Below are 224790 nucleotides of genomic sequence, written 5' to 3' on the forward strand. Positions count from 1 at the left end.
ATCAGGCCCGACTCCCCGCCGATGGCGATCGTCGCCGGAAGAGCCACGACGCTGACGAGCAGTGAGACGAGCATCGACATAACGCCGGCGAGGATCGCCATTCCGAGCAACGATGGGGTCTGGCCCTTGGTGAGGGCGAAGGAGGCAAAAGGCGCGATGCGTTGTTCGGCCACCGTGATCGGCACCGCCAGGCTCAGACGCACCGTCAGCCAGAGCAGCGCCCCGACCGAAGCGCATCCGAACAAGATCAAGACCAAGATGGCGACGCCCGCATTGACCGCTTTCGCCAGCTCGACCAGCACGCCGGTCAGGCCGAACAGCAGCATGCTGGCCCCCAAGGTCACGATGAACAGGACGACGCTCACGGCCAGGACCCGAAGCTCGTCGCCGCCGAGCCGGAGATAGCCGAACGCACTTTCCGACGGCCTCAGCACTGCGCGGGCGACAGCGGCGCTGGTCACCGAGCCGAGCACCAGCAGCAGGGGTGCCAACAACCATATGATGCCCGCCGAGCTCTCGCCTAACTGTTCGATCTCGGTGGCGGACGACGCCCCTTCCGTCATGTTGGCGATCATGGCCGCCATCATCGATGTCAGCGGCCCGCCGAAAAGTCCGAACACGACACCGTACATCAACGCATAGGCCAGGCCCCAGAACAGGACGGCGAGCGGATGACGGCGGACGACGCGGAAGCCCTCGAAGGCCGCTTCGGTCGCTGAAAAAGTCATCGAATCCCTCCCTGAATCCTGCTCACGAGGGTTGTAGCGCATCCACGCGCGGCGCGTCTTGAACGATCGCAGGCGCGGCCGGGACCGCCTGGTGCGCAGCGACCCCGTCCAGCAGCTGTCGCGCCGCCACGACAGACGGTGCGGCGTAGAGCGCCATGACCCAGCCGAAGCCGATCGAGAACGGGACGGCCGTCAGCACTAGCGGGATCAGCATCGGCTGCAGGTCGGCGACGGTGTCGACGTCTGATGGCCAGACGACACCCTGACCGAAGAAGCCGCCCGCCAGGATGCCCCCGACCGCCGCATTCATCAGGATGGCGCTGATCATGTAGATTACCCAGACCATCACCAGATATATCAACACATTGAGGCCGTTGATCGCGGCGCTGAGCCGTGACAACTCCTCTGCAGACGGCGAGGTCGCTCCGAAGTACTGCCCCAGCGCCTCCCAGCCGTCCGGCTCGCCGAGCGGGAGGGCCTCCAGGAGGGGCGTCATCAGGATGTAGCTGACGGCCGACACGCCATCATCAGCAGCCCCCAGACGAACAGGTACAGCGGCCTACGGCGCAGCATGGCGAACGGCGCGCTGAGGGCGTCGCTGAAAGAGAAGCTCGGCTTCATCGCTTGGGCTCCTCGGGCGACCAGTATTCGAGTTGGCGATAGGCGGCGCCCAGGAAACCGAGCGTCAGGGGCAGTTGCAGACCGACCAGTCCGAGCACGCAGACGACCTGCCCCGCCTTTCCGACCAGCAGACCCGTCCCCATCAGGACCAGCAGCACGATCTTGGGCAGGGCGGTCACGATCAGCCCGGCCAGGATCTGCCAGAAGCTGCCGTAGGCGATGCCCATGGAGTTCAGCGACACCATCTGGCGACGGCCCAATGTCGCGGGCGCGAACAGCGACAGCCGCACGATCAGCAACAGGGGGACGGCGACGGCGCCCAAGCCCAGAGCCGCCAGCACACCCAGCTTCCAAGGCTCGCCGACGGCGGCCCAGTCACGCACCTGGATGGCCTGAACATTCAGCTCCGCCATGCCGAAGACGGCCAGCACCACCAGAGCCAGGATGCAGACGATCATGGCCAGGAACAGCAGACACAGAAGGGCAGCGCCGATGAGCCGCGCCTCGGGCAATCCAGCCTGCAGCCCCAAGGGCCCGAGCCCCAGCCGGCGCGCTCCGCCGAGATCATCGCTGATCGCCAAACGCGACAGGGCGCCCACGGCGAGCACGGTCATAACGATGGCCGCCAGCCCCCACAGCCAGACCATCCAGCCTGTCGGCGCCCAGACCGCCGGAACCAGCCAGGCGGCGGCGCACAGGGCCAGGGCTCCCGCAGCCCTCCGCCACAGCAACGGCAGGACCGCCAGCGTGCGACCCAAGGCGATCCGGAGCTTCAGGCGCCGGCCTCCCACATCCTTGTGGCTCATCGGGCCCCCTCGCCGAGCGTTCGCACCATCATAGCGGGCGATAGCACAACGGGACCAGACATCTGCTGACGAACGGCGCCTGCGTGTCTAAGAAGCCGCCCATGACCGACCTCTCCCCTATTCATGTCATCGGCGGCGGCCTCGCCGGTTCCGAAGCCGCCTGGCAGATCGCTTCCGCCGGCGTCCCCGTCGTCCTGCACGAAATGCGCGGCGTTCCTGGCGTCAAGACCGACGCCCACCACACGGATGGTCTGGCCGAGCTGGTTTGTTCCAACTCCTTCCGCTCCGACGATTGGGAATACAACGCCGTCGGCCTGCTGCATCAGGAGATGCGTGAACTGGGCTCGGTCATCATGGCCTGCGCCGGCGACCACATGGTTCCGGCCGGCGGGGCCCTGGCCGTCGACCGTGACGGCTTCTCCCAGGCCGTGACGGCGAAACTGGAAGCCCACCCCCTGGTCACCATCCAGCGGGAGGAGATCGCCGGCCTGCCGCCTGAGGAGTGGGACAATGTCATCGTCGCCACCGGCCCCCTCACCTCCCCCGCCCTGGCCGAGGCCATCCTGTCGCTGACGGGCGAGGAATCCCTGAGTTTCTTCGACGCCATCGCCCCCATCGTCCACGCCGACTCGATCGACTTCGACATCGCCTGGCGTCAGTCGCGCTACGACAAGGAAGGCCCCGGCGGTGACGCAGCCGCCTACGTCAACTGTCCGATGAACAAGGAAGAGTACGACACCTTCATCGACGCCTTGATCGACGGGCCCAAGGCTGAGTTCAAGGAGTGGGAGAACGTCCCCTATTTCGACGGCTGCCTGCCCATCGAGGTGATGGCCGAGCGCGGTCGCGAGACCCTGCGCCACGGCCCGATGAAGCCTGTCGGCCTGACCAACCCGCGCGACCCGCTGGTCAAGGCCCACGCCATCGTCCAGCTGCGTCAGGACAATGCGCTGGGCACCCTGTTCAACATCGTCGGCTTCCAGACCAAGCTGAAGCACGGGGCCCAGGCCGAGACCTTCCGCATGATCCCGGGCCTGCAGAACGCCCAGTTCGCCCGCCTCGGCGGCCTTCACCGCAACACCTATCTGAACAGCCCGCAGCTGCTGGACCGACAGTTGCGCATGAAGTCGATGCCGCGCCTGCGTTTCGCCGGTCAGGTCACGGGTGTCGAGGGCTATGTCGAAAGCGCGGCCACAGGCCTGCTGGCCGGGCGTCTCGCCGCCGCCGAGCGGCTCGGAAAGCCATTGGACGCGCCCGCCGCCCACACCGCCATCGGCGCCCTGGTCGAGCACATCACCGGGGGCCATCTGGCCGGCGCGAAATTCCAGCCGATGAACATCAACTACGGCCTGCTGCCCCCGCTCGACGCGCCCAAGGTCGACGAGGAGGGCAGGAAGATCCCGCTGAAGGAACGCGGCCGGGCCAAGAAGCGGCTCATGAGCATCCGGGCGCTCGAGGCGCTGAAGGCCTGGCGCGACGCCGCCTGAGCATGTCCCCATTCAAACCCGTCAAGGTCACGATCCGGCGTCGGATCAACGAGCTCTTCAACGACTACGAACGCGGGGAGCGGCCGGCGCTGCGTCGCGCCGACGCCCTGTTCCCGACCGACGCCGTCGCCTGGCGGGTCAATGGCGACATCGTCACCATGATGATCGGCGGGGTGTCGGGCCTGCTTTTGCAGATGCTGCATCCAGCGGTGCTGGCGGGCGTCTGGGACCACTCCGACTTCCGCGCTGACATGCACGGTCGCCTGCGCCGGACGGCGAAGTTCATCGCCGTGACCACTTTCGACCATGCCTCGGCGGGACAGGCCGCCATCGATCGGGTCAAGAGCATCCATCGAAAGCTCGGAGGAACCCTGCCCGACGGCACGCCCTACAAGGTCGACGATCCGAGCCTGCTGGCGTGGGTCCACGTCACCGAGATCAAGAGCTTCCTCGACGCATGGGTCCGCTATCAGGATCGCGACATGTCTGCGGCGGATCAGGATGCCTATTTCGACGAGATGGCCCGCATCGGTCTGGCTCTCGGCGCCGACCCCGTGCCCCGAAACCGCGCGGAGGCCGAAGCCCTGATCCAGTCTATGCGGCCGCAGTTGAAGGCCGACGCCCGCACGCGCGAGGTCGCCGCCCTGGTGATGGGCCAGCGCATCGGCGGCGCGGCCGAGGGGGTCGCCGCCAGTCTCGTCATGGCTTGCGGCGCGGACCTTTTGCCGGACTGGGCGCGCCAGATGCACGGCCTTCCGGCCGCCCTGCCCGCCCAGAGGTTCGGCGCCCGGTCCCTGGCGCGCACCCTGGACTGGGTCTATCAGGGCTCGCCCAACCGCAAGGTCTGGCCCGACGACACCACCGTCTGGCCGGAGTGAGGTCGCTAGGCAGCGACCCAACTCCAGGTGAACAAGGCCGCCTGCGCCGCCGTCGCGACCACCAGCCCGCCCACTAGCCACAACTCGAACCGATCGGCCCTGGCGCGCGTGCACAAGGTCGACGGACGCGTGGGAAACGCGTGAACGGTCACAGTCGGGCTCCGCACAATCTCAGATGACATTTGGAACGTATAACAACTTTAACGGGATTTATAGTCTGGCGTCACCCGCTCTGCGTGGCGGCAGGGTCAGCAGATTTACTGAAGCGGAGCCGTTCTCAGCGCCTGGAGGCTGGCCGAGCCAGTACAGAAGCAGACCGTGCGCAGCTGGCGGATGACGGTCTGGAAGTGAGCGACCACCGCCTCGGTCGACACCGTCGCGGCCTGAAGCACCCCGGCCGCCTGCCCGACGATATCGGCGCCCAGCCGGATGGCCCTGGCCGCATCGACCCCGTCGCGTACGCCGCCAGAGCCGATCAGGACGATATCCGGGCAGACCGCGCGAACCTGCGCGATCGCCGTCGCCGTCGGATTGCCCCAGTCGGCGAAGGCCAGGGCGTGGGTCTTGTCGGCGGGATCGGTGGCGCGCTCGCCCTCGATCAGTCCCCAGTTCGCGCCGCCCGCGCCCGCGACGTCCAGCGCCGCCACGCCCATCTCAGCCAACCGCCGCGCGGTCGCGCCCGACAGTCCCGCCCCCGTCTCCTTGACCACCACCGGCGCGTCGAGCCGACGCACCAGCGCCTCCAGCGCCGCGCCGACGCCCCACCAGTCGCGATCACCCTCCGGCTGGCAGGCCTCCTGCAGAGGGTTCAGGTGCACGATCAGGGCGTCGGCGCCGATCATCTCGATGGCTCGGCGCGCCTCGTCGACGCCAAACCCGCGCGTCAGCTGCGCCGCGCCGATATTGGCCAGGATCGGCGTGTCCGGCGCCCGGCGACGCAGCGACTGATCCAGACCGGCGCCGACCCCCTCCAGCGCCGCACGTTGCGACCCCACGGCCAGGGCGATGCCCAGGGTCTGCGCCGCCTCGGCGAGGTGGGCGTTGATCGCCTCGGCCCGCGCCGGCCCGCCGGTCATCGAACTGATCAGCAGGGGCGCCTTGAGCCGCCGTCCCAGAAAATCGGCGCCGAGGTCGATCTTGGCATGATCCAGATCCGGCAAAGCCTCGTGCACGAAGCGGATGGCGTCGAAACCCGCATCCCGCGCATGGCGCCCGCCGCCCGCCAGGACGACGTCCAGATGCTGGTCCTTGCGGTCACGGATCGCGTCGTCGGTCATGTCGGATTGCTTAGCCGCACCCGGCCGAGGTTGGAACAGCGCGCGCCGAGGCGTAGTGTCCGTCCATGCTCCCCGTGTGGTTCGTCCTCCTGACCTTGGCCGTCTTCTTCCTGATGGAAGGCGTCGCCTGGTGGACTCATCGCTACATCATGCACGGCCCTCTCGGCTGGGGGTGGCATCGCGACCACCACGAGCCCCACGACAAGACCTTCGAGACAAACGACCTCTATGGCGTCGTCGGCGCGATCGTCGGCACGGGCCTGTTCGTCCTGGCCTGGCTGACCGGGCTGTGGTGGGTGCGGGCCATCGCTCTGGGCGTCACCCTGTATGGCCTGGTCTATGCGTTCATCCACGACGGACTGGTGCATCAGCGGTGGCCCTTCCACTGGATGCCGCAGAACGGCTACGCCCGCCGTCTGGTCCAGGCCCACAAACTGCATCACGCGGTGCAGACGCGCGAGGGCGCGGTCTCTTTCGGTTTTGTCTTCGCCCCGAACCCCCATCGGCTGAGCGCCATTCTCAAGGCCCGCCGCGCCGAGCGCGCCGGCCAGGTTGCCGAGTGACCGCCGCGCGTCAAACCGCCATCGGCCTGACCCTCGCCGCCCTGATTTTCGGGGGGTGGCTGTCGCTGCATGTCTGGGGCGTCTTCTTCCAACCGCTGACCTGGCCCGCGATCGCCGTCGCGCCCCTGCTCATCCTGACGCAGAGCTGGCTCGGAGCCGGCATGTTCATCGTCGCCCATGATGCGATGCACGGATCGCTCGCGCCGGGACGTCCGCGCCTCAACGCCGTCGTCGGACAGGTCTGCGTCGGCGCCTACGCGGCCTTTTCGTATCGCAAGCTCAACGGCAGTCATCATCAGCACCACCGCACGCCGGGCCGCGACGGCGACCCCGACTTTCATGCGGCCCGACCGGCCGCCTTCCTCCCGTGGTTCTATGGGTTCTTCGTCCGATATTTCGGCTGGCGCGAGTTCGCCATCGTGACGGCGGTGCTGGTCGCCTATCTGCTGATGGGCGCCCGACTGGCCAACCTGATCCTCTTCTGGGCGATTCCGGCGGTCCTGAGCGCGCTTCAGCTGTTCGTCTTCGGCACCTGGCTGCCGCACCGGCACGTCGGGTCAGGCCCCGACTTCGCCGACCATCACAATGCGCGCACCATTCCGATGCCGTGGCTCGCGTCGCTGCTGACCTGCTTCCATTTCGGGATGCACCACGAGCACCATCTGTCGCCCACGACGCCGTGGTGGCGACTGCCGGAGCTCGGGCGGCGCTAGACACGCGTCCAGAGCGCCGGTCGGGGCGGCGGCGCCCTGCCCCTGTCGAGCGTCTGGGTCCAGACCGCGATCAGCGCGCCCCGCCCGAACAGCCACAGCTTCATCGCCTTGCCGACCGACACGCGCTCGACCCAGACCCCCGGCCCCCGCCGGCGCACCTTGCGGCCGATCTCGCGGTAGACGCCGCGCGCCGCCGCGATGGCCATGGACGAGCGGAACGGCAGGCCGCGCAGACCGTCCCGGGCGCTGTCGTAATAGGGTTCGGCCGCCGCCAGCAGCCGGTCGGTCACGGCATGGACCACGGCCCGGTTGGCGGGATCGGCCACGGCGTCGGCCGTCGGTTCCAGCCCCGCCTCCACCAGCCAGTCGGACGGCAGATAGACCCGCCCATCCTCCGCATCCTCGATCACGTCGCGCGAGATATTGGTTAGCTGGAAGGCAAGCCCCAGATCCTGCGCCCGGCGCAGCACCTCGGGGTCCGTCACCCCCATCACCCGCGCCATCATCACCCCGACGACCCCCGCGACATGCCAGCAGTAGGCCATGACGTCGTCCAGCGTCCGGTACTCCCGATGCTCCACGTCCATGGCGAAGCCGTCGATCAGATCCATCGCCCACCGCTCGGGCAGGCGGTGACGGATCGCGACCCGCTGGAAGGCGGCGAAGGTCGGGTCGGGCATGGGCTCGCCCGTCATGGCGCGCCGTGTCATGTCGTACAGCCGGGCCAGGCGCCGCTGCTGCTCCTCGGTCGTCAGATCCTCGTGGCCGAAGCCGTGGTCCTGACCGTCGATCTCGTCGTCGCAGGCCCGGCACCAGGCATAGAGCAGCCACGCATCCTCGCGAACGGCCGGCTCGAACAGCCGCGAGGCCGAGCGAAAGCTTTTGGACCCCTTGGTGATCGAGGCCTTGGAGGCGGCGAGAACGGCGTCTGCAGTCATGGAACCTTCGCGGCCTGTTCCAGCATCAGCCCCGCCGTCGCCTTGGCCGAACCGACCACGCCGGGAATGCCCGCCCCCGGATGGGTGCCGGCGCCGACGACATACAGGTTGGAAATGACGTCGTCGCGATTGTGCGGCCGGAACCAGGCGCTCTGCGTCAATATGGGCTCCAGGGAGAAGGCCGAGCCCAGGTGGGCGTTCAGGTCCTCCTTGAAGTCCGCCGGCGTCCAGATCCGCGTCGTCACCAGATCGCGGCGCAGGTTCGGGATGTACCGCTCCTCAAGGTAGTCGATGATCTTTTCGCGGTACTCGGGGCCTTTGGTCTCCCAGTCGATGTCGGCGGCGCCCAGATGAGGCACGGGCGACAGGACGTAGTGGCTGCTCATTCCCTCGGGCGCCATCGACGGATCGGTGGCGCAGGGGGCATGCAGATAGAGTGAGAAGTCTTCGGGCAACGTCGGCCCCGAGAAGATTTCGGAGATCAGTTCGCGATAGCGGGGTCCGAAGCAGATGGTGTGGTGGGCCAGTTGCTTCTGCGGCTGCGACGTCCCGAAATGCAGCACGAACAGCGACATCGAGAACCGCTTGGACCTCAGCGACTTCGCCTTGGCTTGCCCGCGCGGCGTCCGGCCCAGAAGCTTGTCGTAGGTGTGGACCACGTCGGCGTTCGACGCGACCATGTCGGCCGACAGGGTCTCGCCGCTGTCCAGCACGACGCCCGTCGCCCTGTCGCCTTCGGTCTCGATCCGCTCGACGGAGGTGTTCAGACGCACCGTCCCGCCCAGATCCTCGAAGGCCTTGACCAGACCGGCGATCAGAGCGCCCGTGCCGCCGCGCGCAAACCACACCCCGCCGCGCCGCTCCAGCGCGTGGATCAGGCCATAGACGCTGCTCGTCTTGAACGGATCGCCGCCCACCAGCAGGGTGTGGAAGCTGAACGCCTGCTGCAAGTGCGGATCCTGGATATGCTTGGCGACCATGGTGTGGACGCTGTTCCAGCTTTCCAGCCGCGCCAACTCGGGCGCTGCCTTGATCATCGACCAGAACGACTGGAACGGCACCGCGCCCAGTTTGACGTAACCCTCCTGATACAGCTCCTCCGAATAGGCGTGGAAACGGTTGTAGCCCTCGACATCGGCCGGGTTGAACGACGCGATCTGCCGCTCCATCGCCGCCTGGTCGTCGTTGTAATCGAACGACTTTCCGTCCTCCCAGCACAGCCGGTAGAAGGGATCGACGGGCATCAGTTCGGCATAGTCTGACAGGGACCGCCCCGTCCCCTCGAAGAGTTCCTCCAGACAGTCCGGGTCGGTGATGACCGTGGGACCGGCGTCGAAGGTGAAGCCCTGTTCCTTCCAGACGTAGGCGCGGCCGCCGGGTTTGTCCCGCTTCTCGATCAGGGTCGTCTGCACCCCCGCGCGCTGGAGGCGGATGGCCAGGGCGATGCCGCCAAAGCCCGCGCCGATCACTACAGCGCGCTTGGCCGTCACGTCTCTCATAGGCTTCCCTTGCCGGTTTCCCGGAGTTGTTTCATCGCCCGACCGACCGGGACCGGCGGCTTGCCCGCCAGAATCCGTACCTTGTCCAAGGCCGTCGATCGCCCCGCATAGAAGCGCCTGACGAGCGCTTCCGACAAGCCGTAGAAGCGTCGCAGCACCCTCCAGCGTTCCCCCGGATCGGCGGCCCGGAACAACATTCTGTCCAGCAGCCGATAATAGGCCCGATCGGCCCACAGCCGCTTGGAATATCCCTCGACCAGACGTCGCAGACCGGCCGAGCTCAGGTCGTCCGCACCGGCGACCAACCGCGCCACCGCAACCGCGTCCGGCAGGGAGTACCCGGTCGTCGGATGAAACAGCGCGCCGGCCAGCCCGACCTTCGCCACATCCGGTCCCTCGGCCCAGAAGCCGTCGATATCGCCGTCAAGGGCAATGGGCAGAACGCCCTCCTCCTCGTCCGTCACTGCCTCGACCGTCCAGCCGCGCGAGCGGATGTAGGCGTCGATGCGCCGGTTCAGGAGCGCCCGGTCCAAGGTGGCTGCATCCACATAATAGGTGTCCTCGATCAGCACCGTCCGCGCGTCGAAGGGCAACAGATAGACGAACCGATAGGCGTCCCCCTGCGCCACCGTGGCGTCCATGATGGTAGGGCGGGTCAGGCCATGGGGTTGGGTCAGCCGCACGGTCCGACCGACGAAGAGCTGCCAGCCGAGGTCCAGATGTGAGGTCGGTCGGGGCCCCCTCGCGTCGATGACGGCGGGCGCGGTCAGCACCCGTCCGTCCGCCAGGGTTATCCCATCGGTTCGCACCTCGACCGCGTCGCCCGTGACCAGGCGGTCTTCTAGGAGCGGTGCGACCGCCTCATGCAGTCGGTCCGACGTCAGGCTGTTGTACGGCGTTTTCAGCGTGCGGCTCAGTCCCGGAAAGTACACCTCGTACCCGTCCGGCCATCGATGCGGCGTCGCCGGTTCCAGCCAGGCACGATCCTCGGCCGAAACGTCGCCGTCAAAGAAGGACCAGGTGTGTTTGCCGCCCAGCCGCCCGTCACGCTCGACCACCAGAACGCGGATGTCCGGGCGGTCGATGGCCAGCCGCCAGGCGATCAGGCTGGACGCCAGCCCGCCGCCGACGAGGATCAGGTCAGGGTCGGCGGAGGCCATGCGCCATCCTTAAACGAAACCGGCCCCGACGCGAACGCATCGGGGCCGGTTCTTTTGGCCATTTCTGCGCAGGACCGCAGAAATCCGCATAGCCACAGTCACCGAAATCACCGGCGACCGGCCGTCATTGCATGGTCGAAATCACCGCGAACTCTCCGTGTCCGCAGAGACTGCCGTGTGCCTAATCCTTCGGCTCGACCGTCAGGGCGTAGGTTCCCGATTGACCCGAGGCGAAGCTGCGGGCGCGGATGATGTAGTCGCCTTCCTCCTCGACCGCCCAGTCGATCTTGGCGTGGGTGTCCGACAGGCTGTCGTCGTCGGACACGACCGAGGTGAAGACGCCGGATTCGTCCTCACGCCCGATGTCGATGAAAGCGTCGAAGTCATTGGAAACCATCGTCAAACGCAGCTTGTCGCCGGCCTTCACCGAAATCTTGTAGGCGTCGTAGAAGCTGCCGTCCTCGGCCAGGCCGTCGTCTTCGCTCAAGGTCCCGCGCGCGGTGGCGCCGACCAGGATCGAGCCCGGCAGGGGCTGAGGACCGCGGTCGATCAGCTCGAGCGAATAGAGGCCCTTGGCGTCCGCCGACAGCGGCGAGGCGCGGACGATGAGCTCTCCGTCCGACGGGACGATGTAGTTCAGGCGCGAGTCCGTGCCCTCGCCCAGACCGTCGTCGTCCGAGGCCATGGCGTAGAAGTCGCCCTCTGGGCTGCCGATCTGAAGATAGGTGTCGAAGTCGCCCGAACGCATGATCAGCTGGACCCGGTTCCCCGCCACGCCGGTGAAGCTGTAGGCGTCGAAGCCCCGGTTCTCGTCGTCGCGCGGGTCGGCGTCGACGATCTCGCCCTGGACCGTCTGGCCGAAGCTGAGGGCGATCGGCGCGGGCAGAGGCGGAGCCTCCTCGAAGGTGAAGGTATAGGCGCCGCCCTCATCGCCGCCGCCAAAGGCGCGGGCCTCGATGGTGTATTGGCCGTCCGAGGGCAGGGTGTAGGTGAGGCGCGAGTTGGTGCCCTCGCCCGCCCCATCGTCGTCCGAATCCAGCGAATATCGACCATTCCCGCCGTCTTCTTCCGAGAAGAGCTCCAGATAGGTGTCGAAGGCGTCCGAGCTCATGGTCGCGACGATCCGCTGCCCTTCCGTTCCGGTGAAGGAATAGGCGTCGGCGCGCTGGCCGAAGGCGTTGCCGCCGTCGCTGGCCTCCAGACGGCCCTCCACCGTGTCGCCGAAGACGACCGGGCGCGCCACCAGCGGCGGCGGAGCCTCGGCCAGGCCCAGTTCGTAATCACCCTCCGTCGCTCCATCCAGCGAAGAGGCGCGAATGACGTATTCGCCGTTCGAGGGAGCGGTGAAGATCAGATACGAGTTCAGGCCGCCCTGGCCCGAGTCATCGTTCTGGGCCAGCTCCTCGAACGCGCCGCCGCGGCCCATCCGACCCACGCGCACGATCGAATCGAAGTCGTCGCTGTTCAGGCTGATGGCGAAGCGATCGCCCTGACGCGCCCGGAAGCTGTAGCTGTTGTAGGCGTACTCCCCGTACTGGCCGTCTTCTTCGACCGGGCTGCGGTCGCTGATCGCGCCGTCGACCTCGTCACCGAGGCGGATGGCCGTCGGACGGGGCGCGCGAGGCGCGGCGCCGCGGTCGGTGACCGCGATGGCGTAGTCACCGCCCTCGAGGCCGGACAGGGTGCGGGCGCGGATGATGTAGGTCCCGCCGGTCGAGACGAAGCGCAGGCGTGAGTTGGTGCCCTCGCCCAGGCCGTCGTCGTCCGAGGCGATCGCATCGCCCTCGTCGGAACCGGCATAGGCTTCCAGATAGGCGTCGAACGCCTCGGATCGCAGGGTGACCTCCAGCCGCTGACCGGCGCGGGTCTGGATGGCGTAGCTGTCGTAGACGAACTGGCCCATCTCCTCGCTGTCGACCTTCGCGTCCTCGGCCGTCAGCTGGCCGTTGACGGTCTGACCGACGCGCAGCGCGCTCGTGGTCTGGGCCATGGCGGACCCGGAGGCGAACAGCGCCAGCGCGCTGACGGTCATGATGAAGGCGGAGCGGCGCATTGGTTTCCCCTGTTCTGAAGGGCCAACATAGACGCTGAACCGTGACGCCTGTAAATCGCCCGCACCTTATCGAATCCTGACGAAAGAGGGCCCGCCATGGCCGACACCGACGCACGCGCGGCGATCATCGACGGCAAGGCCTTCGCTGGAAGGCTGGTCGACCGGGTCGCGGCCGCCGCCGCCCGTCTCCAAGCCGCCTGCGGCGTCAAGCCGGGCCTGGCCGTGGTCATCGTCGGCGAGGATCCCGCGAGCCAGATCTATGTCCGCAACAAGGGTGAAACGACCGCTCGGGCCGGTATGCGGTCCGACACCCACCGCCTGCCGGATACGGCGACGCAAAGCGAGTTGCTGGCCCTCATCGAGGCCCTGAACGCCGACCTCGGCATCCATGGGATTCTGGTCCAGTTGCCCCTGCCGGCGCAGATCGATTCCACCGCCGTCCTGAGCGCCATCGACCCGGACAAGGACGTGGACGGCTTCCACGTGGTCAACGCCGGGCGGCTGGCGGTCGGCCAGCCGGGGCTGGTTCCCTGCACCCCGCTCGGGTCGACCATGTTGCTGAAGGACCGGCTGGGCGACCTTTCCGGGTTGAACGCCGTCATCGTCGGTCGCTCCAACATTGTCGGCAAGCCGATGGCCCAACTGCTGCTGGCCGAGAACTGCACCGTGACAATCGCCCATTCGCGCAGTCGCGACTTGCCGGCCCTCTGTCGCGCCGCCGACATCCTGGTCGCTGCGGTAGGTCGGCCGGAGATGATAAGGGGCGACTGGATCAAGCCGGGTGCGACCGTGATCGACGTCGGCATCAATCGCGTCCCCTCCGCCGACCCGATCAGGGCCGCCGAGGGAAAGACCCGTGTCGTCGGCGACGTGGCGTTCGCGGAGGCCGCCGGGGTTGCGGGCGCGATCACTCCGGTTCCGGGCGGTGTGGGGCCCATGACCATCGCCTGCTTGCTGGCCAACACCTATACGGCCGCCTGCCGCGCGGCGGGCGTCGAGCCGGAGCGTCTGGACGCTTGAAGCGGCGTGATGATGCGATGATAGTCGTCGCCTAACCGGCGGAATCGCCCGCCGAACGGAGGAGCTCATGGCTCGCGGCGCATCTCGTCTGGTCGGTACAATCGCGGTGGTTCTGGCCGCCCAGAGCGTCGCGGCCTGCGGCTACAACACCATTCCGGAGAAGCAAGAGCGGGCCGAGGCAGCCTGGGCCGACGTCCAGAGCCAGTACCAGCGCCGCGCCGACCTGATCCCGAACCTCGTGGCCACCGTTCAGGGCGCGGCGATCCAGGAACGCACCACCCTGACCCAGGTGATCGAGGCCCGCGCCCGCGCCACGGCGGTCCAGGTGACGCCGGAAACCCTGAGCGATCCGGCCGCCTTCCAGCAGTTCCAGGCCGCCCAGGGCCAGCTGACCAGCGCCCTGTCGCGGCTCCTGGTTACGGTCGAGGCCTATCCGCAACTCCAGGCCAACCAAGGCTTCCTGCAGCTGCAGTCGCAGTTGGAAGGGACAGAGAACCGGATCACCATCGCGCGGCGCGACTACAACGAGGCCGTCCGCGACTACAACACGAGCCTGCGCACCTTCCCGACCGTCATCTGGGCCAAGACCGCCTTCTCGGGCGAGGCGCCGATGCAGCTCTTCACGGCGACCGCCGAGGCCCAGACCGCGCCGCAGGTATCGTTCAACCTCGACGGTCAGGCGCCCGCCGCGCCGGGCGGCTCCGCCCCCGCCGTCGCCCCCGGTTCGACCCCGCCAGCACGGTGAGTCTGCTCCCGCCGGTCAAGGCGACCCCAGGATTTCTGGCCGCAGTCTTCATTGTTCTGACCGCGCTGCTCGCTCCTGCCGGGAGCGCGCTGGCCGACCCGACCTTCCCCGCCCTGTCCGGCCGCGTCGTGGATCAGGCGCGGCTCCTGATGCCGGACACCGAAGCCGAGATCACCGCCAAGCTGGCCCAGCTGGAGACGGACACTGGCGATCAGTTTGTCGTGGTGACGGTCGACAGTCTGCAGGACTACGAAATCGAGGACTACGGCTACCGGCTGGGCCGCCATTGGGGCATCGGCAACGCGGAGAACGACAGCGGCGTCCTGCTGATCGTCGCGCCGACCGAACGCAAGGTGCGTCTGGAGGTCGGATACGGGCTGGAGCCGGTGCTGACCGACGCCATGTCGAACCAGATCATCCAGACCGACATCCTGCCGGCCTTCCGCGAGGGAGGCTATGCGCGCGGGATCGAGAGCGGTGTTGACGCCGTGATCGCCCAGCTGCGGCTCGATCCGGCCGAGGCCCAGGCCCGCGCCGCCGCAGCCGCGCCCAGCGAGGCGGAAGCCCCAGTCTTCCCGGGTATCGTCATCGCCCTGATCTTCCTCTTCCTGTTTCTGAGCCTGCTGCGCGGCATGGGGCGACGCGGTCGCAAGCGTAGCGGAGCGCGGCGCGGGATCGACCCGGTCTGGGTCTGGGGCGCGGCCGAAATCCTGTCCAATGCCTCCCGCGGTTCCTCGCGGAGTTCGTCGTCGGGGAGTTCGTGGGGCGGTTCGAGCGGCGGCTTCTCCGGGGGCGGCGGCAGTTTTGGCGGCGGGGGAGCCTCGGGCGGATGGTGATGCGTCTGAACTCCAGCGAACATGCCCGCGTCGCCAGCGCCATCGCCGCCGCCGAAGCGCGCACCTCGGGCGAGATTTTCTGCGTCCTAGCCAAGCAGGTCTCGAGCTACCGCGACATCAGCCTGGCGTGGTCGGCCGCGGCCGCCCTGATCGTGCCCTTGGCCCTGATTCCGCTTGGCTTCGATTCGACCTGGTTTCCAGGATTGTCCGATCACTGGGAGGCCGCGCATCTGGCGGCTCTCGATATCAGCGTGGGCCGCGCCGTCGGCATCTACGCCGTGGTTCAGGCGGCGGTGTTCCTGGGCGCCTATGTGCTGTTGCGCATCCCGGCCCTCACGCGGTTGGTCACGCCACGCGGGGTCCGCCGCGACCGCGCCCGGCAGGCGGCCATGCACCAGTTTCTCGCCCACGGGCTGCACGTCACCGAGCACCGCACCGGCGTGCTGATCTTCGCCGCCATGGCCGATCGGCAGGTCGAGATTATCGCTGACCAAGGCATCCACTCGCGCGTCGATCCGACGGTCTGGGCCGAGGCGGTCGAGGTCCTGACCGAGGGCCTTCGCACTGATCGCGCGGCCGAAGGGTTCGAAAAGGCGATCGCCCTCGTCGGCGGGGTGCTGGCCGGCCACTTTCCGCCCCGGTCGCGCAACCCCAACGAAGTGCCGGATCGCCTTGTCGAAATCTGAGCCCGCGACCATCGCTTTTGCGCTGAAATTGGCCTAGCCCGTCGCCCCATGCGGCTAGTCACCTACAACGTCCATCGCTGTGTCGGGGTCGACAAGCAGCTGGATGTCGAACGCGTCGCCGGCGTGATCGCCGAGCTTGAACCGGACATCGTCTGCCTCCAGGAACTCGACGTCGGCCGCGCCCGCACAGGCGGCGTCGATCAGGCCAAGACGATCGCTCAGCGTCTTTCGATGGCCGTCCGTTTCCATCCGGCCATGCGGATTGAGGCCGAGGAGTATGGCGACGCCATCCTGACCCCGCACCCGGAACGGCTGGTTCGGGTCGGCGCCCTGCCGACAGTGCGCGGCATTCCGGGGCTGGAACCGCGCGGCGCCCTGTGGGTCAAGGTCGAGATCGACGGCGTCGAGATCAACGTCTTGACCACCCATCTGGGCCTGGTCCCCCGCGAGCAGAGGCTGCAGGCGGCGGCCCTGATCGGCAAGGACTGGATGGGTCACCGGGACTGCTCGGGACCAACGCTCCTGGCGGGCGATTTCAACGCCACTTCCCTCACCCGGCCCTACCAGACCCTCACTCGCAACCATGCGGACTGCCAACGTCAGCTGGGTCTGAGGCCGACTCTGAAGACCTTCCCCTCCGGCTTCCCGGCCATCCGCATCGACCACGTCTTCGTCAGCCCGCACATCAGGGTGACGAAGGTCGCCGCCCCCTTCTCGCCCCTGTCGCGGATGGCGTCGGACCACCTGCCGCTTGTGGTGGATTTCGAGATTCAGCCCGCCGGCTGAAGTCGCTGAGAGCGGTTGCGCCGCTTCCACGGTCGCCAGGCGTCGCTTGGCGCGGTCGGATCTCCCAGCTGGAACTCGGCAATGGTTCGCTGGATCATCGATGGCGGCGTTGCGCCCAACGGCGACATCCGTCCGTTGTCGAACTTCTGGATGGTCTCGCCAATCGAGCCGCATAGCGCTTCGGCGGCCTCGAATTCCTCGGCGCTGACTCCCACGAAATGTCCGATGGTGTGATGGCGGAATCTGCGGATCGCATCGCGCCCAGCTTGATCCTCCGGGGCGATGGCCACGTCGCACTCAGTGTCGAACCCCAGCGAACGGTTGTTCAGATTGGTCGACCCGATCCGCAGCAAGACATCGTCGATCACGGTCACCTTGGCGTGGACGATGATCCGCTCGTTCCGCTTCGTATTGGGGCTGAAGGCGAAGAAGCGGTTGTGTCGGTCCGCGCTTTCCAGCCGGAACAGAACCTCGGCGCGCGCCGTATCCATGGTCATGCTGTCGAACCAGCTGGGACTGCGACCCGTCGACACCAGCACGATCTCCGGCCCGTCCGGCTCGTCCAGCCGCTCGGCCAGGGCGCGAGCGATGACCGGCGAGGTGAAATACTGGTTTTCCATGTAAATCAGCTTCCTGGCGCCACGGATGGCTTCCAGATGCAGCCGCTCGTTCTCGCGAACCTCGTGACGTCCGCCATGCCCCGGCTCCGTGCGAGCAATGCCGACGGGGGTGTCGTGGAAGTCGACCGCCAGACCTTCGGGCCAAGGATCGCTCTCGACCTCCTCCGCCAAGGTCCGCTCCCAGGTGGCCTTGAACCAGCGTTCGCGGGCCAGGTCGCCGAGGGCCCTGGCCGCAGGGCCGCTCATCACGCACATGGTCTCGTGCCGGGGCGGGGAGATGACGCCGGAGGGCTGGCACCTGCGAGGGTCGTCGTCCAGGTGTCGCTCGGAGTCCCAGCGATCGACGGAAATGTCACCGCCGCCGCAGAAGGCCACGGCGTCGTCGATGATGATCGCCTTCTGATGGTGGCAGGCGCCGATGGGACCCGGCGTGTCGAGGCGGAATTCCACCATCCGCTTCCTGAACCAGGCTTGGGCCTTGTGAGGATAGAACCCCTGCGACGCGGCGATCAGCAGGGGCGATTTCCAGATCAGCAGTCGAACGTCCAGCTCGGGCTGGTTCTTGACCATCATCCGCAGCAGGTGGCCGATCTCGGCCTGCCGATCTCCGTGCTTGGTCTCGGGATCCAGGCGGGTGCGCGGATCGAACTGCCAGCCCAGCACGACGACCGATCGCTTCGCCTTGGACAGGGCCGTTGCCAAGGCTTCGAAATAGGCGCCGTTCTCCATCAAAATCGAAAGACGGTCCGCTCGCTCCGTCCTCCAGACGGTGTCGCCGGGCGTCAGCAGAGCGCCGGTATCGAGAAACGGGCCTTGGGCGGCATCCATGTCGGTGTCCTTACCGGCGGGGAGCGTCCGGCTGGGAAAGACGCCCGGATGCCGCTTCCGTTCCATGTTCTCACCCTCTCGGTCAATGGCGCGCCCGAACACCTGCCTTGGCCGCATTGTGGGGTTCCGCGAAATCGGGCATAAGGCGGGCGGAACGGGAGGGTTTGACGTGCAGGCGCTGATCGAGTTGCTGGCGGGCTTCATCGCCATGCTCGCCGCTGCGGCACTGGCCCAGTTCGGCGTCGACCTGAGCACGCCGCCGCGCCACGACCGCGAGGTTCACCGCGTTAACGACTGTTCCCCAGCGCCGACCGAGGCCCTGCTGAGCGTCAAACACACCAACGACTGCTGAGTTCGCTCCGAAGAAATGGCGGCCGAAAGCCGCGCGACGCGTTTTTTGACGCATCGGCGAGTCGATAGACGCGCAAAATGGTCTAGGGTCGCCGCAGCGCGTGACTCTCGCCCCGCGCGACTGCATACCTGAGATCTGCGCCCCATGAAGTCTCGCTCCCGGCCGCCGCTGACACTGTCCGATCCCGATCCGGCGCCCCTGCCCGACGCCACCGCCACGCCCGAGGACGGGGTCGCTCCCGAGTCCATCGCGCAACCCGAGGTCGTCGCCGAGCGGCCGATGTCGGAACGTCGCCGTCGTCGCCTGATGGAACAGCAACAGCGCGAAGCCGACCTGGAGATGCCCGCCCAGCTGGAACGCGAGGTCGCCCCTGACGCCATGATCGGTGAGCCCGCCTCGACCTCTCAGCCGATCCGCTTCACGACGAGCGCCGATGCGCCCCCCGCCCCCTATCAGGCCGCGCCCACTCCGGCGTCTGCGACAACGGCCCTGAGCGCCGCCCCCGCTCGGGCCGGACCCTCCTATCTGATCGCGGGGGTGGCGGCCGCCCTGTGGGTCGGCGGGGTCGCCTCCTGGGCGGCCTATGAGGTCGGCTCCGGAGGGGTCTCGGCCGATCCCCTGCGTTTGGCCATCTATGCCCTTATCGCGCTGGCGCCCGCCGGCCTCGCCATCCTTCTGGCCCACGCCGTACGTCAGGGCGCCGGATTGGCCTCCGAAACCCAGCGCGCCCGCCAGTTGGCCGAGGCCCTGGTCGCCCCCACCGCCCTGGCGGCCCAACAGACCGGCCATGTCCTCAATGCCCTCCGCAACGACATAGATCAGGCGGCCCTGGCCGCCGAACGCGCCCGCAACGACATGGCCCTGCTGCGCGAGGCGCTGGCGGCCGAGACCACTCGCCTGAACGACGCCGCCGAGGCCGCCGGCCGCACCGCGCGCCGCCTGACCGAATCCCTTGGCCGCGAACGCGAAGAGATGTCGGCCCTCGGGGGGCGGCTGGACGGACAGGCCTCTGGCGTGCTCGACGCGGTGGAACGCCAGTCGCGCCTGATCGTCGACGCCTCCGACCTGGCCCAGACCCAGCTGCGCGAGGCCGAAGCCGCGCTTGCCGCCCGCGCCGCCGATCTGGCCGCCGCCGCCGGAGAGGCGCAGGACGCCGCCCGTCTGGCCGCAGACGATCTCGCCCGCCAGACACTGCGGCTCGAGAATGCCGGTACAGGAGTCGCCGAACAGATTCAGTCTGTCGAGGAGGGACTGGGTCAGCAGCGCGCCGCTCTGGTCACCGCCGCCTATGCGCTCCGCACCGATCAGGAAGACTTCTCCGCCCAGGTCGAGAGCCAACGCGCCCAACTGACCGAACAGCTCTCTGCCGCCCGCAGCGCCACCGGCGAGCTTGGCGAGACCTCGGCGAAGGCCGCCGAAGGCCTGCGTGATCTGGTCGAGGCGGCGACGGACCAGTTCCGCGCCCTTGTCGACCTGTCCCAGCGCGAGGCCGACGGCTTCGACACCGCGACCAAACTCTCGCTTGACCGCTTCGAGGCCTTGGCCGCCGAGGCGCGCGACACCCTGATCGAGGAGACCCGGCGCGCGCTGGCCGTGCTGAAGGCAACCGCCGAGGAGAGCCGCATCGCCTCCGAGGAGGCCGCCGGTCAGGCCCAGTTGCGCGCCGACCGTCTGGGCGAGGCCCTCTTCGACGCCGCACAGAAGGCCGACGCCGCCGCCGAGGCTCGAGTCGAAGGCGCCCGCCGCATCGTCGGCGAGACTGCGGATCTGGTGGACGAAGCCGGCCAGCGCGCCGTCGCCAAGCTGGAGTCCACGCTCGACCGCATGAACCGCGCCCTGGGCGAGGTGGACGCCGCCATCGGCGAACTGGACGACCGCGCCGCCCGCCTGCCCGAGGAGGCGCGCGCCCGCGCCGAGGCCGTGCGCAAGACGGTCGAGGAAGGCCTCGCTGCGCTCGGCGCCGCCTCGCGCAAGGCCGCCGAAGACACCGAAGCCCTGGATGCCGGCTTCCAGGAGCGGGTCCGCCGCAACTACGACATGCTGACCGAGGCCGTCCGGCTGATGGGCGTAGTCTCCGGTGACGGCGGCGCGCCGATCCGCCGGCGCGAGACCTTGGCCGAGCCGGCCCCGGCCGCGAGCGAACGCCGCACCCCGCCTCCGACCGACAGCGATCGTGGCTTTGGCCTGCGTGGCCGGCTGAAGCTGGCCCCGGCCAGCGACGATCCGGGCGCCCGCTCCGCCCCCGCCGCTCGCGACCGGCTGGACTGGAGCGATCTGGTCGACGACGGTCCCGGCGACGCGCCGCTGGATCTCGACACCCCGATCATGCCCGCCGACGACGGCGCCCTGACCGACCGGATCACCGCCGCCATCCGCCGGATGGGCGTCGATCCGAACGCGCTCCTGCCGCGCTCGCGCGTCGAGGAGGCGGCCGCCGCCTTCGCCGATCGTGATCCGGATCGGGCGCGCCAGATCGTCCGCCGCGTGGCTCCGGCCGCCGTCCGCAGCGTCTCGCGGCGGGTGATGAGCGATCCGGACCTGCGCGGCGACGCCGAACGCTATGTCCGCGCCTTCGCCGGTCGCCTCAACAACGAAGCGCGAGGTGGAGCGACGGCCGTGCTGGGCGTCCTGGCGACCGATGCGGGACGCGCTTTCATGCTGCTGGACGCCGCCATCGGCGATCTGGCCTGAAGCGAGAATCACGCCTCGAAACCGTCCGGTTCACCGCTTTTGACTTGACGGCGTCATCCGCTTGCGGACACCGTCCGGCCGCTGTCACGACGTTGTCACGCGCCTAGCAGGGTTCATGCTCGACACCATTGCCGAGAACCAACCGGACCGAAGGCCCGCGATCCTCGTGTGCGCCTACGAGGCCGCCGATCCCCTGTGGTCGGTGGTCAATGCGGAGACAGCTTCGGGCTGGTCTCCGCCCGGCACGCGCCTGCGTCCTCTGGGCCCGGACGAACCCGCGACACTCGCTGGCCTGATCACAGGCCAATTGAGCGATGCCGCCTGTCGCGCCGTCCTGCTCGTGGGCCGGACAAGAAAGAGCAACGCCTTCCGCATCCAGATGCGGGCCGAAAACCGCGCCTTGGCTGGAGGCAAGAAGCTCAGCCAGATTGGGCCCGCGCTGGCCCGCGCCACCGCCCCGGCCGCCGAGATCGTCCGCGCCCTGACGGACGTCGGCCTGGCCGCCGACGCGACCTCCGATAGCGAGGAGGACGCCGGGTCGTATCTGCTCTACCGGGTCCTGACCGCCCTGCCCGACAATGCTGACGTTCCCTCGGTCGGTCTGCTGCGGGCGCCGGTCTCGTTGGACGACGACGCCCTGCGTCTGGGCGTCCAGACGGCGGCGGCGGCCATGTCGCGCAACCTGTCGCCCCTGCCGCGCGCCCGCTTCATCTGATCGCGCTGACCCGCCGCAACCGCCACTGCAGCAGAAGGCCGATCGCGGCCAGCCCCGTCATGGCGAGATAGCCCGACACCCCGACCCGATCGTAGAGCGGTCCCGCCGCCAGGGTCGCCAGTCCGATGAGCACACCTGCCGCCATCACCGAGTTCAGGGTCTGGGCCGCCGTATGCCCGCCGGGCGGGGCCAGCCGCTCGACGATCTGCACCCCCGCGAGGTAGGTCGCCGCGAAGGTCAGGGCGTGCAGGGCCTGCAAGGGCCAAAGGACCCACAGCGGCGGGGCGAAGGCCAGGGCCGTCCAGCGCACGACCGCCGCGATCCCGCCGAGCATCAGGATCGCGCCCGGCCCGATGCCGCGCCGCTTTCGCCACGGCTCGATCCACCACATGAAGGCGATCTCGACGACGACGGAGACGGCCCACAAGAGGCCGGTCATCGTCTCCGAAATTCCCTGCGCCTTCCAGGCGATGGCGGAGAAGCCATAGTAGAAGCCGTGGGTGGCCTGGACCCCACCGATGGCCAGGACGGCGGTCATGAAGACCGGGTCGACAGCCAGCCGAGCGATGCCGGCGAACCGTTCCCGACCCGGCGTCTTCGGCCCCTCGGTCACCGGATCGCTGGGCAAGAGGGTGGCGGCGGTCAGGGCGACGAGGGCGCCCGCGGTCGCGATCCAGACGACGACCCAATCGACAGAGCCGCGCGTCAGGATCGCCCCCATGATGACGTTCGCGGCCACGAAGGATGCCGAGCCGAAGCCGCGCGGCAGGGCGAAGTCGAAGCCGTGCCGACGCGCGACCTGCAGCGACAGCACGTCGCTGAGGGGGATCAGCCCGGCCATGGCCGTGGCCGCCACGAACCATAGCGCGCCCTGGAGCCAGACGCCCTGAGCCAGCCCGGCGCCGGCATAGCCGAGGCACAGCACCAGACCCAGGATGGCGATCGGAGAGCGGCGACGGCGAAAGCCGTCGGCCCAGACCGCGATCAGGGGTCCGGTCACCAACCGGGACAGCATCGGGGCCGCCAAAAGCACCCCGATCTCGGCTCCCGAGAATCCCTGGGAGCGAAACCACAATCCCGCGAACGGCAGGCTCACCCCGTTGGCGCCGAAGAGCAACACATACTGCAGAGCTATGCGGCGGGCGGCGTTCATGACCGATCCGATAGCAGACGGCGACGATTCCGTGAGCTAGGCTCGCCCCATGCTCTGGAATCGGAACCTGGCCGTCTTCGCGGCCTTCAACGGCGCGATGGCGGTCGCGGTCGGCGCCTTCGGGGCCCACGGCGCGGGGCCTCAGATCAAGAGCCTGTTGACGACCGGCGCCTCGTACCAGCTGGCCCACGCCTTGTTCGGCCTGATCTGCTCGGCCCTGCCGGTCGGCGGGCGGATTGCGGCGGTGGCCGGATGGCTGGCTGCGGCGGGCGGGCTGATCTTCTGTCTCGCCTTGGCCTTGCTGGGCCTGCTCAGCCTGCCGGCGCTCGGCGCGGTCGCCCCGATAGGCGGCGTGCTGATGATCGCCGGGTGGGTCACTCTGGCCTTTGCCGCGCTTCGGTCACAATCCGTAAACGCCTGACCTCCTATCTGAAAGCTCCGACCACTGCATGGCCTTCCCCTTGACCGAGACGCCCCGCCGCGAGCTTTACCCCGAGCTCGAGCCCTTCGCGTCCGGATGGATGCAGACCGACAGCGTCCACGAGATCTATTACGAGGAATGCGGCAATCCGCAGGGAAAGCCCGTGCTGGTGCTGCACGGCGGGCCTGGGGGCGCGGTCAATCCGGGGATGCGGCGGTATTTCGATCCGGCCATCTATCGCATCGTCCTGTTCGACCAGCGCGGCTGCGGCAAGTCTCGGCCGAACGCGTCGCTGGACGACAACACGACCTGGACTCTGATCGACGACATCGAGCGGCTGCGCGAGCGGTGCGGGATCGACAAATGGGTCGTGTTCGGCGGCTCCTGGGGTTCGACCCTCTCCATGGCCTACGCCATCACCCATCCGGAACGGGTGACGGCCCTGGTGCTGCGCGGCATCTTCCTGCTGACCAAGAAGGAGCTCCACTGGTTCTACCAGGAGGGCGCCTCGATGATCTTCCCGGACGCCTGGGAGCGGTTCGTCGCTCCTATCCCGGAGGATGAGCGTCACGACCTGATGGGCGCCTACTACAAGCGCCTGACCGGGACCGACAAGGAAGAGCGCGAGCGCTGCGCCATCGCCTGGTCCAGCTGGGAGGGCGAGACGGTTAGCGTCGAGGGCCCCTCGGCCCGTCCCGACAAGTTCGCCGAGCCCGACTTCGCCGTGGCCTTCGCGCGGATCGAGTGCTGGTATTTCGTCAACGGCGGCTTCTTCCCCGAGGAAGGCTGGCTGCTGAAGAACATCGGCCGGATCCGCCAGATCCCGACCTGGATCGCTCAAGGGCGGTTCGACGTGGTGACGCCCATCACCTCGGCCTGGGCCCTGCATCGCGCCTTCCCGGAGGCGAAGCTGGATATCGTTCCCGACGCCGGCCACGCCTCGACCGAGCCCGGCATCATCGACAGCCTCGTCCGCGCCACCGACTGGGCCGCTACGGTCTAGGGCGGAACCGAGGCCGCTGCGCTGCGTAAGCTGTGCATGGCGGCCAAGCTCAAGGTCTTCACCTGGTCCGACGGTTTTCACGCCTTCACGGTGGCGGCATCGTCACGCCCAAAGGCGCTGGAGGCCTGGGGCGCGAGCCAGGACCTGTTCAAGACCGGCCTTGCCCATGAGGTCACGGAGGGCGCGGATCGCGACGCCGCACTCGCCTCCCCCGGCGCGGTGATCTCGCGCGGCCTGTCGGTGGATGTGGGCAAGGCGGAGACAAGGAAACCAAGGCCGTCGAACGCAAAGGCCAAGGCGAAACTCAAGGCGCTGGAGGCCGAATTGGACACGCTCGACGCCGAGCAGGCGATGGCGGTTCAGTCGATAAACGATCGGATGGCCGCCCTGGAGGTGGAGCGGACGCGCTTGGCGGCAGACCATGACAAGGCTCGCAAAGCCATGCTGGCAAAGGTGAAAATGGCCCGTTCGTCCGTTTCGTCATGACAGGGAACAGGGTGACGAAACATGACGAAACGGACGAAATGTCGTTCCGCGCTAAACGTTTCAAAGACCCGCTAGGGATATTGGGAGCACCCTTATGGGACGCAAGCCCAAAACGAGAATAAATTCTCCCCTTCCCCACAAATCAGATCAGGCCGTGGCCCTTGGGCAGTTCCGTGTAGCGGTGCACGCGCGTGGCCATCACCAGGCCGAACCCGATCATCACCGTCAGCATGACCGTGCCGCCGTAGCTCAACAGTGGCATCGGCACCCCAACCACCGGCGCCAGGCCCATGACCATGGCCGCGTTGATCAGCACATAGAGGGCGAAGGTGCAGGTCACGCCGGCTGCGCCCATCCGGCCGAAATGGCTGTGCGATAGGGAGGCGATGCGGAAGGCGATCAGGATGATGGCCAAATAGCAGAGGATGATCGAGAAGGAGCCGACGAAGCCGAACTCCTCCGACACCGCCGCGAAGACGAAGTCCGTCTGCTTCTCCGGCAGGAACTCCAGCTGGCTCTGGCTGCCGAGGCCGTAACCCTTGCCCAGCAGACCGCCAGACCCGAGCGCGATCTTGGACTGGGTGATGTGATAACCGGTGCCGGACGGGTCGCTCTCGGGCGACAGGAAGGTCAGGACGCGGTCGCGCTGATAGCCGTGCATGCCGAACATGACGTAGCCCGGGATGGCGACCAGGGCGGGGATGGCCACGGCGGCAATCACCTTCCAGTCCAGACCGGCGATGAACATCATGGCCGCGCCGGTCAGCCCGATCAGCATGGCGGTGCCGAGGTCGGGCTGGTGCGCGACCAACAGGAAGGGCGCGGCGATGATGCCGACCGGATAGATGAGCTTCCAGCTGAACCGGGCGTCCTTGGCCGAGGCGCCGTGGTAGTAGCGGGCAAGCGCCAGCACCACGCCGATCTTCATGATCTCCGAGGGCTGGAAGCTGATCGGCCCGATCTCCAGCCAGCGGGTCGCGCCCATGCGCGTGTCCCCCGCGACCTCGACCGCGACCAGCAGCAGGAGGGCCACAGCGTAGAGGGGATAGGAGGCGGCGAACCACCAGCGCAGCGGCACGAGCGACAGGCCCAGCATGAGGAGCAGGCAGAAGCCGAAGCGGACGACGTGGTTGAAGGCCCAAGGCTCCCACGAGCCGCCGGCGACCGAATACATCATCGCGCCGCCCATGCCGCCTACGAGGCAGAGCAAGGCCGCGAACCGCCAGTCGATCTGGCCGATCTTGACCGGCAGGCGGTCACGCTCGCCGGGACGGGTCAGGGCCGAGGCGGTCATTGAGGATCCGCCAGATAGGGGCGCGGGCCGGTGGTGGGGCGCGGCGCGGCGGGCGCGTCCTGCCGGGTCGGCGGCGCGACGGCCGGCTCGGGCGCGGCGCCGATCTCGCCCTCGTCCAGCTGCGGCCCGGTGGCCTCTGGCGGCGGCGGACGGGTGATCCGGTCACGCATCTCGGGGTCCTTGAGCAGGACCGTGCGCATGACCTCGCGGGCGCGCGGGGCGCCGGCGGTGCCCCCGCCCCGGCCGCCATGCTCGATGATGACGACCACGGCGTAGCGCGGCGCATCGACGGGAGCGAAGGCGATAAAGAGGTTGTGGTCCTTCTGCGCCCAAACGTTCGACTTGCGAGAGCCGGAGCCGTAGTTGCGGGTCTGGGCCGTACCGGTCTTGCCGGCCATCTGTATGTCGCCGAGGCCGAGCTGCGACTGGCGGTAGGCGGTGCCGGAGCGGTCATTGGCCACGGCGATCATCCCGCCCCGGACGATGTCGAGGTGTTCGGCGCTGAACGGCAGGTCAGGGACCTCGGCGCCCGAGGGGCGGTCGACCCCGCCCACCGACTTGATCAGGCGCGGCTGGATCGCCTTGCGTCCATTGGCGAGACGCGAGGTGTAGACGGCCAGTTGCAGGGCGTTGACGGTCACGGCGCCCTGGCCGATGGCCACTGAGGTCGTCTCGCCCGGATGCCAGACGGGGTCGCGCGGGAAGGTGCGGCGCTTCCACTCCGTGGATGGCAGCATGCCCTTGCGCTGGTTATCGACGCCGATGTCGAACTCGTGCTCGAAGCCTAGCTTCATGGCGGTGTCGCGGATCATGTCGACGCCGGCGCGGTTGCACATCGTGTAAAAATAGATGTCGCAGGAGTTCTTGATCGCGTTGTGCATGTCCTGCGAGCCGTGACGGCCCCAGCACCGCTGGCCGGTGCGGAAGACGCCCGAACAGTTCACGCGATCCGCCGGATTGACCCCCGCCGCCAGGAGGGCCAGCGCCGTCGCCGGCTTGAAGGTCGAGCCCGGCGGGAAGGTGCCGTTGATCGTCTTGTCCAGCAGGGGCTTGCGCTCGTAGTCGGCGAGCGCGCGATAGGTACGGGTCGGCACGCCCGAGACGAACAGGTTCGGATCGAAGGCCGGGGCCGACATCATGCACAGGATGTCGCCGTTCCGGACGTCCATGACGACACAGGCGCCTGATTCGTCGCCGAACACCTCCAGCGCACGGTTCTGGACGTCCGCGTCCAGCGTCAGGACGACGTCCTTGCCCGGCACGGCGGGACGAGAGCCGCCGATATCCTCGGCCACGACGCGGCCGCGGGCGTCGACCTCCACCCGGTTGCCGCCGGCCTCGCCGCGCAGGTCCTTATCCAGCGCCTTCTCGACGCCCGAACGGCCGATGCGGAAGCCGGGGTTGAAGAGAATCTGGGGCGGTTCCTCGCCCTTGTCGCGGATCGCCTTGATGTCGCGGTCCGAGACCTTGGCCACATAGCCGATCACGTGGGCGAAGGCGCCAGTGAACGGGTAGTAGCGGGCCTCGTTCATGTCGGCCATGACGCCCGGCAACTCGGGCGCATAGAGGTTGACCTTGGCGAACTCCTCCCAGCTCAGGTCGGACTTGACCGGCACGGGGGTGAAGCGGGGGGCGGCGTTGACGTCGCGGATGATCGACCGGCGGCGATCGAGGGTGTCGGGCAGGAGGCGACCCAGGAGGTCGAGCGTCTGATCCAGGTCCTTGGTCTCATCGCGCACGACCAGGACGCGAAAGCTGGGGCGATTGCCGGCGATGGTGACGCCGTTGCGGTCCAGGATGCGCCCGCGCGGAGGCGGCACGAGGCGGAAGTTGAACTGGTTCTGGCTGGCGAGGGTCGAATATTCCTGGGCCTGCACGACCTGCAACTGGGCCAGGCGGACGGTCAGGGCGGTGACGCCCAGCGTCGTCAGGCCGCCGATCACGAAGGTGCGACGCAGGAACGAGCCCTGACGCTCGTTGACGTCCGAGAAGAAGATGGAGGGTTCGCTCATCTGAACCGCACGTCGCCGTCATCGAACCGCTGGATCATCCAGTCGGCCACAGGGAAAAGAAGCAAGGTCGGCACGACCTGCCCGATCAGGGAGAGCAGGCTGGGCGCCCGGCCCGCATCCAGTGTGACGATCAGATACGCCACAACAAAGGCGGCGAGAACGCAGAGGCCGTACCAGACGAACAGGATCTGGGTCTCCTGCCCGGCCAGAAGGTTCCGAGACGCCAGGACGACCCCATAGACGCTGAGCAGACAGAGCGGCCACAGGCCCAGCGTTCCGCCCCAAAACATGTCGAGGAACAGGCCCAGGGCGAACAGCACGGCCGGAGCAACCATGGACGGGCGGATCAGCGGCCAGGCGAAGGCCAGGATCAGCGGCAGGACGGGCTCGGGCAGCTTCAGCCCGAAGAGCTCGACCGGCGTGGCCAGAAGAACCGTCAAGGCGATCGAGATCAGGGCGGGATAGAGGACCCACTGGGTCGGCCCGACCACCCGGATGGTGACCGGCCGTCTCACTCGGCCGGCCGGGGCTGGGCCGGCGGAAGAGCAGCCGGCGCGGTCCGTGTCGGCGCGGGTGCGGGAGGCGCCGGAGCCGTGGGCGCGGGTGCAGCGGCGGCCGCAGCCCTGTCACGACGGGCGGCGGCGTCGCCGATGGCGGCGGCAGCCTCGGCCGTGGGGGCCGGGGCGGCGGCCAGACCGGCCAGCGGCGGGGCGTTCAGGGCCTCGGGCGAGACCAGCTGGCCGAAGTCCTGGAACAGCAGGACGCGGACGTAATCGACCGCGCCCCGGTCGCTGAACAGCTTGACCCGCCAGGAGCCGTCGATGCCGCGCGCGGCGACGCCGATGGGCAGGCCGCGGGGGAAGCCGCCACCGTCGCCCGAGGTCAGGATGCGGTCGCCGGCCTGGACCGAATCCTGGCCGCGCACGAACTCCAGACGGGGATTGCCCGACCCGTCGCCGGTCAGCATGGCGCGGGCGTCGGTGCGATCGATCAGGACCGGGGTGCGGGAGGCCACGTCAGTCAGCAGCAGCATCCGGCTGACCCCGCCGGTCGCGCCGACGATACGGCCGACCAGACCGTCCTCGTTGATGACCGGATTGCCGATCCGCACGCCCGACGACGTGCCTGCGTCGAGCAGTCGAGCATTGATGAAGGGGCCGCGCGATTCCGAGATCGAGCGCGCCGTGGCCATGGCGACCGGGGGCTCGGTCCGCAGGCCCAGCATGGCCTCGTAACGGCCGTTGACGTTCTTCAGCGCGATGGCCTGGTCGCGCCAGGGGCGGAGCTCTTCCAGCTCGGCGCGCAGGCGGCGATTCTCCGACACGGCGAAGAAATAGCCCTTCACATAGTCGGTGGCGGCGCCCGCCCAGCGGACGGGCCAGGCCAGCAGGCCGTTGACGGGCCCTGCGCCCGCATCGAAGCCCGCGCGAACGGGGCCGTAGGCGTCGCCCTCCATGTCATGGCGGCGATCCGCCAGGATCATGACGATCGAGGCGATGATGGCGACCACGGTCACGACCGCGGCGGTCCACGCCAGCGGCACCTTCAACGACTCGAACGGTCCGTCGCGAAACGCCACGGCCTAGCCTTCCAACAGAGAGAATCGGCGGGACGCCCCCCGCCGCTTTGTGCAGCCTATCGCAAATACCAGGCCACTTTGAAACCGGTGATTGGGCCGCAATCACAAGGATTTGCGGCCCCGCTTCGACTTGGGCTCAGAGCGCCGAGTCGAGCACGCCCTTCATCCAGCGCGGATGCTCCAGCACGCGGCCGCAACCGATGGCGACGCAGGACAGCGGATCGTCGGCGACCGAGACCGGCAGGCCCGTGTGATCGCGGATCTCGGCGTCCAGGCCACGGAGAAGAGCGCCACCGCCCGTCAGCATGATGCCCTTGTCGGCGATGTCTGCGGCCAGTTCCGGAGGCGTGGCTTCCAGGGCGACCTTCACGGCGTCGATGATCTGGGAGACGGGCTCGGCCAGGGCTTCGGCGGCCTGGCGTTCCGAGATGCGGACCTCGCGCGGCACGCCCTGCATCAGGTCGCGGCCCTTGACCTCGATCGACAGGCCTTCGCCGTCGGCGGGGATGCGGGCGGTGCCGATGTCCTTCTTGATGCGCTCGGCGGTCGTCTCGCCGATCAGCAGATTATGGTTGCGACGCATATAGCTGATGATCGAGTCGTCCATCTTGTCGCCGCCCACGCGGACCGACCGCGAATAGACGATGCCCGACAGCGACAGCACGGCCACCTCGGTGGTGCCGCCGCCGATGTCGACGACCATGGAGCCGGTCGGCTCGTGGATCGGCAGGCCGGCCCCGATCGCGGCCGCCATCGGCTCGTCGATCAGGCCCACGCGGCGGGCCGAGGCGTTCAGGCAGCTGTCGTTGATCGCGCGGCGCTCGACGGCCGTAGCGCCCGACGGCACGCAGACGATGATCTTGGGGTTCACGAAGCCCTTGCGGTTATGAACCTTGCGGATGAAGTGCTTGATCATCTCTTCGGCGACTTCGAAGTCGGCGATGACCCCGTCGCGCATCGGACGGATGGCTTCCATGTGGCCCGGGGTGCGGCCCAGCATCTGCTTGGCCTCGATGCCCACGGCGTGGACGATCTTCCGACCACCGACGTTCCTGAGGGCGACCACGGACGGTTCGTTCAGAACAATACCCTTGCCCTTCATGTAGATCAGGGTGTTGGCGGTCCCGAGGTCCATGGCGATGTCATTGGAGATAGCGCCGAAGAGGGAGAAGCTCATGGGGGTCGAATACCGTTCGGTTGGGGCCTTCAAGGCGCTGCAGTTCGACCGGCTTCAGCGACGCCCCATCCGAACCGTATCCCCATACGTCACGGATTTCCTGATCGTCCTCGCCTGACCGGCCGTGCGCCCGTTTGCCCGCATGGGCAGGCGAATACAAGCCCCGATGCCGCTTGAAAGGTCGCAGCCGATCACGAGCAAGTTACGGCTGCGCTTGGGTTTCAGCGTGATGCCGGGTCAGACCGGCGCGATGCCCTCGGCCGCCAGCACCCGCTGGACCGCCGGTCGCGCCTGCACGCGATCCAGATGGTCGTTGAGCCGGGGGAAGCGGGTCTTGTCCAGCAATCCTGACTGCCTCGCCCAACGAGTGAACACGGACAGATATCCATCGGCCACCGTGTATTCTGCGCCCATCGCCCACGGCCCCTTGAACAGATGGTTCTCGGCCAGGTCGAACTTGCCGAGCGCAAGCTCGACCTGGTCGGCGCGCGCCTGACCCTCCAGGGGTGGGCGGCTGAACAGGACCCTGCCGATAGCCGGATGCAGGGATGAGCCGAGCCAACCGTTGAGCGACTGCATCTTGCCGAAGTTGAAGCTGGAATCGTTGTCGGCCAGGTTCGCCTCCGGATGGGTCTGGGCGACATAGCCCATGATGACCAGGTTCTCGGTCAGGACGCCTTCGTTGGTGACCAGGGCCGGGGTCGAGCCGGCCGGATTGATGGCCAGATACTCCGGTGTCTTCTGCTCGCCCTTCTTCAGGTCGACCGCCACGATGTCGTAATCGGCGCCCGCCTCTTCCAGAGCGATGTGCGACGCCATCGCGCAGGCGCCGGGCGAATAGTAGAGTTTCAGCATAGGACGCTCCTCTTCGTTGTCGCTTCAATCGGCTGCGCCGCCCGCGCGTTCCCGGCGCTTCACCAGTTCGCGTACGCCCAGCATCAGGCCCACGAAAACCACCGCCACGCCCGCGAGGATCAGCGAGGTCCAGACGCCGTCGCCGCTGACCGCCGCCACCACCGCCCCGCCGAAGAAGGCGACCAAGGCGGTCTTGGGCAGGACGCCGAGGGCGCAACCGGCGAGGAAGGCCCCGAAGTTCGCGCGCGTTGCGCCGAACGCCATGTTGACGACGATAAACGGCGCCGAGGGGACGTTGCGGATCATGAAGCTGGCGTAGAAAGCGTTCTTGCCGACGAACCGCTTCAACCGATCTAGGGGCGATCCGCCCAACCGGTCCAGCATCCGGGCGGTCGGACCGCGTCCCAGCCAATAGGTCACCCCTGCCGAGGCCACCGTCGCGGCCCAGCTGTAGAAGAAGCCCAGCGACGGCCCGAAGGCGACGACGCAGGCGGCGATCAGGATGAACTGTGGCGCGCCGATGAAGGCCGAGACCACGAACAGGACCACGGTCGCGACGAAGGCCCAGGGGCTGCCGCGATAACCCTGCAGCCAGCCTTCGAGGTTCTCCTCGGCCGCCAGCCCGAACTGGCTTTTGCCCAGAGCCAACAGGCCGAGGGTCGCGCCTAGCAACAGGGCCGCCGCCAGCGCGGTGCGCCAACGCCGGCCCTCCATGTTCAGGATGAAGTCGAGGATGGGCTTCATGCAGGGTCGCATACCAGTCGGAGCGCCTAGTCGGAAACTTGATCCGCCACGGCCGGGACACTCCATTCGATCATTCGGGGCGCGCCGTCTGGAGAAACCGTCCAGGTCTGAGTGAAGGGCGTGGAGTTGGTCACGAAGGGCGAGCCGGTGTTCAGAAGGCCGTGAACCGTCACGCGCAGCCCATCGCCCGAGCCTCGGAGAATGCGGATCCATCTCGGGCCCAAGGCGCCTCCTCGAATAGCCGCTTCGATCGCGTGCGGGCCGACGAGCGCCGGCGCGTCGCCGACGATCAGGCGAGCGTCGGCGTCGTAGAGGGCGGCATCGATCGGGCGGTTCAGGTGACCTTCGACGCCTATGTTCAGAGCTTCCAGGACGGGGATTGCGGCGACAGGATCGGGTCCATCGAGCTTAAGACAGGCCTTCAATCGGCCGAGCCCGTGACCATACAGTTCGAGCGGCAGATGCCCGCACGCCGGAAAAGCAGCGGCGGTCATCTCCCAGATGGCCGAGGTCTGGCGGAAGACGGGATCGGCCTCGCAGCTGGGGGGCGACCACCGCTCGACCCGTCCGTCGACAATGACCTCCACGACGGTCGTTGGTACATCGACGCACGGAGGCGGCGGAGGCGGCCCGCCCGAGTCCGGCGTCAAGGGCTGTACCGGCGCTCGTGGCGGACGGTCCCTCGCGACCGTCACGATATCGTCGGTTGCGCGCCAACCGCTCTCCCAGATCGCGCGGGACAGAACCGCGACATGGCCGTCGGCGTGGATGGTCCTCGCTTCGACCAGACCTTGGCGGGGGTGTGCGCCTGCTGGGCGGCTGATCGCCGTGACGGTGGGCCAGATGTTGCCGAAGGCGTCGTAGCGGAAGATGCGGATGCCTGAGTACCCCTGCTCCGCCAGCTTCTCCGCCGAGGGCACATCCAGTCTGGTCAAAAGGTCGGCGCGGACCCGGGTTGAACAGTCCTCCCACGACACATCGCTAGTGCAGAAGGCGACCCGTTGCGGTTCCTGCCGACGCTGGGCCTCGGCGGTTTGCGGCAGGGACGCCATGACGAACGCGACCGCCGAAGCGACAACCATCGGACGCATCACTTCCCTCCATGCCTACTCAGACTTGATCTAGCATAACGCCGTGGGTCAGTCGCGTTGCCCCGCCTTTCGCGACTGCGTAAGAAACAGCGCCGCTCTCCCCGGGAATCGTCATGTCGCAGCTGCAATCCACCGCCCTCGCCCGCGTCCAGCCGTCCGCCACCCTCGCGGTCACGGCCAAGGCTCGCGAGCTGAAGCGCGCCGGGCGCGACGTGATCAGCCTGGGCGCGGGCGAGCCGGACTTCGATACCCCGGAGAACATCAAGGCCGCCGCCATCGCCGCCATCCAGCGCGGCGAGACGAAATACACCGACGTCGACGGCACGCCCGAGCTGAAGGCCGCCATCGTAGCCAAGTTCGAGCGCGAGAACGGTCTGACCTACACGCCGGCCAACGTGCACGTCGCCTCGGGCGGCAAGCCGGTGATCTACAACGCCCTGGTCGCCACCCTGAATGCAGGCGACGAGGTGATCGTGCCAGCGCCCTATTGGGTCAGCTATCCGGACATGGTGCTGCTGGCGGGCGGGGAGCCGATCTTCGTCACAGGCGAAGAGTCCGACGGCTTCAAGCTGCGTCCCGAGGTGCTGGAGGCCGCGATCACGCCGCGCACCAAGTGGCTGATCCTGAACTCCCCGTCGAACCCGACCGGCGCTGCCTATACCAAGGCCGAACTGGACGCGCTGGCCGATGTGCTGCGTCGTCATCCTCAGGTCTGGATCCTGACGGACGACATGTACGAGCACCTGACCTACGGCGACTTCGAATACACGACGATCGCCCAGGTGGCGCCGGACCTCTACGACCGCACCCTGACGGTCAACGGCGTGTCCAAGGCCTACGCCATGACCGGCTGGCGCATCGGTTATGCGGGCGGGCCCAAGCCCCTGATTGACCTGATGCGCAAGGTCGCCAGCCAAACGACGTCGAACCCGTCGTCGATCTCTCAGGCCGCCGCCGTCGAGGCGTTGAACGGGCCGCAGGACTTCATCGCCGAGCGCGGTCGGGCCTTCGAGCGCCGTCGGGACCTGGTGGTGTCGATGCTGAACCAGGCCAGCGGCATTCGCTGTCCGAATCCGGAGGGCGCCTTTTACGTCTATCCGTCGATCGAGGGGCTGATCGGCAAGACGACCGAGGGCGGCGTGGTGATCGACACGGACGAGACCTTCGCCTCAGCCCTGCTGGAGGCCGAGGGCGTGGCCGTGGTGCATGGCGAGGCGTTCGGCCTGAGCCCCTATTTCCGCATCAGCTACGCCACGTCGGAATCGGTGCTGGAGGACGCCTGCGCCCGCATCCAGAGGTTCACCGCCTCGCTACGCTGAGTAGAAACTCGCAAAAGCGGGTGTATTCGTTCGCGGAGGGGTCACCCGTCTGTCATCCTTTACTCCAACGGCTCGAGTCGAAGCCGGTGGAGGACATGCGGTGACGGGCCTCGAGGAGCGCAAAGACGGCCAGGTCCAGGACGCTGAACGAAAAGCGCCAGACGTCACGGAGCGCGGCCTGTCGTCGGGCTTTGTCCGCTCCCTCACCCTGATCCTGATCGGCGCCACGATCGGCGTCTTCTGGCGCGAGGTCTTTCAGCTGACGATCCGGGCGGTCGAAGCCCTCAGGTAGCCCGGCTGACGGCGAAGTCCGCAAGGCCTTCCAGCGCGGTGCGCCACGGACTGGCTGGCAGGACCGACAGCGCTGCCTTGGCCGCATCGGCGTATTCGTCCGCGGCTTCCAGCGTCGAAGCCAAGGCGCCCGTGCCGATGATCAGCTCACGCGCGCGGCGGAAATCATCTTCTGTCCGCTCGCCCTTGGTGATCGTGCGTTCCCAGAAGGCATCCTCGCGACCGCGCGTGCGGGCGACGGCCAGCAGCAGCGGCAGGGTCGCCTTGCCCTCCCGGAAGTCATCGCCGGCGTTCTTGCCGAGCTTTTCGGACGAGCCGCCGTAGTCGAGGGCGTCATCCGCCAGTTGGAAGGCCAGACCCAGGTTGAGGCCGAAGGCGCGGACGGCGGAAGTCGTCTTCTCGTCCGCGCCGATGCCGACAGCGCCCGCTTCCGCGGCGGCGGCGAACAGTTCGGCCGTCTTGGCCGAGATAATCCGGAGGTAGGTCACCTGATCCAGATTCAGGTCGTGGGCGCGGGTCAGTTGCAGCACTTCGCCCTGGGCGATCACGCTGGAGGCCTGGGCCAGGATGCCGAGTGCGCGCAACTGGTCCGTCTCGACCATCAGTTCGAAGGCGCGGGCGAACAGGAAGTCGCCGACAAGCACGCTGGTGGCCGAACCCCAGATCAGGTGGGCCGCGACCTTGCCACGACGCCGCTCCGACCCGTCGACCACGTCGTCGTGCAGCAAGGTTGCGGTGTGGATGAACTCGACCGAGGCGGCCAGCTTCACCGGATTGGCCAGATCGACATCGGGCGAGGCCACGGTGGCGGCGCGGGCGGCGGCGATGGTCAGGAGCGGACGCAGGCGTTTGCCGCCGGCGGCGACGATGTGCTCAGCCAGAAGGGGGATGACCGGCACGGGCGACTGCATACGCTCGACGATCAACGCGTCGACAGCGGCCATGTCGTCCTTGGCCAGTGCGACCAGGGCGTCCACGTCGCCTTGGGCCCGGGGGCCTTTGGCGCGGGGAGCGGTCAGGGTGACGGCGTCCAACGGAAAACTCTCTCAAAATCACGATGCGCCGGGGAGATCGCATCGCACAGGCGTCGCGGCGTCTTGCGGCATCGCGCTCGCGCGGACAATGGTGACCCCGCCATAAAGGGTCAAGCCGCGTGACCGTCGCATCCTCGCCGTCGCCTATCGCCAATTCCCTGTTAGGTGGCAGGGTCAGCCTTATTCAGCCTGCGCAAGGCTATCGTGCGGGCATGGACGCCGCCCTGCTGGCCGCCGCCGTGCCCGCCCGGCCGGGCGAACGAGTGCTGGAAGCCGGATGCGGCGTGGGCGGGGTCCTGACCCAGATCGCGGTTCGCCGCCCGGGCGTTCTAATGACGGGCGTGGAGCGGGATGCGGTCCCGGCCGGTCTGGCTGGCGAAAACGCCGCGCTGAACGGGCTGTCGGAGCGGATGGAGGCGATCAACGCCGACATCGCGAGGGGATTCGCCGCGCTGGCCCGGCCGCGTTTTGACTGGACGATCTCCAATCCGCCCTTCTTCGATGACGAGGCAGCGTTGCGGGCGCCCGCGGCGGCCAAGCGCGGGGCGTGGATCGCCGATGACGGGCTGGGGGTATGGGTCAAGTTTCTGACTGAAGGCGTCAAGGATGGAGGCCGGATCGTCGTCATCCATCGGGCGGATCGTTTGGCCGATCTGCTGGCTTTGCTCGGCGAGAAATGCGGGTCGTTTGCGATCCGTCCGGTGCAGCCCTATGCCGACCAGCCGGCGAAACGGGTGCTGGTGCAGGCGATCCGATCGGGCAAGGCGCCGTTGCGGCTGCTGCCGGCTCTGGTTCTTCACGACCGGTCGGGGGCCAAGCATGCCCCCGAGGCCGAGGCGATCCTGAGGGGTGAGGCGGCTCTGGAGTGGTGACCGGCCTGCCGTCGCGCTAAGAGGCCGCCATGTCCCTGCGCCCCCTCTTCGTCACCCAGGTCTATGAGGCCTCGCTCGCCGCCGTCCCCGGGTTCGAGGATTTCAACGCCGAACTGGCCGAGGCCTGCCGCATGCTGGCGACCGAGGACGGGGCCGGCCGGGCCTGGTGCAAGGCGCACCACTATCGGGGCTATACCTCATACGGTTCGTTGAACGACCTGCCGCTGCGGCTGCCTGAGTTCGCGGAGCTGAAGAAGCATCTGGATCGGCATGCCCTGGCCTATGCGCGGGCGCTGAACTTCGACCTGGCGCGAAAGCCCCGGCTGGACACGATGTGGGTCAATATCCTGAAGCCTGGCGGCGCCCATTCGGGCCACATCCACCCGCACGCCTTTCTCTCCGGCACGGTCTATGTCGAGGTTCCGGACGGCGCCTCGGCCCTGAAGCTGGAGGATCCGCGTCTGGCCATGATGATGGCGCGGCCGAGCGTACATCCCGAAGCGCCCGAGGCCGAGCGGCCCTTCGTCTATCTGGCCCCGCAGGCCGGTACGGTGCTGATGTGGGAAAGCTGGCTCCGCCACGAGGTGCCGATGAACGCGGCCAAGGCCGAGCGAATCTCGATCAGCTTCAACTACGCCTGATCGGACCCGACCTGGGTAAGAGGCGCCCAGGCCGCCATCGCCGACGTCACGACCGAGTTGAGTTCGTCCGCCCCCGCCCCGCCCTTGGCGCTGAGGCTCAGTCCCTTGTGCACCGTGGCGTAGAAGTCGGCGACGGCGCGGACGTCGGTTCCCGGGGCGACGTCGCCGTCCCCGATCCCGCGACGAAGACGGCGCGCCAGGGTCTCGGCGTTCGAGGCGCGCATCTCGCACAGGCTGTCGGCCAGCTCTGGCGACAGCTCGCCGCCCTCGGTCGCGGTTTGCAACACCATGCAGCCGGGAGGCGCGCCCGGTGTGGAAAAGGCGCGGGCTGCGTTGCGCAGGAGCCCTTCAACACTTTCCCGCGCGGTCGGCATCTCCATCACGCCCCAGAAGCTCTCGACGTTCGACGACACATACCGCTCGATCGCCTCGCGATAGAGCCCTTCCTTGGACCCGAAGGCCGCGTAAAGGCTGGGCGAGGCGATGCCCATGGCGGCGGTCAGTTCGGACAGCGACGCGCCGGCGAACCCCTTGGCCCAGAACACGCGCATGGCGGCGTCCAGCGCCTGTTCGCGATCGAAGGTGCGGGGGCGACCCCGGCTCGGCGGGGCCGCCGGCTGGGGGCGCGACGACATTCGGACCTCTTTTCTGTGTCGCTCGATAAATAATGCCTTGCGCCGGGAGGGCAAGCGCCCCAGCTGGTTCTGTGCCGATCGATATAGAATTGGCAACGCAGACAGGATCATCGAAATGAGCACCCAATCCCTCCCCCTGACCGGCAAGCGCGCCCTGGTCACCGGCGGCGCACGCGGCATCGGCGCGGCCATCGCCCTGAAGCTGGCACAGGACGGCGCCGACGTCGCCCTGACCTATCAGAACTCGGCCGAGAAGGCCGAGGCCCTGGCGGCCGAGATCCGCGCCCTGGGCCGCAAGGCCTTCGCCATCCGCGCCGACGCCGCCAGCCCCGAGGCGGTCCAGGCCGCCGTCGAGGGCGCCGTGGCCGAGTTGGGCGGTCTGGACATCCTCGTGAACAATGCGGGCATCGCCAAGGTCGCCACCTTCACCGAGCAGTCGCTTCAGGACATCGACGACCAGTTCAACGTCAACGTCCGCGGCGTCCTGGTCACGACCCAGGCGGCCCTGAAACACATTCCGGACGGCGGCCGGGTGATCACGATCGGATCGAACGTCGGCGAGCGGGTGCCCTTCCCCGGCATCACCGTCTATTCGGCGACCAAGTCGGCCCTGGAATCCTTCACCAAGGGGCTGGCGCGGGAACTGGGCTCGCGAAACATCACGGTCAACCTGGTCCGCCCGGGTCCGACCGACACCGACATGAACCCGGCCGACGGCCCGATCGCCGACAGCGTCCTGCCCGGCCTCGCCATCGGTCGCTACGGCAAGACCTGGGAGGTGGCCGAGGCGACGGCCTTCCTCGCCGGACCGGGCGCGGCCTATGTGACGGGCTCCGGCATCCTGGTCGACGGCGGCGCCAACGCCTGATGCGCCTTCAATCCGCCGTGTCGAGGGGCTAGGCGTTTGCCCTTCGGCGCGGCGGTCGCTACATCCCGCGGCTACCTCCCCATCCGATCGAACGACAGGGCGCACCGCACCTCATGGCGCAGCAATATATTTTCCAGATGCAGGGTCTGACCAAGACCTTCCCCGGCGGCCGAAAGATCTTCGAGAACATCTGGCTGAGCTTCTACAACGACGCCAAGATCGGCGTCGTCGGCGTCAACGGTTCGGGCAAGTCCACCCTGCTGAAGATCATGGCGGGCCTCGACTCCGAGTTCACCGGCGAGGCCAAGGCCGCCGATGGCGTCAAGCGCGGCTATCTGGAGCAGGAGCCTCATCTCGACGAGAGCCTGAACGTTCGCCAGAACGTCGAGGCCTGGTGCGAAGAAAAGCAGTGGGTGAACCGCTTCAACGAGGTGGCCGCCGAACTCGGCGAGAACTACACCGACGAGCTGATGGAGGAGATGACCAGCCTCCAGGAAAAGATCGACGCCGGCGACGTCTGGGACATCGACAGCCGCATCGAGATGGCGATGGACGCCCTGCGCTGCCCGCCCGACGACTGGGCGGTCACCAACCTGTCCGGCGGCGAGAAGCGCCGCGTGGCCCTGGCTCGCCTGCTTCTGTCCAAGCCCGACATGCTACTGCTGGACGAACCGACCAACCACCTGGACGCCGAGAGCGTCGCCTGGCTGCAGCACCACCTGGAAGCCTTCCCGGGCTGCGTCATCCTGGTGACCCACGACCGCTACTTCCTGGATCTGGTGACCAAGTGGACCCTGGAGCTCGATCGCGGCAAGGGGATTCCCTACGAGGGCAACTACTCCGGCTGGCTGGAACAGAAGCAGAAGCGCGTCGTACAGGAACAGTCGGAATCCGAAGCTCGCCAGCGCGCCCTGACCCGAGAACTGGAATGGGTCCGCTCGGGCGCCAAGGCCCGTCAGGCCAAGTCCAAGGCTCGTCTGGCCGCCTACGAGAAGATGGTCGCCGACCAGGAAAACAGCCGTCAGGCCCAGTCCTTCGCCGTCATCCAGATCCCGCCCGGCCCGCGCCTCGGCAATGTGGTGCTGGAGGTCGAGGGCCTGCAGAAGACCTATGGCGACAAGGTCCTGTTCGACAACCTGACCTTCAAGCTGCCGCCCAACGGCATCGTCGGCGTCATCGGTCCGAACGGCGCCGGCAAGTCGACCATGTTCAAGCTGATCACCGGCCAGGAACAGCCCGACGGCGGTACGATCAAGGTCGGGGAAACGGTCAAGCTGGCCTATGTCGATCAGTCGCGCGACGCGCTCGATCCCAACAAGACCATCTGGGAAGAGATTTCGGGCGGCACCGACGTGATGATGGTCGGCAAGCGCGAGATTAACACCCGCGCCTATGTCGGCAGCTTCAACTTCAAGGGCGGCGACCAGCAGAAGAAGGTCGGGCAGCTGTCGGGCGGTGAACGCAACCGCGTACACCTGGCCAAGACCCTGGCCACCGGCGGCAATCTGATCCTGCTCGACGAACCGACCAACGACCTGGACATCGAGACCCTGCAGAACCTCGAGGAGGCCCTGGAGGAGTTCGCGGGCTGCGCCGTGGTCATCTCCCACGACCGCTGGTTCCTTGACCGTCTGGCCACCCACATCCTGGCCTTCGAAGGCGACAGCCACGTCGAGTGGTTCGAAGGCAATTTCGAAGCCTACGAGGAAGACAAGAAACGTCGCCTAGGCGCCGACAGCCTGATCCCGCACCGGATCAAGTTCCAGAAGTTCGGTCGCTGACTTTCGGTCACGACGAGGTCAGACGCGGGACCCTCGGCCAGCCTATGCCGCCTCGCGTTTCGAGTGTACCGTTGAGGAGAAACTCTTTTTCGGAGCGCATTCATGCCGACCTACACCGGAACCGCAGGCCTTGATGACATAACCGGTTCCGACGGGGACGATGTGATGGACGGCCGCGGCGGGGCCGACCGCCTGCGCGGCGGTGCGGGCAACGACACGTTCGTCTTCACGACGTTCCGCTCGGTGGGGGCGGCTGATACGTCCGGCTTCATTGACGGCGGCGACGGCGTCGACACGCTGGACCTGACCCGGCTGACTGGCTCCGTGTCGCTGAGACGCTCGGGGGTCGGGTTTCAGCTCACGGTCGGGCAGGACACGTTCAATGTGATCAATGTCGAACGGTTTCTACTCGGACCCGGGGTTTCGATCGCCGACTTCGGCACGACTGGACCCGCGCTCTACATCGAATTCGGCGGCGGCCTCGACACCCTGCGTTCGGCGCCGCCCGGCAGCACCATGCGCGGCGGCGGCGGGAACGACACGTTTGAGATATCGGCCAATGGCTTCTTCTACGGAGATGCCGGCAACGACATCTTTTCGCTCGGCGGTTTCGCATTGAACGGGCTGATCGACGGCGGCGAGGGCATCGATACGCTGGTACTCAACGCCGGCGTTATCGATCTGACCGCTGGAACGCTGACCGCAGGTTCAGCGACAGCCACAGTACGGGGCATAGAGAACGTACAGTTAAGGGGGAGCGGCAGCGTCCGCGGCGACGCGAGCGCCAACCTTCTTACGGCCGGCGACGTCACTGGATCTGTGGAACTTCGGGGCGAGGGGGGCGATGACTTCCTCAATGGAGGACAGAGCGCGGACACGCTTTACGGGGGGGACGGCAACGACCAGATCGCCGGGGGCGGAGGCTCCGATCTCGTTGATGGCGGCGACGGCAGCGACACCTTCATCATGTACCAGGGCGGCGTCACCACCCTGGCGACAGGCCAATCGACGTCCAACGGCGCGACAACGCGCCTGATCAGTATTGAGAACGTGATGGGCTCGTTCTCCGCCGACACGATCACCGGCGACGCGAGAAATAACAGTCTGGACGGTGGGAGCGGAAATGACCTGATCAATGGAGGCTTGGGCGATGACCTGATTCTCGGCGGCTTTGGCGACGACGTCATCTACGGCGATGAGGGGGGCGACCGCCTGAATGGTGGCGACGGCTCGGACATCGTTCATGGTGGAGCCGGCGACGACCTGATCACCGACACGGGCAATTCGTATCAGCAAGGTCGCACCTACCGGGACGAACTTTATGGCGACGAAGGCAACGACACCATCATCGCCTCCGGAAACAACGACGGCTATATCCAAATTGACGGCGGAGACGGAAACGATCTGATCAGCGTCGCGGGCCTTTCCAGCTTCGGCATTTACGGAGGCGCCGACAGCGACGTCATCGAGCTGCGAGGCGCCAGGAGTGTCTTTATAGAGACCGGCTCGGGCGCCGACACGATCCGAGTGTACCAGCCCACCACGAACGGAACGACGGTCCAGGACTTCACGGCTGGCCAAGGCGGAGACGTCCTGTCCCTGGCGCTCCTCGCCACCAATGCCGCGTGGGATGGACAGACCAACCCATTCACTAGCGGGTTCCTCCGACTCGTCCAGTCCGGGGCGGATACTCTGGTGCAGTTCAGCGATAACGGAAGCGTGCAGGCCTTCTATACGGTCGCGAGGCTCAGCTCCGTTCAAGCCGATCAACTGACGGCTTATAACTTGGGGGGCTTGGACCCCACAGGCTCCGTCTCGAGCGCCCCGATCACGCTCGTTGGCGGCGCTCGCGGCGACGATCTGGTCGGCGGCTCGGGCGATGACGTGCTTTCCGGTAGAGACGGGGACGACATCATCCTCGGCGGCGGCGGCGCCGATTCCCTGTACGGAGAGGACGGCAACGACATCCTGCGCGGAGGCGCAGGCAATGACGGTCTGGACGGCAGCGACGGCGACGATCAGTTGTTCGGGGACGCCGGCGCCGATGTGCTGGTCGGAGGCCGGGGCGCCGACATGCTCAACGGCGGCATCGGAAATGACGGCCTGAACGGCGGCGACGGCGCTGACGCCCTGTACGGCGGCGACGGCGACGACTACCTCACCGGCGGTCTGGGCAACGATATCATCTTCGGTGGAAACGGCGCCGACATCGTCGTGCTTAACTGTGCTCGATCCCAGGCTGTCATCACAAACCGCGAAGGCTATCTAACAGTTTCAGGGCCCGACGGCGTGGATACGCTTCGCGAAGTAGAGGCGATCGCCTTCACCGACGGCGTCTACGATATAATCAACGGGGTGCTACAGAGCGATCCCCGTCGGGTGCTCCAGGGCGGCGCTGGCGATGACGTTCTGATCGGGGGGACCTCGTCCGACATCATCAACGGCGGGGCCGGGAACGATCAGATTCGCGCCTTCAGCGGCGACAACATCCTGGACGGCGGCGACGGCGACGACATCTTCTACCTTGGCGGAGGCCCGGCCAACGACATCATCCGAGGCGGGGCCGGGCGCGACAGGATCGTCGTGGAAGGAACGTCATCGGTCAGGATAGATCTGAGCCGCACGGACAGAGTGGAGGGCGGCTTCGGAACCCTGACGATCTCGGGCGTCGAAGACATCACCGGGGGGGATGGCAACGACTTTCTGATCGGCGATGCGGGCGCAAATCGCTTGGAAGGCGGCGCGGGCGGCGACCGGCTGTTCGGCGGTGGCGGAGACGATTTCCTGGTCGGCGGCGCCGGTATCGATGAGTTCCAAGGGGGGGCCGGCTTCGACACGGTTGTTCTGGAGGGCGCGCGGTCCGCGTACACTTTCGGCTTCTTCCCGGCTCAGACCTGGATCATCGACGGTCCCGATGGTCGGGAGGCGGCGTCGGGGGTCGAAGCCTTCCAGTTTTCGGACGGGACCTATGACGTTCTCCAGCCAGGAGTGCTTGCCGCACAAGCGCGCCGAAACCTGGTGGGCACCGCCAACAGCGATACGCTGACCGGAGGGCAATCCAACGACACCCTGGCGGGACTGGGAGGCGATGACATCCTGATCGGCGGATCGGGATCCGATACGCTGGACGGCGGAGCAGGAACGGATCTGGCCCAGTACGCGGGTATCCGTCGTTGGTATGTCGCCTCCAGCGGCTCGGTTTCGGGAGGCGTCGAAGGCGGAACCGACACCTTGATCTCGATCGAGGGCGCGCGCTTTGTCGACGGCACGCTGACGTTCGACGTGAACTCCCAGGCGGCCCAGGTCATGCGCTTGTACGACGCCGCCTTGGACCGCAACGGCGATCCGGCGGGGCTGGAAGGCCTGCTCGATCGGCTGGAGCGTGGGGAGAGTCTGACGTCTCTGGCGCAGGCGTTCCTCACCTCTGCCGAGTTCCAGCAGCGCTATGGCGGCCTTAACAATCAGCAGTTCGTTGAGCAGCTGTACCGCTTCTGCCTCAACCGCAACGGCGATCCGGGCGGCATCCAAACCTGGACGGATAGGCTCAACACCGGAACGAGCCGGGCCGAGATCCTGGTGATATTCTCCGAGAGCCAAGAGCATCGCGATCTCACAGCAGCGACTCTGGCCCGGGGTTTGTGGGTGGCCGACGAGGCTGCCCTGACTATCGCCAGACTCTATGACGCGACGTTCGATCGTCTCCCGGACTTTGGCGGCCTGGTCACCTGGGTGAACAATCTGAAGGGCGGCATGGCCATCGGCGACATCGCTGCCGCATTCGCCGGCTCGGCGGAGTTCGCGGCGCGATACGGCGCAGTCTCCAACGACCAGTTCGTCCGGCAGATGTACCAGTTCTGCCTGAACCGTGAGCCGGACCCGTCGGGCCTGCAGACCTGGACCCAAGCCTTGGACAGCGGAACCACCCGCGCCCAGATGCTTCTGATCTTTTCTGAGAGCGCAGAGCACATCGGCCTGACCTCCTCATTCTGGTTGGGGGGCATCCGTCTCGACGGGGCGGCCGCCGCCTCGGTCGAGGATGGAACCGCGAAAGGTCTGCACGACGCCCTGGTCTTGCCTGTTGGACTTGACGACGCTTTCGACCTGATCCCCGTGGGCAAGCACGACAACGGCCTGGTCCTGCCGGGCGAGCCGGACGGCGGGCCATCCGCCGACTGGACGGACGGGGCCTGGATCCGGCCGACGTCGCCGGACGCGGAGCCCTGGGTAAAGTCCGAGGACCGCACGCCGGTCCTGGCCGCCTGGCACGTCGACCTCCTGCCCGGGGACGGCGGCATCGGCCATCACGACAGGGCGTGGGATGGGTGGGCCTAAGGCTGCGGGCGACCTTGATTTCCGAGCATCAGCGGACCGTGATCGTATAGGTCGCGGTCTCTGCCGGGGGCGTATCCCGCTCCCATGACCGTCCGTAGGTGAAGGCCAGGGTCGTCGTGCCGGGGCGGACAGCCTGGAACTGCCATATGGTCTGTCCGCCCACGCCGACCATGCCCGGCCGGTGCGCGTCGGTGATCTCCTCCCCGAACGGCGCGCCGGGAAGCAGGACACCGCCATCGACACCGGCGACCTGCCAGCGGTAACCCGTCGTCGCATTGCTCGGCAGACTGATGGTCAGCGTCTGTCCTACCGCCAGCGTCGTCTGCCCATCGCGCAGGCCCTCGACGTTGGCTGTCGCCTGTGTGGACGCGGGCTCGTCGGCGGGCGGCGAGACTGCTGCGTTGCAGGCGGAGAGGCCTAGTACAGCGGCGGCCACAAGCGGGATGGCGATGCGGGCTTCCATGCCCTGATCCTCACCGACCCGGCCGCGAAGTCAATTTTCGAAACCTTACCGTGACCCCGGTCTATCGGCCGGAGTTGAGAAGGGGACCCGGGCCGGCGGCAAGGTCCCCTATTCTTCAGCCGGCGCGGGCCAGACGGCGGGCCCAGACCGGGGCCTGACCTTCGAACACCGGACGACCGGCGGGAAAGAGGACCGCAGGCGAAACGGCGACCGTGTCCTCGTCCGGCGTGACCAGCCAGCCTTTTTTGGCGAAAGCCTCGCCGGTGCGGCGGCGGGAGGTGAAGACCGCGATCGGGGCGGCGAACAGCAGCGGCAGGACGATCGGGGCGAACCAGGTCGCCAGGTCGGGCCGGACGACCAGACCCAGGCTAAACATCACGCCGGTGATCATCTGCCAGCGCATCGCCTTGAAGGCGTCGGACCAGGCCAGGCCGTCGGCGCTGCGCTGTTGCGTGCCCCAGCCGGCGTCATGACCGCTGACGATCTGAATGACGGCCCTGGTGTTGGCGACCATCAGGATGGGGGCCAGAGCCGCCGAGAGGGCGATTTCCAGGGCCATGCCCTTGATGATCTGGCGCGCGCCGCCGAAGGCCTTGCGCTCGCCCGGGCGGGTCAAGACCAGGACGAAGCCCATCAATTTGGGACCCATCAGCATCACCCCGCCCAGCAGCGAGGCCAGCATGAAGGGCGAAAGCTGCGGGTTCAGGATGTAGAAGAACGAGGTCCAGTCCACCGGACCCTGCAGTTGCATGGCCATGCCGACGATCAGCGAGGCCAGCCACAGGGGGGAGGACAGATAGGCCATGCAGCCCATGGCCAGTTGCAGGCGGCTGATCGGGTTCAGACCCTTGGCGCCGATCAGGGCCAGGTGCTGCAGGTTGCCCTGGCACCAGCGGTGATCGCGGCGGATGAAGTCGGTCAGGGTCGGCGGCGTCTCTTCGCACGATCCATCCAGGGCGGCCGTGACGTGGACGGCCCAGCCGGCGCGGCGCATCAGGGCCGCCTCGACGACGTCGTGGCTCATGATGTGGCCGCCGAAGGGCTTGCGACCTTCCAGTTCCGGCAAACCGGCGCAGTCGGCGAAGGCGCGGGTGCGCAGGATGGCGTTGTGACCCCAGTAGCTGGCGTCCGAACCGGCCCACCAGGCCAGGCCGGCGGCGGCGACGCGGCCGTACAGGCGCACGCCGAACTGCGACAGGCGGGCGAAGAGGGTCTGGGACTTGATGATGGTCGGGGCGGTCTGGATCAGGCCCACGCCCGGATTGCGCTCCATGGCGTCGACCAGACGCAGGACGGTCTCGCCGGCCATGGTCGAGTCGGCGTCCAGCACGATCATGAAGTCATAGGCGCCGCCGAAGGTGCGGGTCCAGTCGGCGATGTTGCCGGCCTTGCGCTCGATGTTCTCGGTGCGGCGGCGATAGTAGAGCTTGCTGCCCGACTGGGCCCGCAGCGCCATGCAGGCCGACAGTTCGGCGGCGGCGGCGGCGTCCTTGGTCGAATCGCTGAGCACGAACAGGTCGAAGGCGTCCGAGGCGCCCAAGCGGGCCAGGGAGGCGTCCAGCGCGGCCAGGCGGGCCAAGGCCTCGTCCGCGTCCTCGTTGTAAAGCGGCATCAGAAGCGCGGTGCGGCGCGTGGGGAGCGGCGGATACGGCGCGAAGTCCATGTCGTCCTGCTCGCGGCCGTTCAGCAGCACCACCAGACCGGCGAACGTCGAGCAGAACCAGCAGGCGATCGACAGGATCAGCACGGCGAAAAGGCCCAAGGCCACGATCTCGAGCGGCTGGAAGCCTTCGCGCGCGCAGAGAATGACGGGCGCGATCATGGCCAGGAGGGCGACTGCGAAGGTGGAACCGAAGACGATGAACCGGCGGGTCAGCAGGCCGTCGGGACGCGAGGCCAATCGGTTCGTGACCTGACGCGAGGCGTCGTGGAACGTCTGGCGCGGCATGGCCAGAGGGGCGTGCGCGGGCAGCCAGGGGCTGCCGCCTGCGTAGGACGGGACGATCTGGACTTGATCGTCGCGGTCATAGACCCGCGCCGTCGAAGCGTGGCCGCTCATTCTGTATTCCCCACGTCAGGTGCGGAGGAAGGCGCGCAATTGTTGCGCCGCACCATCCTCACACTCTCGTTCACTCTTCCGCGATTTTCAATCACGGAATGGTGATAACGACGCTTTTTGTTGCAATTGCGTTGTCGCGACACCGGCCACGTCAGCGCGGCAGGGCGCGCCTCATCAGGTGAGCAGCGACCCCGACCCAACCGACAAGAACGATGGCGAAGGCCCGCTCCCAGTACCCGACGTTGAAATCATTGACGGTTCCGGGAAACACGAGGTGTTTGGTCAGGACCGTCAACACCGCCATGAAGACGAAAACCACCAGCAGGAACCGTTTCAATCGGGTCAGCTCGAGGCTCTGACGCAGTGCGAACAAAAGGAATACCGGCGCCAGCTGGATGCCCAGCCCCATGTTGATCGCCATGTGCCGGGGATCGGGCCACGGATAGAGGCTCGACATCACCAGCCCGAGGCCCGCCAGCACGAACAACAGGCCCACAATGAACGCCGACAGGGGCGACCGGGTCAGAATCACGACCGCCAGCCCGAAGCCGAGGCCGGCTACGCCCGTCATCACCCCCGCGATCAAGACCCCGTAGTTGAAGATCCACGGATAGGCCGCGGACTGACCGCCCAGCTCGCTGAGATACTGACGCGCGTGATCGAACCCGGCGTAGGAGAACGCCGCGATCAATACGGCCGCCAGGGCGAAGATCGGGGCCGCGACGCCGACCAGCAGCAGCGCGCGCGCCGCCTGTCGCCACCTGGGGTCCACGAACCTCACGCGGGATCACCGTCGCGGGCGGCCTGCATTTCGGCCTGAGCCGGGCGAGAGGGCTGTCGTGGCTTGAGGCCCCAGATCGGGCGAATGAGGGGGATTCGGCGCACGATCTCGTAGATCAGCAGGCTGCCGCCGATGGTGACGACGGTCAGGACCGGCGCCTCGACCCAGGCCGGCCAGCCTCGGTTCTGGATGAACCACACCGCCACCACGAGGATGGTCTGGTGGGCCAGATAGCAGGTGAAGACCGCGTCGCTCAGATAGCGCAGCACGGGGCTGTCGGCCTGACGCAGATAAAGGCTGCCGAAGCCGAGGATGGCTGCGATCACCGCCCACTGGTCGATGGCGAAGACGACCCCGCGCGGAATGCCCCAGAAGGCCCCTCCCCCTGGATGCGCAGTCTGCAGCATCATGATCGGCAGGGCCACGACCGCCAGACCGACCCCGCCCCAGCGATACCGCTCCAGATCGCGCCACACGCCCTCATGGCGCACCACCAGGAAGCCGAACAGGAAGGCGCCCAGCGACAGGGAATGGTTGTACCAGTCGTGCGTCAGCCGGTTCGTCAAGCCGAACATCGGGAACAGGATCAGGCGGATGACGATCAGATAGAGGATTGGGACCGCGATCACCCGCCAGCCGGACAACAGCCGCGTCAGCCCCGTTTCGACCCGCGCCATGAGGGCGGGGCGGAGCATCAGGAGGACCGTCACGGCGCTATAGACCGCGATATAGATGATGAACCACAGGTGGTTGACGGGCACGCCGTTGGACAGGCCCGACAGGCTAAACTCATGCCACCACCAGCTTAGCGAGTCGCCGGTCCAGCCGCCCTTGTCCATGGCCTCGATCCAGGACTGGATCGGCACAAGGACGAGGGTTCCGAAGATCAGCGGCGGCAGAAGCCGCTCCGCCCGCGCCCGCGCCACCTGACCCGCCGTCCGCCGCGCGGTCATGAACCGCAGCGCAGCCCCGGAAACCAGAAACAGCAGCGTCAGCCGCCACGGATTGGTGACCAGCACTCCCTCGCGCATCCATTCGAAGGTGTGGGTCGAGTGCACGTGCCAGTCGTACGGCGCGTAGACCAGACCCACATGGTACAGGATCAACAGGCCGAACGCCGACAGCCGGATCCAGTCCAGATCGAGGCGACGGGTCGGAGCGGCGGGCGTCTGCACGGCGCGTCTATGATGGACAGAGGGTTTTCTGTCCACGCGGAGCATCTGGGTGACGGCGCCACCCTTGATAGAACATTGATTTTAGACGATGAGTCGGACGACCGATGCTGACCGGGCTCATCCGGGCGCGCGTCTCGTATCCGGGGGGAAAACCAATGCTGATCGCCGATCGATTTCTCGCGCCTTCGTTCGACGCGCCGACCATGCCCTGGGGTCCGCTCACGACGCCGACCGCACCGGACGCTCTGGGGACTGTCGCGCCGATCCAGTTCGAGATCATCAACACCGCCAACGCGACCACGGCGGAGATCACAGCCCTGACCAACATCCTGACGGCGGCCTGGGCCTCTTGGGCGGCGGTGCTGGGGACCGAACTGGCGCCCCGGATCCGGCTGAGCGTCATCGACCAGACGACGTCAGGCCGCGCCCAGGGCGGCACAGTCAGCAATATCACCGTGGGCACTCTGGCCGATGGCCGAATCATCGCCGAGCCGGTGTTCAACGAGGAACTCCGCACCGGCGTGAACTCGAACGGGACGTCCTCGGATTTCAACATCGAATGCGACATCGACTATCTGCGCGAAGTGTTGTTCTTCGACACGACCCTGAACACATCCAACGACATTCCGAACAATCGAACCGACGCCTTCAGTGTCTTCCTGCACGAGATCGGTCACTGCCTCGGGTTCAACGGATATGGTCCGGCCGCGACCCACAACTATCGCACCGCTTATGATTTGCGCTCGGACTACAGCGGCGGGTCTCTGGGCTATTTCGTCGGCCCGAACACCCTGGCTGCGTATGGCGGTCCCCTGCCCCTGACGACCGGCAACCACGCCCACTACGGGAATCGGCCCGGAGCGGGGGCGGAACTGGTTCCAGCCACCCTGATGAACGGTGTCGCCTTCCTGAACGGCTTCCGGTACACGATCGGCGCGCTCGACCTCGCGGTTCTGGAAGACCAGGGCGTCGCCACCATCCGCGACGCCATATACGACCAGACCTGGCTGCCGATCATCAACGGCGGCGCGGGCGTCGACACCTTCCAGGCGGACTATTCCAGCCGGACGACCGCGATCACGATCACTCTGAACACGACCAGCTTCACTGCCCCCAGTTCCCTGCCTGCAGGGCAGAGCCAGACGATCACCCTACTGAATATCGAGCGTCTGAACGTGACCGGCGGGTCCGGCGCCGACGTGCTGACCGGCGGCGCCTATGCTGACACCCTTCGTGGCGGGGCGGGCAACGACATTCTGCGTGGCAATGGCGGGGCGGACATCCTGGACGGCGGGGCCGGGTTCGACATCGCCGTCTATTCCGGACTGCGTCGTGCCGAGACGCCCGACACCCTGATCGCCATCGAGGAGGCGCGGTTCGTAGACGGGATCCTGACCTTCGACGCCTCCAGCGCTTCGGCCCAGGTGATGCGGCTGTACAGCGCCACCCTGAACCGGGTTCCGGATCAGGGCGGGCTGGAATCGAACGTCGCCAACCTGGCCCGTCTGGGGATCGAGGGGCTGGCCAATCTGTTCGTCGGCTCGGCCGAGTTCCAGGCCCGCTTTGGCGCCCTGAACAATCAGCAGTTCGTCGAACAGATGTACCGTTTCGCCCTGGGCCGCGAGGGCGATCCGGCCGGAATTTCTCACTGGGTCGGGGTCATGAACGGCGGCGCCAGTCGCGGCCAGATGGTGGTCGCCTTCTCCGAGAGCGCCGAGCACCAGGGGCGCACGGCGGCGACGCTCGCGGCCGGTCTGTGGGTGCCGGATTTGCAGGCCCAGATCATCGCGCGGATGTACGACGCGACCTTCGACCGCCTGCCCGACCCTTTCGGCCTGGCGACCTGGACCGCCAATCTGAAGGCCGGCATGGCCTTGATCGACATCGCCGCCGCCTTCGCCGCATCGGCCGAGTTCCAGCAGCGCTACGGCACGGTGTCCAACGAGCAGTTCGTGCGCCAGATGTACCAGTTCTGCCTGGACCGGGAGCCCGACGCGGGCGGGCTGGCCAGTTGGACGGCGGCGTTGAACTCGGGGACCAGCCGGGCCCAGATGCTGCTGAACTTCTCCGAGAGCGTCGAACACATCGGCCTTACGGCGGCGTTTTGGCTGGGCGGCATTCGGTACCAAGGCTACGTCGGAACGCCGGTCGAAGACAGCCTCGTCAAGGGGCTGGACGACGCCCAGATCCTGCCGGGCCAGGTCGACGACGGATGGCTCTATGACCCGGCGGACCTGGGTCTGACGGCCCGGACCGGGCACGAGGACGCCTTCGTCCTGCCGGCCCAGCCCGACGGCGTCTTCGGCACGGCCGACGAGCTGGACCACATACCGTCGCCGACGCCGGCGCCCGCCGTTCCCGTGCTGGATGGGCTACTGTTCGTGACGCCCGACGACGACCTGCCGGGGCTGCATCGCGCTCACCTCGACCTCGAATGGGCCTGACACCGCGCATTCGCCCCCTCCCGCCGGCGGTCGGCGGGGGCTAGGATCGCGCCATGCCCCACCGCCCTCACGTTCTGATCATGCAGTCGCCGCTCGGACTGCTCGGCCCGTTGCTTGAGAGCGCCTACAACGTCCACCGGCTTTGGGAGCACCCGCCGGTAGAGGCGCAGGAGTTGATCGAGGCCGCCGTCGTTCTGGGCGAGGCGCCGCTGGATACGGCGGTGATCGAGCGTTTGCCGAACCTGAAGCTGCTGGCCTGTTTCACCTCCGGCTACGACGGCGTCGACCTGGACTGGTGCGAGGCGCGCGGCTTGGCAGTCACCCACGCCCCGGCAGTCAACCACGAAGATGTGGCGGACCACGCCGTGGGCCTGATCCTCGCCTCCGTACGGCGGATCGTGGACGGGGACAGGTCGCTGAAGGCCGGGCAGTGGCGTTTCGAGGAACGATTGATCACGCCTTCGATGAAGGGCAAACGCGTCGGCATCGTCGGTCTGGGCGCCATCGGCGAGGCGGTCGCGAAACGTGTCGAGGCCCTGGGCTGTCCGGTCGCCTGGTGGGGACCGCGTGCGAAGGAATCACCCTGGCCCCGCGCGGCGTCGCTGGTCGAGCTGGCGCGTGATTCGGACGTGCTGGTCGTCGCCTGCCGCGCGGACGAGACCAATCGCGGACTAATATCGGCCGAGGTCATCGAAGCGCTGGGGTCGAGCGGCCTTCTGGTCAATGTGGCGCGCGGGTCGCTGGTGGACGAGGACGGCCTGATCGCGGCCTTGAAGGCCGGGCGGCTGGGTCAGGCCGCGCTGGACGTGTTCGAGACCGAGCCGACAGACGCCGCCCGCTGGGCGGACGTGCCCAACGTCATACTGACACCGCACACGGCCGGTGCCACGGGCGAGGCGGTGCAAGGCATGGTCATGCTGCTGATGCGCAATCTCGCGGCCGCCGTGGCCGGAGAGCCGCTGATCACGCCGGTCGCACGCGCTCGTTAGGCGCGGCCTTGCGAAGGCCGCGTTCCTCACGGCAGGGTAACGCCGCCTCTCACGGGACACGCCCTTGACCGACATCGCGACCGAGACCGAACTGACGCTGGAATGCTATCCGATGCGGGAGGATCCGCCGCGCATGGTCCCCGGCCGGACCGAGCGCGACTGGATGGACGAGTTCGCGGGCCGTCACCCGTACCGCTGCCTGCCCCTGACCATGGCCAACACCACGGGGTGGGAACTGCTCTGCCCGTTCGGTTTCGAGGCCGAGTGGGACGGGCGCATGGGCGCGAACGCCATCCAGTTCAGACCACACGCCGATGCGACCTTCTTCGAGCATTTCGCCGCGTCGCACTTCACCGAGGGGGTGCTGACGTTCCACACCGGCTGGTTGTTCCGGACGCCGCCGGGTTGGGCCCTGCGGGCGTCGGGGGTGCCGAACCGGTTCAAGCACGGTATCCAGGCGCTTGAGGGGCTGACCGAGACCGACTGGCTGCCGTACCCCTTCACGATGAACTGGCGTTTCACCGCGCCCGGCGTGGTGCGGTTCGAGAAGGACGAGCCCTTCTGCTTCCTGCAGCCCGTGGCGCACCAGAAGGTCGCCGCCTTCACCCCTGTTCGGGCCTCGATGGACCCGGAGGGCGACCTGGCCCTGCAGTACCGGAAATGGTCGGAGGTGCGGACCGACTTCAACACCCGCATGGCGGCCGGCGACCCCGAGGCGATCAAACAGGCGTGGCAGCGGTTCTATTTCCGGGGCGAGTTCCCGGACAAGATCGCCGAGGCGCCTGTCGAGCACGTCAACAAGCGCCGGCTCGCGCCCCTGCCCGACGCCTCGCCGCCGGAGCCCGTGCCGCCCTCCAAGGCCCACGCCGATTTCCGGAACTGGCAGGCGGTCACCAAGGGCTGAGGTTTCCGCTTCACATCATATAAGGATATCCTTATATGATTATACCATGTCGCTGACCGCCGATCAGACAGTCGAAGCTCTGCGCGCCGCCGGCGAGCCGACGCGGCTGCGCATCCTGTCTCTGCTGGCCGGCGAGGAACTGTCGGTCATGGAACTCAGCCGCGTGCTGGAACAGAGCCAGCCCCGCGTGTCGCGTCACCTGAAGCTCATGGCCGACGCCGGTCTGATCGAGCGATTCCCGGACGGGGCGCGGGTCTTCTACCGCGTCTCGCACGAGCCGCTGGCGCGTCGGCTGATCGACACCGTTCTTGACCTGCTGGACGACGGCGAGGGCGAGGCGGATCACAAACGCCTCGACGCCGTCCGCGACGAACGCTCCGAAGCCGCCGCCGCCTATTTCGAACAGGTCGCTCCCCGCTGGGACGACATGCGCTCGCTGTACGTTTCCGAGACGGCGGTCGAGAGCGCCATCGAGCGCGCAGCGGGCCCCGGCCCGTTCGAACGGGTCGTCGATCTGGGCACCGGTTCGGGCCGGATGCTGACCCTGCTGGGCAAGCGGGCGAAGATGTCGATCGGTCTCGACCTGTCGCAGAACATGCTCAACATCGCGCGGGCCAATGTCGCCAAGGCCGGGCTGGACAAGGTCGAGCTGCGTCACGGCGACATCTTCGCGACCCGTTTGCCGGCCGCGTCCGCCGACCTCGTGCTGGTGCATCAGGTGCTTCACTATCTCGCCGATCCGTCGGCCGCCGTGGCCGAGGCCGCGCGTCTGGTGTCGCCTGGCGGCAAGCTGCTGATCGTCGACTTCGCCCCGCACGATCTGGAACGACTGCGCGAGGAGCACCAGCACCGCCGCCTCGGCTTCGCCGACGAGGAGATCGGGCGCTGGCTCCACGACGCCGGTCTCGACGCTTCCGCATCCATCGCCTTGCCGCCGGACACGGCCGGGTTGACCGTCACCATCTGGACCGCGACGCGCCCCGCCGTTGCATCAAGGAGCGTCGCCTGATGGCCGCCAACGCCACCTCACTCGCCGAAGCCCGCGCCCTGTTACTGTCGCCGCTGGGGCCTGTCGCTCGCGCGGGCCAGAACGCTAACCCCGTCCGCGTCTCCTTCGAGTTCTTCCCGCCCAAGACCGACAAGGCCGAAGAGACCTTGTGGGAGGCCGTGCGCCGTCTCGAGCCGCTGAACCCGGCCTTCGTCTCGGTGACCTACGGCGCCGGCGGCTCGACCCGTGAGCGCACCCACCGCACCGTCCAGCGCATGCTGACCGATACGACTTTGAAGCCCGCCGCCCATCTGACCTGCGTCGACGCCTCGCGCGAGGAGGTCGACGAGGTCATCCGCGACTACAAGGCCATCGGCGTGAACCACATCGTTGCCCTGCGCGGCGATCCGCCCGGCGCGGCCGGGATCGGCGGCATCTACACGCCCCGCGCCGACGGCTACGCCAACGCCACCGAACTGACCCAGGCCATCAGCCGCGTGGGCGGCTTCGACGTCACCGTCGGCGTCTATCCGGAGAAGCACCCGGAGAGCCCCTCCATCGATCACGACATCGATGTGCTGAAAGCCAAGATCGACGCCGGGGCCACCCGTGCGGTCAGCCAGTTCTTCTTCGATATCGACGCCTTCCTGCGCTTCCGCGACCGGGTGCGGGCGGCGGGCGTAGCCATCCCCCTGATCCCCGGCATCATGCCGGTGTCCAACTTCGCTGGGCTCCAGCGGATGTGCGGATCGTGCGGCGCCTCGGTGCCCGACTGGCTGGCAGCGCACTTCGAGGGCTTGGACGACGATCCCGAGACCCGCAAGCTGCTGGCCGCCTCCGTCGCCGCCGAGACCTGCGCCCGCCTGCAGGAAGAGGGTTTCTCCGACTTCCACTTCTACACCCTGAACCGCGCCGACCTGGTCTATGCCATCTGCCGCGTCCTGGGCGTCCGCGAACAGAAAGCTGCTCAATGACCCGCGCCGAACGCATCGCCGCCCTGCACAAGGCCGCCGCCGAACGCATCCTGGTCCTCGACGGATCCTGGGGCGTGATGATCCAGCGGCGTGGTCTGGAAGAGCACGACTTCCGCGGCGACCGCTTCGTCGAGGCCAACGGCTATGACGAAAAGGAGCAGATGAAGGGCAACAACGACATCCTGTGCATCACCCGCCCGGACGTCATCTCGGACCTGCACGACCAGTACTACGGCGCGGGCGCCGACATCTCCGAGACCAACACCTTCTCCGGCACCACCATCGCCCAGGAGGACTATCGTCTGGACGCCCAGGCCGTCTGGGACATCAACCTGGAAGGCGCCAAGCTCGCCCGTGCCGCCGCCGACCGCTGGACCGAGAAGGAGCCGCATAAGCCACGCTTCGCCGCCGGTTCGATCGGGCCCTTGAACAAGATGCTGTCGATGTCGTCGGACGTGAACGACCCCGGCGCCCGGTCGGTCACCTTCGACCAGGTCTATGAGGCCTATCGCCACCAGATCCGCGCCCTGAACGAGGGCGGCGTCGACCTCTATCTGATCGAAACCATCACCGACACGCTGAACTGCAAGGCCTGCATCAAGGCGATCAAGGACCTGGAAGACGAGGGCATGGAGGCCCTGCCGATCTGGATCTCGGGCACCATCACCGACCGCTCGGGCCGCACCCTGTCGGGTCAGACGGCCGAGGCCTTCTGGAACTCGGTGCGCCACGCTAAGCCGTTCGCCATCGGGTTCAACTGCGCGCTCGGCGCCGATCTGATGCGGCCTTTCATCGCCGAACTGAGCCGCGTCGCCGACACCCTGGTCGCCGCCTATCCCAACGCCGGCCTGCCCAACGCCATGGGCCAGTACGACGAGGAGCCGCACGAGACCGCCCACTTCATCGAGGAATGGGCCGAGGCCGGTCTGGTCAACATCGTCGGCGGCTGCTGCGGCACCACGCCGGACCACATCAAACATGTGGCCGAAGGCGTCGCGCACCTGCCCACGCGCCCGATCCCCGAACGCCCTGTCGCCATGCGCCTGTCGGGCCTTGAACCGTTCGAGATGATGGGGTGAGCAGGCTGTTGGACCAAGCTCACGCTGCCGACGTCGGCGGGCGGTTCGTCCAGGCTGGAAACCTGTACTGGCAAGCCTTCGAGTCTGGCGACGCATTCGACGTCGCCACGACTTTGCGCGCCCTCTTCATCTTCTTTGACAGCACCGATCCCGGTGTGGGCCCGGGCCACGGCTTGTCCAACGACGAGGTCGAAGTCGCTCGGCAGCGATTTCACAGAATGCTCGATCATCTCAATGCTATCGGCCATGCCGAAGACGCTGAAGTCTGGCGCTGGTGGATCGGACAACTCGGCATGGATTCGGAACATCCACTTCCCTCCGATGCCCTGACCAATTTCGCTCAGCACGGCAGTCGCGAAGCGGCGTGGCACCTGGCGGCGAACGGTGATCGCAGCCAGCCGGTGGTGTCGCTCGTTTCCAGCCTCCAATCAGACCTCGCCGACGAGACCAGCTTCCGGTCCGCCTACATCCTTCACATGCTCAAAGAGTTTCAGGTTCACTGATGCGCCCCGTCTATCTGAACATCGGTGAGCGCACGAACGTCACCGGATCGGCCAAGTTCAAAAAGCTGATCGTCGAGGGCGACTACACCGCCGCCCTCGCGGTCGCGCGCCAGCAGGTCGAGGCCGGCGCCGCGGTCATCGACATCAACATGGACGAAGGCCTGCTCGATTCCGAGAAGGCCATGGTCACCTTCCTCAACCTGATCGCGGCCGAGCCCGACATCGCCCGCGTGCCGGTGATGATCGACTCGTCGAAGTGGGAGGTAATCGAGGCCGGCCTGAAGTGCGTTCAGGGCAAGCCGATCGTGAACTCGATCTCCATGAAGGAGGGGGAGGACAAATTCCGCGAACAGGCCGTCGCCTGCATGCGCTACGGCGCCGCAGTGGTGGTCATGGCCTTCGACGAGGTGGGTCAGGCCGACACCGCCGCGCGCAAGATCGAGATCTGCACCCGCGCCTACAACGTCCTGGTGAATGAGGTCGGCTTCCCGCCCGAGGACATCATCTTCGACCCCAACATCTTCGCCGTGGCGACGGGGATCGAGGAGCACGACAACTACGCCGTCGACTTCATCGAGGCGGTGAAGGTCATCAAGGCCACCCTGCCCCACGCCCGCGTCTCGGGCGGGGTGTCGAACGTCTCGTTCAGCTTCCGCGGCAACGAGCCGGTGCGACGGGCGATCCACTCGGTCTTCCTGTACCACGCCATCGCGGCGGGCATGGACATGGGCATCGTCAACGCCGGCGACCTGCCGGTCTATTCCGACATCGACCCGGTGCTGCGTGAAGCGGTCGAAGACGTCATCCTGAACCGGCCCCAGCGGACAAACGTCACCAACACCGAACGGCTGGTCGACATCGCGCCGGGCTTCAAGGGCGACAAGTCCGCGCCCAAGGTCGTCAATCTGGAATGGCGCAACCAGCCCGTCGGCAAGCGCATAGAGCACGCCCTGGTCAACGGCATCACCGAGTTCATCAACGAAGATACCGAGGAAGCCCGACTGTCGGTCGAGCGGCCGCTGCACGTCATCGAAGGTCCGCTGATGGACGGGATGAACGTGGTCGGCGACCTGTTCGGCTCGGGCAAGATGTTCCTGCCGCAGGTGGTGAAGTCGGCGCGGGTGATGAAACAGGCCGTCGCCTGGCTGAACCCCTTCATGGAGGCCGAAAAGGAAGGCAAGCCGCGCGAGCAGGCCGGCAAGGTCCTGATGGCCACGGTGAAAGGCGACGTTCATGACATCGGCAAGAACATCGTCGGCGTGGTCCTGCAGTGTAACAACTACGAGGTCATCGACCTGGGCGTCATGGTGCCCGCCGACCGCATCCTCGACGCCGCGATCGAGCACAAGGTGGACATCATCGGCCTGTCAGGCCTGATCACCCCGTCGCTGGACGAAATGGTGTTCGTGGCGCGTGAGATGCAACGTCGCGGCTTCGACATCCCCCTGCTTATCGGCGGGGCGACGACCAGCCGGACCCATACGGCCGTGAAGATCGAGCCGGGCTACTCCGCCGGATCGACCACCTATGTAATTGACGCCTCGCGCGCCGTCGGCGTGGTCTCGGGCCTGCTCTCCCCCACCGAGAAGGCCAGGAACGAAGCCGCCACCCGCGACGAATACATCCGCATCCGCGAACAGTATGCCCGGGGCCAGGAGGTCAAGGCGCGCGCGAGCATCGTCGAGGCCCGCGCCAATCGCTTCCAGCTCGACCCGGCCCAGACCATGCCCGGCGCCCCGTCCTTCTTGGGGGTGCGCACCTACGACAGCTGGGACCTTCAGGATCTGGCCGACCACATCGACTGGACGCCTTTCTTCGCCAGCTGGGAGCTGATCGGCCGCTATCCGCTGATCCTCGAGGACGAGGTCGTCGGTCAGGCCGCCAAAGACCTGTTCGCCGATGCCCAGGCCATGCTGAAGCGGATCATCGACGAGAAGTGGTTCACGGCGAAGGGCGTGGTCGGCTTCTGGCCCGCCAACGCCGTCGGCGACGACGTCGCCGTCTATGCCGACGAGACGCGCGGTGAAGAGATCGCCCGCTTCCACACCCTGCGCCAGCAGATCAAGAAGTCGAACGGCAAGCCGAACCTGGCCCTGTCGGACTTCGTCGCCGAAACGGGTCAGGACTATATTGGCGCCTTCGCCGTCACCGCCGGCCATGGCGAGCTGCAAAAGGCCGCCGAGTTCAAGGCGGCGGGCGACGACTATTCCGCCATCCTCGCCACAGCCTTGGCCGACCGACTGGCCGAGGCCTTCGCTGAGCGTCTGCACCGGGAGGTTCGTGTCGGTCTGTGGGGCTACGCCGCCGACGAAACCGCCTCGATCCAGGACCTGATCGAGGAGAAATACCAGGGCATCCGCCCCGCCCCCGGGTACCCGGCCCAGCCCGACCACACAGAGAAGGCCACCCTGTTCCGCCTGCTCGACGCTGGAAACAACGCGGGCATGGCCCTGACCGAGAGCTTCGCCATGACGCCGCCGGCGTCCGTGTCAGGCCTCTATTTCGGCCACCCGGGCAGCCACTATTTCGGTGTCGGCAAGATCGATCAGGATCAGGTCGAGGACTACGCCGCCCGCAAGGGTTGGGACGTGGCGACCGCGGAACGCTGGCTGTCGCCCATCCTCAACTACGAACCGGGTCAGGCCCCCCGCGTCGCGGCGGCCTGAGCGAAGATCAGTTCGCGACCGGCTGGCCCACCTCGTCCAGACCCGCTTGCTGCAGGGTTGTCGGCGGAGTGGTGATGTTCTCGCGCACCCGGCGCGCGGCGTGTTCGCACCGGCCCGGCAGGCCGAAGAACAGTCCGAAAGCCTCGCTGCGGGCGCGCTCGTCGTCCTGCGACATCAGCGGCGCCCATTTGGCGGCCGCATCGGCTTCGGCCGTGCGCGCGGCGGCCAGGGTGGCGGGCGTCTGGCGGGCCTGACCGGCACGCAGCGCGTCGCGGAAATCCGCCGCCTCCAGCCCGCCCAGGCGGATGATGTCGCGATCCAGATCGTCGGCCGTCGTCAGGGTTCGACCGAGCGCGATATGCCCTTCCACCAGGGCGGCGCACCAGGCGACCAGCGGATAGTCGGCGGTCGGCGCGCCGCGCGGCAGCGGCGTCTCATAGGCGATGGCTTCGCGCGCTTTCAGAGCGTCGACGCTCTCACCGGCGTCGCGGGCAGTGACGACCGGACCGTCATCCTGCTGCGCGAAGGCGGGGGCCTGAACGGCGAAGGACAGGGCGAGAATCGAGGCGGCGAGACGAAGGCGCATGGACGGTCCGTGATTTGTTCTGGGATTTGCCCCACCCAACGCGTGAAGCGTCGCAATGGTTTTTCTGCGGCGCCCGTTTTCCAAAGAAAAGGGCGGCGGACCCGAAGATCCGCCGCCCAGTCGTGCTCATGAAGTCAGTCTGAGGTTTAGAACGCCCAGTCGAAGCCGAAGCGCACGGAGCGAGGGGCCTGATAGACGGTCGGCGCGCCGTAGGTCTTGTCGAGGTTGCCGGAGTCGTCTTCGCCGAACTCGTTGATCTGCTGCACGGCCTGCAGATTGAAGACGTTGATGATGTCGGCACGCAGAACCAGGTTGCCCGGAACGATGTCGTCCAGCGAGTAACGCAGGGCGAGGTCGAAGCGGGTCGTCCAGTCGCTTTCCTTGGCAGACCCGCGATCAACCACGAGGCTGGGCGAGTTGGGGTCATCGCTGGCCTTACAGAAGCGGGCAGCCGCACCGTAAGAGTCGTTCGCGACAGCGCCGTCTCCATTGGCATAGGTCGGCGGAGCCAGGCCGATGCAGCCGTAGTGGCGGGGCGAAGCGACCGCAAGGTTGGCGCCGACGGTGAAGTTGTCGAACACCTGCCACTGGCCGTACACCTTGAACTGGTGCGCGCGGTGGTTCGGCAGCAGACCAGCCGAGCCTGGCAGGAACGACAGGAAGTCGAAGTCCTGCGTGATGCCGGCGTCGACCTGGCCGACGTCGGACTTGACGCCGCCCTCGGTGTTACCTTCCGACTTGGACAGGGTGTAGGACCCTTGCAGGCCCCACACGCCGTCGAAGGCGCGGTCGAACGTGAACTCCAGAGCCGTGTATTCACGCTTCACGGTCGGGAACGGCAGATCGGCCTCGGTCAGGTTGATCGTCTGTTGCGACACCACGCCCTGGGCGTTCGGCAGATCGACCACGATGGTCGCAGCCGAGCCCGGGTTGATGATGCGGTACAGCGCTTGACCGTTGTAGAGATCGAAGCAGCCGGTGCCCTGGGCGTTGGTGATCGGCAGGTTGTTGCGGCGGCAGTAGTTCACCACGCCGCTGTCCAGCAGCGCATCTTCGGCGATCGTGCCGAGGTTGCGGTAGATGGCCTTGACGCCCAGCGTCCACAGGTCGGTGACCTGGGATTCGTAACCGACGATGAACTCGTCTTCATACGTCGCTTCCAGGTTGGTGGCGACCAGGGTGCGCGGATCGGGTTGCGAGCCGTTGTTACGAACCGAGCAGGCGATGGTGCCGGCTGCGGCCGAGGTGCCGGTGCCGGCCGGGCAGGCCTGGAAGCTCGGACGGTTGATGATCTGCGGTCCGAAGCCGCCGGTCGGCAGACCGGTGGTCGGATCCAGCGTAGTTGTGCCGCCTGCGGTGGGGCCGAAGAAGCGGGCGCCGGCCGTCGGCAGGTAGAACTCGGTAATGTCGATCGCCGGCGCCGCGATGCGGAACGCGGTGTTCGAGACGGGCGGCAGGAAGTAACGGCCGTAGGTGCCGTAGAACTTCGACGTGCCGTCGCCGATCGGGTCGTACGTGGCGCCGAGACGGGCCGCGTAGTTGTTCTCGAAGTCGATGAAGGTGACCCCGGCCGTGTTGGCCGTTTCGAAGTTGTCGTTGCGGAAGCCAAGTTGCAGGTTCAGGCGGTCGGTGACGTCCCACGAGTCCTGGATGTAATAGGCTTCGTTGACGCCGTCGAAGGCGCCGCCCGAGGTGAAGATACGGCGGGTGGCGTATTCCTGGCCCTGAGCGATGCCCAGCGACGCTGCTGTCGATGCAGAGGCGGTGTTGTAGACGTAGTTGCCGCCGCCATTCCGGATGGAGAGCGAGGTCAGGGTCGTGTCTTCATGGTCGAAGCCGAACCGAACGTGGTGCTGGCCGAACAGATCGAAATAGACGTCGGCGTCTGCGCGATAGAACTTGCGTTCGGCGATCTCGGTCGATGAGGCGGCGGCCGTCTGGCGGCTGCGACGCGCATTGTTGTTGCTGAGGAACTGCCCCGGGTTGGCGGGGTCGGGACGCAGGCGGGCGTCCTGGACCAGCGACTCCGCGGTGGGCAGAACTGCGTTGGAGGAGTTGATGGTGGTTTCACCATAGGCGGCCGAAACGGTCAGCCAGTCGGTGAAGGTGCCGGTGTAGCGACCGACCCAGTTCTCGCCACCCTGGCTCAGGATGGCCGTGTTCAGCGGCGTGCCGCCGATGACGCCCGAAACCGGGTTGTAGTCGAACGAAGAGCGGGTCCGCTCGCCTGAGGTGTCGAAATAGGTGAACTCCAGGCGATGGTCGGCGGTGATGTAGCCGTCCAGCTTGATGCCGTAGAACGGATCGTCGCTGAACTCGTCGCGGGCCAGCGTCCCGGTCGTGCCGGCGCTCGAGGCCGCCTGCGAGGACGTGTCGTTGTAGTTCACGATGCCGTAGGCGAACAGGCGGTCACGGATGATCGGGCCGCCGACTTCCAGGGTCAGGGTCTTTTCCTCGAACTCGCCCAGGCTGTTGACGGCGCCGGCGTATTGCGGGCCCGACGGGGTGTTCGGCGCGTCTTCACACAGCGAATCCGGAGCCCAGGTGCCGTGCAGTTCGACGACGAAGTCGTTGGTGCCGGACTTGGTGGTGGCGTTGATGATGCCGCCGGTGGCGCGGCCGAACTCGGCGGAGTAACCACCGGTCTTCACTTCGACCGTCTTGTAGAATTCGAACGGCACGGTCGCGCCGCCCAGGCCGGTCACGAAGTTAGTGATGTTCAGGCCGTTGACGAAGAATGCGTTCTCAGCCGGGCCGGAGCCGCCCAGCGCCGGCGGAGCTTGCAGTTGCGACTGGCCGATGGCGAACTGCGAATCGCCGATCACGGCGCCGGGAGCCAGCAGGGTGACGGCGGTGATGTTGCGCGCAACCGGGACGTTCTCGATCAACTGATCGACGTCGATCGATACGCCGGTGGCGGCGCGCGACAGGTCCAGCGCGCGGCGAACCCCGGTGACGACGACGTCATCGACGCTCGACGCGCCGGCGGCGCCCAGGGTGAAGACGTAGCTGTTGTTGCCCAGCGCGACGTTGACGTTGTCGGAAACATTGTCAAAGCCCGAGGCGGCGACGGTCACCGAGTAGGCGCCGGTTGGAATCAGGGGAACGCGGAACTGGCCGTTGGCGCCCGTGGTGGACGTACGGCTGATGCCCTGGGCCGCGGAGACGACGGTCACCGTGGCGCCGGAGATGGGTTCGCCGTTGGTGCCCTCGACCGAACCGGTCAGGGTGCCGTTGGTATAGTCTTGGGCGACGGCTGCGGTCGGCGCGGCGACGAGCGCGACCACGGGCAGGGCGGCAGCGGCAATGATCGCCGCTGTGCCCATCATCGTGGTGGCGAGCATGCGCTGCCGGATGGATTGGATTCTCAAAATCGTTCTCCTGAAACGATGGTGCGGCCCTCCGCCGCACCCTTTGATCATCGTGCGACGCAAATTGTCGCAGACTGACCTACTGATAGGCCCGATAAACTTGGCCACGCCACCGCAATTACCGGGGTGTAATGTTGTCGCCCAATCAGTGTCGCATTCAGGACACGTTACGGCTGGGTAATGTTCACACGCCCGTCGCCGTCCAGAGAGGTTTCGATCATGTTTTCACCGCGACCGCTGGCGGAGGCCGTCTGGGCCTCGGCCCAGATCGCTCTTGAAGATCTGCCGGAACTCGCTGCAATGGGCGTGCGTCGGGTGGTCAACAACCGGCCTGATGGCGAAGATGCGGGACAGCCCTCGTCAGCCGAGATGGAAGCCGCCGTCCGCGCGGCCGGCCTAGACTATGTCCACGCGCCAGTGTCGGGCATACCGGGCCCGGACGCCGTTCGTGCGGCCGCGGAGGCGCTGGAAGCCGATGAGCCGGTTCTGATGTATTGTCGCTCGGGCACGCGGTCGACCATCGCCTGGGCCTTGGCGATGCGCGCCTTGGGCCGGGCCGAGGCGGATGAAATCAGGGCCGCCGCCGCGAACGCCGGTTACGACCTCACTCGTCTTCCTCTTTGAATTTGGGGCGGCCTAGCGCTGAATCGCGACGCGAGTGGCGTAAGGAATCGGCTCGGGATCGCCGCAGGAGGCGAGGACCAGTTGCGCCGCCATGAGACACAGGATCGCCGCTGCGATGGGCTGGAGCCGATTTGAGACACTGAACGCGATGCTGCGGGCCATTGAGTACGCTCCAAACGGGATTTACCTCTCGTTAAGGCAAGGTCCGCGCCGCGCTCCGGAGACCGCTGCATGATCCCGTTCGTCCGCGATTTCGACTTCGCCTACGGCCGTCGGGATCAGGTGTCGCCGCTGATCCAGCGGATAATTTGTGAAAACCCCGGCCCATTCACCTTCACCGGCACGGGGACCTACATCGTTGGGCGGCCTGGAAGGGGTGCCTCGGTCGCGGTCATTGATCCGGGCCCGATCGATGAGCTGCACCTGCAGGCCCTGCTGGCGGCTATCGAGGGCCGAACGGTCAGCCACGTTCTGGTGACCCACACCCACCGAGACCACTCTCCCCTCGCCCGCCGGTTGGCGGACCGGATCGGCGCGCCGATCCTGGCCATGCGCCCGCCTCTTCGTGATACCCACGCCTCCGGCGCGCTGGACGAGGATGAGGACGAGGTCTTCGCACCCGACGTCGTCTTGACCGGCGGCGAGCGGATCGAGGGAGACGGCTGGACGATCACCGCCATGGCCACGCCGGGCCACGCCTCCAACCACATGGCCTTCGCGCTGGAGGAGGAGAACGCCCTGTTCTGCGGCGACCACGTCATGGGCTGGTCGACCACTGTGGTCGCGCCGCCGGATGGGAATATGTCGGACTTTATGCGCAGCCTCGACGCGGTGATCGCAGCGGACTTCGGGGCCCTATGGCCGACGCACGGAGCTCCGGTGACCGAGGTCGCGCCTTTCCTCGCCGCCTACCGCGCGCACCGGCTGGGGCGCGAGGCGCAGATCCTCGAAAGGATCGAAGCCGGAGACCGGAAGATCGCGGACATGGTGCCGATCCTCTACGCCGCGGTCGATCAGCGGCTATGGCCGGCCGCCAGCCTGTCGGTGCTGGCTCACCTGATCAAGCTCGTCGAGGACGGCCGGGTAACCGCCGACGGACCGCCGGGTCTCGGTTCTCTTTATGGCGCGGTCTGAAGCGCGTCGATCATCTGGCTGACGATCTTGCAGGTCTCGCCGCCGTCGGTGTGGTCGTAGCGTGCGACGACCCGGACGTCGGTGCGGCCAGGCCGGATGCGGATGTGGGCTTCATGCCCCATGCCGAACCAGAAACCGTCGCGCACCCCGCGCGAACGGAACAGCTGCGACTCGGTGATCGAGAAGCCGGCGGCCTGCAGGGCGGCCGTGGCCTCGGCGGGCGCAGTCTGGCGCATCACCGCCGCGACGCCCGGACAGCCGACGGGCGTCCCCGTCGCGCCCGGCACAGCGGGCGGCTCGGTCAGATCGGTCGAGACATCCAACGGTCCGGCCACCGCGATCGCCCGCGACTGAACGAAGAAGGCGCCCGCGACCGCGCCACAGACTAGCACGATGACGAAGCTGACCACCCCCAGCCGACCGAACTGAGGCAGCGACAGCGCCAGCGACAGCACCGCGAACGCCAACGCGACCCAGGAGGCGACCTGAGCGACCTGGATGGTCAGCACGTCCAGACCCACGTCCAGCGACACGATCCCGTTCCGCGTCAGCAGCACGGCGATGAAGGTCAGCAGCGGCGCCACGACGGTCAGGCCCGCAGCGATCCGCACCTTCATCATGCCAGTCTTCCGTCGCGAGCGCGGTCCGCTGGCCATCGAATCAAACTCGTTCCGGAGCGATGGCGCTGGGCAGCTGATAGTCCTTCAGCCGCTCGCGCAGCAGCTTCTTGTCGATCTTGCCGGTGGCGCCCAGCGGGATGTCGTCAACGAAGACCACGTCGTCGGGCATCCACCATTTGGCGATCTTGCCGACCAGGAAGCCGAGGTGCTCCTGCTTGTCCTGGGCCTCGCCGGGCTTGAGCTTGATGACCAGCACCGGGCGCTCGTCCCATTTCGGATGGGCTGCGCCAATCACGGCGGCCAGTTCGACCTTGGGATGGCCCACGGCGATGTTCTCGATCTCGATCGAGGAGATCCACTCGCCGCCGGACTTGATCACGTCCTTGGCGCGGTCGGTGATCTGCATGAAGCCCTGTTCGTCGATGGTCGAGACGTCGCCCGTATCGAAAAAGCCCTCATGGTCCAGGATGTCGCCGCCCTCGTCCTTGAAATAGCCCTTGGCGATCGTGGGGCCCTTGATCATCAAGCGGCCGTAGGTGTGGCCGTCGTGCGGCATCTCTTGACCGGCGTAGTTCTTCAGCTTCAGCTCGACGCCCAACGGCGGGATGCCCTGTTTGACGCGCCACTTCATGCCCTCGTCATAGGGCAGGGCCTCCAGCTCGGGCGTCAGGTTGGACAGGGTGCCGATGGGCGAGGTCTCGGTCATGCCCCAGCCCTGCAACACCTCGATCCCGAACTCATCGTGGAAGGCGCGGATCAGACTTTCCGGCACCGCCGAGCCGCCGATCAGCACCTTCTTTACCGATGGGATCTGCAGATTGTTTTCGCGCAGATGGGTCAACAGGCCCTGCCAGACGGTCGGCACGGCGGCCGAGAAGGTCACCTGCTCACTGTCGATCAGTTCATAGATGGCCGCGCCGTCCATCCGGGCGCCCGGCATGACCAGACGCGCGCCCGAGGCCGGTCCCGCGAAGGCGATGCCCCAGGCGTTGGCGTGGAACATCGGCACCACCGGCAGGATGGTCTCCTTCGGCGAGGCGCCGAGGACCGTCGACTGCATCCCCATCAGCGTATGGATGAAGTTCGACCGGTGGGAATACAGAACCCCCTTCGGATTTCCCGTCGTGCCCGAGGTGTAGCAAAGGCCACAGGCCGTCTGTTCGTCGAACCCGCCCCAGACGACGTCGTCCGACACGCCCGACAGGACCTGCTCATAGCACTCGGCCTTGGGCAGCTTGGTCGCCGGCATATGCCATTCGTCGGTCATGACTACGACCCGCTCCACCGACGGGCAGTGCGGCAGCACCGCCTCCAGCAGCGGCACGAAGGTCAGGTCGACGAAGATGATCCGATCTTCGGCGTGGTTGATGATGTAGATCAGTTGCTCGGGGAACAGGCGCGGATTGAGGGTGTGACACACCGCCCCGATGCCCATGATCCCGTACCAGACCTCCATGTGCTTGCCGGTGTTCCAGGCCAGGGTGGCGATCCGGTCGCCCGGCTTCACGCCCCATTCTTTGAGCACGTTGGAGACCTTGCGGGCCCGGCTATGGATTTCGGAATAGGTCGTGCGAACGATCGGTCCCTCGACCGACCGGGTCACCACTTCGCGGTGGCCGTGCCAGTTCTTGGCATGGTCCAGGATACGATCGACCGTCAGGGGCCAATCCTGCATCAAACCGAGCATTGCATTCCCTCTTGCCCCGGCTGGATGCAGGGCTTGGCGTCACGCTAACCGAGGTGACCGCTGATAAGCAACGTGACGCAAGGGCAGTTGCGACCTCGTGTCCGGCTTTGCCGTTGCTTCGTCGCGGGTTTTGCCGTCTGTTCCGCGGCTGAACTCCCGAAAGGACGCCCGGACATGCGTATCGTCACCCGCACCGCCCTCGCCCTGACCGCCGTGGTCGCCCTCGCCGCCTGCGACCGCAGTCAGACCCCGGCGGCGCCGACCGAACCCGCGGCGCCCGCGACGGCTCCTGCTGCGGACTCGGGCCCCAGCGTCGGTGACAGCGGTCTGGCCCTCGAGGCCGAGGGCTTGCGCCTCTTCGACGACACCGGCGCCGCTCGGGCCATCCCTTTCGGCACGCCCCAGGCGACCGCCATCGCCTCGCTGGCCGCCTCGATCGGCGGGGCCGTTCCGGAAGTGACCACCAACGCCGAATGCGGTGCAGGTCCCGTCCAGTCCGCCAAGTTCTCAAACGGCCTGCAGTTGTTGTTCCAGAACGACCAGTTCCAGGGCTGGTTCGTCGATCAAGCCGGCATGACCACCGTTGACGGGATGGGCGTGGGCTCGACCCGCGGCTCGATCGAGGGCAGCCGCACGATTGAGATGCAGGAGGACAGCACCCTGGGCGCCGAGTTCGACTCAGGGGGTGTCGGCGGGTTCCTGACCGATGCGACGCCGCAGGGCACGGTCACGGGCCTGTACGCCGGCCTCACCTGCTTCTTCCGCTGAAGTCCTGCGGGCTCTAAAGAGCCCGCCATGACCATTCTGATCGCGATCACCGGCGGCTCCGGCTCGGGCAAGTCCACCCTGGCCGAGGCGCTCGTCGCCTCCCTGGAGCCGGGCGCCGCCGCCCTGATGCGCGAGGACTCCTACTACCGCGACGCCGCGTCCCTGCCTGGCTTCGATGCGGCGACCTTCGACTTCGATGATGTCGCCGCCCGCGACCACGAACTGCTCTACGACGACCTGCAGCGGTTGAAGGCCGGCAAGCCGGTCACCGCACCCGTCTATTCCTTCATCCACCACGGCCGCGAGCCGGACGGTGAGCCGATCCCGGCCGCCGAGGTGGTAATCGTGGAGGGCACCCATGTCCTCTGCACGCCGCCCGTCGCCGACCTGTTCGATATTCGTGTCTTCGTAGACACCCCGGCCGACATCCGCTTCATCCGCCGCCTGCTGCGCGACCAGGCCGAGCGGGGCCGCACGGCCGACTCGGTCATCGACCAATATCTGAAGACGGTCCGTCCGGGGCACGAGCGCCTGACCGAGCCGTCGCGCACGCGTGCCGACTTCATCATCGCCGATGCGACGGCGGCCGTTCGCCTCGACGATCCGCAGGCTGTCGTCCGCCTCGCCGCCCCGGTCCTCGCCCACCCCCTGCTGGCCCCGCTGACGCGGGCGAACTCAAAACCTGTCGGAATCTGACGATTTCAGATCCGACATATCCCCCTTGGGCATATCGGCTAACGCTGGCCGTCTGATGCAGGCACAAGCGGACACCACGGACGGCCAGGCCGGGCCGACGATCGACCCCCGTCAGGGCAATATCGTTCGAGAGGCGCGACGGCATTTCATGGCCGACGGCTATGCCGCCACGCGGATCGAGCCCATCGCCCGCGCGGCCTCGGTCTCGACCGCGACCCTGTATGCCTATTTTCCGTCCAAGGCCGATCTGTTCGCCGCGGTCATCGCCAACGCGTCCGAAGACTTCTCCGAGCACATGAAGACCGTTCGCTGCGACGAGGGCGACGCCCGCACGCGTCTCCAACGCTTCGCCGTGGCCTATGCCGGTTTCATGGGCGATCCCTTCGTGCGGTCGGTGTTCCGGTTGGTGATGGCCGAGCGACCGCGTTTCCGCGATGTCGCCATGGGCTTCTTCGAGCGCGGCCGGCACGATTTCGGTTTGCCGCTGATGGGCGCGCTCTCCGACCTCGCGGCCAAGGGTGAACTGAAGTTCGACAAAGCGTCCTGGGCGGCCGGTCAGCTGATGGGGATGATCGAACACCCCGTCTTCTTCATGCCCTTGGTCACAGGCGACGAGGTCCAGGCCGCGCGCACCACGGAATCGATCGCCGCTGACGCCGTCGAAACCTTCCTGGCCCGCTACGGCGCCAGATAAATCAGGGCTGAAGGCGCGTCCGCCTCCAGCCGTCGCCGTCCCGCGTGAACAGCAGCCGGTCGTGCAGCCGAAACGGCCGGTCGCGCCAGAACTCTATCGCCTGCGGGGTCACCCGCCATCCCGTCCAGCGTTCGGGGCGAGGCACGTCCTGGCCTTCGAACCGCGCCGCCTCTCGCGCCACCGCCGCTTCCAGCGCCGCCCGGCCGGCCAGCGGCCGCGACTGATCCGAGGCCCAGGCCCCGATCCGGCTCTCGCGCGCCCGGCTGGCGAAATAGGCGTCCGCCTCCTCGGCCGTGACGGGCTCGACCGCCCCCCTTACCCGCACCTGCCGCCGCAGAGATTTCCAGTGGAACAACAGGGCCGCGCGCGGCGTCGCCTCCAACTCTACGCCCTTTGCGCTCTCCCGGTTCGAATAGAAGGTGAAGCCGCGCCCATCGACGTCCTTCAGAAGCACCATCCGACTGTCCGGCGCGCCGTCCGCGTCCACGGTCGACAGGGCCATGGCGTTGGCGTCGTTCGGCTCATGAGCCTTGGCCTGCTCCAGCCATTCGACGAACAGGCCGATCGGCTCGGGTCGGTCGAAGATCGTCTCGTCCCCGTTCGCGGCCAGGGCGGCGGCATAGTCGCGGGCGTACTCCTCGCGGGTCGGGCTGGGCGGAATGGCGGGGTTGGTCATGGGCCGCATATAGCAAGGGCCTCGTCGACCTGCACGGTTAACCCGGCATTGACCATGCCGACGGCCTATGGAGCGGATGAGCGCGCCCGGTCCCAGCCTGAACGAAGCCTTCGCAGTCCTGGGTCTGCACGGTCCGACGGAACAGGAGGCCCTGGCCCGCGCCTTCCGAGTGGCGGTCAAGAGCGCCCGGCCCGACCACCCCGGCGGCGACGCCGAACGCTTCCGCCGGGTCATCGCCGCCTATCGTTTGATCCAGTCGGAAGGCGCGCGCCCCGCTCTCGCCGCCCCGGTCCAGCGCCCGACGGCCCTTCCCGTCGTCGGCCTGACGCCGCTGGAGGCTCTCTTCGGTGGCGACACCACCGTCCGGCTCGGCGACCGCATTCTTCGCGTCCACGCGCCGGCCGGCATGCGCACCGGCGAGCATCTGCGCCTCAAGGGCGGCGCCGAGGACGGCTCCGACCTCTACCTCCCCGTCCTGATCCGCCCCGCCGACGGCATGAGCGTGCTGGGCGACGACCTCTATATGAGCGCGCCGGTCGCGCCCCGCGTCCTGGCCGATGGCGGTCGTGTGGAGATCGAGACCCACGCTGGCCCCCGCGACGCCTGGGTCGCCCCCGGCTTGACCATGCCTGTGCGGCTTCGCCTGCGTGGCCTGGGCCTCCCCGCACGCGGCTCACGCCCTCAAGGCCACCTGTTCGTGTCGCTGAAGCCATCCGAGGACTCGCCCTCCGCCGCCGAAGACCTGCTGGCCCGCTTCACCCGTGTCTGGACGCCGGACCGCCTCGCCGCGTAAGCGGGACAGGACATGTCCCACAACACCTTCGGCCATCTTTTCCGCGTGACCACCTGGGGCGAAAGCCACGGGCCGGCGATCGGCTGTGTCGTGGATGGATGTCCGCCGTTGATTTCGCTCACCGAGGCAGACATCCAACCCTGGCTCGACCTGCGCAAGCCCGGCGGCAGCCGCTTCGTCACCCAGCGCCAGGAGACCGACGTCGCCCGCATCCTGTCCGGCGTCTTCGACGACGGCGCGGGCCCGGTCACGACCGGGACCCCCATCGCCATCCACATCGACAACGTCGATGCCCGATCGAAGGACTACGGCGAGATCGCCCGCGCCTACCGGCCCGGCCACGCCGATATGACCTATCAGACCAAATACGGTGTCCGCGACCATCGCGGCGGCGGTCGCTCCTCGGCTCGCGAGACCGCCAGCCGTGTCGCCGCCGGCGCCGTCGCCCGCCGCGTCCTCGGCGACGGCGTCACGATCCGCGCGGGCGTGGTCCAACTCGGTCCGCACAAGATCGCGCCAGAGGCCGTCGACTTTTCCGCCGTCTACGACAATCCCTTGTTCGCGGCCTCCGCCGAAGTCGTCCCCGCCTGGGAAGAGTATCTAGACGGCGTCCGCAAGGCCGGCTCCTCCATCGGCGCCGTCGTGGCGCTGGATGTCACAGGCGTCCCAGCCGGCTGGGGCTCGCCCCTCTACGGCAAGCTCGACGCTGACCTGGCCGCCGCCATGATGTCCATCAACGCGGTCAAGGGCGTGGAGATCGGCGCCGGGTTCGGCGCGGCCGAACTGTCGGGCGAGGAGAACGCCGACGAAATGCGCTTGGGCGACGACGGCCAGATCGTCTTCGGCTCCAACCACGCCGGCGGCGTTCTGGGAGGCATCTCGACCGGCCAGCCCCTCACGGCCCGCGTCGCCTTCAAGCCGACCTCATCCATCCTGACCCCCCGCCAGACGATCACTCGCGACGGAACCCAGACCGATCTGCGCACCAAGGGCCGCCACGACCCCTGCGTCGCCCTGCGCGGGGTTCCGGTGGTCGAAGCCATGGCCGCCTGCGTCCTCGCCGACGCCATGCTGAGGCACCGCGCTCAGGTCGGGTGACGGCCTGACCTGGAAAAGTGTGCGCTGATCCCGCAAGATCAGGCCGCAAGAAGACAGGTCATCTTCCGTTCACCACGTTCGGGCTAGACGTTCAGCATGACCCAGACCCTGTCCCGCACTGCCGCCCTCGCCGCCGTCCTGGCGGGCTCGCTGATGCTCCAGGGCTGTCTGGTCGGAGCCGTCGTCGGTACGGCTGGGGCGGTCGTGGGTGGCGCCGCCAAGGCGACCGGAGCCGTCGTCGGCGCCGGCGTCGACGCGGTCACCACCTCGGACGAGGAAACCCGCGCCCGTCGCGAACGCGAACAGCGCGACTGGGAACGCGAGCAACGCCGCTGCGAACAGCGCCAGGCGCGCGGTCAGCGCTGCTGACCTACCGCACCCCGATGTATTTGTGCGTCTGGACGCTGAGCCGCCATTTCGGGTGGCGCAGGCAAAAGGCCATGGCAGCCGCCGTATTGGCCGCCTGGTCCGGCCCATCCATGGGCTGCAGCCAGAAGCGCTCGAAATCCAGATCGTCGAACCGGTCGGGCATGGCCAGGGGCTGCGGATAGACCAGCTTCAGTTCCTGCCCCCGCGTCTGCACCACCGGAGCCGCCGCCTTCGGACTGACGCAGATCCAGTCGATCCCCTCGGGCGCCTCGACCGTCCCGTTGGTCTCCACCGCGATGTCGAAACCCCGCGCATGCAGGGCCTCGATCAGGGGCGCATCCAGTTGCAACAGCGGCTCTCCGCCCGTGCAGACGACCAGCTTCGGATCGCCGTCACGCCCGATCCAGAACCCGGCGACATGATCCGCCATCGCCTCGGCCGTCCGGAACTTGCCCCCGCCATCCCCATCCGTGCCCACGAACTCTGTGTCGCAGAAGGTGCAGACGGCCGTCTCCCGATCCTGCTCGCGCCCGCTCCACAGATTGCAACCGGCGAACCGCAGGAAGACCGCTGGCCGCCCCGCCTGGCCGCCCTCCCCCTGCACCGTCAGGAAGGTCTCCTTGACCGAATAGGTCATCGCGACTCTAGCCATTCGCGCCAGCCTGCGTCGCGCAGATCGCAGGCAGGGCAATCCCCGCAGCCATAGCCCCAGTCATGCCGATGGGTCCGGTCGCCGCGATAGCAGGTGTGGCTCTCTTCCACGATCAGTTCGACCAGGGCATCGCCGCCGATCCCGTGCGCCAGCTCCCAGGTCTGGGCCTTCGTCAGGTACATCAGCGGCGTCTCGATGGGCGACGGCCTGTCCAGCCCCAGGGTCAGCGCCCGCTCCATGGCGTTGATCGTGTCGCGCCGACAGTCAGGATAGCCCGAGAAGTCCGTCTCGCACATGCCGCCGACCATGACCGAAAGCCCGCGCCGGTCCGCCAGCGCCGCCGCGCAGGTCAGGAAGACCAGATTACGCCCCGGCACAAAGGTGTTGGGCAGGCCCCGCGCCCCGACCTCGATGGCGCGGTCGGTCGTCATCGCCGTCTCGCCGATGGCCCCGAACCCCGTCAGATCGACCACATGGTCCGGCCCGAGCCTATGCGCGAACTGCGGCAGCACCCTCGCCATCCCTTCGCGCACGCGCAGCCGCGCGGCCATCTCCACCGCGTGGCGCTGGCCATAGTCGAAGCCGACCGTCTCGACCCGCTCGTACCGATCCAGCGCCCAGGCCAGGCAGGTCGCGCTGTCCTGCCCGCCCGAGAACAGGACCAGGGCGTCGTGGGCGGTGTCGGTCGGTTGGGTATCGGTCATGACGGGCCTGCGGTCGGCCTTTCGGCCGCGCGCATCGACTTCAGTACAGGGATCAAAAGAACGCCGGATCTCTACACCAGACCCGCCGATCCCGCAAAAGCGACCGGTGTCATCCAACTGCCGAAAAGGGACTGTTCGACGACTTAACGCTTTTGCAAACGGTTATCCCGCATTGTCCACCGGCATTACGGGAGTTTCGGCCAGTATGCCGACGATCGAAGTTCTGACTGAACGCGCCGAACCGGTCGCGCCGAACACTCCGGCGGCCGAGATTTTCGCGCGTTTCCAGCGTGAGCCGGACACGCTCGTCATTCCCGTCGTCGAGAACGACCGCCCGGTGGGCCTGGTTGAACGCAACGCCTTCCTCATCAAGATCGCCGGCCCCTTCGGCCACGCCCTCTACGCCAACCGCGCGGTGTCCCACGTCATGGATCCCGAGCCGGCCGTGGTCGACGCCGGGGTCCGCATCGACGCCTTCTGCGACATCCTGATCAAGGGCGGCGCGGGTTCCTTGATGCGGGGTTTCATCGTCACGCGTGGCGGTCGCTATCGCGGCATCGGCACCGCCGTCTCCCTGCTCCAGGCCGTCAACGAACAGCAGCGCAGCCAGAACGCCGAACTGGCCGCCCAGCAGCGCGCCCTGACCGACAGCCGCACCCAGGCCCTGGCCTCGGCCCGCGCCAAGTCCCAGTTCCTGGCCATCATGAGCCACGAGTTGCGCACCCCGATGAACGGCGTCCTCGCCGTCGCCGAACTGCTGCGGCGCCAGCCCCTGAACGAAGCGGCCCACGCCCACGTCCAGACGATCGTCGATTCCTCCGAGACCCTGCTGCGCATCCTCCAGGACGCGCTCGACCTCTCGCGCGCCGAGGCCGGCGAACTGGAGATGAACCCGGCCCCGACCCCACTGCGCGCCCTGATGGACGATATCGAGGCCATGTGGGCCCCGCGCGCGTCCCAGGATCACGTCCGCCTGATGGTGGGCTACGAGGGCGACACCGAACTGAGCGCAGACCTCGACGGCGTCCGCATCAAACAGGTCTTCAACAACCTGATCGGCAACGCCCTGAAGTTCGCCCGCAACGGCGTGGTCGAGGCCAGCCTTAAGGCCTGGTCCGAGAACGGTCAGGTCCGCATGGAGGCTCGCGTCCGCGACGACGGCCCCGGCGTGGACGCCGACCGCGTGGACGCCATCTTCGAACCCTTCGTGCACGGTTCCGGCCCCGACGGCGCGGGCTTGGGCCTGTCGATCTGCCGCCAGATCGTCGACCGCATGGACGGCCGCATCTGGGCCGAGAACAACGCTGGTCGCGGCGCCACCTTCGCCTTCGACGTCGCCGCCCCCCTGTCGGAAAAGGTCGCGGACGAGGCGTCCAACGTCTCCGCCCTGGCTGAGCTGGAGCTTCAGGCCAATCCGCACATCCTGATCGTCGACGACAACGCCACCAACCGCGTGGTCGCCCAGGCGCTGTGCGAGATGTTCGGCTGTTCGTCCGAAACGGCGGAAGACGGGGTCGAGGCGCTGGAAGCCGTCCAAGCCCGCCCGTTCGACCTGATCCTGATGGACATCAAGATGCCGCGCATGGACGGCGTCCAGGCGACACAGGCCATCCGCGCCCTGACGGGTCCGGAGCGCAACATCCCCATCGTCGCCCTGACCGCCAACGCCGACCCGGACGACGCGAAGCACTACCTCTCCATCGGCATGGCCGCCGTGGTCGAAAAGCCGATCAAGCCCGAACGCCTGCGGATGGCCATGAACACCGCCCTGTCGGAACCGGCCGAGGTCGCGGGCGATGCCGCCCCGATGCGCAAAGGCCGCGCCGCCTAGAAGCGAACTGCCGCCGTCAGCACTGCCGCAGGAGTCCGGCTGACGAGTGCTGGATCACCAACCTGATGCTGGCCGAGAGGCTTGGCCGCATTATCGTTCCGCCGGTCCTCCCGCCGCCGTCTCCTCGTCCTCGTCGTCATAGCCGACCAGCCTCAGCGCCCGCGCCTTCATCCCGTTGATCTCGGCCCAGCGCAGTAGACCCTCCTCCCGGCCGTGGGTGATCCAGACCTCCTCGGGGCGAATCTCCTCGAAGGTGGCGATCAGTTCGGGCCAGTCGGCGTGATCTGAGATCACCAGCGGCAGCTCCACCCCCCTCTGTCGCGCCCGCGCCTTGACCAGCATCCAGCCCGACGCAAACGCCGTCACCGGATCGGCGAACCGCCGCGCCCAGCGGTCCTGGATCGCCGAGGGCGGCGCGATGGCCACCTCTCCGCCCAGCGCCCCCGCCTTCAGCCCCGTCGCCGGCAGGATCGGCCCCAGGTCGACGCCCTCGCGCTCATAGAGCCGGTTCAGCCGCTCCAGGGCGCCATGGACATAGATAGGCCGCTCCCACCCCGCCTCGCGCAGCAGCCTGATCACCCGCTGCGCCTTGCCCAGCGCATAGGCCCCGACCAGGTGCGCCCGCTCCGGGAACTGGCCCAGCGACTGGACCAGCCGTCCGATCTCCTCGGCGTCCGGGGGATGGGTGAAGACCGGCAGGCCGAACGTCGCCTCCGAGATGAAGACGTGACAGGGCGTGGCTTCAAAGCTCACACAGGTCGGATCGCGACGGCGCTTGTAGTCGCCCGACACCACCATGGTCAGGCCCTGATAGCTGACCACCGCCTGGGCCGAGCCCAGCACATGTCCCGCCGGGACCAGTTTGATCTCCACCCCGTTGTGGCTCGCCGTCCCCCCGTACTCGACCGGCTGGCGCAACACGGTGAAGTCCTCCCCATAGCGCTCGGCCATGATGGCCAGTGTCTGCCCCGTCGCCAGCACCGCGCCATGCCCCGAGCGCGCATGGTCGGAGTGACCGTGGGTGACCACCGCCCGATCCACGGGTCGCACGGGGTCGACATAGAAATCCCCCGGCGGGCAATAGAGCCCCGCCGGCGTCGGTCTCAGCAGGTCTTCGGGGCGGATCATCGGGCGGGGCATTTCGTGTTCGGGGGGCTCAGGTCGGGCTTGCACGCGAGGGTGCGCCCGATAAGGACGGTCTCATGAGCGATACGTTCCTGACCACCCTCCTGCCCCAGCTCGCCTCGGGCGCCGCCCACACCCACGCCCTGGGCTTCGTGTTCGAGGGAATCGTCGGCGACCGGGTCCGCCTGCGGACGCCCTGGCGGCCCGATCTGGTCGGCGATCCGGACACGGACGTCATCGCCGGCGGCCTGGTCACCGCCATGCTGGACCATGTCGGCGGCCTCGCGGTCTGGACCAAGCTCGGTCGCTACGAGCCCATCGCCACCCTGGACCTGCGCGTCGACTACATGCGCCCTGCCCGCTCCCGCGTCGACCTGCTCTCCGAGGCTCGCTGCTATCGCGCCACCCGCACCATAGGCTTCGTCCGCGCCTGGGCGTTCGAGGACGACCCGGCCGATCCCGTCGCGGCCGCCCAGGCCACCTATGTCATCTCGTCCGACGGCGGACGCGGACCCGGCGCCAATCTGAAGAAGGCGGGCGCGGCATGACCCTTCTGCTCGACACCATCCCCTACGCCCGATTCCTCGGCCTGCGCACCGATGTAGAGGGCGACGTCCTGACCGTGATCATGCCTTTCGCCGATCACCTCGTCGGCAACCCCATGCTGCCCGCCCTGCACGGTGGCTCCACCGCCGCGATGCTGGAGCTGACCGCCGTCGCCCAAGTCGCCCACACCTGGCCGCGCCTGCGTCTGCCGCGCCCAATCACGGTCACCACCGCCTACCTTCGCTCAGGCAAGCCGATGGACGTCTACGCTCGCGCCCGCATCTCCCGCGCCGGCCGCCGGGTCGCGCACGTTCTGGCTGAAGCGTGGCAGGACGACCCCGCCCAGCCCATCGCCAGCCTGGCCGCACACTTCTCGATGGACGAAAACAACGAATAGTTGCGCCCAAATTCGGCCTATGGTTATTTCGCCACTGTGGCGCTTGGCCACGGGGGGAATCATCCATGAGCAAGGAAACCGTCGGCGAGGCTCTGTCCGCCCGCCTGCACTCGGCCGAAGCCGCGATCGATCTGGCGTTAAGCGAAGTCGCCCATCTGGCCGCCATGCTGCCTGCGGCGCGATCCCAGGCCTACCTGTCGGCCGTCACAGGCCAGAAGGCGTTCGACGGCGCCGCCGCCGCCATCGGCGCCCTGACCCAGGCGCGTTCGAACATGGTCGACACCCACAACACCTTGGCCGCCCTGGCCCGGAAAATGGGCCTCGACACGGTGGCTGTGGGCCCGCTGGACAAGCCGGAAGACCCCGTTCCCATCGGCGGCGGCGTCAGCCAATCGCTCACCCCTATGGTTAAAGAAGTCCTACCCACCTCGCTCTAGACGTGTTAAGAATGCCTTTACCAATGTAACTTTTTGGAAGGGGCTAACATGGATCGCACTGAAGTCGTCGCCAGCGTCGCTGGTGATCTCTACGCTACCGAAAAGGCGGTTGACGCCGCCATCACCTCGGCAACGACCCTCGTTCAATCCATGATCGGCGCTCGCACGCTGCTGAAGGCCTCCCCGGTCGCCGGCGCTGTGTCGCAGGCCAAGGCCATCGAGGCGATCGCCGCCCTCTCGGCCGCTCGCGACGCCGTCGTGGCCTGCCACGCCGAGTTGGCCAAGGATCACCGTCGCATGGGCTATGGTGTTTACGCCGTGGGCCCGCTCGACAAGCCCGACGATGGCGAATGGGGCCAGGGCGTCCCGCCGCCGGCCGCGCCGGTCGAACAGAAGCTGACCACCGTCCGGCCCGTCCGCGTCGCGTGAATTCGGGTTAATGTCGAGGACTTCGGTTTTCGACAGACCAGACTCGAAGCATTATCGCCCTCGCGTCCTTCGACGCGGGGGCGATTTCATGTTGGACACCCTGTACTCGCAGATCGGCCTGCTGCCGATGGTGCTGGTCGGAATCTTCGCCTTCACCAAGGGCGACGAGCCCGAGCGGCTGGCGATGGGCGCCTATCTGCTGGGCTGGATCGCCGGCATGCTGATCCAGGCCGACGGCGCTTTGCATCAGAACTGGCAGCCGGGCCTGTTTGCCCTCGACGTCATCATGTTGCTGGTGCTGGGCGGCCTGGCCTGGAAGTTCCGCCGTACCTGGCCGATCTGGGCCGCCTCGCTGCAACTCATCATCGTCATGAGCCACCTGGTGATCCTCTTCGACATGCGCGGAGGGATCATGTCCTTCTACACGATCCTGAACCTGGCCAGCTACGGCATCCTCATCGCCATCGGTCTCGGCACCTTCTGGGCCTGGCAGGAGCGTCGCGCGGCGGGGCTGGAGTAGGCTGATATTCCTAGCTAGGATGGTCGCCGAATCGAAAGGCGGATCCCATGCCCCTCTCCCACGCCAAAGTCTGGGCTGCGCTCGACGAGATCGCCAGCCGTGAGGGCCTGTCCGTGTCCGGCCTGGCCAAGCGCGCCGGACTGGACTCGACCTCGTTCAACGTCTCCAAGCGGTTCGGCCCCGGCGAGGCCCGCCGCCCCCGCTGGCCCTCGACGGAAAGCCTGACGCGGGTGCTTGAGATCGCCGGCCTGTCGCTGGCGGAGTTCGCGGCCCTGGCCGAGGACGATGACCAGCGCCCCCCGACCATTCCCCTGCTGGGCATGGCTCAGGCGGGCGCCGACGGCTTCTTCGACGACGCGGGCCTGCCCACCGGCGAGGGCTGGGATCAGACCGCGCTCCCCTTGCCCCACCCGTCGCTGTTCAGCCTGGAGATCACCGGCGATTCGATGGCGCCTCTCTACCGTCAGGGCGACCGCGTCCTCGTCGATCGCGACCGCACCGATGTGCGAAAGGGCGACCGCGTCGTGGTCCGCACCACGACCGGGGAGACCACGGCCAAGGAGATCGCCTCCCTGACCGCCAAATCCGTCACCCTGAACTCGATGAACCCGGCCTATGAACCGCGCGTCATCGCCCGCAAGGACATCGACTGGATGGCCCGCATCCTCTGGGTCAGCCAGTAGGCACGCAAAAAGGCCGCCCCGAAGGGCGGCCTTCTTCGTTGTACCGGTCTCGGCCGCGCTAAAGCAGCAAGGCTCCGCGAGCCGAGCGGTAGCGCCCTTCCCAGCCTTAGTAAGGCTGGACGTAGTGCGCGTTGACCCAACCGCCGCCGGCGATCTGGACCCACTCGCCCTGCGAGCCGATGGCCGTGAAGGGCTGGCCAGCGGACAGCGAGCCGGCCTGGCGGTAGCTCGTGCCCGGACCCGAGCGAATGCGCAGGTTCGACGAGGCGCGATACTGGGCGCCCGAAGAATTGGCTTGCGAGTTCACGCGAGCGCGTTGTTGGTTGCAGCCGATGTAGGACCCCGCAGCCGCACCGGCGGCGGCGCCGCCCACGGCGCCGAGCGTGCGCTCATTGGACGAGATACGGCTGCCGGCCAAGGCGCCCAGCACGCCGCCGATCACGGCGCCGGCTTGCTGACGACCACCGGGGGCGTCGCAGCTGGTGATCCCGTTCGACTGGGCCGAGGCGGCCATTGGGGCGGCGGTGACCAGAGCGGCCAGGGCGGCGGCCGTGGCCAGGGTGGTGTTGAAGGTCTTCGACATGGCTCTCTCCATTCATCGAGGTTGGTCGATGGCAGGGAGAATGCGCTGGGCCACATGAAGGCTCCCGGAGCGCTGCCGTTATTTTCCGTTCATGTACGAAAACCGACCAAAGCCGCTACGTCGCCAGCTCCCCGTTCGCCCCGGCCTCGATCAGCTGAATCGTCTGCGCCAACCCGTAAATCGCGGCGAACGAGCCGAACCTCGGCCCCTGCGACGCACCCAGCAGCACCTCGTACAGCGCCCCGAACCAACCCCGCAGCGGCTCGAACCCATGTTCCTTGCCGACGGCATACACCTCGCCCTGGATCAGCTCGCCGTCGGTCGTGTCCGCCGGCAGGGCCTTCAGCCGCCCGGCCAGATCCAGCAGCGCCGCCTTCTCCTTCTCGTCGGGCAGTCGGTACGACTTCGTCGGCTTCACGAAGTCCTCGTAGTAGTTCAGCGCCCGGTCCATCAGCCCGTCCAGCACGGGTTCGTTCTCCGGCGTCGCCTCGGGCAGATATTTGGCGAAATAGGCCCACAGCTGCGCCTTGGACGACGCGTTGGCCACCCCGACCAGGTTCAGCAGAAGAGAGAAACTGACCGGGCTCGCGACCTTTGGAGGATGGCCCGCGTGGATCGACCAGACGGCGTTGTCGATCCGCTTGGCCGGTTCCTGCGAGCCGTAGGCGTCGATGGCCCCGAGATAGTCGTCGATCGCGCGCGGAATGACGTTGAAATGCAGGCTCTTGGCCGACTTCGGCGACTGGAACATGTACCAGCTGAGGCTCTCCGGCGTGCCGTAGCGCAGCCACTGCTCCATCGTCAGGCCGTTGCCCTTGGACTTGGAGATCTTCTTTCCCTCGACGTCCAGGAAGAGCTCGTAGTTGAAGCCCTCGGGCGGCGCCCCGCCCAGCGCGCGACAGACCTTTGACGATTCGCGCACGCTCTCGATCAGGTCCTTGCCCGACATCTCATAATCGACGTCCAGCGCCGTCCAGCGCATGGCCCAGTCCGGCTTCCACTGCAGCTTCACATGGCCGCCCGTGACCGGAACCTCGGTGCGCCCGCCAGCCGGGTCGTCGAAGACGATCGTCCCCTTCTCCACGTTCCGCTCCAGCGTAGGCACCTGCAGCACGTGGCCCGTGATCGGGCTAATGGGCAGGAAGGGCGAGTAGGTCTCGCGCCGCTCCGGGCCCAGCGTCGGCAGCATGATCGCCTGCACCGCGTCGAACCGCTCCAGCAGCCGAAGCAGCACCTCGTCGAACCGGCCGCTCTTGTAGGTCTCCGTCGAGGACATGAACTCGTAGTCGAAGCCGAAGCTGTCGAGGAAGGCCCGCAGACGCGCGTTGTTGTGCGCCCCGAAACTGTCGTGCGTCCCGAACGGATCGCGCACCCGCGTCAGCGACAGATGCAGGTCCTCGCGCAGCATCTCCGGGTTCGGCACGCCCTCGGGCACCTTGCGCAGCCCGTCCATGTCGTCCGAGAAGGCGATCAACCGCGTGCGCCAATGATCGCCCGTCAGCGCCCGGAAGGCGTTCCGCACCATCGTCGTGCGCGCCACCTCGCCGAACGTGCCCATGTGCGGCAGGCCGGACGGGCCATAGCCCGTCTCCAGCACCACCGGCTTCACCAGCGCTTCGAACGTCGCCAGCGCCTCGTCCGCCTTCCCGGCGTCCATCAGCAGCTTGGCCGCCGCCCGCTCCGGATCCGACAGTCGCTTCTTCAGGACGTGGTCCAGCAGGGCGCGGGCCTGTTCGAAGGGCCAGGACTTGGCTTCGAGAGCCAGATATTCGAGGTTCTGCAGCATGGGCGGGATTTGCAGCCTCAACGCCCGGCGGTCAACGCAATCAGCGCCGCCGGATGGCCCAGGCCACCACCGCCAGCCCAGCGCCGACGATCAGGATATCCTCGATCAGGCCGCTCTTCGTCTGTCCGATCTCGGCCATCGCCCGCTTGCGGCCCGCCAGCGTCAGATAGGCCATCGGCACGGCCGTCCCGACCGCTAGGGCCGCGCCGGTCCGCTCATGCCCCTTCGGCGCCAGGGCAGCGCCCGCGATACCGGCGCTCATCACCCGCGCCAAGAGGCCCAGGAACACGGTTCGATCGGGCGCCGACTTCATCTTGTCGCCGTAGAGCTCACCCGCCCCCATCGCCAGCGCCCCGGCGGTAAACAGCGGCCGGTCCAGCAGCCATAGTTTTCCGGGCGTCTTCCGGTGCGCCAGATGCGCGCCGGCCAAGGCGGCCATCGGCGTCATGGACCGGGCGCTGGCGACGGCGCCGATCAGGGCGGAGGGCAGAAGGTCAAGGGCGTTCATGCGGGCTGAATGCCCCGCTCGGCTTTGGGTTCGCCGCCCTGACCCGTCCCCTTGACCCGGCCACGCCTCCATGGCCATTGCGCCGCCTGATGAGGACCGCAGATTTCGACTTCGACCTGCCCGAGGACCGCATCGCGCTCCGCCCCGCCGAGCCGCGCGATTCCGCCCGCCTGCTGGTCGTGAAGGACGGCGATCTGGCCGACCGCGCCATCTCCGGCCTGCCCGACTTCCTTCGGTCCGGCGACGCCCTGGTCTTCAACGACACCCGCGTCATCCCCGCTCGCCTGTCGGGCGTCCGCGAACGCCCCAACCCCGGGATCGGCGGCGCGGAGGGCGACGTACTGACCGTCGAGGTCGAGGCCACCCTCCACCACCGCGACGCCCCCGATGTCTGGTCCGCCTTCATGAAGCCGGGCAAGCGCATCAAGGCGGGCGACAGGATCGTCTTCTCTTCCCTCATTCCCCACGAGGGGAAGGGTGTGAGTGCGGAGGTTCTGGCCAAGCACGACGACGGCCTGATCACCCTGAAGTTCGACCTGACCGGACCCGTACTGGACGACGCCATCCGCCAGGTCGGCGTCATGCCCCTGCCGCCCTATATCGCGGCAAAACGGCCGGAGGACGACCGCGACCGCTCGGACTACCAGACCGTCTTCGCCGAGCACGACGGCTCCGTCGCCGCCCCCACGGCGGGCCTGCACTTCACCCCCCGCTTGCTGGACGCCATCCGGGCCAAAGGCGTTTCCACCCACGCCGTGACCCTCCACGTCGGCGCCGGCACCTTCCTGCCGGTCAAGGCCGACGACACCGCCGACCACAAGATGCACTCCGAATGGGGCGAGGTGTCCGCCGAAACGGCCGCCGCCCTCAACGCCGTCCACGCGAACGGCGGCCGCATCGTCTGCGTCGGAACCACCTCGCTGCGCCTTCTCGAATCCGCGACGACGCCTGAGGGTGAGATTCGTCCCTTCCACGGCGACACGGCCATCTTCATCACGCCCGGCTATCGCTTCCGCGCGGTCGATGTCCTGATGACCAACTTCCACCTGCCGAAGTCCACCCTGTTCATGCTGGTCTCGGCCTTCGCCGGGCTGGAGACGATGAAGGCCGCCTACGCCCACGCCATCGCCGACGGCTATCGCTTCTATTCCTACGGCGACGGCTCCCTGCTTCACCGCGCGCCCTTGACCTGAGTTCGCCCCCGGCGTCCTCTGCGGCCCCTCGCCGTCAGTCCCGGATCGCCTTCATGTCGCGTCTCGCCGCCTCCGCCTGCCTCGCCGCCCTTCTCATCGCGAGCGCCTCGCCCTCGGCGGCCCAGACGGCAGCGCCGCGCGGCCCGACCACCCCCGACATCGGCGGCTTCCCCGACAGCCCCCTGATCCCGGCCCCGACGCAGGAAACCTATCCCGGCGTCATCCAATACGAGGTCGACGCCACCGACCTGGATCACCGCGTCATCTCCGTGCGCCAGACCATCCCGGTCGCCAGCCGCAGCCTGACCCTGCTCTATCCGAAATACCTGCCGGGCAACCATGCCGATTCGGGGCCGATCCAGCTGTTCGCCGGCCTGACCATCACCGCGAACGGTCAGCGCGTCGAATGGCGCCGCGACGCGGTAGACCCCTACGCCTTCCACATCGACGTGCCCGAAGCCGCGACCGAGATCGTCGCCGAGTTCCAGTGGCTGACCCAGTCCGACAACGCCAACTGGCGCGTCGTCATGACCCCGTCGATCGTCAACATGGAATGGGAGAAGGCCCTGCTCTACCCGGCCGGCTATCGCTCGACCGGCATCACCTTCGCCCCTTCGATCAAGCTGCCAGCCGGGTGGAACTACGGTGTCGCCTTGGAGACCACCTCGTTCGAGAACGGCGTCGCGACCTTCGCCCCGACGGATCTCTATACCCTGGTCGACAGCCCGATGTTCGCCGGCGCCCACTATCGCCGCATCGACATCGACGCCAAAGGCGATGACGTCCACCTGAACATCGTCGCCGACACGGCCGCGAACCTGGCCCCCACCGACGAACAGATCGGCCTCTATACCGCCATGGTGACCCAGGCGGACCGCCTCTACGGCTCGCGCCACTACGACAAATACGAGTTCCTGCTGGCCCTGACCGACCAGCTGGGCGGCATCGGCCTGGAGCACCACCGTTCGTCCGAGAACACCGCCTCGCCCAACTACTTCACCTCATGGAGCGCTTCGGCGGGCAATCGCGCCCTCCTGCCCCACGAATATACCCACTCCTGGAACGGAAAGTTCATGCGGCCGGCCGATGAACTGACCGCCAACTACAACGTCCCGACCGAGAACAGCCTGCTCTGGGTTTATGAGGGCCAGACCGAATACTGGGGCGACGTCCTCGCGGCCCGCTCCGGCCTGCACACGAAGGCCCAGGCCCTGATCGGCCTCGCCGACCGCGCCGCCTTCTACCAGAACCAGCCGGGCCGCCAGTGGCGGAACCTGCAGGACACCAACAACCACAACCTTCTCGGCTACCGCGTCCCAGGCCAGTGGGCGTCGTGGATGCGCGGCACCGGCGACTACTATGACGAAGCCGCCCTGATCTGGCTGGACGCCGACACCCTGATCCGCGAGCTCAGCCGCGACCGGAAGTCGCTCGACGATTTCGCCCGCACCTTCTTCTCGCCAGAGGGCTCGGACGGAAACTGGACCCCGCGCGGCTATACCTTCGCCGACGTCGTCGCCGCCCTGAACGCAGTCCAGCCCTACGACTGGGCGACCTTCCTCCGCACACGTCTGGACGCGGCCGGACCGGACGCCGTCGCTCCGCTCGACGGTCTTGAGCGCGGCGGCTACCGCCTGATCTATGTCGAGGAGCCGAACGCCGACGAGAAGGCGATGAACGGCGCCTGGGGTTCGGACTTCCGCTACTCCCTCGGCTTCTCCCTCTCGGGCGCGACCCAGCGGATCGGCGCCATCCAGTGGGGCGGGCCGGCCTATGAGGCGGGCATCGGCGCAGGCTGGGACCTGATCGCCGTCGGCGACAGCGTGGCCACGCCTGAGGTGCTGCGCACGGCCGTCACCGCCGCTAAGTCGGGCGACGCGCCCATCCGCCTGATCCTGCGTCAGGGCCAGCGCATCCGCACGGTCGAGCTCGCCTACACCGGCGGCCTCCGCTACCCGCGTCTCGAGCGGATCGAAGGCACGCGCGACCGGATCGGCGAGATCATGACGGCCCGGAGTCGCTGACCAACGACGCGGCTCAAGGCCGCACAACGACTCCGGTTGTCGCCCCCGCACACGACCTGTAGGTGTGCGGGCGCAGCCGCTGGAACCAGTATCCCATGCCCTATGCGCTTACGCCTGAAGTTCGCGTCCACGACTATACCGAGGGTCGCCAATCCGCGACCCACAGCCGACCTCTCCCGGCGGCGGCTATGTGACGGTCTGGTCGGGCTCCGGCCCCGAAGACGGGGGCTACGGCGTCTATATGCAGCGCTACGACGCGACGGGCTTACGCGTCGGCGGGCCGGTCCTGGTCAACACCACCACCCTCTATTCCCAGCGCAACCCCCAGATCGCCGTCCTCGAAACCGGCGGCTTCGCCGTCGTCTGGGACGACACCATCCCCGGCGTCGCCGGAACCCGGGGCATCTTCATCCAGGCGTTCGGCCCCTCCGGAGCCCGCATCGGCGCCGAGACCCAGGTTCACGGGTCGGGCTATTCGCAGACCGTCACCCCCCTGCCCAGCGGCGGCTACGTCGTCACCTTCACCCATTCGCCCGAGTCTCCTTTCTCGACCGTCTCGGCCCGCCTCTACGACGCCGCAGGCAACGCCTGAGGCCCGGCGTTCGAACTCGATACCGATCAGTTCGCCAGCTATTCCAACGTGGCCGCGACCGACACCGGCATCATCGCCGTCTGGCGCGGCAACAACCCCGGCGAGGCCTTCGTGGCGGTCCAGGCCTACGACACTTCGGGGGCCCGCATCGGCGACACGGTTCGCATCGCCCGCGACGGCGGCTCGACCCTGCCCGACATCGTGCGCCTGACGAACGGCGGCTTCGCGGTCGTCTGGGAAGAGCTCGACGGCCTGTACGGCCAGATCCTGACCGCCGCCGGCCAGATCTCCGGCGCACGGTTCCTGGTCCAGCAAAGCCCGGCGGGCGCCTCCCTGTCGCATTCCATCGTCGCCACCCCGGACGGCGGCTTCACCGTGGCCTGGGACCAGTTCGCCATGGGCCAGGGCGTCATCGCCGTGGCGTCCTTCTTCGCGGACGGCCGCCGCAACGGCGACACCCTGACCGTCCGTAGCGGCCAGACAGAGGGCGAGCCGCCCGGCCTGGTCGTCCTGCCGAACGGCGACGTCGTCGTGACCTACGCCCGCTACGTCGGCGACAGCCTCAACTTCTTCGACGTCTTCCAGACACGACTGACGGCCATCGACCCGAACACCTTCAACGGCTCGCCGGGCGCCGATATCCTGACGGGCCTCTCTGGCGATGACACCCTGATTGGTGGGCGCGGCGACGACCACCTGGATGGCGGCGCGGGTTGGGACACAGCGGTCTTCTCGGGCCGATCGTCCGCCTACAAGATCTTCGAGACCCTTGACGGCTTCGTCGTCTCCGGCGCCGACGGCTACGACGTCCTGACGCGCATCGAGCTCCTGCGCTTAGACGACGGCGTGGTCGACCTCACCCAGATCGTCTGCAATCCGCCCGTCGAGACCGACAAGTCCGCAGCCACCTCGCCGCAGGAGGAGCCGGCCGCCGTTCCCGTCTCACCCGGCCCCGAGCAGCCGTGGCTATCGCCGGAGACGACACCGGACTGGGGCTGGTAGCCCCCGCCCAAACGAAAAGGGCCGGTGGTTTCCCACCGGCCCTTCCCAGAATAACCCTAAGGGTTCTTCTTACTTGATCTGCACCTTGGCGCCGGCTTCCGTCAGCTTCTTGGCGACTTCGTCAGCAGCCTGCTTGGAGACGTTCTCGACGACGTTCTGCGGAGCGCCTTCGACCAGGTCCTTGGCTTCCTTCAGGCCCAGGTCCGAACGGACGCCACGGACTTCCTTGATGACGTTGATCTTCTTGTCGCCGCCGTCGACCAGGACCACGGTGAACTCGGTTTGCTCTTCAGCGGCTTCGGCCGGAGCGGCAGCGCCACCACCGCCGGCCGGCATGGCCATGGCGACCGGAGCGGCGGCGGAAACGCCCCACTTTTCTTCCAGCAGCTTGGACAGTTCGGCGGCTTCGAGGACGGTCAGCGAGGACAGGTCTTCGACGATTTTGGACAGGTCAGCCATGTCAGTTTTCCTTCGGGGAATGGGTAGGTTTGAGAGAGGGTTTTGCGAAGATGGAAGCGAGGCTTACGCGGCTTCTTTCGCGCCGTAGGCGCTGAAGACGCGGGCCAGCTGGGCGGCGGGAGCCTGAACGACGCCGGCGATCTTGGTCGCGGGAGCGTTGATGAGGCCCAGCAGCGAGGCGCGGATTTCGTCGAGGGTCGGCAGCTTGGACAGGCTGTCCACGCCCTTCACGTCGACGACGGTCTCGCCCATGAAGCCGCCGACGATGACGAAGCGGTCATTGCCCTTGGCGAATTCGGTCGCGACCTTGGCGGCCGTGGCGGGGTTCTCGGCGTATGCGATGCCCACGGGACCCTTGAACAGGTTGTGGTATTCGCTGCCTTCTTCGACCGCCAGGGCCTTCAGCGCCAGGCGGTTCTTGACCACCTTGAACGCTCCGCCGGCGGTGCGCAGACGGCCCCGCAGGTCTTCCATTTCCGCAACGGTCAGACCCAGGTTGTGGGTCACGACCACGCTGCCGGCCTCGGCGAAGACGCCTTTCAGCGTTTCGATCGATTCCGCTTTTTGTGCGCGATCCATTGCGGTCTCCAGTCTTGAGGTTCGCCGCCGGGCTTATTCCCGACGCCGAGATGGCCAAAGCGCCGCGCATCGCTGCGAAGCGTTCAGGCCGGGTAGCAATGTCCGAAGGATGCTCTGACAGGTCCGTCCCGGAACCGGGCCGACCGCGTCGTCTGCGTCCCCATCTCCCCACGGCGCTGGAGGGCTCTCCAGCATTTACAGCGAAGGTGACCCCCTCGCCCCGAAGTTCTCGGACAGGACCGTCAAGACCGAAGCCCTGACGGAGAGGCGCGCTCTATACAGGAAGGGATGCGGAAATCAATCCCTTCGACAGCAATGACCGCCAACGAAAACGGCCCGGGAGATCGCTCTCCAGGGCCGCCTTCTGTTCAGTCGCTCAGAGCGATCAGGCCGTCAGGGACGCCGGATCGACCTTGAAGCCCGGGCCCATGGTCGAGGACAGGGTGATACGCTTGACGTATGTGCCCTTGGCGCCCGCCGGCTTGGCGCGGTTCAGGGCGTCCACATAGGCCTTCACGTTGGCTTCGAGGGCTTCCTGGGTGAAGGAGGCCTTGCCGATGCCGCCATGGGCGATACCGGCCTTCTCGACGCGGAACTCCACGGCGCCGCCCTTGGCGTCCTTGACGGCCTGGGCGACGTTCGGGGTCACGGTGCCGACCTTGGGGTTCGGCATCAGGCCGCGCGGGCCCAGCACCTTACCCAGACGACCCACCAGGGCCATCATGTCGGGCGAGGCGATGACGCGGTCGAAGTCCATCAGGCCGCCGTTGATCTGCTCGTACAGATCCTCGGCGCCGACGTATTCCGCGCCGGCCGCGCGGGCTTCGTCAGCCTTGGCGTCCTTGGCGAAGACGGCGACGCGAACGTCACGGCCGGTGCCCGACGGCAGGTTGACGACCCCACGAACCTGCTGGTCGGCGTGACGCGGGTCGACGCCCAGGTTGACGGCGATCTCGATCGACTCGTCGAACTTGGCCTTGGCGTTGTCCTTGACGGCCTTGATGGCGTCCGAGAACGGCATCAGGGACAGGGTGTCGCCGGTGCGGGCTTTTTGAGCCTTGGTTTGCTTGGCCATGTGCTTAGCCCTCCACGACGTTGAGGCCCATGGCGCGAGCCGAGCCTTCGATGATCTTGGTCGCGGCGTCCAGGTCGTTCGCGTTGAGATCCTTCATCTTCTTTTCGGCGATCTCACGCAGCTGGCTGCGCTTGATCTTGCCGGCCACTTCACGGCCCGTCATCTTCGAGCCCGACGTGATGCCGGCGGCCTGCTTGATGTAGTGGGTCGCAGGCGGGGTCTTGGTGACGAAGGTGAACGACTTGTCCTGGTAGACCGTGATCACGGTCGGCAGGGGGGTGCCCTTCACTTCCTTTTCGGTGCGCGCGTTGAACTCCTTGACGAAGCCCATGATGTTGACGCCGCGCTGACCCAGGGCCGGGCCGATCGGCGGGGACGGCGTGGCGTTGCCGGCCGGCACCTGCAGCTTGATATAGCCCAGAATCTTCTTGGCCATTGGTCTCTCCTATGAAGCGGGGAAGCTAATCCCCACGGATGAGCCGTGGTCGGGCATGGCTGCCTCCCACGGATTTGTCCCTGGCCCAGGGGCGAAGGAGGCGCGCGTGTAGCAGAGGCGGGGGCGAGAGGCAACGCCTCTCCCTCCCCTCGGGGGAGGGTGGTCGGAGCGCAGCGGAGACCGGGTGGGGCCGGCAAGGCGACCCGGACTCTATTCCAAAGAAAAAGGCGACCCGTTGCCGAGCCGCCCCCACCCGGTCGCTCGCGCGACCACCCTCCCCGAGGGGAGGGAGAATTCCTGATCAGGCCGCGACCTTCTCCACCTGGCTGTATTCCAGATCGACCGGGGTCGGACGGCCGAAGATCGACACGGCGACGCGCAGGCGCGCGGCGTCCTCGTCGACGCTTTCGACCTGACCGTCGAAGCTGGCGAACGGCCCGTCGATGACCTTGACGGTCTCGCCGATGTCGAAGCGGATCGTGGGCTTGGGACGTTCGACGCCCTCTTCCACGGCGCCGATGATGGCCTGGACTTCACGTTCCGAGACCGGCAGCGGCTTGGTGCCGCCCGCGGCGCCCAGGAAGCCGGTGACCTTCGGCGTGTCCTTGACCAGGTGGTAGGCGTCGTCGGTCAGCTCCATCTTCACCAGCACGTAGCCCGGGAAGAACTTGCGTTCCGAGTTGACCTTGCGGCCGCGACGGATCTCGACGACGTCCTCGGTCGGCACCAGGATCTCGGAGAAGAATTCCTCCAGATCGCGCTGCTTGGCCTGGTCGCGGATGTGCTGGGCGACCTTCTTTTCGAAGTTCGAATAGGCGTGGACGATGTACCACTTGTGGCGCGGGTTGGCGGCCATCTTGGTTTCGGGCGCTGCATCCGTCATGGGCGCGTCTCCTTTGTCTCTATTGGCCGATGGCGAGGATGATGCGCGAGGCGAAGCCCAGGCCCGCGTCGACCACCCAGAAGAACAGCGACGCGATGATCACCATGATGAAGACCATCACCGAGGTGATCCAGGTCTCCTTGCGGCTCGGCCAGACGATCTTGCGGGCCTCGGCGCGAACCTGGCTGAAGAACTGGGCCGGCGAGGTGCGCGGCTTGGCCACGGGCGCGTCGACAGTGACCGTCGAAGCCGCGGCGGCGGCCGCCATCTGCGGCTTGGCGCCGGCCGCCGGATTGCCGGTGCGGCGTCCGGGGGTGAACTTGGACTTGGCCATGGGCTTCAGGGGTCTCTTCGTAAACGCTTATCCTGTCCCCGCAGATAGGGAGACCCAGTCTGCGGGAACAGGGGGAAGTGGCAGGAGCTGGGGGATTCGAACCCACGACCCCCGGTTTTGGAGACCGGTGCTCTACCAGCTGAGCTAAGCTCCTAGACAATACAGAAGCGCGCCGTGGGAGACCCCAACGGCGCGTCTGCTCGCCAGACCGGGGGCTATGCCCCACGCGGCGGGCCATTTCAAGGCCGGAGTCAGCGCCTCCGGCCTTTTCAGGCTTCGATCACTGATCCAGATGAGCCGCTACCGCTTCGGCTTCGTCTTCCGGCTTCACCAGCTGTTTGAACAGCAGCTTGTCGATGCGGCGGTCGTCCATGTCGATGACCTCGACCTCGAACCGGCCCAGTTGCAGGATTTCGCCCTCGTCCGGCACGCGCGACAGCTGGTGCAGCACCAGGCCCGCCACCGTGTGGAAGCCCTCGGCCTCGCCGAAATCCTCGCCCAGGACGTCCGACAGCTCTTCCAGGTCGGTCTGGCCGTCGACCAGCCAGGTGCCGTCCTCGCGCTCCCGAATCCAGGCCTCGACGTCGTCGTGCCCTTCGTCAAAGTCGCCGGCGATCATTTCCAGCAGGTCCGTCGCCGTCACCACGCCTTCGAAGGCGCCGTATTCGTCGACCAGGAAAGCCATGTGGACCTTGGACGCCTTCATGATCTCCAGCGCCTTCAGCACCGAGGTCGACTGCGGAATGAAGGCCGGCGTCTGCACAAGGGCCTCGATGTCGTACTTGCCCGTCGTCAGAAGGCTGTCCAACAGGTCCTTCTTGTGGACCACGCCGATGGGGTTATCGACGTCGTTCTCCCTGGCCACCACGATCCGCGAATAGGGGCAGGTGCGGATTTCCTCGCGCAGCTCCTTCTCGGTGTCGTCCAGGGCGATCCAGAACACCTCGTGGCGCGGCGTCATGGCCACGCGAATCGGACGGTCGCCGAGGGTCAGGATTTCCTCGATCATCGTCTGTTCTTCAGGCTCGATCAGACCGGCCGAGGTGCCCTCGGCGATCATGGTCTCCACCTCTTCCTGGGTCACGTCGGACCCGTCGCGATCCTTGACGCCCATGATCTTCAGGATGCCCGAGGTCGAGGCCGTGAGCAGCATGACGAACGGCGACAGGACGACGGCCACGGTCGAGATCGGCGTCGCCATCTGGGACGCCACCGCCTCGGGGAAGATGAGGGCGATCCGCTTGGGCACCAGTTCGCCGACGATCAGCGAGACATAGGTGATGCAGACGACGACCAGCGCGGTCGAGGCGACCTCGGCCCAGGCGGCCGTGGCCGGGAAGGTGGTTTCGATGATGTGGGTCAGTTCGCCGGCGATAGCGGCCTGACCGTAGGCGCCCGCGAGAATGCCGATCAGGGTTATCCCGACCTGGACAGCCGACAGGAAGTGAGTGGGCTCCTCGGCCAGCTTCAACGCGGCCCGGGCGCCCCGGTCCCCCCGCTCGGCCCGGCTCTGCAGCTTGGATTTGCGTGACGAAACGACCGCCATTTCGGTCATGGCGAACAGGCCGTTCAGCACTACCAGGAGCACGACGACGGCGATGGCGATCAGTAACATCTAGGGGGAGGAGGACCAACGCGGCGCAACAGTCGGCGTCCGCTGGTCTTTCCTAGCCGAACCTAGCCGGTTTCGCCACGATTTCCTTGACGGAAAGCTTACCGGGTGCGGCCGGCCTCGATCGAACCGTAGGCGCCCGACTGGCCGCCTTCGACGGTCGCACAGGCGGACACACCGATCAGGGTGCCGATGAACAGGCCGATCCGAAGTGCGCGTCGCATGAAGGTTACCAAAATCCTAACGATCCGAACTGAACGTAGGCCCCGGTTCGCGGTTGCATTCAACCCTCCGCCCCTGCCGGTTGAGCGGAACGGTAAACGGAGGTGCGGGTTGGCTAGGATCCGTCCCTCAAGAGTTGACTTCATGATCCGCGTCTCCCTCGCCGCCGCCCTTCTGGCTTCCGTCTCCCTCGCCGCCTGCGGGTCGCCCGAGACCGAGACCGCAGAGGCCGTCCCGCCCGCCGCCGGCGTTCAGCCTCCCGCGACAACCGGCCCCATGTCGGCTCAAGCGATCGAATCGGCGGTCTGGCAGGCCGCTCCGGCCCCGACGACCACAACGCCCGCGACCCCGGGCCAGACAGCGTCCGAGACCGTCCCAGACCTGCCCCGCCCCGACATCGTCCGGGCGCAGATCCTGCTGGACCGCGCCCGGTTCTCGCCCGGCTCCATCGACGGCCTCGGCGGCGAGAACACACGCCAGGCGGTCGCCGCCTTTGAGAAAGCCAACAACCTCCCCGTCGACGGAGAACTGGACGCCCAGGTCTTCGGCAAACTGACCCAGGGCGCCGCGCCCGTCCTGACCCGCTACACCATCACCCAGGCAGACGTCGCCGGCCCGTTCCGGCCCGTCCCGACGTCGCTGGAGGATCAGGCCGCCCTGCCCGCCCTCAACTACGCCAGCGCGTTCGAAGGCTTGGCCGAGAAGTTCCACGTCACTGAAGAACTGCTGTCGCTGCTGAACCCCGGGGCCAATTTCGAACGCGTCGGCGCGACTATCGTGGTGCCCGCCGTCTCGGCCGCCCCCCTGCCCGCGCCGGTCACTCGCATCGTGGTCGACAAGACCGAAAGCTCGCTGCGCGCCTACGGCGCCGACGGAACGCTGCTGGCCTTCTACCCCGCCACCATAGGCTCCAGCGAGCGGCCCGCGCCTTCAGGCCGTCTGACGGTCGTCGGCGTGGCCAAGGAGCCCGACTACACCTACGATCCGGAACGGGTCAGCTACGACCGGGGCGACAGGAAGCTGGTGGTCCCGGCCGGCCCCAACAATCCGGTCGGCTCCGTCTGGATCGAGCTTTCGCGCGACACCTACGGCATCCACGGAACGCCCGAACCCGACAAGATCGCCAAGACCGCCTCCAGCGGCTGCGTGCGCCTGACCAACTGGAGCGCCGAACAGCTCGCCGCCGCCGTCAAGCCGGGCGTGGAAGTGATCTTCAGCTAGGCGCGACGGCTCCCAGCGCCGTCCCGCCCCAGAAGCCGCACTGATGCCGGTCGTGGAAGGTCGTATCGACCCGGTCGCCCGCCGGGTCGAACACCACGACCGGCCCACCGCCCTCGCTGACCTTCGGCCAGTCCGTCTCGAAGCGCGGATCATGGCCGAACCCGGCCCACAGCCGCATCATCCGCCCCGACAGCGCCCGCTGTTCCGGCGTCCATTTGCCCGTATCGGCGAACAGCCAGCTCGTCCCGAACACATAGGCCAGCTCCGACGCATGGTAGGCCCCCATGTCCAGACCGGTGATCCAGTCCGGCAGGATGAACGGCGCCTCCCGGTCCGCGAACTCATACCCATGCACCGACACATGCCGCGCCAGCAGCCGCCGCAGCGCATCGGCGGGACAGGCGAACCGGCTGTCGGTGAAGCTTTGGGCGATGGCCACCGCAGGCCCCTCTTGCCTGACCGGATACCGCTCCAGCGCCCGTTCCCCGTCCGCGCCGTACAGCCACACCGTCTCCTTCGAGTACCGGTCCATGTCCTTGACCTCGACCGCGAACAGCCGCCCCTCGTCGGTATTGGTCCCGACGATCACCGGGACCTGGACAAACCGGCCTGAAGCAAAGGCTTCCGGCGGACTGAGCGGCACGGTCGCGTCCGAGTGCACCGGCCCCCACGATCCCGGCCCGTTGATCCCGGACCTCAAGGACGGCGCCCGCGCGATCCGCCAGGCCGGCAGCCGCCTCAGACAGTCGACCTGCCCCTGCTGCGTGCAGCCCAGGTCGTCGGCGAACGGCGGCCCGGCCGGGGCCTGATCCTTGGCCGCGTTCAGCGACTGCGGTTCCAGGCACGGCCCGCTCTGCAGGATGACGCGGTGGAACAGCCCCTCCGACCCCGGCGACGCCATCAGGTAACAGGCGCTCCACGCCCCCGAACTCTCCGCGAACAGGGTCACATCCCCCGGGTCGCCCCCGAACGCGGCGATGTTCGCGTGCACCCAACGCAGCGCCGCCTGCTGGTCCATCAGCCCCCAGTTGCCGCCGACGCCCTCGCCCTCCGCCTCGAACCCCGGGTGCGCCAACCACCCCAGCGCCCCCAACCGGAAGTTCACCGTCACAACGACCCGGTCCTGTTCGGCCGCCAGTCGCGACGGGTCGTAGTTTGCCCCCGACCCGATCGTGAACGCCCCGCCGTGCAGATAGACCATCACCGGCCGGGCCCGCTCCGGCTCCCCTGCCGGTCCGTACACGTTCACGAACAGACAGTCCTCGGAACCGATGACGAGCCCGCCGCCGCCGCCGAGAATGGCCTTGCGCCCCAACGCCTGGACGCAGTCCGATCCCAGCCGCGTCGCATCGCGCACGCCGTCCCAGGCCTCGACCGGCCTCGGCCCGCGCCAGCGCAGATCCCCCACCGGCGCCTTCGCATAAGGCACGCCAAGGAAGGCGCGCACGCCCGCCCCCTCTACCCCGCGCACGATCCCGGCCTCGGTCCGCGCCTCGACGAACTCGCGGTCCGACGAGAACCGCACCTGCCCCACCCCGCCGGGATGGGTCGAGACGCAGCCGCCCAGGAGGACGAGGGCCAGAAGGGCGATCAGACGAGCCGGCATCCGTCCTCTTAACCCGCGCCCAGTCCCGCATGCCACGCGGCATAGGGCGTGTTTTTCGCCATATGCCGATTGAGGTCTGGCGCCCCGTCGTCCCACCAGACGGGCCCACGCTCGCCCAGCGCCACCTTCGCCGCCTGCACCTCGGCCCTTGCCGCCTTCAGCGCAGCCGCATCGTCAGCGTGAAGCGCCGTCTGGACGGCTCGCCGCGCCGTCATCAGGTCGTGCACACGCCTTTCCCGTTCGGCCTCGCTCAACGCCGGGTTCGACGTCCGCCACAGCCGCCCGCGCACCACGAAGTACCGTCCGTCCGGCGTTCTGGGATAGTCCTTGCGGCTCAATAGTAGCCGTAGCTTCCGCGACGCGGCACGCGCTCATAGCCATAGCGGCCGTCGCGATTGTAGCCGCCGAAGCCATAGCCGCAGGGGTCGTCGCGCTCCGACAACTGGTTGCCTAGGAGACCGCCGGCCAGCGCCCCGATCGCCGCCCCGCGCTCGCGATCCCGCTCGCCCGCGATGGCCGCGCCGGCGATGGCGCCCAAGGCCGCGCCGCTCGCCGTGGCGTACTGCCTGTTCTCGGCGTAGTCGCGTTCACACCGCGACGCATAACCGTCCGTCGTGGCGCAGGCGCCCAGCAACAGAGTGGATGCCGAAACGGCCGACAGAGTCAGAATGGCTTTCATCGCGAGGCTCCTTCGAAACACTCGCTGGCGAACGCGACGGCAAGAGACCTGTTCCGTGCGGATCAGCCGCCCGCCGCCAGATCCGACAGCGCGGGCCCGCCCAAAAAGCCTTTCCAGACGACCACGACCGACCAGTGCAACATCACCGCTGTCCAGAGGCTGCCGGACCGCAACCGCAGAACCCCACAGGCCAGTCCGAGCCCGGCCGCCAGGATCAGAAAGTCCGCCCTCAGAAACAGGCCCCTCGCTCCAGGCAGGAAGGTCAGCGCCTCGAACACGTGCCACAGGGCGAACAGTCCGACCGACAGCGCGAGGACCAGCAGTCGGCGGCCGTCGCCGCGATCCGGGATCAGAAGCCCTCGAAACACGATCTCCTCGCCGAGCGAGGGAATGAGCAGCGCGGTTGCCGCCATAGAAACGAACGCTCCAGCAGGGAGCTGCGCAGGGCGCACAAGAGCGCCGCCGATCACAAGCGCCAGCAGGCCAAACGATAGGGCCGCGATCGCCAGATCGCCGACATCGCCAACCGTCGGACGCCTGGAAGTCAGACGCCTCAGCCGCGACCCGGTCCGCTCAGACGATCCGCCCATTTTCGGATCATCAAGGATCGACGCCCAAAAGCAAAACGGCCCCCGGATCGCTCCGGGGGCCGTCTGGGTAGTCAGTGGTCGCTAGACCGTCGGAGTGAGTTACTCGACGATCTTGGCGACGACGCCGGCGCCGACGGTGCGGCCGCCTTCACGGATGGCGAAGCGGAGCTTCTCTTCCATGGCGATCGGCGTGATCAGCTCGACGTTCAGCTCGGCGTTGTCGCCGGGCATGATCATTTCGACGCCTTCCTTCAGGTGAACGATGCCGGTCACGTCCGTCGTGCGGAAGTAGAACTGCGGGCGGTAGTTCGTGAAGAACGGCGTGTGACGGCCGCCTTCTTCCTTGGTCAGGATGTAGGCCTCGGCCAGGAACTTGGTGTGCGGGGTGATCGAACCCGGCTTGCACAGGACCTGACCGCGCTCGACGTCTTCACGCTTGGTGCCGCGCAGCAGAACGCCGACGTTGTCGCCGGCCTGGCCCTGGTCCAGCAGCTTGCGGAACATTTCCACGCCCGTGCAGGTCGTCTTCTGGACCGGACGGATGCCGACGATCTCGACTTCCTCACCGACCTTGACGATGCCGCGCTCGACGCGACCCGTGACCACGGTGCCGCGGCCCGAGATCGAGAAGACGTCTTCGACCGGCATCAGGAAGGGCAGGTCGACCGGACGTTCCGGCTGCGGAATGTAGGCGTCGACGGTTTCCATCAGCGCCAGAACCTGCTGCTCGCCGATTTCCGGGTTCACGCCGTCGGTCGCGGCCTTGGCCGAGCCCATGGTGATCGGAATGTCGTCGCCCGGGAACTGGTAGGACGAAAGCAGCTCGCGCACTTCCATCTCGACGAGCTCCAGCAGCTCCTTGTCGTCGACCAGGTCGACCTTGTTCATGAAGACCACCAGGGCCGGCACGCCGACCTGACGGGCCAGCAGGATGTGCTCGCGGGTCTGCGGCATCGGGCCGTCGGCGGCCGACACCACCAGGATCGCGCCGTCCATCTGGGCCGCGCCGGTGATCATGTTCTTCACATAGTCGGCGTGGCCGGGGCAGTCGACGTGGGCGTAGTGACGGTTGGCCGTCTCGTATTCCACGTGAGCCGTGTTGATCGTGATGCCGCGAGCCTTTTCTTCCGGCGCGGCGTCGATGTCGGCGTAGTTCATGGCTTTCGCGCCGCCGGCCTTGGCCAGCGTCATCGTGATCGCCGCCGTCAGCGTCGTCTTGCCGTGGTCAACGTGACCGATCGTGCCGATGTTGCAGTGCGGCTTGGTGCGTTCGAACTTTTCCTTGGCCATTCTCTTCTCTCCGTCCCCTGAAATGAGGGGCGTATTCCTAGGTTTTCAGGGGTCCGGCGGACCCGCAGGCCCGCCGGGATTGGTTCGGGTTTAGGCGCTGTACTTCTTGATGACTTCGTCGGCGACGTGTTGCGGCACCGGCTCGTAGTGGTCGTACTGCATGGTGAACTGGGCGCGGCCCTGCGACATCCCGCGAAGGGTGTTCACATAGCCGAACATGTTCGCCAGCGGCACGAAGGCGTTCACGACGGTGGCGTTGCCGCGCATGTCCTGACCCTGGATCATGCCGCGACGGCCGTTCAGGTCGCCGATGACCGAGCCGAGGTATTCCTCGGGGGTCACGACCTCCACCGCCATGATCGGCTCGAGCAGCTTCGGAGCGCCCTTGTCCTTCAGTTCGCGGAAGGCGGCGCGGGCCGCGATTTCGAACGCCAGCACGCTGGAGTCGACGTCGTGGTACTTGCCGTCCGTCAGGGTCGCCTTGAAGTCGATCAGCGGGAAGCCGGCCAGCAGGCCCGAGTCCTTGATGGAGGTCAGGCCCTTCTCGACGCCCGGGATGTATTCCTTGGGCACCGCGCCGCCGACGATGGCGCTTTCGAACACGAAGCCCGAGCCGGGTTCGCCGGGCTCGAACGTGATCATGACGCGGGCGAATTGGCCCGTACCGCCGGTCTGCTTCTTGTGGGTGTAGTCGATGTCGACCTTGCGGCCCAGCGATTCACGGTAGGCGACCTGCGGCGCGCCGATGTTGGCTTCGACCTTGTAGGTGCGCTTCAGGATGTCGATCTTGATGTCCAGGTGCAGCTCGCCCATGCCCTTCAGGATCGTCTGGCCCGACTCGTGGTCGGTCGAGACGGTGAAGGAGGGATCTTCCGAGGCCAGCTTGGCCAGGGCGACGCCCAGCTTCTCCTGGTCGGCCTTCGACTTCGGCTCGACCGAGATCTCGATGACCGGCGCCGGGAACTCCATCTTCTCCAGGATCACCGGCGACTTCAGGGGATCGCACAGGGTGTCGCCGGTGCGGGTTTCCTTGAGGCCGGCCAGGGCGACGATGTCGCCGGCGAAGGCTTCCTTGACGTCTTCACGGTTGTTCGAGTGCATCTGCAGCATGCGGCCGACGCGCTCGCGCTTGTCGCGCGACGAGTTCAGCAGGCCCATGCCCGTTTCCATCTTGCCCGAATACAGGCGGCAGAAGGTCAGCGAGCCGACGAACGGGTCGTCCATGATCTTGAAGGCCAGGACCGACAGGGGCTCGTCGTCCGACGCCTTGCGGACGATCGGCTCTTCCGTCTTGAAGTCGATGCCCGGGGTCGGCGGGATGTCCAGCGGCGACGGCAGATAGTCGACGACGGCGTCCAGCAGCGTCTGCACGCCCTTGTTCTTGAAGGCCGAGCCGCACAGGATCGGGTAGAAGGCGCCGGTCAGCACGGCCTTGCGGATGCACTTCTTCAGCACTTCGATCGAGGGCTCGGTGCCTTCGAGGTAGGACTCCATCGCTTCGTCGTCGAGCTCGACGGCGTTGTCGATCAGGTACTGGCGAGCCTCGACGGCCTTGTCCATCAGGTCGGCCGGGATCTCGCCGACGGTGAAGTTGGCGCCCAGGGCGTCGTTGTCCCAGACCACCGACTTCATCTCGACCAGGTCGACCAGGCCGGACAGCGAGGATTCGGCGCCGATCGGGAACTGGATCGGCACGGCCTTGGCGCCCAGGCGGTCGCGGATCGACTGGACCGAAGCGTCGAAGTCGGCGCCGATCTTGTCCATCTTGTTCACGAAGACGATGCGCGGGACCGAGTATTTGTCGGCCTGGCGCCAGACGGTTTCGGTCTGCGGCTCGACGCCGGCGTTGCCGTCCAGCACCGTCACGGCGCCGTCGAGGACGCGCAGCGAACGCTCGACTTCAATCGTGAAGTCCACGTGTCCGGGGGTGTCGATGATGTTCAGGCGCTTGCCTTGCCAGAAGGCGGTCGTCGCGGCCGAAGTGATCGTGATGCCGCGCTCCTGCTCCTGGTCCATCCAGTCCATGGTCGCGGCGCCGTCGTGGACTTCGCCGATCTTATGGTTCTTGCCGGTGTAGTACAGGATCCGCTCGGTCGTCGTCGTCTTGCCCGCATCGATGTGGGCCATGATTCCGAAGTTGCGGTAGTCCTCGAGCTTGTGCGTGCGGGCCATGAAAGCGTGCCTTGAGTGAGTTCAGGACGCGTTCCGCGCCCTCGGGGGAGATCGTCGATGTGGCGGATAAACGAGCGCGGGCGATTTAGCTGAAACCGCCCGCGCCGGATAGTCCTAGATAGTCAGCGCCCGGCTCTTACGTAAGAGCCATGACGCTTTGAAGGCGGTTACCAGCGGTAGTGGCTGAAGGCGCGGTTGGCTTCGGCCATCTTGTGGGTGTCTTCACGCTTCTTGACCGCGGTGCCGCGGTTGTTCGAAGCGTCCAGCAGCTCGGCGGCCAGCTTTTCGGTCATGGTGTTCTCACCCCGCTTGCGCGCGGCGTTCACCAGCCAGCGGATGGCCAGGGCGCGGCGGCGATCGGGGCGAACCTCGACCGGAACCTGGTAGGTGGCGCCGCCCACGCGACGCGACCGGACTTCGACCGACGGCTGGACGTTTTCCAGGGCGGTGTGGAAGGTCTGGACGGCTTCGATGTCCTTCTTCTTCTCGGCCAGGATATCGAAGGCGCCGTAGACGATGTTCTCGGCGACGGCCTTTTTGCCCTCGTACATGACGTAGTTCATGAACTTGGTGACGGTCAGATCCTTGTACTTGGGATCCGGCAGGACTTCGCGTTTCTGGGCGCGGTGACGACGTGACATGCGGTTGGCCTTCTAGTTCGGTTTCGACGGGCCGTGCTGCGACGGCCGAATTCTGTAGGTGCGGGTCGCTTACTTCGGACGCTTGGCGCCGTAGTGCGAACGGCGCTGCTTGCGGTCCTTGACGCCCTGCGTGTCGAGCACGCCGCGCAGGATGTGGTAGCGAACGCCGGGCAAGTCCTTGACGCGGCCGCCGCGGATCAGGACCACCGAGTGCTCCTGCAGGTTGTGGCCTTCGCCGGGGATGTAGCACACGGCTTCGTAGCCGCTCTTGGCCAGACGGACCTTGGCGACCTTACGCAGAGCCGAGTTCGGCTTCTTCGGGGTCGTCGTATAGACGCGGGTGCAAACGCCGCGACGCTGGGGCGAACCCTCCAGGGCCGGCACCTTGTTGCGCACGGGCTTGGGCTTGCGGGGCTTGCGGATCAGCTGGTTGATCGTAGGCATTGGTAGAACAGTCTCGACTTCTGATGGAGGCGTGTGCCTGTCGGCCGGGGCGCCTCGGTTCCTTCTTTTGAACGGCCCTCATGGACCGCCCTGGGGTCGTTCGAGACCGGATACGATCAAACCAAACGAAAAAACCGGAACGCGCGCTTCGGGCGTTCCGGCGGGCACAGCCCGTCCGTCAGATTGTCACGATCAGGATGGTCCGCCGGAACGGGCCGCCTCGAAAGTCCGGCGCGTTTACGCTTGGAGGCCCTTCAGGTCAAGGCCGGGCCTCCATAGCGCCTTCGAAGCTAGGATGCGGCCGGCTTCTGCACGCCCCGCACGACGAAGTTGATCCGTCCCGAGGCCGGCGGCTCGCGCATGGTCGCTGCCGACAGTCGCGTGCCTTCGGCCGACCGCGCCGCGGCCAGGCCATAGCCCTCGTTCGGCGGGCTCTCGGACACCACGAGGCAGTTGGACAGCATGCCGTCCGGCGCCACGCCGCAGTTCAGATTGACCAGACCGCCACCGCCGCCGACACAGCCCGACAGCGCGGCGCCGGCCGCGATCACCGTGATCAGACCCAGGGACTTACGCATCGGACGTCTCCTCGTTGGCTGTGATTGGTTCGGTCGAACGCTCTACTGATCGGTCGCGGGCTCCGAGACCTCGGTGCGGATGCGCCGAAAGCGCGCAAAGGCCGCCGCATCGAGGGGAATCACCATCGACACTTCGGTGCGGTCCCCCACGCCCGTCGCTCTCGGGCCTCCGCCCACGGGTTGCACGCTCGCACGCCCCTGTTCGGCGGACAATATGGCCTCGGCCGCCATCCCGTAGCCGCCCGGCTTCTCGCGGATGACGCGGCAGTTGCTGAGCCCGCCACGCTCGATCACCGTACAGACCATGGTGACCTCGACCTCGGTCGGCGCTGGGGCCTCGTCCGGCGCCGACGCACAGCCCGCCAGCCCCATCGTTGTCAACGCCACAGCAAATCCACGCATGCCCTACTCCCGGATCGGTCTCGTCAGGTCGAACTCTACCCGGAAGTGTCGATTGGCGCGACGCAGCTCATAGGCGAATACCCGCCCCGGATGGATCTCCACGTTCCAGACGTTGGTCGTCGAGACCGCCGCATCGTTGGCGTTGAACAGGGCGATGGAGAAGGCGTCCACCGGGAAGCTCTGCCGCTCGGTCCCGCCGTGCGGAACGCTGTCGCCGCCGTACATATGCAGGGCGTGGGGCGTGCCGTCGGGATAGCGGTGGTCGTGCTTCAGCCTCAGGCCCGCCTCCGTCCGCGACACGATCCAGGTTCGCGACCGGTCTTCGCCGACGCTGAACGGGATTCGCACTTCGCTCTGCGAACAGTCCCGCACCGTCATCACCAGTCTCTGGCTGGCCATGGCCGCATCGACCGCGTCGGTCGAGATCACCTTCCCCTCGAAGCTTTGTCCGCACAGGGCGTTCAGATTGGCCATGAAGCCGTCTTCGGGGTAGTGCGTCCGTGTCGTTCCGAAATAGGTCCCGGCGCAGCCGGACAGAAGGACGGAAACGGCGGCGATCAGGGCGGCTTTCATGCAGCCAGGCTCGCCCGCGAAGACGACGTCATCAATGCGCCAATACGCCGGTTGACTTCGCGACTTCCCTGAGTATGTTCCGCGCCTCTCATTTTACGGCTGTCACTGCCGTCGCAAAGGTAATTTCCGATGGCTAAGCCCGCCTCCATCAAGATCCGTCTGAACTCGACGGCCGACACCGGCTTCTTCTACGTCACCAAGAAGAACGCCCGTACGATGACCGAGAAGATGGTCGTCAAGAAGTACGACCCGGTCGCCCGCAAGCACGTCGAGTTCAAAGAAGGCAAGATCAAGTAAGGCTCACGCCTCGCTGATATTCGAACGCCCGGTCAGAAATGGCCGGGCGTTTTTTCTTGTCTCCTCCCCACGCAGTGGGGAGGTGGCGGCGAGCCTCTTCGCGAGGCGACGGAGGGGTTCTTCGTGCACCCAGAAAGAGCCCCTCCGTCTCTCCGCTCCGCTACGAGCCACCTCCTCACGCTTCGCTTAGGGAGGAGACGCTACTGTTAGGCCGCCCGCGCGATCACACGATCACGCCCCGTGGCCTTCGCCTCGTACACCCCTTCGTCCGCCCGCTTCAGCAGGGCGTCCGGCGTATCCCCGGCCCCGAGCGTCGCGGCCACGCCGATTGAGATCGTCACCGTGAGATGTTCCTGCCCGCCCATGACGCGGAACGGAGTCGAGCCCACGTCCCGCCTGATCCGCTCGGCGATTCGATGCGCGTCCTCGATCCTGGTGCCCGGCATGACGACGACGAACTCTTCGCCTCCCATGCGGCAGGGCAGGTCCACGGCCCGCACATTGGTCGCCAGACGCACGGCGAACTCGCGCAGAACCTCGTCGCCCGCATCGTGGCCGAAGCCGTCGTTGACCTTCTTGAAGTGGTCGATGTCCAGCACCAAGACCGACACCGGCTCCCCGCCCTGCGCCGCCCGCGTCACGAAGGCCTGCAACTGCCCGGCCATGTAGCGGCGGTTGTGCAAGCCCGTCAGCGCATCGGTGACCGCCATCTCCAGGCTGTAGTCGAGCTTCTCCTTCAGGAAGTCGGTGTAGCGCTTCCGGCGCACCTGCGTCCGCGCCCGCGCCGCCAGCTCTTCCGGGTCCACCGGCTTCATCAGGATGTCGTTGACGCCCAGCTCCAGCGCCTTGACCAGCCTCGGCCGGTCCGCCGGATCGACCACCGCCAGGATCGGCAGATGCCGCGTCGGCTCGGCCGACCGCACCTGGGCGATCAGGCGCAGGCCGTCGAACTCGGCCGCCGCCACATTGACGATCATCAGGTCGATCGCCCCCTTGGACGCGACCAGGCCGTCGCCGGCGTCGGTCTCGATCGCGGGCCGATGCTCGCGCGTCAGCTCCTCGGCGATCTTCTGGGCCTGTCGCGCATTGTCATCGACGATCAGAACCCGTCCGCCCGACCCACGCAGCCGCCCGGCCCCGTCGGTCGTGACCCCCAGCCGCCGCCCGCTTTCCTCGCGCTCGCGGAGCTCGTCCATCACCAGCTTCAGCCGCGTCAGCGACCGCACGCGCGCGAACAGGACCACGTCGTCCAGCGGCTTGGTGACGAAGTCGTCGGCCCCGGCCTCCAGCCCCTTGATCCGGTCCTCGCGCCCGTCCAGCGCCGTCACCAGAACGACCGGGATATGGTTGGTCGTCGCATCGGCCTTCAGCCGCTTGCAGGTCTCGAACCCGTCCATGCCGGGCATCATGACGTCCAGCAGGATGATGTCGGGCTGTTCGGCCGCCGCAATCGTCAGGGCCGTCGCCCCGTCCTGGCAGGTCAGCACATCATAGTATTCCAGCGTCAGCTTCGCCTCGAGCAGGCGGACGTTGGCCTCGACATCGTCGACCACAAGGATACGCGCGGTCATACCGGAACTACCCTACGGCTACGGGCTGGTGCAGGTGCTTCTTCACCGTCTCCAGGAAATGCATCACCGAGATGGGCTTGGAGATATAGGCCTCGCAGCCGCCCTGCCGGATCCGCTCCTCGTCGCCCTTCATGGCGAAGGCGGTCACGGCGATGATCGGGATGTGGCCGAGCTCCTCGTCGTCCTTCAGCCACTTCGTGACTTCCAGCCCCGAGATCTCTGGCAGCTGGATGTCCATCAGAATCAGGTCGGGCATGTGCTGGCGCGCCAGAGCCATCGCCTGCAGCCCCTCGCGGGTCTGCAGGATCTGATAGCCCTGGGAGTCGAGCAGATCATGAAACAGCTTCATGTTCAGCTCGTTATCCTCGACGATGAGGACTTTCTTGGACATCTTCACCCGGTCTGGCCGTCTCGGCTGACACGCACCCTGCGCCGCGAGACTTTCCGCTTGTTCGAGTGGGAATATGACCCACCGGGTCTTAAGTTGGGGTGAAGTCGGGAATCCAAGCTTGGCCATGAAGGCGATCTGCCGCGAATGCCTCTGGACCGGAGCGGACGCCATACGGCGCTGCCCGGCCTGCGGTTCGCCGCGCGTTGCCTGCGATCCCGAGCTGGACCAGCTCTCCATCGCCCACCTGGACTGCGACGCCTTCTACGCCTCGGTGGAGAAGCGCGACCGGCCGGAACTGCGCGACAAACCCGTCATCGTCGGCGGCGGGGTGCGCGGCGTGGTCTCCACCTGCTGCTATATCGCCCGCATGTACGGCGTTCACTCCGCCATGCCGATGTTCAAGGCGCTGAAAGCCTGCCCCCAGGCCGTGGTCATCAAGCCGGACTTCTCCAAATACGTCCCCGAGTCGGAACGCATCTTCCGCTTCGTCGGGGAACTCACCCCGCTGGTCCAGACCCTGTCGCTCGACGAAGCCTGGATCGACCTCTCGGGAACCGAACGCCTGAACGGCGGCCCGCCGGCCTTCCAGCTCATCCGCCTTCAGAAGCGGATCGAGGAGGAAACCGGTCTCGGCGTCTCCATCGGTCTCGCTCCCAACCGCTTCCTCGCCAAGATCGCCTCCGAACTCGACAAGCCGCGCGGCTTCTCCGTCATCGGCACGAGGAACGCGCAGGCCCTTCTCGCCCCCAAGTCCGTCCGCATCTTGCCGGGCGTCGGCCCCGTCTTCGGCAAGACCCTGGTCTCCGACGGCTTCAGCACGGTCGGCGATCTCGCCGCCGCCGACGTCCGCGACCTGGTCAAACGCTACGGCGAGACGGGCCTCAGGCTCCACGACCTCGCCCACGCCCGCGACGCCCGCTCAGTCAACCCCGAGCACGACCGCCGCGGCATGAGCGCCGAAAACACCTTCAACACCGACCTGACCAACGTCGAGGACCTCGAGGCCGAGCTCTGGCCCCTCTGTGAAAAGGTCGCCTCCAAGGCCCGCCGTGACGGGGTCGCCAGCCGCGTCGTCGTCCTCAAGCTGCGCCGTACCGACTTCAAGATCGTCACCCGCCGCCGGACCCTGCCCGACCCGGTCCAGACGGCGCGGGCGCTGTTCGCGATCGGCCGCGAACTCCTGACCCCAGAACTGGGCCGCCCTTACCGTTTGATCGGTATCGGTCTCGCCGACATCCAGGACGTCGAGGACCAGCCCGAGGGCCTCTTCGCCTCCCCCGAGACCCGCACCCTCAAGACCGAAACCACCATCGACGCCCTGCGCCAGAAGTTCGGCGCCTCCGCCGTTGTGGCCGGTCGGGCCTTGAAGCGGAGAGACAGAGCGCCCTAGGGCCGAAGGCCCGTCTGCCACCTGGGTTCATCACAGCGCACACGGCGGGATCACAGTGATCACTGCGGGAAACTCGCTTCGGCCAGACCCCGGGTCTCGTCGTGCGCGCCGTGCCTTGCGTTGTGCTCGCCGTGATGAATCTCTTCGACCCAGTCCTAGCCCTGCGGCATGCGCTCGGCCCGTGCGTTCAGATAGGCGTGGATATCGTCCAGATCCTGTTTCGTGATGGTGGCGAAATGCTCTCGCGCCATCTCGCTCATGAAGCCGCGCTCGCGGCCGTCCGGGGCGATCCCGGTGCGCATGAAGCGGTCGAACTGCGCTGCGTCATAGCCCGAGGCCACGATCAGGTCGGGCGCGACCGATCCGTTCACCTCCGCCCCGCCCAGGTCCGAGCCGTGACACTCCGCGCAGGTCGTCACCGCCAGATAGCGGCCATGCGCGAACTCCGTCCCCGCGTCGAACGCCGGCTTCGTCTTCGCCGCCGCAACATGGGCCGTGGCCGGTTCCACGCGACCCAGTACGATGGCCAATCGCATCAGGGGTCCAAACCGGATCGGCGGCGTCGCCTGCCCGGTCGCCGGATGGCTGCGCAGCCAGGCGACGATGTCGGCCGTATCCTGATCGCTGAGGTCGGTCCACGTCTCCGAGGGCATGAGCCACAGCGCCGTCCCGTCCGACCGCACGCCTGACCGCACTGCCCGGGCCAGCTGGGCGTCCGAATACCGCCCCAGGACTTGCGTCAGATTGGTCGTCCAGATCCGGCCCTGAGCGGCGTCGTCCAGCCAGTTTTCGCCCTGCAGAGTGCGCGTGTGGCACCCGTCGCATCCGCGAATGCGCGCTTGATAGGCGCCGCGCGCCAGGGCTTGCGGATCGGTCGAGGCCGAGATGACCGGCAGAGGGGAATCGACCTTGCGCCGAATGATCGCTTCGCTGGCCGCATACACGCCGGCGACCGCCACAACGGCCAAGGCCACGATCCCAAGGGCGATCCGCCCGATCCATTTCAACATCTTAAGGTCCCCCGTGCGAAGAGACTTAGCATCGTGACCAGGGTTCCGCGAGCGTCGTTTCGGCGCGCGTTCAACCGCTCTTAAGCCCGTGCGTGCATCCTGCGCCCATGTCCGCCTTCCTCGACAAGATGCGCCGCAGAGGCGGCCGCTACCTCGGCGTTCGCTCCGCCCCCGTCCGCCCTGCGCGCGGCGTCTTCAGCCTGTCTTTCGACGACATCCCCGTGACCGCCTGGACCGAGGCCTGTCCGATCCTGAAGGAGCACGGGATCGCCGCCACCTATTACGTCGCCGGCGGACTGTCGGGCGGCGAGAATCTCGGCCTGCCCCAGTTCTCGACCGACCACCTGCAACAGCTGTTCGCCGCCGGCCACGAGGTCGGCTGCCACACCTTCGGCCATACCTCCGCTCTCGCCGTCTCGCCCGAGGCCTACGCCGCCGACCTTGAGCGCAACGCCGTCTGGGTCGCCGAGCGCCTCGACGGCCATGTCATGACCACCTTCGCCTACCCCTATGGAGACGTTTCCGTCCGCGCCAAGGCCGTGGTCGCCCAGCGATTCGCCCTGGCCCGCGGCGTCCGCGATGGCGTCAACGCCGGCAGCGCCGACCGCGCCAACATGCAGGCCATCGGCCTCGAAAGCCGCCGCCTCCCCGGCTACGACCTCGAAGGCCTGATGGCCGAGACCGCCGCCCGCAAGGGTTGGCTCATCGCCTACGGCCACGACGTCATGGACCGCCCCACTCCCTACGGCTGCACCCCTGCCGACCTCGACCGCGTCATCCGCCTGGCCAAGGCCGCCGGGCTGGACATCCAGCCGGTGGGTCAGGCGTGGCGGAGAATGGCGGCCTGACGTCCCTCTCCCAGACTATCGGTACCCATCAACGGGTCGACCCAGGACCCCAACGAATTCAACGCCCGGCTCTGATTAAGGTCTTTATCGCAGGCGCCCCTCAAACCGGGCGTATACTTTTCCCCATCCCGTCGTTGGGGAAGGCGTCCTGGGCCCAGGACCCGGACGTGCGGCGGGGCCGATCGTAGCGGGTAGTCGTGGAGGGAGCCAACGATTTGGCTCCCGAAGCGAATGTTCGAGGGGCGTGAAACCTCGGAGCCCGGCGGGCCTGAGCCCGCCGCCCGTCGCGGGCCTATCGCCTGAGGGTCCAAAGGACCCGGGACCTGTGGTCGGTCATCGTTGCGACGATGATGCAGACCCCTCCCGGGGTGTCCGTACACCCGCTGGGCGACGCTCGCGGACCCGGTCGGGGACGGAGCCTCGGCGCGAGCCGAAAAACATTTCATCGGTCCCCGTAACGCGAAAGCAGGGGGCCACCTCGGTTCCGGGCGACCGCCCAGGCTCCGTCGACTTCCCCAACCCGTTCGCAGCGGAGGAGCGATGACGTGCGCCGGCAAGGCTACGATGACGCAGGCGCTGCAATACGTCGGACAAACCGACGCGAAATCAATAACTTGAACTATTCCCTGCACGCCTTGACCTTCCGCCCCCTCGCCTATAGGTTCCGCGCCGAATTCAGACCCCTGTCGGGGCCCGCAAATCCATGCGTGGCCGGGCGGGCTCAGAAGCAACAAAGCCCATGTCCCAGCCGACGGAATCGCGTGAAGAGGCGATCAAACGCCTCAATGAAAGCGCATCCGCTCTGGAGGCGAAGACCGCGCGTGAGATGTCGCACGAAGCGGCGGGTCAGGCGGCGGCCGGTCAGGCGTGGCGGATTATCGCCGACCTGTTCGGCGGCGTGTTCGTGGGCCTGGCCCTCGGCGCAATCGTGGACTGGTATTTCCATACCGGTCCCTGGGGTTTGATCGGCGGCGTCCTTCTGGGCTTCGCCGTTTCGGTTTGGATGGCCTGGTCGACGGCGCAACGCCTGATGGCCCAGGCTAAGGCAAGCGGAGTGGAGCCGAAGTCGGTTCCCTTCGACGATGACGAAGAGACTTAAAGGCGCCCATGGCTGATCCGCTTCACCAGTTCCAGATCGTCCCGCTTGTCGACTTCGGCACGGTGAACCTGCCTGTCGTGGGCGAGCAGCAGCTCGCCTTCACCAACTCGCACCTGGCCATGACCATCGCCTTCGGCCTTGTGGTCCTGTTCCTTCAGTTGGTGACCTCGGGCGCCAAGGTCGTCCCCGGACGGCTTCAGGCCGCCGGCGAGACGATGTTCGGCATGATCGACGGCATCGTCGATTCCATCATCGGCCATGACGGGCGCAAGCTCTTCCCGTTCGTCTTCACCGTCTTCACCTTCATCCTGGCCATGAACTTCATCGGCCTGTTCCTGACGTTCACGGCCACCTCGCAGATCGCCGTCACCGCCACCTTCGGCGTGCTGACCATCCTGCTGGTCCTGGCCATCGGTTTCGCCAAGCACGGCCTCGGCTTCTTCAAGCTGTTCGTCCCGTCGGGCGTGCCATGGCCGGTCCTGCCCTTCGTGATCATCATCGAGTTCGTCTCCTTCCTCCTGCGCCCCGTCACCCTGACGCTTCGTCTGTTCGGCAACATGATGGGCGGCCACGTCGCCCTGAAGGTCTTCGCCGGCTTCGTCGTCATCGGCGTCGGCGGTTCGGTGGGCCTCGGTCTCGGTATCCCGATCGCCCTGATGTCGATGGGCATGACCGTCGGCCTGACCGCGCTGGAGTTCCTGGTGGCCTTCCTCCAGGCCTTCGTCTTCGCCGTTCTGACCTGCATCTACCTCAACGATGTGGTCAACCTGGGCCACGGGCACTAAAGCCCAACCCCAGTTTTCGTCCCTAACCAACCAACCTCAGACTAGGACTTAAGATTATGGAAGCAGAAGCCGCCAAGCTCATCGGCGCCGGCCTCGCAATGACCGGCATGATCGGCGCCGGCATCGGCGTCGGCAACATCTTCGGCTCGTTCCTGACGGGCGCCCTGCGCAATCCGTCGGCCGCCGGCTCGCAGATCGGCAACCTGTTCGTGGGCGCCGCCCTGGCCGAAGCCCTGGGCATCCTGTCCTTCGTTCTGGGCATCCTGCTCTACTCGGCCTAATCCGCCGCATCCGATCAGGCGCGGCGCCGGCGACCCGGCTGCCGCGCCTTTTCGATTGATCTGACCACCCCAATTCCCATTGGCGGACCATGACTGCACAAACCGAATTCGCACCCCCTGTCCCTGACGCGGCCGACCATGCCGCCGTCGCGGACACGCACGCCTCGACCGAAGCCGCACACGGCGAAGGCGGCGGCCTGCCTCAGTTCGAGTTCCAGCATTGGTTCGGACAGATCGTCTATCTGATTTTCCTGTTCGCCATCCTCTATCTGCTGATCGCCAAGGTCTTCGCCCCGCGCATGCGCCGCGTGTTCGACGAGCGTGAGACGACGATCTCCACCGCCATCGCCACCGCCCGTCAGGTCCAGGCCGAGGCCGCCGGCCAGGCCGAAGCCGCCAAGGCCGAGGTGGAAAAGGCCCGGGCCGACTCGCGCGCCGCTTCCGTGGCCGCCAAGGCCCGGGTCACCGATGAGGCCAACCGTCGCGCCGCCGAGGAAGAAGCCGTCGTCAACGCCCGCATCGCCGAGGCCGAGACCGCCATCGGCAAGACCCGCGACGCCGCCATGGCCAATGTCACCACCATCGCCGCCGATACCGCCTCGGCCATCGTCGAGCGTCTGACCGGCAGGGCCCCCACGGCCGCTGAAGTCGCCGCCGCCGTCAAGGGAGCCGCCTGATATGAACATGTTCATGGAAGAAGGCTTCTGGGGCCTCCAGAGCGCCGAGATGTGGGTCCTCGTGGGCCTCGTCCTCTTCATCGGCATCTGCATCTTCGTCGGCGTGCCCAAGCTCGTCGGTGGGGCGCTCGACGCCAAGGGCCAGAAGATCCAGTCGGAACTGGATGAGGCCCAGCGCCTGCGCGCCGAGGCCGAGGCCCTGCTGGCCACGATCCGCGCCGAGAAAACCGCCGCAGAGGCGCAGGCCAAGGACATGCTGGCCGCCGCCGAAGCCGACGCCCGCATCATGGAAGCCGAAGCCAAGGTCCGCCTCGAGGAAACTCTGGCCCGTCGTCAGGCCCTGGCCGAACGCCGCATCGCCTCCGCCGAAGTCCAGGCCACGGCTGAGGTCAAGGCCGCCGCCGCCGACGTCGCTGCCCAGGCCGCCGAGACCATCCTCGCCGCCCGCGCCGCCGGTGCGAAGTCGGACCCGCTGCTCGACGACGCCATCGCCCAGATCGGCACGCGCCTGAACTAAGGCTCGCGCCTTACGGCATGCAAAAAGGGCGACGCACCAGCTCGGTGCGCCGCCCTTTCTCTTTTGCGTCAACAGGCTAGTGGGCCGGGGCCACCCCGTCCATCAGTCTGGCGGCCCGCTTTTCGCGCTCCACCAGCCGAGCGTAGACATTACCCAGGACGATGCCGAACACGGCGTGACTGACCAGCATCCAGGCGACCATGCCGAACCCGCCCGATCCACGGAACATCCGCGGATCGCCGAACAGGAACACCGCCACCATCAGCACCGCCCAGGCTCCGACGGCGAAGATGATGCCCTTGGTCTCGGCGGTCTGGCCCGGCATCCGGGGACACAGGATCCCGAACAACGAGCCCAGGATCACGGACCCGGCGACGAAGTGAGCGATCCACCCCACGGCCAGATTTCCGGGCATCCCGATCAGGCTGGCCACGAACAGCGGAAACGGCTCCGCCCAGGGACCAGCAAACACATTCACGGCTTCGAGTATTGAAACGGCGACCGTGGCGAACAAGCCAGCGATTACGCCCTTTTGTACGCGTGACATCATAACGACAGCGCCTCCCAACGCGTGTTTTCGTTTCGATAACGCAGGGAGGACTCTACGCCTGTCGCGAGAAGACGCTATTCGGCCACATTCACAACCGCGTGCTTAGCGCTTGCGGGATAGCAGTGTTGTGCGGCGCCGTTATCGGCCTGCAAAAGGCCGCGCAAACGAGCCGGCGCGGCCTCTCGGGTCTCACGATTTCGCCGCCTACTCGGCGGCGATGTTCGTGCCTTCCGGCGCTGTCCACCGCAGGACTGGCGTGCGGGCGGCGCGGGTTTCGTCCAGACGACGCAGAGGCGCGTGGAAGGGCGCGCCCTTGAACCGCTCGACCTCGCCGGCCTTGGCCGCTTCGGCCAGCAGGCGCAGGGCGTTGATGAACCGGTCCAGCTCGGCCTTGGATTCCGTCTCGGTCGGCTCGATCAGCATCGCGCCGTGGACGACCAGCGGGAAATACATGGTCATCGGATGGAAGCCCTCGTCGATCATCGCCTTGGCGAAGTCGAGCGTGGTGATGTCCGTGCCCTTCAGCCATTCGTCGTCGAACAGCGCCTCGTGCATGCAGGGGCCGTCCGGGAAGGCCGCCGACATGACGTCCGACAGGCGGGCCTTGATGTAGTTCGCGTTCAGGACCGCGTCCTCGGCGACCTGACGCAGGCCGTCGGCGCCGTGGCTCATCATGTACGACAGGGCGCGGACATACATGCCCATCTGGCCCTGGAAGGCGCACAGACGGCCGAAGGCCTGGGCTGCGTCGCCCTCCTCCCGCTCGATCAGCTCATAGCCGTCCGAACCGTGCACGACCCAAGGGGCCGGCGCGAACGGGGCCAAGGCCGCGGACAGCACCACCGGACCCGCGCCCGGACCGCCGCCGCCGTGGGGCGTGGAGAAGGTCTTGTGCAGGTTGATGTGCATGGCATCCACGCCCAGATCGCCCGGGCGCACCCGGCCGACGATGGCGTTGAAGTTGGCCCCGTCGCAGTAGAAATACGCCCCCGCCTCGTGCGTCAGGCGGCTGATCTCCAGGATGTCGCGCTCGAACAGGCCGCAGGTGTTGGGGTTGGTCACCATGATGGCGGCCACGTCCGGACCCAGCTTGGACGCCAGATCGGCCACGTCCACGCGACCGTCCCCGGTCTGGGCGACCTCGACGACCGTATAGCCGACGAAGGCCGCCGTTGCAGGGTTGGTCCCGTGCGCCGAGGTGGGCACCAGCACCTTGCGGCGCTGCTCATGCTGGCCGGAGGCCTCGTGTGCGGCGCGGATCGCCATCAGGCCGCACAGCTCGCCATGAGCGCCGGCTTTCGGCGACAGCGCCACCGCCGGCATGCCGGTCAGGGTCTTCAGCCAGTGCGACAGCTGATCCATCAGCTCCAGCGCCCCCTGCACCGTCGAGATCGGCTGCAGCGGGTGAATGTCCGAGAAGCCCGGCAGACGCGCCATCTTCTCGTTCAGGCGCGGGTTGTGCTTCATCGTGCACGACCCGAGCGGATACAGCGCCAGGTCGATGGCGTGGTTCTTCTGCGACAGACGGACGTAGTGGCGCATCGCCTCCGGCTCCGACAGGCCCGGCAGGCCGATCGGATCCTTGCGGACCAGGTCGCCGAGGTCCGATGCCGCGCCCTTGGGGTCCGGCAGATCGACGCCGGTCTTGCCCCAGCCGTCGCTCTCGAAGATCAGCAGTTCGTCCTGCAACAGGCCGCGCCCGCCGGTCAGGGTCGGATGCTTGTAGTCGTGGTCCACAGCATTCGGGGCGGTCGGACGGCCGACGGTGTTCATCGTGCTCATGATCAGGCTCCCAGGACCTTGGTGAGGCTCTTGGCCAGAATCTGGATGTCGGGATCCAGGGTCGTTTCGGTCGCGGCGACCAGCAGGACGTCGTCCATCCCCGCCTCGGGCGCCAGACGGCTGTAGGGCACGCCCGCCAGCACATGATGCGCGGCTAGCTGATCCACCACCTCGGCGGCGTTCTTCGGCAGCTTCACCGCGAACTCGTTGAAGAAGCGCGGCGTCAGGATCTCGACGCCCGGAATGGCCGCCAGCGCATCACGCGTCGCGACGGCCTTCTCGTGGTTCAGCAGGGCCAGCTTTCGCAGACCCGTCTCGCCCAGCAGGCTCATGTGGATGGTGAAGGCCAGGGTGCACAGGCCCGAGTTGGTGCAGATGTTCGACGTCGCCTTGTCGCGGCGGATGTGCTGCTCGCGCGTCGACAGGGTCAGGACGAAGCCCCGCTCGCCGTCCGCGTCGACCGTCTCGCCGGTGAGGCGGCCCGGCATCTGGCGGATCAGCTTCTCGCGGGCGGCAAACAGGCCGACATAGGGTCCGCCGAAGTTCAGGGCGTTGCCGATCGACTGGCCCTCTGCCGCGACGATGTCGGCGCCCATCTCGCCGGGCGATTTCAGCAGGCCCATCGACACGGCTTCGGTGACCACGACGATCAGCAGAGCGCCCGCCGCATGAGCGGCCTCGGCGATCTTAGTCACGTCGGTCGCGGTACCGAACACGTTCGGGGTCTGCACGACGACGCACGCCGTGTCCGGCCCGATGGCGTCGATAACGGCCGCCTCGGCGTCCACGGCGGCGGCCAGGGCCTGAGTCTCCACGCCGACGGCGTGCACCACCGTCTCGGTCGCCCGGACATAGTGGGGATGCACCCCGCCCGAGATGACCGCCTTGTTCCGGCGCGTCACGCGGGTCGCCATCAGGACGCCCTCGGCCATGGCGGTCGAGCCGTCATAGAGCGACGCGTTGGCCACCGGCATGCCGGTCAGGTTCGCGACCTGGGTCTGGAACTCGTACAGGTACTGCAGCGTCCCCTGCGCGATTTCTGGCTGGTACGGGGTGTAGCTGGTCAGGAACTCGGACCGCTGGATGATGTGGTCCACCGTGGCCGGGACATGGTGCTTGTAGGCGCCCGCCCCGCAGAAGAAGGGTCGCGATCCCGCCGCCACGTTCCGCCCGGCCATGGCCGACAGGGCCCGGTCGACCTCCAGCTCGCCCATGACGTGGGGCAGGTCGACGAAGCCGTCCCGCCGCGCCGCCTGCGGCACGTCCACGAACAGGTCGTCGATCGATTTCGCGCCGATGGCGGCGAGCATCGCCGTCCGGTCGTCGGGGGTCAGGGGCAGGTAACGCATGGCGGGGAGGTCCGAGCGTGAGAGGAAATCAGAGCGAGGCGAGATAGGCGTCGTAGGCCGCGCGATCCATCAGGCCGTCGATCGCCGAGGCGTCCGACACCCTGATCTTGGCGAACCAGCCCTCGCCTTCGGCGTCGGCGTTCACCGTTTCGGGCACCGTCGCCAGGGTCGCATTGCCTTCGATCACCTCGCCCGAAACCGGGGCGTAGACGTCCGACGCCGCCTTGACGCTCTCGACGACGGCGAAGCTGTCGCCCTTGCCGACCGTCTTGCCGGCCTCGGGCACCTCGACGAACACGACGTCGCCCAGTTGGTGTGCGGCGTGGGCGGTGATGCCGACGGTGGCGACGTCGCCTTCGAGGCGAACCCACTCGTGGTCCTTGGTGAAGTGCATGGTCAGGTCCCTCTAGGCTTTCGGTTTGCGGTAATAGCGTTGGGCGACGAAGGGCATGTCGATCACCTCGGCGGCGGCGGCCTTGCCGCGCACGATGACCTTCAAATCGGTGCCGAGCGCGGCGTGCGACGGCGGCACATAGCCCATGGCGATGTTGCGACCGAGCGTCGGCGACGGCCCGCCCGAGGTCACCTTGCCGATGACGTTTCCGTCGACGTCGGCGATCTCCGCGCCTTCGCGAGCCGGCGCGCCTTCCTTGACCGACAAACCCACGCGCAGGCGGCTCGGACCATCGGCCAGTTCCTTGAGTATGCGTTCGGCGCCGTTGAAGTCCGCGGCTTCCTTCCTCGACTTCGACAGGGCGAAGGTCAGCGCCCCCTCGACCGGCGAGGTCGTCGGATCGATGTCATCCCCGTGCAGCGGCAGACCGGCTTCCAGACGCAGCGAATCCCGCGCGCCCAGACCGATCGGCTTCACCCGCGCGTCTTCCAGCAGCAGGTTCCACACGCGCTCGGCGTCCGCCGCCGGCACGGAAATCTCGTAGCCGTCCTCGCCCGTATAGCCCGAGCGCGAGACGTAGCAGTCGACCCCGAACAGCATCAGGCGGGCGCAGTCCATGAAGCCGAACTCGGCCAGGACCGGCTCGTGCGCGATCATGACCTCGGCCGCTTCCGGCCCTTGGATCGCGATCAGCGCCCGGTCGTCCAGCACCGTCAGTTTCGCGTCGCCCGACAGGCGCTCGGACCAAAAGGCGAAGTCCTCGTCCTTGTTGCCCGCGTTGACGACGACGAACAGACCGTCGTGGTCAGGCTTGCCCGCCATCAGGTCGTCGATGATCCCGCCCTGCTCGTTCAGCAACAGCGAGTATTTCTGCTTGCCGGCCTTCAGCGCATGATAGTCGCCGGGCACGAAGCGCTGGAACTGATCGATGGCGTCCGCGCCGGTGATCTTGCACTGGCCCATGTGCGACACGTCGAACAGGCCCGCATGTTCGCGCGTCCAGCGGTGCTCCGCCAGAACGCCCTCGTACTGCACCGGCATGTCATAGCCGCCGAAGCCCACCATGCGGGCTCCCAAGGCCCGGTGCGCGGCGTTCAGGACGGTCGTCTTCAGCGTTTCGTCGGTCATGCGGTCCAGACTTTCAGGGTCGCGTGTTGAAGCGGAAAGCTCCGCCGTCCTCGCGCCCCCGCTGTCCTGAAGCCTGAGAGATTCCGACGCCCAAAGCGGGGCGGCATTGCTCCGTCGGCGCGGTCCGAAGACCGACTTTCCAGCGTCCGAGTGTTCTCGCGGTCCGTTTGCCTGAGCGTTTCCGGGGCGGTTGCGCCTTCGGCTCCGGGTCCGCCGAGACGGCCCGATCTCTCCCGCGAGAGCGAGGCCCAAAGGCCCCGACTCCCGGGCCAAGTCAAGCGTGGGCTTACGGAACGCCGCCGCCGCCGGGGGATTAGCCCCTCGTTCCTCCTCAAGTCACTGAAAAGAGCCACCTCCTATGTCCATCCTCGACAAGATCTTCGGCGACGACAAACCGCGGACGACCCCGGCCAAGCCGGACTTGCCGATGCAGAACGTCCTCGACCATCTGGCCCGCCTCGGCGGCAAGCCGATCGAGACCTTGTCGCCGCAGGAGGCCCGCCTCCAACCTACTCCGACCGACGCGGTCAAGGCGATCTTGCAAGAGACGATCAAGGATCAGGATCCGACCCTGGGAATCCAGACCCGCGACATCACCATCGAGGGCGCCGCCGGCCCGCTCCAGGCGCGCGTTTATTCGCCGGACCTCGACAGCAGGGACCTCAAGCCTCTCGTCGTCTATTTCCACGGCGGCGGCTTCGTGATCGCTGATCTGGACGTTTATGACGGCGGCCCTCGCGGCGTGTCCCGCTTCGCCGACGTCGTCGTCCTGTCGGTCCACTATCGCCAGGCGCCCGAGAACAAGTTCCCCGCCGCCCACGACGACGCCGTCGCGGCCTGGAAATGGGCCCTCGCAAACGCCCAGTCGATCGGCGGCGACCCCCAGAAAGTCGCCGTCATGGGCGAAAGCGCCGGCGGCAATCTGGCGGTCAACGTGTCGATCGCCGCTCGCGACCAGGGTCTGACCCCACCGAAGCATCAGGTCCTCGTCTACCCGCTTGTCGGCAACGACCTGAACAACGAGAGCTACGTCGAGAACGCCACGGCCAAGCCGCTGAACAAGCCGATGATCGAATGGTTTGTGAAGCACACCTTCGATGACGAATCCGAGACGGCCGATCCGCGCGTCAACGTGGTCGGTGCGGCCGATCTGCGAGGCCTGCCCTCGTCCACCCTGATCATGGCCGAGATCGACCCGCTGCGCACCGAGGGCGAAAAGCTGGCCGAAAAACTCGAGGCCGCCGGTGTCGAGACGCGATCAAAGACCTTCCATGGCTCGACCCACGAGTTCTTCGGCATGGCCCTGGTCGTTCCCGACGCCGCCGTCGCCCAGCAGTTCGCCGCCCACGAACTGAAACGCGCCTTCGGGACGGCCATCCTGCCGATCTGAGTTCCACCCGTCGAAGGCCCCACCAGACGACGGCAACCAAGCACCGGCCGACGGGTCTCCCGGCCGGACATGTCAGGGAGAAAACGATGCAAAATCGAAACGACCGCAACCGCGGCTACGATGACAACCAGTCCAGCGGCTGGCGCGACGACGACGTGACGTGGGAAACCCGCGACCGGAACCGCGACGAAGGTCGCAGTTGGTCCTCCGGCGGCGCCGAACGCGACTTCCGACGCACCGAGGGCTACGGCCAGTCTTCGCGTGAAGGTCGCGGCGATTACGGGCGTTCGCCGACGTCCTATGACCAGTATGGCGCTTCATCCCATGACGCCTCGCGCGGCTACGGGGGTCGGTCCGACTGGAACCGCGACGGCGGCTATAGCCGGTCGCCGCGTTCGGGCGAGTTCGGTCAGGACTACGGTTACAGCCGCGCCTATGGCCAGGGCTCCAGCCAGAACTACGACCGGGGTCGCGGAGCGTACGGCGCAGGTTCCGGCCGGGGCGATCGCGGCGGCTACGGCTCGAACAATCCCGACCATGGCTACGCCCCCGGCGCCCAGATCTGGGAAGGTCGTGGCGGCGGCGCGCCGACCGGTCGCAGCGACTACGAGCCCGACTATCTGCACTGGCGCGATCAGCAGATGTCGAAGTTCGACCGCGATTACGACGAGTGGCGTTCCGAAAAGCGTCAGAAGTTCTCGTCCGATTTCGACACTTGGCGAAGCTCCCGCAACGCCATCGTCGAGAACGTCTCGGATGGCGGCACGGGCAGCCAGAAGGACGTCAAGAACAGCTGAGCCCTCAGGCTCGCTGAACGAGAGGGCTCCGGTTCGCCGGGGCCCTTTTCACATCGGCGGTGGCTCGGGATGTCGGAGACCCTGCCGAGAATAAATTTATGTTCGACATCAGAATCCCGACGCGGTCAGTCAGGGCGGGATACGGCTCACGATTTTCGCGCCTTGGTGACGGAGGGGCATATACTCCCAGGTCACGGTTCGCGGAGAGGGCGAACACCGGAAGTTTCGTCCGTTTCGTCACGATTGGTCACGTTTCGTCACCCAAAATCGCGTCATGACGAACCGGACGAACTGTCCCACTGCGGCCGTGAGCGCCTCAGGATGAGGCGTATAGGTCGACGGCGTCCATGTGCTTCAGCTTCTCGGCGTCCGACAGGAACGACCCCTCGAAGCTGTTCTTCGCTATCTCGGTGATCTGCTCCTTCGACAGCCCGACCGCCTCGGCCAGCCGGATGTAGTTGGCGTTCACATAGCCGCCGAAATAGGCCGGATCGTCCGAGTTCAGCGTCACATGCAGGCCCCTACGCAGCATCTCCGGCACAGGGTGGTCCTTCAGGTCCTTCACGACGCAGAGCTTGAGATTCGACAGCGGACAGACCGTCAGCGTCATCTGCTGGGCGGCCAGTCGCTGGATCAGGCTCTCGTCTTCCATCGATCGGTTTCCGTGATCCATCCGGTCGATGTGCAACAGGTCGAGCGCCTCGTGCACATAAGCCGGCGGCCCCTCCTCGCCAGCGTGGGCGCAGAGCTTCAGGCCCAGTTCCCGCGCCGCCGCGAAGACTCGCACGAACTTCGACGGCGGATGCCCGACCTCCGAGGAATCCAGCCCCACCCCGATGAAATGGTGCAGGTAGGGTTTGGCCATCTCCAGCGTCGCGAAGGCCTCCGCCTCCGTCAGGTGCCGCAGGAAGCTCAGGATCAGGCCTGAGGTGACCCCCAGTTCCGCCTTCGCCCGATCCATCCCGGCGATCAGCCCCTCCACCACCACGCCGAACTCTACGCCCCGGTCGGTGTGGGTCTGGGGATCGAAGAAAATCTCGGCGTGACGGACGTTGTCCGCCGCCGCCCTCTGGAAATAGGCGAAGGCCAGATCCTCGAAATCCCGCCGCGTCAGAAGGACGTTCGCTCCGGCGTAGTAGATGTCGAGGAAGTCCTGCAGGTTGGAGAAGTCATAGGCCGCCCTCACCGCATCCACGCTGTCGAACGGAATCTGGACCCCGTTCCGCTGGGCCAGCTCGAACATCAGTTCGGGCTCGAGCGAGCCCTCGATATGCAGATGCAGTTCGGCCTTGGGCAGGCCGGCGATATAGGCGTCGAGGGACATGGTCGCATCCGTGCTGGGTACGCCCAGTCTAGCCTACATCCGCTCTGGGGTGTCGATGCCCAACAGCCTGAGCGCCGTCTCCAGCTGCATCAGGGCCGCCGCAGACAGGGCCAGACGCGACCCCACCGTCTCCGGCTCCGATGCTGCCAGCACCGGGCAGGCCGCGTAGAACTTCGAAAAGGCCTGCGCCAGCCGGTAAGCATGCTCGGCGATCAGGTGCGGCGCTCGCTTGCCGTAGGCGTCCGAAACGGCCTGATCGAAGGCGTCCAGCGTCAGGACCAGATCCCGTTCCGCCGGCTCCTTGACGAAGATCGGCCCGGACAGCACGCCTTGGGCCTCGGCCTTTCGCAACAGGGATTTGATCCGCACGGTCTGATACAGGAGGTACGGCCCGGTCTTGCCCTCGAAGCTCATGAACCGGTCGAGGTCGAAGACGTAGCTGGTCGTGCGGCTGTTCGACAGATCGGCGAACTTCAATGCCGCGATGGCCACCTTGTGGGCGATGTCCTCGAACTCGTCTTGCGAAAGGTCGGCGCCCAGTTCGGCCTCCTTCAGCCGATCGCGCGCCTTGTCGGTCGCCTGGGTGATCAGGTCGTGCAGCTTCAGCACCCCGCCCGCGCGGGTCTTGAACGGCTTGCCGTCCGTGCCGTTCATGGTGCCGAAGCCCAGGTGCTCCAGCTCGCCCGGCTTGGCGTAACCGGCCAGGTAGGCGGCGCGATAGACCTGCTCGAAATGTTCGGCCTGACGTTCATCGACGACGTAAAGGATCAGGTCCGGGTTCAGGGTCTCGCGCCGGTCGACGATGGTCGCCAGATCGGTCGTGCCGTACATGGCCGAGCCTTCGGATGAGACCACCAGCAGCGGCGGCGGGCTGGGCGCCTCGATCACGGAACCGTCGGGCAGCTTCTTCTTGCGTGTCTCGCCGGGCCTGGCGACGTGCACCACCTGGGCGCCGTCGTCCTCGACCAGCAAACCCTTCGCTGTCAGGTCGGCGATCATCCCCGCCATGCGCGGATCGGCGTCGCTCTCGCCGTTCCACAGGTCGAAGGTGACATCCAGCGCTCCGAACTCTCTCTCCAGCGCCGTACGGCTGACCGCCACGAAATGTCGCCACAGAGCCCGATAGCCGAGCCGGCCGCTCTGGAGCTCGGCCGTCGCCTTTCTGGCGCGGTCGCGATAGGCTGCGTCTTCCTTGGCCTTGCCGGCCGCGAGCGGGTAGAGGCGCTCAAGATCGTCAAGGGTGACCGGGCTGTGATCCGGGAACGGTCCTTCGCCGTCGGCCAGGAAGGCGTCCGCCTTGCCCTCATCGCCCACGGCGACAATGAGCAGACCCATCTGGAAGCCCCAGTCGCCGAAATGGGCGTCGCCCCACACAGTGTCGCCCCGGAAGCGGAACAGCCGTTTCAGGCTCTCGCCGATGATGGATGAGCGCAGATGGCCGACGTGCATCGGCTTGGCCACGTTCGGGCCGGCGTAGTCGATGACGACCTTGCGCGGCTCGACGACACTGGAAGCGCCCGCCAGAACCGCATCATCCGCCACGCCCTGCGCACGCGAAGCCAGGGCCTCGTCGGAAACCTTGAGGTTGATGAAACCCGGCCCCGCGACCTCGACGGCCGACAGGCGCGGATCGGCGACCAGCCGCTCGGCCACGCGGCCGGCCAGTTCGCGTGGATTGGCCTTCAGAGCCTTTGCGGCGGCCAGGGCGCCGTTCGACTGGAAATCGGCCAGGTCGGGGCGGTCGGAAGCGGTCACGCGCGCGACGGACGCATCCACGCCTTCGGCGGCGAAGGCGGCCGCGACCGCTTCGCCGAGATCGGTCCTGAGATCGGTCATTTATTGCGCCGGAGGCGTCGTCGCGGCCTGACCCGCGGTCATGCGGAAGCGGCTGCCGGTACGGTTGAACTCGGCCATCTCAGGCGTCACGTCGAAGCCGATCAGGACCTCGAAGTTTCCGCCGCTGGTTTCGGCCGTGGCGCGCGGGATCACCACCGACTGCTCTTCGGTGACCGAGGCCGTTCGTGCGCCTTCGAAGTTCACCGGCAGATCGAAATACTCCTTGGCCAGGACGGCCTGGTTCCGCTCCGTGACCGCGATCCAGTAGCGGTAGGTGCGCTGGTCGGCCGTGGCCTGGGGACCCCGGCCCAGATTGAACAGGACGTTCATCTGCACCGTGATCGGCTCGTCGGCGTGATAGGCGCAGCCCGCCGTGACCCCTTCAATCTCGCCGGTGTAACCGACGTTGGCCGAGGCGGCCCGGCCGCCTTCCAGTTCCACGAACCGCGCGGCGTCGTAAAGGATTTTGACGTAGGGGCACGGGCCGGCGTTGGGCACGGACCGAAGGGGAGCGATGCGGGGCGCCCGGCTGCGTCCTCCGTTCTCTTCCTGCTGCTGCTGGGTGCTCCGGCCACGTTCCGGACGAGCGTCCGGGTCGCGCGACTGGGCCGACGCGGCTCCGGCGGAGACGAGGACCGACAAGGCGGCGAGGGCGACGGTCGCAAGGCGCATTGAGAAATCCGGAAATCTGGCGCTGACGGAACGCGGTCAGGCTTCCCGCCTGATAGCGGCTAAAGCGAGGCGTCGCAAACCAATCGCGCCCGCCCCTGTGGCGACGCAGCGCCGGAACGACTAGGTTTCGGCCATGGATGCGTTCGCCCCTTCTCCCGACGTCGCGCTTCGGCCGCTCACGGTCCGTATGGCCACCCCGCGTGGCTTCTGCGCCGGCGTCGACCGGGCCATCCAGATCGTCGAGCGCGCCATCGAGAAATTCGGCGCGCCCGTCTACGTCCGGCACGAGATCGTCCACAACAGGCATGTGGTGGATCGGCTCAAGGGTCTTGGCGCGATCTTCGTCAAGGACCTGGACGAATGCCCGGACGACCGGCCCGTGGTCTTCTCCGCCCACGGCGTGCCCAAGTCCGTGCCGGCCGCCGCCCGGTCGCGCGAGATGCTGTTTCTCGACGCCACCTGCCCCCTGGTCTCCAAGGTTCACGTCGAGGCTGAACGCCACCACGCCAATGGCCGCCACGTCATCCTCATCGGCCACGCCGGCCATCCTGAGGTGGTCGGAACCCTCGGCCAGTTGCCCGAGGGCGCCATCAGCCTGGTCGAGACGGTCGAGGACGCCGAAGTTTTCCAGCGTCCGGGTGACGCCCCGCTCGCTTACGCCACCCAGACCACTCTCTCGCTGGACGACACTTCCGAGATTCTGTCGGTTCTCAAGCGACGCTTCCCGGAACTGCCCGACCCGCACAAGGAAGACATCTGCTACGCCACCACCAATCGTCAGGAAGCGGTGAAGCGACTGGCGGACGGGTCCGACCTGGTCCTGGTGGTCGGCTCGAAAAACTCCTCGAACTCGATCCGGTTGGTCGAGGTCGCCCTGCGCTCCGGGGCGGCCGACGCCCGGTTGATCGACGACGCCTCCCAGATCGACTGGTCGTGGCTGGACGAGGTCTCGACCGTGGGCATCACCGCCGGCGCATCCGCCCCCGAACCGCTGGTCGAGGCGGTGGTGAGGGCGCTTCAGCAGCGCTTCGCCGTGACCCTCGCCGATGACCCCGGCGAGCCCGAGACGGTGACTTTCAAACTTCCTCGCGCCCTGACGAGTTAGGGTTGGTGCGGGCGGCCGGGGTCGAACCGGCATGACCGAAGTCGACAGATTTTAAGTCTGGTGCGTCTACCAGTTTCGCCACGCCCGCAGCTTTGTACCCCTTACTCCGCCGGACGCATGGCGCGGAAGTCCACATTGGAATCGGCGACAAGCCAGATGAGGGCGGCCCAGGCGGCGACGTTCTGGCGGAGCTGCTCAAGGTCGATCTTGTCCAGGGTGTCGTCGGCCGTGTGGTGCAGATCGAAATAGCGCAGGCCGTCCTGCTTCAGGCCGAAGACCGGAACGCCTGCCTCGACGATCGGGCCGATGTCGGCGCCCCCTTCGGTCTCCGGCTCGTTCGAGCGCAGGACGCCGATGGGATAAAGGACACGGTTGGCGGCGTCGGCGAAGGCGCTTGTCTGCGCTCCGGCCGGCAGTTGGAGGGCATAGACCCGGTCGGCCCCGAAATCGCTCTCGCCAGTGAATACGTGGTTGGCCAGGTCCTCGGGCGAGAGGCTGCGCAGATAGGCGCCGCCGCCGTTTCCGGTGTTGGTCGGCTGAGCCACCTCTTCCGATCCGTAAAGGATAACCCGGACGGTGCGGGCCGTGCGACCCTGTTCAGCGATGGCCTTGGCCGCTGCGATGGTGATCGCTCCGCCCGCGCCGTCGTCGATGGCGCCCGTTCCGAGGTCCCAGCTGTCCATGTGCGAGCCCAGGACGATGATCTCGTCCGCCCGGTCGCCCCGCCCCGGCATGTCGCCGATGACATTGTGCGAGGTCGTCTCATAGGTGTGGGCGGTGGACGACAGGTGGATCCGCACCGGATCGCCGTAGGAGACCAGTCGGCTGAGCTGGTCCGCGTCCGGGGCGCTAAGCGCGAAACCGGGGATGGGCACGACTCCGTTGACGTAGCGGGTGGTGCCGGTGTGCGGCATCCGGTGGTCGTCAGAGCCGGCAGAACGCATGATGAAGGCCAAGGCGCCCTTCGACGCCGCCGCCGAAGGGCCTGCGCCCCGGATACGCGTAAGAGGCCCGTATCCGGCGCCCGATTGCATGGCGACCATCTGACCGGCATCAACGTAGGCGATCTTGCCGGTCAGCGACCCGGCGGGCGCGGCGTTCAGGTCCTCCAGTGAGGTGAACCGCACGACCTCGGCCTCGATGCCGCCTTCGGGCGTACCTGGCGAATGGCCGAGGGCGGCGACGACCAGACGCTGAGGATGGGCGCCGACGATGGACGCGCTCTCCTGGCCCCGCTCCCAGCCGACCAGCGGGAATTCCTGGATGTGGACGTTCTTGAAGCCCTGCTCGCGCATATAGCCCGCGGCCCATTCGGCTGCGGCCGTCTCGGAGGCCGAACCGGCCGGGCGCGGTCCGAACCGCGTTGTCAGCTGCGTGACGTAGTCCATCGCCACGGTATCGCTCAGGGCGGCGTCGCGAACCCGTTCGGCCGCGCGGATAGTCGCGGCGTCCTGAGCCATGGCGGGGCCGGCGAGCACGGTCGCCAGGCTGAGGGCGGACACGGCGGCAAGCGCCGGACGACGGACGGAAGCGAACATGCCGAAACTCCAGATCACGGGATGGCCGGGACCCTAGAGCCAAGCTGCGGCAAGTTGAAGCGGCTTAACCGACCTCGGCCAGTTGCGGCTCGAGAACGACCTCGCGCCACGCGTGCGGCGCGGCCAGGAGAGCGCGGACCAGCAGGTTGTTCACCGCGTGGCCGGCTTTGTAGCCCTCGTAACGGCCCAGCAGCGGCGCGCCCAGGACATAAAGGTCGCCGATGGCGTCCAGCGCCTTGTGACGCACGAACTCGCGCTCCATGCGCAGGCCGCCGGGGTTCAGGATGTCGTCCCCATCGATGACGACCGCGTTTTCCAGCGAACCGCCGCGCGCCAGACCGGCCTGACGCAGGGCCTCGACCTCATGGGCGAAGCCGAAGGTGCGTGCGGCCATGATCTCGTCGCGGAAGGTCTGTTCGTCGACAACGAAGTCCACGACCTGATTGCCGATCACGGCGTTGTCGAAATCGATCTCGAACCGCATCTCGTAGCGGTCGCAGGGCAGCAGGGCCGCGTGCTTGTCGCCGTCCGTGACGTGGATCGACTCCAGAATCTCTATGTAGCGGATCGGCGTCGGCTGGCGGCGGAAGCCGGCGCGGTCCAGCAACTGGACGAAGGGCAGGGCCGAACCGTCCAGGATCGGCAGCTCGGGACCGTCCACCTCGACGATCGCGTTCGAGACGCCGAGCGCGCAGAAGGCGGCCATCAGATGCTCGATGGTCGACAGGCGAACGCCGGCCGCGTTCTCGATCATCGTGTTCAGACGGGCGTCGACCACGGCGTCGCCCGAGACGACGATGCGGTTGTCACGGTCGGTGATGTCGGTGCGGACGAAGACGATGCCCGTCCCGGTCGGCGCCGGACGAATGGCGAGACGCACGCGCTGACCCGTGTGCACGCCCACGCCCGCACAGATGGCGGGGGCGACCAGCGTCCGTTCGCGATGATCGTGGCGAGGAGGCAAAGGTGAAATCCACTGAACGCCCTGCGCACGGGGAGGCGCGCATGAGCGGAAGATCGATCCCTAACCAAGGCGCCACAACGCATAAACCAAAGTCGGGTTTCGAATTGTTTCGCAGATCGTAACCAAGCCGAGAGCCCAAGGCTTAGGGCTTAGAGCTTAGGGCTTAGAGCTTAGGGCTTAGGCCGAAACGGACTGATGGTCTCACGAGCAAAAGGGCGGCCCTCTCGAGCCGCCCTTCAAAGTTTGAGTCTGACCTAGGCCCTAAGGCCTAAGCCCCGAGACCTAAGCCCTATCCCTTACCTTCTAGTTCGCCAGTCGGCGGAGAAAGGACGGGATCTCCAGATCATCCTCCGCCACCGGGGCCTGGTCTTGCACAGGCTGAGCGGTCTGACGCAGCTGCGGCTGGGCGCGCGAAGGCGCGGGTGCCGGAGCGTAAGCGGTCTGGGCGCGCGGCTTCTTGCCGAACAGGCTCCAGCCGGACTTGCGGTGATCGCGGTCGTCGTAGGCCGGCTCGTCGTATTCCGACACCTGCGGCGCGGCCGGAGCGCGGTCCATGTAGAGGTCGCCCTGGTCGGCGCGCGTGGAGACGGCGGCGGGCTTGGCCTCGAACTCCTCGACCCAGGGATCGACGATCGGCTCCAGCGAGCGGGGCTCTTCGGCGACGTGGATAACCGGCTCGGGCGCACGGGCGACAACCGGCTCCGGGGCCTGGAAGGTCGGGACGACCGGGGCGGGCTCGGGCGCGCGATAGGCGGCCTCGGCGCGAACCGGCTGGCGGACGGGCTCAGGGGCGCGCGGAGCCTCGGCGACCGGAGCGGCGCGACGCGGGTCGTGGAAGGCGGTCTGGCGCGGCGCGACCGGCTCGATCTTGGCGGTGGCGACTTCGTCCATGCCGGTCGCGACGACCGACACGCGGATCTTGCCGTCCAAAGCCGGATCGAAGGCGGCGCCGAAGATGATGTTGGCGTCGCCGTCAACTTCCGCCGAGATGGCGTTTGCGGCCTCGTCGACTTCCAGCAGGGTCATGTCCAGACCGCCGGTGATGTTCACCAGCACGGCCTTGGCGCCCTTGAGCGAGGTCTCGTCTAGCAGCGGGTTGGCGATGGCGTTCTGGGCGGCCAGCAGGGCGCGGTCATCGCCCGAGGCCTCGCCCGTGCCCATCATCGCCTTGCCCATCTCGGACATCACAGCGCGGACGTCGGCGAAGTCGAGGTTGATCAGACCCGGCAGGATCATCAGGTCGGTGATCGAGCGAACGCCCGAGTGCAGGACCTGGTCGGCCATGCCGAAGGCGTCGGCGAAGGTCGTGCGCTCATTGGCGACGCGGAACAGGTTCTGGTTCGGAATGACGATCAGGGTGTCGACGTAGCGTTGCAGCTCGGCGATGCCTGCATCGGCCAGACGCATGCGGTGACGGCCTTCGAAGGTGAAGGGCTTGGTCACGACGCCGACCGTCAGGATGCCGCGGTCGCGCGCGCATTTGGCGATGATCGGCGCGGCGCCGGTGCCGGTGCCGCCACCCATGCCGGCAGTGATGAAGACCATGTGCGCGCCTTCGAGGTGCGCATGAATTTCGTCGGCGGATTCCTCGGCGGCGTTCATGCCGACTTCAGGGTGGGCGCCGGCGCCGAGACCTTGCGTGATCGTCTCGCCCAGCTGAATGCGCTGGTCGGTCTTGGCGAACGACAGGTGCTGGGCGTCGGTGTTGGCGACGACGAACTCGACCCCTTCGAGGCCGGCGTCGATCATGTTGTTGACGGCGTTGCCGCCTGCTCCGCCCACGCCGAAGACGACGATCCGGGGCTTCAGTTCCGTGGCCGTGGGGCGCACCAGCGAGAGAGACATCTTCAAACCGACCTTTGTTCCGACCCTGCCCTTTGACTGTCCAGTGCGAGTCCCCGCCGATTCGCATTGGTTATGAGCGCGTTAAGGATCGCTCATCGTCGTTAAGGGAAGGTTACCGGATAGCGTGAGTCGGACCGCTGGCGAGGCCTGTCCCCAAGCGTGGCCGCAAAAAAGCTTGTCGGGGACAAAAAGAAAGGGCGGCCCGAGGGCCGCCCTTTCCAGCTTCAGGTCGTCTGACCCGACTTAGTACTTGTAGTTCAGGCCGATGAAGAAGCGACGGCCGTAGAAGTCGAACGTATCGGCCGACGTGTTGCCCAGGTAGACGTCGGGCTCGCGATCCAGGAGGTTCACGACACCGCCACGCAGCACCAGTTCGTCGTTGACCTGCCAGCGGACCGTCACGTCGTGCTGGAAGTAGTCCTGCGTGAAGAACTGGCTGAACGCACGCGTGTCGTTGTTCGTCAGCAGGACCTGCTTGTCGACGAGCTGCTGCGCCGTCTGGAACTCCATGTTCCAGGTCACGGCCAGATCAGCCCACGGCGAGTAGGTGACCGACTGCAGGAAGCGAACGCGCGGCAGTTCTAGCGAACCAGCGAAGCTGGTCTGTTGGGCGGGCTGGGCGATGTTCGTGAAGTCGTCCTGACGGATCAGGTAGTTGCCACGGATCGAGTAGGAGATGTTGCCCCAGTCGCGGCCGATGAAGGTATCGGCGATGTCCGTGTCGTACTTCAGGGTGAAGTCGATGCCCGAGTTGTTCGTCTTGGCGAAGTTGATCGAACCCTGGATGAAGCTCGACACGCCGAACGGAGCCGTGCCGCCAGAGCCGGCAGCGCCGACGCGGGTCAGGGTGGCGCAGGCGGCAGGGTCGAGCGCTCCGCCGTCCACGCAACGGTTGGCGGCGGCTTGAGCGGTCACAGCCGAGATCACGTTCGAGATTTCGATCTGGTAGTAGTCCAGAACGATCGACAGACGCGGGAAGATGCGCGGCGTCAGCACGGTCGAGAAGGTGAAGCTTTCCGACTCTTCCGGCAGCAGGAAGGGGTTGCCCTGGTTGAAGCCCGAGACGCTGGACGACGGGATCGACGTCGAGTCCGGGTTGTAACCGGCGCCGAGCAGAGCCGTACAGTTGGCGCGGCGGTTGGCCTGGATTTCCGGCGTAGCGTTACGGATCTGCTGGAAGTCGCAGGGGTCGACGAAGCCGTTGGCGAACGTCTGGCTCGGCGGCAGGAAGGTTTCCGACAGCGACGGCACGCGGATGGCTTCACCGACCGAGGCGCGGAACATGATATCCTCGACCGGACGGTAGACGGCCGTCACGTTGTAGGTGTCGGCCTTGCCGATGGTCGAGTAGTCGGACGTGCGGTACGCACCGGCCAGTTCGAGCAGTTGAGCGCCAGGCAGGTCGCGCAGCAGCGGGATGCGCAGCTCGGCGAAGGCCTCCTTGGTGTCGTACTCGGCGGCGGGGAAGTCGGCGCTCGAGTTCAGGAACAGGAAGCGGTCGCCGTAGGACTGAGCGCGGCCCGTGCCGACGGTTTCTTCCTTGCGGTATTCCAGACCGGCGGCGATGCCGATCGGGCCGGCGCCCCAGAAGTCCCAGAGGTTACCCGAAGCGAAGGCGACCGCATCGGTTTGCTCATTGGTGTGGGCGGTGAAGACCTCGGCGGCCGAGTAGGCCTTGGCCGCGTCGGAGAAGCCGCCTTCGCCGAATACGCGGCCGGGGGTGCACTGGGTCACCGTCGGGTTGGTCGGGCTCAGCGTGCCGCCACGGATACGGTCCGGGATGGCGATGCCTTGGGCGGCCAGCAGCTGGACGCGGCAGACGATCTGGCCGGGCTGGCCGTTGACGCGGCCCAGGGTGTCGCGAACGGCGTCGATCTGGAACTGGAAGCGTTCGACGTCGAGCGAGTCGCCTTCCAGGTTGTAGTTGTCGACCTTGCCGTAGGTGCCGCTGATTTCCCAGTTGAAGTCGTTCAGGAACAGGAAGCGGTCGGCGTCGCCGCGGATGCCGGCGACGTAGCGCTCGACGGTCCGTTCGTTGCGCTGGCTGCGGTCTCCCGAGATGTCGCGGGTGATGAGCGACAGGACGGCGCGCTGGTCGGCGACAGTGCCGGTCACGACGCCGGCCGAGTTGATCACCGGGCGGGTGTTGGCCAGGATCGCGGCGCGAACCGTCGGATCGAGGTAGGCGTTGTCCAGACCGATGTTGAAGGCGCTCGACGAGAAGATGCCCGGCGTGGTGTTGGCCGGAACGTTGCCGATGCCGATGTCGAAGAAGGCCGGCTGGCCGCGGTAGAAGTTCTCTTCCGTGACATACTTGGCTTCACCGAAGATATTGATGCTGTCGGTCAGGTCGAAGTTGACGCCGGCCTGGTAACGCTGCTGGTTCGAAGCTGGAATCCGGTCGACCTGGCTGAGGCCCGTCAGGGTGTTCTCGCCGTCGCCGCCGACCGTCAGGGTGCGGTGATAACCGGCCGTCGAACGAATCGAGCCGAAGTTGGCGGCGCGAGCCACGCCGCTCGAGTCGAACGCGAAGGTGCGGCCCGGATCGGCGGCGAAGCAGTTGCCGGCCTGCGACAGGTTGCCGCCGCCGTACAGGGTGTTGGTGTTCTGGCTGGCCGTGGTGGCGGCGCAGGGCAGGACGGCGATGTTCGAGGTCGGCAGGACCTGACCGGCCAGGGTGACGATACCACCGCGCGTCGTGCGCAGGTCATTCAGCGGGCCCACGAGGACGTTGTCGAGAACGCCGTCGAAGTTGGCGCCCGGGGGCAGGTCGGCATCGACGCCCAGCAGGATGGTGCCGCGACGACGCCAGGCGATGTCGGCGTCCTTGACCGCTTGGTTCTCCTGGTACTCGGCGAAGCCGTAGACGTTCAGGCGGTCGTCCAGCAGGTTGGCGCCGGCCGTGACCGAGATACGGCCGTTCAGTTCGCCGTTCTTGTTGATTTGGTTCAGGGAGGTGTCGATCTCCAGCCCTTCGTAGTCGCGACGCATGACGAAGTTGACGACGCCCGAGACGGCGTCCGCGCCGTAAACGGCGGCCGAACCGCCGGTGACGATTTCGACGTTCTGGATCAGCGTGGACGGGATGGTGTCGACGTCGACCTGCAGCTGACCCTGGGGCGCGCCGACGTGGCGGCGTCCGTCGACCAGCACCAGCGTGCGGTTCGAACCGAGGTTGCGCAGGTTCAGCAGGGCCAGGCCGCCCGTGTTCAGCACGGCGCCGGTGGTGTCTTCCGGCACTTGCGAGCCCTGCAGGGCGGGGACGTCGGCCAGATAGTCGACCAGGTTCGGCTGGCCCGACTGCAGGATTTCCTCACGGCCGACCTGGATCAGGGGCTGAGGAGCGTTCGCCGGATCGACGCGACGGATGCGCGAACCCGTCACGACGACTTCTTCAACCTGCGTGGTGTCTTGGTCCTGCGAGGCAGGAGCCGACGACTGGGCGAACGAAGGAGCCGCTAGGGCGACGACGCCCGCGATGATGGTCGTACCGAAAAGGTGCTTGCGAGTAATTAGCATATGCTTGGCCCCAATGACTGAATGACACGCGGCAGTCCTCTTGCGAGGATGACCGTTCTGGCGCGTTGCTAGTCAGAGAATGGAAGCGGGGCAACCATTGCGGCGCGACTGCGGCGAATGGAACTCGGATTTGTTACACTTCGGACACACCATGGACACGGTGAAGTCAGCGAGGAAATCCCCTAAAGATTGTCACGCAGCCAGCCCGCCGCCCGCGCTACGAGATTGCCGCCCTGTACTCGCGGCGCATCCGCTGCGCTGATCTGCCGCGACATCAGTTTGCGGGCGGACACCGCCTCACGTGGCCCGTAGGCCGCACGCAACAGGACGCCGGCCGCCGAACAGAAGGCCGGACCGGCCGCTGAGTCGGCCAGATGGGGGGCTCGCTGGGGGCGGCCGAGGCGCACAGGCCGGTCGAACACCCGCACCGCGAGCTCCCGCACGCCGTTGAGCTGGCTCGCGCCCCCGGCCAGAACCAGGCCGGCGCCGGGCTCAAGGCCCACGCCTGCGTTCCGCAGACGGTCCCGAAGCAACTCCAGCGTCTCTTCCACACGCGGCGCGATGACGGTCTTCAGCATGGCCCGGGGCACGATGACGGGACCGGCGGCGGCGTCCTCGCCGCGCGGCGGGGCCTCCAGCATCTCGCGATCCTCGTTGGCGCTGGCCATGGCCGAGCCGTGCAAGGTCTTCAGCCGCTCGGCGCCCGCCTTCGACGTCGAGAGGCCGCGCGCGATGTCGGAGGTGACGTGATCCCCGCCGACGTTGAGCGATTCGATGTGCAGCAGGGACCGGCCGCCCCAGACGGCGGCGGAGGTCGAACCGCCGCCCATGTCGATGCAGACGCAGCCCAGATCCATCTCGTCTTCCTCGAGCGAGGACAGGGAGGAGACCACCGGCGCGGCGGCCACGCCCTGCAGGTCGAGGTGGGCCAGTTCCAGACAGTGGCTCAGGGACGCGAACGCGCTCTCGGCCATCGACACGACCAGCAGGTCGAGCCCCAGCGAACCGCCGCGCATGGCGCGGGGATCGTGCACGCCGCGGGCGCCGTCGACCGACCAGCCGATCGGCAGGACGTGGATCGGGCGGCGGTTCGGCAGGCGGATCTGGGCGAGGGCCATGCCGATGGCGCGGGCCAGATCGGCATCGCCGACGGGATTGGCGCCCAGGGAGACGCGGGCCTGTACGCGATGGCTGGCCATCTGGCCGATGGCGGTGGTGACGATGACGCCCGAGACCGGAGCGCCGGCCGTGCGTTCGGCCCGTTCGACGGCGTGGCCGATGGCTTGCGCGGCCTCGTCCATATTGACGATGGCTCCGCCCCGCACGCCCTTGGACTGGACATGGCTGGCGCCGGCGACGCGGATGGTGCGATCGGCGTGACGGACGCCGTCCGGCTTCATGATGAAGCAAGCGACCTTGGACTGGCCCAGGTCCAGCGCAGCCACAACCGGCGCGCGGGTCGCCGCCCTGCCCGCTTCCGTCGTGGAATCCGCCTTCTTGCCCGCCATAAGCCTGCCGCCTCTACTCTATATCTTTGTGTTTCAGGCGCCGACGCCCGGACGCACGGCCACCTGGCCCTCGGTCCGGAGATCGATGCGTGAGAAGCCGAGCTCCAGCAGCCGCTCGCGTTGGTCGAGCGCGTCGAGCTGGATCAGGGCGGCCTCCTGCTTCACGGCCGGCAGCTGAATGAGACCGCCGTCCCGAAGCCTCAGGTCCCAGCGCCGCTCGTCGACGCGGACCAGGGCGTCGATGCGGCTCATCAGGCGCGGCCGTTCGGCCAGCAGGGGCAGGATGTCGCCCGCCGCCGTATCGGCGCCGGCGCCGACCACCAGCGGCAGGTTCGGGTAGCGGCCCGGGTCGGCGCCGGGGATGGCGCGGCCCTCCCCATCGATGACAAAGGTTTGGCCCCGGGTCTGCCAGACCGCGAGGCGATCGTGTTCCTTGACGTCGACGATCAGGGTGTCGGGCAGCAGGCGGACGACGCGGGCTTCCTTGACCCAGCCGACCGACTGAACGCTGGCTTGCAGCGCGTCGAGGTCGAGGGTGGTGATCGGCTGTCCGGCCTGGACGTCCAGCGCCCGCTGGATCGCCGGGGTCGCCTCGGCCGAAGCGCCGGTGATGTGAACGCGGCGAAGCTTCAAGCCCATGCCGGTCGTGATCTGGTCCATGCCGTGAGTGACCGACTGGCCGATCCGCTCGGCCCGCGCCCCGGTGGCCAGCACCAGGGCCAGGACGCCGACGCCGGCGCAGATCGACAGGACGACGGCGCGAGGCGTCAGATCCAGACGACCGAGGGCCGCCATCTTGCCGGGCACGCCGCCGACGCTGCGGGGCGCGGCGCCACGCGAGCGACCGCCCTGCCCTTTGGGCGCAGCGCTCCGCTTGGGCGCAGACGCGACATTCGCGCGCCGACCGCCGCGCACTACCGCGGGCATGAGGCGTCCTCCACCATCCACCGGACCAGATCTTGGTAAGTCATCCCGACGTAGGCGGCCTGCTCCGGAACCAGAGAGGTCGGCGTCATGCCGGGCTGGGTATTGACCTCCAGCAAGACGAGATCGTCGTTAACATCGTCATAACGGAAGTCGGAGCGGGACACCCCGCGACAGCCGAGGGCGAGGTGCGCCTGCTCGGATTCCCGCATGGCGGCTTCGAAAACGCGAGGCGGGAGGTCGGCGGGAAGCTTGTGGACAGATCCGCCCGGCGCGTATTTGGCCTCGTAGTCGTAGAAGCCCTTCACCGGCGTGATGTCGGTCACGGTGAGGGCGCGGGGGCCGGTCGCCTCTCCGATGACGGCCACGCACAGTTCCTTGCCCGGGATGTAGGGCTCGACCATGACCTTTTCGCCGTAGGTCCAGTCGTCGGCGCCGACCGCCCGGACCCTGTCATCGCCTTCGCGGACCAGATAGACGCCGACCGAGGAGCCCTCGGCGTTCGGCTTGATGACGTAGGGCGGCGGGATGACGTGGCGGGCGGCCACCTCGTGGCGGTCGAAGAGACCGCCGCCTGGCACCTTGACCCCGGCGGCGTTCAGGACGGCCTTGGTCTTTTCCTTGTCCATCGTCAGGGCCGAGGCCAGGACGCCGGAGTGGGTGTAGGGAATTTGCAGCGTCTCCAGGATGCCCTGGACGCATCCGTCCTCGCCCCATTCGCCGTGCAGGGCGTTGAAGACGACGTCGGGTCTGAGCTCGGCCAGGACCTGAGCGAGGTCGCGGCCGGCGTCGACCCTGCTGACTTTGGCGACCTGACCTTCAAGGGCGTCGGCGCAGCCCTTCCCCGAGGACAGGGACACCTCCCGCTCGGAGGACAGTCCGCCCAGCAGGACGGCGACATGCATCTCTGAGAGCGGGCGGGACATGAGAGGGATCTGCGAACTAGGGGCGGCCGATCCTCTTGATCTCCCATTCAAGGTTTACGCCGAGTTTACTTTGAACGTCAGCGCGGACGGTTTCCCCCAATCCTTCGATGTCGGCGGCGGTCGCCTCGCCCGGATTGATCATGAAGTTGGAGTGGAGATCGGAGAACAGGGCCCCGCCGCCGGTGACGGCGTGGAGCTTGCCGCGCCAGCCCGCCTCGTCGACCAGTTTCCAGGACGAATGGCCGGGCGGGTTCTTGAAGGTGGAGCCGCCGGTCTTTTCGCGGATCGGCTGGGTTGTTTCGCGGCGCGAGGTGATCTCGGCGATGCGGGCGGCGACAGCGTCAGGCTGGTCGGCCGTCCCGCGATAGGTCGCCTCGATCCAGATGATGTCGGCGGGCGCCTCGGAGTGGCGGTAGGTGTAGCCGAAATCGGCGAGCGCATAGTCGACGCGTTCGCCGGACCGGGTCAGGCCCCAGGCGGAGACGAGAACGTCCTTTGTTTCGGAGCCGTAGCAACCCGCGTTCATGGTCAGGGCGCCGCCGATCGTGCCGGGTATGCCGGCGTAGAATTCGAGACCCGCGAGGCCTGCCTTGGCCGACGCCTTGGCGACCATGGCGTCGAGAGCCCCGGCCCCGGCGGTGATCGTGCCGCCCTCGGTCGCGATCCCGGCGAAGGGACGGCCCGCCAGACGGATGACCACGCCCTCGACGCCGCCGTCGCGAACGATGACGTTGGAGCCGACGCCCAACACCATGACCGGGACGGACGGATCGAGCGCCTTCAGGAAGGCGGCGAGGTCGTCGGCGTCGGCCGGGATGAACAGGACCTCGGCGGCCCCGCCGACGCGGAACCAGGTAAACGGCCCGAGCGGCTCGTCGCGGAGCAGCTTGCCGCGAACGGTGGGGAGGCTATCGGTCCAGCTCATGCGGACAGCGCCTCAAGCTGCGCCGGGAGGGCGTAGGCCCAGGCGGTGATGTCGCCGGCGCCGAGAAGGACGACGACGTCGCCGGGCTTGGCTTCCTCGGCGATGACGCGCGGCAGGACGGCGGCGTTCTCGAGCGGGGAGACGCGGAGATGGCCGTAGCGGCGGACGCCGTCGACCAGCGCCTGTTTATCGACGCCCTCGATGGGACTTTCGCCCGCAGCATAGACGTCGGCGACGATGACGCTGTCGGCGTCCGAGAAGCTGGTCGAGAACTCGTCCATCAGGTCGCGCAGACGGGTGAAGCGGTGCGGCTGGACCACGGCGATGACGCGGCCCCCTCCTTCCGCGGTATGGGCGACCTGACGGGCGGCCTTGAGGACGGCGGCGATCTCGACCGGGTGGTGGCCGTAGTCGTCGACGATGCGGACGCCGTTGACCACCCCCGTGGTGGTGAAGCGGCGCTTGACCCCAGCGAAGCTGGCGAGGCCGGCGCGGATGGCGTCGTCGGACACGTCCAGTTCGCGGGCCACGGCGATGGCGGCGAGGGCATTGGCGACGTTGTGCCAGCCGGCCATGGGCAGGTGCAGGCCGGTGATACGGACGGGCTCGGCGCCGCCGCGATCCTGGATGACCACGTCGAAACGGGCGCCGTCCGGGCTCATGTCGCAGTTGTCCGCGCGGACCATGGCCTGGGGGTTCATGCCGTAGGTGACGATGCGGCGGTTATCGATGGAGGCGACCAGTCGCTGGACCTCGGGGTGGTCGAGGCAGACGGCGGCGAAGCCGTAGAAGGGGATGTTCTCGACGAAGTCGCAGAAGGCTTTCCGCACCGCGTCGAAATCGCCGTAGTGATCGAGGTGTTCCGGGTCGATGTTGGTGACGATGGCCACCGTGGACTTCAGGCGCAGGAAGCTGCCGTCCGACTCGTCGGCCTCGACCACGATCCAGTCGCCGTCGCCGACCTTGGCGTTGGTGCCATAGGCGTTGATGATCCCGCCGTTGACCACGGTGGGATCGAGCCCGGCGGCGTCCAGCAGGGCCGCGACCATGGAGGTCGTGGTGGTCTTGCCGTGGGTGCCGCCGACCGCGATCGAGAACTGCAGCCGCATCAGCTCGGCCAGCATCTCGGCCCGGCGGACCAGGGGGATGCGGCGCTCGCGGGCGATCATCATCTCGGGGTTCGAGGCCTTGACGGCGGTCGAATAGACGACGGCCGAGACGCCCTCGCCGATGTGGGCGGCGTCGTGGCCGATGAAGATTTTTGCGCCGAGGGCCGCGAGCCGTTCGGTGTTGGCGCTGGATTTGGCGTCCGAGCCCTGAACCGAATAGCCGATCTTGAGCATGATCTCGGCGATGCCGCTCATCCCGATGCCGCCGATGCCGACGAAGTGGACGGGACCGAGGTCGAACGGAACGGGGCGAAGGCGTGCGATCATCGAAGCGTCATAGCGAGGGTGAAATCGGAATGCACTCTTGGATCATCCTCCCTCGCCCTCGGGGGAGGGAGAAGCTCTGAGCCAGACGTGGCTCATCGCTCCTCCGCTGCGAACGGGTTGGGGAAGTCGACGGAGCCTGGGCGTTCGCCCGGAACCGATGTGGCCCCCTGCTTTCGCGTTACGGGGACCGATGAAATGTTTTTCGGCTCGCGCCGAGGCTCCGTCCCCGACCGGGTCCGCGAGCGTCGCCCAGCGGGTGTACGGACACCCCGGGAGGGGTCTGCATCATCGTCGCAACGATGATTGACCACAGGTCCCGGGTCCTTTGGACCCTCAGGCGATAGGCCCGCGACGGGCGGCGGGCTCAGGCCCGCCGGGCTCCGAGGTTTCACGCCCCTCGAACATTCGCTTCGGGAGCCAAATCGTTGGCTCCCTCCACGACTACCCGCTACGATCGGCCCCGCCGCACGTCCGGGTCCTGGGCCCAGGACGCCTTCCCCAACGACGGGATGGGGAAGAGTGTACGCCCGGTTTGGGAGGCGCCTGGGATAAAGGCCTTAATCAGAGCCGGGCGTTGAATTCGTTGGGGTCCTAGGTCGGTCCGTTGATGGGTGTCGACGCTTTTACCCTCTCCCGGCGGGAGAGGGCTTGAGGTTCGGAGAGCGCAGCGATCCGCCAACCCGAAAGGGTGAGGGGCTGATTTCTCAGTTGGGGTAGGCCGCGATCGTGCGACGGCTCACGCCGATGGACATGCCAGCCCCTCACCCTTTCGCGCAAGGACGACGGCTGCGCCGCCGCGCGCTCAAGCCCTCTCCCGCCGGGAGAGGGTCGGTGCGATCTAAGTCCCATGACCCCCGACCGCCGTACGCCGACCTTCGAGCGGTACGGCGCCGATTGTGATCCGATCAGCGAGAGCGGTGGGATCACCCCGCGGCTGCCGGTGATTTCGGCGGCGAGCTAACGCTGCCTTAACCACAAGGATTCACGGTTGCGGCTCCACTCCCCGGGGCGCGTCCGTGACCGATCTGAAGACCGACATCATCCATCGTGGCGACTGCTTGGAGGTCTTGCGCGGCCTGCCCGACAAGTCCGTGGACATGGTCTTCGCCGACCCGCCCTATAATTTGCAGCTGGGCGGCGACCTGCTGCGGCCCGACAATTCCAAGGTCGACGCGGTCGACGACGACTGGGACAAGTTCGACAGTTTCGCCGCCTATGACGCCTTCTGCCGCGACTGGCTAAAGGAATGCCGCCGGGTCTTGAAGGACGAGGGCTCGATCTGGGTGATCGGCAGCTATCACAACGTCTTCCGCCTGGGCGCCGCGATCCAGGACATCGGCTACTGGGTCCTGAACGACATCATCTGGCGCAAGTCCAACCCGATGCCGAACTTCAAGGGCACGCGGTTCACCAACGCCCACGAGACCCTGATCTGGGCCGCCAAGTCGCGGGATCAGAAGCGCTATACCTTCAACTACGACGCCCTGAAGGCCTTCAACGAAGACACCCAGATGCGGTCCGACTGGACCTTCGCCCTGTGCACGGGCGAGGAGCGGATCAAGGGCGAGGACGGCAAGAAGGCCCATCCGACGCAGAAGCCCGAGGCCCTGTTGCACCGGGTCATACTGGCGGCGACGAGGCCGGGCGACGTGATCCTAGATCCCTTCTTCGGCACCGGCACGACGGGGGCGGCGGCCAAGCGACTGGGTCGGCAATACATCGGCATCGAGCGCGATCCGGAATACGCCAAGGTCGCCGAGACGCGGATCAAGGCGGTCATCCCGGCCAAGCCCGAGGACCTGGTCGTGACCGGCTCCAAGCGGGCCGAGGTCAAGGTGCCCTTCGGCGCCCTGGTCGAGGCGGGTCTGCTGTCGCCGGGCGACACGCTCTATTGCCCCAAGGGGGAGCGGGAAGCGCGGGTGCGGGCCGACGGGTCGCTTGTCTCGGGCCAGCTGACGGGGTCGATCCACAAGCTGGGGGCGCTGCTGGAGAACGCGCCGGCGTGCAACGGGTGGACCTACTGGCGCTTCCGCACCGACACGGGCCTTCGTTCCATCGACGCCTTGCGCGCCGAGGTGCGGGCGGGGATGCAGTAGCCTATGCTAAGTCCTTAATTTGATTGAGAGCGATGCGGCTGTGTCGGGTACCGAGCTTTTGTGAAGCCGCTAACCCGTCGCTTTCATTGCCGAAAATCGGCGTTCCGGCCGGAACTTCGCAGTTGCGATATCATTGATGTCTTCGGCCCGGCTGAGCGGGTCGGAGCACGCACGCCATGAAGATCGCCCAAGTCACCCCGCTTTACGAGGCCGTCCCTCCTAAGCTCTACGGGGGCACCGAACGGGTGGTCGCCCATCTGACCGACGCCCTGGTCGATCTGGGCCATGACGTCACCCTTTTCGCCTCGGCCGAGGCGCAGACCAAGGCCCGCCTGATCCCGGTGCGCGATCAGGCAATCCGGCTGGATCCTGCGCCGCTGAAGTCCGATCTGGCTTCGCACATGACCATGCTGTCGGAGGTCCTGCGCCGCGCGGACGACTTCGACGTCATCCATTTCCACACCGACATGATCCATTTCCCGTTCTTCGAGAAATGCGCCAACAAGACGCTGACGACCCTGCACGGGCGGCTGGACATGAAGGACCTGACGGAGGTCTATGAGCGCTGGCCGGAGTTCGGGCTGGTGTCCATTTCCGACGACCAGCGGCGGCCGCTGGCCTTCGCCAATTGGAAGGCGACGGTCCATCACGGCATGCCGGCCGAACAGTACCGGTTCTCGCCGAAGTCCGAGGGCTATCTGGCCTTCCTGGGCCGCATCTCGCCGGAGAAGCGGCCGGACCGGGCCATCGAGATCGCCACCAAGCTCGGCAAGCCGCTGAAGATGGCGGCCAAGGTCGATGCGGCGGACCGGGTCTATTACGAGACCAAGATCAGGCCGCTGATCGACGGCAATCCGCTGATCGAATTCATCGGCGAGATCGGGGATCATCAGAAGTCCGCCTTCCTGGGCGGGGCCGAGGCGCTGCTGTTCCCGATCGACTGGCCCGAGCCCTTCGGTCTGGTGATGATCGAGGCGATGGCCTGCGGAACGCCGGTGGTGGCCTTCCGCTGCGGTTCGACGACCGAGGTCATCGAGGATGGCGCGACCGGCTTCCTGGTCGATACCCTCGAGCAGGCCGTGGCCGCGGCCGACCGCGCGTCGATGCTGGACCGCGAAGCGATCCGGGCGCGGTTCGAGCTTCGCTTCTCGGCCACGGCGATGGCTCGACGGTATCTGGACGTCTACGGCGACCTGCTGGCCCGACGGCCGTATGCCGAGACGGTTCTGGACGACGTGGTGGTGCCGCTGCACGAAGATCGAAGCTTCGCCGCTTCCGCCTGAACCTAACCACGCCTCGGCCATTTTCCCTTCGCATTCGCAAACCACGCTGGTGGGAGACGGGCGCCTTAGCGAGGTTTCATGGACGACGGCTATTCGGTGCAGCAGACGGCCGCGGAGAGCGCGGAGACCGGCGGGCTCGACACCCTGCAGGCCCTCAAGGACGCGGACACCTTCCTGGTGGCCGACAACTGGGGCGACCTGAAGGGCGGGGCCGACGGCCTGTTCGACCATGACACGCGGATCCTGTCGCGGTTCCTGATGACCGTGGGGCTGGCGCGGCCGTCGCGACTGAGTTCCGGCGTGAGCCGGGACAATGTCTTCTTTACCGCCCACACGACCAACCGGCCCCTGCCCCCCATGGGCGGGCGGTCGGCGCCGGCGGGGGTGCTGCACATCGAGCGGCGGCGCTTCGTCTGGGACCGGCGGATGTTCGAGCGGGTGCGGATGGTCAACCATGGGGTGGAGGACGTCCTGCTGCCCTTGGCCTTCGAGTTCGGGGCCGATTTCGCCGACATCTTCCAGGTTCGCGGAACGCTGAGGGAGAAGCGTGGGACGTCCGAGGCGCCGACGCACGACGGGCGGCGGGTGACGTTCCGCTATGTCGGACTGGACGACGTGGTGCGGACCAGTTGCCTGGCCTTCTCGGAGCCGCCGGCGCGGCTGACCGGGACGCGGGCGGAGTTCATGTTCAGCCTGCCCAAGGGGCGGGAGATGGACCTCTATATCGAGTGCGGGGCCGTGGCCTGTGAGACGCCGGACCCGCAGAGGTGGCGCGAGAACGCGGTCGCAGCGCAGCTGGCCATGCGGCGCAGACGCAGGCGGGGCGCCTCGCTGAGGGGGCCGCGCAGTCCGCGCTTCAACGCCTGGCTGGACCAGTCGCGATCGGACATCGCGCTTCTGACCACCGACCTGCCGACGGGGCCCTACCCCTATGCGGGGACGCCGTGGTTCTCCACGCCGTTCGGGCGGGACGGGATCATCTGCGCCTGGCAGATGCTGTGGCTCGATCCCTCCCTGGCCAAGGGGGTGCTGACCTATCTGGCGAGGCGGCAGGCGACGGAGACCAGCGCTTTCCAGGACAGCCAGCCCGGCAAGATCATGCATGAGACCCGGGGCGGCGAGATGAGCGGCCTCGGCGAGGTTCCGTTCGGCCTCTATTACGGCGGGGTCGACACCACCTGTCTGTTCGTGGCCCTGGCCGGGGCCTATTTCCGCAGAACGGGCGACCTGGAGACGATCCGGGCGCTGTGGCCCAACCTCATCGCCGCGACGGAGTGGATGCGGGACTATGGCGACAGCAACGGCGACGGGCTGATCGACTACGCCCGCGCGGCCGAGACGGGGCTGTCGAACCAGGGCTGGAAGGACTCGGAGGACTCGATCTTCCATTCCGACGGGCGGTTCCCGAAGGGACCGATCGCGCTGCTGGAGGTGCAGGGCTATGCCTTCGCCGCCTGGCGGGCGATGGCCGACCTGGGGGCCTTGATCGGCGATGCGCGGGCCATGGCCTGGGACAATCAGGCCGACGAAATCCGCTCGCTCGTCGAGGAGCGGTTCTGGATGGAGGACGAGCAGTTCTACGCCATCGCGCTGGACGGCGACGGCGAGCCTTGCGAAGCCATCGGGTCGAACGCCGGGCATCTGTTGTTCACCGGCCTGCCGACGGCGACGCGGGCGGCGGCGGTGACGAAACGGCTGCTGGGCGGCGAGTTCCGCTCCGGCTGGGGTCTGAGGACGCTGGCGCGGGGTCAGGCCCGGTTCAATCCGATGAGCTACCACAACGGCTCGGTCTGGCCGCACGACACCTCCCTGGGCGTGGCGGGCATGGCCCAATACGGCGAACGGGATGCGGTCGGGTCGATCCTGGGCGAGATCTACGAGGCCGCCAGCCATTTCCACATGCGGCTGCCCGAGCTGTTCTGCGGCTTCGAACGGGAGCCCGGCGAAGGTCCGATCGCCTATCCGGTCGCCTGCCTGCCCCAGGCCTGGGCGGCGGGGTCGGTCTTCCTGATGCTGCAGGCGTCGCTGGGGGTGTCGATCGACGCTCCGAACAGGACGATCACCGTCAACGCCCCCGCCCTGCCCTCCGGGATCGAGCGGCTGACCGTCAGCCGGCTGCAGGTCGGCGAGGCGACGGTCGACCTGGCCTTCGAAAGGGTCGGCGATCAGGTCGTGGTCATGCCGAGGAACCGTGTCGGAGACGTGCGGGTGGTGACGACGCGCTGATCAGCAGGCCAGAGCCCGTTCCAGCGCCTTGCGGAAGACGGTCGGCAGGGCGGCCAGCGCCTCGGGTTCGGGCGTCCAGAGGAAGTCGCCCTGCCCTGTCGCGACCCGAATCGTCAGGGTCAGCGAGAAGTGGGTGAACACGTGCTCGATGGCGCCAGCCTCGGTCCAGGCGGCGGCGACGGGCGGGGTCTCGTCCGGCGCATCCACGGTCCAATCACTGGTCGGGAGGCCGACCATGCCGCCGAGGAGGCCCTTGGCCGGGCGGCGGACGAGGGCGACGCGGCCGGCGCCGTCGCGAAGGACCCAGGCGACGCCTTGGCGGTGCGGGCGGGCGGCCTTCTTCGTCTTGACCGGATAGCGTTCGGGCTCACCCCTGGCGCGGCCGGCGCACCACGGCGAGATCGGGCACATCAGGCAGAGCGGGGACTTGGGACGGCAAACACCCGAGCCGAGGTCCATCAGCGCCTGGGCCCAGTCGCCGGGGCGGTCGTCAGCGACCAGGATCGCGGCCAGGCGTCTGAGCTCGGGCCGGGCGGCGGGGACCGGGGTCTCGACGGCGAACAGGCGGGCGACGACGCGCTCGACATTGCCGTCCACGACATTGGCCGCGCGCTCGAAGGCGATGGCCGCGACGGCGGCGGCGGTATAGGCGCCCACCCCCGGCAGGGCCAGCAGGGCCGCTTCGGTGTCGGGGAAGACGCCGCCATGGTCGTTGGCGACGGCGCGGGCGCAGGCCAGCAGGTTGCGCGCGCGGGCGTAGTAGCCGAGGCCGGCCCAGGCGGCCATCAGGTCGGCGTCCTCTGCGGCGGCGAGGTCGGAGACGGTGGGCCAGCGGGCGGTGAACCGCTCGAAATAGGGGGTGGCGTGGGGGACGGTCGTCTGCTGCAGCATCACCTCGGACAGCCAGACGCGGTAGGGATCGGCGCGGGTCGCGGCGCCGGGCGGGGCGCGCCACGGCAGGGTGCGCGCATGGGCGTCGTACCAGGCCAGCAGGGCGGCGCGGATCGCGGCTGTGTCGTGCGGGACGGCAGTCATCTGTCGCGCTATACAGGGATCATGCCCCGCGATCTGCCCACAGACGCCGAGACCCGCGAGATCCTGTCGCGCAGACGGACCCGGCCGATGCCGCGCCCGGCGCCGCCGGTCGGGCGGTCGCTGGCGCCGCTGATCCGGGAACTGGACGAGAAGTTCGGGCGCGGAGCGGGGGCGCTGGAGCCCCGCTGGCGCGAGATCGTCGGCGAACAGCTGGCCCGCGTCACCCGGCCGCAGAAGCTGACCAAGGGCAGGGCTGGATCGGGCGGCACGCTGGAGCTGCGCGTCGCGGGGCCTGCGGCCCTGCTGGTCCAGCACCAGTCGGCCGACATCCTGGCGCGGGTGAACCTGTTCCTCGGCGCGGGCGCGGTGGACAAGCTGAGGATCGCTCAGGGGCCGGTGAAGCCCCTCGCCGCCCCCGCAGCCTCGACAAAGGGTGCGCGGCGACGGATCGACCCGCTGGACGCGGCGGCGGAGGCGGAGCTGACGAAGTCCGTCGAGGGCGCGCCAGCCGGGCTCAAGGCGGCCCTTGCGAACCTCGGGCGAGCGGTGCTGTCGGATCAAGCGAAGCGCGGGCGGCGGTGACGCCGTTGCGCAAACTCGCCGAAAAGCCTGACCTTTCCTGACCTTGGTCGCCTGAAAGAGTGTGCGGCATTGACCCGGCTCCGACCGGGTGAGCATTGCGCTCCTGCATGTCGGCTCAGCCCATGCCCGTCATTTCCATGGAGTCGCCTGTGTCCACATCCGCTCGCCTTTTGCTTCTGGGAGCGACCGCCGTCGCGCTCGCCGCAGCCGCCGCGCCGGCCTCCGCCTGTGGCGGTTTCCCCTTCAGCCATGGTCCCGGCCTCGGCACGACGAGCACCTCGAACCGGTCTCTGGATGTCGGCGACATCGTGACCGCGACCTTCAACAATCCCGGCACCGACACCCTGCGCATCTTCAAGTCCGCCCCGGCGCCGGTCGTAGACCTGTTGCCGACGACGGCGGGTCCGGGCGCGGGCACGCGGACCTATACCGCCACGGCCACCTCCGCGAACTACACATTCTCGGCGACGAAGCAGGGCGGCGACGGACAGTTCGCCACGATCACCTACACCTGCGCCGCCGCCCCCGCGCCCGTGCCGACACTGTCGGAGTGGTCGATGATCCTGATGGGCCTGCTTCTGGCCGCGGGCTCCGCGCTTTACATCCAGCGGCGCCAGTCGTTGGTCTGACGCCGGGACCTGATGTCCGACCGCCTTCGCCCTGCCCGGGGCAAGGCCGGCGGACCCGGGGTCCAACCAAATTCCAATGGCGGGCTCTTGACCTTTTTCCGCCGCACCTGTTCTCGACAACCATGGAATTCGCGCGAGGCCGTCGGGGGAATCGCGCGATCATCCGAACCCGAGTTGTCGAGGAAAACGCCATGCCGTTCAAATACGCCTCCATGAGCCGCCGCGCGGCCGTCACGGGCGCTGCGCTCGCGGCGATGACGCTGCTGGCCGGCTGTTCGGGGAACGGCGCCGCCGCTCCGGCCGAGGGCGACATGGCGCTGGGCGCGCCCGAGGGGGCCAAGGTCACGGTGGTGGAGTACGCCTCGGTCACCTGCGGCCACTGCGCCGCCTGGCAGAACCAGGTCTATCCGGAGTTCAAGGCCAAATACGTCGACACCAACAAGGTGCGCTACGTCTTCCGCGAGTTCCCGACCGATCCCGCGCCGGTCGCCATCGCCGGCTTCCTGATGGCGCGCTGCGCCGGGCCTGACAAGTATTTCCCGGTCATCCACGAGATCATGGCCAGCCAGTCGGAGATCTTCGGCGGGGTTCCGCCGCGGACGGTCCTGCTTCGCATCGCCAACGGCGCGGGCCTGACGGAACAGCAGTTCCAGGACTGCGTCACCGACGAGGACGCCATCAAGGCCATGGACGCCCGCATCAAGGCCGGCATCTCGGCCGGGGTGACCGGCACGCCATGGTTCATGGTCAATGGCGAGCATGTCGCCGACAGCTCGCTGGCGAGCCTGTCGGAGAAGATCGACGCCGCCCTGGCCGCGAGCTGATCCGATGACCCTGTTGCGAAACCTGTTCCTGGCCGTGACGGCCCTGACGCTGGCCTCGTGCGGCGGCGGCTCCAAGGCCGTGGTCGACGGCGACATGGCCCTGGGCGCCGCCGAGGGCGCCAAGGTGACGGTCGTCGAATACGCCTCGCCCACCTGCCCGCACTGCGCCCTGTGGCAGGCCAATACCTGGCCGGCGTTCAAGGCCGCGTATGTGGATACGAACAAGGTCCGCTACGTCTTCCGCGAGCTGCCGACGCCGCCGGCAGACGTTGCCGCGGCCGGCTTCCTGATGGCCCGCTGCGCCGGCGAGGACAAATATTTCGACGTGATCCACGCGATCATGAAGAGCCAGGACGAGTGGCGCACGGGGACCAATCCGCGCGACAGCCTGATCCGCATCGCCGGCGAGAACGGGATGGATCAGGCCGCCTTCCAGCGTTGCGTCACCAACCCCGAAGCGATCGCCGCGCTCGAAAGCCGCGTGAAGGCCGCGACCGATGCGGGCGTGATCAACACACCGACCTTCTTCGTCAACGGTCGTCAGGTTTCGTCGCCGGGCGGCGAGGGCGCGGTCATGGCAGACTTGGGTCCGGCCATCGAGGCCGAGCTGGCCAAGTGAGACCGCCGATGATCCGTTCCCTGTTGCTGATGCTGGCCCTGGTCGCCGCGCCTATGGCCGCGTCCGCCCAGACGATCACGCCGCCGCCCGCCGTGACGGCGGCCGACCGGGTGCTGGGCCGCGCCGACGCGCCGGTGACGGTCATCGAATACGCGTCCTTCGTCTGCTCGCACTGCGCCCACTGGCACACCACGGTCCTGCCGGCGTTCAAGACGCGGTTCATCGATACGGGGCAGGTGAAGCTGGTGTTCCGCAACCTGCCGACCAATCCGACCCAGGTCGCCGCGCGCGCCGCCGGCATCGCCCGCTGCGCGGCGCCGGCCCGGTTCTTCGACGTCGCCTCGTCCTTCATGACCGGCCAGGCCGCCCTGTACGACGGCGCGCCCATCGCCGACTGGTATGCGGCGGGCATCGCCGCCAGCGGCCGGACCCAGGCCCAGATCGACGCGTGCCTGGCCGATCCGGCGACCCTGAACGGCATCCGCGCCGAGGTGGCGGGCGCGACGGCGGCGGGGGTTCAGGGCACGCCCAGCTTCTTCGTCAATGGCCGCGCCGTGCCGGACAATTCGCTGGCGGGTCTGACGGCCGCGATCACGCCGCTGCTGCCCCGCCGCTGACGACGGGATGCAATTCCAGCGTCTCCGTCTGGTCGGGTTCAAGTCCTTCGTCGATCCGTCGGAGGTGCAGATCGAACCCGGCCTGACGGGGATCGTCGGACCGAACGGCTGCGGCAAGTCGAACGTGCTGGAGAGCATGCGCTGGGTCATGGGCGCCAACTCGGCCAAGGCCATGCGCGGCCAGGGCATGGACGACGTGATCTTCGCCGGGGCTTCGAACCGGCCGCCCCGCAACCATGCCGAAGTCCAGCTGACCATCGACAATGCGCAACGCCGCGCGCCCCAGCCCTTCACCGACAGCGCGATCATCGAGGTGTCGCGCCGGATCGACCGGGGCCAGGGCTCGACCTATCGCATCAACGGCAAGGAGGTGCGGGCGCGGGACGTCCAGCTTCTGTTCGCCGACGCCTCGACGGGGGCGAACTCGCCTGCGCTGGTGCGCCAGGGGCAGATCTCGGAGCTGATCGCGGCCAAGCCGCAGAACCGGCGACGTATCCTTGAAGAAGCCGGCGGGGTGGCGGGGCTGCATACGCGGCGGCACGAGGCGGAGCTGAGGCTGAAGGCGGCCGAGGCGAACCTTGAGCGGCTGGACGACATCGGGCGCGAACTGGACACGGCTTTGGTGCGGCTGAAGCGCGAGGCGCGGCAGGCGGAGAAGTACAAGAAGATTTCGGCCGAGATCCGGGCGTTGCAGTCCGCCCTGCTGTTCGTGCGCTGGAACGATGCGCGGCTGGCGGCGGAGACGGCGGCCTCGGAGCTGGCAGGGGCGGACCGGGCGGTGGCGGAGGCGACGTCGGAGGCGGCCAAGGCCCAGACGGCGGCCCTGTCGGCGCAGGAAGGACTGAAGCCCGCACGGGAAGAGGATGCGGTGGCGGCGGCCCTGCTGCACCGGGCCTCGCTTGAGCGCGACCGGTTGGACATGGCCGAGCAGCAGGCGCGGGCCGAGGTGGACCGGCTGACGGCCGAGGCGCAGCGGATCGCCAACGACACCGAGCGCGAAATCGCCATGTCCGGCGACGCCGAGGCCGAACTGACGCGACTGTCGGCCGAGCGGGAGACGCTGACGGCCGAGATCGCGGCGGCGCCTCAGCGCGGGCCGGAGCTGGACCGGGCGCTGGAGGCGGCGGAAGAGGCGCGGCGGGCGGCGGACGCCGAGGTCGAACGGCTGGCGGGTTCGATGGCGGCGGTCGAGGCGCGGGCCAATGCCGATACGGCGCGCAAACGCGACGCCGAGGCGCGGGTGGCGCGGGCCTTGGCCGCTCTGGAGGGAGCCAAGCGCGAGCGCGAGGCGCTGGGGCCGCTGGAGACGCCGGAACTGGCGAAGGCGCGGAAGGCTCTGGAGACGGCGACGGCGGCCCTGACCGAGGCGCGGGCTGGGGTCGAGAAGGCCGAGGCCGAACGGGGCGACAGGGCGCGGGCCGAGCAGGAGGCGCGCACGGCGGCGCGAGCGGCCGAGGATCGGCTGGGCCGGCTGCAGACCGAGGCGCGAGGGCTGGCGTCCCTGCTGGTCTCCGGACGGCGCGACCATCCGCCGGCGCTGGATCAGGTCAGCGCGGACAAGGGTTTCGAAGCGGCGCTGGCGGCGGCGCTGGGCGACGATCTGGACGCCGCGCTGGACGCGAAGGCGGCCGCCTATTGGGGCGGGGCGGATGTCCCCTCCCCGGCGTGGCCCAAGGGAATCGAGCCGCTGGCGGATCATGTGACGGCGCCGGAGGCCCTCGCGGCGCGACTGGCCCTGTGCGGCGTGGCGGGCAAGGGCGAGGCGGCGGAGTTGGCGAAGGCGCTGCCGGTGGGCGCGCGACTGGTGACGCGCGAGGGCGACCTCTATCGCTGGGACGGGTTCGTCAGCCGGGCGGAGGCGCCGAGGCCGGCGGCGGTGCGGCTGGCGCAACGCACGCGGCTGTCGGAGCTGGAAGCCGAGATCGACCAGGGCAAGCCGGCGCTGGAGACGGCGCAGGCCGCGCTGAAGGCCGCGACGGAAGCCTTCCGGGCTTCGGAAGAGGCGGTGAAGGCGGCGCGGCTGCTGCCCTTCGCGGCCGACAAGGCGGTGACGACGGCGCGGGATGCGGTTCAGCGTCTGACCAACGAACAGGCGCGGCGCGAGGCGCGGGCGACGGCTCTGGACGAGACCCTGGCGCGGCTGACGACCGAGCATGAGGCGGCGGAGGCGGCCCTGGCCGAGGCCCTGACGACCGATGCGCCGTCCGAGACGCTGGAGGGGCTGAAGGTCGAGCTGCCGACGGCGCGGACGGCGGCGGACGCGGCGCGGGCGGCGGCGTCCTCGGCGCGGGCGGATCGGGATGCCGAGGCGCGCGAGCGGGCCGGGCGCGAGCAGAGGCTAGCGGGCGTGACGCGGGAGCGAGACGGCTGGACGACGCGGGCGAAGGACGCGGGGGCGCGGATCAAGACGCTGGAAGGCGATGCGACGAAGACGGCGGCCCTGTTGCTGCAGGCCGAGCGGGCGCCGGAGGCCCTGGCCTCGCAACGGTCGTCGCTGATGGACATGCTGACCTCGGCCGAGACGCGGCGGAAGCAGGCGGCGGACGCGCTGGCGGTCGCAGAGGGCGAGGCCGCGGATGCGGACCGGGCCAGCCGGGCGGCGGATGCGGCGGCGTCCAGTGCGCGGGAGGCTCGAGCCGGTCTGGCGGCGCGGGCCGAGGCGGCGGCCGAGCGGTTGCTGGACGCCCACAACAACGTCCGCGAGGCGGCGCAGATGTCGCCGGAAGAGCTGGGCCAGAGGCTGATCGACGACGCCATCGCCCGTCCGCCGGACGCCGCGGGGGCCGAGAGCCTGCTGTTCGGGCTGGAGCGTGAGCGGGAGCACCTGGGGGCGGTGAACCTGCTGGCCGAGGAAGAGGCGCGAGAGTACGGCGAGCGACTGAACACCATGCGGCTGGAGCGGTCGGACCTGACGGGCGCCATCGCCAGGCTGCGCGACGGGATCGACGAGCTGAACGCCGAGGGTCGCGAGCGGCTGGTCGCGGCGTTCGACGTCATCAACGACAACTTCAAGAGCCTGTTCGAGGCCCTGTTCGGCGGGGGTCAGGCCGAGCTGAAGCTGGTCGAAAGCGACGATCCGCTGGAGGCGGGACTGGAGATCTTCGCCTGCCCGCCGGGCAAGCGTCTGGCGGTCATGTCGCTGATGTCGGGCGGCGAGCAGGCGTTGACGGCGGCGGCCCTGATCTTCGCGGTCTTCCTGGCCAATCCGGCGCCGGTCTGCGTGCTGGACGAGGTGGATGCGCCGCTGGACGACGCCAACGTCGATCGCTTCTGCCGGATGCTGAACGAGATGCGGAACCGCACGGACACGCGCTTCATCGTCATCACCCACAATCCGGTGACGATGAGCCGGATGGATCGTCTGTACGGGGTGACCATGCCGGAGCGGGGTGTGTCGCAGCTGGTGAGCGTGGACCTGACCCAGGCCGAGAAGCTGGTCGCATGATGCAGGATGTTCCGGAGGCGCCGCCCGCGGTGCATGCGCTGGCGATGACGGGCGTGGGCCGCTTCGTGGTGTTCGCGGATCTGCCGACGATCGAGAGGCACGGCGCTGGGGCGCGGATGCGGTCGCTGCAGGTGGTCGAGGAGGACTTCACGGTCGGAACCACGCGCTATCTGGGCGGCTGGTCTTGGTGGCGGTTCGACTGCGGGGCGCGGATGGCGGATCGGCTGGACTTCGCTTCGGTGGCGGTCGGCGGGGCGGAGGGGCCGACCATGCCGGAGGGTCAGCCAGCCTATGAGGCGGCGCCCGGCGGGGATGCGGCGGAGCTGCTGGACGTGGCGTGCGGGACGGTGGAGGCGGAGGTGGTCGCAGTGACGGTGGATGAGGCGGTGAGGATCGGTCGCGCGGCGATGGCCGAGTGACCCCTCTCCCGGTGGGAGAGGGCTTGAGGCCCGCAGAGCGCAGCGATGCGGCTTGGCCGAAAGGGTGAGGGTCGTGCGTTGACGGTTAGATTCGACCCTCACCCTTTCGCGTTTCCAATCGCTAGCGCTCTTGGACGCTCAAACCCTCTCCCACCGGCAGAGGGATATTGAGACGATCCTTCGGCAGGGCCTCCGGGCATTCGTCGCGGATGAAGGCCAGCATCTTCTCGCGGATCTCGCAGCGGAGATCGAAGGCCACCGGGGCCGAGCGGGCGCTGGCGAGGCAGCGGACCTGGGCGACGCGGTCGGTGATATCGGTGACCTGGAGGCTGATCACCTCGCCGTCCCAGTTCGGGGAGGCGCGGCAGATCCGGTCCAGTTCGTCGCGAAGGCGGTCCATCGGCGCCTCGTAGTCGACGTACAGGAAGGCCGAGCCGATCAGACGGGCGGTCTCGCGGGTCCAGTTCTGGAACGGCTTCTCGATAAAGTAGCTGAGCGGCAGGATCATGCGCCGCCAGTCCCACAGCTTGACCACCACATAGGTCGAGGTGATCTCCTCGATCACGCCCCATTCGTTCTCGACGATGACGGCGTCGTCGATACGGATGGGCTGGGCCGTGGCGATCTGGATGCCGGCGAACAGGTTCTTCAGCACCGGCTGGAGCGCCAGACCGGCGATGATGCCGACCACGCCGGCCGAGGCCAGCAGGGACACGCCCCACTGACGCACCGCCCCGATGGTCATCAGGGCCAGGCCCACGGAGACGATGCCGATCGTGATGACGGCTGCGCGCTGGAGGATGCGGGTCTGGGTGATGTGCTTGCGGGCGACGAGGTTGTCCTCGGCCGCCATGTTGAACTTCCGCAGATAGACGACGGCCCACATGTCGACCGCGCCGGCCACGATCCAGCCCATGACCAGGATGGTCAGGAACAGCAGGATGGCCCGGATCGTCTGGGACGGGTCCGGGTCCAGCGGCGAAGCGGTCACCGCCACCCCGATGGAAATCAGGATGATCAGGACCCGCAGCTTGGCCCGCGCCCGTTCGACGACGCCGCGCCAGAACAGATCCTTCTTCTTCACGATCAGGCGCAGGATCGAGAAGGCGATGCGGTGCACGATCCAGCCGGCGCCGACGAAGACGGCCACCACGATGGCCACGACCAGCCATTCCGGCAGCCAGTAGAAGCGCCGCCAGAGGGTCAGGATCTGGTGAGTCAGTTCGGTGATCTGGGGAGGCATCGAGGCGAACAGCGCGTCGGCCGCGTCGTCCGTTCCCACCGGCGGCAGCTGCGAGGCCATCAGCCGGCCGTCGCCTCCGCCAAATCGGCCAGCCGCTGGGCCGCGTCAGGAATGGCGACGGCGCGGGCGGCCGCGCTCATGGCGGCGAGACGCTGATCGGCGAGGACGCCGGTGACGGCGGCCGTCATGGCGTCGACGGTCACCTCGTCTTCCAGGATCATCTCGGCGGCGGAGACGTCGGTCAGGAGTTTGGCGTTCAGGCGTTGGTGATCGTCAGTGGCGATCTTCAGCGGGATCAGGATGGACGGCATGGCGGCGACGGCGAGCTCGGCGCAGGTCGAGGCGCCGGCGCGGCCGATGACCAGATGGGCGGCCGACAGCCGGCTGGCCATGTCGCGGAAGAAGGGGGCGACCTCGGCGTCGATGCCGGCGTCGAGATAGATCTGGCGCGAGGTTTCCAGGGTCTCGGGGCGGGACTGTTGCTGGACCTTGAGGCGGCGGCGCAGCGCGTCCGGCAGGGCGGCCAGGGCGCGGGGCGTGGTCTCGGACAGGAGGCGGGCGCCTTGCGAGCCGCCGGTGACGAGGATGCGGATGGGCCCGTCGCCGGGCGGGGCATAGGCGCGGTCGAACAGGGCGCGGATGTCGGCGCGGACGGGAGCGCCGACGACCTGGGCGCGGGATTTCACCTCGGCCGAGGCGCGTTCCAGGGTCGGGAAGGAGGAGGCGACGGCGCGGACGTGGGGGGCTAGGGCGCGGTTGGTGCGGCCCAGCACCGCATTCTGTTCGTGGATCAGGGTCGGGCGCTTCTGCAGGATGGCGGCGACCAGGGCGGGGGCGGACGGATAGCCGCCGAAGCCGACGACGACCTGGGCGTTCAAACGGTCGAAGGCGGTCTGGGCCTGGCCGACGCCCCGGACGATGGCGGCGCCGGCCTTGAGCAGGCCGATGGGGCCGGAGCCGGTGGCGGCGTCCAGCGCAAGGCGTTCCTCGGCGGGGAAGGCGTGGGCGTACTGTTCGCCGCGGTGATCTGTGGCGAGGACCACGCGCCAGCCGCGCGCGGCCATCTCGCGGGCCAGGGCCTCGGCCGGGAACATGTGGCCCCCGGTTCCGCCGGCGGCGACGACGCAGAGTTGGGACAAGAACGCGGTCTCCTGAGGTCTTCCTTCTCCCCTCGGGGGCGAAGGTGGCAGGCGGAGCCTGACGGATGAGGGGGCTGGCGGCTACCGACGTCTTCGTCCGAGAGGTGGAAACATACCCCTCATCCGGCCCTGCGGGCCACCTTCTCCCCCAGGGGGAGAAGGCAAACTCACGGCATCAGCAGGCGGCGCGGGCGCGCCAGACTGGCTCCGGGTTCGTAGGCGCCGGGGCGGCGGCGGGTCAACGCCAGCGCGAAGCCCATCGTCAGACCCATGGCCATCATCGAGGAGCCGCCGTAGCTGATGAAGGGGAGCGTCATCCCCTTGGTCGGGATCAAATTCAGGTTCACCGCCACGTTGATCGAGGCCTGCAGGCCGATCAGCATGAACAGGCCCGCCGCCGCCGTCTGTTCGAAGGGATCGTTCAGCTTCATCGCCCGGCCCATGCCGCGGAAGACGATGAAGGCGTAGAGGCCGATCATGCAGAGGCTGAGGACGAGGCCGAACTCTTCGGCGCCGACGGAGTAGATGAAGTCGGTGTGCAGATCGGGGACGGAGCGCTTCATGACCCCCTCGCCCACCCCGCGTCCGACCAGGCCGCCGGCACGGATGGCCATGGAGGCGCGGTCGATCTGATGGGTGTCCTCGACGCCGGGCGAGACGAATTTGGCGACGCGCGCCTGGACGTGCGGGAACAGCAGATAGATGGCGGCCATGCCCGCCGCGAACAGGCCCGACAGCACCGCGACCCAGCGCAGCGGCACCCCCGCCATGAAGAAGACGGCCATGAAGGTGGTGGTGATCAGAAGCGTCTGGCCGATGTCCGGCTGGATCAGGAGCAGGGCCACGGTGACGGCGTAGAATCCGAAGGCGATGGAGACGCCGGGGACGCCCTCGCCCTTCTGGCCTTCGGCGAACATCCAGGCGGCGAAGACGATCAGGCTGGGCTTGGCGAACTCACTGGGCTGGAGGCTGAACGGGCCGAGGTTCACCCAGCGCGCGGCTCCCTTCACCGTGTCGCCGATGAAGGGCAGCAGGGCCATGACGAAAATCGCGCCGAGCAGGCCCAGGACCGCGATGCGTCGGACGCCTCGGGGCGACAGCAGCGACATGGTCATCATGATGCCGATGCCGCCGGTGGCCCAGACGATCATGCGCCAGGAATAGTGGAAGGGGTCGGTGATCGACTCATCGGCCAGGATGGCGGCCGGGGACGAGGCGAAGCTGAGCATGACGCCAAGGCCCATCAGGGCCAGCGCCGCGCCGAGCAGGCCGCGATCCACAGTCCAGAACCACTGGGCGATCGGGCTCTGGTCGTTGCGCGAGAAGGGGTGGGAGTAGGCGGCCTGGGTCATGGTTTCTCAACCATGAACGGAAGGGGTAGCTCCGAGGTTAAGAACGGCGGCCCGGAACGATTCTCCACGCGCTTCGAAGTCGGGAAACTGGTCGAAGCTGGCGCAGGCGGGGCTGAGGAGAACGACCTGATCGCCTCCGGCCTGTTGGGCGTCGGCCGATGCGAGGGCGACGGCCGTGGCCATGTCGTTCGCGATGACGTGGGGCGTGTCGCCGAGCGCAGCCGCGAAGTCCTCGGCCGCCTCGCCGATGAGGTAGGCCTTGGTCACGCGCGGGAACAGGTCGCGAAGGTCCTCTATGCCGCCGTCCTTGGCGCGGCCGCCGGCGATCCAGAAGGTGGTCGGATACGACATGAGAGCCTGGCGCGCGGCGTCGGCGTTGGTGGCCTTGGAGTCGTTGACGAAACGGACGGGGCCGAGATGACCGACCGTCTCCATGCGGTGGGCGAGGCCGGGGAAGGTCATCAGGCCCTCAACGGCGGCGTCGTGCGAAACGCCGACTGCGCGGGCGGCGGCATAGGCGAAGGCGGCGTTCTGGGCGTTGTGACGGCCGGGCAGAGAGCGGGCGTTGGTGAAGTCGATGGTCGAGTCGGCGACGGTGAGCTGGCCGGGCGTAGCAACGATCCATTCTCCCCTCGGGGGAGAAGGTGGGCCTGAAGGGCTCGGATGAGGGGGCTGCGTCAGCGAACTCTCTCCAGCCAATGAGGATGCGGACAGAACCCCCTCATCCGTCTCGCTCCGCGAGCCACCTTCTCCCCCGAGGGGAGAAGAATAGGTTTGGACGGTTGCCACATTGGCCACGCGCCGGGCGACGCGCCTGCCCCACTCCTCGTCGATTCCGATCAGGGCGACCGCCTCACCCCCCAGATTGGCGAACAGCCGGGCCTTGGCGGCGACATAGCCTTCCATGCCGCCGTGGCGATCGAGGTGATCAGGCGAGATGTTGGTCAGGATGGCGACATCGGGGGCGAAGCTGGTGGTCAGGTCCAACTGGTAGCTGGAGACCTCGATGACATAGGCCTGAACCTCGGTCGGGGCCGGCAGGGCGAGGACGCCGATGCCGATGTTGCCGCCAACGGCGACCTTCAGGCCCGCCTGTTTCAGCACCCAGCCGATCAGGGCCGTGGTGGTGGACTTGCCGTTGGTGCCGGTGATGGCGACGACCTTGGGGCGCAGCGAGGCAGGCGTGGCGGCGAGCGCGCGGGCGAACAGTTCGATGTCGCCGATGACGGAGACGTTCGCGGCGCGCGCCTTGTCCACGGTCCAGTGGGGCTTGGGGTGGGTCAGGGGGGCGCCCGGCGAAAGGACGAGGGCCGCGAAGGACGACCAGTCGGCGACGGTCAGGTCCTCGACCTCGAAGCCTTCGGCCTCGGCCTGCAGACGGCTGGACACGCCGTCGTCCCAAAGGATCGGCTCGGCCCCGCCGGCCTTGAGGGCGCGGGCGGCGGTGATGCCCGACCGGCCGAGGCCGAAGACGGCGACGCGCTGGCCCTCATAGCCGGGGACGGGGATCACGGGTCTAGCGCAGCTTGAGGGTGGCGAGACCCAGCAGGGCCAGCATGGCGGCGACGATCCAGAAGCGGATCACGACGGTCGATTCCGGCCAGCCCAGTTTTTCGAAATGGTGGTGGATGGGGGCCATCAGGAAGATGCGTTTGCCGGTGGCCTTGAAGTAGGCGACCTGGATCATGACCGAGGCGGCCTCGACGACGAACAGGCCGCCGACGATGCCGAGGACCAGCTCGTGCTTGGTGGCCACGGCGATCGCGCCGAGCGCGCCGCCCAGGGCCAGCGAGCCGGTGTCGCCCATGAAGATCTTGGCCGGCGGGGCGTTGTACCAGAGGAAGCCCACGCCCCCGCCGATGATGGCGGCGCAGAAAATGGCCAGTTCACCCGAGCCCGGCACGTGGTGGACGCCCAGATACTCCGCGAAGATGAAGTTGCCGACGAGGTAGGAGATGACGCCGAAGGCCGCCGCCGACATCATCACCGGCACGATGGCCAGGCCGTCCAGACCGTCGGTCAGGTTCACCGCATTGGAGAAGCCGACAAGGGTGAAGGCGGCGAAGGCCACGTAGAACCAGCCGATGTTCAGCAGCACGTCCTTGAAGAAGGGGAAGGCGATAGAGGTCTCAAGCCCCGGTGAGGTCGGCGAGCGCCACATCCACAGGACGACGCAGACGCCCGCGATGACCGAGACGACGATCTGGGCCGCCAGCTTCTGTTTCGAGGTCAGGCCGGCCGAGGTCTGTTTCGTGACCTTGGCGTAGTCGTCGATGAAGCCCAGGACGCCGAAGGCCGCCGTCACGAAGCTCACGATCCAGATGTAGGGGTTGGTCAGGTCGCCCCACAGGAAGACGGCGACCGCGATGCCCGCCAGGATCATCAGCCCGCCCATCGTCGGGGTGCCGACCTTGGAGAGGTGGCTGACCGGCCCGTCGGCGCGGATCGGCTGACCCTTGCCCTGTTTGACGCGCATGTAGGAGATGAAGCGGCTGCCCATGGCGACAGCGACGATCATGGCTGTGGCCATGGCGAGGGCGACACGAACGGTCTGGTACTGGACCAGGTTGAGCAGGGGGTAATCCTGCGCCACGTCGGCGAAATACAGATAGAGCAGATAGAACATTCTTGTAGCCCCCTACCGGGTCGCGCGCGGCGCTCCCCTACTTGAGGGGCGGACCCCCCATTCTTGTTTCCCTATCAACGCGCGCGCGGCGCGCGCCTGCTTGAGGGAAGTCGTTCCCTAGCGCTCTAGCGCCGCCAATGCGGCTGCGACAAGCGAAGCCTTGGACCCGTTGGAGCCCTTCACCATGACGATGTCATTGGCGCCGACCAGATCGGCGGCCTGAGCGGCGAGTTCGGCCGCAGTCGGCGCCCAGACGCCGCGACGGGAGGGCGGCAGGGCGTCGTAGAGATGGCGCATCTCCGCACCCGCGGCATGGACGATATCGAGGCCGGCGGCGTCGATGGGCTCGGCAAGACCGGCATGCATGGCGGCGGACTGGTCGCCCAGTTCCAGCATGTCCGACAGGACCGCGATGCGGCGGCCGCCCAGTGCGATCGGCTTGGCGCCCAGCGAGCGGAATCCGGCGGTCATCGACAGCGGATTGGCGTTGTAGCTCTCGTCGATCAGGGTGAAGGCGCCGCCGGGGATGGGGATGCGGCGCGTCTCTCCCCTGCCCTTCAGCGGCTGGAAGTCGGCGAGGGCCTGAAGCGCGGTCTCGACCTGGACGTCCAGCGCCTCGAGCATCAGGAGGACGGCCAGGCTGTTCAGGCCCCAGTGGAACCCGGACTGTTTCAGGGTGAAGTCCAGCGCCCGACCGCGCAGCTCGGCCTTGACGCGAGCGCCGCCCTCGAAGGGGGCGAAGTCGAGCAGACGGGCGTCGTGGCCGGCCTGCGAGCCAAAGACAGCGATGTCGGCGTCCACGGCCAGGGCGGCGGCTTTCAGCGTGTCTACCCAGATGTCGCCGTTGACGACGGCCAGACCGCCCGGGGCCAGGCCCTCGAAGATCGAGGCCTTCTCGCGGGCGACCCCGGCCTCGCCGTCGGCGAAGGCCTCGATGTGGACGGGGCCCACGGTAGTGACGCAGGCGGCGTGGGGCCGGACCTGTTTCGACAGGGGGGCGATCTCGCCCGGCGCGTTCATGCCGATCTCGAAGACGGCGCGCTGGGTCGCCTGGGGCATGCGGGCCAGCGTCAGGGGCACGCCGATATGGTTGTTGTAGCTCTTGATCGAGGCGTGGGCGGGGCCGGCGAGATCGAGACCGGCCTTGATCGCCTGGGTGACCGAGGTCTTGCCGACGCTGCCGGTGACGGCGCCGCGTTTGGCGGGGGTGCGGTCGCGGGCGAAGGCGCCCATGGCCTCCAGTCCGTGCAGGGTGTCGGGAACGATAACGCAGGGACCGGAGACGGCGTGTTCGACCAAGGCGCCGGTGGCTCCGGCGGCGAAGGCGCTGTCGGCGAAGTCGTGACCGTCGCGGGCGCCCTTCAGCGCCAGAAACAGGTCGCCGGGGCCGATCTCACGGCTGTTGTAGGTGAGGCCGTGCGCTTCGAAGTCGCCGCCTTCGATCCTCCCGCCCGTGGCCGTGGCGATGTCTTTCGCCGTCCAGAGAGGCGGGGTGGTGTCAGGCATCGAGCTTAAGGGCCTCGTCAAGTTCGGTGGCGTCGTCGAACGGGTGAGTCACCTTGCCGACGATCTGACCCTGTTCATGCCCTTTTCCGGCGACGACGACCACATCTCCGTCGCGCATCATGGCCGTGGCCTCACGGATGGCGGCGCGGCGGTCGCCGATCTCCAGAGCCTCGGGGCAGCCAGCGCGAACCTCGGCGCGGATGACGGCGGGGTCTTCGGAGCGGGGGTTGTCGTCGGTGACGATGGCGACATCGGCCAGACGACCGGCGATCTCGCCCATCAGGCGGCGTTTGCCCTTGTCCCGGTCGCCGCCGGCGCCGAAGACGACGATCAGGCGGCCGGTGGCGTGGGGGCGGAGCGCCTTCAGAACCGTTTCGAGGCCGTCAGGGGTGTGGGCGTAGTCGACATAGGCCTCGCCGCGTCCGCCGGAGACGCGTTGCAGGCGGCCGGCGGCGCCGGTGATCTTTTCCAGGGCGTGGAGGACCTTGGCGGCGTCCTCGCCGGCGGCGATGCACAGGCCCGCGGCCACCAGCGCGTTCGAGGCCTGGAAGGCGCCGGCCAGCGGCAGGAGGACGTCGTGGCGGTCGCCGCGCACGTCGAGGATCAGGCGTTGGCCTTCCGGCACGGCGCGACGCTCGATCAGGGAGAGGTCGCGACCGCGTTCGCCCACGCCCATGACGCCCAGGCCGGACATGATCGAGGCGGCGGCGAAGGCGTTGTAGGCGTCCGAGTCCGCATTCAGCACGGCGGTCCGGCCACGCGGCAGGAGGGTCTCGAACAGGCGCAGCTTGGCGGCGCGGTAGGCCTCCATGTCGCCGTGATAGTCGAGGTGGTCCTGGGTCAGGTTGGTGAAGGCCGCAGCCTTCAGCGTCACACCATCGAGGCGGCGCTGGTCGATGCCGTGGGAGGACGCTTCGAGCGCCAGATGGGTCACGCCGCCCTCGGCCAGGGTGGCGAGCAGACGGGCGGCGTCGCCGGCGTCGGGGCTGGTCAGGCCGGGCGGGGTCAGGGCCTCGGTGCGGGCGCCCGACTGGGCGACGACGCCGAGCGTGCCCATGGAGGCGGCCTTGATGCCAAGGGCGGCCCAGATCTGGCGGCAGAAGGCGGCGACCGAGGTCTTGCCGTTCGTGCCTGTGACGGCGACGCAGGTGGCCGGCTGGGCGCCGTAGAAGCCGCGAGCGGCGAGGGCGTAGGCCCGGCGGACATCGCCGGACCGGACCAGCAGCGGAGCGAGGTCTTCGGGCGTGTCCTGGGGGGCGAGGACGGCGGCGGCGCCCTGCGACAGGGCCTGGGGAATGAAGGCGCGGCCGTCGGCGGCGTTGCCCGGCAGGGCGACGAACAGGGCGCCGGGGGCGACCTTGCGGCTATCGGCGGTGACGCCGGTGATCATCGGATCGGCCGAGACGTCGCGGCGCAGGAGGTCGGACAGACGCATCGCGCTCATTGGGGCGCCGCCGTGACGGGGGGGTCGATGCGGCGCTGGACGCCGAGGAAGCCGGCGATGCGGTCGGCGACGCGGCCCACGACAGGGGCGGCGACGGCGCCGCCGAGACGCGACCCCTGGCTGGGCTCGTCGATCAGGACGAAGATGACATAGCGTTTCGTGTCCTCAGGACCGTCGGCCGGGAAGACGCTGGCGAAGGAGCCGACGCCGTGGCTGGCGTCATAGCGGCCGTTGACCAGCTTGTTGGCGGAGCCCGTCTTGCCGCCGACGCGGAGGCCCGCTGCGTTCGCCTGGCCGCCCGAGCCGCGCAGGACGTTGGCGCGCATCAGCTGGCGGACGGCGGCGGAGGTCTCGGGGCTGACCACGCGATGACCCTCGGCGCCCGAGCCGCCGCGACGCAGGGACAGGGGGCGATAGGTCCCGCCGTTGACCAGGGCCACCGTCGCCGCCGTCATCTGCAGCGGGGTGATCATGATGCCGTAACCGAACGACATGGAGGCGCGGGTCGAGTCCGACCAGTCGCGCGGGCGGCGCGGACGGGCGCTCTCGTGCAGCTCGATCGGGGCGGCGTCCAGAAGGCCCAGCTTCTGGAAGTAGGACCGCATGGTGTCAGCGCCCATTTCCACCGCCAGGCGCGAGGTGCCGATGTTGGAGGAGTGGAGATAGACTTCTTCCAGCGTCAGGATCTTGTTGGTGGCGTGGAAGTCCTGGATGCGGCGGTTGCCGATCATATAGGCCTGCGACGCGTCGATCAGGGTGTCGAGATCGGCCAGACCCTTGTCGATGGCGGTGGCGATGGTGAAGGTCTTGAAGACCGATCCCATCTCGTAGTGGGCCGAGGTGACGCGGTTCAGGGCGGCGTTGTCAGAGGCCTGGCCGCGACGGTTGGCGTCGTAGGTGGGCCAGGAGGCCATGCCCAGGATCTCGCCGGTCTGGGCGTCGGCGACGACCCCGACCGCACCCTTGGCGCCGACCTCGGAGGCCACGGCGCCGAGTTCGTTCTCCAGCACGCCCTGGACCCGCAGGTCGATGGACAGGGCGAAGTCCTCGCCCTTCGAGCCCGCTTCGCGGATGGCGTCGTTGAAGGCGAGTTCGGCGCCGGAGACCCCCTGCCCGCCCGAGTCGGCCGTGCCGATGACGTGGGCGGCCGAGGCGTTCAGCGGATAGACGCGGCGATCCTCTGGCTCGAAGGAGACGCCGCCGAGGGCGAGGGCGTGCACCGCCTGGCGCTCGGCCGGGGTCAGGCCCGGCTCGACGATCAGGCGACGGTCGCCGTTCAGCACGCGACGCAGACGGCTGGCCGAAACGCCCGGCAGGGCGCGACGGATCTGGCGGAAGGCGGCATCCCTGTCCCAGACTTCGGACGGATCGATGTAGAGGCCGTAGTGGGTGATGTTGGTGGCCAGCAACGCCCCGTTGCGGTCGGTCAGGTCGGCGCGCTGCAGGGCGCCGGCGACCGTGGACACGCCGTGTCCACCGCGCGGGGACAGTAGGGCCGCGTTGGCGGCGCCCAGCGCCAGACCCGAGAAGACGGCCACAAAGATGGCGCGGATCAGGAAGATGCGGACGCGGGTGTCCTCTTCCGGACGGGCGTCGGCGCGGGCGCGTTCAAAGGCGTGCTCGACGAACCAGACGGCCTCTCCGATCCAGCGCAGCCAGGGCGAGACGGCGGAGGTCAGGGGACGCGCGCCGGGCGCGGGACGGAAGGCGCGCGGATCGTGGACGGTCATCGCACGGCCTCCGGGTCAGGGGCGGGAGCCTGGTCCGCGACAGCGGCCGGGGCGGCGGCTTCCGGAACCGCCGCAACGGGGGCGATCGGCGCCGGGACGTGGACCGGCTTGAGGGTCGGCAGGGCGGTCTCTTCCACCTGACGCTCGGCCTTGACGGGCGCCAGGGCGGCGCCGCGCGACAGGGCTTCCAGACGGCCGGGCTGTTCCAGACGGGCGGCCTCGGCGCGGAGCAGGCGGACGCGCTGGGCGTTCTCGGCAATCTGGCGCTCCAGCCGGCCGATCTCGGCGCTCTCGCGGGCGGCGGCGGCCTTGGCGACATAGACGGAGAAGACCATGGCGGCGACGCAGATGACGCCGATGATCTCGATCCAGCGGATGCCGCGGATCTTCCAGTTGAACAGTCGCTGGACGGAGCGGGCGATCACGCGGCCGCCCTCCAGGCCGGAGCCTCGGTGCGGATCGCCGCACGCAGCTTGGCCGAGCGCGAACGCGGATTGGCGGCCAGTTCGGCCTCGCCGGCCTCGCGCGCGCCCTTGAACTGGAGCGTGAAGGACGGCTTGCGGGTCTCGATGGCGACCGGAGCGTGGCGCGAACCGCCGGGGGCGTTGCCGCTGCGCTCGGTCAGGAAGGCCTTAACGATCCGGTCTTCGAGGGAGTGGAAGGTGACGACGGCCAGACGCCCGCCCGGCGACAGGGTGCGTTCGGCGGCTTCGAGACCCTTGGTCAGCTCGCCCAGTTCGTCGTTCACGGCGATGCGCAGGGCCTGGAAGGTGCGGGTCGCCGGATGGGTCGGGGCGCCGCGCCGGCCCCCCAGCGCCTTTTCGACGACGTCGGCGAGGTCGAGGGTGCGGGTGAAGGGCTCGGCGACCCGGCGGCGCAGGATGGCCGTGGCGATGCGGCCCGACTGACGCTCTTCACCATAAAGCTTCAGAATGTGGGCAAGCGGGCCGTGGTCCCAGGTATTGACGATATCGGCCGCGCTCTCGCCGTCACGCGCCATCCGCATGTCGAGCGGCCCGTCGCGCATGAAGGAGAAGCCGCGCTCGGCCTCGTCCAGCTGCATGGAGGAAACGCCGATGTCGAAGACGGCGCCGTCCAGCTTCGCCTTGCCGCTTTCGGCGAAGGCGTCGGAAAGGCCCGAGAACGGCGTGCGGACCAGCTGGAACTGGCCGGGGAAGTCGTTGGCGACGGCGTCGGCGTGACGCTGGACCGTCGGGTCGCGATCCAGGGCGATGACGTGTGCGCCCGTCGCGAGGATCGCGCGGGTGTAGCCGCCGGCGCCGAAGGTCGCGTCGATCACGACGTCGCCCTTCTTCGGGGCCAGGGCTTCGAGGACTTCATCCAGCAGGACGGGGGCGTGCGGGGCGCTCATGCGTCGTTCCCCGGCATGCGGCGGCGTGCGACGTCGCCGCGCTCGCGCATGGCCTTCCGGGCCAGCTCGCGGCGCGCGTCCTTGCGGGCGTTCCAGCGCGCGCGGTCCCATATCTGGAAACGCGGGCCGAGACCGACGATGACCACGTCCTCGCCGAGGCCGGCCTCCTGACACAGGCTTTCCGGCAGGGTGATGCGGCCGCCGCCGTCGTAGGCCAGCTGCTTCTGGCCGCCGTAGACCGTCTCCTCCAGCGCCGTGCGCCAGTCGTCGCCGAACGGCAGGGCTTCGATCATGGCGACATACTCAGCCATCAGCTTGTCGCCGCCGGCCTCAAGGCAATCGGATTCAACGGAGAAAAAGCAAAAGACGCCCAGCTCGGCGCCGTTCGCGGAGGTGCGGAACTCCTGTGGGATCAGGAGACGGCGCTTGCCGTCCAACTGCTTCTCACTGGTTCCGAGGAACACGCCCGTCCAATCGAGCCCGTCGGCCCGCCCCTAAGAGTTCATCCCCGCGCCCGACAAGCCGGCGCCGCCTAGTCCCGCAACAGCCAGGATGGGATAGCATGGGACTGATTGGGTCTCAATGGGATTGGTTAGCGCAATTTAACCAAAGTTATAGCCGTTGCAGACTTTCAACAGAACATACACAGAACACGTGCAGTATTGATGTGCAGCGGAGTCAATGCAGACACGGTGATCCGCGCCGCACTGTGGCGAAAAAGCGTTAGCGGGGATAAAGCCAGACGGCCTGTAAGCCGGGTTCTGTCCGCCCGTAGGACGGCGACGATCATTCCTCTGGACCGCCCATCGCTGGACGGTTCTCGCGACCTACCCGGACGCCTCGGGCGGTGAACCCTGCAACCGAAGTCGCGCGACGTCCCTATTCGGTCTTGCTCCAGGCGGGGCTTGCCATGCCGTCGCTGTTACCAGCTACGCGGTGGGCTCTTACCCCACCCTTTCACCCTTACCCGCGTCGAAACGCAGGAGGTTTGCTTTCTGTGGCGCTATCCCTCGGGTCACCCCGGGCGGGCGTTACCCGCCGCCTTTTCACCGTGGAGCCCGGACTTTCCTCGACGGGAGCAAGTCCCGCCGCGACCGCCCGGCCGTCTGGCGGGGGCGTGATGCGCGTTTTGGCGCCTCAGGTCAATTCAGGACGCCCGTGACGCTCTCGGCCGAGGCGAGTTGGAGCACGCCCATCAGGGTCGCCCGCGTCTCGCCGTCGGCGATGCCGTCGACCTTGGACGGCCGCCAGTGGCGCTGGAAGGCCTGCACCGTGATGCGTGTCTCTTCGGCGTACTTCCCGTCCGGCAGGGGCTCGTAGCCGAGGCGGTGCAGACCGGCCTGGAGGACGTGGACGCCCAGTCCCTCATCGCCGATGCCCAAAGGCGGCCCGAGGGCGGCGATGCGTTCGGAGGCCGGTTCGAACCACAGGCCCTGGCGGTGTTCGGCCAGTTTCTTCCAGGGGAAGCGTTCGCCCGGGTCTTCCTTGCGGGTGGGAGCGACGTCGGAGTGGCCGAGGATGCGCGCGTCCTCGATGGCCCAGCGCTGGCGGATCTCGTCGATCAGTTTGATCACCGAGACGATCTGGGCGTCGGGGAAGTCGCGATACCCGAACTCGTGGCCCGGATTGACGATCTCGATGCCGATGGAGACGGCGTTGATATCGGTCTCGCCTTTCCACCAGCTCTTGCCGGCATGCCAGGCGCGACGCTCCTCGGGCACTAGCCGCAGGACCGAACCGTCCTCGTCAATGACGTAGTGGGCCGAGACCTTGGCCTCGGGGTCACGCAGGCGGGCGATGGCCGCCTCGGCGGTCTGCATGCCAGTATAGTGGAGCACGACCATGTCGGGCGGACCGCGACGCTGGTCGAAATTGGGCGACGGGGCGTCGCCGATGGTCAGCATCGGTTTAGCGCCCGTGCTGTTCCCAGCCGTAGGTCACCCAGGTGTCACCGACCTTCTGGGCCTCGATGACGTCGTCTGAGCGACGAGCGCGGACCGTGGCCTTGCGGCGGGCGCGGACGGCCAAGCCGGTGAAGAAGATCAGGACGCTGGCGAACAGGGCGATGACGGCCACGGCCGCAGCGGTGAAGACCGCCAGCACCGCGCCGAGCGTCAGGGCCGCCACGGTGGCGACCACGCCGCCCAGCCACAGGATCGGCGCGAGCAGGCCCTGGGGCCGGCGGCGATTCTGGAAGCCGAGGGTGGCGAAGGGGTCCTGAGTCATCTCACATCCTTGTCGAGCGTCGTGAACAACGCCTGAACCTCCAATGTCGGTCCACAGAGGTGAACCGTCAATGACCGGGCGCTTCACAGCCGAGTGTTAATCGCCGCACCCGGACGGAGGTCAGAGCGGCCGATCGGCCAGGACCGAGGCCCCCTGCCCGCGCATCCGTTCGGTCTCGACGCGGGACAGGACGGCCTGGGCCTGGGGATCGGCCATGACGCCTCCGATGGCGATCAGCGCGCGGGCGGCTTCGGACTGGACGCCGAAGGCGGCCGACAGGGCCTCCCACGGAGACTGCGGTTCGGGGTATCGCTTCAGACGCACCGACTGGGTTGAGGGAATCTGGGCCAGCTCCCGCGCCTTGGCGATGGCCTCGGTCAGGCCGCCCAGCTGATCGACCAGACCCAGGGTCTTGCCTTGCGCGCCGGTCCAGACCCGGCCGCGCGCGATCTCGCGCACGCGGGCGATGGGGATGTGGCGGCCGGTCGAGACGCGCTGGACGAACTCCTCGTAGGTGCGATCCATGGATGCGGAGAAGGCCGCGCGCTGGGCCTCGGTCCAGGACGACGACGGGCTGAAGGCGTCGGAATACTGTCCGCCGACCGATATGCCGCGCAGGTCCACGCCGAAGCGGCCGAGCGCCTCGGACACCACGAACTTGCCGCCGAAGACGCCGATGGAGCCGGTCAGGGTCGAGGGCTGGGCCACGATCCAGTTCGCTTCCGAGGAAATCCAGTAGCCGCCCGAGGCCGCATAGTCGCCCATGGAGACAACGACCGGCTTGTTCGCCGCCTTGGCCGCGCGCACGGCGGCGAGGATCTGTTCCGAGGCTTCCGGCGAGCCGCCCGGTGACGAAACGCGGAAGACGATGGCCTTCACCGACTTGTCCTCGATGGCGTCGTAGATGGCTTCGGCCGTGGGGTCCGAGGCGATGGAGGATCCGCCGCCGAAGCCGCCGCTACCGCCCGCCCCGGTCACGATCGCGCCCTCGCCGCCGACGATGGCGATGGCGTCCCGCCCTGAGCCGACGCGTTCGCCCTGGGACGAGGCGTAGTCAGAGAATTCGATGATGTCGGCGCCGTTTCCGGCCCGACGCTCGGCCTCGGCCTCGGCCTCCTCGACCTGGCCGATCTTGTCGATCAGCTTCAGTTGCAGCGCCTGGGCGGCCGAATAGGGGCCGGCTTCGATGGCGGCCTTCAGGGCCCGGCCCTCCACCTTGCGATCGAAGGCGGCGTTGGCCAGAGCCGAGCCATAGATCGACGTCATCCAGGCCGTCATCGCCTCGCGGTGAGGGCCGGTGTAGTCCGACTGCGTGTATTCGTTGACGGCGTTCTTGTACTCGTAGCGCTGCTCGAACTCGGGCCTGACGCCGTAGCGTTCGAAGGCGCGACCCAGGAAGACGCTGTCGGCCGAGAAGCCGGTCGTCTGGAAATTGGCGGTGTTCTGCATCCACAGCTCGGAGGCGGCGGCGCCGACCATGAAGCTGGAGATGCTGGTCCCCACCGGCATGAAGCCCTGGGAGTGGGCGATGACCGGCTTGCCCGAGGCGCGGAAACGACGGATCGCCTGACGGATCTCGTCGGCGGCGGCGGGGGCGAGGCCGGCTTCGGGCAGGCGGACCAGCAGCACCTTGACGTGCGCGTCCTTCTCGGCCTGGGCCAGGGTGTCGACAATGCCGACGGTCGAGAGGCTGGAGCCCCCGAAGACCGCGAAGGGTGTGTTGGAGGGCTGATCGCTCAGGCCCTCGCGCAGGTCCAGTTCCAGCACTGCGTTGGCCGGGGTCGTCGGCTTGCTGGTCGAGGCCGCCGCAGCGATGACCAGCACGATCGGCACCACCACGACAAACAGGATCAGGCCGGTGAAGACACCGAGCACCGTCAGGAAGAACTGTTTCATGGGAGGCGTGACGTCCGGTCGCGGCCATCGGCGGCCGGGATTGAACATAGGGGCCGAGGCGTTGCGGTCAAATGAAGGTGGTGCAACGGGGGAATCCGTCAGATGAGGTCATCTCGCAGACGCAGCATTGCGATTGAAGACGGGGGTGGAAATCTCTATATCCGCCGTCTGCGAGCGGGGGCCAATCGCCCCGCGTCACGACTGGACCGCACCTCCCATGCTGGTCACCATGATGAAGGCCAAACTGCACCGCGCGACGGTGACCCAGGCCGATCTCGACTATGAAGGCTCGATCGCTATCGACGGCGATCTGCTGGACGCCGCCGGGATCTTCCCGAACGAGCAGGTCGATGTGCTGAACATCACCAACGGCGCCCGCTTCACGACCTACGCGATCGAGGCCCCGCGCGGGTCGAAGGTCATCGGCGTCAACGGGGCCGCGGCGCGTCTGGTGCAGAAGAACGACAAGGTCATCGTGGTGACCTACGGCCAGATGCCGCAGGAAGAAGCGCGTCAGTGGGCCCCGACGGTGGTCCTGCTGGACGAGGGCAATGCGGTGAAGGCGGCGGCGTAAACTGCTCCTCTCTCCCAGAGGGAGAGGGCTTGAGGCTCGCAGAGCGAAGCGATGCGCAAGCCGAAAGGGTGACGGGTACGGTTTCGCCTGTTTCGCGCAGGCGCGTATCGCATCGAGCACATCCGGCATGCGCGCCAGCACCCCGGCGTTCGCAAAGCGGAGCACGGCCCAGCCAAGGGTCTCGAGATCCTGCTGCCGAAGGTGATCCTTCAGGTGGCGCTCATCGGTGTCGTGGACGCCGCCATCCAGTTCGATAACCAGCCTAAGGGCCTCGCAGGCAAAGTCGGCAAAATAGGGCCCGACAGGATGCTGGCGGCGAAACCTGTGACCGTCGAGGCGGCCGCCACGAAGTGCTTGCCAAAGCTTGGCTTCGGCTGAGGTCTGGGTCTGACGAAGGCTGCGGGCAAAGACCGTAGCAGACTTCACAGACCGCAACCCCTCACCCTTTCGCGCAAGGACGACGGCTACGCCGCCGTGCGCTCAAGCCCTCTCCCGCTGGGAGAGGGTGTCGCCGGCCACGCCCAACGCCTTCAGCGCCGAGGCCGCGATGTGCTCGGCATCCAGCCCCGCCTGAGCGTATTGCGCCGCCGGGCTGTCCTGATCCTGGAACACGTCGGGCAGGCAAAGGGTGCGGATCTTCAGCCCCGCATCCAGCGCGCCCTCGCCGGCCAGATACTGCAGCACGAAGGCGCCGAAGCCGCCCATGGCGCCCTCCTCCACCGTGATCAGGGCCTCGTGCTCGCGCGCCAGGCGGGTGATCAGGTCGTGGTCCAGAGGCTTGGCGAAGCGGGCGTCGGCGACCGTGGCCGAGACACCGTGGGCGGCCAGGATGTCGGCGGCCTTGAGCGACTCTTGCAGGCGGGTGCCGAACGACAGGATGGCGACGGCCGTGCCCTCGCGGACGATCCGGCCCTTGCCGATCTCCAGCGGGTCGGCGAGTTCGGGAATCTCCACACCCACGCCGTCGCCGCGCGGATAGCGGAAGGCGGACGGACGGTCGTCGATCTCGCAGGCCGTGGCGATCATGGCGGCCAGATCCGCCTCGTCGGCGGCGGCCATCAGGACCATGCCCGGCAGCGCGCCCATATAGCCGATGTCGAAAGACCCGGCATGGGTCGAGCCGTCGGCGCCGACCAGTCCCGCGCGGTCCATGGCGAAGCGGACCGGCAGCTTCTGGATAGCCACGTCATGGACGACCTGGTCGTAGCCGCGCTGGAGGAAGGTCGAATAGATGGCGCAGAAGGGTTTCATCCCGTCGGCGGCCAGACCGGCGGCGAAGGTCACCGCGTGCTGCTCGGCGATGCCAACGTCATAGGTCCGCTTGGGGAAGGCCTGGCCGAACAGGTCCAGCCCGGTGCCGGACGGCATGGCGGCGGTAATGGCGACGATGGAGGGATCGCGCTCGGCTCGCTTAATCAGCTCGGTCCCGAAGACCTTGGTGTAGCTGGGGGCGTTGGAGACGGTCTTGTTCTGCTTGCCCGAGACGACGTCGAACTTGACCACGGCGTGCAGCTTGTCGGCGCTGGATTCCGCCGGCGCATAGCCCTTGCCCTTCTGGGTCACGACGTGGACCACCACCGGGCGGTCGGTGATGGCGGCGGCGTTCTTCAGGATGGGGACCAGATTGTCCAGGTCATGCCCGTCGACGGGGCCGATGTAGTAGAAGCCCAGTTCCTCGAAGAAGGTCCCCCCGACGATCATCCCGCGGGCGTATTCTTCGGCCTTGCGGGCCGCCTCGCGGAAGGGGCGCGGCATGTGCTGGACAACTTCGCGGCCGAACTTGCGGAAATTCTGGTAGGCGCCGCCCGAGACCTGTTTGGCCAGATAGGCGCTCATCCCGCCGACCGGGGGCGCGATGGACATGTCATTGTCGTTGAGGATCACGGTCAGCTGGCCGGTCGTTTCGGCCGCGTTGTTCATCGCCTCATAGGCCATGCCCGCGGACATGGAGCCGTCGCCGATGACGGCCACGACCTTGTTCGTCTCGCGCTTCTGGTCGCGCGCGGCGGCGAAGCCCAGGGCGGCGCTGATCGAGGTCGAGGCGTGGGCCGCGCCGAACGGGTCGTATTCGCTCTCACTGCGCTTTGTGAAGCCAGACAGGCCGCCGCCCTGGCGCAGGGTGCGGATGCGGTCGCGACGACCGGTCAGGATCTTGTGCGGATAGCACTGGTGCCCGACGTCCCAGATCAGGATGTCCTTGGGCGTATCGAAGACGTGGTGCAGGGCGACGGTCAACTCGACGACGCCGAGGCCCGCGCCCAGATGCCCGCCGGTGGTGGAGACGGCGTCGATGGTCTCGGCCCGCAGCTCGTCGGCCAGCTGTCGCAGCTGGGGAATGTCGAAGCCGCGCATGTCGGCCGGGACGTGAACTTTGTCGAGCAGGGGGGTGTCGGGCATCAGTAACTCTAACGCGTATCAGGACCGACGGTTTAGCACGAAGTCCACACTCGCCTTGAGGTTTTCGGCGTCGGAACCGAAGAGGTCGAGGTGGCTGCGGGCCTGGTCCGCCAAGTGCGCGACCCGATGCCGCGCCTGATCGACGCCCAGAAGGGTGACGAAATTGGTCTTGCCCTGAGCCGCGTCTTTCCCGCCGGCCGCTTTGCCGAGTTCCTCGGCCGTGCCCTCCACGTCCAGAAGGTCGTCGACGATCTGATAGGCCAGGCCGATGTCGTGGGCGAAGTTGATCAGGGCCTGACATTGTTCGTCCGAGGCCCCGGCGACGATGAGAGGGATTTCGAAGGCGTAGGTGAACAGGGCGCCGGTCTTCAGCCGCTGCATGCGAGCGACCTGCCCGAGGTCGTCATGCACGCCCAGAAGGTCGATCATCTGGCCGCCGGCCATGCCGCGCGCGCCCGAGGCCAGCGACAGCCGGGCCGCCAGGGCGCACCGTATGTTGGCGTCCTCGTGGGTGTCGGGGTGAAGGATGATGTCGAAGGCGGCCGTCTGGAGCGCATCGCCCGCCAGGATCGCGGTGGCCTCGTCATAAGCGATGTGGACCGTGGGCCGACCTCGGCGCATGTCGTCGTCGTCCATCGCCGGCAGGTCGTCGTGGACCAGCGAATAGGCGTGGACGCATTCCAGAGCGCAGGCTGCGCGCAGCACCGGCCGTTCCTCGATGTCGAACAGACGCGACGCCTCCATGGCGAAATAGGGCCGCAGCCGCTTGCCCGGCCCCAGCGCCGCATAACGCATGGCCTCGGTCAGGCGGGCCTCCGGGCCCTCCGCGCGGGGCAGCAGTTCGTCCAGGGCGACCGTGACGAGATCGGCGACCTCGGCGACGCGTTCGGCCACAGTCTGGTGCGGAGCATTGGCGGCCAGCTTCATCAGAACAGCCTTCCGCCGACGACCGCATCGCGATCGACCCCGACCAGCACGACCTCACCGTCCGCGTCGGGGAAGCCCAGGGTCAGGACCTCGGACATGAAGGGGCCGATCTGGCGCGGCGGAAAGTTGACGACGGCGGCGACCTTTCGACCGATTAGCTGGTCGAGCGTGTAATGGCGGGTAATCTGGGCCGACGATCGCTTGACCCCGATATCGGGGCCGAAGTCGATGGTCAGCTTGAACGCGGGCTTCCTCGCCTCAGGGAAGCGTTCGGCTCTCAGGACGCGGCCTATGCGAATATCGACCTTGAGGAAGTCGTCGAAGGCGATGCGGTCCGCCGTGGGAGAGGCGATCGCGGCCTCCATCAGCCGAACTCGGCGGCTTCGACGCCCTTCGCCTGACCGTCCGAGCCGACGACGATCTTCTCGACCCGCAGCTGGGCGGCCTTCAGGCGCTGCTCGCAGTGGGCTTTCAACCGCGCGCCCTCCTCGTAAAGCGTGATCGACTCTTCCAGCGGGGCCTGACCGGACTCAAGGCGGGACACGATGGTCTCCAGACGCGACAGGGCGTCTTCGAAGCTGAGATCGGCGGGGATGGAAGGTGCTGCGTCTGACATCCCGGCGACCCTAGAGGGGCCGCGCAATCGCTTCAACGGGGAACCGATGTCGCAGGGTAATCCGTGTTCAGACGCGCTCGTATCGACGCTGGGACCAGTATTTGAAGCCTTGGTCGTGAACCAGCTTCCAGCCGTCGGCCTTCAGCCGGGACCCGACCATGTGGTTGAAATAGCCGTGGGCCAGGACCAGCACATCTTCGCCGGCCTCCGCGCGGGCGATCAGCCGCTGGGCGGCGGCCTCGGCGCGAACCTCGGCTTGGCGACGGGTCTCCTGACCCTCATGGTGGTCGAAGGCGTGCCACCAGAAGCGGGCGACGGCGCCCCAGTATTTCGGCGGCAGCTTGAACCACGACGGGAAGCGCGGCGGCGGCAGCGGCGCCTCGATGAACATCACGTCCGAGACGATTTCGCGCCCGGCGGAGACAGCGTTGGCGGTCTCCTGCGCGCGCTGACGGGTCGAGGCGAAAATGACCCCGGCGCCGGCGGCGGTAGCCAACAGCTCCGGCGGCGGCGTCTGACCGGCCAGCAGGCCCCCCAGCTCATATTTCGCCCACCAGTCGCGATACTGGTCGGACGTAAGCAGGCACTTTCGCGACAGGGCGGGCTCGCCATGACGGGCGAGGGTGATCGAGCCAGGGCGCGCGGGCTTCAGCATCTGGCCGGGATCATGTCGGGCGGGGTCTGACGTCATACGGTCGGTGAAAGAGGCGCAGGGAAGTTCGCGGAGATCGACATGTCTTACGCCTCCCCCAGGGCCCGGACATGGGCCAGGGCCGAACGGCCCAGTCCTTCAAGGTCGTAACCGCCCTCCAGCGAGGAGACAACCTTCCCGCCGCAATGTCGCCTCGCCACCTCCAGCACGGCGCGCGTCGCCCAGGCGAAATCCTCGGCTTCCAGGCTCTGGTGAGCGAGCGGATCGCGGCGATGGGCGTCGAAGCCGGCGGAGATGATCACCAGGTCCGGCGCGAAATCGTCGAGCGCGGGCATGAGTCCGCCCGCGAAGGTCGCCCGCCATGATTCGCGCGCGGCATGCGGCTCGACCGGCGCATTGACGATATTGCCGACGCCGGTCTCCCCCGGCGCGCCCGTACCGGGATAGAGGGGCATCTGGTGGATGGAGGCCAGGAACAGCGTCGGGTCCGCCTCGAACGCCGCCTGGGTGCCGTTGCCGTGATGGACGTCGAAATCGACCACGGCGACCTTGGCCATGCCGAGGCTCTGGGCCACGCGAGCGGCGACGGCGACGTTGGAGAACAGACAGAAGCCCATGGCCTGGTTCGGCTCGGCATGGTGGCCGGGCGGGCGGACGGCGGCGAAGGCGCGCTGGGTCTGGGCATTGGCGACGGCCGCGACCGCGTCGATGGCGGCGCCAGCGGCGAGGCGGGCGGCGCGGACGCTGCCGGGCGACAGGACCGTATCCGCATCGAGCTGGGCCAGGCCGGTCGCGGGCGAGGCCTCGATCATGCGGGCGACGTAGGCGGCGGGGTGGACGCGCTCCAGATCGGCGACGGCCGCTTCAGTCGCCTGGCGTCGATCCAGCTTCAGGGCTGCGTCGTCGAGCGCCGCGAGCACGGCGGCCAGACGCTCCGGTCGCTCCGGATGCCCCGCGCCGGGGGCGTGGGCGATCATGTCGGTGTGGGTGAACAGGGCGACGGACATGGACGGGAGACTAGGTGGTTGAGTGGCGACGCCCAAGAGGTTCCTTCTCCGATAGGAAGAAGGTGGCTCGCGAAGCGAGACGGATGAGGGTCGGGCTTATCCTTCGGCGAAGCCGCCGCACGAGCGCTTTCTCCAAGGCGCCCGCCCCTTACCGTTTCGCGCCAGAACGACGGCTTCGCCGCCGTGCGCTCAAGCCCTCTCCCAATGGGAGAGGGTTGCAGCTAGATCGACCCATGACCGACGTCCTGATCCGCCCCGCCCGCCTCGAAGACGCCGACGCTCTGGCCGAGCTGGGCCGCCGGACTTTCCTCGATACCTTCGTGGCGGCGGATGGGTTCGCCATTCCCTACCCTAAGGCCGACCTCCTGCCCTATCTCGACGACAGCTTCGGCCCGGCCGCGGTTCGCCGCAGGCTGGAAGAAGAGGGCAGCGGCTATTGGCTGGCGGAACGGGCCGGGCGGTTCCTCGCCTATGCCAACGCCGGCCCGAACGGCCTGCCCCACCCCGACGCCCGGCCGGGCGATCAGGAACTGCGCCGCATCTATGTCGACAAGACCGCGCAAGGGCTGGGTCTGGGCACGAAGCTTCTGGCGATCTCGCTCGACTGGATGGAAACCCATTCGGCCGGCCCGCTGTGGATCGGCGTCTGGAGCGGCAATCTGAAGGCCCAGAAGCTCTACGCCGCCCACGGTTTCGAGAAGGCCGGCGAGTACGAATACCCCGTCGGCGCCTGGCGGGACCACGAGTTCATCTTGCGGCGCGGCTGAGCCGGGTTCAGGGTCTCGACCATGCTCCTCCCCTTCTTCTCCGCCCTGCGTCAGGCGAAAGTTCCGGTCTCGACCAAGGAGTGGCTCCATCTGATGGAGGCCATGGACAAGGACGTGGCCGGCGGGCGGGTCGAGGACTTCTACCATCTGTCGCGCGCGGTCCTGGTCAAGGACGAGAAGCACTACGACCGGTTCGATCAGGTATTCGGCTCGGTCTTCAAGGGCATCGAGACCATCGGCGCGGGTGAGGCGCCGACGCTGGACGTGCCCGAGGACTGGCTGAAGCTGCTCAACGAAAAGTTCCTGACGGACGAGGAGAAGGCCGAGATCGAGGCGCTGGGCGGCTTCGAAAAGCTGATGGAGACGCTGAAGCAGCGGATGGAGGAACAGCAGAAGCGGCACGAAGGCGGGTCCAAATGGATCGGCACGGGCGGGACCTCGCCCTTCGGCCACGGCGGCTATAATCCCGAGGGGGTACGCATCGGCGGGCCGGCGAAACAGGGGCGCGCGGTCAAGGTCTGGGAGAAGCGGGAATACAAGAACCTGGACGACACGGTCGAACTGGGGACGCGCAACATTAAGGTCGCCCTGCGTCGTCTGCGCAGGTTCGCGCGCGAGGGGGCGGCCGAGGAACTGGACATCGACGGCACCATCGACGGCACGGCGCGTCAGGGCTGGCTGGACATCCGCATGCGGCCGGAGCGACGGAACACCATCAAGGTCCTCCTGTTTCTCGATGTTGGCGGCTCGATGGATGGCCACATCAAGCTTTGCGAGGAGCTGTTCTCGGCCGCGAAGACCGAATTCAAGAACCTGGAGTTCTTCTACTTCCACAACTGCCTCTACGAAGGGGTGTGGAAGGACAACCGGCGTCGCCACGCCGAGAAGATTCCGACCTGGGATCTGTTGAACAAATACCCCGGCGACTGGCGGGCAATCTTCGTCGGCGATGGGACCATGAGCCCTTACGAGATCACCATGCCCGGCGGCTCGGTCGAGCACTGGAACGAGGAGGCCGGGGCGGTCTGGATGCGACGCGCCCGCCAGCAGTGGGACAAGTCGGTCTGGCTTAATCCCGTGGCCGAGCGGTTCTGGGGCTATACCGCTTCGGTCAAGGTGCTGCAGGAGGTCATGGACGAGCGGATGTATCCCCTGACGCTGGACGGGCTGGATCGCGCGATGCGGGCGCTGACCCGCTGAACCCCATCAGCGATCGGTGTCCGCCATGACCGGACGAGCGCCAGCCCGGCAGAGTCCGACGGCGTAGTCCGACGCGCCAAGCGGACGGTCGATGAAGCCCTAACCGCGCGCGCCTTCGCAGGCTGCGCCCAGCGCGCAACCGTGCGATACTGGCGTCTCAGTTCGGAGTGCGCCCATGTTGACCGCCGTCGTCCTCGCTCTCGTGATCCAGCAGTCGGCCGGCGCGATCCAGTGGGAAAGCGCGTCTCCGCCGCCAGAACCCGAACTCGCCGCCGTCGCGCCGGTCGCCCGGACAAACCTGCCCGATTGGGCCCTGGCCGATCCCTTCGCCTGGGAACGGTCGCAGTGCAGCCCCCTGGTGAGCCGCGAGCCGCTCGACATCTGTCAGGCGCGGGTGCGGGTGGAGCTGTCGGCGGCCCTGGGCGACCGGTTGCCGGCGGGCTTGCGGCCCCCGGGCGAGCCGGTCCCCTGCCTCGCCACGCCCGGTGACGACGGCAAATATCCGGTCCAGTGCGGCGCGCCCGAACGCCGGGCAGCGGCGAGTGCGCCCCCGCCCCCGACCGATTGCCGCCCGCGCGCCACGCGCCAGGGCGGATCGGTGGCCTTCGTCACCGATTGCCGCGCCGAGGAACAGTCAGGCGGTCTGTCGATCAACCTGCTCGGCCGGGACTGACGCCGGACAGCGAAAAGGCCGCCCTCAGGAGCGGCCTTTCCATTTCGAGGGGCGACGACTCGTTAGTTGCGGTGGTCGCGGAGCGCATCCTTGGCACCGCCGACGGTGTTCTGGACCTTGCCCTCGACCTGGTCGGCCCGGCCTTCGGCTTTCAGCTTTTCGTCACCGGTCACCTTGCCGGCGGCTTCCTTGATTTTGCCGCCGATGTTCTTGGCGGCGCCTTCGATACGATCTTGATCGGGCATGGGGAGCGCTCCTAGGTTCGGCGTCGTCACAGTGGCGACGCTTCGACATCCAGAGCGATTTCAGACGCCTGCCGTTCCGTATGGCGCCGCTTACAGCCGCAGCCATTTCGCCACGGCCCAGGCGTGGGCGTCGTGGCGCAGCTCGGCCAGGGCCGTGCGCGGGTGCAGCCAGACCAGTTCATGGTCGTCCTCGACCTTGCGCGAGGGGTCCAACGCCAGCATCTCGGCGATCCAGAAGCCGCCGATGTTGTTGACCGGCTGGCCGTCCGACTTGCGGAAATACTGCCCCGCCTCGGCGATCCGCTGGATCGGGCGGACCGTCATGCCGGTCTCCTCGACGTACTCGCGGACGAGGGCCTCTTCTTCGGTCTCCACCCCGTCCACCGCTCCGCCGGGCAGATCGTAGTAGGGGACGTCGCGCGTCACCCTGACGCAGGCGATCTTCTCGTCATGGAAGACCAGGCCGAAGGTCGCGGGCCGGTACAGATAGTCCGCGCCTTCATCGGCGACACCGAACTGAAGCGAGGGTTTCACAGGTCGAAGGCCAGGCGCGCGCGGACGCCCTTGTGCGCGCCGTCGAACTCCACCGCCGAACGCAGGCCCGAAGCCATGGCGGTGATGATCTTGCCGCCCAGGCCCGTGCCCTTGGGCTTGCCGTCGCCGAGACCCGGGCCGTCGTCCTCGACCGTCAGGATGGCGCGACCGGACTCGTCTGGGGCCAGGATGACGCGGATTTCACCCCGCTCGCCGTGAGCGTAGGCGTATTTCACCGCGTTGGTGACCAGCTCGGTCACGATCACGCCGAGCGAAACCGCCTGGTCGGTAGAGACGCGCATCGGCTGAGCCTGAAGCCTGATGTTGGGCGAAGCGTCGTCGGAGCCGAGCGACTTGGTCAGCTCGCCGACGAGGCCTTCGAGATAGGCCTGCATGTCCACCGTCTCCATGTCGCCGGAGGTGTAGAGGCGGCGGTGTACGTGGGCGACCGCCTCGATCCGCGCCTGGGCCTCGCGAAGCGCATCGCGCGCGCCCTCGTCGGCCATGTGGCGGAGCTGCAGGGACATGAAGGTCGAGACGAGCTGCAGGGAGTTGCCGACGCGGTGATTGACCTCGCGCAGCATGGCCTCGGCACGGTCGCGGGCCAGGCGCACCTGTTCCTGGGCGATCTCGTTCTCGCGCTCCAGGCGGCGGCGCAGCAGCGCGTCCTCGAGCGCCGAGCGCAGCAGGGCGGTGAAGTCTTCCGACACGTCTTTGATGACATAGTCAGCGGCCCCGGCGCGCAGGGCGGCCACGGCGATACGACCTTCCTGGGCGCCCGTCACATAGACGACCGGCGGCGGCGCGGGGCGGTGGAGGATATCGGGCAGGACCTCGATGCCGTCGCGGCCGGGCATGTAGTGATCCAGCGCGCAGATATCGAACTCGCCGGCGTCCAGCGCGGCCACCCCCTCGTCGCCGTCGGCGGCCAGGGTGACCTCATAGCCGTGACGGCCGAGTTCCTTCTGCACGAGCCGCGAAAGGCCGCGGTCATCGTCGATGTAGAGCAGCCGGATGGGCGGCTTTTCGGACGTCATTCGATGTCGGGCGCCTGCATGACGGACAGGAACAGACCCAGCTGGCGGATGGCGTCGGCAAAGCTTTCGTAGTCGACCGGCTTGGTGATGTAGACGTTGCAGCCCAGGTCATAGCAGCGCTGGATCTCGACCTTGTCGTCAGTCGTCGTCAGCACCACCACCGGCGCGCGCTTCAACCGGTCGTCCTTCTTGACCTCCGCCAGGATGTCGGTGCCGCTCATGTCCGGCAGGTTCAGATCCAGAAGGATCAGCATCGGCCCGTTGGCCTGGACCTCCTCACTGAACAGATAATCCAGCGCCGGCTGGCCGTGGTCGAAATGGACGATCTCGTTGGAGATGTTCGCCCGGCGGATGTTCTTCTCGATCAATTTGGCGTGGCCATGGTCGTCCTCGACCATCACGATTTTGACTGCGTTGCTCACTTAGATCTCTCCGGCCTCGTCGAGGATGAGGCGTTTGGGGAATTTCAGGATGAATGTCGAGCCTTCCCCGAGCTCGGAGTCGACGTCGATCGAACCCCCCAGACGACGAACGCTGTTCCGCACGAAAGCCAGGCCCAGTCCCTCGCCCGGCCGGTCCTGACGTCCGGAGCGGCGGAACAGTTCGAAGATGCGCTCATGGTCCTTCGGTGCAATGCCCCGCCCCCGGTCGGCGACCCGAATCTCGACCCAGCCGCCCGCCAGTTCGTGTCCCGAGACCTCGATGCGGTTGGGCCTGCCGGGCTCCGAATATTTGACGGCGTTCTCGATAAGATTGCCGATGATCTGCTCGACCGACAGGCGGTCGCTCTCGAAGGTCGCCATCTCGCCGATCACGAACTCGGTATTGGTCTCGTCCAGCTGATGCCGGATGCTGTCGGCCGCCGCCCTGGCCATTTCGCCGACATCGATGGTCTCGGGGATCAGGCCGCGCCGGCCCTCGCGCGACAGCTTCAGGATGGCGTTGATCAGCCGGTCCATCTTCTCGGTCGAGGCGCGGATGAAGCCGACGGCCTCGGGCAGGTCTTCCCGCACCGCCGTCACCACGTCCTTGTCCACCTCCCGGACCTTCTCGGCCTCGGCGATGGCCTTGTCGATGGTCTTGCCGACCTGCTCCAGCTCGGCGGTGTAGCCCATCACATTGACCAGTGGCGAGCGCAGGTCATGGCTGACGATGTAGGCGAACCGCTGCACTTCCTCGTTGGCGCGGGTCAGGGCGGCCGTGCGCGCCTTCACCGTCTCTTCCAGCCCTGCGTTGACACGGTCCAGGTCGGCGCGCGCCTGAGCGAGGTCGTCCAGATAGCGGGTGATCATGATGAGTACGATCGCGGCCAGCACCAGGATCAGGGCTCCCGCCACGGCGTTGACGATGATGGTGAAGACCGCGGACGCCTCGGACCGGCTGGTCTGGGCCTGCAGACGCGCGCCCAGCTGGGAATCGAGAGTGGCGATCTCGGCGTCGAGCTGATCCATCAGAAGCTTACCCCGACCCGAACGAACCTGGTCGAGGGCCTGGCCGTTCTGACCCGACCGCGACAGCGAGACGATCTGGGACATCTCCAGGAACTTGTCGCGCGACAGCCGGGTCAGAGCCTCCACCGAGGCCAGGCTGATTTCGTCGCTTCCGGCTAGAGCTTCCAGCCGTTCCAGCATCCGTGGCGCCGCGACCCGGCTCTGGTCATAGGTCAAGAGGAAGCTGGACTGGCCGGTGAGCAGATATCCGCGCTGGGCCGTCTCGGCGTCCTTAATGTTCAGGATCACGCCCCGCGCCGCGCGGCGCAGTTGCCAGGTCTGATCGACCTGCTGGTTGAACGACGCGGTCCGCTGGATCAGGACGAAGGTCGAGACATTGACCAGCAGCAGCAGGACCACCGCTCCCGCCAGCAAGAGGAAGATCGACCGACCGAGGGTCCCCTCGCGCAGGAATCGGGCGAAGCGCGAAAGGGTTGGGGTAAGGGCCGCTGACATGTCGCGAAAGCTTTAGCGGAGCGCAGTCGCCTGTCCAGTGAAGTCATTGGCGGCGCAACCTGTGCACTGTCAAAGTGTTCAGTCTCCAAGCTGTGCCGTTTCGGGAGGATTTGCGATGGTCTGGTGGTGGTGGATCGCGCCGGCGGCCGTGGCCGTCATCGGCGCCCTGATCCTGTTCGCCGGCCTAGCGTCGCTGTTCCGCGGCAAACTCTTCGGCGGTCTGTTCGGCTCGGCCGGCGGGGCTGCCCTGCTCGCGGCGGCTCTGGGCGCGGCCCTGCTGGGCCAGAACGTCCAGACCTATTCGCGCCTGACCTATGAGCGTCCGGTGGCCAGCCTGTCGGTGCGCCAGCTCGCCCCGCAGTATTTCGAGGTTACGGTGACCCAGCCCGCCGACGGCGAGACCCCGGCCCGCACCGCCGTCTACCCTGTCAACGGGGACGAATGGCGCATGGAGGCCCAGGTTCTGAAATGGAAACCGTGGGCCAATGTCGTCGGCCTGGATTCCCAGTACAGGCTCGATCGGCTGTCTGGCCGCTATCAGAACATTGAACAGGAGCGCACGGGGGCCCGCAGCGTGCACGCCCTCTCGGGGGGCGACGACGACAACGGCGGCATTCTGGAATACGTGCCCTGGAACCTCAGCGTCTGGGACACGGCGCGGAAGTATCGTCGCTACATCGACGCCGTGGATACCCTCTATGGATCCGCCGCCTACATGCCGATGGCGGACGGCGCGACCTATGAGGTCTGGATCACCCAGTCCGGCCTGATCGCGAGGCCGACGAACGAGGCGGCCCGCGCGGCCTCGGCGGGCGGCTTCATTCGGGTGAACTAGACCGAACCGAGGGTCCGCAGTCGCGCCTTGGGGTGCACTTCGTTCTGGCTCATCACCACGGTCTGACCCCGGAAGCGCTCGATGATCGACCGGACGTACGGCCGGATCTGCGGGCCGGTCAGCAACACCGCGCTCTCGCCCGCCATGGCGGCGCGTTCGAACACGTCGCGAACGGCGCGGATGAAGTCCTGAAGCCGTGAGGGGGCCATGGCCAGTTGCTTGTCTTCGCCCTGGCCCACCAGAGATTCCGCGAATGCGGCCTCCCAGTCCGGCGACAGGGTGATGATCGGCAGGGCCCCGTCGTCGGCCTTGTGCTGCCAGCAGAGCTGACGGGCCAGACGGGTGCGGACGTGTTCGACCAGGGTCGTCACCGACGACGAGTGCGGCGCGGCCTCGGCCAGGCCTTCAAGGATGGCGGCCAGATCCCGGATCGAGACCTTCTCGCGCAACAGGGCCTGCAGCACCCTCTGCAGGGTCGTGACGGTGACCACCGACGGGATCAGTTCGTCGACCAGCTTCTTCTCTTCCGGACCCAGTTCCTTCAGCAGCTTCTGCACCTCAGCATAGGTCAGGAGATCCGCCATGTTCTCCTTGAGAATCTCGGTCAGATGGGTCGTCAGCACCGTCGAGGGGTCGACGATGGTGTAGCCCCGGAACGTGGCTTCCTCGCGCAAGGATTCGTCGATCCAGGTGGCTGGCAGGCCGAAGGCGGGTTCCTTGGTGTGCTCGCCGGGCAATTCGACCTGACGCCCTGCCGGGTCCATGGCCATCAACGAGCCCAGACGCACCTCGCCTGTCCCAGCCTCCATCTCCTTTATGCGGATTGCATAGCCCTGGGTCGGCAGGCGCATGTTGTCGAGGATGCGCACCGACGGCATGACGAAGCCGAACTCCTGCGCCAACGCCCGACGCAGGGCGCGCACCTGATCGGTCAGGCGGCGCCCTTCCAGATCGTTGATCAGGGTCAGCAGGGAGTAGCCCAGCTCGATCTTCACCTCGTCGATGGTCAGAGCCGTGCCGATCGGTTCCTCGGCGTCGTCCTTGGGCTTGGACGCGGCTTCGGCGGCGGCCTTTTCCGCCTCGGTCGGCTGGGGTTTGAGCCTCGCCCTCCCCTGTCGCCAGGCCATGAAGCCGGCCCCGGCGGCCAGCGCGGCGAACGGAATGATCGGCATGCCGGGGATCAGGGCCAGCAGGCCGGCGGCGGCGGCGACCATGCCCAGGCTCACCGGGTTGGTGGCCAGTTGCTGGACCAGGGCCTTATCGGCCGATCCCTCGACGCCCGCCTTCGACACCAGGAAGCCGGCCGCGATCGAGATGATGATGGCGGGCACCTGAGTGACCAGACCGTCGCCGATGGTCAGTTGGACATAGGTGGAGGCGGCCTCGCCGATCGGCAGGCCGTGCTGGATCGTACCGATCAGGATGCCGCCGATGGCGTTGATGGCGACGATGATCAGGCCGGCGACGGCGTCGCCACGCACGAATTTCGAGGCGCCGTCCATGGCGCCGAAGAAGGTCGATTCCTGCTCCAGTTCCTTGCGGCGCAGCTTGGCCTGGTCCTCGGTGATCAGGCCGGACGACAGGTCGGCGTCGATGGCCATCTGCTTGCCCGGCATGGAGTCCAGGGTGAAGCGGGCGCTGACCTCGGCGATCCGGGTCGAACCCTTGGTGATGACCACGAAATTCACCACCAGAATGATGGCGAAGATGATGATCCCGATGATGAAGTCCCCGCCCATCATCAGCTGGCCGAAGGCGTTGATCACCTGACCGGCCGCGTCGTGGCCCTCATGCCCGTGGGTCAGGACCAGCCGGGTGGACGCCAGGTTCAGGCCCAGACGGAACAGGGTCGAGACCAGCAGCACCGTCGGGAAGATGGCGAAGTCCAGCGGGCGCTTCATCATCAGCGCCGTCATCAGGATCAGCACGGACGAGACCAGCGACATCGCCAGCAACAGGTCCAGCAGGAATTTCGGCACCGGCAGGATCAGCAGCAGGATGACGCCGATCACGCCGACGGCCATGCCGACCTCGCCGCGCATCAGCCAGCCGCGGATGTCCGAGCCGGTGGGACGGGCCATGCCGTCCTTCATCATGACGGGCGTGTCGGTCATGCGCGTCCGAGCTGGGCGATGGCCAGATGGGTCGCCTCGGCGATCACGGCGGCGTTCTGGGCGTCCGTCGTGTCACGCGTGGCGTGGTAGTAGGCGGCGACGATCACCGGCGCGCCCGAGGGCGGATACAGGATGCCGATGTCGTTGGTCGGGCCATAGCCGCCCGTGCCGGTCTTGTGCGCCACGCGCCATCCGGCCGGGACGCCGGCCTTCAGCCGGTCCAGACCGGTCGGCGAGGCGAACATCCAGCCCAGCAGCATGGCCTTGGAGTCCGCCGACAGCGGCGAGGCCGGGTCGATGAACAGGCGGTGGATGTTGGCGACCGACTGGGCCGGGGTGATGGTGTCCTTGTCGCCGTCCAGCCGGTTCATCTCAGGCTCGAAACGATCGACGCGCGTCGAGGCGTCGCCGATGCCGCGATAGAAGGCCTGCATCGGCGCCATGCCGCCCAACGCCTTCAGCAGCAGGTTGGCGGCCGGGTTGTCCGAGACTTCGGTCGTGGCCTTCATCAACTGCTCGACGGTCAGGGTCGAACCGACGGCGGGCTCGGTGACCGGAGCGTGGTCGATCATGTCGGCGCGGGTGATCGGGATGGCGCGATCCAGTTGCTCCTGATCGGCCTGAACCCGCAGCAGGGTCGCGGCGGATAGGTACATCTTGAAGGTCGAGCAATAGACGAACCGTTCGTCGCCGCGCGCCGTCAGGATCCGACCCGAGCCGAGATCATGCGCGACGAAGCCGAGACGGCCGCCGCCGCGCTGTTCCAGGACGGACAGGTCGAACGCTTCTGGAACGGGCGGCGCGACGGGCGCGGCTTCTCCCTCGCGCGCGCAACCCATCAGGCCGAGTGCGCCCAGCCCCGCCAGAACGGTCCGACGATCGGTCACGCCGCGCTCGAGCCGTAGGCGCCCGTGGCGATGCCGGTCTGGGGCGCCATGATGGTCGTGCCCTCGTCGGCGTATTCGTTGAGCTTGTTGCGCAGGGTCCGGATCGAGATGCCCAGGATGTTGGCCGCATGCGTCCGGTTGCCGAGGCAGTGGCTCAGCGTGTCCAGGATCAGGGTCTTTTCCATCTGGGCGACGGTCTGGCCGACGTAAGCGCGGCTCACGGCGTCGGCGGTCTGGGCCGCACGGGCGGCGACGCCGCCGGACATGCCGGCGTCGATCGAGGCGCCCGCCGTCAGCGGCTGGCCGTCCGGCAGGCGGATGGCCTCGACGTCGATCTCGGGCCCGACCGCCAGCAGCACCGCGCGGTGCATGGCGTTCTCGAGCTCACGCACGTTGCCGGCCCAGCGGTGGCCGGTCAGGGCGCGCTTGGCGTCCATCGAGATTGGACGCACCGGCACGCCGTTGGCGGCGGCGTATTTCTTGACGAAGTGATCGGCCAGGACGGCGATATCGCCCGGCCGCTCGCGCAGGGCGGGCAGGCGCAGATTCACGACGTTGAGGCGATACAGAAGGTCCTCGCGGAAGACGCCCTCGGCCACGGCCTTGGCTAGGTCGCGGTTGGAGGTGGCGATGATGCGGATGTTGACCGGCACGGGCTTGGTCCCGCCGACGCGGTCGATGACCCGCTCCTGGATCGCGCGCAGGAGCTTGGCCTGCAGCCGGGCGTCCATCTCACTGATTTCGTCCAGCAGCAGGGTGCCGCCGTCGGCCTCCTCGAACTTGCCGATGCGCCGCGCCACGGCGCCGGTGAAGGCGCCCTTCTCATGCCCGAACAGTTCGGATTCGAGGAGGTTGTCCGGAATGGCGGCGCAGTTGACGCTGATGAACGGACGCTCGGCGCGCTTGGAGTGGGTGTGGAGGTAACGGGCCATCACCTCCTTGCCGACGCCGCTTTCGCCGGTGATCAGGATCGAGGCTTCCGAGCGGGCGACCTGGTCGGCCAGCTGGGTCACGGCCTTCATCGCCGGATCGGCCGAAATCATCGGCCGCTCGTCGTCGGCGACGGCGGCCAGGACGGCGGCGATCAGGTCGGCGTCGGGCGGAAGCGGAATGAACTCCTTGGCGCCCGCGCGGATGGCGGCGGCGGCCTTCTCGGCGTCATTGTCCACGCCGCAGGCGACGACCGGCACGAAGATCCGCTCGGCGTCGTTCGCCGCGATCAGGGCCCCGATGTCGAGGTTGTAGTCGACCATCAGGAGGTCGGCCCCCTGCCCGCGCCGAAGCTGTTCCGTCGCCTGATCCGCGCGTTCGACGTGGTTGACCTTGGCGCCGTGCGCCATGGCCATCTTCACCGCCGCCGCGAGCTGGCCCGAGAGCCGTCCAACCACCAGAAGCCGCATGGGTCTTCTCCTCTAATCTCTACGCAGGAACCGGCGCGCCCTAGGCGGCCGAGTCCTCGGTCTTGATGATTTCCGTCATGGTCACGCCCAGGCGATCCTCGACGACGACGACCTCCCCGCGGGCGACCAGACGGTTGTTGACGAAGATGTCGATGGCCTCGCCGACCTTGCGGTCCAGCTCCAGCACCGAGCCGCGATTCAGCTTCAGCAGCTGGGCCACCGTCATGTGAGCCTTGCCCAGCACGGCCGAGATGTTCACCGGCACGTCGAAGACGGTCGACAGGTCGGCGGCGGACTTGTCCCCAACCTCGTCAATGGTGGCCAGGGCTGTGGAGTCCGGAAACTCTTCGAGGGCGAGGTCGTCGGCCATCAGAATTCACGTCCGTGGATGAGGGGTTCGGCATGCCCGGCCTCGGCGGCCAGGGCGTTGGTCAGGGCGGCGCCGATCCTCTCGGCGGCGGCGGCCGGATCGAAGTCGGCGCGCCCATCGGCCCATTCCAGCTGGAAGGCGGCGAGCGGCAGGGAGGCGTCCTCGCGGAAGGCCACCATGCCGGTGAAGCCGGCGTCGATGCAGATCGCCTGGATCTTCTCCTGCACGCCGGGCTCCAGCCCGGAGGCCCGGATCACCAGACGGGGCGACCCGTCGATTTCCTGACCCAGGGTCTCCAGCGCCGACTGCAGCGGCCCGGTCGGCAGCCGCTCCAGGGCGGCGGCGGCGATCACGCGCGCGGCGGCCAAGGACAGGGCGGCGGACTGTTCGCGGTGGGTCTGGGCGACGTGGGCCAGGGTCGGGATCGCCTGCTGTATGGCCTGACCGATGGCGGCGACCGCCATGGCCTGAATGCTGGACGCCTCGGCCAAGGCGGCTTCCCGCGCCTCGAACCTCGCCTGGGCGACCAGGGCCTCGACCTCGCTGGGCATATAGGCGCGCTTGGTCGGACGGAAGTCCGAGGCGCGCACGACCGACCCCGACCCGTCGAACTCGGTATCGAAGCTGAAAGGCCGGGCGTTGAGGGGCGCGTGATCGGTCATCAGTAGATCAGCTCGTCGTCGCCGGACGCGCCGGCCAGCATGATCTCGCCGCGCGCCGCCAGATCCTTGGCGACCTGGACCATGGCCATCTGGGCGGTGTCGACGTCCTTCAGACGCACGGGGCCCATGGATTCCATGTCCTCGCGCATGATCTTGGATGCGCGCTCGGACATGTTGGTGAAGAACATCTCGCGCAGGCTTTCCGACGCCCCCTTCAGGGCCAGACCGAGCGAATCCTTCTCGACCGACCGCAGCAGGGTCTGCACCCCGCCGGGGTCCAGCTTGTTCAGGTCCTCGAAGACAAACATCAGGGCGCGGATGCGTTCGGCGCTCTCCCGGTTCCGCTCTTCCAGGGCGCCGATGAACCGGGCCTCGGTCTGGCGATCGAACGAGTTGAAGATGTCCGCCATCGCCTCGTGGCTGTCGCGCTTGGACGTCCGCGCCAGGTTCGACATGAACTCGGTGCGCAGGGTCTGTTCGATCTTGTCCAGAATCTCGCGCTGCACCGGCTCCATGCGCAGCATCCGCTGCACACACTCCAAGGCGAAGTCCTCGGGCAGGGCCGTCAGCACGCGCGCGGCGTGGTCCGGCTTCACCTTCGACAGGACCACGGCGACCGTCTGGGGGTATTCGTTCTTCAGGTAGTTGGCCAGAACGGCCTCGTTCACATTACCCAGCTTGTCCCACATGGTCCGGCCGGCCGGACCGCGAATCTCCTCCATCAGCCCTTCGACGCGGTCGGCGGGCATGAAGGAGTTCAGCAGGCGCTGGGTCTGTTCGAACGACCCCATGACCGAGCCGGAGCCGGACATGCCGGACACGAACTCGATCAGCAGTTCCTCGACCACCTGGGCCGAAACGGTGCCCAGACCGGCCATGGCCTGCGAGATTTCCTTGACCTCGTCGTCGTCCAGCCCGGCCCATAGGCGGGTATGCTCCTCGCCGAGCGACAGCAGGATGACCGCCGCCTTCTCGGGCCCCGACAGCTTCTTCGAGTCGTCGACCGCCGCCTTCTTGTTGATCATCCGGGCGGCCATCAGCCTTCGTGCACCCAGCTGCGGAGGATGGAGGTCGATTCCTCAGGATGACTCTCGACGAAGTCCGCGACCTTCTTGACCGAAGACGCCTTCACCTGGCCCTCGATGCGAGCGATGTCCAGCCGCTGGTCCATGTCGGACGGACCCGACAGCTGACCGGCCACGCCGCCGGAACCGCCGACGACGCTGGTCTGCAGCGAGGTCACCGGGATGCCGTTGGCGCCGACCAGGGCGGGTCCGCCGGCCGATGCCGACTTCAGCAGCGGACGCAGGACGAAGAAGATCAGCAGGAGACCCGTGATGAGTAGGACGAGCAGTTCGACGCCGCGCATGATGTCGTTCTTGTCGAAGTTCAGCAGGGGCGAACCGCCGTCGGTGCCGCCCGCCGTGATAAGGGCGTCGCGGTTGAAGCGCACGTTCGTCACTCGCACCTGATCGCCGCGCGACTGGTCGAAGCCCATGGCCGCCTTAACCAGATCCTCGATCTGGGTGATCTCCTCCGGCGTGCGGGCGGTGTAGGTCGGCTCGCCGCCGGCCTCGGCGGCCGGGGTCAGCTTGCCGTCCACGGCCACGGCGACCGAGAGCTTGCGCACCTCGCCCGGCTCCTTGGTGGTCGTCGTGGTGGTGTTGGAAATCTCGTAGTTGGTGGTCTCGGTATTGGCCTGTTCGGTCGAACCGGCCGGCGTCGTGTTGGGCGCCTGGCCGCCCGGGATGTTGTTGGTCGCCGTCGCGCCGCCGTCCGACGTGCCCTCGGTATTCTGCGACTGGCTGCCGTTGGTCGAGGTCGAACGAACCACCTGGCCGTCCGGATCGAACTTCTGCTCCTGCGTGGTGGAGCGGCTCATGTCGATGTCGGCGGTGACCTGGACACGCGCGGCGCCAGGACCGACGACTCCCTCGACCAGATCCTTGATCCGCGCCTGCAACTGGGCCTCGGTATTGGTCTTGGCGGCCTCGGCGGTGGCGGACGAAAAGCCCTCTTCGTCGTCGGCGGCGGCCAGGGTCTGGTTGGTCTCGTCGACCACGGTGACCTTGCCCGGCTTCAGGTTCGGCACGGAGGAGGCGACGACGTTCCGGATCGCGCGGACCTGATCGGCCGACAGGGCCCGGCCGCCGAGACCCACCACGACGGCGGCGGTCGGTTCGGCGGCGTCCTGGGCGAAGAGTTCGCGGCGCGGCAGGGCGATCTGCACCCGGGCCGAGGAGATGCCGCGCATCGACATGATGGTCCGGGCCAGTTCGCCCTGCAGGGCGCGCTGTTCCGAAATCTGCTGCTGGAACTCGGTCTGGCCCAGCACCGACTGATTGTCGAACAGCTCGTAGCCGACCGAACCGGAGCTCACGAGTCCCTTGCCGGCCAACATCAGTCGCGCCGTGCCCACGTCGTCGCGGTTGACCATGATGGTCGAGCCGTCGCCGCGCGTGGAATATTTGATGCCCGCCTGTTCCAGCGAGGCGGTGATCTCGCCCGCTTCGCGCAGGTCGAGGTTGGAGTACAGCAGGGCGTCAGGGGCCTGGCCCACGCGCATCATCACGGCCACGAGGATGGCTGCGACGCCGGCCCCGACGCCCAGGATCATGGCGAGGCGCCCGATCCCAAATCTCTGCAATGCCGCCGTGAAGCCGCCCACGCGTCCCGCCTGATACTGATGCGGGGTCGTCGACTAGCCCTCGCTAGGCAGAAAGTGCCGCCTGCGTGGTTAACGGCGGTTTAAGTGTCGGGGTGGACGACGGGATATTCGCGGTTAATCGCAGAGGCCGGGGTGGGCCTGAGCGACGCGGAGAATTGATTCTTGTCGGAGATAAAAATCAGTTCGACAGCCTGAAACACCGCCTGGCCTGCCCCACTGGCCTGTTTCCACAGACTTGAGGAGCCTTGGTCTGGGACGGCCTTATGATGCTCACTTCAGTTCGCGGAGAGAGCGTACATCGAGGATTTCGTCTGCTTCGTCATGGCGCCTTCTGTCCGGACCAGCTGGACGAACCTCAGCGCAAGGCCTCGCTTACCGACCCCGCCCCTGAGGGCAGGACTGCGTTAGGGTCCCGCAGAACCGCCTCGACGTCGCGGAATACGACCTCGGCCTGCAGATCCCGGTTCAACAGGTGCCAGCCCTGCGGATACCAGGCCGTCCTCAGGTTCGGCGGGTTGCCCGCGCGGATCAGGGCGCGGCGCATGGGTCGCTTCTCGATGATCTGGTCGTGAGCCCCGTACATCAGCAACGTAGGCGCCTTCACCTCTCCCAGCTTCCGGGTCGCGCTCTCCATCAGATCGACGAGGCCGTAGAGGGCGTCGAACCGGGTCGCGCGGATGAACCCGGGATCGGCGCCGTTGGCGACCAGCTCCATCAGATTGTCGGTCGCCCGGATGTGTCGCACGGCCCACTCGGGCGGCTCGATCGAACGTGATCCCATCAGACGGGCGGCGGTCCACAGGCTGACGCGATTCAGGGGGTCCTGGCTCGACCAGCCCCAGACGGCCGGAGCCAGCAGGATCAGCTGGTCGGCGAACGGCGGCCGGTCCGAGGCGAAGGTCGAGACGGCCACCGCTCCGCCCATGCTCTCGCCGGCCACGGCGATCCGCGCATTCGGATGCCGCGCCCGGATCAGGGCGACGACGGTGCGCAGGTCCTCGGCCATCCGCGCCTCCCCGGCCCAAACGCCCCGGCCGGGTGCATCTCCGAAGCCGCGCTGGTCATAGGCGTAGGTGGCGATCCCGTGCTCAGCCCAATACGGCCCGGCCAGCCGGAAGGCCGCCGCATGATCGTTCATCCCGTGCAGGCCGATGACGACGGCCTCGGGCTCCGCCGGCCCCCATCGCAGATAGGGCAGACGCCCGCCGTCATCGACGACGAAGGCGTTGGCCTCGATCCTCGGTCCGGCGAACCCCGCCGGCGGCGTCAGCGAGGCCTGCACCTGCGGCGTCGCGCAGGCCGCGAGGGTCAGCAGCAGGGCAGTCAGGGCGAGGCGGCGGATCATGCGGCGAGGATGCCCCGAACCCTCTGGCGAAGATACGGCACGACCTCGGTCTCGAACCACGGATTGCGCCTCAGCCAAGCGGTGTTGCGCCAGGACGGATGCGGCATCGGCAGGATGGCGGGCGCGTACTCCCGCCAGGCCCGAACGGTCTCGGTCATGGTGGCCTTGGCCCGATCCCCCAGAGCCCAGACCTGGGCATAGCCTCCGATCAGAAGCGTCAGCTCCATCTCCGGCAACGCCTCCAGCAGCCGGGGCCGCCACAGCTCGGCGCACCGGCGCGGCGGCGGATAGTCCCCGCCGCTCCGTCCATGTTTCTGGGGCGCGGTCCCCGGATAGCAGAAGGCCTGGGCCGCCACGCCCAGCCTGTGATCGGCATAGAAGGTCTCGTAGTCGACGCCCATCCAGTCGCGGAGCCGGTCGCCGGACGGGTCGGTGAAGGGAAGTCCGCTCTCGTGGACGCGTCGTCCCGGGGCCTGACCGCAGATCAGCAATCGGGTCTCTGGAAAAACCCGGATGACCGGTCGCGGGGTATGTGGGAGTTCGCCCAGGCAGGCCCGGCATGCCCTGATTTCGCTCAGGACCTCTGCAAGATCAGGCGAGGTCGTCATCGCCCTCGGGCTTGGGCGGCAGGGCGGCGAGCGCCGCGGCGGTCTCGGCCTCGGTCGGCAGGCGCAAACGGGTCACGCCCCGGAAGTTCGACGGATCGACGACCTTGCCCTTCTTGGTGATGGTCAGCTTCCCCTGGCGCATCAGCCCCAAGGCCGTGGCGCGGACCTTGGGCAGGACGCGCTGCCACTGCTCGGTCTGGATGTGTTTGGCCACATCCGCCGGCTCCACGGACTTGCCCTCAACGCCCTTGGGGTTGGCCTTGGCAAGGGTTTCGAAAATTGCCGCTTCGATTGGATCGCTCATCGGGCCTATATGCTGCACTGCAAGATCAAAAAGAAGGCGGTATCCGCCTGACGGACGCGGGACTAAGGACGATGGTAGCCAAGATTACTGTGACCGAGGGCGAGTTCGCCGGCTGGCAAACCTACGACCTACACGGCACCTTCGACCAGACGGTCGGCCCCTTCTATTTCAAGCCCGATCCCGACGGCCGCATGCGTTGCGCCTTCCGCGCCGAGCCCAAGCACATGAACGCGGGCCACCGGATGCACGGCGGCTGCCTGATGACATTCGCCGACATCTCCCTGTTCCAGACGGCCTATCAGGAGATGGAAGGCAAGAACGGCGTGACGGTCCAGCTCGACTCCACCTTCATCGACGGCGCTCGCGTCGGCGAACTGGTCGAATCTACGGGAGAGGTCGTGAGGGCGGGCGGCTCGCTCATCTTCGTCCGCGGCCAGATCACCACTGGGGACCGAACCCTGATGACCTACTCGGGCATCATCAAGAAGTTCATGCCGCGCGGCTGAAGTCGAAGCGCCCAGCAGCCTCCCAGGGCCCTCCCCGGTAGCGCCATAGCAACAGCGCCTCGACCGTCGCCGTCCAGGGGTCGAAGTTCTCGGCGAGTTGATCGTGAAGCGCCGCCGCGACCTGCGGATCGACCTTGTTCTGGATCGTGACATGCGGCCGGAAGCCTTGGCGGTCCTGAGGCGTCAGAACGTCGGCGAACCGGTACGCGAGCCGCGCGCGCACTTCGACGAGATCGACACTGTCGATCGACAGGGCCAGGCCCCGACCTAGCTTCCGCAGGCCGGACACCGTGACCTGAAAGGTCGAGCGGCGAGCTGCGTCCTCCACCGCGTCGCAGACGTCGGCGATGCGCCCGCCCGGCAGATGGTGAAACAAGGTGAGATGGGCCGGGATCCGATTGAGCTCGGGCGGAAAATGGGCGCGACGCACACGGTCGAAACACGCGATTGCGCTCGCGTCAAAGCCCACGCTGACGATCAGCGGATCGGCGTCCGGCGTCAAACCCCGACCTTGGCGGCTGGACGAGCCCGGCAGTCGCCAAGCCAGCGGGCAAGGTTCGTCAAATCCTCTGGCGGCCGATATTTGACCAGCCTGGCGAAGTCCAGGCCGACCACGCCCACGATGTCTGCGATAGTAAACCGGTCCAGCGCAATGAACGGATGATCGGCCAGATGCCGGTCCACTGTCCGCATGAAGCGCTCGGCCGCGACCCGGTTGTAGTCGGCGACCTGGGGCTGCTGCGCGCTTTCCAGCGCGGCCAGCGCCGGGTGAGTCAGGCGAACGTTGAGCATGATCGGGTTGGCCAGATAGAATTCGCACCTGCGGGTCCACATCTCGACGATCGCCTGCTCCCGCGCATCCACGCCGAACAGGTTGGGCTCCGGATAGAGCGCCTCCAGATATCGGCCGATGGCGACCGACTCGGAGATGGTCGTGCCGTCGTCCAGCTCCAGCGCCGGGACGTGGGGCACCCCGACCCGAGCGCGGTACTCCGGCGTCTTATGCTCGCCCGACATGATGTCGATGGGCACGATCTCGACGTCCTCGATGCCCTTCTCGGCCATCACCCAGCGGACGCGCCGGGGATTGGGGGCGCGGTGGCTGTCGTAGAGTTTCATAGGGCAGTCTCCGGTGTCAGCGGAATATGGAGGCCGGCATCGCGCCAACAACCGCCGCAGTCATCAGGGTGGCCAGGAAACCGGCGAACAGCGCTTTCCACACCATGCCCAAAACCTCTTCGCGACGCTCGGGGATCAGAACCGACAGGCCGGTGACGGTGATCCCGACCGAACCGATGTTGGCGAAGCCGCACAGCGCATAGGTCAGCAGCATGCGAGTCCGCTCGCTCATTTCGCCGACCGGCACCTCGCCCAGACGGATGAAGGCGACGAACTCGGTCAGCGTCAGCTTGACGCCCAGCAGCCAGCCCGCCTTGCCCGTCTCGGCCCAGTCGACGCCGATCAGCCAGGCGATCGGCATGAACATCCAGCCCAGCAGCCGCTCGACCGTGATGTGATCGCCGAACAGCCAGAAGCCGCCCAGCATGATGTTCACCAGGGCGACCAGAGCCACGAAGACGATCAGGACGGCTGAGATGTTGAGCACCACCATCAGGCCGTCGGCCGTGCCCTTCACGATCGCGTCGATGGCCGAGTCGTATTTAAGGGCCGAGCCGTAGTCCGCGACCTGACCGCCCTCGCCCGGCTTCTCGGGGATAATGATGCGGGCCAGCAGAACGCCGGCCGGCGCCGAGACAATGGAAGCGACGAGCACGTGGCCAGCGGCGTTCGGCAGGGTCGCCGACAGGATCGAGGCGTAGGCCACCATGGTCGAGCCGGCGACGGTCGCCAGCCCCACCACCATCATGAGGAAGATCTCGGACCGGGTCAGCTTGTCGAGATAGGCGCGAATGACGATCGGGCTTTCGATCATGCCGAGGAAGATGTTGGCCGCCACCGCCAGCGCCGAGGCGCCGCCCAGACCCATGGTCTTCTGGAACAGGAGGCCGAAGCCGTGGGTCAGCCACTTCAGGATCTTCCAGTGCCACAGCAGAGCAGACAGGGCCGAGATGACCAAAATCAGCGGCAGGACGTTGAAGGCGAAGGTGAACAGGCCTGCCTGATTGGTGACCGCATAGGGCTGGTCTCCGCCCGCCAACCAGCCGAAGACGAATTTCGTGCCCTCGGTGGTCGCGACCGCGAGACCGTCGACAGCGCTGGTCACGGCGGCGAGCACGTTCTGGGACCCCGGGATGGCGAACAGGGCCAGGACCAGCGCCGCCTGAACGCCGATCGCGCCCAGGGTGAGACGCCAGGGAAAGGCGCGCTTGTTCTCTGACAGGCCCCAGCAGGCGGCGACGATGACGACGAGCCCGAGCAGGCTCTGAAGGTTCAGGACGCTGAACATGGAACGATGGTTTTCCCCACACCGGCGACGCCGGGTCCGTCGTCGCTTGAACGCGACTGTGCGTCGGGCCGCAAGCCCATTTGTCGCACCCCCGAACGCGAAACGGCCCGGCGTCGCCGCCGGGCCGTTTGTTCTCGAAGACGGCGGAACGCTTACTTGATACGGCGTACCAGCTTGCCGTAGTCGTCCATCAGCGTCAGCGACAGGTCGCCCGGCGTGAAGGTGTATTCGCCGATCGACTGGACCGGGGTCACCTCGGCGGCCGAGCCGGTCAGGAAGCATTCCGAGAACGTCGCCAGCTCTTCCGGACGGATGTGGCGCACCACGACCTCGATCCCCTTGGCGCGGGCGATGTCGATCACCGTCTGGCGCGTGATGCCGTTCAGGATGTGGGTGACGTCAGGGGTGTGGATCACGCCGTCCTGGACGAAGAAGACGTTGGCGCCCGTCGCCTCGGCGACGTAGCCGCGCCAGTCCAGCATCATGGCGTCGGCGAAGCCACGCTTCTCGGCCGCGTTCTTGGACATGGTGCAGATCATATAGAGGCCGGCGGCCTTGGCCGTCGTCGGAGCCGTCGCGGGATCCGGGCGGCGCCATTTGGCCCACTCCAGCTTGATGCCGCGCTTCTTGACCTCGGGGTCGAAATAGCTTGGCCAATCCCAGACCGCGATGGCCACATGGCACTTGTTGTTTAGCGCCGATACGGAAGTCTGTTCCGGCCCCAAATAGGCAACCGGCCGGATGTAGGCGTCCTCCATGCCCATCTTGGCGCAAGTGTCCTTGCAGGCCTGGTCGATTTCGGCGACGGAGTAGGGCAGTTCGAAGTCGAGCAGATTGGCGGACCGCGCCAGACGCTCGGAATGCTCTGTCAGCTTGAAGATTTCGCCGCCATACATACGCTCACCCTCGAACACCGACGAGCCGTAGTGAAGGGCATGGGTCAAAACGTGCGTTTTCGCTTCCCGCCAGGGAACGAATTCGCCATCCATCCAGATCCAACCGTCACGATCGTCGAAAGGAACCAAGGCCATTGAACAACGTCTCCTGCGAAGATTTGCCGGTTAGAACGCCCGAAGCGCCCAAGGTCAACGCCATGAGCGCGGGAATGTTCGCATGAGCGGCGGACGTTCGGGCCCCGTTGCCGGCGCCGGCGTGGGTCGTCACCTGCTGATCGTCGACGATGACGACCGGATTCGCGAGCTGCTGAAGGAGTATCTGGCGCGAGAGGGATATCGCGTCACCGGCGCCGCCCACGCCGCCGCCGCGCGTCGCCTGATGGAGCTGATCGAATTCGACCTGGTCGTCCTGGACGTGATGATGCCCGGCGAGAGCGGGCTGGAGCTGACGACCTGGGTGCGATCGAAGGCGCAGCTGTCGAAGACGCCGGTCCTGTTGCTGACCGCGAGGGGCGAGGCGTCGGACCGGATCGACGGCCTGTCGCGCGGGGCCGACGACTATATGTCCAAGCCCTTCGACCCGAAGGAACTGGCCTTGCGGATCGATGCGATCCTGCGTCGCACCGGCGTCAAGCCGATCATGCCGCGCGAGATCCGGCTGGGCACGGCGATGTTCGATCTGGAGCGGCTGGAGCTCACGCGCGACGGCGCGCCGATGCGGCTGACCGAGGCCGAGGCGCAACTGCTGAAGACCCTGGCGCTCCACGCCCACGCCCCCGTCGAGCGGATGGACCTGTCGCCGGACACGGCCGACATCACCGGCCGCGCGGTCGACGTTCAGGTCACGCGCCTACGCCGCAAGCTCGAGGCCGATCCGAAGAACCCGCGCTATCTCCAGACCGTCCGGGGTGTCGGATACATGCTGGCGCCGGATTGAGACGAGCGCATGGGTCTCCTCGCCATCGCCGCTGCTCTTGTTCTGGGCGGAGCTCAGGACGGACCGCCGCCTGAAGATCTCTGGGTCAAGGCGACGCCCGCGGGCGAGGTTGCGGATCCTTGCGACGGCGAGGCCGGGCAGAACGGAACCAGTCAGGCCTGGATTCGCACGGTCATGCTGGAGCGACATCATCCGCGACCGCTCGTCTGCGGAGATCGAACCGGCCTCGACGACGAGGCGGTCCGAGCGGCCGAGAACGACCGGTTGGACCTGACGGCTCAGGCCAGCGCGAGGCTGGCGGTCCTGATGGGCGCCATGTCCCGATCCCTCGACGATGACGGATCATGGGGGCAGCAATCCGAGGCGGCGGGGCGCGCCCTCTACCTGGCCCTCAAAGCCGACGATTACCGGCTGTTGCGCCAGACCGCCGCGCAGGAAGCGGCGGCCGACACGCCATGAGGCTGCTGCCCTTCCCGGTCCTGGCGCGGTTCCTGAAGCGGCAGTTGCCGTCGTCGCTGTGGGGACGGTCGCTGCTGATCATCGTCCTGCCCATCCTGATCATGCAGGGGGCGGTGACCTGGGCCTTCTTCGACATGCACTGGCAGACGGTGACGGCGCGCCTGTCCGAGGGGCTCGCCGGCGACGTGGCGTGGGCGGCCGAGAGCTATCGCGACGAGCCGACGGACGCCAACCTTGCGGCCATCGCCGACCGGGGCGAGCGGTCGATGCAGCTTTCGATCGCGCTCCGGCCCGGGGCGACCCTGCCCGAGGAGCAGAGACGAGGGCCGATCGGAGTGGTGGATCGCACGCTGGAGGCGGCGCTCGCGGCACGGCTGGATCAACCCTTCTGGTTCGATACCACTCGCTATCCGGCCTATGTGGACATCCAGGTACAACAGCCGCAGGGGGTGCTTCGGATCATCGCGCCTCGCGAGCGGGCCGTGGCGACCCAGGCGCATATCTTCGTCCTTTGGCTGATGCTGGCGACGGTGCTGCTGATGGGCGTGGCCATTCTCTTCATTCGCAATCAGGTCCGGGCCATCGAGCGGCTGGCCGAGGCGGCGGAGGCCTTCGGACGCGGCGAGATGTCGCCGAAGTTCAAGCCGCACGGCGCCCGTGAGGTGCGGCAGGCGGCCTTCGCCTTCCTGGCCATGCGCGACCGGATCCAGCGCCACATCGAACAGCGGACGGCGCTGCTGGCGTCGGTCAGCCACGACCTCCGGACGCCCCTGACCCGGTTGCGGCTGGAGTTGGCCCTGGCGCCGCAGTTCAAGCGTCAGAGCGCCATGAAGGGCGATCTCGACGAGATGGAGCACATGATCGACGAATACCTCGCCTTCGCCAAGGGCGAGGCCGGCGAGGCGCCGCAGCCGGTCGATGTCTCCGCCCTGCTGAACGCGGCGGGCGAGGATGTGAAGCGCGCGGGGGCCGAGGTGGAGATCACGGCGCCCGCCGACCTGATCGCCTCGCTGCGCCCCTTGGCGTTCAAGCGGGCCCTGACCAATCTGGCGGGCAATGCGGCCTCGCATGGCGAGCATGTGCGGCTGTCGGCGCGTCCCCTGCCCTCCGGAGGGCTGGAGATCGCGGTGGAGGACGACGGGCCCGGCATTCCCGACGAGATGCATGAGGAGGCCTTCAGGCCCTTCAGCCGTCTGGACGAGAGCCGGAACCAGAACAGGAAGGGGGTGGGTCTGGGCCTGGCCATCGCGCGGGATGTGGCGCGCGGGCACGGCGGCGACATCACCCTGGCGCGCAGCGATCTGGGGGGCTTGAGAGCCCTGATCCGCCTGCCCGGATAGGCCTTTCACTTTCTGCGGCGTCTACTGGCGAAAGAGCCTTCGCGAGCGCATCTTGCAGTGGACAGGGAAACCCGGAGATCGTCATGCGCCCGTTCGCCTTCATCGCTCCTCTCGCCCTCGCGGCCGCCCTCGCGGCCCCGGCCTTCGCCCAGCAGGTCACGGTCACCGTGGGCGGAGACCTGACCGACGACGTCGAGGAGCTGGGCCACCGCGATGTGAATGAGCAGATCGAGCGGCTGCAGACGGTCGTCGAGCGCCGGCTCGCTCGCGACGGCGCCCTCGAGGGCGCTCAGGTGAACCTCATCCTGACCGATCTGAAGCCCAACCGCCCGACCTGGCGGCAGGCCGCCGACAAGCCCGGTCTGTCGATCATCGACAGCATCTCCATCGGCGGGGCGACGATCGAGGGCGAGGTCATCACCGCCGACGGCCGTCGGATGCCGGTGCGCTATTCGCGCTACTCCTCCTCGCTGGCGGACGTGCAGGGCTACACCACCTGGCAGGACGCCGATCGGGCCTATGCCCGGCTGGCGGGCAACCTGGTCTCGGGTCGGCTGGTCTCGCGCTAGCCGCCCTTCGCCAGCGCCTGAGCCCGACTGACGGCGGCGCGCACCGCCGCCGAACCGGCTCGGTTCAGGTCGGCCGCCGCGAGCGCGTCCAGGCCCGCGCGTGTCGTTCCACCCGGCGAGGCGATGCGGGCGATGAGGTCTTCCAGAGGGGCATCGGTAGCGGCGCCCGATCCTGCGGAGCGCAGCGCACCCCGGGTCAGCCGCTCGGCCACGTTCTGCGTCAGGCCGGCCTCTACACCCGCCTTCGCGAGCGCCTGAGCCAGGGCGTAGAAGAAGGCCGGGGCCGAACCGGCCACGGCGGTCGCGGCGTCGATCAGGGCCTCCGCGTCTAGGTCGACCGTATCGGCGATGCCGTCGAAAAGGCGATGGGCCAGCGCGCGGGCCTCCGCGTGATCCGACCAGATCGCGGCCACCCCTTGCCCCTGCGCCACGGCGGTAGTCGGCATGACGCGAACCACGGCGCGACCCGTCAGGGCGACTGACAAGTCCTCGGCGCGAACGCCCGCCATCACCGAGACGACCACGGTCTTCGCCGGCAGGGTGTCGAGCAGTGGCGCGACGGCTTCGCGCCAGGCGGCGGGCTTGACCGCGATGACCAGCGCCTCCGTCTCCGGCGGACAGACCGGCGGGACGGCGCGGGTCAGGATGGTCGGGTTCGCCACGGAGCCGCTCAGATTCCAGCCCTCTGTGATTGCGGAGCCGAGACGGCCGTGGCCGAGGAGTACGACCGTCATCGGAGGGCGGCTCAGGCCGTGCCGACGGTCTCGAACAGGCAGCTGTCGATCGCGTCCTGGGGCTTCTTGTTGCCGCGGATCATGAAGTCGAAGGCCGGATAGTAGCGGTCGGCGGCCTCGACGGCGGCGTCGATCATGGACGCGGCCTGGGCCAGGGTCGGCCGCTCGCCGTGCGGCAGGGCCAGGGAGTGGCGGAACACGATCTCGCCGTCCTCGGACCAGACCTCGAAATGGCCCATCCAGGTGCGCTGGTTGACCATGGAGACCAGTTCATAGGCCGCGTTGCGACGCGACTTGGTCGCCCGCAGATCGAGGGCGCAGCACAGCTGCAGGCAATCGCCTTCCGGACGCCAGGCGAACCAGAGCTCGTAGTCCTTCCAGTCGCCGGCGAGGGCGAAGGCCAGATCGCCGTCGTCCGTCCGATCGAACGGCAGGTTCTCGGCATTCAGCACATGCTCGACCACGTCCAGCGGATCGTAGGGGACGTCGACCTCTTGGGGTCCGGCAGCATCCATAAGGTGAACTCGATCTCGCGGAAGAAGAGCGACCGACTCAGGGTCGCCTGTGAATTTGACGGTAGGCGTGTTCGGAGATTCGTCTCAACCGGCTGCGTCCGGCAGACGAGTTCCGTCTGTGGACGTTCCCTTTTGAGGCTTGTCGGGCTCGGGTGCAGGCGCTTTGAGCGCAGACAACTCGGCCCGCAGTGCGGCGACCTCTGCCTTCAGGGCGTCGAACTCGTCCTTGCGGACCAGGTCCATTTCGGCGGCGAAGCGGTCGGCCTGGGCGCGGAACGCCGTCTTGGCTTCCTCGCCAGCGGCTTGGGCCAGTCCCATGGCGCTGGTCGACAATTTGGCGAACTCGTCGAGGAAGGGATTGCGCGTCTGCATCGAAGGCTCCGGCCCAGCGGCGGGCGTCGTTAAGGGAAGGTTGCCTGATATGGTGAACGAAACCTTTCCAGACACCCCCTGTTCGAGGTCAATCGCGGCTGAAACGTGTCACCCTCGCGCGACGCATCGGCGCTTGCTAAAGCCGGGGAGAACCGTTGCAGGAGCCTCGCTTGACCTTTCCCGAGTTCGATCCGGTCCTGATCCATCTGGGGCCGTTGCCTATCCGCTGGTACGCACTCGCCTATGTGGCCGGGATCGTGCTGGGCTGGGTCTATGCGGCGCGGATCCTGAAGAGCGAGCGGGTCTGGGCGCCGGGTCAGCCGCCGCTGAAGGGGCCGCAGCTGGACGATCTGATCCTGTGGATCACGCTCGGCATCATCCTGGGCGGGCGTTTCGGATACGCCCTCTTCTACAAGCCGGTCATGTTCGCCCAGTTGTTCACGGGGGCCAACATCGGCGAGCGGCTGGAGCTGTTCCAGCTGTGGACCGGGGGGATGTCGTTCCACGGCGGGATGCTGGGCTGTACGGCGGCGGTGCTGATCTACGCCTGGAAGACCAGGGCCAATGCGCTCAGCATCGGCGACATGGCGCTGGCGTCGGCGCCGATCGGACTGTTCTTCGGGCGGCTGGCCAACTTCGTGAACGGGGAGCTGTGGGGGCGCACGACCGATGTCCCCTGGGCTATCCGGTTCTGCAACGCCCGGATCGAACAGGTCTATGGCTTCTGCCCGGCCGGGAACGAACCGCGTCACCCGAGCCAGCTTTATGAGGCGGGGCTGGAAGGCATCGTTCTGTTCGTGGTGCTGGGGCTGGCCATCTGGAAGTGGAAACTGCTGGCCAAGCCCGGCTATGTCACCGGCCTGTTCCTGGTCGGATATGGCGCGTCGCGGGCCCTGTTGGAGAACGTCCGCCAGCCCGACGCCGGGATGGAGCATTTCCCGCTGGGGCTGACCATGGGGATGATGCTGTCGACGCCGATGATCCTGATCGGCGCCTGGCTGATCTGGCGGGCGTGGAGCCGGCCGCCGGCAGCCGCCGCCTGACATGGCGCTGAAGGACCGGCTGGCGCGGGAGATCGCTCTGACGGGGCCGATGACGGTGGCCGACTATGTCACCCGCTGCCTGCACGATCCGAAGGACGGCTACTACGCGACGCGGCCCGCGCTGGGGGAAGGCGGAGACTTCATCACCGCCCCCCTGGTCAGCCAGATGTTCGGGGAGCTGATCGGCCTGTGGGCCGTGGAGACCTGGCATCGGCTGGGGGCTCCGGAACGGTTCCGGCTGGTCGAGGTGGGGCCGGGCGACGGGACTCTGATGGACGACGCGCTGAGGGCAGCGCGGCTCGCTCCGGGATTCCTGGAGGCCTGCGACCTGATCCTGATCGAGCCGTCGGGACCGCTGAGGGCGGTGCAGGAACGCAGACTGGGACAGGCCGACGTCTCGCCGCGCTGGGTCCGGTCGCTGGCGCAGATCGATACGGATGCGCCGGTCATCCTGATCGCCAACGAGGTGCTGGATTGTCTGCCGGCACGCCAGTTCGTGAGAACCGAGGGCGGCTGGGCCGAGCGGCGGGTGGGGGTCACCGACGACGGCGGGCTGACCTTCGGGCTGGTCGGGATCACGGGCGGGTTCGAGAAGCCGGATTACGGGATGGAGCCGGGCCAGGTGATCGAGGTTTCCGAGCAGCAGGCGGCCTTGGGGCGGGATCTCGGGGCCTTGCTGAACGAGGCGACTGGGGCGGCCCTTCTGATCGACTACGGGCGGGACCGGCCGGGGCCGGGGGATACGCTGCAGGGGCTGAAGCGGCACCAGAAGGTGGATGTTCTGGCGGAGCCGGGCGAGGCCGATCTGACCCAGTGGGCGGACTTCCCGGCTGTGCTGGAAGCGGCGGTGCGAACGGGCGCGGATGTGACCGGTTGCCTGGGCCAGGGCGAGTTTCTGAGGCGGCTGGGGATCGAGGCGCGGGCGGAGCGGTTGTCTTCGGGACGGCCCGAGGCGGCGCCGGTGATCGCGAGACAACTGGCCCGACTGACGGCGGCCGATCAGATGGGCGAGCTGTTCAAGGCGGCGGCGATTTTCGCGCCGCGCAGTCTGGGCGTACCGGGGTTCTAAGCATGAGCGACTTGCAACCGATCACCCATCCGCTGCTGGAGACCGCCGGGGTGCGGCATGGGTTCTTCACGCGGCGGGGCGGGGTCTCGACCGGGCTCTATGAGGGGCTGAACACCGGTCTGGGGTCGGCGGACGATCCGGAGGCGGTGGCGGAGAACCGGCGGCGGATCGCGGCGCATCTGGGGGGCGGGTCCGATGATCTGGCGGCCTGCTATCAGATCCATTCGGCGATCACGCGGGTGGCCGAAGGGCCCTGGGCCGGGGAGCGACCGGAGGGGGACGCCGTGGTGACCGCGACCGTGGGAGTGATCCCCGGCGTGCTGACCGCGGACTGCGCGCCCGTGCTTCTGGCCGATGCGCAGGCGCGGGTGGTGGGCGCGGTTCATGCGGGCTGGAAGGGGGCGCTCGGCGGGGTCGTGCATTCGGCCGTCGCGGCGATGGAGGCGCTGGGCGCGCGGCCGGAGCGGATCGTCGCCGTCGTGGGGCCCTGTATCGCGCAGAGCTCCTATGAGGTCGGGGCCGATTTTCAGGAGCGGTTCGAGCACCACGATCCGGGCTCGGAGAGGTTCTTCATAAAGGGTGGGACGGCCGACAAGCGGATGTTCGATCTGCCGGGCTTCGTGCTGTGGCGACTGAAGCAGGCCGGGGTCGGCGAGGCCGCTTGGACTGGGCACGACACCTGTGCGGACGAGGCCGCCTTCTACTCTAACCGGCGGGCGTATCAGCGTGACCAGCCGGACTTCGGACGCCTGATGTCGGCGATCGCGCTGGCCTGAGAGCCGGGTTCGTCCGTTTCGTCATGACGGGATTCACGGTGACAAAACGTGACGAAACGGACGAAATCACCAGCGCTCTCTCTCTCCGCGAACCCAAGTCGCCATTGTAGGCCAGCGAGATACCAAGGCGAGCAAATCGGGTGAGACGCGGCTCTGGGGCAGGCGGCGCCCTACCTCAGACTGTCGAATAGATTTTTATGCTCGACAGGAATTCGTCGTGGGTTCCAGCTGGCGGGCACGATGAACTGATCAGCAGATCAGGTGAGCGATCCGCGCGGACTGTGTCCGTGATCTGCGCCCCAGCCTTCGCTGGGGCGCACGGAGGTGGGGGAGAGTTACTCGCCCTCGTCCACGCCGCTCTGGAAGTAGGGTTCCACCGTGCCTTGCAGTTTGACAGTCAGGGCGTTGCCCTTGCGGTCGACGGCCTTGCCGACGGCGAGGCGGACCCAGCCTTCGGAGACGCAGTATTCGTCGACGTTGGTCTTTTCCTCGCCCTTGAAACGCACGCCCACGCCGCGCTGAAGCACCTCGGCGTCGTAGTATTTGTTGTTCGGGTTGACCGAGAGGCGGTCGGGGGGCGTGTCGGACATGGCAGGGCCTTCGGAAAACTTGAGGGCGGTGCATAGCCGCCCCCGCTCAATCCGACAACGTTGGTCTAGCCGAGGCCGGAGAAGCCGCGGCCGACGCTCCAGGCCCCATCGGCGGGCAGAACGACGCCTGAGACATAGCGGGCGTAGTCTGACGCCAGGAACAGGCAGACGTCGGCCACGTCGTCGACCGTTCCGAGACGACGCAGAGGCACTGCGCGGGCGGCGGCGGCCTTGGCTTCGGGTGTTGGGGCCAGGCGATCCATGCCTTCCGTGCCGTCGATGGGACCGGGCGATACGGAGTTCACCCGCACCCCCTCCCCGCCCCATTCGATGGCGAGCGTCCTGGTGATCATGTCGACGCCCGCCTTGGCGGCGCACACGTGGACCTGAAGCGCCATCGGGATCCAGGCCTGGGGCGCGGTGATGTTGATGATGCTGGCGCCCGGCTTGGTCAGGTGCTCGTGGGCGGCGCGCAGGACGTGGAAGGTGCCCAGGGTGTCGATGTCGGTGACGGTCTTGAAGCCGTTGGAGCTGAGGGCGGCGGCCGGGACCGGGAAGTTGCCGGCCGCGCCGGAGACCAGAACGTCGATCGTGCCGCGCTTCTCGCGGAAGTCGGCGACGGCGGCCTTCACCGCATCGAAGTCGCGGACATCGAGGCTGTAGCCCAGGGCCGGGTTGAGGTCCGAGAGCTGGGCGACGGCGGCGTCGACCTTGTCCTGGCTGCGGCTGGCGACAGCGAGTTTGGCGCCGGCTCTGGCGAAGGCTTTGGCGATGCCGAGGTTGATGCCGGAGGTGCCGCCGAAGACCATGACGGTCTTGCCGGCGAAATCGAACGCCATGGCTGTCTCCCCTTGTTGTCTACGCCACCGTGCACCCCGGTGAAGGCCGGGGTCCAGATGGAACACGCGAAGGGGCGGATCCTACTGAACCGACTGGCGGGGTGCGGCGGGGTTCGCGGAAGCCGCCGAATTTCCAGCGGCCGGCTGGTAGGGCTGGGGTCCGGCGGGCGGGGTCGCAGCCGGCGTGGTCGCGCGCGGGGTCTGGCGAGCGGGCTGGCGGGCCGGTTGGCGCGCGGGCTGACGGGCCGGGGCGCGATTGGCGGCGGGCTGGGCCGTCGGCGGGGTCGTGGCGACGGGGGCGGCCGTCTGGGTCGGGGCCGGTGCGTTCGCGGCCGGCGCGCCAGCGGGCGGCGTGGTCGTAGCGGCCGTCTGGGTCGGGGCGACCGGCGCCGAGGCGGCGGCGGCGCGGGCGGCCAGCTGCTGGGCCTGGAAGCGGCGGGCCAGTTTCTCCGTCAGTTCGCGGGCGGCGGCCGGCTGCATCTGGGCGAGGATGGCCGAGAGGCCGCGCGGACGCATGGCGGCGGCGATGGGCAGGCGGACGCTGTCGTCCAACGTCGTGAAGACGGCGGCGGCCTCGCGCGGACGCATGGCGGAATAGACGGCGACCAGACGGGCGGTCTCGGCGGCCTCGCGCTCATCGACCTGACCCAGCAGGGCCTGAACCTCGGCCTTGATGGCGTTCAGCGCCGTGATCTTGGCGTCCAGCTTCTGTTCGGCGGCGACCATCAGCGGCAGCGTCGTGGCGAAGTCGGCATCGCGGGCGTCCAGCTCCGTGCGACGGGCCGAGAGCGACTGGATGATGCGCAGTTCGGCCGGGGAAATGCCGGCCTGCTGGGCCAGTTGCTCGGGCGTCAGGGCGCAGACCGCAGGGGCCGGACGGGAGGCGGCGGGGGTGGCGACGGCCTCGCTGGCCGCGGCGGTGGCTTCCTCGGCCCAGGCGCGAGCGCCCTGGAACAGGTCCGGTCCGGCGCCGACGGCGCGCACGGCCACGACCCCGCCGATGGCGACGGCGATCAGGGGCAGGAGGCGAGGCAGCTTGGCCATAAGGTCAGGAATCCGGGAGAGATTTTATGCGGCGAAAAGGTCGTCGTCGGCAGCGAGGTTTACGCGCGCACGGTTGAGGGATTGCTTCGCGGCTTGGTTAGCGGTCAGGGCGTGCAGGATGGCCTGGACGTTGCCGGCGCCGGCCGCGGCGGGGGCCGGAGCAGCCAGGCCGTGGATGCGCTCGGCAAGCGCCGCCATGCGGAAGGCGCGGTCGTCGGGGTCGGCGACGACGGGGGCGACGGGCCTGGCGGCAGGCTCGGGCGCCGGGCGGGCAGGCGCGGCGCGGACCTCGGCGCGAGTCTCCTCCAGGCGCGGACCGGCGCGGGTTTCGGCTAGGGGCGCGCGACCGCTGCGGGCCATCAGCTGTTCCAGGTCGGCCTTCAGGGCGCGGGCCTTGAGGATGCGGTCGTGCAGGAGGTCCGCCTCCTCGCCCGAGGCGCGGAGCGAACCGAGCGCGTTCTCGGCGCGGGTGCAGGCGGCGTTGAGTTCGGTGACGGCGCCGGCGAAGGCCAGCTGGCCGGCGCGGAGCTGGGTCAGCTTCTTCTCGAGGCGGACGCCGTAGCCGAGGGCGGCCACCAGCAGCAGCATCAGGACGGCGTCGAGGATCATGCCGGTCATGTCAGCGCTTTCCCTTGGTCAGGCTGGAGGCGGCCTCGATCGAGATCGGAGCCTCGACCCTCACGGCGATATGCTGGCCCTTGCGGCCCATCTTGCCGGTCGTGACCGGGATCGAGCCGCAGCGGATCGAGACGTCGGACTCGGGCGTGGCGTTGAGCATGAAGGTGTCGCCGACCTTGAGGTTCAGAACGGTCGAGAGCGGGGCGGACTGTTCGTCCAGCACGGCGCGGACCTCGGTGTCCGTGGTCCAGAGCTCGGTGGCCAGGTGGCCTTCCCAGATGTTGTCGCGGCCGAACTTCTCACCCATGAACTGCTGCAGCAGCATCTTCCGGATGGGTTCGAGGGTGGCGTAGGGCAGGAGCAGTTCGACCCGGCCGCCACGATCCTCCATGTCGATCCTCAGCTTGACCAGGATCGCCGCGTTCGCGGGACGGGCGATGGCGGCGAAGCGGGGGTTGGTCTCCAGACGGTCCAGGTTGAAGTGGACGGGCGTCAGGGGCTCGAAGGCGGCCTGGGCGTCGGCCAGGATGACCTCGACCATCCGCTGGACCAGGACGCGCTCGATCGTGGTGTAGGGTCGGCCCTCGATCCGCAGCGCCGCCGTGCCGCGACGACCGCCCAGCAGCACGTCGACGATCGAATAGATCAGGTTGGAATCGACCGTCAGCAGGCCGTAGTTGTCCAGCTCCTCGGCGCGGAAGACCGCGAGGATGGCCGGCAGCGGGATGGAGTTCAGATAGTCGCCGAAGCGGATCGAGGAGATGTTGTCGAGCGACACCTCGACGTTGTCGGAGGTGAAGTTGCGAAGCGACGTCGTCATCAACCGCACCAGGCGGTCGAAGACGATCTCGAGCATCGGCAGACGCTCGTAGGAGACGAGCGCGGAGTTGATGATGGCGCGGATGCCGGTGCGTTCGGAATCGTCTCCGTCGCCGAGGTCGAAGCCCAGGAGATTGTCGATCTCGTCCTGGTTCAGGACCCGTTCGGAGGCCGCACTGGTCCGGTCCTCGCCGAAGGCGTCGGCGGCGGCGAACGGATCCAGTTCGTCCGTATCGGCCATTACTGGACGAGCATTTCTTCGATCAGCACGGCGTCGACCGTGGAGGGCGCGGCGATCAGGTTCACGCGGCGCAGGATTTCGGCGCGCAGCTGGAACTGGCCGGCCGAGCCGGCGATGTCCTCGGGACGAAGTTCGCGCAGGAAGCCCTGGAACATGTCCTGCATGCGCGGCATCTCGGACTGGAGTTGTGAAGCCAGGTCGGCGTCGTGCATCTCCAGGGTGAGGCCCAGCTTCATCACCGTCGGACGACCGTCGGGCGACTGGATGTTCACGACCATGTCGGGAAGGGTCAGGAAAGTGACGCCGTCGGGGCCTTCCGAGATCTTGCCCAGCGACGGATCGGCTTCGCCGCCCTCGCCGCCGCCGCCGTGGCCGCCGCCTTCCTTCTTCTCGCCGTGACCGCCGCTCTTCTTCTCTTCACCGTGGCCGCCTTTGGCGGCTCCCTCGCCGTGCTCGCCTTCGGCCGCGGCGGGCTTGGGCTGGAGCATGAAGAAGGCCCCCGCCCCGCCGCCGCCCAGAACCAGGAGAGCCACAGGGGCGATGATGAACAGGAGCGGCAGCTTCTTCTTCGCCGGGGCCTCGCCCTCCACCTCGGCGCCGTGGGCGACGGCGAGCTTGGTCGCGTCGTCGGCGTCGGCCGGAGCCTTGTCCTTCTTCTTGCCAAGCTTGATCATGCGGAAGGTCGTCCCGGAATTCCCTGGCGACCGACATCGCGCGTGTTTGGTTAACGCGAGGTGTAAATCCGGCAAGATTTGCCGGGCTCCAAGGGTCGGGAACCGGTCGAAAGCCCGTCAGGACGGGCGTTAACCCTGTTGGCACGGTCGTTGCGTGGGAGGTGCCGAAGGAGCTTCGGAGCCCACGTGGAAAACGCCGCCTACATCGGACTGTCCCGGCAGATGACTCTGCGTCGCGAACTCGACATCGCGGCCAACAACATCGCCAATGCGGACACCACCGGCTTCAAGGTCGAGCAGCTGCTGCTTGGCACCGAGGTCGGCAGCCGTGCGCGCAACGACGCGGTGCGGCCGGGCGTCAGCTTCGTGCTGGACAAGGGCGTGGGCCGGGACTTCGCGCAGGGCTCGCTGCAGCAGACGGGCCGCGACCTGGACTTCGCCATCGACGGCGAGGGCGTCTTCTTCAAGGTGCAGGACGGGGCCGGTGAGGCCTACACCCGCGACGGCGCCTTCACCATCAGCCCCGAGGGCGAGCTGACGACCAAGGCCGGCAACCCGGTGCTGGGCGACGGCGGCCCGATCGTCATCGACCCGGCGCAGGGCCCCATCACCGTCGCCGACGACGGCAACATCAGCCAAAACGGCGTCACCATCGCCCAGCTGGCCCTGGCGCGGTTCGACAACCTGGCGGTCCTCTCCAAGGAGGGCGACGGCCTGTACCGCAACAGCTCCAACGCCACGCCCATCGACGCCGCCGGCGCCCAGGTCCGTCAGGGCATGCTCGAGGGCTCGAACGTCAATCCCCTCGTCGAAATCACCCAGTTGATCGAGATCAGCCGCGCCTACGAACGCGCGACCAAGATGATCGAGAACGTCCAGGACCTGTCCCGCCGCTCAGTCGAGCGGCTGGGCCGGTCGAGCTAAGGAATACCTAGATGCGCGCACTTCGCACCGCCGCCTCCGGCATGGCCGCCCAGCAGCTGAACGTGGAGGTCATCTCCAACAACATCGCGAACATGAACACCATTGGCTACAAGCGCCAACGGGCCGAATTCCAGGACCTGATCTACCAGAACGTCGAACGGATGGGCGCGCAGTCGTCCAGCCAGGGCACGGTCGTCCCGACCGGCATCCAGGTCGGCCTGGGCGTCAAGGCGGGCAGCGTCTATCGCATCACCGACCAGGGCACCCCGACCCAGACCGGCAGCGACTATGATGTCGCCATCGACGGCCAGGGCTATTTCCAGGTGACCTTGCCCTCTGGCGAGATCGGGTTCACCCGGGCCGGCAACTTCTCCCTGTCGGGCGAAGGCCAGCTGGTGACCGAGGACGGCTATGCGGTGGAGCCGGCCATCTCGATCCCGCAGGACGCGGTCGATGTGATCATCTCCAAGACCGGCCAGGTGCAGGTCATCTCGGCGGGTTCGCCGGAGGCCGCGACGGTCGGCCAGTTGGAGCTGGCGACCTTCTTCAACGAGGCGGGTCTGGAAGCCATCGGCGACAACCTGCTGCTGGAAACCGCAGCCTCGGGTCCGGCCACCACGGGCACGCCCGGCGAGACCGGCTTCGGGCAACTTCTGCAGGGCTATACCGAAGCGTCGAACGTGGACGCCGTGACCGAGATCAGCGCCCTGATCATCGCCCAGCGCGCCTATGAGATGAACTCCAAGGTCATCACCACGGCCGACGAGATGATGAGCGTCTCGGCCCAGGTGAAGAGCTGATGACCCGTCTTCTGGCCCCCACCCTGTTCATGGCGCTGGCGGCGCTGGCCCTGGCCGCCTCCCCTGCCTTCGCCGGACCGGTGACGCTGAAGGCCAATCCGGTCGACGCCGACGGCAGCGTGACCCTGGGCGACATCTTCGACGGGGCCGGATCGGCCGCAGGGGTCGTGGTCGCCAGCCGCGCCGGGCCCTCGGTCGTCTTCGAGGCCGGACAGCTGCAGGCGATGGCTTCGCGCGCCGGTCTGCAGTGGGCCAACCCCCAGGGGCTGCGCCGCGTGGTGGTGCGCAACGCCGCCATGGCGCCGGGCGCCGCGCCCGCCGCCGGAGCCGCGACGCCGGCCGTGGCCCGTCAGGGCGCGACGGTCGAGGTTCTGACCTACGCCCGCAACCTGGCGGCCGGAGACGTGATCCAGCCGGAAGACGTCATCTGGTCCACCGTACAGGCGCATCTGGCGCAAGGCGGGTCGCCGTCCGATCCGGACATGGTCGTTGGCTTGAGCGCCCGCCGGGCCCTGCGCGCCGGGGCCGTGGTCGGCCAGCGGGATCTGATCTCTCCGCGCGTGATCGCCAGGAACGACATGGTCGAAGTCGCCTATATCGCGGGCGGGGTGACCCTGACCGTCACCGGCCGTGCAACCCGCGACGCCGCCGTCGGCCAGCCGGTGCCAATCCTGAACACCACGTCCGGCCGCACCATCGACGCCATCGCCTCGGGTCCCGGTCAGGCCCGCGCGGGCGCCGCAGCCCGCGCCTCCGCTCCCAACCAGTTCGCCCGATAGGGCCCCCGCCTCAGGGAATGTCAGTCATGCGTAAGTCCATCGTCGCCCTCTCCCTCGCCGCCGTTTCGCTCGGCGCCTGCTCCACCGCCGTCGAGGCCGTGCGCGGGCCGGAATTGGCGCCCATCGGTTATCCGGCCCAGCTGGTTCCGGTCAGCCAGGCCTACATGGCCCCGCCGGAACAGCGTCAGGCGGCCAGCGCCAACTCTCTGTGGCGGACCGGCGCCCGGGCCTTCTTCGGCGACCAGCGGGCGCGCAATATCGGCGACATCCTGACCGTCAACATCGACATCAACGACCAGGCGCAGACCTCGAACACCACCAACCGCAGCCGGAGCAACGACATCACGGGCGGCGTCACCAACTTCTTCGGCCTGGAGAACAGCCTGGGCCGCGCCTTCCCCGGCGGCTTCGATCCCCAGAACCTGGTCGGGGTGCAGGGGCAATCCAACGCCAACGGCACCGGCTCGGTCAGCCGCTCGGAAAAGGTCAGCCTGACCATCGCCGCCGTCGTCACCGACATCCTGTCGAACGGCAATCTGGTCATCCAGGGTCGGCAAGAAGTGCGCACCAACCGCGAGGTTCGCGAACTGACCGTCGCCGGCATCGTGCGCCCGGAAGATATTTCCTCGGCCAACACCATCGCCCACACCCAGATCGCCGAGGCGCGCATAAGCTATGGCGGCCGCGGGGACATCAGCCGAATCCAGGCGACCCCGGCGGCGCAGAGCCTGGTGGAACGATTTAGCCCGTTCTAGCGGGCTGCCGCTTGGCGTGCGGCGGCTCACTGCTTGAGCCCGAGTCTTTGGGTTCTCTCACCCGTCGCCGAATACCGTGTCCTGAACATCACGGGTCTGTCAGACAGGAAGCTTTGCCGTGAACCGTTAACGGGAGGCCGCGTTTGCCCTGTCAGACGCAAGGTGTTCCTACGATGTTCAAGGTTCTCGTTCCCGCCGTCGCCGCCCTCGGCCTGGTCGCCTTCGCGGCCCAGTCCCGCGATGTCGCGCCCGCAGGGGAGGACGAGGGCGTCATGGCCGCGCCGGTCATGTCCTGGAGCGTTCATCACGAAGGCGCCCTGGCCAAGCTGGCCTATGGCGTCGCAAACTCCGATCAACTGGCCCTGATGGTCACCTGCATGCCGGGTGAATCGACGGCCGCCGTCTATGGCGATGTTCAGCTCGATGGCGCGCGGGTCCAGCAGGCCCGCTATTCAATCGATCCGCTGTCAGGCGGTGACGCCGAGGAAACCCTCATCTCCATCAACGACCCTTCGCTGGCCGGCCTGGCCCGTGACGGCCGGATGACGGTGACGGGCGACGCCGGTCGTTTCCAGTTGGCGGCCTCGACCGACGAACGTCGCATCGTACGCGATTTTCTGGCCTATTGTTCGCCGGGCCGAGCGTAACGCTGTCTGGCCGGGGGGCCTGAACCATGACGATGTTGGCGACGCTGGCGGCCATCGCAGCCCTGCAGAGCGGTTGGACCTGGACCCTCTATGAGGACGGGCCCGTCGTTCTGGCCAACGAGATCCCCGACACGCCCCAACTGAGGGCCATCCTGGAGTGCCAGCCCGGCACCGGGGTGGCGAGGCTGGATCTGTTCGGAGCGACCGGCGCCGGCATCGCCACGATCGTTTCAGGCACGGCGACCGCGACCGGGCAAAGCGAGGCGACCGCCGACCATCAGTCCGTGGCGCTCCGGACCGACCACCCCGTCTTCGGCCAGTTTCTGATCACCGGGGTGCTGGATGTGGCGGTCGCGGGAGACCATCAGGCCGTCGCCGTGCCTGCCGGACATCTTGCCAAGCTGCGCCGGTTCGCAGAGCTTTGCAGCGGTTGAATACGAGAGGTCTCATGCGGATTCTGTGGCTGCCGGTCGTGTTACTGGCCGCGCTGACGGCGGCCTGCGCCAGCGTCGAGACGCCCGGGCCCACGCCCGCCGCGGCCGTCGAACCGTCGGCGCCAGCGCCCGTCGCCGGCTATGATTGGCACTTCACGCCCCAGGACGGCGCCGCGCGGCTGGCCTACGGCGTGGAGGAGAGCGACGATCTGCGTCTGGGCCTGGACTGCGTCGCCGGATCGGGAAAGATCGACCTGACCGTGCTGGGTCGGACGGGAGAGCGCGAAATCCATCTGGAATCCGGCGGTGAAACCGAACGGTTCGCCGCCGAGGGCGAGCCCTCAGAGGTCCACGACGGGGACATCCTGACCGCCTCGGCCCGGGCCGACGCTCCGGTGATGCAGCGCTTCCGCCGCGTGGGCTGGATAGCCCAATGGGTCGGCGGCCAGCGCGAGGTCTATGCTCCCCATCCAGGGTCCGAAGCCGGGGTCGAGCGGTTCTTCGCCCAATGCGGCTGAGATCGGGAGGCCTGGATTGGACGGCCAAGACCTAGCGCCAGGCGGACCTAATAGGCGTTCACCCGCGCCAGCAGCAGAGGCAGGGTGCGGACCACGATGGCCATGTCGCCCAGGAAGCTCCAGTGGCGGGCGTAGAGGACGTCTGCGTCCACGCGTCGGGCCATGCAACTGAGGTCGTGCACCTCGCCGCGCAGGCCCTGAATCTGGGCCAGTCCCGTCAGCCCCGGGCGGACGGCGAAGCGGCGGTCGTAGTTCGACAGGAGGGCCGCATAGTGACGGTCGTGCTCGATGGCGTGCGGACGCGGACCGACCAGGGCCATCTCGCCCTTCAGGACGTTCAGCAGCTGCGGGACCTCGTCCAGGCTGGTCTCGCGCAAAACCCGGCCGGTGCGGGTCACGCGGGCGTCGTCGCGGGTGGCGTGGCTGACGTCTGCGGCCGTCTGGGCCACCGTCATCGTGCGGAACTTGTAGATGGTGAAGACCCGGCCGTTCAGACCCGTCCGCTTCTGGCGGAACAGGATCGGCCCCGGGCTGTCGAGCGCGATGGCCAAGGAGATCGCGGCGTAAGCGGGCAGAAGGAAGACCAGAAGCAGCGATGCGGCTGTCAGGTCGAAGGCGCGCTTCAGGGTTGCGCACAATGCCGAGCGACCGAACCGGGGCCGCCAATGCGCACCGTTCGCTCCATAGACGACGGCCGAGCGGGATCTTTGCGATACGACGCCGTCGAACATGTTTAAACCGCCCCCCCGCCTGCAGGCGTTGCTTAACGAGCAGTTAAGGTCGGCGAATGTTGCAACGCAAGGCTTCGGAAAGACTTTGTTCAAGGAACGATGATCCGTGTCTCGGCCGACACACAACCAGGCGATGAACGGGCCTTAACCCTGATCGTTACGGGGGACGATACCCGGAGGATGTCAGGACGTGCGTCGATCCGAAGCTGGAGTTCGCTCGTGGCCCATCAAACCGCCGCTTCCGTCGGTATCGACGAGGACAGACCCGCTCGTCGCTGGTCGTCCCGACTGGGGTACGGCCTGGCGATCGGAGGGTCCGCGGCGACGTGGGCGGCTCTGGTCGCCGCGATCGTGATCCTGACCTAGAACAACCGCTCGCGAATACGGATGGTGTCGCCCGGCGCTACCCGGGTCGAGGTGGTCAGGGGGAAGGCTTCTTCGGCGTCGCCACTGGCCCGTTTGATGAAGACGCGACGGTTGTCGGCCCGGTAGGTGAAGCCGCCTGCGGTCGCTACCGCATTCAAAACAGTCAGATTGTTGGTGTACGGATATTCGCCGGGCGTGTTGACTTCGCCCAAAATATAGAACGGCCGATAGTTCAGAATTTCGGCGCTGACCCGGGGTTCAGTGATGAATCCGTCGCGCAGAGCGGTCGCCACCTCCTCCTGAAATTCGCCGATGGTCAGGCCGCCGGCCTGGGTCTCGCCGATCAGAGGCAGGGAGATCTTGCCGTTGCCGGCGACCAGGAATTCACCGGTCAGGGCCGCCTCGCCAAAGACCGTGACGCGCACCTTGTCCGCCACGCCCAGGCGATATTCCTCGATGACGCGAGCATCGCCGCTGTCAGGCGCGCCGGACGCCATCACGCCCTCGGCGCACGACGCCGCCAGCGCGGCCAGCAACACCCCAAGAACCACGATCAAGATCGTACGCAACATAGGTCCCGCCTCCGCTACCCGCACAAGGTGCATACCGCAGCGCAATGCGAGAGACCAGCGTCCCATGAACGCGGGTCGACTGATCAGCAGCGCTTCACAGGGTTAAGGCTAACGCGCTTGAAACCATCTTCGTAAACGCAGTATATACTGTGTCTATAATCTGAACATTATCACACCCTGTGCAGTATTCGTCTCGCTAAGAAAGACGTTACATGCATCTTCGTGTCACAATACATGCGGCGGCTCTGGTCGCCCTGATCGGCGCTCTGGGATGCGGGACCGCCAGCGCCGCAGACGAGAGCGGGTTCCAGATGCCTCTGGGCGCGCCGACGATGGCGCCGGCGGGGTTCGTGGCGCTGTGCGAGCGCAGGCCGGAGCAGTGCCTCTCGGTTGCACGTCCGGACGCCGAAGCCTTGTCCGAAGTTCGGGTCTGGGCCGGACAGATGCGGTGGGCGATGGTCTTCCAGACGGTCGGGATCGCCACGACGCCCGCCGCCATCCCCGAGAACGAGCAGGCCGAGCCTCCTCCCGCGCCCATCGCGCCTCGTCTGACCGCCGTCCCGCACGCGAAGGCCGTGACGCCGCAGGAGATCCGCGCGCTCAAGGACGCACGTCGCAAGCGCGGCTCGGCGGAGCCCTCGAAGACCAACCCCGTCGTCGGACGCCCGGCGGTCCTCGCCGTCCCCTCCCCGCCGCGCCCGGTCGCCGAGGTGTCGATGCAGACGCTTGAGGCCGTCACCCGACGGATCAACCGCGCCATCCGCCGGTCGTCCGACACCGACGCCTACGGCCGCGAGGATGTTTGGGTCCTGCCCGAAGGCCCGCGCCCCAGCGGCGACTGCGAGGACTATGTCCTGGCCAAGCGTCGCGTCCTGATCGAGGAGGGCGTGGATCCGGCGGCCCTGTCGATCGCGATCGTGCGCACGCGGCAAGGCGAGGTCCATGCCGTCCTTCTGGTCGCCACATCGGAGGGCGAGCAGGTCCTGGACAACCTCACGCCCTGGGTCCTGCCCTGGAGCGAGGCGCCCTACGAATGGCTGGAGCGGCAGGCCCCGGGTCGGCCGCTGACCTGGGTCCGCACCGCCGTCTGACGGCCGGGCTTGCGTCCGCGCGCGGTGGTGTCTTAGCTCGCGCGAGCCAGGAAACCGGCGCGAGGAGGACGGACCGTGCGGACGGCGATCGACAAGGCCTGGGTCGCGACGGCCATCGGGGCGCTGGCTCTGGCGACCAGCGGCGTCACAGCGGCGGCCCTCGCCTGGCCGGAGTCAGCGCCCGGCCGGATTCTCAACCTGGCGCCGTCGCACGAAGCCCGCGCCAGCCGATTGCTGGGCGATGCGAGCCCGAGCAAGGAGGATCTCGCACAAGCCCAGGCGGAGACAATGCGGTCTCTGCGCTCGGCGCCAGCCAACGCCACGGCGTGGCTGCGCCTGGCCTATATCGACAGTCGGCGGCAAGAGGGTTTGGGAGCCTTCGGCATCGCCGCGATGAAACGCTCCTATGACGCCGCCCCCTATGGCCCTGACGATACGGCCTGGCGTCTGAGGTTCGCGCTTAATCACTGGAGCCGGCTGGACGCGACCACCCGTCTTCTGGTGCTGAACGAGCTGCGCTTCGCACTTACGCACCGCAGAGCCGCTACGGTGCAGCTCGCGCATGACGTGTCGGACTCTGCTGGACAGGTGGCCGTCAGCCTGGTTCTCTTGGAGGCCGAATAGACGCGACGGTCAGCTATAGCGGCCGATTAGGGCCGCATCCGCAGCAACTGGCCGAGAGTCACTTTAAGGTCACGGTTGCACGGCCACCGTGTGGTGCGTCGCAAAAACTTCGCGTATCGCGGTTTGAAAACACCGATACCTGAGTTAACGATGCGTTGAAGGGGGCACACATGGCCAACAACGCACTCAAGATCGCCGGCGCCGCAGCGGCTGCCGCGCTGGTAGCCGGGAGCGGCGTCGCCATCGGCGAAAGCCAGGTTCGGGGCAGTGTCGGCGATGCTCCGGCCTCCACGATCGACGCAGCCACTCTGGCCGTTCAGATCACGGCGAATGCGGAACGCGACGCGGCCGCCGCCGTCGCCGACATGAACCTTGTCTCCCTGGTCGCCGAAGTCACTCAGAACCTGCCCGCCGGCACGACCCCCGAGGCGGCGGCCATCCTGATCCAGCAGGCCGTCGCCAACGCTATCGCGGCCGTCATCGCCAATGCGGTGCAGGTTTCCATGGCCGCCACGATCAGCGCCTCGGGCGCCAGCCAGAGCGTCGCCCTGGCGGCGTCGCAGACGGCGACCGCCAGCCTGAGCTCGTCGGCCGCCATCAACGCCGCGATCAATACAGCCGTCGCGACCGTCCCGTCCCTGCCGCCCGCCGTCGTCGCCAACGTCGTGGCCGCCGCCCAGACCGCGACCGCGACGGCCACGATCGCCGCCGCCAATGTCGTCACGGCCGCCGTGAGCAGCGCGGGCGCCGGGACCACCGTGACGACCAGCTCGACCGGCGCGGTCACCACCACCACCGCTCCTCCCGTCGTCAACGTCATCGTCTATCGCGGCTGAACGTCCTACCCGCCTGATACCGTCCGGCGTCCGGTTGGGACGCTCCCCCATTTCCGTTCTTCAGTCCGCGACGTTGTCGCGCTGATAAAGTGTGCGAGGCATGACCATGTCCAAGCTGATCCAGCGCGCCGTCGCCTCCATGGCCGCCAGTTCGGTCGCGCTGGTCAGCGCCGCCGCGTCCGCCCAGGTGGCGACGGGCGGAGGAGTCGACAACTTCTCGCGCAACCGCAACACCTCCGTGCAGCAGCGCCAGCGCCCCGCCTACGAAGCGGCCGGCATCCGCAGCGGCGGCTTTCTTGTCTATCCCCGCCTGGAGGTTCAGGTCGAGCGCAACGACAACGTCTACGCGACCTCCGCCAACGAGGCCGACGACACGATCGCCCACATCCGCCCGGAGGTGTCGATCGAGTCCGACTGGAACCAGAACTTCCTGTCCGCATATGTGCGCGGGTCCATTAATCGCTATGCCGACCTCGACGGGGAAAACACCGACGAGTTCGGCGTCGGCTCGTCCGCGCGGATCGACGTGACCCGCGGAGCCAACATCGGCCTCGGTGCGGACTACACCAGCTCGTTCGAACCGCGCACCGCTCCGGATTCTCCGGCCAACGCCATCGAACCCACGGCCCTCCACACGGCCCAAGCCTATATCAGCGGCTCGCGCGCCGCCGGTTACGTCAAGCTGAGCGGCCGCGCCGACTGGCGGACCTTCGACTACCAGGACGGCCGCACGGGCGCCGGGGCCGTCATCGAGCAGGACACCCGAGACCGCAACGTCCTCAGCGTGTCGGGCCGGGTGGATTTCGCCATCAGCCCGGACACGGCGTTCTTCGCCCAGGCCACCGGCAACGGGCGGTCCTATGACATCGCCTCTACGACGACGGTGAAGAACCGGGATTCGACGGGCGCCGAATATCTGATCGGAGCGAATTTCGAGGTGAGCGCGGGCATGCGCGGCGAGGTCGCGGTCGGCTACATTAGCCAGGACTTCGACGAGGCGGTCTATCAGGACACCGATGGCTTCGCTGCTCGCGCCCAGCTGGAGTGGTTCCCGACCGAACTGACCACCGTAACCGTCGCGGGCGGTCGATCCATCGAGGATTCGGCGACGCCGGGCGTCGGCGGTTTGCTGTCGTCCAATCTCAGCATCGGCCTCGACCACGAACTGCTGCGCAACGTCATCCTCAACGGCCGGGTGAGCTGGGGGCGCGACGAGTATGAGGGCATCGACCGCGAAGACACGCGGCTGGGCGTCAATCTCGGCGCCACCTACCTGATCAATCGAAATCTCGGGGTGAACGCCTCCTATTCGCTGCTCGACACCAGCTCCGAGGGCGCCCAGCGCGATAACGATTTCACCGTCAACAGGCTCGCCGTCGCGCTTGTCGCCCAGTTCTAAACGGTCTCCGGCCGGTCGGCCGAACCTGCTCCAGTGAAGCGTCGTCGATGAATCAAGCGTTCGATCCCAATGCCCTGACCGCCCAGCCGCTTGGAGACGAGCCGCAGGGCGCGTTCGGATCGACGGCCTTCGCGCGCGCCTTCGACATCCATCACATGCTGGCGACGTTCCGGCGGCGGCTGAAGCTGTTCCTTGCGCTGGCCCTGCTTGTCTTCGTGCTCGTGCTGGTGGCCACGTTGCAGGCGACGCCCCTGTATACGGCGACGGCCAGCGTGATGATCGACAACCGCACCGAACAGGTCGTCGACACCCAGGCCGTGCTGTCCGGGCTGCCGGCCGACGCCGCCACGGTTGACACCGAGGTCGAGGTCCTGCGCTCGCGCCGCTTGGCCGAACGCGTGGTCGAGACCCTGAACCTGGATCAGGACCCTGAGTTCAACGGGGCCCTGCGTCCTCCCGGGATGGTCCAGCAAGCGACGAACGCATTGAAAGAGCTTTTCAGCGCCGCCGCTCCGAACGGCGCGAAAGAACCGTCGCCGCTGGAAGCCCAGCGCCAACGCGAACAGATCGTCGACGGCGTTCGCAGCCGTCTGGATATCCGTCGCGTCGGCATGACCTATGTCATGGGCGTCAGCTTCACCTCGACCAGCCCGGAGAAGGCGGCGCGCATCGCCAACGCCTTTGCCGAAAACTATCTGCTGGAACAGCTTCAGGCCAAGTTCGAGGCCACGCGTCAGGCCAACGAATGGCTCAATACGCGTCTGGGCGATCTGCGCGGCGAGGTGATCCAGGCTGAGGCCGCCGTCGAACAGTATCGCAACGCCAACAACCTGTTGAGCGCCTCGGGCGCGACGCTGACCGAGCAGGAGATATCGACCTACAACCAGCAACTGGCCACGGTGCGGGCCACCCAGGCTGAAGAGGAAGCCCGGCTCAACACCGCGCGGCGTCAGTTGGCGGGCGGATCGACCGGCGACGACGTGGGCGAGGCCCTGGGATCGGCCGTCGTCCAGCAACTGCGCGCCCGACGGGCCGAGGTCAGCGGTCGCGTCGCGGATTTGTCCAGCCGATACGGTCCGCGGCACCCCGACATGCTGCGCGCCGAACGCGAGCTGGCGGACATCGACGGTCAGATCCAGGCCGAAATCGGCCGCATCGTTTCCAATCTGGAGGCTCGGGTCCAGGTCTCGCGCGAGCGGACGCGGTCGATGCAGGGCAGCCTGTCGGGTGCTCGGGGGGCCTTGGCCGCCAACAACAGCGCGGGCGTGCGGCTGAACGAACTGCAACGCAACGCCGAGGCGTCGCGCACCCTTTACCAGGGTCTGCTCGACCGCTTCAAACAGACCACCAGCCAGGAAGGCCTGGAGGAATCCGACGCTCGCGTCGTGTCGCGCGCCATCATTCCGGGCGGAGCCAGTTCGCCCAATGTCCCGCTGAACCTTATGCTGGGCCTGGTCGTCGCTCTCGGCGCTGGTCTGGCCGGGGTGATCCTGGCGGAAATGCTCGACGCAGGCATGACCACCGGCGAGGACGTCGAGAACAAGCTGGGCCTGCCGCACATCGGGTCGGTGCCGCTGGTGGAATCCATCGCGACCGCGAGCGAACGCGGCATGGCGCCGGCCGATTATCTGCTCGCCAAGCCGCTGTCGGCGTTCGCCGAGGCCATTCGCGCGCTCCGGACCTCGATCCAGTTCTCCCGGGTCGGCCAGACGGTCCGCGTGATCGCCGTGACCTCGACGCTCCCCGGTGAAGGCAAGACGACGACGTCGGTTTGCCTGGCCCGGTCGGCGGCCCAGGCCGGGCAAAGGGTCGTGATCATCGACTGCGACCTGCGTCGTCGCTCGGTCAATCGGCTGATCGGGATCGAGCCGGAGGTGGGTCTGCTGGAAGTCCTGGGGGGATCCGCCAGCCTGGAGCAGGCCCTGCATCTCGACGCGCCGTCGGGCGCCCACGTCCTGCCGCTGACCCACACCGCCTTCACTCCCCGCGACGTGTTCAACTCCCAGGCCATGGATCAGTTGGTTGAGACGCTGACCGCAAACTTCGACCTGGTCATCCTGGATACGGCGCCCGTCCTGGCCGTCGCCGACACCCGCGTCCTCGCGGCCAAGGCGGACACGGTGGTGTTCCTGACGCGCTGGCGCGCCACGCCACAGAAGGCCATCACCAACTCTCTCAAACTGCTCGACAAGGCCGGAGCCCATGTCGCCGGTGTCGCCCTGGTCCAGGTCGATATGCGGTCGCAGGCGCGCTACGGCTACGGCGACGCCGGCTACTACTACGGCGCCTACAAGTCGTACTACACCGCGTGACCGGGGCTCGCTCCCGAGGCGTCCGGCCGGGCGAGACCGAGGCCGCACAGTGGGCGATGCTGGGCCTCGCCCCAGCGGCGATCTATCTCGGCCATTTCTTCCTGGGGGCGGCGCTGCCGCTGCCGGCGCTGATCCTGCTGATGGTTCTGTCGGGGTTGCTGTGCATCGCCCTGTCGACGCGGAGGGCCCGTCTGGAGGTCGCCTCGATCAGGCCGGTCTGGCCGCTGGTCACCCTGTTCGGACTTGTGATCGGGTCCGCCCTGCTCAGCCTGACCGACTGGGCGCCCGGTGGCGGCCACCCGATCTGGGCCTGGGTCGACGCGCCGCCTGCGGCGAGCATCAATGTCTCGGCGACCCTCATCGAGATCGTCAAGCTGATCGGGCTCGCGGCGGTCTTCGTGCTCGGATGTCTGATGGGGGCCACCAGAGATCGTGCGCGGCGGAGCCTTCAGCTCGTGCTCTGGCTCGGCGCGGCCTACGCCCTCGTCAGCCTCGTGATCTTTCTGGGCGGTGAAGAATTGGGTCACGCCAGCCGCCGGCTGACGGGCGGGTTCGCCACTGCCAACGTCGCCGGCGCCCAGTTCGGCGTCCTGTCGCTCCTGGCGCTGAGCTGGGGCATGCGGCAGCTCCGGCAGAGTCGGCACGAGCCGACAGCCCGCCGCGTCACCGAGGTGGCGCCGTCCGTGGCCGCGCTTCTGCTCTTTCTGGTCTGCCTGATGATGACGGCGTCCCGCGCGGCGCTCGGAGCGACCGGGCTGGCAATGGCCGCGCTGACGACCTGGCAAGCGATCAGCGACCGACGCGCCCGCTGGCCTACGATCGCGGCGGGATGCCTAGTCGCCGTCCTGGCGGCGGTGGTCTTCGCGCGCGGCAATACCCTCTTCGTCGATCGATTCGACACTCTCGCCTCGGGCGGCGAGATCCGGGCGGCGGTCTACGACGCCCATTGGCGCGCCTTCCTGGCCTCGCCCCTGTCGGGCTACGGGCTGGGCAGCTACTCACAGTTGAACAACCAGATCATGACGTCGCTGAACGCCCCCGCCTTGTCGGACAGCGTGATCCTGCACAACGCCTATCTCCAGTGGCTGGTCGAAGGGGGTGTTTTCGGCGCCGCAGCAATCGTTCTGCTGATCGCCGCGATCCTGGGTTGGACGCTGTGGCGCATGCTGCAAAGACAGCGAAACTCAACCGTCCTCGCCGGTCTTCTGGCCGCCTCCGGATTGGTTCTGGTCCATGCGGCCGTCGATGTTCCGCTCAACACGCCGTCCTTCGAGGCCTTCTGGGCGCTTCTCCTCGGCCTGGGGTTCGCCATGGCCCAGACCTCGAGCATCCGGCGATGAGAGTCTTTGCCATAACGATGTGTTGGCAAGGCTTCGGGCGCCGTCCGGACCATGCTACGCGTGCGGTGCAGCATGGACGTGGCGGGGGGCGCCGATGACAGTTCCAAGACTGACGTCCGAGGCGACCGCACCCACAACCCTGGCGAGTCGCGCCGCCATGGTCGGCCGACGCCTGCGCGTCTGGGCGACAACCGAAGTCGGAGGCTGGATCATCGTCGGTCTGCTGCTGATCTGCGCGCTCTTGACCGCTGCGGCCGTCGTCATCCTACCGCGGATCAACGCGGCGCCGCCGGTCGTGCCGGCCGAGACTTCCACCCTAAGCGCGACAGGCGCGACGCCGATTCAGGACCTGGCTGATTTCACCCTGGCTCCCGAGGCCGTGCAGAACATCAGCCGAGATGCCGCGCGCGCCTGGAACGCCGCCCTGCCCTTCTCGACGGATCCGATCCGTCCGTCGGCGCCCTTTTTCGCCCCGCCCACGGATGTCGAGAGCTATGGCCGCGCGCTCGATTGCCTGACCACCGCCGTCTATTACGAGGCCGCATCCGAGAGTGCGGCCGGACAGGCCGCCGTCGCCCAGGTCGTGCTGAACCGCGCACGCCATCCCGCCTATCCGCGCACGGTCTGCGGAGTCGTGTTCCAGGGCTCGGAGCGGACCACCGGTTGTCAGTTCAGCTTCACCTGTGACGGAGCCATGGCCCGCACGCCCTCGGTCGCGGGCTGGCAGAGGGCCAGGGCGGTGGCCGCCGCCGCCCTGAACGGCCATGTCGTCGCGGCCGTCGGCACGGCGACCCACTATCACACCGACTGGGTCGCCCCC

Annotated in this window: 225 protein-coding genes, 2 tRNA genes, 1 other RNA gene, 1 pseudogene and 1 riboswitch (2 of these 230 only partly in view); of the genes and pseudogenes, 99 read left to right on the forward strand and 130 right to left on the reverse strand. The window is 67.6% G+C overall.

Annotated features, from left to right (window positions below):
- The 3 genes from O5O43_RS09280 to O5O43_RS09290 all read right to left on the reverse strand — a co-directional run.
- Positions 1 to 728: the 5' portion of a hypothetical protein gene (locus O5O43_RS09280; RefSeq protein ID WP_271083607.1), read on the reverse strand. 163 nt of this gene lie to the left of the window's left edge; the window shows 728 of its 891 coding nt (coding positions 1-728); it begins with the start codon at positions 726 to 728; the stop codon falls past the left edge of the window.
- Between the two features lie 22 nt (positions 729 to 750).
- On the reverse strand, positions 751 to 1248 hold the full coding sequence (locus O5O43_RS09285) for a hypothetical protein (protein WP_271083608.1): 498 nt from the start codon (positions 1246 to 1248) through the stop codon (positions 751 to 753).
- Positions 1249 to 1345: 97 nt separating this feature from the next.
- Positions 1346 to 2155: a hypothetical protein gene (locus tag O5O43_RS09290; RefSeq protein WP_271083609.1), complete on the reverse strand. Its 810-nt coding sequence runs from the start codon at positions 2153 to 2155 to the stop codon at positions 1346 to 1348.
- A gap of 101 nt (positions 2156 to 2256) precedes the next feature.
- Between O5O43_RS09290 and trmFO the strand changes: the two genes are divergently transcribed.
- Both trmFO and O5O43_RS09300 read left to right on the forward strand, forming a co-directional pair.
- Positions 2257 to 3642 (forward strand): methylenetetrahydrofolate--tRNA-(uracil(54)-C(5))-methyltransferase (FADH(2)-oxidizing) TrmFO, encoded by a 1386-nt coding sequence (gene trmFO, locus O5O43_RS09295; RefSeq protein WP_271083610.1) that lies wholly within the window; start codon positions 2257 to 2259, stop codon positions 3640 to 3642.
- A gap of 2 nt (positions 3643 to 3644) precedes the next feature.
- Positions 3645 to 4520: an oxygenase MpaB family protein gene (locus O5O43_RS09300; protein WP_271083611.1), complete on the forward strand. Its 876-nt coding sequence runs from the start codon at positions 3645 to 3647 to the stop codon at positions 4518 to 4520.
- Positions 4521 to 4777: 257 nt separating this feature from the next.
- Here the strand turns inward: O5O43_RS09300 and fni are convergent, their stop codons facing one another.
- Positions 4778 to 5797, reverse strand: a complete 1020-nt coding sequence (gene fni, locus O5O43_RS09305; RefSeq protein WP_271083612.1) for a type 2 isopentenyl-diphosphate Delta-isomerase — start codon at positions 5795 to 5797, stop codon at positions 4778 to 4780.
- Positions 5798 to 5862: 65 nt separating this feature from the next.
- Between fni and O5O43_RS09310 the strand changes: the two genes are divergently transcribed.
- Positions 5863 to 6360, forward strand: coding sequence for a sterol desaturase family protein (locus tag O5O43_RS09310; protein ID WP_271083613.1), 498 nt, complete (start codon positions 5863 to 5865; stop codon positions 6358 to 6360).
- On the forward strand, positions 6357 to 7073 hold the full coding sequence (locus O5O43_RS09315) for a fatty acid desaturase (protein WP_271083614.1): 717 nt from the start codon (positions 6357 to 6359) through the stop codon (positions 7071 to 7073). Before O5O43_RS09310 ends, O5O43_RS09315 begins: the two co-directional genes overlap by 4 nt.
- Here O5O43_RS09315 and O5O43_RS09320 read toward each other — a convergent pair.
- From O5O43_RS09320 to O5O43_RS09335, 4 genes are all read right to left on the reverse strand, one after another.
- Positions 7070 to 8011: a phytoene/squalene synthase family protein gene (locus O5O43_RS09320; protein ID WP_271083615.1), complete on the reverse strand. Its 942-nt coding sequence runs from the start codon at positions 8009 to 8011 to the stop codon at positions 7070 to 7072. The two genes, O5O43_RS09315 and O5O43_RS09320, sit on opposite strands and share 4 nt — an antisense overlap.
- Entirely contained in the window at positions 8008 to 9510 is a 1503-nt protein-coding gene (locus O5O43_RS09325) for a phytoene desaturase (RefSeq protein ID WP_271083616.1), read from the reverse strand. Before O5O43_RS09325 ends, O5O43_RS09320 begins: the two co-directional genes overlap by 4 nt.
- Positions 9507 to 10670, reverse strand: coding sequence for a lycopene beta-cyclase CrtY (crtY, locus tag O5O43_RS09330; protein ID WP_271083617.1), 1164 nt, complete (start codon positions 10668 to 10670; stop codon positions 9507 to 9509). The genes O5O43_RS09325 and crtY overlap by 4 nt, the downstream gene beginning before the upstream one ends.
- Before the next feature lie 181 nt (positions 10671 to 10851).
- Positions 10852 to 12723, reverse strand: a complete 1872-nt coding sequence (locus tag O5O43_RS09335) for a PPC domain-containing protein (RefSeq protein ID WP_271083618.1) — start codon at positions 12721 to 12723, stop codon at positions 10852 to 10854.
- A 96-nt stretch (positions 12724 to 12819) separates the two neighbouring features.
- Between O5O43_RS09335 and folD the strand changes: the two genes are divergently transcribed.
- From folD to O5O43_RS09360, 5 genes are all read left to right on the forward strand, one after another.
- Positions 12820 to 13743, forward strand: coding sequence for a bifunctional methylenetetrahydrofolate dehydrogenase/methenyltetrahydrofolate cyclohydrolase FolD (gene folD / locus O5O43_RS09340; protein ID WP_271083619.1), 924 nt, complete (start codon positions 12820 to 12822; stop codon positions 13741 to 13743).
- A 67-nt stretch (positions 13744 to 13810) separates the two neighbouring features.
- Entirely contained in the window at positions 13811 to 14488 is a 678-nt protein-coding gene (locus tag O5O43_RS09345) for a LemA family protein (protein ID WP_271083620.1), read from the forward strand.
- A complete protein-coding gene (locus tag O5O43_RS09350) occupies positions 14485 to 15324 on the forward strand; it encodes a TPM domain-containing protein (RefSeq protein WP_271083621.1) in 840 nt (279 codons plus the stop codon). Before O5O43_RS09345 ends, O5O43_RS09350 begins: the two co-directional genes overlap by 4 nt.
- On the forward strand, positions 15324 to 16010 hold the full coding sequence (locus O5O43_RS09355) for a TPM domain-containing protein (RefSeq protein ID WP_271083622.1): 687 nt from the start codon (positions 15324 to 15326) through the stop codon (positions 16008 to 16010). The genes O5O43_RS09350 and O5O43_RS09355 overlap by 1 nt, the downstream gene beginning before the upstream one ends.
- A 48-nt stretch (positions 16011 to 16058) precedes the next feature.
- Positions 16059 to 16796 (forward strand): endonuclease/exonuclease/phosphatase family protein, encoded by a 738-nt coding sequence (locus O5O43_RS09360; protein ID WP_271083623.1) that lies wholly within the window; start codon positions 16059 to 16061, stop codon positions 16794 to 16796.
- Here the strand turns inward: O5O43_RS09360 and O5O43_RS09365 are convergent.
- Positions 16781 to 18244, reverse strand: coding sequence for a phospholipase D-like domain-containing protein (locus tag O5O43_RS09365; protein WP_271083624.1), 1464 nt, complete (start codon positions 18242 to 18244; stop codon positions 16781 to 16783). The genes O5O43_RS09360 and O5O43_RS09365 overlap by 16 nt on opposite strands.
- A 169-nt stretch (positions 18245 to 18413) precedes the next feature.
- Here O5O43_RS09365 and O5O43_RS09370 point away from each other — a divergent pair, with 169 nt between their 5' ends.
- The 3 genes from O5O43_RS09370 to O5O43_RS09380 all read left to right on the forward strand — a co-directional run bounded on the left by O5O43_RS09370 (position 18414) and on the right by O5O43_RS09380 (position 22002).
- Positions 18414 to 18596, forward strand: a complete 183-nt coding sequence (locus O5O43_RS09370; RefSeq protein ID WP_271083625.1) for a hypothetical protein — start codon at positions 18414 to 18416, stop codon at positions 18594 to 18596.
- Between the two features lie 144 nt (positions 18597 to 18740).
- Positions 18741 to 21287: a tipN gene (locus O5O43_RS09375; protein ID WP_271083626.1), complete on the forward strand. Its 2547-nt coding sequence runs from the start codon at positions 18741 to 18743 to the stop codon at positions 21285 to 21287.
- Positions 21288 to 21402: 115 nt separating this feature from the next.
- Positions 21403 to 22002, forward strand: a complete 600-nt coding sequence (locus tag O5O43_RS09380) for a hypothetical protein (RefSeq protein ID WP_271083627.1) — start codon at positions 21403 to 21405, stop codon at positions 22000 to 22002.
- On the opposite strand, the gene O5O43_RS09385 is transcribed toward O5O43_RS09380, so the two are convergent.
- Positions 21995 to 23155, reverse strand: a complete 1161-nt coding sequence (locus O5O43_RS09385; protein WP_271083628.1) for an MFS transporter — start codon at positions 23153 to 23155, stop codon at positions 21995 to 21997. The genes O5O43_RS09380 and O5O43_RS09385 overlap by 8 nt on opposite strands.
- A gap of 49 nt (positions 23156 to 23204) precedes the next feature.
- On the opposite strand from O5O43_RS09385, the gene O5O43_RS09390 reads away from it, so the two are divergent.
- The 3 genes from O5O43_RS09390 to O5O43_RS09400 are packed head-to-tail and all read left to right on the forward strand — an operon-like array spanning position 23205 to position 25065.
- Positions 23205 to 23576: a DUF423 domain-containing protein gene (locus tag O5O43_RS09390; RefSeq protein WP_271083629.1), complete on the forward strand. Its 372-nt coding sequence runs from the start codon at positions 23205 to 23207 to the stop codon at positions 23574 to 23576.
- 28 nt (positions 23577 to 23604) lie between these two features.
- Positions 23605 to 24579, forward strand: coding sequence for a prolyl aminopeptidase (pip, locus tag O5O43_RS09395; protein ID WP_271083630.1), 975 nt, complete (start codon positions 23605 to 23607; stop codon positions 24577 to 24579).
- Positions 24580 to 24615: 36 nt separating this feature from the next.
- Positions 24616 to 25065 carry a hypothetical protein gene (locus O5O43_RS09400; RefSeq protein ID WP_271083631.1) on the forward strand — a complete coding sequence of 150 codons (450 nt, stop codon included), beginning with the start codon at positions 24616 to 24618 and terminating at the stop codon, positions 25063 to 25065.
- 142 nt (positions 25066 to 25207) lie between these two features.
- Here the strand turns inward: O5O43_RS09400 and rodA are convergent, their stop codons facing one another.
- The 8 genes from rodA to O5O43_RS09440 form a co-directional block, all read right to left on the reverse strand.
- Entirely contained in the window at positions 25208 to 26359 is a 1152-nt protein-coding gene (rodA, locus tag O5O43_RS09405; RefSeq protein WP_271083632.1) for a rod shape-determining protein RodA, read from the reverse strand.
- Positions 26356 to 28371 (reverse strand): penicillin-binding protein 2, encoded by a 2016-nt coding sequence (mrdA, locus tag O5O43_RS09410; RefSeq protein ID WP_271083633.1) that lies wholly within the window; start codon positions 28369 to 28371, stop codon positions 26356 to 26358. The genes rodA and mrdA overlap by 4 nt, the downstream gene beginning before the upstream one ends.
- Complete coding sequence (locus tag O5O43_RS09415; RefSeq protein ID WP_271083634.1) at positions 28368 to 28886, reverse strand: hypothetical protein; 519 nt, start codon at positions 28884 to 28886, stop codon at positions 28368 to 28370. The genes mrdA and O5O43_RS09415 overlap by 4 nt, the downstream gene beginning before the upstream one ends.
- Positions 28883 to 29950: a rod shape-determining protein MreC gene (mreC, locus tag O5O43_RS09420; protein WP_271083635.1), complete on the reverse strand. Its 1068-nt coding sequence runs from the start codon at positions 29948 to 29950 to the stop codon at positions 28883 to 28885. Before mreC ends, O5O43_RS09415 begins: the two co-directional genes overlap by 4 nt.
- A gap of 136 nt (positions 29951 to 30086) precedes the next feature.
- On the reverse strand, positions 30087 to 31127 hold the full coding sequence (locus O5O43_RS09425) for a rod shape-determining protein (protein WP_013269710.1): 1041 nt from the start codon (positions 31125 to 31127) through the stop codon (positions 30087 to 30089).
- 237 nt (positions 31128 to 31364) lie between these two features.
- Positions 31365 to 31982: a glutathione S-transferase N-terminal domain-containing protein gene (locus O5O43_RS09430; RefSeq protein ID WP_271083636.1), complete on the reverse strand. Its 618-nt coding sequence runs from the start codon at positions 31980 to 31982 to the stop codon at positions 31365 to 31367.
- A gap of 24 nt (positions 31983 to 32006) precedes the next feature.
- The gene (locus O5O43_RS09435; protein WP_271083637.1) at positions 32007 to 32726 is read right to left on the reverse strand and encodes a VTT domain-containing protein; all 720 of its coding nucleotides are present in this window, start codon (positions 32724 to 32726) and stop codon (positions 32007 to 32009) included.
- Between the two features lie 26 nt (positions 32727 to 32752).
- The gene (locus tag O5O43_RS09440) at positions 32753 to 33817 is read right to left on the reverse strand and encodes a hypothetical protein (RefSeq protein WP_271083638.1); all 1065 of its coding nucleotides are present in this window, start codon (positions 33815 to 33817) and stop codon (positions 32753 to 32755) included.
- A 113-nt stretch (positions 33818 to 33930) separates the two neighbouring features.
- Here O5O43_RS09440 and O5O43_RS09445 point away from each other — a divergent pair, with 113 nt between their 5' ends.
- Complete coding sequence (locus tag O5O43_RS09445) at positions 33931 to 35136, forward strand: pyridoxal phosphate-dependent aminotransferase (protein WP_271083639.1); 1206 nt, start codon at positions 33931 to 33933, stop codon at positions 35134 to 35136.
- Between the two features lie 100 nt (positions 35137 to 35236).
- Positions 35237 to 35428, forward strand: coding sequence for a hypothetical protein (locus tag O5O43_RS09450; protein ID WP_271083640.1), 192 nt, complete (start codon positions 35237 to 35239; stop codon positions 35426 to 35428).
- On the opposite strand, the gene O5O43_RS09455 is transcribed toward O5O43_RS09450, so the two are convergent.
- Positions 35421 to 36404 carry a polyprenyl synthetase family protein gene (locus O5O43_RS09455; RefSeq protein ID WP_348637158.1) on the reverse strand — a complete coding sequence of 328 codons (984 nt, stop codon included), beginning with the start codon at positions 36402 to 36404 and terminating at the stop codon, positions 35421 to 35423. The two genes, O5O43_RS09450 and O5O43_RS09455, sit on opposite strands and share 8 nt — an antisense overlap.
- Before the next feature lie 269 nt (positions 36405 to 36673).
- Between O5O43_RS09455 and O5O43_RS09460 the strand changes: the two genes are divergently transcribed.
- Together O5O43_RS09460 and O5O43_RS09465 are read left to right on the forward strand one after the other, a co-directional pair.
- Positions 36674 to 37333 (forward strand): methyltransferase, encoded by a 660-nt coding sequence (locus O5O43_RS09460; RefSeq protein WP_271083642.1) that lies wholly within the window; start codon positions 36674 to 36676, stop codon positions 37331 to 37333.
- 29 nt (positions 37334 to 37362) lie between these two features.
- Entirely contained in the window at positions 37363 to 37974 is a 612-nt protein-coding gene (locus O5O43_RS09465) for a TIGR02466 family protein (RefSeq protein ID WP_271083643.1), read from the forward strand.
- On the opposite strand, the gene O5O43_RS09470 is transcribed toward O5O43_RS09465, so the two are convergent.
- A complete protein-coding gene (locus tag O5O43_RS09470) occupies positions 37965 to 38609 on the reverse strand; it encodes a TetR/AcrR family transcriptional regulator (RefSeq protein ID WP_271083644.1) in 645 nt (214 codons plus the stop codon). The two genes, O5O43_RS09465 and O5O43_RS09470, sit on opposite strands and share 10 nt — an antisense overlap.
- A 115-nt stretch (positions 38610 to 38724) precedes the next feature.
- Here O5O43_RS09470 and O5O43_RS09475 point away from each other — a divergent pair, with 115 nt between their 5' ends.
- The 3 genes from O5O43_RS09475 to O5O43_RS09485 all read left to right on the forward strand — a co-directional run bounded on the left by O5O43_RS09475 (position 38725) and on the right by O5O43_RS09485 (position 45590).
- Positions 38725 to 39477 carry a 3-oxoacyl-ACP reductase family protein gene (locus O5O43_RS09475; protein WP_271083645.1) on the forward strand — a complete coding sequence of 251 codons (753 nt, stop codon included), beginning with the start codon at positions 38725 to 38727 and terminating at the stop codon, positions 39475 to 39477.
- Between the two features lie 113 nt (positions 39478 to 39590).
- The gene (gene ettA, locus O5O43_RS09480) at positions 39591 to 41258 is read left to right on the forward strand and encodes an energy-dependent translational throttle protein EttA (RefSeq protein ID WP_271083646.1); all 1668 of its coding nucleotides are present in this window, start codon (positions 39591 to 39593) and stop codon (positions 41256 to 41258) included.
- Between the two features lie 102 nt (positions 41259 to 41360).
- On the forward strand, positions 41361 to 45590 hold the full coding sequence (locus O5O43_RS09485) for a DUF4214 domain-containing protein (protein WP_271083647.1): 4230 nt from the start codon (positions 41361 to 41363) through the stop codon (positions 45588 to 45590).
- Positions 45591 to 45618: 28 nt separating this feature from the next.
- Here O5O43_RS09485 and O5O43_RS09490 read toward each other — a convergent pair whose 3' ends face one another.
- From O5O43_RS09490 to O5O43_RS09505, 4 genes are all read right to left on the reverse strand, one after another.
- On the reverse strand, positions 45619 to 46053 hold the full coding sequence (locus O5O43_RS09490; protein WP_271083648.1) for a protease inhibitor I42 family protein: 435 nt from the start codon (positions 46051 to 46053) through the stop codon (positions 45619 to 45621).
- A gap of 115 nt (positions 46054 to 46168) precedes the next feature.
- A complete protein-coding gene (gene mdoH, locus O5O43_RS09495) occupies positions 46169 to 48112 on the reverse strand; it encodes a glucans biosynthesis glucosyltransferase MdoH (RefSeq protein ID WP_271083649.1) in 1944 nt (647 codons plus the stop codon).
- Between the two features lie 151 nt (positions 48113 to 48263).
- Entirely contained in the window at positions 48264 to 48893 is a 630-nt protein-coding gene (locus O5O43_RS09500) for a DUF998 domain-containing protein (RefSeq protein WP_271083650.1), read from the reverse strand.
- On the reverse strand, positions 48890 to 50068 hold the full coding sequence (locus O5O43_RS09505; protein WP_271083651.1) for an acyltransferase family protein: 1179 nt from the start codon (positions 50066 to 50068) through the stop codon (positions 48890 to 48892). Before O5O43_RS09505 ends, O5O43_RS09500 begins: the two co-directional genes overlap by 4 nt.
- Before the next feature lie 155 nt (positions 50069 to 50223).
- On the opposite strand from O5O43_RS09505, the gene O5O43_RS09510 reads away from it, so the two are divergent.
- The 8 genes from O5O43_RS09510 (at position 50224) to metH (ending at position 60615) form a co-directional block, all read left to right on the forward strand.
- Positions 50224 to 52512, forward strand: a complete 2289-nt coding sequence (locus O5O43_RS09510; protein ID WP_271083652.1) for a DUF4214 domain-containing protein — start codon at positions 50224 to 50226, stop codon at positions 52510 to 52512.
- Between the two features lie 53 nt (positions 52513 to 52565).
- Positions 52566 to 53501, forward strand: a complete 936-nt coding sequence (locus O5O43_RS09515) for a 2-hydroxyacid dehydrogenase (protein ID WP_271083653.1) — start codon at positions 52566 to 52568, stop codon at positions 53499 to 53501.
- Positions 53502 to 53592: 91 nt separating this feature from the next.
- Entirely contained in the window at positions 53593 to 54405 is an 813-nt protein-coding gene (locus O5O43_RS09520; RefSeq protein ID WP_271086415.1) for a DUF6065 family protein, read from the forward strand.
- Positions 54406 to 54451: 46 nt separating this feature from the next.
- The gene (locus tag O5O43_RS09525; protein ID WP_271083654.1) at positions 54452 to 55414 is read left to right on the forward strand and encodes a metalloregulator ArsR/SmtB family transcription factor; all 963 of its coding nucleotides are present in this window, start codon (positions 54452 to 54454) and stop codon (positions 55412 to 55414) included.
- Complete coding sequence (gene metF, locus O5O43_RS09530) at positions 55414 to 56367, forward strand: methylenetetrahydrofolate reductase [NAD(P)H] (protein WP_271083655.1); 954 nt, start codon at positions 55414 to 55416, stop codon at positions 56365 to 56367. The genes O5O43_RS09525 and metF overlap by 1 nt, the downstream gene beginning before the upstream one ends.
- Complete coding sequence (locus O5O43_RS09535) at positions 56364 to 57446, forward strand: homocysteine S-methyltransferase family protein (RefSeq protein WP_271083656.1); 1083 nt, start codon at positions 56364 to 56366, stop codon at positions 57444 to 57446. Before metF ends, O5O43_RS09535 begins: the two co-directional genes overlap by 4 nt.
- Before the next feature lie 8 nt (positions 57447 to 57454).
- The gene (locus O5O43_RS09540; protein WP_271083657.1) at positions 57455 to 57949 is read left to right on the forward strand and encodes a hypothetical protein; all 495 of its coding nucleotides are present in this window, start codon (positions 57455 to 57457) and stop codon (positions 57947 to 57949) included.
- Positions 57874 to 60615, forward strand: coding sequence for a methionine synthase (gene metH / locus O5O43_RS09545; RefSeq protein WP_271086416.1), 2742 nt, complete (start codon positions 57874 to 57876; stop codon positions 60613 to 60615). The genes O5O43_RS09540 and metH overlap by 76 nt, the downstream gene beginning before the upstream one ends.
- 7 nt (positions 60616 to 60622) lie before the next feature.
- On the opposite strand, the gene O5O43_RS09550 is transcribed toward metH, so the two are convergent.
- The gene (locus O5O43_RS09550; RefSeq protein WP_271083658.1) at positions 60623 to 61201 is read right to left on the reverse strand and encodes a hypothetical protein; all 579 of its coding nucleotides are present in this window, start codon (positions 61199 to 61201) and stop codon (positions 60623 to 60625) included.
- Between the two features lie 146 nt (positions 61202 to 61347).
- On the reverse strand, positions 61348 to 64572 hold the full coding sequence (locus tag O5O43_RS09555) for a carboxypeptidase regulatory-like domain-containing protein (RefSeq protein ID WP_271083659.1): 3225 nt from the start codon (positions 64570 to 64572) through the stop codon (positions 61348 to 61350).
- 219 nt (positions 64573 to 64791) lie between these two features.
- On the opposite strand from O5O43_RS09555, the gene O5O43_RS09560 reads away from it, so the two are divergent.
- A complete protein-coding gene (locus O5O43_RS09560) occupies positions 64792 to 65196 on the forward strand; it encodes a TIGR01244 family sulfur transferase (RefSeq protein ID WP_271083660.1) in 405 nt (134 codons plus the stop codon).
- Positions 65197 to 65208: 12 nt separating this feature from the next.
- Here the strand turns inward: O5O43_RS09560 and O5O43_RS09565 are convergent, their stop codons facing one another.
- Positions 65209 to 65358, reverse strand: a complete 150-nt coding sequence (locus O5O43_RS09565; protein WP_271083661.1) for a hypothetical protein — start codon at positions 65356 to 65358, stop codon at positions 65209 to 65211.
- 69 nt (positions 65359 to 65427) lie between these two features.
- On the opposite strand from O5O43_RS09565, the gene O5O43_RS09570 reads away from it, so the two are divergent.
- Positions 65428 to 66330: an MBL fold metallo-hydrolase gene (locus tag O5O43_RS09570; protein ID WP_271083662.1), complete on the forward strand. Its 903-nt coding sequence runs from the start codon at positions 65428 to 65430 to the stop codon at positions 66328 to 66330.
- Here the strand turns inward: O5O43_RS09570 and O5O43_RS09575 are convergent.
- Both O5O43_RS09575 and O5O43_RS09580 read right to left on the reverse strand, forming a co-directional pair.
- On the reverse strand, positions 66315 to 66950 hold the full coding sequence (locus tag O5O43_RS09575; protein ID WP_271083663.1) for a DUF1499 domain-containing protein: 636 nt from the start codon (positions 66948 to 66950) through the stop codon (positions 66315 to 66317). The genes O5O43_RS09570 and O5O43_RS09575 overlap by 16 nt on opposite strands.
- A 40-nt stretch (positions 66951 to 66990) precedes the next feature.
- A complete protein-coding gene (locus O5O43_RS09580) occupies positions 66991 to 68637 on the reverse strand; it encodes a long-chain-fatty-acid--CoA ligase (protein WP_271083664.1) in 1647 nt (548 codons plus the stop codon).
- Between the two features lie 174 nt (positions 68638 to 68811).
- On the opposite strand from O5O43_RS09580, the gene O5O43_RS09585 reads away from it, so the two are divergent.
- The 3 genes from O5O43_RS09585 to O5O43_RS09595 are packed head-to-tail and all read left to right on the forward strand — an operon-like array spanning position 68812 to position 70795.
- Positions 68812 to 69405 (forward strand): hypothetical protein, encoded by a 594-nt coding sequence (locus tag O5O43_RS09585; protein ID WP_271083665.1) that lies wholly within the window; start codon positions 68812 to 68814, stop codon positions 69403 to 69405.
- Positions 69406 to 69432: 27 nt separating this feature from the next.
- Positions 69433 to 70101, forward strand: coding sequence for a uridine kinase (udk, locus tag O5O43_RS09590; RefSeq protein WP_271083666.1), 669 nt, complete (start codon positions 69433 to 69435; stop codon positions 70099 to 70101).
- A 55-nt stretch (positions 70102 to 70156) separates the two neighbouring features.
- On the forward strand, positions 70157 to 70795 hold the full coding sequence (locus O5O43_RS09595; protein ID WP_271083667.1) for a TetR/AcrR family transcriptional regulator: 639 nt from the start codon (positions 70157 to 70159) through the stop codon (positions 70793 to 70795).
- 1 nt (position 70796) lies between these two features.
- Here the strand turns inward: O5O43_RS09595 and pdxH are convergent, their stop codons facing one another.
- The gene (pdxH, locus tag O5O43_RS09600) at positions 70797 to 71471 is read right to left on the reverse strand and encodes a pyridoxamine 5'-phosphate oxidase (protein ID WP_271083668.1); all 675 of its coding nucleotides are present in this window, start codon (positions 71469 to 71471) and stop codon (positions 70797 to 70799) included.
- 76 nt (positions 71472 to 71547) lie between these two features.
- Between pdxH and O5O43_RS09605 the strand changes: the two genes are divergently transcribed.
- The 3 genes from O5O43_RS09605 (at position 71548) to O5O43_RS09615 (ending at position 73731) form a co-directional block, all read left to right on the forward strand.
- Positions 71548 to 72264 carry a DnaJ C-terminal domain-containing protein gene (locus O5O43_RS09605; RefSeq protein ID WP_271083669.1) on the forward strand — a complete coding sequence of 239 codons (717 nt, stop codon included), beginning with the start codon at positions 71548 to 71550 and terminating at the stop codon, positions 72262 to 72264.
- Positions 72265 to 72276: 12 nt separating this feature from the next.
- Positions 72277 to 73362, forward strand: a complete 1086-nt coding sequence (aroC, locus tag O5O43_RS09610) for a chorismate synthase (protein WP_271083670.1) — start codon at positions 72277 to 72279, stop codon at positions 73360 to 73362.
- A gap of 96 nt (positions 73363 to 73458) precedes the next feature.
- Positions 73459 to 73731: a hypothetical protein gene (locus O5O43_RS09615; protein WP_271083671.1), complete on the forward strand. Its 273-nt coding sequence runs from the start codon at positions 73459 to 73461 to the stop codon at positions 73729 to 73731.
- 1 nt (position 73732) lies between these two features.
- Here O5O43_RS09615 and queE read toward each other — a convergent pair whose 3' ends face one another.
- A complete protein-coding gene (gene queE, locus O5O43_RS09620) occupies positions 73733 to 74368 on the reverse strand; it encodes a 7-carboxy-7-deazaguanine synthase (protein WP_271086417.1) in 636 nt (211 codons plus the stop codon).
- Positions 74365 to 75087 carry a 7-cyano-7-deazaguanine synthase QueC gene (gene queC, locus O5O43_RS09625; RefSeq protein WP_271083672.1) on the reverse strand — a complete coding sequence of 241 codons (723 nt, stop codon included), beginning with the start codon at positions 75085 to 75087 and terminating at the stop codon, positions 74365 to 74367. The genes queE and queC overlap by 4 nt, the downstream gene beginning before the upstream one ends.
- Positions 75088 to 75292: 205 nt before the next feature.
- Between queC and O5O43_RS09630 the strand changes: the two genes are divergently transcribed.
- Positions 75293 to 76918: a response regulator gene (locus O5O43_RS09630; protein WP_271083673.1), complete on the forward strand. Its 1626-nt coding sequence runs from the start codon at positions 75293 to 75295 to the stop codon at positions 76916 to 76918.
- A gap of 90 nt (positions 76919 to 77008) precedes the next feature.
- Here O5O43_RS09630 and O5O43_RS09635 read toward each other — a convergent pair whose 3' ends face one another.
- A complete protein-coding gene (locus O5O43_RS09635) occupies positions 77009 to 78046 on the reverse strand; it encodes a ligase-associated DNA damage response exonuclease (RefSeq protein WP_271086418.1) in 1038 nt (345 codons plus the stop codon).
- Between the two features lie 74 nt (positions 78047 to 78120).
- Here O5O43_RS09635 and O5O43_RS09640 point away from each other — a divergent pair, with 74 nt between their 5' ends.
- From O5O43_RS09640 to O5O43_RS09665, 6 genes are all read left to right on the forward strand, one after another.
- Positions 78121 to 78591 carry a PaaI family thioesterase gene (locus O5O43_RS09640; RefSeq protein ID WP_271083674.1) on the forward strand — a complete coding sequence of 157 codons (471 nt, stop codon included), beginning with the start codon at positions 78121 to 78123 and terminating at the stop codon, positions 78589 to 78591.
- Positions 78588 to 78986: a PaaI family thioesterase gene (locus O5O43_RS09645; RefSeq protein WP_271083675.1), complete on the forward strand. Its 399-nt coding sequence runs from the start codon at positions 78588 to 78590 to the stop codon at positions 78984 to 78986. Before O5O43_RS09640 ends, O5O43_RS09645 begins: the two co-directional genes overlap by 4 nt.
- A 65-nt stretch (positions 78987 to 79051) precedes the next feature.
- Positions 79052 to 79423, forward strand: coding sequence for a hypothetical protein (locus O5O43_RS09650; protein ID WP_271083676.1), 372 nt, complete (start codon positions 79052 to 79054; stop codon positions 79421 to 79423).
- A gap of 48 nt (positions 79424 to 79471) precedes the next feature.
- Positions 79472 to 79852 carry a hypothetical protein gene (locus O5O43_RS09655; protein ID WP_271083677.1) on the forward strand — a complete coding sequence of 127 codons (381 nt, stop codon included), beginning with the start codon at positions 79472 to 79474 and terminating at the stop codon, positions 79850 to 79852.
- Between the two features lie 88 nt (positions 79853 to 79940).
- Entirely contained in the window at positions 79941 to 80372 is a 432-nt protein-coding gene (locus O5O43_RS09660) for a hypothetical protein (RefSeq protein ID WP_271083678.1), read from the forward strand.
- Positions 80373 to 80419: 47 nt separating this feature from the next.
- Positions 80420 to 81055, forward strand: coding sequence for a helix-turn-helix transcriptional regulator (locus O5O43_RS09665; RefSeq protein ID WP_271083679.1), 636 nt, complete (start codon positions 80420 to 80422; stop codon positions 81053 to 81055).
- Between the two features lie 106 nt (positions 81056 to 81161).
- On the opposite strand, the gene O5O43_RS09670 is transcribed toward O5O43_RS09665, so the two are convergent.
- The 3 genes from O5O43_RS09670 to O5O43_RS09680 all read right to left on the reverse strand — a co-directional run bounded on the left by O5O43_RS09670 (position 81162) and on the right by O5O43_RS09680 (position 83932).
- On the reverse strand, positions 81162 to 81638 hold the full coding sequence (locus tag O5O43_RS09670) for an SH3 domain-containing protein (protein WP_271083680.1): 477 nt from the start codon (positions 81636 to 81638) through the stop codon (positions 81162 to 81164).
- Between the two features lie 115 nt (positions 81639 to 81753).
- Positions 81754 to 83424 carry a lysine--tRNA ligase gene (locus tag O5O43_RS09675; RefSeq protein WP_271083681.1) on the reverse strand — a complete coding sequence of 557 codons (1671 nt, stop codon included), beginning with the start codon at positions 83422 to 83424 and terminating at the stop codon, positions 81754 to 81756.
- 40 nt (positions 83425 to 83464) lie between these two features.
- The gene (locus O5O43_RS09680) at positions 83465 to 83932 is read right to left on the reverse strand and encodes a hypothetical protein (RefSeq protein WP_271083682.1); all 468 of its coding nucleotides are present in this window, start codon (positions 83930 to 83932) and stop codon (positions 83465 to 83467) included.
- A gap of 89 nt (positions 83933 to 84021) precedes the next feature.
- Here O5O43_RS09680 and queA point away from each other — a divergent pair, with 89 nt between their 5' ends.
- From queA to O5O43_RS09700, 4 genes are all read left to right on the forward strand, one after another.
- Positions 84022 to 85125, forward strand: coding sequence for a tRNA preQ1(34) S-adenosylmethionine ribosyltransferase-isomerase QueA (queA, locus tag O5O43_RS09685; RefSeq protein WP_271083683.1), 1104 nt, complete (start codon positions 84022 to 84024; stop codon positions 85123 to 85125).
- 53 nt (positions 85126 to 85178) lie between these two features.
- Complete coding sequence (locus tag O5O43_RS09690) at positions 85179 to 87149, forward strand: peptidase M61 (RefSeq protein WP_271083684.1); 1971 nt, start codon at positions 85179 to 85181, stop codon at positions 87147 to 87149.
- A 190-nt stretch (positions 87150 to 87339) separates the two neighbouring features.
- Entirely contained in the window at positions 87340 to 87741 is a 402-nt protein-coding gene (locus tag O5O43_RS09695; RefSeq protein ID WP_271083685.1) for a hypothetical protein, read from the forward strand.
- Positions 87742 to 87789: 48 nt separating this feature from the next.
- Positions 87790 to 88743, forward strand: a complete 954-nt coding sequence (locus O5O43_RS09700) for a hypothetical protein (protein WP_271083686.1) — start codon at positions 87790 to 87792, stop codon at positions 88741 to 88743.
- Between the two features lie 69 nt (positions 88744 to 88812).
- Here the strand turns inward: O5O43_RS09700 and rplL are convergent, their stop codons facing one another.
- The 9 genes from rplL to O5O43_RS09745 form a co-directional block, all read right to left on the reverse strand.
- Positions 88813 to 89202, reverse strand: coding sequence for a 50S ribosomal protein L7/L12 (gene rplL, locus O5O43_RS09705; RefSeq protein WP_271083687.1), 390 nt, complete (start codon positions 89200 to 89202; stop codon positions 88813 to 88815).
- Positions 89203 to 89265: 63 nt separating this feature from the next.
- Positions 89266 to 89781 (reverse strand): 50S ribosomal protein L10, encoded by a 516-nt coding sequence (gene rplJ, locus O5O43_RS09710; RefSeq protein ID WP_271083688.1) that lies wholly within the window; start codon positions 89779 to 89781, stop codon positions 89266 to 89268.
- A 385-nt stretch (positions 89782 to 90166) separates the two neighbouring features.
- Positions 90167 to 90856, reverse strand: coding sequence for a 50S ribosomal protein L1 (rplA, locus tag O5O43_RS09715; RefSeq protein ID WP_271083689.1), 690 nt, complete (start codon positions 90854 to 90856; stop codon positions 90167 to 90169).
- Positions 90857 to 90860: 4 nt separating this feature from the next.
- On the reverse strand, positions 90861 to 91292 hold the full coding sequence (gene rplK / locus O5O43_RS09720; protein WP_055829960.1) for a 50S ribosomal protein L11: 432 nt from the start codon (positions 91290 to 91292) through the stop codon (positions 90861 to 90863).
- Positions 91293 to 91593: 301 nt separating this feature from the next.
- Positions 91594 to 92175 (reverse strand): transcription termination/antitermination protein NusG, encoded by a 582-nt coding sequence (nusG, locus tag O5O43_RS09725; protein ID WP_271083690.1) that lies wholly within the window; start codon positions 92173 to 92175, stop codon positions 91594 to 91596.
- Between the two features lie 19 nt (positions 92176 to 92194).
- Positions 92195 to 92509, reverse strand: a complete 315-nt coding sequence (gene secE / locus O5O43_RS09730; RefSeq protein ID WP_271083691.1) for a preprotein translocase subunit SecE — start codon at positions 92507 to 92509, stop codon at positions 92195 to 92197.
- A gap of 78 nt (positions 92510 to 92587) precedes the next feature.
- Positions 92588 to 92663: transfer RNA gene (locus O5O43_RS09735), tRNA-Trp, on the reverse strand.
- A 126-nt stretch (positions 92664 to 92789) separates the two neighbouring features.
- Positions 92790 to 94124 (reverse strand): hemolysin family protein, encoded by a 1335-nt coding sequence (locus tag O5O43_RS09740; RefSeq protein WP_271083692.1) that lies wholly within the window; start codon positions 94122 to 94124, stop codon positions 92790 to 92792.
- A gap of 98 nt (positions 94125 to 94222) precedes the next feature.
- Complete coding sequence (locus tag O5O43_RS09745; RefSeq protein WP_271083693.1) at positions 94223 to 94345, reverse strand: hypothetical protein; 123 nt, start codon at positions 94343 to 94345, stop codon at positions 94223 to 94225.
- Between the two features lie 142 nt (positions 94346 to 94487).
- Here O5O43_RS09745 and O5O43_RS09750 point away from each other — a divergent pair, with 142 nt between their 5' ends.
- Positions 94488 to 95564, forward strand: a complete 1077-nt coding sequence (locus O5O43_RS09750; protein ID WP_271083694.1) for a L,D-transpeptidase — start codon at positions 94488 to 94490, stop codon at positions 95562 to 95564.
- Here the strand turns inward: O5O43_RS09750 and O5O43_RS09755 are convergent.
- The 11 genes from O5O43_RS09755 to O5O43_RS09805 all read right to left on the reverse strand — a co-directional run bounded on the left by O5O43_RS09755 (position 95557) and on the right by O5O43_RS09805 (position 104539).
- Positions 95557 to 97170 carry a carboxylesterase family protein gene (locus tag O5O43_RS09755; RefSeq protein WP_271083695.1) on the reverse strand — a complete coding sequence of 538 codons (1614 nt, stop codon included), beginning with the start codon at positions 97168 to 97170 and terminating at the stop codon, positions 95557 to 95559. The genes O5O43_RS09750 and O5O43_RS09755 overlap by 8 nt on opposite strands.
- 8 nt (positions 97171 to 97178) lie before the next feature.
- A complete protein-coding gene (locus O5O43_RS09760) occupies positions 97179 to 97508 on the reverse strand; it encodes a hypothetical protein (RefSeq protein ID WP_271083696.1) in 330 nt (109 codons plus the stop codon).
- Positions 97505 to 97849: a glycine zipper 2TM domain-containing protein gene (locus O5O43_RS09765; RefSeq protein ID WP_271083697.1), complete on the reverse strand. Its 345-nt coding sequence runs from the start codon at positions 97847 to 97849 to the stop codon at positions 97505 to 97507. Before O5O43_RS09765 ends, O5O43_RS09760 begins: the two co-directional genes overlap by 4 nt.
- Before the next feature lie 62 nt (positions 97850 to 97911).
- The gene (locus O5O43_RS09770; RefSeq protein ID WP_271083698.1) at positions 97912 to 98262 is read right to left on the reverse strand and encodes a CPBP family glutamic-type intramembrane protease; all 351 of its coding nucleotides are present in this window, start codon (positions 98260 to 98262) and stop codon (positions 97912 to 97914) included.
- A gap of 276 nt (positions 98263 to 98538) precedes the next feature.
- Entirely contained in the window at positions 98539 to 99729 is a 1191-nt protein-coding gene (tuf, locus tag O5O43_RS09775; protein ID WP_271083699.1) for an elongation factor Tu, read from the reverse strand.
- Between the two features lie 90 nt (positions 99730 to 99819).
- Complete coding sequence (gene fusA, locus O5O43_RS09780) at positions 99820 to 101901, reverse strand: elongation factor G (protein ID WP_271083700.1); 2082 nt, start codon at positions 101899 to 101901, stop codon at positions 99820 to 99822.
- A gap of 167 nt (positions 101902 to 102068) precedes the next feature.
- Positions 102069 to 102542 carry a 30S ribosomal protein S7 gene (gene rpsG, locus O5O43_RS09785; protein WP_271083701.1) on the reverse strand — a complete coding sequence of 158 codons (474 nt, stop codon included), beginning with the start codon at positions 102540 to 102542 and terminating at the stop codon, positions 102069 to 102071.
- Positions 102543 to 102611: 69 nt separating this feature from the next.
- Positions 102612 to 102986 (reverse strand): 30S ribosomal protein S12, encoded by a 375-nt coding sequence (rpsL, locus tag O5O43_RS09790; RefSeq protein WP_271083702.1) that lies wholly within the window; start codon positions 102984 to 102986, stop codon positions 102612 to 102614.
- Positions 102987 to 103276: 290 nt separating this feature from the next.
- The gene (locus O5O43_RS09795; protein WP_271083703.1) at positions 103277 to 103564 is read right to left on the reverse strand and encodes a hypothetical protein; all 288 of its coding nucleotides are present in this window, start codon (positions 103562 to 103564) and stop codon (positions 103277 to 103279) included.
- Between the two features lie 42 nt (positions 103565 to 103606).
- Entirely contained in the window at positions 103607 to 103966 is a 360-nt protein-coding gene (locus O5O43_RS09800; RefSeq protein ID WP_271083704.1) for a hypothetical protein, read from the reverse strand.
- A 3-nt stretch (positions 103967 to 103969) separates the two neighbouring features.
- A complete protein-coding gene (locus tag O5O43_RS09805) occupies positions 103970 to 104539 on the reverse strand; it encodes a hypothetical protein (protein WP_271083705.1) in 570 nt (189 codons plus the stop codon).
- A 129-nt stretch (positions 104540 to 104668) separates the two neighbouring features.
- Here O5O43_RS09805 and rpmG point away from each other — a divergent pair, with 129 nt between their 5' ends.
- A complete protein-coding gene (gene rpmG, locus O5O43_RS09810; RefSeq protein ID WP_181543575.1) occupies positions 104669 to 104836 on the forward strand; it encodes a 50S ribosomal protein L33 in 168 nt (55 codons plus the stop codon).
- 206 nt (positions 104837 to 105042) lie between these two features.
- Here the strand turns inward: rpmG and O5O43_RS09815 are convergent, their stop codons facing one another.
- Together O5O43_RS09815 and O5O43_RS09820 are read right to left on the reverse strand one after the other, a co-directional pair.
- On the reverse strand, positions 105043 to 106407 hold the full coding sequence (locus tag O5O43_RS09815; protein WP_271083706.1) for a PleD family two-component system response regulator: 1365 nt from the start codon (positions 106405 to 106407) through the stop codon (positions 105043 to 105045).
- A gap of 7 nt (positions 106408 to 106414) precedes the next feature.
- Entirely contained in the window at positions 106415 to 106798 is a 384-nt protein-coding gene (locus O5O43_RS09820; RefSeq protein ID WP_271083707.1) for a response regulator, read from the reverse strand.
- A gap of 124 nt (positions 106799 to 106922) precedes the next feature.
- On the opposite strand from O5O43_RS09820, the gene O5O43_RS09825 reads away from it, so the two are divergent.
- Complete coding sequence (locus O5O43_RS09825; RefSeq protein ID WP_271083708.1) at positions 106923 to 108188, forward strand: DNA polymerase IV; 1266 nt, start codon at positions 106923 to 106925, stop codon at positions 108186 to 108188.
- Between the two features lie 155 nt (positions 108189 to 108343).
- On the opposite strand, the gene O5O43_RS09830 is transcribed toward O5O43_RS09825, so the two are convergent.
- On the reverse strand, positions 108344 to 109198 hold the full coding sequence (locus tag O5O43_RS09830; RefSeq protein WP_271083709.1) for a c-type cytochrome: 855 nt from the start codon (positions 109196 to 109198) through the stop codon (positions 108344 to 108346).
- A gap of 107 nt (positions 109199 to 109305) precedes the next feature.
- Here O5O43_RS09830 and O5O43_RS09835 point away from each other — a divergent pair, with 107 nt between their 5' ends.
- The 6 genes from O5O43_RS09835 (at position 109306) to O5O43_RS09860 (ending at position 113405) form a co-directional block, all read left to right on the forward strand.
- Positions 109306 to 110046: a polysaccharide deacetylase family protein gene (locus O5O43_RS09835; RefSeq protein ID WP_271083710.1), complete on the forward strand. Its 741-nt coding sequence runs from the start codon at positions 109306 to 109308 to the stop codon at positions 110044 to 110046.
- A gap of 739 nt (positions 110047 to 110785) precedes the next feature.
- Positions 110786 to 111145 (forward strand): AtpZ/AtpI family protein, encoded by a 360-nt coding sequence (locus tag O5O43_RS09840; protein ID WP_271083711.1) that lies wholly within the window; start codon positions 110786 to 110788, stop codon positions 111143 to 111145.
- 8 nt (positions 111146 to 111153) lie between these two features.
- Positions 111154 to 111930, forward strand: coding sequence for a F0F1 ATP synthase subunit A (locus O5O43_RS09845; RefSeq protein WP_271083712.1), 777 nt, complete (start codon positions 111154 to 111156; stop codon positions 111928 to 111930).
- Between the two features lie 56 nt (positions 111931 to 111986).
- A complete protein-coding gene (locus tag O5O43_RS09850) occupies positions 111987 to 112211 on the forward strand; it encodes a F0F1 ATP synthase subunit C (RefSeq protein WP_168045007.1) in 225 nt (74 codons plus the stop codon).
- Positions 112212 to 112300: 89 nt separating this feature from the next.
- Positions 112301 to 112888 carry a hypothetical protein gene (locus O5O43_RS09855; RefSeq protein WP_271083713.1) on the forward strand — a complete coding sequence of 196 codons (588 nt, stop codon included), beginning with the start codon at positions 112301 to 112303 and terminating at the stop codon, positions 112886 to 112888.
- 1 nt (position 112889) lies between these two features.
- Positions 112890 to 113405 (forward strand): F0F1 ATP synthase subunit B, encoded by a 516-nt coding sequence (locus O5O43_RS09860; protein WP_271083714.1) that lies wholly within the window; start codon positions 112890 to 112892, stop codon positions 113403 to 113405.
- A gap of 76 nt (positions 113406 to 113481) precedes the next feature.
- Here O5O43_RS09860 and O5O43_RS09865 read toward each other — a convergent pair whose 3' ends face one another.
- From O5O43_RS09865 to gcvT, 5 genes are all read right to left on the reverse strand, one after another.
- On the reverse strand, positions 113482 to 113952 hold the full coding sequence (locus tag O5O43_RS09865) for a DUF6789 family protein (protein ID WP_271083715.1): 471 nt from the start codon (positions 113950 to 113952) through the stop codon (positions 113482 to 113484).
- Between the two features lie 207 nt (positions 113953 to 114159).
- Positions 114160 to 115737 carry an aminomethyl-transferring glycine dehydrogenase subunit GcvPB gene (gene gcvPB / locus O5O43_RS09870; protein WP_271083716.1) on the reverse strand — a complete coding sequence of 526 codons (1578 nt, stop codon included), beginning with the start codon at positions 115735 to 115737 and terminating at the stop codon, positions 114160 to 114162.
- Positions 115738 to 115739: 2 nt separating this feature from the next.
- Entirely contained in the window at positions 115740 to 117086 is a 1347-nt protein-coding gene (gene gcvPA / locus O5O43_RS09875; protein WP_271083717.1) for an aminomethyl-transferring glycine dehydrogenase subunit GcvPA, read from the reverse strand.
- Between the two features lie 28 nt (positions 117087 to 117114).
- Positions 117115 to 117480, reverse strand: a complete 366-nt coding sequence (gene gcvH / locus O5O43_RS09880; protein ID WP_271083718.1) for a glycine cleavage system protein GcvH — start codon at positions 117478 to 117480, stop codon at positions 117115 to 117117.
- A 12-nt stretch (positions 117481 to 117492) separates the two neighbouring features.
- Positions 117493 to 118608: a glycine cleavage system aminomethyltransferase GcvT gene (gcvT, locus tag O5O43_RS09885; RefSeq protein ID WP_271083719.1), complete on the reverse strand. Its 1116-nt coding sequence runs from the start codon at positions 118606 to 118608 to the stop codon at positions 117493 to 117495.
- 149 nt (positions 118609 to 118757) lie between these two features.
- Positions 118758 to 118854, reverse strand: a riboswitch (glycine riboswitch).
- A gap of 112 nt (positions 118855 to 118966) precedes the next feature.
- Here gcvT and O5O43_RS09890 point away from each other — a divergent pair.
- Together O5O43_RS09890 and O5O43_RS09895 are read left to right on the forward strand one after the other, a co-directional pair.
- Complete coding sequence (locus tag O5O43_RS09890) at positions 118967 to 119998, forward strand: alpha/beta hydrolase (protein ID WP_271083720.1); 1032 nt, start codon at positions 118967 to 118969, stop codon at positions 119996 to 119998.
- Between the two features lie 86 nt (positions 119999 to 120084).
- The gene (locus tag O5O43_RS09895) at positions 120085 to 120795 is read left to right on the forward strand and encodes a hypothetical protein (RefSeq protein WP_271083721.1); all 711 of its coding nucleotides are present in this window, start codon (positions 120085 to 120087) and stop codon (positions 120793 to 120795) included.
- Positions 120796 to 121111: 316 nt separating this feature from the next.
- Here the strand turns inward: O5O43_RS09895 and O5O43_RS09900 are convergent, their stop codons facing one another.
- From O5O43_RS09900 to O5O43_RS09910, 3 genes are read right to left on the reverse strand one after another with little or no spacing between them, the layout of a single operon-like run.
- Positions 121112 to 122119, reverse strand: coding sequence for an adenosine deaminase (locus O5O43_RS09900; protein WP_271083722.1), 1008 nt, complete (start codon positions 122117 to 122119; stop codon positions 121112 to 121114).
- A 33-nt stretch (positions 122120 to 122152) separates the two neighbouring features.
- On the reverse strand, positions 122153 to 123955 hold the full coding sequence (gene argS, locus O5O43_RS09905) for an arginine--tRNA ligase (RefSeq protein WP_271083723.1): 1803 nt from the start codon (positions 123953 to 123955) through the stop codon (positions 122153 to 122155).
- On the reverse strand, positions 123956 to 124627 hold the full coding sequence (locus O5O43_RS09910) for a Tat pathway signal sequence domain protein (protein ID WP_271083724.1): 672 nt from the start codon (positions 124625 to 124627) through the stop codon (positions 123956 to 123958).
- 133 nt (positions 124628 to 124760) lie between these two features.
- Between O5O43_RS09910 and ispH the strand changes: the two genes are divergently transcribed.
- A complete protein-coding gene (ispH, locus tag O5O43_RS09915; protein WP_271083725.1) occupies positions 124761 to 125732 on the forward strand; it encodes a 4-hydroxy-3-methylbut-2-enyl diphosphate reductase in 972 nt (323 codons plus the stop codon).
- A gap of 3 nt (positions 125733 to 125735) precedes the next feature.
- On the opposite strand, the gene O5O43_RS09920 is transcribed toward ispH, so the two are convergent.
- The 10 genes from O5O43_RS09920 to murC form a co-directional block, all read right to left on the reverse strand.
- A tRNA-Leu gene (locus O5O43_RS09920) sits at positions 125736 to 125820 on the reverse strand.
- Positions 125821 to 125833: 13 nt separating this feature from the next.
- The gene (locus O5O43_RS09925) at positions 125834 to 127270 is read right to left on the reverse strand and encodes a M20/M25/M40 family metallo-hydrolase (protein ID WP_271083726.1); all 1437 of its coding nucleotides are present in this window, start codon (positions 127268 to 127270) and stop codon (positions 125834 to 125836) included.
- A gap of 64 nt (positions 127271 to 127334) precedes the next feature.
- Positions 127335 to 128234 carry a UDP-3-O-acyl-N-acetylglucosamine deacetylase gene (gene lpxC, locus O5O43_RS09930; protein ID WP_271083727.1) on the reverse strand — a complete coding sequence of 300 codons (900 nt, stop codon included), beginning with the start codon at positions 128232 to 128234 and terminating at the stop codon, positions 127335 to 127337.
- Positions 128235 to 128537: 303 nt separating this feature from the next.
- Positions 128538 to 130079, reverse strand: coding sequence for a cell division protein FtsZ (gene ftsZ / locus O5O43_RS09935; protein ID WP_271083728.1), 1542 nt, complete (start codon positions 130077 to 130079; stop codon positions 128538 to 128540).
- Positions 130080 to 130322: 243 nt separating this feature from the next.
- On the reverse strand, positions 130323 to 133463 hold the full coding sequence (locus tag O5O43_RS09940; RefSeq protein ID WP_271083729.1) for a TonB-dependent receptor: 3141 nt from the start codon (positions 133461 to 133463) through the stop codon (positions 130323 to 130325).
- A gap of 317 nt (positions 133464 to 133780) precedes the next feature.
- Positions 133781 to 135106 (reverse strand): cell division protein FtsA, encoded by a 1326-nt coding sequence (gene ftsA, locus O5O43_RS09945; RefSeq protein WP_271083730.1) that lies wholly within the window; start codon positions 135104 to 135106, stop codon positions 133781 to 133783.
- Between the two features lie 33 nt (positions 135107 to 135139).
- A complete protein-coding gene (locus O5O43_RS09950) occupies positions 135140 to 136033 on the reverse strand; it encodes a cell division protein FtsQ/DivIB (protein ID WP_271083731.1) in 894 nt (297 codons plus the stop codon).
- Positions 136021 to 136956 (reverse strand): D-alanine--D-alanine ligase, encoded by a 936-nt coding sequence (locus tag O5O43_RS09955; RefSeq protein ID WP_271083732.1) that lies wholly within the window; start codon positions 136954 to 136956, stop codon positions 136021 to 136023. The genes O5O43_RS09950 and O5O43_RS09955 overlap by 13 nt, the downstream gene beginning before the upstream one ends.
- A 16-nt stretch (positions 136957 to 136972) precedes the next feature.
- Positions 136973 to 137881 (reverse strand): UDP-N-acetylmuramate dehydrogenase, encoded by a 909-nt coding sequence (gene murB / locus O5O43_RS09960; RefSeq protein WP_271083733.1) that lies wholly within the window; start codon positions 137879 to 137881, stop codon positions 136973 to 136975.
- A complete protein-coding gene (gene murC, locus O5O43_RS09965; protein ID WP_271083734.1) occupies positions 137878 to 139317 on the reverse strand; it encodes a UDP-N-acetylmuramate--L-alanine ligase in 1440 nt (479 codons plus the stop codon). Before murC ends, murB begins: the two co-directional genes overlap by 4 nt.
- Before the next feature lie 1016 nt (positions 139318 to 140333).
- Between murC and O5O43_RS09970 the strand changes: the two genes are divergently transcribed.
- From O5O43_RS09970 to O5O43_RS09980, 3 genes are all read left to right on the forward strand, one after another.
- Positions 140334 to 141413, forward strand: coding sequence for a site-specific DNA-methyltransferase (locus O5O43_RS09970; RefSeq protein WP_271083735.1), 1080 nt, complete (start codon positions 140334 to 140336; stop codon positions 141411 to 141413).
- A gap of 176 nt (positions 141414 to 141589) precedes the next feature.
- On the forward strand, positions 141590 to 142696 hold the full coding sequence (locus tag O5O43_RS09975; protein ID WP_271083736.1) for a glycosyltransferase family 4 protein: 1107 nt from the start codon (positions 141590 to 141592) through the stop codon (positions 142694 to 142696).
- Positions 142697 to 142774: 78 nt separating this feature from the next.
- On the forward strand, positions 142775 to 144922 hold the full coding sequence (locus O5O43_RS09980; RefSeq protein ID WP_271083737.1) for an amylo-alpha-1,6-glucosidase: 2148 nt from the start codon (positions 142775 to 142777) through the stop codon (positions 144920 to 144922).
- Here O5O43_RS09980 and mutY read toward each other — a convergent pair whose 3' ends face one another.
- Positions 144923 to 145957, reverse strand: a complete 1035-nt coding sequence (mutY, locus tag O5O43_RS09985; RefSeq protein WP_271083738.1) for an A/G-specific adenine glycosylase — start codon at positions 145955 to 145957, stop codon at positions 144923 to 144925.
- Positions 145958 to 145978: 21 nt separating this feature from the next.
- Between mutY and O5O43_RS09990 the strand changes: the two genes are divergently transcribed.
- From O5O43_RS09990 to O5O43_RS10020, 7 genes are all read left to right on the forward strand, one after another.
- The gene (locus O5O43_RS09990) at positions 145979 to 146539 is read left to right on the forward strand and encodes a DciA family protein (protein ID WP_271083739.1); all 561 of its coding nucleotides are present in this window, start codon (positions 145979 to 145981) and stop codon (positions 146537 to 146539) included.
- 149 nt (positions 146540 to 146688) lie between these two features.
- The gene (locus tag O5O43_RS09995) at positions 146689 to 147168 is read left to right on the forward strand and encodes an IPTL-CTERM sorting domain-containing protein (RefSeq protein WP_271083740.1); all 480 of its coding nucleotides are present in this window, start codon (positions 146689 to 146691) and stop codon (positions 147166 to 147168) included.
- Between the two features lie 191 nt (positions 147169 to 147359).
- Positions 147360 to 147992, forward strand: a complete 633-nt coding sequence (locus O5O43_RS10000) for a DsbA family protein (protein ID WP_271083741.1) — start codon at positions 147360 to 147362, stop codon at positions 147990 to 147992.
- Positions 147993 to 147996: 4 nt separating this feature from the next.
- Positions 147997 to 148611 (forward strand): DsbA family protein, encoded by a 615-nt coding sequence (locus O5O43_RS10005; protein WP_271083742.1) that lies wholly within the window; start codon positions 147997 to 147999, stop codon positions 148609 to 148611.
- Positions 148612 to 148619: 8 nt separating this feature from the next.
- The gene (locus tag O5O43_RS10010; protein ID WP_271083743.1) at positions 148620 to 149228 is read left to right on the forward strand and encodes a thioredoxin domain-containing protein; all 609 of its coding nucleotides are present in this window, start codon (positions 148620 to 148622) and stop codon (positions 149226 to 149228) included.
- Positions 149229 to 149235: 7 nt separating this feature from the next.
- Positions 149236 to 152673, forward strand: a complete 3438-nt coding sequence (gene smc, locus O5O43_RS10015) for a chromosome segregation protein SMC (RefSeq protein ID WP_271083744.1) — start codon at positions 149236 to 149238, stop codon at positions 152671 to 152673.
- Positions 152670 to 153092 (forward strand): hypothetical protein, encoded by a 423-nt coding sequence (locus O5O43_RS10020; RefSeq protein WP_271083745.1) that lies wholly within the window; start codon positions 152670 to 152672, stop codon positions 153090 to 153092. Before smc ends, O5O43_RS10020 begins: the two co-directional genes overlap by 4 nt.
- Before the next feature lie 121 nt (positions 153093 to 153213).
- On the opposite strand, the gene O5O43_RS10025 is transcribed toward O5O43_RS10020, so the two are convergent.
- From O5O43_RS10025 to sppA, 15 genes are all read right to left on the reverse strand, one after another.
- Positions 153214 to 154335, reverse strand: coding sequence for a mechanosensitive ion channel family protein (locus tag O5O43_RS10025; RefSeq protein ID WP_271086419.1), 1122 nt, complete (start codon positions 154333 to 154335; stop codon positions 153214 to 153216).
- A 59-nt stretch (positions 154336 to 154394) separates the two neighbouring features.
- Positions 154395 to 155474 carry an undecaprenyldiphospho-muramoylpentapeptide beta-N-acetylglucosaminyltransferase gene (gene murG / locus O5O43_RS10030; protein WP_271083746.1) on the reverse strand — a complete coding sequence of 360 codons (1080 nt, stop codon included), beginning with the start codon at positions 155472 to 155474 and terminating at the stop codon, positions 154395 to 154397.
- Positions 155475 to 155641: 167 nt separating this feature from the next.
- Positions 155642 to 156826 carry a putative peptidoglycan glycosyltransferase FtsW gene (locus O5O43_RS10035; RefSeq protein WP_271083747.1) on the reverse strand — a complete coding sequence of 395 codons (1185 nt, stop codon included), beginning with the start codon at positions 156824 to 156826 and terminating at the stop codon, positions 155642 to 155644.
- A gap of 6 nt (positions 156827 to 156832) precedes the next feature.
- Complete coding sequence (murD, locus tag O5O43_RS10040) at positions 156833 to 158338, reverse strand: UDP-N-acetylmuramoyl-L-alanine--D-glutamate ligase (RefSeq protein WP_271083748.1); 1506 nt, start codon at positions 158336 to 158338, stop codon at positions 156833 to 156835.
- Positions 158339 to 158342: 4 nt separating this feature from the next.
- The gene (gene mraY / locus O5O43_RS10045) at positions 158343 to 159452 is read right to left on the reverse strand and encodes a phospho-N-acetylmuramoyl-pentapeptide-transferase (RefSeq protein WP_271083749.1); all 1110 of its coding nucleotides are present in this window, start codon (positions 159450 to 159452) and stop codon (positions 158343 to 158345) included.
- A gap of 117 nt (positions 159453 to 159569) precedes the next feature.
- Positions 159570 to 160958: a UDP-N-acetylmuramoyl-tripeptide--D-alanyl-D-alanine ligase gene (gene murF / locus O5O43_RS10050; RefSeq protein ID WP_271083750.1), complete on the reverse strand. Its 1389-nt coding sequence runs from the start codon at positions 160956 to 160958 to the stop codon at positions 159570 to 159572.
- Positions 160951 to 162402: a UDP-N-acetylmuramoyl-L-alanyl-D-glutamate--2,6-diaminopimelate ligase gene (locus tag O5O43_RS10055; RefSeq protein ID WP_271083751.1), complete on the reverse strand. Its 1452-nt coding sequence runs from the start codon at positions 162400 to 162402 to the stop codon at positions 160951 to 160953. The genes murF and O5O43_RS10055 overlap by 8 nt, the downstream gene beginning before the upstream one ends.
- Positions 162399 to 164132, reverse strand: a complete 1734-nt coding sequence (locus tag O5O43_RS10060; protein WP_271083752.1) for a penicillin-binding protein 2 — start codon at positions 164130 to 164132, stop codon at positions 162399 to 162401. Before O5O43_RS10060 ends, O5O43_RS10055 begins: the two co-directional genes overlap by 4 nt.
- Positions 164129 to 164557 (reverse strand): cell division protein, encoded by a 429-nt coding sequence (locus O5O43_RS10065; RefSeq protein ID WP_271083753.1) that lies wholly within the window; start codon positions 164555 to 164557, stop codon positions 164129 to 164131. Before O5O43_RS10065 ends, O5O43_RS10060 begins: the two co-directional genes overlap by 4 nt.
- A complete protein-coding gene (gene rsmH, locus O5O43_RS10070) occupies positions 164554 to 165504 on the reverse strand; it encodes a 16S rRNA (cytosine(1402)-N(4))-methyltransferase RsmH (protein WP_271083754.1) in 951 nt (316 codons plus the stop codon). The genes O5O43_RS10065 and rsmH overlap by 4 nt, the downstream gene beginning before the upstream one ends.
- Positions 165501 to 165968: a division/cell wall cluster transcriptional repressor MraZ gene (locus O5O43_RS10075; RefSeq protein ID WP_271083755.1), complete on the reverse strand. Its 468-nt coding sequence runs from the start codon at positions 165966 to 165968 to the stop codon at positions 165501 to 165503. Before O5O43_RS10075 ends, rsmH begins: the two co-directional genes overlap by 4 nt.
- Positions 165969 to 166238: 270 nt before the next feature.
- Positions 166239 to 166614: RNase P RNA component class A (gene rnpB / locus O5O43_RS10080), an RNA gene on the reverse strand.
- A 32-nt stretch (positions 166615 to 166646) separates the two neighbouring features.
- Complete coding sequence (locus tag O5O43_RS10085; RefSeq protein WP_271083756.1) at positions 166647 to 167408, reverse strand: N-acetylmuramoyl-L-alanine amidase; 762 nt, start codon at positions 167406 to 167408, stop codon at positions 166647 to 166649.
- 4 nt (positions 167409 to 167412) lie between these two features.
- Entirely contained in the window at positions 167413 to 167730 is a 318-nt protein-coding gene (locus O5O43_RS10090) for a hypothetical protein (protein ID WP_271083757.1), read from the reverse strand.
- A 120-nt stretch (positions 167731 to 167850) separates the two neighbouring features.
- Positions 167851 to 169626, reverse strand: a complete 1776-nt coding sequence (gene sppA / locus O5O43_RS10095; RefSeq protein WP_271083758.1) for a signal peptide peptidase SppA — start codon at positions 169624 to 169626, stop codon at positions 167851 to 167853.
- A 217-nt stretch (positions 169627 to 169843) separates the two neighbouring features.
- On the opposite strand from sppA, the gene panD reads away from it, so the two are divergent.
- Positions 169844 to 170200, forward strand: coding sequence for an aspartate 1-decarboxylase (panD, locus tag O5O43_RS10100; RefSeq protein WP_271086420.1), 357 nt, complete (start codon positions 169844 to 169846; stop codon positions 170198 to 170200).
- Between the two features lie 159 nt (positions 170201 to 170359).
- Here panD and O5O43_RS10105 read toward each other — a convergent pair.
- From O5O43_RS10105 to O5O43_RS10135, 7 genes and pseudogenes are all read right to left on the reverse strand, one after another.
- Positions 170360 to 170626, reverse strand: a pseudogene (locus O5O43_RS10105) (DUF559 domain-containing protein); the annotation flags it as partial.
- Positions 170627 to 170680: 54 nt separating this feature from the next.
- Complete coding sequence (gene dxs / locus O5O43_RS10110; protein WP_271086421.1) at positions 170681 to 172600, reverse strand: 1-deoxy-D-xylulose-5-phosphate synthase; 1920 nt, start codon at positions 172598 to 172600, stop codon at positions 170681 to 170683.
- A 15-nt stretch (positions 172601 to 172615) separates the two neighbouring features.
- Complete coding sequence (locus tag O5O43_RS10115) at positions 172616 to 173524, reverse strand: polyprenyl synthetase family protein (RefSeq protein ID WP_271083759.1); 909 nt, start codon at positions 173522 to 173524, stop codon at positions 172616 to 172618.
- Complete coding sequence (locus O5O43_RS10120) at positions 173524 to 173889, reverse strand: tRNA-binding protein (protein ID WP_271083760.1); 366 nt, start codon at positions 173887 to 173889, stop codon at positions 173524 to 173526. The genes O5O43_RS10115 and O5O43_RS10120 overlap by 1 nt, the downstream gene beginning before the upstream one ends.
- Entirely contained in the window at positions 173889 to 174140 is a 252-nt protein-coding gene (locus O5O43_RS10125; RefSeq protein ID WP_271083761.1) for an exodeoxyribonuclease VII small subunit, read from the reverse strand. Before O5O43_RS10125 ends, O5O43_RS10120 begins: the two co-directional genes overlap by 1 nt.
- A 67-nt stretch (positions 174141 to 174207) precedes the next feature.
- Positions 174208 to 174795 (reverse strand): histidine phosphatase family protein, encoded by a 588-nt coding sequence (locus tag O5O43_RS10130; protein WP_271083762.1) that lies wholly within the window; start codon positions 174793 to 174795, stop codon positions 174208 to 174210.
- An 83-nt stretch (positions 174796 to 174878) separates the two neighbouring features.
- On the reverse strand, positions 174879 to 175799 hold the full coding sequence (locus tag O5O43_RS10135) for a histone deacetylase family protein (protein ID WP_271083763.1): 921 nt from the start codon (positions 175797 to 175799) through the stop codon (positions 174879 to 174881).
- A 233-nt stretch (positions 175800 to 176032) separates the two neighbouring features.
- Here O5O43_RS10135 and O5O43_RS10140 point away from each other — a divergent pair, with 233 nt between their 5' ends.
- The 3 genes from O5O43_RS10140 (at position 176033) to O5O43_RS10150 (ending at position 178439) form a co-directional block, all read left to right on the forward strand.
- Positions 176033 to 176566 (forward strand): GNAT family N-acetyltransferase, encoded by a 534-nt coding sequence (locus O5O43_RS10140; protein WP_271083764.1) that lies wholly within the window; start codon positions 176033 to 176035, stop codon positions 176564 to 176566.
- A gap of 21 nt (positions 176567 to 176587) precedes the next feature.
- Positions 176588 to 177766 carry a VWA domain-containing protein gene (locus tag O5O43_RS10145; RefSeq protein WP_271083765.1) on the forward strand — a complete coding sequence of 393 codons (1179 nt, stop codon included), beginning with the start codon at positions 176588 to 176590 and terminating at the stop codon, positions 177764 to 177766.
- A gap of 175 nt (positions 177767 to 177941) precedes the next feature.
- Entirely contained in the window at positions 177942 to 178439 is a 498-nt protein-coding gene (locus O5O43_RS10150; RefSeq protein ID WP_271083766.1) for a hypothetical protein, read from the forward strand.
- Between the two features lie 62 nt (positions 178440 to 178501).
- On the opposite strand, the gene O5O43_RS10155 is transcribed toward O5O43_RS10150, so the two are convergent.
- The 5 genes from O5O43_RS10155 to O5O43_RS10175 form a co-directional block, all read right to left on the reverse strand.
- Positions 178502 to 178684, reverse strand: a complete 183-nt coding sequence (locus O5O43_RS10155) for a CsbD family protein (protein ID WP_271083767.1) — start codon at positions 178682 to 178684, stop codon at positions 178502 to 178504.
- A 90-nt stretch (positions 178685 to 178774) separates the two neighbouring features.
- The gene (locus O5O43_RS10160; RefSeq protein WP_271083768.1) at positions 178775 to 179218 is read right to left on the reverse strand and encodes an NUDIX domain-containing protein; all 444 of its coding nucleotides are present in this window, start codon (positions 179216 to 179218) and stop codon (positions 178775 to 178777) included.
- On the reverse strand, positions 179215 to 180255 hold the full coding sequence (locus tag O5O43_RS10165) for a histidine kinase dimerization/phosphoacceptor domain -containing protein (protein ID WP_271083769.1): 1041 nt from the start codon (positions 180253 to 180255) through the stop codon (positions 179215 to 179217). Before O5O43_RS10165 ends, O5O43_RS10160 begins: the two co-directional genes overlap by 4 nt.
- Positions 180252 to 180677, reverse strand: a complete 426-nt coding sequence (locus O5O43_RS10170; protein WP_271083770.1) for a response regulator — start codon at positions 180675 to 180677, stop codon at positions 180252 to 180254. Before O5O43_RS10170 ends, O5O43_RS10165 begins: the two co-directional genes overlap by 4 nt.
- A complete protein-coding gene (locus tag O5O43_RS10175) occupies positions 180678 to 182201 on the reverse strand; it encodes an ATP-binding protein (RefSeq protein ID WP_271083771.1) in 1524 nt (507 codons plus the stop codon).
- A 115-nt stretch (positions 182202 to 182316) separates the two neighbouring features.
- Between O5O43_RS10175 and O5O43_RS10180 the strand changes: the two genes are divergently transcribed.
- Entirely contained in the window at positions 182317 to 183036 is a 720-nt protein-coding gene (locus O5O43_RS10180) for a hypothetical protein (protein ID WP_271083772.1), read from the forward strand.
- Here O5O43_RS10180 and flhA read toward each other — a convergent pair.
- From flhA to O5O43_RS10230, 10 genes are all read right to left on the reverse strand, one after another.
- Positions 183033 to 185132 (reverse strand): flagellar biosynthesis protein FlhA, encoded by a 2100-nt coding sequence (gene flhA, locus O5O43_RS10185; protein WP_271086422.1) that lies wholly within the window; start codon positions 185130 to 185132, stop codon positions 183033 to 183035. The two genes, O5O43_RS10180 and flhA, sit on opposite strands and share 4 nt — an antisense overlap.
- A 14-nt stretch (positions 185133 to 185146) precedes the next feature.
- Positions 185147 to 186037 (reverse strand): class A beta-lactamase, encoded by an 891-nt coding sequence (gene bla / locus O5O43_RS10190; protein WP_271083773.1) that lies wholly within the window; start codon positions 186035 to 186037, stop codon positions 185147 to 185149.
- A complete protein-coding gene (locus tag O5O43_RS10195; protein WP_271083774.1) occupies positions 186034 to 187437 on the reverse strand; it encodes a sigma-54 dependent transcriptional regulator in 1404 nt (467 codons plus the stop codon). The genes bla and O5O43_RS10195 overlap by 4 nt, the downstream gene beginning before the upstream one ends.
- 40 nt (positions 187438 to 187477) lie before the next feature.
- On the reverse strand, positions 187478 to 187810 hold the full coding sequence (gene fliN, locus O5O43_RS10200) for a flagellar motor switch protein FliN (protein WP_271086423.1): 333 nt from the start codon (positions 187808 to 187810) through the stop codon (positions 187478 to 187480).
- On the reverse strand, positions 187807 to 188469 hold the full coding sequence (locus O5O43_RS10205; protein WP_271083775.1) for a flagellar assembly protein FlbE: 663 nt from the start codon (positions 188467 to 188469) through the stop codon (positions 187807 to 187809). Before O5O43_RS10205 ends, fliN begins: the two co-directional genes overlap by 4 nt.
- Entirely contained in the window at positions 188469 to 189506 is a 1038-nt protein-coding gene (gene fliG / locus O5O43_RS10210) for a flagellar motor switch protein FliG (protein WP_271083776.1), read from the reverse strand. Before fliG ends, O5O43_RS10205 begins: the two co-directional genes overlap by 1 nt.
- Entirely contained in the window at positions 189506 to 191086 is a 1581-nt protein-coding gene (gene fliF / locus O5O43_RS10215) for a flagellar basal-body MS-ring/collar protein FliF (protein ID WP_271083777.1), read from the reverse strand. The genes fliG and fliF overlap by 1 nt, the downstream gene beginning before the upstream one ends.
- A gap of 406 nt (positions 191087 to 191492) precedes the next feature.
- Positions 191493 to 192482 (reverse strand): alpha/beta fold hydrolase, encoded by a 990-nt coding sequence (locus O5O43_RS10220; RefSeq protein ID WP_271083778.1) that lies wholly within the window; start codon positions 192480 to 192482, stop codon positions 191493 to 191495.
- The gene (locus tag O5O43_RS10225) at positions 192479 to 193090 is read right to left on the reverse strand and encodes a uracil-DNA glycosylase family protein (protein WP_271083779.1); all 612 of its coding nucleotides are present in this window, start codon (positions 193088 to 193090) and stop codon (positions 192479 to 192481) included. Before O5O43_RS10225 ends, O5O43_RS10220 begins: the two co-directional genes overlap by 4 nt.
- On the reverse strand, positions 193074 to 193394 hold the full coding sequence (locus O5O43_RS10230; RefSeq protein WP_271083780.1) for a DUF3253 domain-containing protein: 321 nt from the start codon (positions 193392 to 193394) through the stop codon (positions 193074 to 193076). The genes O5O43_RS10225 and O5O43_RS10230 overlap by 17 nt, the downstream gene beginning before the upstream one ends.
- A 71-nt stretch (positions 193395 to 193465) precedes the next feature.
- Between O5O43_RS10230 and O5O43_RS10235 the strand changes: the two genes are divergently transcribed.
- Positions 193466 to 193900: a PaaI family thioesterase gene (locus tag O5O43_RS10235; RefSeq protein ID WP_271083781.1), complete on the forward strand. Its 435-nt coding sequence runs from the start codon at positions 193466 to 193468 to the stop codon at positions 193898 to 193900.
- Here O5O43_RS10235 and O5O43_RS10240 read toward each other — a convergent pair.
- The 4 genes from O5O43_RS10240 to O5O43_RS10255 form a co-directional block, all read right to left on the reverse strand.
- Positions 193884 to 194402 (reverse strand): 2'-5' RNA ligase family protein, encoded by a 519-nt coding sequence (locus tag O5O43_RS10240; protein WP_271083782.1) that lies wholly within the window; start codon positions 194400 to 194402, stop codon positions 193884 to 193886. The genes O5O43_RS10235 and O5O43_RS10240 overlap by 17 nt on opposite strands.
- Complete coding sequence (locus O5O43_RS10245; RefSeq protein ID WP_271083783.1) at positions 194399 to 195019, reverse strand: glutathione S-transferase; 621 nt, start codon at positions 195017 to 195019, stop codon at positions 194399 to 194401. The genes O5O43_RS10240 and O5O43_RS10245 overlap by 4 nt, the downstream gene beginning before the upstream one ends.
- A gap of 16 nt (positions 195020 to 195035) precedes the next feature.
- Positions 195036 to 196307 carry a nucleoside transporter C-terminal domain-containing protein gene (locus tag O5O43_RS10250; protein ID WP_271083784.1) on the reverse strand — a complete coding sequence of 424 codons (1272 nt, stop codon included), beginning with the start codon at positions 196305 to 196307 and terminating at the stop codon, positions 195036 to 195038.
- A 152-nt stretch (positions 196308 to 196459) separates the two neighbouring features.
- The gene (locus tag O5O43_RS10255; protein WP_271083785.1) at positions 196460 to 197338 is read right to left on the reverse strand and encodes a branched-chain amino acid aminotransferase; all 879 of its coding nucleotides are present in this window, start codon (positions 197336 to 197338) and stop codon (positions 196460 to 196462) included.
- An 82-nt stretch (positions 197339 to 197420) separates the two neighbouring features.
- On the opposite strand from O5O43_RS10255, the gene O5O43_RS10260 reads away from it, so the two are divergent.
- The 4 genes from O5O43_RS10260 to O5O43_RS10275 all read left to right on the forward strand — a co-directional run bounded on the left by O5O43_RS10260 (position 197421) and on the right by O5O43_RS10275 (position 200508).
- On the forward strand, positions 197421 to 198140 hold the full coding sequence (locus tag O5O43_RS10260) for a response regulator transcription factor (RefSeq protein WP_271083786.1): 720 nt from the start codon (positions 197421 to 197423) through the stop codon (positions 198138 to 198140).
- 9 nt (positions 198141 to 198149) lie between these two features.
- Positions 198150 to 198599, forward strand: a complete 450-nt coding sequence (locus O5O43_RS10265; RefSeq protein WP_271083787.1) for a hypothetical protein — start codon at positions 198150 to 198152, stop codon at positions 198597 to 198599.
- Entirely contained in the window at positions 198596 to 199939 is a 1344-nt protein-coding gene (locus O5O43_RS10270) for an ATP-binding protein (RefSeq protein WP_271083788.1), read from the forward strand. Before O5O43_RS10265 ends, O5O43_RS10270 begins: the two co-directional genes overlap by 4 nt.
- Positions 199940 to 200022: 83 nt before the next feature.
- On the forward strand, positions 200023 to 200508 hold the full coding sequence (locus tag O5O43_RS10275) for a hypothetical protein (RefSeq protein WP_271083789.1): 486 nt from the start codon (positions 200023 to 200025) through the stop codon (positions 200506 to 200508).
- On the opposite strand, the gene O5O43_RS10280 is transcribed toward O5O43_RS10275, so the two are convergent.
- From O5O43_RS10280 to O5O43_RS10290, 3 genes are all read right to left on the reverse strand, one after another.
- Positions 200505 to 201242 (reverse strand): pyrroline-5-carboxylate reductase dimerization domain-containing protein, encoded by a 738-nt coding sequence (locus O5O43_RS10280; RefSeq protein ID WP_271083790.1) that lies wholly within the window; start codon positions 201240 to 201242, stop codon positions 200505 to 200507. The two genes, O5O43_RS10275 and O5O43_RS10280, sit on opposite strands and share 4 nt — an antisense overlap.
- Positions 201243 to 201253: 11 nt before the next feature.
- On the reverse strand, positions 201254 to 201757 hold the full coding sequence (locus O5O43_RS10285) for a YbjN domain-containing protein (protein ID WP_271083791.1): 504 nt from the start codon (positions 201755 to 201757) through the stop codon (positions 201254 to 201256).
- An 84-nt stretch (positions 201758 to 201841) separates the two neighbouring features.
- Complete coding sequence (locus tag O5O43_RS10290) at positions 201842 to 202129, reverse strand: accessory factor UbiK family protein (RefSeq protein ID WP_271083792.1); 288 nt, start codon at positions 202127 to 202129, stop codon at positions 201842 to 201844.
- Between the two features lie 170 nt (positions 202130 to 202299).
- Between O5O43_RS10290 and lgt the strand changes: the two genes are divergently transcribed.
- Genes lgt through pgeF form a run of 3 tightly spaced genes read left to right on the forward strand, consistent with a single transcriptional unit; the run spans position 202300 to position 205017 of the window.
- The gene (gene lgt, locus O5O43_RS10295) at positions 202300 to 203172 is read left to right on the forward strand and encodes a prolipoprotein diacylglyceryl transferase (RefSeq protein WP_271083793.1); all 873 of its coding nucleotides are present in this window, start codon (positions 202300 to 202302) and stop codon (positions 203170 to 203172) included.
- 1 nt (position 203173) lies between these two features.
- Positions 203174 to 204241 carry an SAM-dependent methyltransferase gene (locus O5O43_RS10300; protein ID WP_271083794.1) on the forward strand — a complete coding sequence of 356 codons (1068 nt, stop codon included), beginning with the start codon at positions 203174 to 203176 and terminating at the stop codon, positions 204239 to 204241.
- A 2-nt stretch (positions 204242 to 204243) separates the two neighbouring features.
- On the forward strand, positions 204244 to 205017 hold the full coding sequence (gene pgeF, locus O5O43_RS10305) for a peptidoglycan editing factor PgeF (protein ID WP_271083795.1): 774 nt from the start codon (positions 204244 to 204246) through the stop codon (positions 205015 to 205017).
- Between the two features lie 335 nt (positions 205018 to 205352).
- Here pgeF and O5O43_RS10310 read toward each other — a convergent pair whose 3' ends face one another.
- From O5O43_RS10310 to O5O43_RS10335, 6 genes are all read right to left on the reverse strand, one after another.
- Positions 205353 to 205607 (reverse strand): DUF3297 family protein, encoded by a 255-nt coding sequence (locus O5O43_RS10310; RefSeq protein ID WP_271083796.1) that lies wholly within the window; start codon positions 205605 to 205607, stop codon positions 205353 to 205355.
- A 65-nt stretch (positions 205608 to 205672) separates the two neighbouring features.
- A complete protein-coding gene (locus O5O43_RS10315; RefSeq protein ID WP_271083797.1) occupies positions 205673 to 206446 on the reverse strand; it encodes an SDR family oxidoreductase in 774 nt (257 codons plus the stop codon).
- Positions 206447 to 206527: 81 nt separating this feature from the next.
- Positions 206528 to 207490 carry a hypothetical protein gene (locus O5O43_RS10320; protein WP_271083798.1) on the reverse strand — a complete coding sequence of 321 codons (963 nt, stop codon included), beginning with the start codon at positions 207488 to 207490 and terminating at the stop codon, positions 206528 to 206530.
- A 24-nt stretch (positions 207491 to 207514) separates the two neighbouring features.
- Positions 207515 to 208108 carry a DUF6468 domain-containing protein gene (locus O5O43_RS10325; RefSeq protein ID WP_271083799.1) on the reverse strand — a complete coding sequence of 198 codons (594 nt, stop codon included), beginning with the start codon at positions 208106 to 208108 and terminating at the stop codon, positions 207515 to 207517.
- Between the two features lies 1 nt (position 208109).
- The gene (gene fliM, locus O5O43_RS10330; RefSeq protein ID WP_271083800.1) at positions 208110 to 209168 is read right to left on the reverse strand and encodes a flagellar motor switch protein FliM; all 1059 of its coding nucleotides are present in this window, start codon (positions 209166 to 209168) and stop codon (positions 208110 to 208112) included.
- Entirely contained in the window at positions 209168 to 209842 is a 675-nt protein-coding gene (locus tag O5O43_RS10335) for a flagellar basal body-associated FliL family protein (RefSeq protein WP_271083801.1), read from the reverse strand. The genes fliM and O5O43_RS10335 overlap by 1 nt, the downstream gene beginning before the upstream one ends.
- Before the next feature lie 186 nt (positions 209843 to 210028).
- On the opposite strand from O5O43_RS10335, the gene flgF reads away from it, so the two are divergent.
- The 7 genes from flgF (at position 210029) to O5O43_RS10370 (ending at position 214699) form a co-directional block, all read left to right on the forward strand.
- Positions 210029 to 210766, forward strand: coding sequence for a flagellar basal-body rod protein FlgF (gene flgF / locus O5O43_RS10340; RefSeq protein WP_271083802.1), 738 nt, complete (start codon positions 210029 to 210031; stop codon positions 210764 to 210766).
- An 11-nt stretch (positions 210767 to 210777) separates the two neighbouring features.
- Positions 210778 to 211566, forward strand: a complete 789-nt coding sequence (flgG, locus tag O5O43_RS10345; protein ID WP_271083803.1) for a flagellar basal-body rod protein FlgG — start codon at positions 210778 to 210780, stop codon at positions 211564 to 211566.
- Positions 211566 to 212345, forward strand: coding sequence for a flagellar basal body P-ring formation chaperone FlgA (flgA, locus tag O5O43_RS10350; protein WP_271083804.1), 780 nt, complete (start codon positions 211566 to 211568; stop codon positions 212343 to 212345). The genes flgG and flgA overlap by 1 nt, the downstream gene beginning before the upstream one ends.
- A gap of 17 nt (positions 212346 to 212362) precedes the next feature.
- On the forward strand, positions 212363 to 213100 hold the full coding sequence (flgH, locus tag O5O43_RS10355) for a flagellar basal body L-ring protein FlgH (protein ID WP_271083805.1): 738 nt from the start codon (positions 212363 to 212365) through the stop codon (positions 213098 to 213100).
- 173 nt (positions 213101 to 213273) lie between these two features.
- A complete protein-coding gene (locus tag O5O43_RS10360) occupies positions 213274 to 213747 on the forward strand; it encodes a hypothetical protein (protein ID WP_271083806.1) in 474 nt (157 codons plus the stop codon).
- Positions 213748 to 213773: 26 nt separating this feature from the next.
- Positions 213774 to 214181, forward strand: a complete 408-nt coding sequence (locus tag O5O43_RS10365; protein ID WP_271083807.1) for a hypothetical protein — start codon at positions 213774 to 213776, stop codon at positions 214179 to 214181.
- A 14-nt stretch (positions 214182 to 214195) separates the two neighbouring features.
- A complete protein-coding gene (locus O5O43_RS10370) occupies positions 214196 to 214699 on the forward strand; it encodes a hypothetical protein (protein WP_271083808.1) in 504 nt (167 codons plus the stop codon).
- A gap of 47 nt (positions 214700 to 214746) precedes the next feature.
- Here the strand turns inward: O5O43_RS10370 and O5O43_RS10375 are convergent, their stop codons facing one another.
- Positions 214747 to 215337 (reverse strand): sugar transferase, encoded by a 591-nt coding sequence (locus O5O43_RS10375; protein WP_271083809.1) that lies wholly within the window; start codon positions 215335 to 215337, stop codon positions 214747 to 214749.
- Positions 215338 to 215649: 312 nt separating this feature from the next.
- Here O5O43_RS10375 and O5O43_RS10380 point away from each other — a divergent pair, with 312 nt between their 5' ends.
- On the forward strand, positions 215650 to 215796 hold the full coding sequence (locus tag O5O43_RS10380) for a hypothetical protein (RefSeq protein WP_271083810.1): 147 nt from the start codon (positions 215650 to 215652) through the stop codon (positions 215794 to 215796).
- Here the strand turns inward: O5O43_RS10380 and O5O43_RS10385 are convergent.
- Positions 215793 to 216293 (reverse strand): polysaccharide biosynthesis/export family protein, encoded by a 501-nt coding sequence (locus O5O43_RS10385; RefSeq protein WP_271086424.1) that lies wholly within the window; start codon positions 216291 to 216293, stop codon positions 215793 to 215795. The two genes, O5O43_RS10380 and O5O43_RS10385, sit on opposite strands and share 4 nt — an antisense overlap.
- Positions 216294 to 216580: 287 nt before the next feature.
- On the opposite strand from O5O43_RS10385, the gene O5O43_RS10390 reads away from it, so the two are divergent.
- From O5O43_RS10390 to O5O43_RS10420, 7 genes are all read left to right on the forward strand, one after another.
- The gene (locus tag O5O43_RS10390) at positions 216581 to 217459 is read left to right on the forward strand and encodes a transglutaminase-like cysteine peptidase (protein ID WP_271083811.1); all 879 of its coding nucleotides are present in this window, start codon (positions 216581 to 216583) and stop codon (positions 217457 to 217459) included.
- 75 nt (positions 217460 to 217534) lie between these two features.
- Positions 217535 to 218083, forward strand: coding sequence for a hypothetical protein (locus O5O43_RS10395; RefSeq protein WP_271083812.1), 549 nt, complete (start codon positions 217535 to 217537; stop codon positions 218081 to 218083).
- 170 nt (positions 218084 to 218253) lie between these two features.
- Complete coding sequence (locus O5O43_RS10400; RefSeq protein WP_271083813.1) at positions 218254 to 218919, forward strand: hypothetical protein; 666 nt, start codon at positions 218254 to 218256, stop codon at positions 218917 to 218919.
- A gap of 100 nt (positions 218920 to 219019) precedes the next feature.
- Positions 219020 to 220318 (forward strand): outer membrane beta-barrel protein, encoded by a 1299-nt coding sequence (locus O5O43_RS10405; protein WP_271083814.1) that lies wholly within the window; start codon positions 219020 to 219022, stop codon positions 220316 to 220318.
- Positions 220319 to 220365: 47 nt separating this feature from the next.
- The gene (locus O5O43_RS10410; protein WP_271083815.1) at positions 220366 to 222630 is read left to right on the forward strand and encodes a polysaccharide biosynthesis tyrosine autokinase; all 2265 of its coding nucleotides are present in this window, start codon (positions 220366 to 220368) and stop codon (positions 222628 to 222630) included.
- Positions 222627 to 223970 (forward strand): O-antigen ligase family protein, encoded by a 1344-nt coding sequence (locus O5O43_RS10415; RefSeq protein WP_271083816.1) that lies wholly within the window; start codon positions 222627 to 222629, stop codon positions 223968 to 223970. The genes O5O43_RS10410 and O5O43_RS10415 overlap by 4 nt, the downstream gene beginning before the upstream one ends.
- Before the next feature lie 94 nt (positions 223971 to 224064).
- Positions 224065 to 224790 carry the 5' portion of a cell wall hydrolase gene (locus O5O43_RS10420; protein ID WP_271083817.1) on the forward strand. It continues 453 nt past the right edge of the window, so 726 of the gene's 1179 nt are visible here — the first part of the coding sequence; the start codon lies at positions 224065 to 224067; the stop codon falls past the right edge of the window.

This window comes from Brevundimonas sp. NIBR11 (assembly GCF_027912535.1).
GTDB lineage: Bacteria > Pseudomonadota > Alphaproteobacteria > Caulobacterales > Caulobacteraceae > Brevundimonas.

Coding starts and splice junctions, on each gene's coding strand:
- O5O43_RS09290 (WP_271083609.1), bottom strand. CDS start 2,155: ATGAGCCACAAGGATGTGGGAGGCCGGCGCCTGAAGCTCCGGATCGCC.
- trmFO (WP_271083610.1), top strand. CDS start 2,257: ATGACCGACCTCTCCCCTATTCATGTCATCGGCGGCGGCCTCGCCGGT.
- O5O43_RS09300 (WP_271083611.1), top strand. CDS start 3,645: ATGTCCCCATTCAAACCCGTCAAGGTCACGATCCGGCGTCGGATCAAC.
- fni (WP_271083612.1), bottom strand. CDS start 5,797: ATGACCGACGACGCGATCCGTGACCGCAAGGACCAGCATCTGGACGTC.
- O5O43_RS09310 (WP_271083613.1), top strand. CDS start 5,863: ATGCTCCCCGTGTGGTTCGTCCTCCTGACCTTGGCCGTCTTCTTCCTG.
- O5O43_RS09320 (WP_271083615.1), bottom strand. CDS start 8,011: ATGACTGCAGACGCCGTTCTCGCCGCCTCCAAGGCCTCGATCACCAAG.
- O5O43_RS09325 (WP_271083616.1), bottom strand. CDS start 9,510: ATGAGAGACGTGACGGCCAAGCGCGCTGTAGTGATCGGCGCGGGCTTT.
- crtY (WP_271083617.1), bottom strand. CDS start 10,670: ATGGCCTCCGCCGACCCTGACCTGATCCTCGTCGGCGGCGGGCTGGCG.
- O5O43_RS09335 (WP_271083618.1), bottom strand. CDS start 12,723: ATGCGCCGCTCCGCCTTCATCATGACCGTCAGCGCGCTGGCGCTGTTC.
- folD (WP_271083619.1), top strand. CDS start 12,820: ATGGCCGACACCGACGCACGCGCGGCGATCATCGACGGCAAGGCCTTC.
- O5O43_RS09345 (WP_271083620.1), top strand. CDS start 13,811: ATGGCTCGCGGCGCATCTCGTCTGGTCGGTACAATCGCGGTGGTTCTG.
- O5O43_RS09355 (WP_271083622.1), top strand. CDS start 15,324: ATGCGTCTGAACTCCAGCGAACATGCCCGCGTCGCCAGCGCCATCGCC.
- O5O43_RS09360 (WP_271083623.1), top strand. CDS start 16,059: ATGCGGCTAGTCACCTACAACGTCCATCGCTGTGTCGGGGTCGACAAG.
- O5O43_RS09365 (WP_271083624.1), bottom strand. CDS start 18,244: ATGGATGCCGCCCAAGGCCCGTTTCTCGATACCGGCGCTCTGCTGACG.
- O5O43_RS09375 (WP_271083626.1), top strand. CDS start 18,741: ATGAAGTCTCGCTCCCGGCCGCCGCTGACACTGTCCGATCCCGATCCG.
- O5O43_RS09380 (WP_271083627.1), top strand. CDS start 21,403: ATGCTCGACACCATTGCCGAGAACCAACCGGACCGAAGGCCCGCGATC.
- O5O43_RS09385 (WP_271083628.1), bottom strand. CDS start 23,155: ATGAACGCCGCCCGCCGCATAGCTCTGCAGTATGTGTTGCTCTTCGGC.
- O5O43_RS09390 (WP_271083629.1), top strand. CDS start 23,205: ATGCTCTGGAATCGGAACCTGGCCGTCTTCGCGGCCTTCAACGGCGCG.
- pip (WP_271083630.1), top strand. CDS start 23,605: ATGGCCTTCCCCTTGACCGAGACGCCCCGCCGCGAGCTTTACCCCGAG.
- O5O43_RS09400 (WP_271083631.1), top strand. CDS start 24,616: ATGGCGGCCAAGCTCAAGGTCTTCACCTGGTCCGACGGTTTTCACGCC.
- rodA (WP_271083632.1), bottom strand. CDS start 26,359: ATGACCGCCTCGGCCCTGACCCGTCCCGGCGAGCGTGACCGCCTGCCG.
- mrdA (WP_271083633.1), bottom strand. CDS start 28,371: ATGAGCGAACCCTCCATCTTCTTCTCGGACGTCAACGAGCGTCAGGGC.
- O5O43_RS09425 (WP_013269710.1), bottom strand. CDS start 31,127: ATGAGCTTCTCCCTCTTCGGCGCTATCTCCAATGACATCGCCATGGAC.
- O5O43_RS09430 (WP_271083636.1), bottom strand. CDS start 31,982: ATGCTGAAACTCTACTATTCGCCCGGCGCCTGCGCGATGGCGTCGCAC.
- O5O43_RS09435 (WP_271083637.1), bottom strand. CDS start 32,726: ATGAAGCCCATCCTCGACTTCATCCTGAACATGGAGGGCCGGCGTTGG.
- O5O43_RS09440 (WP_271083638.1), bottom strand. CDS start 33,817: ATGCGTCCGATGGTTGTCGCTTCGGCGGTCGCGTTCGTCATGGCGTCC.
- O5O43_RS09445 (WP_271083639.1), top strand. CDS start 33,931: ATGTCGCAGCTGCAATCCACCGCCCTCGCCCGCGTCCAGCCGTCCGCC.
- O5O43_RS09460 (WP_271083642.1), top strand. CDS start 36,674: ATGGACGCCGCCCTGCTGGCCGCCGCCGTGCCCGCCCGGCCGGGCGAA.
- O5O43_RS09465 (WP_271083643.1), top strand. CDS start 37,363: ATGTCCCTGCGCCCCCTCTTCGTCACCCAGGTCTATGAGGCCTCGCTC.
- O5O43_RS09470 (WP_271083644.1), bottom strand. CDS start 38,609: ATGTCGTCGCGCCCCCAGCCGGCGGCCCCGCCGAGCCGGGGTCGCCCC.
- O5O43_RS09475 (WP_271083645.1), top strand. CDS start 38,725: ATGAGCACCCAATCCCTCCCCCTGACCGGCAAGCGCGCCCTGGTCACC.
- ettA (WP_271083646.1), top strand. CDS start 39,591: ATGGCGCAGCAATATATTTTCCAGATGCAGGGTCTGACCAAGACCTTC.
- O5O43_RS09485 (WP_271083647.1), top strand. CDS start 41,361: ATGCCGACCTACACCGGAACCGCAGGCCTTGATGACATAACCGGTTCC.
- O5O43_RS09490 (WP_271083648.1), bottom strand. CDS start 46,053: ATGGAAGCCCGCATCGCCATCCCGCTTGTGGCCGCCGCTGTACTAGGC.
- mdoH (WP_271083649.1), bottom strand. CDS start 48,112: ATGAGCGGCCACGCTTCGACGGCGCGGGTCTATGACCGCGACGATCAA.
- O5O43_RS09510 (WP_271083652.1), top strand. CDS start 50,224: ATGCTGATCGCCGATCGATTTCTCGCGCCTTCGTTCGACGCGCCGACC.
- O5O43_RS09515 (WP_271083653.1), top strand. CDS start 52,566: ATGCCCCACCGCCCTCACGTTCTGATCATGCAGTCGCCGCTCGGACTG.
- O5O43_RS09525 (WP_271083654.1), top strand. CDS start 54,452: ATGTCGCTGACCGCCGATCAGACAGTCGAAGCTCTGCGCGCCGCCGGC.
- metF (WP_271083655.1), top strand. CDS start 55,414: ATGGCCGCCAACGCCACCTCACTCGCCGAAGCCCGCGCCCTGTTACTG.
- O5O43_RS09535 (WP_271083656.1), top strand. CDS start 56,364: ATGACCCGCGCCGAACGCATCGCCGCCCTGCACAAGGCCGCCGCCGAA.
- O5O43_RS09550 (WP_271083658.1), bottom strand. CDS start 61,201: ATGCGCCTTCGTCTCGCCGCCTCGATTCTCGCCCTGTCCTTCGCCGTT.
- O5O43_RS09560 (WP_271083660.1), top strand. CDS start 64,792: ATGTTTTCACCGCGACCGCTGGCGGAGGCCGTCTGGGCCTCGGCCCAG.
- O5O43_RS09565 (WP_271083661.1), bottom strand. CDS start 65,358: ATGGCCCGCAGCATCGCGTTCAGTGTCTCAAATCGGCTCCAGCCCATC.
- O5O43_RS09570 (WP_271083662.1), top strand. CDS start 65,428: ATGATCCCGTTCGTCCGCGATTTCGACTTCGCCTACGGCCGTCGGGAT.
- O5O43_RS09575 (WP_271083663.1), bottom strand. CDS start 66,950: ATGATGAAGGTGCGGATCGCTGCGGGCCTGACCGTCGTGGCGCCGCTG.
- O5O43_RS09580 (WP_271083664.1), bottom strand. CDS start 68,637: ATGCTCGGTTTGATGCAGGATTGGCCCCTGACGGTCGATCGTATCCTG.
- O5O43_RS09585 (WP_271083665.1), top strand. CDS start 68,812: ATGCGTATCGTCACCCGCACCGCCCTCGCCCTGACCGCCGTGGTCGCC.
- udk (WP_271083666.1), top strand. CDS start 69,433: ATGACCATTCTGATCGCGATCACCGGCGGCTCCGGCTCGGGCAAGTCC.
- O5O43_RS09595 (WP_271083667.1), top strand. CDS start 70,157: ATGCAGGCACAAGCGGACACCACGGACGGCCAGGCCGGGCCGACGATC.
- pdxH (WP_271083668.1), bottom strand. CDS start 71,471: ATGACCAACCCCGCCATTCCGCCCAGCCCGACCCGCGAGGAGTACGCC.
- O5O43_RS09605 (WP_271083669.1), top strand. CDS start 71,548: ATGAGCGCGCCCGGTCCCAGCCTGAACGAAGCCTTCGCAGTCCTGGGT.
- aroC (WP_271083670.1), top strand. CDS start 72,277: ATGTCCCACAACACCTTCGGCCATCTTTTCCGCGTGACCACCTGGGGC.
- O5O43_RS09615 (WP_271083671.1), top strand. CDS start 73,459: ATGACCCAGACCCTGTCCCGCACTGCCGCCCTCGCCGCCGTCCTGGCG.
- queE (WP_271086417.1), bottom strand. CDS start 74,368: ATGACCTATTCGGTCAAGGAGACCTTCCTGACGGTGCAGGGGGAGGGC.
- queC (WP_271083672.1), bottom strand. CDS start 75,087: ATGACCGATACCCAACCGACCGACACCGCCCACGACGCCCTGGTCCTG.
- O5O43_RS09630 (WP_271083673.1), top strand. CDS start 75,293: ATGCCGACGATCGAAGTTCTGACTGAACGCGCCGAACCGGTCGCGCCG.
- O5O43_RS09635 (WP_271086418.1), bottom strand. CDS start 78,046: ATGATCCGCCCCGAAGACCTGCTGAGACCGACGCCGGCGGGGCTCTAT.
- O5O43_RS09640 (WP_271083674.1), top strand. CDS start 78,121: ATGAGCGATACGTTCCTGACCACCCTCCTGCCCCAGCTCGCCTCGGGC.
- O5O43_RS09645 (WP_271083675.1), top strand. CDS start 78,588: ATGACCCTTCTGCTCGACACCATCCCCTACGCCCGATTCCTCGGCCTG.
- O5O43_RS09650 (WP_271083676.1), top strand. CDS start 79,052: ATGAGCAAGGAAACCGTCGGCGAGGCTCTGTCCGCCCGCCTGCACTCG.
- O5O43_RS09655 (WP_271083677.1), top strand. CDS start 79,472: ATGGATCGCACTGAAGTCGTCGCCAGCGTCGCTGGTGATCTCTACGCT.
- O5O43_RS09660 (WP_271083678.1), top strand. CDS start 79,941: ATGTTGGACACCCTGTACTCGCAGATCGGCCTGCTGCCGATGGTGCTG.
- O5O43_RS09665 (WP_271083679.1), top strand. CDS start 80,420: ATGCCCCTCTCCCACGCCAAAGTCTGGGCTGCGCTCGACGAGATCGCC.
- O5O43_RS09670 (WP_271083680.1), bottom strand. CDS start 81,638: ATGTCGAAGACCTTCAACACCACCCTGGCCACGGCCGCCGCCCTGGCC.
- O5O43_RS09675 (WP_271083681.1), bottom strand. CDS start 83,424: ATGCTGCAGAACCTCGAATATCTGGCTCTCGAAGCCAAGTCCTGGCCC.
- O5O43_RS09680 (WP_271083682.1), bottom strand. CDS start 83,932: ATGAACGCCCTTGACCTTCTGCCCTCCGCCCTGATCGGCGCCGTCGCC.
- queA (WP_271083683.1), top strand. CDS start 84,022: ATGAGGACCGCAGATTTCGACTTCGACCTGCCCGAGGACCGCATCGCG.
- O5O43_RS09690 (WP_271083684.1), top strand. CDS start 85,179: ATGTCGCGTCTCGCCGCCTCCGCCTGCCTCGCCGCCCTTCTCATCGCG.
- rplL (WP_271083687.1), bottom strand. CDS start 89,202: ATGGCTGACCTGTCCAAAATCGTCGAAGACCTGTCCTCGCTGACCGTC.
- rplJ (WP_271083688.1), bottom strand. CDS start 89,781: ATGGATCGCGCACAAAAAGCGGAATCGATCGAAACGCTGAAAGGCGTC.
- rplA (WP_271083689.1), bottom strand. CDS start 90,856: ATGGCCAAGCAAACCAAGGCTCAAAAAGCCCGCACCGGCGACACCCTG.
- rplK (WP_055829960.1), bottom strand. CDS start 91,292: ATGGCCAAGAAGATTCTGGGCTATATCAAGCTGCAGGTGCCGGCCGGC.
- nusG (WP_271083690.1), bottom strand. CDS start 92,175: ATGACGGATGCAGCGCCCGAAACCAAGATGGCCGCCAACCCGCGCCAC.
- secE (WP_271083691.1), bottom strand. CDS start 92,509: ATGGCCAAGTCCAAGTTCACCCCCGGACGCCGCACCGGCAATCCGGCG.
- O5O43_RS09740 (WP_271083692.1), bottom strand. CDS start 94,124: ATGTTACTGATCGCCATCGCCGTCGTCGTGCTCCTGGTAGTGCTGAAC.
- O5O43_RS09745 (WP_271083693.1), bottom strand. CDS start 94,345: ATGCGACGCGCACTTCGGATCGGCCTGTTCATCGGCACCCTGATCGGT.
- O5O43_RS09750 (WP_271083694.1), top strand. CDS start 94,488: ATGATCCGCGTCTCCCTCGCCGCCGCCCTTCTGGCTTCCGTCTCCCTC.
- O5O43_RS09755 (WP_271083695.1), bottom strand. CDS start 97,170: ATGCCGGCTCGTCTGATCGCCCTTCTGGCCCTCGTCCTCCTGGGCGGC.
- O5O43_RS09765 (WP_271083697.1), bottom strand. CDS start 97,849: ATGAAAGCCATTCTGACTCTGTCGGCCGTTTCGGCATCCACTCTGTTG.
- O5O43_RS09770 (WP_271083698.1), bottom strand. CDS start 98,262: ATGGCGGCAACCGCGCTGCTCATTCCCTCGCTCGGCGAGGAGATCGTG.
- tuf (WP_271083699.1), bottom strand. CDS start 99,729: ATGGCCAAGGAAAAGTTCGAACGCACCAAGCCGCACTGCAACATCGGC.
- fusA (WP_271083700.1), bottom strand. CDS start 101,901: ATGGCCCGCACGCACAAGCTCGAGGACTACCGCAACTTCGGAATCATG.
- rpsG (WP_271083701.1), bottom strand. CDS start 102,542: ATGTCACGTCGTCACCGCGCCCAGAAACGCGAAGTCCTGCCGGATCCC.
- rpsL (WP_271083702.1), bottom strand. CDS start 102,986: ATGCCTACGATCAACCAGCTGATCCGCAAGCCCCGCAAGCCCAAGCCC.
- O5O43_RS09795 (WP_271083703.1), bottom strand. CDS start 103,564: ATGCGTAAGTCCCTGGGTCTGATCACGGTGATCGCGGCCGGCGCCGCG.
- O5O43_RS09800 (WP_271083704.1), bottom strand. CDS start 103,966: ATGCGTGGATTTGCTGTGGCGTTGACAACGATGGGGCTGGCGGGCTGT.
- O5O43_RS09805 (WP_271083705.1), bottom strand. CDS start 104,539: ATGAAAGCCGCCCTGATCGCCGCCGTTTCCGTCCTTCTGTCCGGCTGC.
- rpmG (WP_181543575.1), top strand. CDS start 104,669: ATGGCTAAGCCCGCCTCCATCAAGATCCGTCTGAACTCGACGGCCGAC.
- O5O43_RS09815 (WP_271083706.1), bottom strand. CDS start 106,407: ATGACCGCGCGTATCCTTGTGGTCGACGATGTCGAGGCCAACGTCCGC.
- O5O43_RS09820 (WP_271083707.1), bottom strand. CDS start 106,798: ATGTCCAAGAAAGTCCTCATCGTCGAGGATAACGAGCTGAACATGAAG.
- O5O43_RS09825 (WP_271083708.1), top strand. CDS start 106,923: ATGAAGGCGATCTGCCGCGAATGCCTCTGGACCGGAGCGGACGCCATA.
- O5O43_RS09830 (WP_271083709.1), bottom strand. CDS start 109,198: ATGTTGAAATGGATCGGGCGGATCGCCCTTGGGATCGTGGCCTTGGCC.
- O5O43_RS09835 (WP_271083710.1), top strand. CDS start 109,306: ATGTCCGCCTTCCTCGACAAGATGCGCCGCAGAGGCGGCCGCTACCTC.
- O5O43_RS09840 (WP_271083711.1), top strand. CDS start 110,786: ATGTCCCAGCCGACGGAATCGCGTGAAGAGGCGATCAAACGCCTCAAT.
- O5O43_RS09845 (WP_271083712.1), top strand. CDS start 111,154: ATGGCTGATCCGCTTCACCAGTTCCAGATCGTCCCGCTTGTCGACTTC.
- O5O43_RS09850 (WP_168045007.1), top strand. CDS start 111,987: ATGGAAGCAGAAGCCGCCAAGCTCATCGGCGCCGGCCTCGCAATGACC.
- O5O43_RS09855 (WP_271083713.1), top strand. CDS start 112,301: ATGACTGCACAAACCGAATTCGCACCCCCTGTCCCTGACGCGGCCGAC.
- O5O43_RS09860 (WP_271083714.1), top strand. CDS start 112,890: ATGAACATGTTCATGGAAGAAGGCTTCTGGGGCCTCCAGAGCGCCGAG.
- O5O43_RS09865 (WP_271083715.1), bottom strand. CDS start 113,952: ATGTCACGCGTACAAAAGGGCGTAATCGCTGGCTTGTTCGCCACGGTC.
- gcvPB (WP_271083716.1), bottom strand. CDS start 115,737: ATGAGCACGATGAACACCGTCGGCCGTCCGACCGCCCCGAATGCTGTG.
- gcvPA (WP_271083717.1), bottom strand. CDS start 117,086: ATGCGTTACCTGCCCCTGACCCCCGACGACCGGACGGCGATGCTCGCC.
- gcvH (WP_271083718.1), bottom strand. CDS start 117,480: ATGCACTTCACCAAGGACCACGAGTGGGTTCGCCTCGAAGGCGACGTC.
- gcvT (WP_271083719.1), bottom strand. CDS start 118,608: ATGACCGACGAAACGCTGAAGACGACCGTCCTGAACGCCGCGCACCGG.
- O5O43_RS09890 (WP_271083720.1), top strand. CDS start 118,967: ATGTCCATCCTCGACAAGATCTTCGGCGACGACAAACCGCGGACGACC.
- O5O43_RS09895 (WP_271083721.1), top strand. CDS start 120,085: ATGCAAAATCGAAACGACCGCAACCGCGGCTACGATGACAACCAGTCC.
- O5O43_RS09900 (WP_271083722.1), bottom strand. CDS start 122,119: ATGTCCCTCGACGCCTATATCGCCGGCCTGCCCAAGGCCGAACTGCAT.
- argS (WP_271083723.1), bottom strand. CDS start 123,955: ATGACCGATCTCAGGACCGATCTCGGCGAAGCGGTCGCGGCCGCCTTC.
- O5O43_RS09910 (WP_271083724.1), bottom strand. CDS start 124,627: ATGCGCCTTGCGACCGTCGCCCTCGCCGCCTTGTCGGTCCTCGTCTCC.
- ispH (WP_271083725.1), top strand. CDS start 124,761: ATGGATGCGTTCGCCCCTTCTCCCGACGTCGCGCTTCGGCCGCTCACG.
- O5O43_RS09925 (WP_271083726.1), bottom strand. CDS start 127,270: ATGTTCGCTTCCGTCCGTCGTCCGGCGCTTGCCGCCGTGTCCGCCCTC.
- ftsZ (WP_271083728.1), bottom strand. CDS start 130,079: ATGTCTCTCTCGCTGGTGCGCCCCACGGCCACGGAACTGAAGCCCCGG.
- ftsA (WP_271083730.1), bottom strand. CDS start 135,106: ATGGCGGGCAAGAAGGCGGATTCCACGACGGAAGCGGGCAGGGCGGCG.
- O5O43_RS09950 (WP_271083731.1), bottom strand. CDS start 136,033: ATGCCCGCGGTAGTGCGCGGCGGTCGGCGCGCGAATGTCGCGTCTGCG.
- O5O43_RS09955 (WP_271083732.1), bottom strand. CDS start 136,956: ATGTCCCGCCCGCTCTCAGAGATGCATGTCGCCGTCCTGCTGGGCGGA.
- murB (WP_271083733.1), bottom strand. CDS start 137,881: ATGAGCTGGACCGATAGCCTCCCCACCGTTCGCGGCAAGCTGCTCCGC.
- murC (WP_271083734.1), bottom strand. CDS start 139,317: ATGATCGCACGCCTTCGCCCCGTTCCGTTCGACCTCGGTCCCGTCCAC.
- O5O43_RS09975 (WP_271083736.1), top strand. CDS start 141,590: ATGAAGATCGCCCAAGTCACCCCGCTTTACGAGGCCGTCCCTCCTAAG.
- O5O43_RS09980 (WP_271083737.1), top strand. CDS start 142,775: ATGGACGACGGCTATTCGGTGCAGCAGACGGCCGCGGAGAGCGCGGAG.
- mutY (WP_271083738.1), bottom strand. CDS start 145,957: ATGACTGCCGTCCCGCACGACACAGCCGCGATCCGCGCCGCCCTGCTG.
- O5O43_RS09990 (WP_271083739.1), top strand. CDS start 145,979: ATGCCCCGCGATCTGCCCACAGACGCCGAGACCCGCGAGATCCTGTCG.
- O5O43_RS10000 (WP_271083741.1), top strand. CDS start 147,360: ATGCCGTTCAAATACGCCTCCATGAGCCGCCGCGCGGCCGTCACGGGC.
- O5O43_RS10005 (WP_271083742.1), top strand. CDS start 147,997: ATGACCCTGTTGCGAAACCTGTTCCTGGCCGTGACGGCCCTGACGCTG.
- O5O43_RS10010 (WP_271083743.1), top strand. CDS start 148,620: ATGATCCGTTCCCTGTTGCTGATGCTGGCCCTGGTCGCCGCGCCTATG.
- smc (WP_271083744.1), top strand. CDS start 149,236: ATGCAATTCCAGCGTCTCCGTCTGGTCGGGTTCAAGTCCTTCGTCGAT.
- O5O43_RS10020 (WP_271083745.1), top strand. CDS start 152,670: ATGATGCAGGATGTTCCGGAGGCGCCGCCCGCGGTGCATGCGCTGGCG.
- O5O43_RS10025 (WP_271086419.1), bottom strand. CDS start 154,335: ATGCCTCCCCAGATCACCGAACTGACTCACCAGATCCTGACCCTCTGG.
- O5O43_RS10035 (WP_271083747.1), bottom strand. CDS start 156,826: ATGACCCAGGCCGCCTACTCCCACCCCTTCTCGCGCAACGACCAGAGC.
- mraY (WP_271083749.1), bottom strand. CDS start 159,452: ATGTTCTATCTGCTCTATCTGTATTTCGCCGACGTGGCGCAGGATTAC.
- murF (WP_271083750.1), bottom strand. CDS start 160,958: ATGCCTGACACCACCCCGCCTCTCTGGACGGCGAAAGACATCGCCACG.
- O5O43_RS10055 (WP_271083751.1), bottom strand. CDS start 162,402: ATGAGCGCGATGCGTCTGTCCGACCTCCTGCGCCGCGACGTCTCGGCC.
- O5O43_RS10060 (WP_271083752.1), bottom strand. CDS start 164,132: ATGACCGTCCACGATCCGCGCGCCTTCCGTCCCGCGCCCGGCGCGCGT.
- rsmH (WP_271083754.1), bottom strand. CDS start 165,504: ATGAGCGCCCCGCACGCCCCCGTCCTGCTGGATGAAGTCCTCGAAGCC.
- O5O43_RS10085 (WP_271083756.1), bottom strand. CDS start 167,408: ATGCTGACCATCGGCGACGCCCCGTCGCCCAATTTCGACCAGCGTCGC.
- O5O43_RS10090 (WP_271083757.1), bottom strand. CDS start 167,730: ATGACTCAGGACCCCTTCGCCACCCTCGGCTTCCAGAATCGCCGCCGG.
- sppA (WP_271083758.1), bottom strand. CDS start 169,626: ATGAAACAGTTCTTCCTGACGGTGCTCGGTGTCTTCACCGGCCTGATC.
- panD (WP_271086420.1), top strand. CDS start 169,844: ATGCTGGTCACCATGATGAAGGCCAAACTGCACCGCGCGACGGTGACC.
- O5O43_RS10115 (WP_271083759.1), bottom strand. CDS start 173,524: ATGAAGCTGGCCGCCAATGCTCCGCACCAGACTGTGGCCGAACGCGTC.
- O5O43_RS10120 (WP_271083760.1), bottom strand. CDS start 173,889: ATGGAGGCCGCGATCGCCTCTCCCACGGCGGACCGCATCGCCTTCGAC.
- O5O43_RS10125 (WP_271083761.1), bottom strand. CDS start 174,140: ATGTCAGACGCAGCACCTTCCATCCCCGCCGATCTCAGCTTCGAAGAC.
- O5O43_RS10130 (WP_271083762.1), bottom strand. CDS start 174,795: ATGCTGAAGCCCGCGCGCCCTGGCTCGATCACCCTCGCCCGTCATGGC.
- O5O43_RS10135 (WP_271083763.1), bottom strand. CDS start 175,799: ATGTCCGTCGCCCTGTTCACCCACACCGACATGATCGCCCACGCCCCC.
- O5O43_RS10140 (WP_271083764.1), top strand. CDS start 176,033: ATGACCGACGTCCTGATCCGCCCCGCCCGCCTCGAAGACGCCGACGCT.
- O5O43_RS10145 (WP_271083765.1), top strand. CDS start 176,588: ATGCTCCTCCCCTTCTTCTCCGCCCTGCGTCAGGCGAAAGTTCCGGTC.
- O5O43_RS10150 (WP_271083766.1), top strand. CDS start 177,942: ATGTTGACCGCCGTCGTCCTCGCTCTCGTGATCCAGCAGTCGGCCGGC.
- O5O43_RS10155 (WP_271083767.1), bottom strand. CDS start 178,684: ATGCCCGATCAAGATCGTATCGAAGGCGCCGCCAAGAACATCGGCGGC.
- O5O43_RS10165 (WP_271083769.1), bottom strand. CDS start 180,255: ATGACGTCCGAAAAGCCGCCCATCCGGCTGCTCTACATCGACGATGAC.
- O5O43_RS10175 (WP_271083771.1), bottom strand. CDS start 182,201: ATGTCAGCGGCCCTTACCCCAACCCTTTCGCGCTTCGCCCGATTCCTG.
- O5O43_RS10180 (WP_271083772.1), top strand. CDS start 182,317: ATGGTCTGGTGGTGGTGGATCGCGCCGGCGGCCGTGGCCGTCATCGGC.
- flhA (WP_271086422.1), bottom strand. CDS start 185,132: ATGATGAAGGACGGCATGGCCCGTCCCACCGGCTCGGACATCCGCGGC.
- O5O43_RS10195 (WP_271083774.1), bottom strand. CDS start 187,437: ATGCGGCTTCTGGTGGTTGGACGGCTCTCGGGCCAGCTCGCGGCGGCG.
- O5O43_RS10205 (WP_271083775.1), bottom strand. CDS start 188,469: ATGACCGATCACGCGCCCCTCAACGCCCGGCCTTTCAGCTTCGATACC.
- fliG (WP_271083776.1), bottom strand. CDS start 189,506: ATGGCCGCCCGGATGATCAACAAGAAGGCGGCGGTCGACGACTCGAAG.
- fliF (WP_271083777.1), bottom strand. CDS start 191,086: ATGATCCTGGGCGTCGGGGCCGGCGTCGCAGCCATCCTCGTGGCCGTG.
- O5O43_RS10220 (WP_271083778.1), bottom strand. CDS start 192,482: ATGATCCGCCGCCTCGCCCTGACTGCCCTGCTGCTGACCCTCGCGGCC.
- O5O43_RS10225 (WP_271083779.1), bottom strand. CDS start 193,090: ATGACGACCTCGCCTGATCTTGCAGAGGTCCTGAGCGAAATCAGGGCA.
- O5O43_RS10230 (WP_271083780.1), bottom strand. CDS start 193,394: ATGAGCGATCCAATCGAAGCGGCAATTTTCGAAACCCTTGCCAAGGCC.
- O5O43_RS10235 (WP_271083781.1), top strand. CDS start 193,466: ATGGTAGCCAAGATTACTGTGACCGAGGGCGAGTTCGCCGGCTGGCAA.
- O5O43_RS10245 (WP_271083783.1), bottom strand. CDS start 195,019: ATGAAACTCTACGACAGCCACCGCGCCCCCAATCCCCGGCGCGTCCGC.
- O5O43_RS10250 (WP_271083784.1), bottom strand. CDS start 196,307: ATGTTCAGCGTCCTGAACCTTCAGAGCCTGCTCGGGCTCGTCGTCATC.
- O5O43_RS10255 (WP_271083785.1), bottom strand. CDS start 197,338: ATGGCCTTGGTTCCTTTCGACGATCGTGACGGTTGGATCTGGATGGAT.
- O5O43_RS10260 (WP_271083786.1), top strand. CDS start 197,421: ATGAGCGGCGGACGTTCGGGCCCCGTTGCCGGCGCCGGCGTGGGTCGT.
- O5O43_RS10265 (WP_271083787.1), top strand. CDS start 198,150: ATGGGTCTCCTCGCCATCGCCGCTGCTCTTGTTCTGGGCGGAGCTCAG.
- O5O43_RS10270 (WP_271083788.1), top strand. CDS start 198,596: ATGAGGCTGCTGCCCTTCCCGGTCCTGGCGCGGTTCCTGAAGCGGCAG.
- O5O43_RS10275 (WP_271083789.1), top strand. CDS start 200,023: ATGCGCCCGTTCGCCTTCATCGCTCCTCTCGCCCTCGCGGCCGCCCTC.
- O5O43_RS10280 (WP_271083790.1), bottom strand. CDS start 201,242: ATGACGGTCGTACTCCTCGGCCACGGCCGTCTCGGCTCCGCAATCACA.
- O5O43_RS10285 (WP_271083791.1), bottom strand. CDS start 201,757: ATGGATGCTGCCGGACCCCAAGAGGTCGACGTCCCCTACGATCCGCTG.
- O5O43_RS10290 (WP_271083792.1), bottom strand. CDS start 202,129: ATGCAGACGCGCAATCCCTTCCTCGACGAGTTCGCCAAATTGTCGACC.
- O5O43_RS10300 (WP_271083794.1), top strand. CDS start 203,174: ATGGCGCTGAAGGACCGGCTGGCGCGGGAGATCGCTCTGACGGGGCCG.
- pgeF (WP_271083795.1), top strand. CDS start 204,244: ATGAGCGACTTGCAACCGATCACCCATCCGCTGCTGGAGACCGCCGGG.
- O5O43_RS10310 (WP_271083796.1), bottom strand. CDS start 205,607: ATGTCCGACACGCCCCCCGACCGCCTCTCGGTCAACCCGAACAACAAA.
- O5O43_RS10315 (WP_271083797.1), bottom strand. CDS start 206,446: ATGGCGTTCGATTTCGCCGGCAAGACCGTCATGGTCTTCGGCGGCACC.
- O5O43_RS10320 (WP_271083798.1), bottom strand. CDS start 207,490: ATGGCCAAGCTGCCTCGCCTCCTGCCCCTGATCGCCGTCGCCATCGGC.
- O5O43_RS10325 (WP_271083799.1), bottom strand. CDS start 208,108: ATGACCGGCATGATCCTCGACGCCGTCCTGATGCTGCTGCTGGTGGCC.
- fliM (WP_271083800.1), bottom strand. CDS start 209,168: ATGGCCGATACGGACGAACTGGATCCGTTCGCCGCCGCCGACGCCTTC.
- O5O43_RS10335 (WP_271083801.1), bottom strand. CDS start 209,842: ATGATCAAGCTTGGCAAGAAGAAGGACAAGGCTCCGGCCGACGCCGAC.
- flgG (WP_271083803.1), top strand. CDS start 210,778: ATGCGCGCACTTCGCACCGCCGCCTCCGGCATGGCCGCCCAGCAGCTG.
- flgA (WP_271083804.1), top strand. CDS start 211,566: ATGACCCGTCTTCTGGCCCCCACCCTGTTCATGGCGCTGGCGGCGCTG.
- flgH (WP_271083805.1), top strand. CDS start 212,363: ATGTCAGTCATGCGTAAGTCCATCGTCGCCCTCTCCCTCGCCGCCGTT.
- O5O43_RS10360 (WP_271083806.1), top strand. CDS start 213,274: ATGTTCAAGGTTCTCGTTCCCGCCGTCGCCGCCCTCGGCCTGGTCGCC.
- O5O43_RS10365 (WP_271083807.1), top strand. CDS start 213,774: ATGACGATGTTGGCGACGCTGGCGGCCATCGCAGCCCTGCAGAGCGGT.
- O5O43_RS10370 (WP_271083808.1), top strand. CDS start 214,196: ATGCGGATTCTGTGGCTGCCGGTCGTGTTACTGGCCGCGCTGACGGCG.
- O5O43_RS10385 (WP_271086424.1), bottom strand. CDS start 216,293: ATGGCGTCCGGCGCGCCTGACAGCGGCGATGCTCGCGTCATCGAGGAA.
- O5O43_RS10390 (WP_271083811.1), top strand. CDS start 216,581: ATGCATCTTCGTGTCACAATACATGCGGCGGCTCTGGTCGCCCTGATC.
- O5O43_RS10400 (WP_271083813.1), top strand. CDS start 218,254: ATGGCCAACAACGCACTCAAGATCGCCGGCGCCGCAGCGGCTGCCGCG.
- O5O43_RS10405 (WP_271083814.1), top strand. CDS start 219,020: ATGACCATGTCCAAGCTGATCCAGCGCGCCGTCGCCTCCATGGCCGCC.
- O5O43_RS10410 (WP_271083815.1), top strand. CDS start 220,366: ATGAATCAAGCGTTCGATCCCAATGCCCTGACCGCCCAGCCGCTTGGA.